Genomic DNA, 229,425 nt, shown 5'->3' on the forward strand with positions numbered 1-229,425 from the left:
CCTGACTAACGATGTGTAACACAATAATTGCGGAGTGTGCGATGTGCGATGGGAACGGATACGTTGGCAATGACTACACACACCTGCTCATGCCGTGAGTGGGTCGTGTTGGACCGCCGTGCCGGAAAGGAGCAGCCATGGTGCGGGGCGTGACCTGGACCTGACAGAGGCTCTAGCCATCTGCCGCGGACAACACACCATCGGCCGCCCTCGGGGGTCCCAGTCAACGGGCCACGGCCGGTGCCCCCCTCCTCTTCTTTCCCTTCCTCTACCTCAGCCTTCGTCAGCTCCCCTCTTCGCTCGCCTGCCTCTCCAGCGCCCTTCGTGGCTTCGTTGCTTCGTTCTCCGGGAGTCGCTCGTTTTGGGTTTCTCCGGTCGCGCCATCCCTTCGAGAAGTCCTCCCCTTCCGCCGCCGTCTTTCGAGGGCCGGCTGTCTTGATGCCTTTCGTTCGACGGTCTTCTCCTTTCCATGCATGCGTTTGATGCGGCGGCGCCGGCATCCGCAGGTTTATTGAGCAGCATCGTTGGGCGGTCGGCGCCCGGTCTTGGGCGTGAGGGGCACCGGTTGGGTGAGCGGTGCCCCTTTGCCTGCTCCTACGCGGCTGCTCGTTCCTGCAGCAAGGACTCTTCGACGTCGCCGTCTTCCTCGTCGGTGCCCGCCTTGCTCGTTGTCTCGTCCGCCTCGGGGCCCAGGAAGCGGACCGTGTGGTCTCCCGCGCTCGGGGTGCGCCTCGTGCTACTCGCCTCCCCTGCGGAGTGCATGATGTCGTCCTCACCTTCTGAGGAGTCGGCAGTGCTGATGGCTTCTTCTGAGCGCAAGGTGGCGGCCTCGGATGCCTGGGGATGTGCCGCGTCGTCCGGCCCCGAGATGCTGGAGAAGTCGCGGTCGGCGCTCAGGGTGTGGAAGGGATTGGCTTCGGGGGCGGGGCCGGAGCGGGGGAGGTTGCGGAAGCTGCGGGTGCCCATGGCCCAGTCGCGGGTCTCCTCGTCCAGGCGGTCGCGCATCTCCTTGCTCATCGAGGTGATTCCGGAACGCTCCGGCTTGGCGAAGACGCCGGTGCCCCAGCGCAGGTCGTGCCCGACCGCGTTCGCCTCTATCTCGGGCACGAAGCGGCGATCACCTTCCGGGCCGAACTCGCGGATGCGCAGCTTGCCGGAGACCACCACAGGGTGTCCTGCCCGGACGGAGGAGGCGACGTTGTCGCCCAAGGTACGCCAGCAGCGGACCGTGAAACACACCCTGTCGCCGTCCATCCATTGCCCCGCCTTCTTGTCGAAGTAGCGGTGTGAGGAGAACACCTTCAGCGAGGTGACCCTGCTGCCGTCATCGAAGCTGTACTGCCTCGGCTCTGCTGCGACGTTGCCGGTGAGCGTGATGTAAATGTCGTTCATCCCGTGCCTCCCATGCGGCGGGCCGGCTGCCCGCGATCTGGGATCAGGGTGCCGGGGAAGGGCTTGGTCACGAGCTCTGGAACGGGGTTCTGTGGACGGGCGGGGCTGTGTGGGTGGGGCTGTGGATGAGAGGCTGTGGGCGGTGAGGCTTCTGCGCATCGAGCCGTTGCATGCGGGGCACAAATGACCGTAGGACGCGGGCCATCTGGCCGAAGCTCAGAAATGCCGTGGCCGTGCTCGCGACCGCATCTGGCCACAGCGAGCGAGCGCAAAGGGCCGTAGAACGGACGCAGGCACGGCCAGCCGCAGAGCGCGAGTGTCAAAGGATCAGGGCTGTGGCTGGCGAGCGCATCCGGCCGCAGTGTGCAAGCGTCGAGAGCCGTGGCTTGCGCGCACATCTGGCCGCAGCACGCAAGCCCGAACGACCGCAACGCCCTCCTGAACGGGCGTAGCGCGGGCCCGAGCGGCCGTGGCACGCGGTGCCTGAACGGCAGAGTGACGCAAGCTCGAACGCCGTGGGATGCGGCCCCAAACGTCGTAACACTCGGCCCGGAACGCCCGTAAAGCGCGTCCGGATGGCCGTGGGACCCAGATCCGAACAGCCTCGGAGCGCGACCGGACGGCCATGGGACGTGGGGCCGGATGATCACGCGGCGGGAGCGGGCGGGCTCTGGCTGGTGGAGGTGTAGGAGTCGGGGCCGGGGGCCGGCCCGGGTGGGCGGTGGAGGGTCAGGGGGAGAGGTCGCGTAGGGCTGTGTAGAAGGCGTGGTGGCGGGTCAGCTCGCGTTCGACCGGCTCCACGACCATCGTGGTCGACACGGCGGCCACGCGGCGGCGCATTTCGCGCTCCAGGCGCTCCCGTTCGCGCGAAGCCCCCAGTTCCACGAAGTTGCGGGAGGCGATGCCTGACAGCGCTCCCAAGCCCAGCACCGACGCCATCATCAGCCCCACCCACGGCAGCGTGGCGCTGTCGCTCAGCAGTTCCAGGGCCGGAGGAAGCTGTCCCGGCATCAGCAGGCCCGCGGCCAGCCAGGCCAGGCCGGCGACGAAAGCGACCACCAGGACGTACTGCCACACCTTGAGCGCGCGCCACCACCCGGGTACGCGGTCGAGCTGCGGCGCGATCTCCGTGAGGTCCTCGGTGAGGGCCTGCGGGAGCTGGCTGGAGCGGGAGCGGGCCGCCTGGTGGACCGCGGTGCGCCACACCGGGTGCATCCCCACCGACAGGCCGTCGGCGAGCGCCTGTACGGCGTTGGCGACCTCGGCCGACTGGGCGCTCACCGAGCCGGTCGTGATGCCGCGGATCTCCTCCCCCAGGTCCTGCAGGCGCAGGCTCTTGAGCGGGTCCGAGCGGAACTTCGAGAACCACCGCGGGTACGGCCAGCCCACCCAGTGGCTCGACCGCTCGGCGTAGACGTTCTCCATGGCCTCGCCCACGGCCGGTACGCCCACCGCGTCGCACAGCGCGTCCGTGAGCCCCATCCGGCGGGCCTCGTCGACCGAGGACGGCGCCGACAGGGCCTCGCCCAGCGGCATGGCCTTGCTGAGGCGCTGCTCCAGCCGGTGCAGGTCGGCCTCCAGCTTCTGGATGGCGGCGCGCCGGCGGGCCACCGCGGTCGCGATGACGCTCCTGAGGCTCTCGATGCCGCGGCCCGTGACCGCGGAGGTGGGTACGACGCTGGGATGCTCGACGCCCTCGCGGCGCAGCAGGTCGTTGAGGTCGATGACCAGCTCGGCCAGCTCTTCCTTGGTGAGCCTGTCGGCCTGGTTGAGCGCGAACACGGTCACCGCGTCATGCCCCGCCAGCTCCGTCACGTAGCGGCGGTGCGTGGACGCGTCGGCGTACTTCTGCGGGTCGAGCACCCACACCACCAGGTCGGCCAGGCCGATGAGCCGGTCGGCCTCGGTGTCGGTGAGGGCCCTGATGGAGTCGTGGTCGGGCAGGTCGAGCAGGATCAGCCCGTGGAGCTGGCTGTCGCCCTTGTCGAGCGCGCTGGCGCGGGAGAAGCGGTGCCGCCACTGGATCTGCAGCCAGTCGAGCAGCGGGCCGGCGCCCTCCAGCCCCCACACGCAGGCGTGCGTACGGGCAGTGGTCGGCCGGCGCACGCCGGTGGGCGACAGTTCCAACCCCGAGATGGCGTTGAACAGCGACGACTTGCCGCTGCCCGTGCCGCCGGCCAGGGCCACGACGGTGTGCTCGGAGGACAGCTTGAGCCTGTCTCCGGCCTGCGTCAGCAGCGTGTTGGCCTCGGTGAGCAGCTTCTTGTCCAGCCGTCCCGGGCCGTGCTCCACCACCTTGGTGAGCGCGGACAACCGCGGAGCCAGCCCGGGCCTGGTCGCCATGGTGGTCATCGGGCGACCTCGAGGTTGTACGTCGCCTGGTAGAGGCGGGTCGCCACGGACTCGTCCGGAATGCCCGCGGTGTCGAGGGCTTGCACGTAACGCATCGATTCCTCGTCGAACAACATGCCGATCCTGGCCCGCAAATCGCTGAGCGCCTTGGCCCCGATGCCGCGCAGCGACTCCGCGCCGAGCAGGGCGTTGACCAGCCGGTGCGGCACCCCTTCGCCGTTGGTCCCGCTGAACATCGCGACCGTGAAGATCAGCGAGAGCGCGTCGGGATCGAACGACACCAGCTTCGACACCGACCGCTTGGCCACGCCGTCGGTGCGTACGAGCTCGCTCAGGTGCTCCTGCCACGACGCGATGGCGCGACCGGCGTGACGTACGAGATTGTCGGAGGGCCTGTCGAGGCCCTCACCGAGCTTGGCGCCCAGCTCGGAACGGTGCCGCCAGCGCTGGACCACCTCCTCGGTGGCGCGGTTGGCGGCGGCGACGATCACCGCCTCGAGCCCCGCCCGGATCGCCGCCTTGAACGCCAGCACCCGCTCCGGCGCGTGCTTGGCCGACCGGCCGCGTTTGCGCACCTGGAGCGAGCGCATGAGGTCGCCGGAGCCGGCGAAGTCCTGCCAGCGGGCCAGCACCTCGCCGTGCAGCAGCGAGCCGTTCTTCGACGCCTTGTCGATCTCGCCGAGCGCGCCCCGGAAGGCCGCCTCCACGTCGCTGCGCAGCTCCGTCCTGAACGCGACCTGCCCCTCCAGATGCCTGGCCAGCGCGGGTACGCGGGTGCGGAAGCTGTTGAGCACGCCGTTGAGCGTCTCGCGCACGGCCTGGGCCCTGCGCTCCTCGTCGACCGACAGCTCGGCCAGCCAGAGCCGCAGGTCGGTGACCTCCGCGTCGGGCAGCCTGCCGTCGGTGACCTTCGCCTCGTTGATGACGAACCTGTCGATCTCGCCCAGGCCGTATTCGGTGAGCATCCGTACGAAGTGCTTCAGAACCACCTCAGCGGACCTGGGCTGCACCCGCGACAGCACGATCGCGAGCCGGGCGCCGCGCTCCTTGGCCAGCTTCAGCAGGTTCCAGGCGGGGGCGTCGGCGTAGCGGGCCGCCGTGGTCACGAAGATCCACAGGTCGGCGGCGTCGAGCATGCGGTGGGCGACCTCGTGGTGCTCCTCGACGACCGAGTCGATGTCGGGGGTGTCGAGCAGCGCGACGCCCTGCGGGAGCTTCTCCGTCGCGACCACGACCATGCTGCGCACCCCGGCCTCAGGGGCGGGCTTGTCGAGCCGCTGGAGACCGCCGAGCAGCTCTCCCTCGGCGAACCACTTCCGGTCGTCCGGGTGGCAGACCAGCACGGGGGTGCCGGTGGTCGGGCGGCGGACGCCGGTGCGCGAGACGGTCTTCTCGGCCAGCGTGTTGACCAGGGTGGACTTGCCGGCCCCGGTGGAGCCCGCGACCACGATCAGGGCCGGGGCCGCGCTGGTCCTGACCCGGGGGAGCACGTAGCCCTCCAGCTGGGCCAGCAGCTCGCCCTGGGCCTGCCTGGCCTCCTCCGCGCCGGGCAGGTCGAGACCGAAGCGCAGGTCCGCGACGCTCTCCCGGAGCGTGCCGAGCGCCGCCATGAGCGCCTCGGCGGCCTCGGCGGGCAGCTCCTCCACCCGGCCCGGCTTCTCCCCGGTCGCCGCGCCGCCTCCGGACTTCTCGTCCCTCGCCTGCGGCTCCTGGCTTCCCAGCGGTGCCTGCCCCTCCTGCGGCTTCGCGCCGTCAAGGGGCTCATCGCCGTCGCGGGGCCGCCGCTCGGCCTCCGGTTCGTCGCCATCCGCCGGCTCGGGCGCCGGTCGCTCGTCGTCATCCGCCCCATCGGCCGGAAAAGGCTCGTCGAGCGTCGCCTCGGCCTGCGAGTCCTCGTCAGCGTCGGCCGGCTGCGCGGCTTGAGACTGCGCGTCGCCCGGCTCCGCGTCCTGAGGCCGCTCGGAGCCCTGAGGTCGCTCCTCGGCCGGCTCCGCGTCCTTGCGCTGCTCCTCGGCCGGCTCGGCGTCCTGCGGCTGCCCATCGGACGGCTCAGCGTCCTGGGGCGGCTCGGCGTCCTGAGGCTCGTCGTCCTCCCTCGCCACGCCGTCCTCGGTCAGCTCGTCGAGTGACGGCGGCTCCTCGGCGCGCACCTCAGGCGCAGGCTCGGGCTCCTCGTCGGACGAGTCCTCCGTCGCGAAGGACGGCTGCTCGCCGCGCGCCCCCTCCCCACCACCGAGGTGTACGGGGCGAGGCCGTGGACCGCCGAGCGCCGCGGGCTTCACGAAGAGGGAAGGCCGCTCGCCCTCGTCCACGGGATCGCCGGCCTCCTCAGGCACGTCGTCATCGGCCGTGACCGCCTCGGCGGCGGCCGGAGCCGCGGCCTCGTCGGCCTCCTCCGGCACCGGTGGCCCCGTTGAAGCCGCGGCGGCCTCCCGCTCCCCCGGAGGGGGAGCGGGAGGCTTCTTCCGCGACTTCTTCGTGCCGAAGGCATCGAAGCCGTCGTCGCCCTGGACCTCTGCCAGGTCCTCGTCACCCACCGGGCGAAAGCTCAACGTCTGCTCTCCCGGTGACTCCTGCCGCCCGTCATCCATGGCCGTGTTCACGGCAAGCGCTCCGCTCGAACCATCTCGACCTCCTGGCCGACCCTCACGACGTCGCCGACGATGACGATTGCCGGCGGCCGGATCCCAGCCGCGGACACGCGGTCGGCCACGGTGGAAAGCGAAGCGGTGACCGCCCGCTGGGTCGGAAGGGTACCGTCCTGTACCACCATTGCGGGAGTCTCCGGGGGACGTCCGTCTCGGATGAGCGCTTCTGCCACCTTCGCGAGCCGCTCGACGGCCATCATCAGCACCAGCGTGCCCTGGGAACGGGCCAGGGCGGGCCAGTCGACGGTGGACTTGGGGTCGTCGGGCGCGACGTGCACGGAGATCACGTGGAACTCCTGGCTGACGCCCCGATGCGTCACCGGCACCCCGGCCGCGCCGGGCACCGCCACAGCGCTCGTGATGCCGGGGACCACCAGCACGGGAATGCCGGAGCGGGCGCAGGCGATCAGCTCCTCGCCGCCGCGCCCGAACACGAACGGGTCTCCGCCCTTGAGCCGGACCACGAACTTGCCCTGTCTGGCTCGATCCACGAGCAGCTCGTTGATGGTCTCCTGGGAGAGCGAGCGGCCGTAGGGGACCTTGGCGGCGTCGATCAGCTCGACGTCGGGGGCCAGTTCGTCGAGCAGGGCCCGGGGCGCGAGCCGGTCGGCGACCACCACGTCGGCCTGCGCGAGGAGCTGGCGCCCACGCACGGTGATGAGGCCGGGATCGCCTGGGCCACCGCCGACGAGCGCCACGCCGACCGGTTTGGTGCGGTTGCGCCGGGCGTCGACCGTGCCGTCGCGCAGAGCTTCCACGACCGCGTCTCTGATGCCGGCGGCCCTGCGCGGGTCACCGCCCGCGGTGACGGCCACGTTGATCTCGTCGACGCGCCCGGTGGCGGGCGTCCAGGCGGCCGAGGCCTCCTTGTCGTCGGCCCGCACGCACCACACGCGTTTGGCCTCCGCCTCGGCGGCGATCGCCGTGTTGGCGGACCTGTCGTCGGTGCAGGCCTGTACGAGCCAGGCGCCGTCACAGTCGCCGACCTCGTAGGGCCGGGCGTGCCAGGTGACCCTGCCGGCGGCGATCAGGTCGTCGAGCGCCGGCGTCACGCTCGGCGACACGACCGTGACCTCCGCACCGGCCTCTAGCAGCGCGGGAACCCGCCGCTGAGCGACGCGACCGCCGCCCACGACGAGGACCCGGCGGCCGGAAAGCCGCAGGCCGAGGAGGTAGGGGCCCATGGGGGGAATCTCCCGTTCGCGAAGGTTCTGTGTTAGGACGTAAACCTACCGGCTCCGGAAGCGTCATTTGCTGCGCACGGGTCAACGGCCATCGAGAAGGGGCTGCCGCGGGTCCCAGCGAGGCCCGCCCTGAGCATCCTTCCGGCGTCTGGCCATCCCTGAAAGCGCTTCAAGGATAACCCGGTTTCCCAGGTAGGCGGTGATGTCCGCGTGGTCGTAGGGCGGCGCCACCTCGACCACCTCCATTCCGGCCACGGGCAGTTCGTAACAGATGCGGCGAACGGCATCGAGCAACTGCCGGGCGGTCAGTCCCCCCGGCTCGGGCGTGCCGGTGCCGGGAGCGTGGCCGGGGTCGCAGACGTCGATGTCGACGGACAGGAAGATCTGGTCGCACTCGTCGAGCGCGATCGCGAACGACTCCGTCAGGCACTCTTCCAGCCCACGGGCCACGATCTCCGTCATTTCGTACGAACGCATGTTCTGGGCGGCCATCCAGCTCAGCGTCTCCGGCTCGGGCCAGTAGCCGCGCAGCCCGATCTGCAGGAACCTGTCGCCCCGGATGGCCCCCGACTCGATGAGCCGCCGCATCGGCTGGCCGTGCCCGTAGAGGTGGCCGAACGCGATGTTCCCGGTGTCGGCGTGCGCGTCGAAGTGGATCATCGAGGTACGGCCCGGCGCGTACGCCCGCGCGGTGCCGCGGGCGTCGGGCAGCGCCACCGTGTGGTCGCCCCCGAGCACCAGCGGGATCGCCCCGGAGGCGGCCACGCGGTGCACCGCCTCCTCGATCGCGGCCAGCGAGCCCTCGACGTCGCCCGAGTAGCACTCGACGTCACCGGCGTCCAGCACCCGCAGGTCGCGCAGGGCGTCCACGCGCAGCGCCAGGCTGGGCCTGGAGCCGTCGTGCGGCAGGTAGCAGGCCTGGCGCAGCGCCATCGGGCCGAACCTGGCGCCGGGGCGGTTGCTGGTGCCCCCGTCGAAGGGGGCACCGACGATCACCACGTCGGCACCTTCGTAGGAGGCCGGATCGTCGAGGTCGCAACGGTCCACGCCCAGGAACGTGATGTCGGGACCGTACATGGGGCCGTAACGGGGCACTGCTTACCTCTATCACACGGTCTTTTCGCTCACTCCCGCCGAATCGAACGTCGCGACGTCGTGCATCACCCGTACGGCCGCGCAGACCACCGGATACGCCAGCAGGCCGCCCGTGCCCTCCCCCAGCCGCAGCTCCAGGTCCACCAGCGGGCGCAGCCCGAGGTGGGCGAGCGCGGCGGTGTGGCCGGGCTCGGCCGAGCGGTGGCCGGCCACGCAGTGGTCGATCGCGGCCGGGTCCAGCGCGGCGGCCACGAGGGCGGCGGCCCCGGCGATCACGCCGTCGAGGATCACCGGCACGCGGGCGGCGGCGCCGCCCAGGATGAAGCCCGCGATGGCCGCGTGTTCGAACCCGCCGACCGCGGCCAGGACGCGCAGCGCGTCGCTGGGCGCGGTCAGGGCCCCGGACAGGCCGTTGGTGCGCAGGGCCTCGCGGACGATGTCCACCTTGCGGCCGAACGTCTCGTCGTCGATCCCGGTGCCCCTGCCGGTCACCTCGGCCGGGTCATGGCCGGCGAAGACGGCGATCAGGGCGGCGGAGGCAGTGGTGTTCGCGATGCCCATGTCGCCGGTGACCAGGCACCTGGCCCCTGACGCCACCAGGTCGCGGGCAACGCCGATCCCGGCCTCCAGCGCCCTGACCGCCTGGTCGACGCTCATCGCGGGGCCCTCGGACAGGTCGGCGGTGCCGTACGCGATCTTGCGGTTGACCAGGTTGGGCGCGTCGGGCAGGTCGGCGGCGACGCCCACGTCCACGACCGTCACGGACACTCCGGCCTGGGCGGCGAAGGCGTTGGCGACCGCGCCGCCGGACAGGAAGTTGGCCACCATCTGCACCGTGACCTCCTGCGGCCACGGGGTGACGCCACGCGCGTGCACGCCGTGGTCGGCGGCGAAGATGGCCAGCGCCGCGGGCTCCGGCATGGGCGGCGGAGTGGCGCCCGCGGCTCCCGCGAGGCGTACCGCGATCTCCTCGAGCGCGCCCAGCGAGCCGCGGGGTTTGGTGAGGCGGTCCTGGTACGCGCGGGCCTCGGCGATGGCTCGAGGATCCGCGGGACGGATCGCGGCGAGCGTCTCAGCAAGCACGGCAAACCTCCACTTACGGGACGAGTTGGAGCGCTTCCTCATATCGGTCGATCACGACGTCGGCCAGGGTCTCACAGTCGCCGATCACCTCGGCGCACCGGATGTCGAGGTCGGGGTGTCCCGCGCCGTACGCCAGCGCCTGGGCCCACACGCGCTCCAGCAGGCCGCCCGCGAACAGCAGGTACGGCACCACGATCACGCGCTTGGCCCCGAGACGGCGGCAGCGCTCGAGCCCGCCGGGCACCCCGGGCGGGGTGACTGACACGAACGCGGTCTCGACGGTCATGAAGTCGTAGGCGTGCGTCTCCCAGAACAGCCGGGAGACCCGGTGGATCTCGGCGTTGGCGGTGGCGTCCGTCGAGCCCTCGCCGACCAGCACGACCGCCGTCTCGCCCGGCTCGATGTGGACGAGGTGCTCCTCGACGGGCAGGGAGTCGACCGCGCGGAGCCGGGGCCTGGCGCCGACGAGCTCCAGGGCGCGCGGCTTGGAGATCTCGGTGGCGGCCTCGTTCAGCCGCTCGGCCAGCAGCCCCAGCACGCGCGGGTCGGGGCCGAGGGGGCGGCCGTAGTCGTACATGAGCGTCGGATGCCGCTTCTGCTCCAGCTCCATCGCGGCCGGGAACTCCTCGCTCATCCTGCTGAGGCTCATCGGCAGCGCCACGAGCCGGTGGTGGCCCCTGGCGACGAGGGAGGCGACGGAGTCGCTCAGCCGCGGAGAGGCACGTTCCAGATAGCCGCCGGACACGTCGGCGCCCGTCTGGTCCAGCCGGCAACGCAGCCGGTGTACGAACCTGCCGAACTCCGCGGCGTAGGCGTCATCCTGTGAGCCCTGCCCGATCAGCAGGAGCGGCGGCTTCATTGTGAGGGAATCTCCGGTGCGTTAGACAAAGACAGGCGAGGATAACCGATGCGCCCCGGTAGGGAACAGGTCACGCTGTGTGCGCGGGGGTCGCATGCACGACGAACACGGGGTCGGAGGCGGTCAGACGGTGTGAGCCGTCGGGGTCGAGCGTCAGTCTAGAGGCCAGGATCTGGGTGCCCTCGCCGCGGTAGCCGTGCTCGCGCAGCCGTTCGAGGACGGCGGTGACCTGCTCGACCTTCCTGAGCGAGCACACCAGCGCCCGCGGGCCGCGGGCGGCGCAGGCCACCACGACGTCGGGGCCGCCGCCGCCCACGTAGACGGCGTCGGGGTCGGGCAGCGGCTCCAGCGCCGGCGGCGCCTGGCCCCTGGTCAGAGCCACTTTGACGCCGTGCCTGAGCACGTTGGCGCGCAGCCGGGCGCAGGCCTCCTCCGAGCGCTCCACGGCGACGACGGCGGCGCCCATCCGCCCGCACTCGACGGCGATCTCGCCCTCGCCCGCGCCCACGTCCCAGACCAGGTCGCCGAGCCGCGGACCCAGCTTGGCCAGGATGAACGCCCGCACCTCCGGCGGCAGCGCCCCCTCGAACGGCAGCGCCCACTCGGCCGGGCCGGGCTGCGCGCCCGCCAGCCAGCCCGGCTCCTTGGGCTGGTGCAGCGGGTCGAGGACGAGGACCACGTCGGGGTCCTTCCACGGCCTGGTGGTGGCCTCGCCCATCCGGCTGTGCGTGACCCGCTCGTCCGGACCGCCGAGGTCCTCGCAGACGATCAGCGCGCGGGGCGTGGTCGGCGCCAGCTCCCTGGCGATCTCGCCGGGGCCGACGCCGGGCGCGACCAGCAGCGCCACCTTGGGATGGGCCCGGCAGGCGTTCACGACCCGGTCGATCTGGCCCGGGCCGGACGGGGCCACGACCAGCGCGTCCTCCCAGTTGAGTCCGGCACGCGCGAAGGCGCGGGTGATCAGCGAGATCGCCGGCACCACCTCCGGTTTGAGGCCATGGGCCCGCAACGTGCGGACGACACCGAAGAAGCCGGGATCGCCCTCGGCGACCACGACCGCGGGACCTTCTCCGTGTTCGAGGTGATCGTCCAGAACTTCGAGCAGCGCGTCGTCGGCCGCGGTCGGCGCGGAGAGCCTGAGCTGCCCGAGCACGGCGTCGGGGCCCACGACGAGCGCCGCCTCGCGGAGCTTGTCCACCGCCCTGGCCGAGAACTCGTGCCCGTCCCACCCGACCACCGTGATCATCACGCCTCACCGTCCTCACCTCAAGGGTGACGGCTGCGATCGGGTTTCACAAAGGGTACGAAGGTCAGTCCGGTGTGCCCTCAGGCCAGGTCGGACGGGATGAGGCTGTAGACGATCACGTCCTGGCCGCCCAGCGAGGACCTGGCGACGCCCTCGCGGACGAAGCCGGCCTTCTCCGCCACCCGCTGGGAGGCCGTGTTCGTCGCGAGGGCGCGCAGCTGCAGCCTTCTGAAGCCCTGCCGCTCGAACAGCCAGCGCGCGATCGCCACCACGGCCTCGCCCGCGTACCCGTTGCCGCGGGCCCACGGCGCGGTCATGTAGCCGATCTCGGCCGACCTGTGGGCCCAGTCGACGTCCCTCAGGTCCACGTTCACGGCGAACCGCCCGGTGTCCCGCTCCACGACCGTCCAGGTGATGCCCGCGCCCCTCATCCGGATGCGTTCGGCCGTGCCGACGGACGCCCGCGCGTGCTCCTGCGAGTAGTCGCGCGGATAGCCCGTCATGGCCTGGGTGACCGGGTCGGCGACGGTGGCGACCAGGTCGGGCGCGTCCTCGGCGGACGGTTGCCGCAGCAGCAGTCGCTGGGTACGCAGCTCCGTCCTGGGCAGGGCGTCGGGCTGCCGGCGGCGGTCGTAGGCCAGCAGGCCGAAGATGACCAGGTCGTGCGGCCCCTCCTCGTCCAGCACGGCGTCGCGCAGCAGACCCTCCCAGGTGAAGCCGGCTTTCAGCGCCACGCGGAGCGAGGCGAGGTTGTCCAGCTTGGCGGTCAGGTCGACCCGGCGCAGCCCGACGGTCTCGAACGCCCAGTTCACCAGCCCGCGCACGGCCTCGGTGGCGAAGCCGCGGCCCCGGTAGAGGGGGTGGACGCCGTACCCGACCTCGGTCGTCCCCGCGGTCCACGAGGTCTTGAACAGGCTGATCGCGCCCACGATGACGCCCTCGGCGTCGGCCATGGCCAGATGCAGGCCCTGCCCCGAGCGGCGCAGCTCGTGGACCCCGATCGACAGCCACCGGGGGATGCCGGAGGTCTTCTCGGGGGCGCCGGGCGGGAGGAACCGGACGCCGGACCGCACGATGGAGCGGATCCTGGCGGAGTCCTTGAGGCTGAACGGCCGCAGTGTCAGCCGTTCCGTGGCGATGCTCACATCAGCGTCGAACACGTCGGCAGGGTACACACTCGCGATGTTTGCCCACGAAAGCGGGGGTAGGGGCGCAATTGAGAGGAGTGAGGTGACTATGGAGCAACGTGGGAGCGACAAGCACGGTCCGCGGCTGGACGACGAGCAGAAGCACGAGACGGAGGGCATGGTTCGCGGCGGCGGATCGACCCACGCCGAGGAGTGGAAGGAGCCCGAGGCCATGCCGGCGGCCGGCGAGGAGCCGGCGAAGCCGTACCCGCCGGGACACGAGCCCGGAACCCCGTCCGGCATCACGCAGCGGGGCGCCGACATCCGCAGCGACCTCGCGAAATGGTTGAGCGACGCGCATTGGCCCGCCGGTCACGAAGATCTGGTGCGGCACGCCGACAGCGCGGGTGCGCCGGACGCGGTGGTGGACATGGTGCGATCCCTCCCGGACCGCCAGTACCGGAACGTGGCCGACGTGGCCAAGGCGCTCGGGCTCGGCGTGGAGAAGCGGAGGTGGTGAACGGTGCGGCTCGACTTCATCCGCCCGCTGTACGAGCGGCAGGGCCCGTACGCGTCCGTCTACCTGGGCGCCTACACCGGGCAGGAACGTGAGGCCCACTGGCGCGGCGTGCGGGACCCGCTCGAGAAGGACGGGGCCGACAAGGCCACCCTGGAGGCCCTGGACGAGGAGGCGCAGCGGCCGGTGGCCGGGCGGGCGATGTTCGCCGCCCACGGCGACGTGGTGCTGGCCGACTCGCTCCCGAAGCCGCCGGGAGAAGTGGGCAGGTGGTCCCCGCTGCCGCACATCACGCCCATGCTCATGTACCGCGGCGAGAACGTCCCGCACATCCGGGTCATCGTGGACCACGCGGGGGCCGAGCTGACGGTGTTCGGCGGCGGGTCGCCGCGCAGCGCCGTCGTGCAGGCGGAGGACTGGCCGCTGCAGAAGACCGCGCAGGGCGGCTGGTCGCAGAAGCGGTACGAGCGGGCGGTGGACGAGACCTGGGAGAAGAACGCCGTCGCCGTCGCGCACGAGATCGACGAGCAGGTACGCCGCATCAGCCCGGAGCTCATCCTGGTCGCCGGCGAGCCGAAGTCCCGCTCGTACCTGCTGCACCACCTCAGCACCAGGTCCGCGGACCGGGTGATGATGGTCGAGCACGGCAGCCGCGCCGACCACGGGCAGTTCGAGGAGGACGTGGAGCGGGCGCTCGACCAGTGGCTCGACCGCAAGCGCGCCGAGCTGCTGGGGCGGCACCAGGAGACCTCCGGGCCCACCGGGGTGGCCCGCGTGGCGCACGCGCTGCGTGAGGGCCGCGTTCAGGCGATCCTCGTGCCCGGCGAGGTGCCGCGGGAGATCTGGATCGGCGGGGGCGGCACCCAGCTGGCCACCGATCCGCAGGAGCTGCGGCGCTGGGGCGTCGAGGAGCCCGTCAAGGAACGCGCGGACTCCGCCCTGGCAAGGGCCGCCGCGATGACGGACGCGGAGCTGTGGTTCTGCGACGGCGTCGCCGACGTGGCGGCCGTGCTCAGGTACTGATGATCACCTCGAGCGTCCTGGGGCCGTGCACGCCCTCGACCCGGTTCAGCTCGATGTCGCTGGTGGCCGAGGGGCCGCTGATCCAGGTGAGCGGGCGCGCCGGGTCGAGCCTGGCGATCGCCTCGGGCACCCCGGCCACGATCTGGTCGGCCCGCACCACGCACAGGTGGTAGTCGGGGACCAGCGTCTGGGCGCGCGTGCCCTGACCGGGGCCGTGGTCGAGCACGATCGTGCCGGTCTCGGCGATGGCCACGGCGCAGGACGTGATCACGCCGTCGGCCGTGTCGAGGTCGCCCCAGCCGCCGTCCCGGTCGAAGCCGTCGGGGACGATCATGCGACGTCCCGCGACGGCTTCGTCGATCCTGGCGGGCACCTCGGCGGCGGGGAGCACGTGCACGATGGCCCGGTAGTCGTCCACCCGCTCGGCGAACAGCCCCACCACGTCCTCGACCTGCGGCGCCGTGCGGTAGTCGCGGGGGATCTCGACGTCCGCCGCCCCGGCCACGGCCTTGCCGATCCTGGCGAGGATCTCCTCACGCGCGCTCATTCCGCTCCCACCAGTCTCTGAAGGATTCTTCCGGAATCTCGGGTATGTCCCTGGTGTCCGTCCAGGCCGACATCGGCCCTGGCAGGCGCTTCGGCACGAGCCCGCGCAGGCGGCTCGCCGCCCGCTGGGCCCTGGCCAGGCGTTGGTGGTCGTTGAGGATCCAGCCCGCGACCTTCATCCCGGCCCGCTCGGCCGCCGCGTGCGGGGCCTTGGCGCGCAGGTCCACCAGGACCTCGGGGATGTCGATGGCGACCGGGCAGACCTCGTAGCAGGCGCCGCACAGGCTGGAGGCGTACGGCAGGGAGGCGTCCAGGTCCGACGACATGCCGCGCAGCTGCGGGGTGAGGATCGCGCCGATCGGGCCCGGGTAGACCGAGCCGTACGCGTGGCCGCCCGCGCGCTCGTACACCGGGCACACGTTCAGGCAGGCCGAGCAGCGGATGCAGCGCAGCGCCTGGCGGCCCACCTCGTCGGCGAGCACGTCCGTGCGGCCGTTGTCCAGCAGCACCAGGTGGAAGTCCTGGCCCTCGACGGCGCCCGTCCACATGCTCGTGTAGGGATTCATCCGCTCGCCCGTGGAGCTTCTCGGCAGGAGCTGGAGGAACACTTCCAGATCCCGCCAGGACGGCAGGAGCTTCTCGATCCCGACGACGCTGATGAGCGTCTCCGGGAGCGTCAGGCACATCCGGCCGTTGCCCTCCGACTCCAGCACCACGAGCGTGCCGGTCTCGGCAATCATGAAGTTGGCGCCGGAGATCGCGACCTTGCTCTTGAGGAAGCGTTCGCGCAGGTGGAGCCGGGCCGCCTCGGCCAGGGCGGGCGGGTCGTCGGTCAGGTTCGGCGGGACCTTGGGCATCTTCTCCAGGAAGATCTCGCGGATCTCCGACCGGTTGCGGTGGATGGCCGGGACCAGGATGTGGCTGGGGAAGTCGTCGCCAAGCTGGACGATCAGCTCGGCGAGGTCCGTCTCGTACGCGGTGATGCCCTGCGCGGCCAGCGCCTGATTGAGCTCGATCTCCTGGGTGGCCATCGACTTGACCTTGACCACCTCGGTCTCGCCGGTGGCCTTGACCAGGCCGGCGACGATGGCGTTGGCCTCGGCGGCGTCCCTGGCCCAGTGGACGGTGCCGCCCGCCCGGGTCACGGCGGCTTCGAGCTGGACCAGGTAGCGGTCGAGGTTGCGGAGGGTGTGGTCCTTGATCGCCTTGCCGGCCGCGCGGAGCTCCTGCCAGTCGGGGAGCTCGCCGACGACGTTCGCGCGCTTGCCGCGGATGGTGTGCGTGGCTTTGCGGAGGTTGTAGCGAAGCTGCGAGTCCTGTACGGCTTTAGCCGCATTTTTCGGGAAATTGCCGGGCATGCCGAGGAAAGTCGCGCTCACTGGTTCTCCTCCGTCGATGCGAGGATCTCGGCCAGGTGCATCGTCCTGACGCCGGTCTTCTGGCGGCTCAGCGTGCCGCCGATGTGCATCAGGCATGAGTTGTCCGCCGCGCAGAGCACTTCGGCGCCCGTGTCCAGGATGTTGCGGGTCTTGTCGGCGCCCATGGCCGCGGAGACGGCCGGGTTCTTGACCGCGAACGTGCCGCCGAAGCCGCAGCACTCCTCCGCTCCGGGCAGCGGGACCAGCTCCAGGCCGCGGACGTTCCGCAGCAGCCTGGTGGGCCGGTCGCCCAGGTGGAGGCCGCGGAGCGAGTGACACGTCGGGTGATATGTCACCCGGTGCGGGAAATATGCGCCTACGTCGTCGACCTTCAGCACGTCCAGCAGGAACTCGGACAGCTCGTACACCTTCGGCACCACCTCCGCGATGGCCGCCGCTCCCTTGCTGCCCGGCCTGGCCAGCTTCGGGTACTGCTCGCGCACCATGGCCGCGCACGAGCCCGACGGCGCCACCACGGCGTCGTACCCGGCGAACACCTCGGTGAAGTGGCGGGCCAGCCGCACGCCCTCCTCGCGGTAGCCGGTGTTGACGTGCATCTGACCGCAGCACGTCTGGGCGGCGGGGAAGTCCACATCGCACCCGAGCCTGCGCAGGAGCGACACGACGGCCTTGCCGGTGCCGGGGAAGAGCGTGTCGTTCACGCACGTGATGAACAGGGCGACTCGCACGGCTCTCCTTCCACAACCAATGAGAAACCTGCTAAGTGGACTGCCGCAACGGTCTCAACCATGCACCGCGGTGGGGCGGCAGGCCAACGAGCAGGTTTCTTGTTGGGTTGGTCTAACCACAGTATGGTCAGACCATATCGAACCACATCCTTTCCGGCCAGCATGAGGGGGTCCGTTGGACGACAACGGCTGGCGTCCCGTCAAGCGAACGCGGACGTTCGAGGACGTTCTCGCACAGATCGAGCGGCGTATCGCCGAGGACGGCCTCACCGTGGGCGACCGGCTGCCCGCCGAGCGCCATCTGGCCGAGCAGCTCGGCGTCAGCCGCTCGTCGGTACGCGAGGCCATGCGCGTGCTGGAGACCCTCGGCGTGGTGTCCTCGCAGGTGGGCCGGGGTCCGGACGCGGGGGCCGTGCTGACCTCGCGCCCCGACACGGCGCTGACCGACCTGCTCAGGCTGCACCTCGGCCTGGCCAGCCTGGAGATGCGCGAGGTCATCGACACCCGGCACATGATCGAGCAGTGGGCCGCCGCCCACGCCGCCGCCGGGCGGGCCGACACCTCCGCGCTCGCCGCCGCCCTTTCCGGGATGGACCAGGCGAGGAGCGCCGAAGAGTTCGTGGAGCACGACACCGCCTTCCACTGCGCGATCGCGGACGCGTCGGGCAACCGGCTCATCGCCGCCATCATGCGCTCGCTACGCGACTCGATGCGGAGATACTCGGTCGAAGCGGTGCAGCGCCTGGGCGACACGTCGATCCTGCGCGCCGACCACGTACGCATCCTCGACGCCATCGAGCGGGGCGAGCCGGACGAGGCCACCCTGGCCGTCTCCGACCACCTGGCGCACGCCTATCCCTCCCTGTTCGATCCTGAAGGGTTCGATCACTGAAGCAGGTCCGATCACTGAAGGAGGTCGGCCTGCCGGCAGGCGGCGCCCGAGCAGACCGCCATCGCCTCCAGCCGCTGCCTCAACCGGTCGAGCAGCGCAGGATCGGCGGTCGCGGCCAAATTGCGCAGCTCGTACGGGTCCGCGTGCAGGTCGTAGAGCTGGGTCTCCCCCGTCGCGTACTGGACGTACTTGTACTGATCCGTACGCAACGCGCGATAGGGAGGCACCGGCGTCTGCGCGGCCGACGACTTGTCCGTCGGCCGGGCGAACTCGACCAGCACGTTCTGCCGCCACACCGCCGGCGGCTTGCCCTTCAGCAGGGGCACCAGCGACCGCCCCTCCGCGAACGGCGCCGCCGCGGCCCCGCCCAGCTCGGCGAACGTCGTCGCCAGGTCGACCGACGAGCTCAGCTGGCTGACCGTGGCCCCCGCCTTGATGCCGGGACCGCGCACGACGAGCGGGACCTTGATGGCCTCCTCGAACGGGGTGGTCTTGCCCTGCTTGAGCCGGTGCGTGCCCAGATGGAAGCCGTTGTCCGAGGTGAAGAAGATATAGGTGTTGTCCAGCTGGCCGGTCCGCCGGAGCTCGTCCACCACGGCCCCGACGAGGTCGTCCACGCCGAGCATGGACCGCATCCTGGCGCGGTAGCGCTCGTCGACCTGGTCGACGGCCGCCTCGTCGAGGCTGGGCCGCTCACGCAGCCACTCCGGCTCCGCGCTCACGTCCTCCTGGTTGAACGACGGCGTACGCGGCGCGATCGCGCCAGGGAAAGCGTTCGCGTGCCGGACGGCGGGGTTGGCCGGGTTGTGCGGGCCGATCGGTGCCAGGTACAGGAAGAACGGCTCGCCCTTCGAGCTCGCGATGAACTGGCGGGCCTTGCCGGCCAGCACGTCCGACAGGTAGGCCTGCTCGGAGAAGCCGTAGTCGTACAGGGAGCCGTTCTCGTTGAGCCGGTAGTCGTACTCCTCGTAGAGGCGCCGGGTCGGCACGTCCCACTCGTCCCAGCCGGGCGGCACGAACTTCTCATCGGCCGACCCGCCCGGATAGTGGTTGAGATATTTGCCCATCAGCGCCGTGCGGTATCCGGCCTGCTTCATCCAGGTTCCTACAGTGGAACGTTCCAGATCCCCGGTGTGGAAGCGGTCGAACCCGCCCTCCGGCGGCGTGTTCGTCCACACACCATGGCTGTGGACGTACTGGGAACGCAAGATCGACGATCTCGACGGGCAGCACCAGGAGTTCGTCACGAAGTACCGGTCGAACGAGGTGCCCTGCCGCACGAGCTCCCGGGTGATGTTGGGAAAGTTCGGCAACGTCCCGGATTCGAGGTCGTCGGCCATCACGAACACGATGTTCGGCCGGGACTCAACCTCGGCCATCGCTGGCCCTGCCGCCAGCAGTAGTAGCAGCATGCACATGAGTCGACACAGACCGTTGACCACAGGGTCTGAATACCCCGGAATATCCGCCATTGACACTCACCGCCGTCACAGCCGTAATAGAACTTAATTCCGGAGGTGTCTATGAAGCTCGGCCTGAACCTGGGCTACTGGCAGCGCAACGCCGACGACGCGACCGAGACCGTGCTGGCGGCCGAGCGGCTCGGCTACGACTCGGTGTGGACCGCCGAGGCGTACGGCAGCGACGTCTTCACGCCGCTGGCCTGGTACGGAGCGCGTACGAGCCGCATCAAACTGGGCACCTCGATCGCCCAGATCTCCGCCAGACCACCCGTCACCACGGCCATGACCGCCATGACCCTCGACCACCTCACCGGCGGCCGACTGCTGCTCGGCGTGGGCGCCTCGGGCCCGCAGGTCGTCGAGGGCTGGTACGGCCAGCCGTTCGCCAAGCCGCTGGCCAGGACGCGCGAGTACGTCGAGATCATGCGCAAGGTGTGGCGCCGCGAGGAGCCGGTCACCAGCGACGGCCCGCACTACCCGCTCCCCCTGGCGGACGGCCTGGGCAAACCCCTCAAGCTCATCACGCACCCGCTCCGCGCGGACATCCCCGTCTATCTCGGCGCGGAGGGCCCCAAGAACGTCGCCCTGGCCGCCGAGGTGGCCCAGGGCTGGCTGCCGCTGTTCGCGTTCCCCTCCAAGATCGAGGAGATGTACGGCGAGTCGCTCGCCGGCGCTCCCCCGGGCTTCGACGTGGCCGCGATGGTGATGGTGGTCATCTCGGACGACGTGCAGGCGGCGCTGGACGGCGTGAAGATGATGCTCACGCTGTACATCGGCGGCATGGGCGCCCGCCAGCGCAACTTCCACGCCGACATCATCGGCCGCATGGGGTACGCCGAGGCCGCCGAGCGCATCCAGGCGCTCTACCTGGCGGGCCGCAAGGACGAGGCCTTCCGGGCGATCCCGGACGAGCTGGCCGACGGCATCTCGCTCGTCGGGCCGCCCGGACGCATCAAGGAACGCCTGGAGCTCTGGCACAAGAGCCCGGTCACGAGCCTCCTGGTCATGGGCCCGCGCGACGAGCCCTCGCTGGAGCTCATCCGCGACCTGGTGCTCGGCTGAGCCCGCGCCCGCGCTAACCCGTACGGCCGATCGGGGTCGAGCCCGGCGCCGGCTGGGGCTGCTGGGACGAGAACGCGTGAACCGTGCCGGGCTCGGCGGCACGGGGCACGCGGGCGGCCTGCTGGAGGCGCGTCAGCTCGCGTACGGTCGCCGCGCACAGCAGGGCGGCCAGCGCCGAGCAGGCCAGCTCCGGCACGCCCACGCCCGTCAGGTCGCCGGCCGACGAGTCGAGCGGGAGCCGGATCGTGACCAGCGCGAGCATGGCCAGCCAGCTCAGCCACCACCCGGTCAGCAGCGCCAGCCATCTCACCCTGTGGCCCGCGGGCGGCCTGGTGCCGCGCCACACCTCGTCCACCAGCACGACGGGCGCCACCAGGTTGTAGCCGGGGATCAGCCAGGCGGCCGCCACGGGGCCGGAGACGGCCGAGCGGTCGTTGGCCTGCCTGGCACGTACCAACCACGTCACGTAAGCGGCGGCCGCCGCGATCGAGGTGCCCGCCACCAGCATCATCAGCACCGCGAACGCCGTCACCGCGCCCACCACGGCCTCGGCCTCGGCCCCCTGCGGGCGGCCGCCGAACTCGGCGAGCTGGGCGGCGAGGTGGCGCCCGCGGGAGTATTCGAAGATCACAAGGGCGCCGAGGGAGAGAACCTGGGCGGCAAGCGTCACGTATACGGCAGAGGCGGCTCTCGTCGGTGGTGTCTGGTCATAGCGCACGTTGTTCTCCCCCCGGGCCATGCGCTGAGGTTCTGATTCACTTGTATCCCGGGAGCCCCGCTGTTAATCAGCTCACCACGCCGGATTCCCACGCCCAAGCTGCGATTTCGACTCGATTTCTGACACCGAGCTTGGCGAAGATGCTCCCCAGGTGGGTCTTGACCGTCGAGAGCGACACGAACAGCTCCGCGGCCACCTCCTGGTTGGTCCGGCCCCTGGCTATCAGGCGCACGACGTCCAGCTCGCGATCGGTCAGCGGGTCGTTCATGGGGGGCACGGTCCGCCTGGGCTGGGCCAGGTGCTGCAGCAGCCGTACCGTGACCGACGGCGACACCAGCGCGTCGCCCGCCGCGGCCGCCCTGACCGCCTCGATCAGCAGGGTGGGTCCGCTGTCCTTGAGCAGGAAGCCGGTCGCGCCGGAGCGCAGGGCTCCGTACACGTACTCGTCCAGGTCGAACGTGGTGACGATGACCACCCGCAGCGGGTTCTCCACCCCCGGTCCGGCCAGCGCCCGGGTCACCTCGATCCCGTCGAGCTTCGGCATCCGGATGTCGAGCAGGCACACGTCCGGCCTGAGCCGCCTGGCCTCCGACACCGCCTCCGCGCCGTCGGCCACGGCGGCCACGACCTCCATGTCCGGTTGAGCGTCCAAAATCATCTGGAAGCCGGTTCGTACCAGTTGCTGGTCGTCGGCGATGAGAACCCGAATAGTCACGACCCCAACTCTAAGGATCGGCCGTTCGGCCGAGGCGGAAATGGTCGCACGGCCGATCCGCCGCACCCCTGCCCGCCGAGATTCTTTACGGCATGAACGACGTACTTGTTGGACGAACCCTGACCAAGAGGTTCGGGCAGACGGTCGCCCTGGGCGGCGTGGACATCACGGTACGGGCGGGCGAAGCCGTGGCGATCATGGGGCCGAGCGGTTCCGGCAAGTCGACGCTGCTGCACTGCCTGGCCGGGATCATGAAGCCGGACGCCGGGGAGGTGCACCTGCTCGGCCAGCGCATCGACGCGATGGGCGAGCGGCAGCGCAGCGCGCTGCGGCGCACCCGCTTCGGCTTCGTCTTCCAGTTCGGCCAGCTCCTGCCCGAGCTGCCCGCCGAGGAGAACGTGGCCCTCCCGCTCATGCTGGGCGGGGTGGCGAGGGCCCAGGCGGTACGCCAGGCGCGCGAGTGGTTCGCGCCCCTCGGCCTGCACTCCATGGAGGCCCGGCGGCCCGGCGAGCTGTCCGGCGGCCAGGCCCAGCGGGTGGCCATCGCCAGGGCGCTGGTCACCAAGCCGGCCGTGGTGTTCGCCGACGAGCCCACGGGGGCGCTCGACCAGCAGACCGGGCAGGACACGATGCGGCTGCTCGTGGAGGCGACCAGGCACAACGGCGCCTCCCTGATCGTCGTCACCCACGACCCGAACGTGGCCGCCTGGTGCGACCGCACGGTCGAGGTCCGCGACGGCCAGCTCCTCACCACGAGCGGGGCACGCGCGTGAACCTCGACCTGACCTGGCGGCTGCTCAAGGGCGGTGGCCGCAAGGGGATGCTGGGCACCTGGCTCACGCTGGGCGCCGTCGCCGTGTCCACGGCGCTGCTGCTGTTCGCCGTGGCCGCGAACTTCGCCTTCGAGGCCAGGAGCGAGCGCGGCGCCTGGCGCAACCCGGTCCCCGCCAAGGAGAACGCGGTCGCCGTCGAGGCGGCCCGCTTCGACTTCGTCGGCGACCAGGCGATCACCGTCATCGACCTGGCCGCGCTCAAGGCCGGGGCGCCCGCGCCGCCCGGGATGCCGCGCTTCCCCGCGCCGGGCGAGGTGTGGCTGTCCCCGGCGCTGGCCGAGCTGGCCAGGACGCTGCCAGCCGATCAGCTCGCCGGGCGTTACCCCGGCCCGAAGGGCGTACTGGGCGACGAGGCGCTGGTCCACCCCGGCGAGCTGGTCGCGGTCATCGGCCACCGGCCGGACGCGCCGGCGATGACGGCCGCGCGCAGCGACGACTGGATCATCGGCAAGGGCCCGGCCCGGGTGGCCGACCTCGCGGGCACGCCGTCGGAGGACTCCGAGGCCTACCGCGCGCTCACGCTCGTCGCGAGCGTGCTCATGGTGGTGCCGCTGCTGGTGTTCGGCGGCGCGGCGGCCAGGCTCACGGTCGCCCGGCGCGACCAGCGGCTGGCCGCGCTGAGGCTCGTGGGCGCGACGCCGGGCCAGGTGATCCGGATGACCGTGGCCGAGGCCGTGATCGTCGCGCTGGCGGGCGCGCTGCTCGGCGCCGTCGGCTACGCGGTCGCCGCGCCGCTGCTGGCCCGCATCCCGATCGGCGGCGGTGCGTGGTTCGTCTCCGACCTGTTCCCCTCCCCGCTGGTCCTGGCCGCGATGCTGGTCGCGGTGCCGCTGCTGGTGGGGCTGTCCGCGGTCGCGGGGCTGCGGCGGGTCGTGGTGAGCCCGCTCGGGGTGGCCAAGCGCGAGACGCCGCCCGGCATGAAGTTCGTCCGGGTCCTCGCCCTGCTGGCCGTGCTGGCCGCGTTCCCGATGCTGACCAGGGGGACCAGCGTCGCGGTCGTGGCGGTGGCGCTCGGGCTGGCGTTCCTGTGCATCAACCTGGCCGGCCCGTGGGTGGTCGGCATCATCGGCCGCGTCACCGCCAAGAGCGCCCGGGCGCCCGCCCGGCTGCTGGCGGGCCGCCGGCTGGTCGACGATCCGCGCTCCGCCTGGCGTACGGTGAGCGGCGTCGCCCTGACCGGCTTCGTGGCGGGCTTCCTCGGGCTGCTCAGCCCGGGCGCGTTCGCCGGCGACCAGGAGCCCCCGCAGCTGCGGGTCTCCGCGCCCGCCGCCCAGGCGACGGCCGTCGCCGGCCAGGCCCGCGACCGGCTGCGGGCGGCCGGGATCACCGCGACGGTGGAGGTCACGGGGCGCTCCTCCGATCGGGTCGTGGTCGCCGCCCTGGGCAGCTCCGCCGGCCCGGCCACGATCGACCGGGCCCGCACCGCGCTCGCCGGGCTCGTCCCCGGGCGCACCCCCACGACGGGGGACGACGACCGGCGCTTCGGCATGCAGCTCCTGGCCGACGTCCGGGTGGGCACGATCGTGGTGCTGTCGGTGTCGTTCCTGGTGGCCATCGCCAGCTCGGGCATCACGGCCGCGTCGTCGGTGCTGGACCGGCGGCAGACGTACGGGCTGATGCGGCTGGCGGGGACCCCGCTGGAGGTCCTCGACCGGGCGCGGCGCGCGGAGACGCTCATCCCGCTGACGGTGATGGGCGGCGGGGCGATCCTGGTGGGGGCGTTCTGCGCGGTGCCGTTCATGATCGGCGCGATGAACGTGGTGGGCGTGGTCACGCTGCTGGGCTGCGTCGCCGTCGGCTTCGGCGGCGTGATCGCCGCGGGCGCGCTGAGCCGCCCCCTGCTCCGCTCGGTCACCACCGACCCGGCCCCCCGCCCGGACTGACCCGCGGCCGGGAGGGGGTCAGGCCGCTGTGGGGCCGGAGCTGCCCGGGCTGGCGTGCCAGAGCTGCCGGGGCGGGTTGGCGACGGCCGGGCCGAGGTCGGAGTAGGGCGAGAGACGGAAGCCGTTGGCGTACTCGATCTTGCGGCCTCCCACCCCCGCGACCTGCTCCGGCGCCTGGGTGAGGAGGGCGCGGACCGCCTCGATGCCCTCCGCGCGCCAGAGCCGGTCGAGGTCTACGAGGTCCCAGCAGTCCACCGCGCGCATCGACACCGCCCGCGTCCCCGTGCGCCTGACCACCCCCCTGGCCAGCATGAGCCACGAGCCGAACACCGTGGCCGCGCACCGCCCCTGCACCGACTCGAAGAACGTCAGGTCGATCGGCCCCGTCGAGTCGTCGAGCGTGGTGAAGATGACCCGCTGCCCCGAGCGCACCGCCGGCGTCTGGGTCGCCACCTTGACCCCCGCGACCAGCACCTCCGCGCCGTTGCGCTGCTTGAGGAGATCTCTGGAACGTACCACTCCGAGCGCGTCGAGCAGCTCGTCGTGGAAGCTGATGACGTGGCGGCTGATGTCGATGCCCAGGATCTCCAGCTCGGCCTCGACCATCTCCGTCTCCGTCATCTCCGGCAGCTCCCCCGGCGGCAGGTGCTCGGTGAAGCCCAGCGGGAGCTGCACCGACGGCGGTTCCTCCACGCGGGCTGGCCGCGAGGTGTAGCGCCGCGAGGCGCGCGGGCCCGACCGCACGCCGATCGACGACGCCCGTTCGAGGGCCCCCACCTGGGCGATCAGGTCGCGCCGGGTCAGCACGCCAGGACGCCAGCGGGGCCCGCCCGGGTGCAGGTCGTGGAGCGCGTCCAGCCCGCCGACCTGGACGATCCGCTCGATGGTCGGCCGCGAGGGCCGGGCGCGGTCCCAGAAGTCGGCCAGCGACGTGTACGGCTGCCCGGCGACCATGCGTTCGACCTCGGCCTCGCTCACCCCCTTGACCGCCGAGAACGGCACCCTCAACGCATATCCCTTGCCGATCTCCCCGACCTTGAACTCCTTGCGCACCGGGGAGGAGGCGCCCTCCAGCGCGGCGGGACGCACCCGCAGCCCCAGCCGCTCCACCCGCCAGTCCTTGCCCGACTTGTTGATGTCGAGCGGCAGGATCTTGACCCCGCACTGCCGGGCCTCGTCGATGATGACGCGCGGCGGGTACATGCCCGGCTCGTGCGTGAGCACCCCGGCGAAGAACGCCGCCGCGTGGTGCCGCTTGAGCCAGGCCGACTGGTACGTGGGCAGCGCGAACGCCGCCGCGTGCGCCTTGCAGAACCCGAAGGCCCCGAAGGCGTCCAGCACCTGCCAGGCCCGCTCGACGGCCGCGTCGTCGAACCCGTTGGCCCTGGCCATGGGCACGAACGTCTTGCGCACCCGCTCCCGCCCCTCGGACGTGTCCAGCGTGCGCCGCAGCTTCTCGGCGAACGACAGGTCCCGCCCCGTCATCACCTCGATGATCCTGAGCACCTGCTCGTGGAACACCACGACGCCGTGCGTCTCCTTCAGCGCCTCCCGCAGCCTCTCGTGCGGGTAGTACGGCCGCCGCCACCCGTGCCTGGCCTCCAGGTAGGGGGTGACCATGTCGGAGTTGACCGGGCCCGGCCTGAACAGCGAGATGTCCACGATCAGGTCGTGGAGGGTGCGCGGCTCCAGCTTGGCGACCAGCTCGCGCTGCCCCGGCGACTCGATCTGGAAGCAGCCGAGGGTGCGGCTGGCGCAGATCATGTCGTAGGTGTCCTGGTCGTCGTGCGGCACGTACTGGATGCCGGTGTCCTCGCCGCGCTGGGTGTCCAGCGCGACCACGACGTCGTCCACCCGCTTGATCTCGCTCAGCGCGTACGCCATCGCGGACTGCATCCGCACGCCCAGCACGTCGAGCTTGAGCAGCCCGGCCTCCTCCACGTCGTCCTTGTCGAACTGCGACATCGGGAAGTCCAGCAGGCTGCGCTCCACCGGCGTCCTGTCGTGCAGGCCCGCGTTGCCGATCAGCACGCCGCACGGGTGCATCGCGATGTGCCTGGGCAGCCCGTCGAGCCGCTCCGCCAGCCGGAACACCCGGTCGAGCCCCGCCTCGCCGAGCCGGCTGTCGCGCAGCTCGGGCAGGTCGTGCAGGGACGCGGTGATCTGCTTGGCCCTGATGTGCGGGAACGCCTTGGCGATGGCGTCGATCTCGTGCGGCGGCAGGCCCATCGCCCCGGCGACGTCGCGGATGGCGCTGCGCGCCCGGTAGGTCTCCATCATGGACACGCAGGCCACGCGGGCCTCGCCGTAGCGCTCGAAGATGGCCTTGTAGCAGTCGAGGCGGCGGGCCGACTCCACGTCCACGTCGATGTCGGGCAGCCCGACACGGCCCTCCGACAGGAAGCGCTCCATGAGCAGGGCGTGGTCGAGGGGGTTCACCTCGCCGATGCCGATGAGGTAGTTGACCAGGCTGCCCGCGCCCGAGCCGCGGATGGCGCAGCGGATGCCCATGCCGCGGATCATGTCCGTGATGCCGGCCACGGCGATGAAATATCCGGACAGGCGCTTGCGCTCGATGATGGCCATCTCGTCCCGCAGGCGCCGCCTGGCGTCGCCCGAGCGGTCGAGGCCGCGCGAGATCAGCCCGTCCTCCACCCGGTGGCGCAGCAGCGGCACCGGGTCGCGGCCGATCTCGGGCAGGTGCAGGTTGGGCGGGTCGCCACGCAGCGCGAGCAGCTCCTCCGGGTCCATCGAGCACGCCTCGGCCAGCCGCCTGGTCGTGAACAGCAGCCGCGACACCCGTTCCTGGTCCGCCCCGCAGACCTTGCCGGCCACCTGCCGCATCTCCTTGGTGCCCTTGAGGTAGGCGTGGGAGGTGGTGCGATCGAGGTGGCGCGGGTGCAGCGGGACGAGCTGGCGGGCCGCGTCGAGCACGTCGCCGACCTGGTGGTCGACCGGGTCGAGGTAGCGCACCGCGTTGGTCAGCACGGCCGGCACGCCCATGGACTCGGCCAGCCCGAGCATGCGCACGGCCGTGGTGGCGTCGCGGTAGCCGTACTGGTCGACCAGCTCGATCACCACGCCCGGCACCGCGGCCCGCCAGAGGCCGAGCAGCATCCTGGCGTGCTCGTCGCGCCGCTCGGCCACCGCGCGGCCCACGTCGGACCTGGGGCCGAGCAGCACCACGAGCCCGTCCTCGGCGCCGAACCCGTGGTCGCCGCCCGCTCCGCCGGCCCACTCCCCGATCAGCTCGCGGGTCACCAGGGGAGTGCCGCGCTCGCCCGCGTAATGCGCGGCCGTGACCAGGCGGCACAGGCGGGACCAGCCCTTGGCCCGGGCCAGCACCGTGACGCGGTCCTCGGCGTCGGGCCCGGTCTTGGGAGCGGGCGCGCGGCGGCGCCCGGGCAGGTCCAGCCCGGGCACCCCGAACCCCGGCAGCGGGGGCAGGGCGTCGAGCGCCAGGTTGACGCCGAAGACCGCGGAGATCCCGGCCTCCGCGCACGCGTGGGCGTGCTTGATCGCGCCGTAGAGCCCGTCGCGGTCGGTCAGCGCGAGGATGTCCATCCCGTGCTCGACCGCCCGGCTCACCAGCGCGTGCGGGAAGGCCGTGCCGAAGCGCATGGAGTACGCGGAGCACACGCTGAGGTGCGGGAACGGCGCTGCCATCAGTCCCACGCCCTCAGCAGCAGCCAGGCGTTGCCGGCGGTGTCGTAACGCAACTCGTACGAGCCCACCTCGCGCCCCGGGCTGGCCTCCACCCGCCAGAACTTGCGTTCACCGGGATCACCCTCGCTGGTCTTCCACCACTCGCGCGCGACCACCCAGTGGTCGAGGACCCGGCGGACGAGATAGAGCCGATCCCGCCAGACGAACTGGGTCGGCTCCCCGTCCCTGGTCCACACCTCTATCGGATCGCCATAGAGTCTGCTCAAGACGCTTCTCCCCGCGGCTCTGGTCGTTATGCTGAGCCACCCGGGGGAAGGCGGGCGCTTATATGTCGAACATATGTTCTCAGCGCCCCGAACGCAAGTCGCCGGCCTGTCTCACGAGAGGGTTGGCGCCGATCGAGTTGCGGATGCTGAAGGTCACGCTGCCCGCCCGGTAGCGGTCGTCCGAGGACTCCACCGGACGGCCCTCGTGCGTGGTCGTGACCCGGCGCTGGCGCAGGAGCGGGCTCCCCCGGCGCACCCCGAGCAGGCGGGCGTCCTCGGCCCCGGCGGACACCGCGTCGATGAGGTGCTCGCCGTAGGCGAACACGAGGCCGATCGAGTCGTACAGGGCCTCGGTGACGGACTCGCAGTCGGCCGGGATCCGCTCGACGGCGGCGGCCACCCACTCGGCGTACACCGTGCGTTCGAGCAGGACGGGCTCGCCCTCCAGCGAGCGCAGCCGCAGCACCTCCAGGACCTCGCCGGGGCCCAGCCTGGCGGACTCGGCGGCGCTCGCGGCCCTGCGGCGCTGGGTGATCACCTGGCCGCCGAAGCGGTAGCCGTTCGCGCGCGCCCACTGTGCGAAGCTGTGCAGCTCGCCGAAGCTCTGGCTGCGCGCCCTGCCGAGCACGATGCGCCTGGCCCCCTGCCGGGAGCCGACCAGGCCCTCGGCGGCGAGCACGGCGACCGCCTGGCGCACGGTGCCGCGGGCCGCCCCGTGGCGTTCGGCCAGCTCAGCCTCGCTCGGGAGCTGTGAACCGACCGGGAGCGCACCGGAGACGATCTCGTTCCGAAGATCATCGGCGATCAGTTCATAGCGCGCAACCATCAGCGACCCTTCCCATTCATGAAAGAGCAACATTCGTGCGACTTACTGGTGCTCGCTTGTTTGTACAAGTTCCCTTAGGTTCCTTCCATACCCCCTGATAGTGGAGGCGTCGTGTTCACACCTCGCGCCCGTGCGGCCGGCGTTGCCGCAGCCCTTACCGTAGTCACCGCGGCGTGCGGCGCCGCGCCCGGCACCCAGCAGTCCACCGCGTCCTCCTCCTCCGGGCCGAACGCGGCCACCGCCACCTCGGCGGCGGACTTCGGCGGCCTCGACAAGCTCGTCGAGGCGGCCAAGAAGGAGGGAAATCTCCACGTCATCGCCCTTCCGCCCGACTGGGCGAACTACGGGGAGATCATCGAGAAGTTCCAGGCCAAGTACGGCATCAAGATCGAGAGCGAGACGCCCGACGCGGCCAGCGCCGACGAGATCAACGCGGTCAAGACCCGCAAGGGCCAGGACCGCGCCCCCGACGTGCTCGACCTCGGCCAGTCGTTCGCGATCAGCGGAGCCGGCGAGGGCCTGTTCGCGCCGTACAAGGTGCAGTCCTTCGAGAAGATCCCCGAGGGGCAGAAGGAGAGCACCGGGCTCTGGGTCAACGACTACGGCGGCTACGTGTCCATCGGCTGCGACGCCAAGAAGATCGCCACGTGCCCGACGAGCTTCGCCGACCTGCTCAAGCCCGAGTACAAGGGCAAGGTCGCGATGAACGGCAACCCGACCAAGGCGGGCTCGGCCTTCGCCGGCGTGTACGCCGCCGCCCTCGCCAACGGCGGCTCGTTCGACGACATCCAGCCCGGCATCGACTTCTTCAAGAAGCTCAAGGACGCGGGCAACTACAACCCGGTGGAGACCACGCCCGCGACCATCGAGAAGGGCGAGACCCAGATCAGCATCGACTGGGACTACAACAACGCCGCCTACGCGCCCCAGATGGCCGCCAAGGGCCTCGACTGGAAGGTGAACATCCCCTCCGACGGCAAGTACTTCCAGATGTACGCCCAGGCCATCAACAAGGACGCCCCGCACCCGGCGGCGGCCAGGCTGTGGCAGGAGTACCTCTACAGCGCCGAGGGCCAGAACCTCTTCCTCAAGGGCTTCGCCCGCCCCGTCCTGCTGCCCTCGATGACCTCCGACGGCACCGTGGACAAGGCCCTGGCCGAGAAACTGCCGTCGGTGGAGGGCACGCCCACCTTCCCGACGAGCCAGCAGGTGGACGCGGCCAAGGCCAAGCTCGCCGGCGGCTGGGACGCCGCGATCTCGGGATGAACCGCTCCGGTTCCAAAGGCTGGCTGGGGGCGCTGCCGCTGCTGGCCTTCTTCGCGCTCGTCTTCGGCGTCCCCGCCATCGCGCTGGTGGCGGGGGCGTTCACGGCGGATGGGCGGCCGAGCCTGGCGAACCTGTCGCAGAGCCTGCAGGGCGGCTACCTCGTCGCGATGCTCGGCAGCGTGAAGCTGTCGGCCGTGGTCGCCCTGCTGGGGGCCGTGCTGGGGACGTTCCTCGCGTACGCCGTCGTGACCTCCCGCCTGACGTTCCTGCGCGAGGCCGTGCTGACGGCCTCCGGCGTGCTGGCCAACTTCGGCGGGGTGCCGCTGGCGTTCTTCTGGATCGCCACGCTCGGCAACTCCGGCGTGGTCAGCGGCCTGGTCGGCCTGCCGTCCGGCTCGCTCTACACGTTCTGGGGCCTGGTGGTGACCTACCTGTACTTCTCGATCCCGCTGATGGTGCTGGTCATGGCGCCGGCGCTGGACGGGCTGCGGCCGCAGTGGCGCGAGGCGGCGGCCAACAACGGGGCCACCGCCTGGCACTACTGGCGCTTCGTCGCGCTGCCGGTGCTGACGCCGTCGATGCTGGGCGGGGTGGTGCTGCTCTTCGGGTCGGCCTTCTCCGCGTACGCCACCGCCAACGCCATGGTCGGGACCGTCGTCCCGCTCGTCACGTTGAAGATCGCCAGCGCGCTCACCGGCGACGTGCTGATCGGCTACGAGAACATCGCGCTCGCCCTCAGCCTCGACATGGTCGTGGTGGCCGGGCTCGTGATGGCGATCTACCTGCCGCTGCAGAAGAGGAGCTCCCGATGGCTGCACTGACCGGCCTGGAGCGAGTCTCGGGCGGCTCCTCGCGCCCTCGCGTGTGGCGCGGGGCGGTGTTCCTGCTGGCGGCGGCCTACTTCCTGATCCCGCTCGGGGCCTCGCTCTGGTACACGATCTACACCCCGGCCACGGGCGTGTCGTTCGCGGCCTACGGCTCGCTGTGGACGGCCGACGGGTTCGTGCCCTCGCTGCTGCTGTCGCTGTCCCTGGCCGTCGCCACGATCGTGCTGGTGCTGCTGCTGGCGTTGCCCGCGATGCTGGCCGTACGGCTCTTCGCGCCGCGGCTGCGCCCGCTGATGGAGGTGCTGTGCACGCTGCCCCTGGTGGTGCCGCCCATCACCTTCGTGGCCGGGATCGGCACGTCGCTGCGCACCGGCACCGACGTGCTGGCTCCGACGCCGTTCTGGGCCACGCTGATCGCGGTTCAGGACCCGGCGTTCCCCGTGGTGCTGGTGCTGGCGTACGTGGTGCTCGTGCTGCCGTTCGTGTACCGGTCGCTGGACGCGGGACTGCGCACGATGGACGTGCGGACGCTGGTGGAGGCGGCCCGCAACCTGGGCGCCTCGTGGCCGTACGTGCTGGTCAGGGTCGTCGTCCCGAACCTGCGCTCGGCCCTGGCCAGCGCGTCGTTCCTGACGCTGGCCCTCGTGCTGGGCGAGTACACCGTGGCCAGCCTGCTGGGGTACGAGCCGTTCGCGGTGTGGATCGTGACCGTCGCGGGTTCCAAGGGGCAGCTCTCGGTCGCGGTGTCGATCATCAGCCTCCTGCTCATCTGGCTGCTGCTGCTCGCCGTGTCATCGGCATTCGGTAAGGAGAAGGGGAAATGACCGCATCGGTGGAGTTCCGCGCGCTGCGGCGGGTGTTCGGCAAGACGGTCGCGCTGGACGGCTTCGACCTCATCGTCGCGCCCGGCGAGTTCGTCGCGCTGCTGGGGCCCTCGGGCTGCGGGAAGACGACCGCGCTGCGCTGCGTGGCCGGGTTCGAGCGGCCGGACTCGGGCGCGGTGCTCGTGGACGGCAGGGACGTCACGGATGTCCCGGCCAACAAGCGGGACGCGGGCATGGTCTTCCAGTCCTACTCCCTCTTCCCCAACCTGAACGCCCGCGACAACGTCGCCTTCGGCCTGCGCGTCCGCAAGGTGCCCGTGGCCACCAGGCGGAAGAAGGCGGACGAACTACTCGAACTGGTCGGCCTCCCCTCGCACGCCGACCGCTACCCGCACCAGCTCTCCGGCGGCCAGCAGCAGCGCGTCGCCCTGGCCCGCGCGCTCGCCCTGGAGCCGCGCGTCCTGCTCCTGGACGAGCCGCTGTCGGCGCTGGACGCGAAGGTACGCGTGTCGCTGCGCGAGGAGATCCGCCGCCTCCAGCTCGACCTGGGCATCACCACCATCTTCGTGACCCATGACCAGGAGGAGGCCCTGTCGATCGCGGACCAGGTGGCGGTGCTGCGCGACGGGCGGCTCGAACAGGTCGGCTCGCCCGCTGAGATCTACGACCGCCCGGCCACCCCCTTCGTGGCGGAGTTCGTCGGCACCATGAACCACCTCGCCGGCCAGGTCTCCGGTGACCAGGTCACGGTGCTCGGCCGGCTCCTGCCGGTGGACGGCCAGGTGCCCGCGAATCCGTCCGTGGACGTCCTGATCCGTCCCGAGGCCGTCCAGGTCGTCCCGGCCGAGGACGGTCCCGCCCAGGTGCTCGCCGCCTCCTTCCGCGGCGCCTCCGTCCGCCTCCGGGTGGCGGTGGAGGGCGGGGAGGTCCTGGCCGACGTCCCCGGCCACGAGGCGGCCCGCCTCACCCCCGGAACGCGCGTCACCGTCCGCCTGGTGGACCGCCCCGTCCTGGTGGCGCCCCGCACGGTCACGGTCCCGGCCCCGGTCGTGGCGGCCGATGCGATCTGAGCACGCCGGCCCGGATGCCGTCCTGTTTGACATGGACGGCACCCTGGTCGACACCGAAGGGCTGTGGTGGCAGGCCACCGCCTCCATCGCCGCCTCCCTCGGGCGGGCTTTAGGGCCGGAGGACATGCCGTACGTGCTCGGCCGCACGGTCGAGGACGTGGCCGCCCACCTCCTCACCCCCACTCCCCCGCCCCGCCCCAACCCCTCACCCGCCCCACCACCGATCGCCCCACCACCGGCCGCCCCACCACCGACCCCTTCACAACCGGCCGCCCCACCACCGGCCCCTCCGCCACCGCCCGCCCCACCACCGGCCCCTCCGCCACCGGCCGCCCTGCCATCGGTGGCCCCGCCACCGCCCGCCCCACCACCGGTCGCCCCGCCGGCCTCGGAGATGCCGCTCATGGCCGAGGTGGCCAGGCAGCTCACGGACGCCTTCGCCGGCCTCATCGAGCAGGGCGTGCAGGTCACGCCGGGGGCGCCGGAGCTCCTGGCCGAGCTGGCCGCCACCGCCATCCCGACGGCCCTGGTCACCGCCTCGCCCCGGACCATCGTGGAGCTGGTGTTGCCACGGCTCGGGCACACGTTCGACCTGGTGATCGCGAACGAGGACACAGCCCGTGGCAAGCCGCACCCGGACCCGTACCTGGAGGCGGCCCGCCGGCTCGGCACGATCCCCTCCCGCTGCGTCGCCGTCGAGGACAGCCCCACAGGCGTCGCCGCCGCCACGGCCGCGGGGTGCCGCGTCCTGGTGACGTCCCCGGAGAAGGGCCTGCCGTCCCTGCCCCACCTCCTGACCAACGCCCACCCCCCAGATCCCAACCACCGATAACCGCCCCTCGGCACCTTCGCGACCAGCAGGACGGCTTACCGGGGACGAGGACCGCAGCCGAGGGCTCCGGCCAAGGGCTGAGGACTGCGGCTGAGGACTGGAGGCGAGGGCGAGAGATGAGGGCGAGGGTGAGAGGTAGGCGCGAGAGGCGAGGGCGAGGAGCGAGGAGCGGGGGCAAGGAGCGGGGGCGATGGTGACCGGTGCGCGGTGCGGCACGAGCGGTACCCGAAGCGCGAGGCGCGACGCGACCGGTGCCCGGAGCACGAGGCGCGACGCGACCGGTGCATTGCTGCGCGCCCGAAGCGCGGCGCCCCACGCGCGAGGCGCAAGACGGGACGTAATGGCGCATTGCCGTGCCCAAGGCGCGGCGCCGGAGCGCGGTGCCCGAAGCGCGAGGCGCGGCGTAAGCGGTGCATTGCTGCGCGCCCAAGGCGCGGCGCCCGAAGCGCCGTACCCGGAGCCCGGAGCCCGGAGCCCGGAGCGCCGTGCCCGAACGCCTTACCCAGAGCCCGGAACCCCAGGGCGCGATGCGCGGAGCCCAAGATGCGAAGCGTCATGCCCGAAGCGCCATGCCCGAAGCGTCATGCGGGGTGAGGGTGTCGGCGGTGTGAGCGGGTAGTGCGAGCGGTTGGCGGATGAGGTCGTTGAGGCGGTCGTGGTTCGTCAGTCGATGCTGATGCGGGCCAGGGCGCCCGCCTCCAGGGCCACCCAGATCGCCCCGTCCGGCCCGACCGTCAGCCCGTGCGGCTCGGCCTTCCGCGTGTCACCGTCCCCCGGCTGCGGTCCGGCTGATAGCGGGTGCGATTCGAGGGTGCCGTCGGTGGTGATGCGGCCGAGGCGGTCGGCGGCCCACTCGGTGAACCAGAGGGCACCGTCGGGACCGGTGACGATCGCGTGCGGTCGTGCGGCCCGGTCGGGCAACGGGTACTCGGTGATCTTGCCGGTGGTGTCGATCCGCCCCACCTGACCAGCACCGATCTCCACGAACCAGAGCGCCCCGTCCGGCCCCAGCGTGATGCCCACCGGGGCGGCGCCCTCCGTGGGGAGCGGGTGAACGGTCACCTCACCGGCCACCGAGATCCGCCCGATGGCGTTGCCCTGGTTGATCGTGAACCAGAGCGCGTCATCCGGCCCCGCCGTGATGAAAGCGGGCATACCGCCCTCCACCGGCACCTCGAACTCCGTCCGCTCCCCGTCGGGCCCGATGCGCCCGATCCGGCCGGTCTGCATCTGGGTGAACCACATGGCCCCGTCGGGCCCGGCGACGACCCCGTACGGCGAGTCCGCCTCATAGGAGGTCACCTGCCCGTCGGCGGTGATCCGGGAGATCCGGCCGCCCTTGCCCTCCGCGAACCACATCGCCCCGTCCGGCCCCGGGGTGATCACAGTCGGCTGCCCGTCGGCCGGATCGAGCTGATGGATCACCGGCTTCTGGCCCGGCACCATCCTGCCGACGCGCCCTTCGTGGACGAGCGTGAACCAGAGTGCGCCGTCCGCTCCAGTGGCGATGCCGTACGGCGCGCCCTCTTCAATCCTGGTCAACATCTGCGGTCCTTCACTGGTCGATCCTGCGTTGCTCAACATATGCGTCCTCCTGCCAACGTGATCTCGGTCCCCCGGAAGCGCCGGATGAGGGCGCGGTCGTGCGACACCACGACGAGCCCGCCGCGGTAGTCGTCGAGTGCCTCCTCGATCTCCTCGGCCAGGACCGGCGACAGGTGGTTGGTCGGCTCGTCGAGCAGGAGGAGGTCGTACTCCTGCGCCAGCAGCCGGGCCAGCGCCAGCCTGCGCCGCTGCCCGACCGACAGCGTGCCCACCTTCTGGTCGAGAGTCCGGGGCTTGAAGAGGCCGGTGCTCAGCAGGGCTGCTCGCCGTTCGTCCGCATAGGTGTGGTTGTGGCTGTAGGCGTCCAGGACGGTCAGATCGGGGTCGAACGTCGCCTCCTGCGGCAGGTGGCCGACCCTTACCTGGGCGTGCTCGGCCAGGGTCTGGAGCAGCGTCGACTTGCCCGCGCCGTTGGCCCCGCGGACCAGCAGCCGGTCGCCGGCTTGGAGAGTCAGGGAGGGGACATGCAACCGATCGCCGACCCGGACATCGCGCAACTCCACGAGCACGCGAGCTTGAGCACGGTTGTGCTCGGCCCCAGGCTGGTGTTCGGCCCCAGGCTGGTGTCCGACCGCATGCCCCTGTCCGGCCCCATGCCCGTGCCCGGCACGCTGGTGTCCGGGGCCGAGCTCACGTCCCGCATCAAGGGCGCGTCGCACGCCAGGAGCGCGTCCCGGACCGGGATCATGGCTGCGGCCAGGCTCATGACGCGGGCCGAGTTCGTGTCCCACGACAGGAGCGCGTCGCGCGCCGGGCTCGTGTCCCAGAGCGGACTCGTGGCTCGGAGCGAGCCCGTGTCCCGGGGCGGTCCCGTACTCCGGAGCGGGCTCGTGGCTCGGGGCGGGCTCGTGGCTCGGGGCGGGCTCGTGTCCCAGGGCGGGGCCATGCCCCGGAGCGGGCGCATGGCTTACGGTCGGCTCGTGGCTCGGAGCGGGCTCGTGGCTCGGGGTGGGCTTGTGTGTCGTATCAGGGGCGCGTTGTGTGCCGGGCCGGGGTCTCGAAGTGGGCTCGGGTGTTGCGTCGTCGGCGCGTCCTGTGCCCGGTCGGCGTCCCGGGGTGGGATTCGGTGTTGCGTCGGGTGGGTGGCCTGGGGCGAGGGTGCTGGGGGTGGTTTCGTCGGTGGTTGGAGTGTCGGGGAGATCCGAGGTGGTGAAGGTGCCGTGGAAGCGGAGTGGGGCGGGTGGCCGGGGGACGGGGTCGGCCTCCAGTCGGCGCAGGCGTTCGTGGGCGTTGCGGACCCGGCTGGCCACCGAGCTCTGCACCCGCCCGGCGTTGCGGTCGTAGGCCATCTTGTTGTTGTCGCGCATCAGCCGTCCCGTGGCCACCCGGTGGGCGGTCGTGGCCGCGTAGTCGCGTACCTGGCGCACTTCCTCGCACCACGCCGCGTACGACTGCTCCCAGCGGGCCCTGGCGGCGGCCTTGGCGGCCAGGAAGCCGGTGTAGCCGCCGCCGAAGCGGGTGATCGTCCCGTGCTCGACCTCGAGCACGGCCGTGGCCACCCGGTCGAGGAAGACGCGGTCGTGGGAGACCACGACGACCGTGCCCCGGTGCTCGCGCAGCCGGGCTTCGAGCCAGGTCAGGGCCGACTCGTCGAGGTGGTTGGTCGGCTCGTCGAGCAGCAGCACCCTGGGCGCGGCGGCCAGGACGCAGGCCAGGCCGAGGCGGGCGCGCTCCCCGCCCGACAGGCTGGACAGCGGCCGGTCGCGGCCCACGTGGGACAGCCCCAGCCCGTGGAACGCCTTGTCGACCCGCGCGTCCGCCTCGTAGCCGCCCCGCAGCTCGTACGCCGTCAGCAGTTCCCCGTACTCCGCCATGACGTCATCGGTGAGCGACGACTCCAGCTCGCGGATCCGGCGCTCCATGGCGCGCAGGCCCGCCAGCGCGGCGTCGACGGCCTGCTGGACCGTGTGGCCGGGCGGCAGGTCGAGCGTCTGCCGGAGGTAGCCGGTGTCGTCGGCCAGCGTCACCTCGCCGTCGTCGGGACGCTCGACCCCGGCCAGCAGCCGTAGCAGCGTGGACTTGCCCGAGCCGTTCTCGCCGACGACGCCCACGCGCTCGCCTGGCTTCACGGACATGGACACGTCAGCGAGGACGGCCCGCTCGCCGTATGACTGGGAAACCCCTCGAAGGCTGATCAGGATGGAACTCCAATCGCAACTGTTGTAGCGTTAGTTTGCCATGCGGGAGACGTTAATGCAACTGGAGTAGTTTTTGGAGTCGAACAAGCGGCCGGGCGGGCGAAGTGCCCGGGTTCGGGACGCCGTACGGCAGGCCACCCTCGCCGAGCTGGCCGAGCGCGGATACCGGGGCCTGACGGTGGAGAACGTGGCCGAGCGGTCAGGGGTGCACAAGACGACCGTCTACCGGCGCTGGGGCAGCGTCGCGGGGCTGATCTCCGACGCCCTGGAGCTGGCCAGGGACGAGCCGTGGCCCATTCCCGACACGGGCTCGATCGAAGGCGACCTGAGGGGCATCGTCCAGCTGGTGCGCAGCGGCTTCGACGACCCGGAGCTGGGGCCGGTGTCGTCGGCGTTCGTGGCGGCGGCCGTACAGGATCCCGACGCGGCGCGGGCGCTGCACGAGTTCTTCACGGCCCGGCACGAGCAGTCGGCCGAGGTGGTGCGGCGGGCGGTCGCACGCGGTGAGCTGCCTGACGTCGTGGATGTCAGGGAGGTGATCAGGGTGGCCGTCGCGCCTGTCTACTACCGGTTGTTCGTGGCGCATGAGCCGGTCACCGAGCGGGACGCCGATCGCGCCGCCGACGCGGCGCTCGCCGCCGCCCGCGCCGGCGTTCTGTGAGCCACCACCCGTGCTGGGGTTCTGTGCGCCGGGCGTCCTCGTTCCAGGGGTTCTATGAGCCGGCCGCGCCGTCCCTGGGCTCCGGCAGCCGGCCGGCTCCTCCGGTCAGGGCTCCTTCTGGCCGCGTAGTTCGAAGTCGTCGAACGTCGTCTTCAGCAGCGACGTCTCGTCCTTGGGCGTACGCGCGAACAACCCCACGTACCCGTTCCCGAGCCCGTTCGGATCCTCCACCTGGTGCACCCGCTGGTCGTTCACCCACATCGTCAGCCGCACGGCCGATCCGGCCTGCTCGCACGCCGCCACCAGCCGGGCCTTGCCGGGCAGCCCGTCCACCTGCACCGGCTGGGCCAGCGTCCCGCCCGATCCGTCCACGATCCGCCGGATCCTGGCCTTCCCGGTCGTGTCGAGCGCGAACTCGTAGTACGTGTCGTCATCGTCCATGTTGTGGCAGTACACGCCGTACTCACCGCTCCCGACCGACTTCTTGACCTCGGCGGTGACGGCGACGACGACGGACGAGGGCAGCATCGGCGTGGGCGTGGCCGACGGGTCGGGCGTGGTGGTCGGCCTGGCGATGAGGAAGGGTATGGGCGCCTTCGCCCACCGCTCCTCGGACCCCTTCTCCACGTCCAGCCCGTACGTCCCGTCCGTCCGGTAGCCGTAGCTGGCCGTCTCGTCGGGGTCGTAGACGCCGTTCCAGCCACCGGAGGTCTGCGTGAAGTCCTCGCGGTAGAGAACGCTCATGTCGGGCGGCCCGCTGGGGCTGAACATCGCCCACGCGGCCACAGCGCCCGCCACCAGCACCGCCGCGGCCGCCGCCGCGACGCCCGCGATCAGCTTGGTGCGGTTGCCCTTGGACGGCTGCTGGACGGACGTGTACGGCGCCGTGGCCTGCTGCCAGGCCACCTGTACGGTCTGCGCCGCCTGTTCGGGCCCGGCCGAACGCCCGACGAGCTGGTCGAGCAGCTGCTGCGCGGTGGGCCGCGCGGCCGGGTCCTTGCGCAGCGCGGCCCCGACCAGCTCGCGCAGGCCGGGCTCGACCTCGCTGAGATCCGGCTCGGTGTTGAGCACCTGGTAGACGATCGAGGGCAGCGTGTCGCCGCCGAAGGGCGCCCTGCCGCTGGCGGCGAACGCGACCAGGCATCCCCACGAGAACACGTCGCAGGCCGGCGACACGGGTTCGCCCCGCAGCACCTCGGGAGCCATGTAGCGGGGCGTGCCCACCAGCTCGCCGGTGCCGGTGACGCCTCCGAGCGTGTCGAGCGCCCGCGCGATGCCGAAGTCGATCACGCGCGGGCCGACGGGCGACAGCAGCACGTTCGACGGCTTGAGGTCCCGGTGCACCACACCCGCGCCGTGGATGGCGGTCAGCGCGGTGGCCACGCTGACGGCCAGCGCGTCGAGGCTGGAGCCGCGCAGGGGGCCCGACTGGCGCACGGCGGCCTCGAGGTCGGGGCCGGGCACGTATTCGGTGACGACATAGAGCTGGTCGCCGTCGAGCGCGGCCTCGAGCACCGCGGCCGTGCAGAACCTGCGCACCCTCTGGGCGGCGTCCGCCTCCCTGCGGAACCGCATGCGGAACTGCTCGTGCTGGGTCAGCTCCGGGTTGATCACTTTGACGGCGACCCGCTGCCCAGCCGGATCCTCGGCGAGGTGGACCGTGCCCATGCCGCCCCGACCCAGCACGCTAAGCAACCTGTAGCGCCCGATGTGGGAGGTTTCACCGCTCACGCCGCGCTAGCTTACCGATCCGGCGCACACCGCGCAGGGCCGAGCACGCCACGTACACGGCACCCGGGGAAACCGGACCCGGCTGGCACTTCCCCGCACGGACGGAGTTGACTAGGCGTCATGCATGCCATCATCGTCTCCGCCCCTGGCGGTCCTGAGGTTCTCGAATACGTCGAGCGGCCCGATCCCGTCCCCGGCGAAGGGGAGATCGTGGTCGACGTCGCGGCCAGCGGGGTCAACTTCATCGACATCTACCACCGCTCCGGCGCGTACCCGCTCGACCTGCCCACGCCCATCGGCTCCGAGGGCGCGGGCACGGTCTCGGCCGTCGGGCCGGGGGTCCAGGGGATCGCCGTGGGCGACACCGTGGCCTGGGCCAACGTCCTGGGCAGCTACGCCGAGAAGGCGGTGGTCCCGGCGGACCGGGCGGTGCCCGTGCCCGACGGCGTCCCGGCCGACGTGGCCGCGGCGGCGATGCTGCAGGGGATGACCGCCCACTACCTCACCCACTCCACCCACGAGGTGCGGGAAGGCGACGAGGTGCTCGTCCACGCCGGTGCCGGCGGCATGGGGCAGCTGCTCGTCCAGCTGGCCAAGCTCAGGGGCGCCAAGGTCCACGCCACCGTCTCCACCAGCGAGAAGGAGAAGCTGGCCAGGCAGGCCGGCGCCGACGACGTGCTGCGGTACGACGACTTCGCCGAGGCGCTGCGGAACAAGATCGACGTGGTGTACGACGGCGTCGGCAAGACCACGTTCGAGGGCGGGCTGGAGGCGCTGCGGCCACGCGGCCTCATGGCCCTGTACGGCGCCGCCAGCGGCCCGGTCCCGCCGATCGACCCCCAGATCCTCAACCGCAACGGCTCGCTCTTCCTGACCAGGCCCACGCTCGTCCACTACATAGCCGAGCGCGAGGAGCTGCTGCGGCGCGCCTCCGACCTGTTCGGCTGGATCAAGTCGGGACAGCTCACCATCAACATCTCGCACCGCTACCCGCTGGCCGAGGCGCGCCAGGCGCACGAGGACCTGGCGGCCCGCCGGACGACAGGGAAACTGCTCCTCATACCCTGACGCCATGGACATCGCAGGATCGGTCTGGTCGTTCGCCCTCGTAGTGGCGCTGCTCACGCTCACCCCCGGCCTCGACACGGCCCTGGTCCTGCGTACGTCCCTGCTCGCGGGCAGGCGGGCGGCCTGGGGCGTGACGCTCGGCATCCAGCTCGGCACGCTCACGTGGGGCGTGCTCACCGCGGCGGGGCTGTCGGCGCTGCTGGCCGCCTCGCGGCTCGGCTACGAGATCCTGCGCTGGGCCGGCGTGGCGTACCTGGTGTGGATGGGCCTGCGCATGCTCCTGGCCAAGGCCGCGCCCCACGAGGAGCCGGAGCAGGCGGTGCGGTTCGGGGCCGGGTTCCGGCGCGGGCTGGTCACGAACCTGCTCAACCCCAAGGTCGGGGCGTTCTACGTGGCCATGCTGCCGCATTTCATCCCGGACGGGGCGCCGCACGCGGCCATGGGGTTGCTGCTGGCCGGCGTGCACGTGGCCGAGGGGCTGATGTGGAGCGCGGCGCTGATCGGGTTCGCGTCGCTGGTGAGCGGCTTCCTGCGGACGCCCGCCGTGCGCCGCTTCCTCGACCGCCTGACCGGCGTGGTCATCGTCGGCTTCGGCATCCGCCTCGCGCTCACCGACTGAAGCGGGGGCTCGCGGGCCAGCCCAGCAGCCGGGCCCCGAGCACGGCGGTCTCCAGGGTGAAGCGCTGCGTCGGGTCGTCCGGCGAGAAGCCGGTCAGCCTGCGGATGCGTTCCAGCCGGTACGTGACCGCCCGCGGGCTGAGCTCCAGCCGCCGGGCCGCGGCCGTCTGGTTGCCGTGCGAGGCGAAGACGGCCTCCAGCGTCTCCAGCAGCGGCTCGTGCCCGCCCCGCGCCCCCAGCAGCGGGCTCAGCACGCTGGTCACGAGGTCCTCGATCGCACCCCTGTCGCGCAGCAGCACGGGGAAGACCAGCAGGTCGGCCGCCTTGACCACGTCGGCCCTGAGCCCCAGCCCGTCGGCCAGCTCCAGGGCCTGCGCCGCCTCCCGGTAGGAGGCCACCACACCGCCGGGGCCGCGCTGCGGGCGTCCCACCGCGACCCGCCAACCGGCCGGGAAGCGGGCGCGTACGTGATGGGTGAACTCCCCCACCGCGGCCGGCAGCGTCGCCGGGGCCACGCACACCAGCAGCCCGTCGCGCACGGCCACGAGCACGTTGTGCGAGCCGAACCGGGCGACCAGGTCCCGCTCGACGCGGTCCTGGTCGCCGTCGCGCATGCCGCGGGCCACGGCCACCACGTACGACCCCGCCAGCCGCAGCCCGAAGTGCTCGGCCCGCTCCGCCAGCCGCTCGGCCCGCCCCTGGAGCAGGTCGTCCACGAACTCCCGCCACGCCTGTTCCTCCTCGCGGATGGCGGCGAGCTGCGCCCTCTCGTACCCCTCCATCAGCGCGGAGACCGCCTTGCGCAGCGCGGGCAGCGCGGCCGGCAGCCCCTCGCCGGCGGCGAGCGCGCAGTCCACCAGGGTCCGCAGCGGAACCCCCAGCGTGGCGGCGCGCCTGCCCGCGGCGCGGTAGGCGTCGAGCGCCTCACGGGCGGGTAAGCGGCCGGTCGCGGCGTGCTCGGCCAGCACCTGCCGGTGCCCGCCGAGCAGGTCGGCGAGCAGGTCGGCGGGCAGGTCGGCGGGCAGCCCGGAGATCGCCATCACACTCCTACGTCACGCCTGTCGAAGGAGAGCACCGCGGTGAGCGCGAGCACGGCCGTCGCCCCCGCCAGCACAAGGTAGTCCCCGACCGGCAGCCCCTCATAGAGCGGCCTGCCCTCGGCGTAGTAGTGGAACGGCGAGACCCACTTCAGCCAGGAGATCGCGTCGAGGTTCCGGCCGATCGTGACCACGACGAAGCCGGCCACCACCCACACGCCGACCACGGCGGAGGCGATCGCCCTGCGCCCGGTGGCCGCGCCGACCGCCAGTCCCATCGTCCCGAACAGCAGCCCGACCAGGAGCACCCCGAGGTGCGCGGCCAGGATCCGGTCGAACGGCACCCCCATCTCCACGGCCTGGCTCGTCGCCCACGTGGCCAGCAGCGTCACGGCGGCAAGCACGAGCATCGCGGCCGCCAGCGCCGCGAACCTGTCCAGCACGAGCCGCCGCCGGTCCACCGGCAGCGTGACGACCAGCTCCAGCGTGCCCGACTCCTCCGGCTGGGCGATCGCCCGGTTGGCCAGGAGCATCGCGAACACGATGAACAGCATGGGGACGAAGAGCTGGTAGACGACCGTCTGCAGGTAGCCGGTGCCGGAGGCGAAGTCCCCGAGCCCGCCCATGAGGTCCTTTAGCGGCCCGGGGAACTTGGCCATGGCCATGGCGTCGTAGCTCTTGGGGTCCAGCCTGACGGTGGCGTACGCCCCCAGATAGACGCCCATGAAGGCGCTGATGCCCAGGCACCACGAGATGAGCGACCGCCGGTTGTCGCGCAGGCTCTTAGCGATCATGGTGTCGCTCCTCGTCGCCGTAGTAGGTCAGGAAGATCTCCTCAAGATCCGGCTCCGCGCTCACCATGTGCACCACGGTGAAGGCGGCCGCCGCCTTGATCAGCGCGTCCGGCCGACCGTCGATCGTGCAGCGCACGCCGGCGCCCTCCACGCGCAGGTCGCGCACGCCGGGCAGGTTCTCGAACGCCGCTCGCGGCACGGGCGCGTCGAAGTGCAGCTCGACCCGGCGCACCGCCTTCTCGCGCAGCGCCGCCACGTCCTCCACGGCCACCAGGCGCCCGTCCCGTACGATTCCGACCCGGTCCGAGACGTTCTCGACCTCGGCGAGCACGTGCGAGGACATCAGCACGGTTCGCCCGGACTGGCGCACCTCCCTGACCATGGCCAGGAACTCCTGCTGCACCAGCGGATCCAGCCCGCCCGTCGGCTCGTCCAGGATGAGGAGCTCCGGCTCGTGCATGAACGCCTGGATCAGCCCGACCTTCTGCTTGTTTCCCTTGGAGAGCTTGCGCATCTGCACCGACAGGTCGGCCTCGAGGCGCTCGGCCAGGGCGTCGATGCGCGTGTCCGGCACGCCGCCGCGCATCCTGCCGAGGAAGCGCAGGTAGTCCCTGGCCCGTTCGCGGCCCTCCAGCGCGAGCTCGCCCGGCAGGTAGCCGATCCTGGAGCGGGTCGCGGCCTCGCGCGGGGCGGCGCCGAGGATCCGTACCGTGCCCCGCGTGGGCCGGATCACGTCGAGCAGCAACCGGAGCGTGGTCGTCTTGCCTGCGCCGTTCGGCCCGAGATAGCCGAAGATCTCCCCCGGCCGGATCTCCAGCGTGAGATCTTCCAGGCCGCGGCGCCTGCCGTAATACTTGGTCAGCCCTTCGGCCCGCACCACTGCTGTCATGGCCGAATCGTCCCGCCGCGCGGGGGCCGCGTCACCGGACGGGTCCGGCAGCGTGCGGATGGCTTTGCTTCCGGGACGCGGCAACGAGAGGGTGTGTTGCGTGGAAACGGCGTTCGTGCTCGGTGGCGGTGGCGTGCTCGGCGCGCACGAGGTGGGCATGCTGCAGGCGCTCGACGAGGCGGGCATCCGCCCCGACCTCGTCGTGGGCACGTCCGTGGGCGCCCTGAACGGGGTGGTCATCGCCGCCGCCCCGTCCGAGGCGGTGGAGCGGCTGACCACGCTGTGGCGCTCCGACGTCGTACGTACGGCCTTCGCCGGCTCCTGGGTGGCCCGGTTGTCCACGCTGGCCAGGACCGGCACCCATCTGCACCCGATCGGGCCGTTGCGCGAGGTTCTGAGCCGAACGGTGGGGGTTTCGCGGATCGAGGAGCTGGAGGTCCCCTTCCAGTGCGTGGCGGCCTCGGTCGAGCGGGCGGCGGCGCACTGGTTCACCGGCGGGCCGCTGGTCGAGGCGGTGCTGGCGTCGTGCGCGGTGCCCGGGCTGCTGCCGCCCGTCGTGATCGGCGGCGAGCACTTCTACGACGGGGGGCTGGTGCACAGCATCCCCGTGGGGCGGGCCGTGCAGCTCGGCGCCAAGCGCGTCTACGTCCTGCACGTCGGGCGGATCGAACGGCCGCTGGCGCCGCCCAGGAGGTTCTGGGAGGTGGGCATGGTGGCGTTCGAGATCGCGCGCAGGCACCGGTTCGCCGAGGACATGGCCAGCCTGCCGCCCGGCGTGGAGGTGCACGTGCTGCCCGCCGGGATGACCGAGGCGCTCTCCCCGCTGCGCTACCGCGACATCTCGCAGATCTCCGCCTGCATCGAGCGGGCGTACGACGCGTCTTCCCGCTATTTGCGTAACAGAGGAGGATGAGGGTTAGACCGTTGCAGGGAGGCCGCCGTTGCTTCCACCGCGTATTCTCCGCCGGCTGGTGCTGGCTCCGCTGGTCATCGTGGTGACCGTGTTCATGGTGGTGACGCTGCCGTTCTGGCTCCTGGTCACGGCCGCGGCCTCGCTGCGGCTGCCGCCGCCGCGGCGCAGGGGGGCGAGGTTCGTCTGGTTCGCCACGGTGTGGCTGACGCTGGAGTCGGGCGTGCTGATCACGTGCCTGTGGCTGTGGGTAGCGGGCGGGGCCCGGCGCCAGGAACGGCACTACGCCCTGATCACGTGGTTCCTGGCCAAGGCGCACGCGGCCGCCGTGCGGATCTTCCGGCTGACGCTGGAGATCCAGGAGCCCGACCTGACGGCCGAGGAGCGGTCCGCCAGGCTGACGCGACCGGTCATCGTCTTGTCCCGGCACGCGGGCCCCGGCGACTCCTTTTTGCTGATTTATTACCTTTTGGCGATCTATCGCCGGCGGCCGCGCATCGTCATGAAGGCCGCGCTCCAGTACGACCCCTCGCTGGACGTGGTGATCAACCGGCTGCCGAACGCGTTCGTGCCCCGTAAGTCCGGACAGAAGCGGATCATCGAGGAGATCCACCACCTCGCCGCCACGATGGGCGACCAGGACGCCCTCGTGATCTTCCCCGAGGGCGGCAACTTCACCCCGCGCCGCCGCCGGCTCGCCATCCGGAGGCTGGAGGAGAAGGGGCTGAACGAGGAGGCGGAGCGGGCGCGCGGCATGGACCACCTGCTCCCGCCCCGCCCGAACGGCGCCATCACCGCCATCGAGGCGTGCCCGTCGGCGGACGTCATCTTCGTCGCGCACACCGGCCTCGACGACCTCATCACCCTGGGGGACGTCTGGCGCAAGCTGCCCTTCAACGCTCAGATCACCGCCAAGTGGTGGCGGGTGCCCGCGGCCGAGATCCCGGCGGAGCGGGAGGACCGGATCCGGTGGCTGTACGACCACTGGGAGCAGATCGACGCCTGGATCGCCGCCCAGCGCACCACCCGGGCGCCGGCTAGCTGAGCGGCGGCGCCCCCGGCGGCAGGACCGGGACGTCCGGCGGGCCGTGCTCGATGAGGCGGAGCAGCGCGTCCGTGTCGAGGTGCCGCTCCACCAGGTCGCCGAGCGCGTCGAGCCGCTCCTCCCGGAGCGCGGCGAAGTCCGTGCCGGGAGCCGGCGCGAAGTCGCGTCCCGCCCGCGCGGCCACATCGGCCAGGAAGGCCCGGCGGAAGCCGTCGTTCTCCAGGGCGCCGTGCCAGGTGGTGCCCCAGACGTTGCCGGCCCGGCAGCCGTCGAGGAACGGCTCGCCCCCGTCGACCGAGGCCAGCCCGTGGTGGATCTCGTACGCGCGGACCGGCTGCCCGTACGCCGTGCCCTCGGGCCGTCCGAGCCGCTTGTCCTTCGCGAACTCGACGCGTACCGGCAGCCGCCCGAGCCCTTCGACCTTGCCCGCCCCCGACTCCACCTCGTCCACGATCTCCCGCCCGAGCATCTGGAACCCGCCGCAGATCCCCAGCACGGGCCCCGCGCGGTCGGTGATCGCCGCCGCCAGCCCGCGCTCCCGCAGCCACGCCAGGTCGCTCACCGTGGCCCTGGAGCCGGGCAGCACCACTAGGTCGGCGTCGTCCAGCTCGACCGGATCGGTCACGAAACGCACCACGACCCCCGGCTCGGCGGCCAGGGCGTCCACGTCGGTGAAGTTGGAGATCCTGGGCAGCCGCACGACGGCCACCCGGAGGGTCTGCCTGCCGTACGGGGCGCCTGCCGCGACCTTCCGGCTGTCCAGGGCCAGCGAGTCCTCGACGTCCAGCCAGAGCCCGTCGAGCCAGGGCAGGACGCCGTAGACCTCGCGCCCGGTCAGCCGCCTGAGCATGTCGAGGCCGGGCTCCAGGAGCTCCCGCGCGCCGCGAAACTTGTTCACGACAAATCCGGAAATATGCGATTGGTCGGCGGCGTCTAAGAGGCCCACCGTGCCGTAGAACGCGGCGAACACCCCTCCCCTGTCGATGTCGCCGACCACGATCACGGGCAGGTTCGCGGCCCTGGCCAGGCCCATGTTGGCGATGTCGCCGCGGCGCAGGTTGATCTCGGCGGGGCTGCCCGCGCCCTCGCACACCACCACGTCGTAGCGGCTCCTGAGCCTTTCGAGCGCCTCCAGCGCGGTGGCGCGCAGGAGGTCCTTGAGCGCGCCGTACTCCATCGCGTCCACGTCCGCCACCGGGGTGCCCATGAGGACGACCTGGCTGCGGCGGTCGGTGCCCGGTTTGAGGAGGATCGGGTTCATGTCCGCCGTCGGCTCCAGGTAGGCGGCCTGCGCCTGCGTCGCCTGGGCCCGGCCGATCTCGGCGCCCTGCGCGGTGACGTACGAGTTGAGCGACATGTTCTGCGCCTTGAAGGGCGCCACGCGCACGCCCCTGCGGGCCAGCCACCGGCAGATCCCCGCCGTCAGCACGCTCTTGCCCGCGTCGGACGTGGTCCCCGCGACCAGCAAACCCCCTCTGACCATGCGATCACCGTACAGGCCACGCGTTAGGCTGGCCGCATGCCACCGGCCGACCTGCCCATCTGCCGCACCTGCGGCGTCCAGTACGCCGAGCCGCGCCCCGACTGCCCGATCTGCGAGGACGAGCGCCAGTACGTCGGCTGGGACGGCCAGCGGTGGACCACGCTGGCGGGCCTGGCGGCCGAGGGCCATCGCGGCCGGGTGGAGGAGGAGGGCCCGCGCGTGGTGGGCATCGGTGCCGCCCCGCCCACGGCGATCGGGCAGCGCGCGCTCCTGCTCCGCACGCCGGAGGGCAACGTGCTCTGGGACATGATCTCCTACCTCGACGACGACCTGATCGCCGAGGTCGAGGAGCTGGGCGGGGTGTCGGCCATCGCCATCAGCCACCCCCACTTCTACGGCTCCATGATCGAATGGTCCCGGGCCTTCGACGCCCCGGTGTACATCCACGCCGCCGACAGGCAGTGGGTGGCCAGGCCGGACGACTCGATCGTCTTCTGGGAAGGCGACACCCACCGGCTGTCGGAGGACCTCACCCTGATCAACGCGGGCGTGCACTTCGAGGGCGGCCAGGTGCTGCACTGGTCGTCCGAGCGTGCCCTGTTCTCGGGTGACATCCTCCAGGTCGTCCAGGACCGGCGCTGGGTGAGCTTCATGTACAGCTATCCCAACTACATCCCGGAACGTCCGCACGTCGTGCGCCGCGCCCTGGACCTGCTGGAGCCGTACGCGTTCGAGAGGGTTTACGGGGGTTGGTGGAAGCGCGTCGTGTACGGGGACGGCACGGAGGCCGTCCGCCGCTCAGCCGACCGCTACCTCTCCTTCATCGCGGATGTCGAGGACAGGTAGCCGGCCGTTCAGCCCTCGCGTCTCTGGTCCCTGGTCTCCTCGTCCCGGACGGGCGGCCGCGTCTGACCACCGCCGCCGTAACGCTGCTGCACCGCGTCGGCGCCCTTCGAGATCTGGTCGTCGTACTTGTGGCCGGTCCGCTCCTTCGCGTAGCGCTCGGCGCGGTCCAGCAACTGGTCGGCCTGCTTGGAATGCCCTCTGGCCAGGTTCTCCGCCTTCTTCAGCCATTCCCTGATGCGGCTCATATACGTTCCCCATTTCTTCGGACTACGGGCGCCCCCTACCCCCGCATCCTGCGGATTCACCCCCGCCGCCAGGCGGCGAGCAGCGGAACCACCGCCCATCCGGCGAGCACCGTGAAGGCCGCCCAGGTCGGCATGATGGCCGGCACCTGCTCGATCAGCTGGAGCGCCGGGTATCCGGGCAGGAGCCGGTTGACCCAGACCCCGCCGGGCAGCACGAGGCCGGCGAAGGGCAGCAGGAGGACGATCGTCACCAGCACCGCGGTCGCCACGGCCCCGTTGCGCAGGATCACGCCGAGCGACAGCCCGAGCAGCGTGGCCACCACGATCATGAGCGTGCCGCCGGCGACCACCGTCCAGGCCCCGGCGGGCAGGAGCGACGGGTGGTACTCCGCGGCCAGGAACCGGCCGTAGAGATAGCCGGGAACCGCGATGAGCAGCGAGCCGGCGACCGCGGTCCCGCTCAGGACCACCGCCTTGGCCGCCAGCACCCGCCCTCTGGACGGCGTGGCGACGAGGGTCGCGTCGATCATGCCGGACGTGTACTCGCCGCTGATCGTCATCGCGCCCATCATCCCGAACGGCAGCTGGGCCAGGACCACCCCCACGTACACGGCCACCACGACGCCCATGGCGGCCTGGTCGCCCGTACGGCCCGGATCCCAGCGCGCGATGACCGTCGAGGCGCCGAGCACGGTCATCGCGAGCGCCACCAGCACCCCCACGCCCAGCGCCCACCAGGTCGAACGGAGCGTGCGCAGCTTGATCCACTCGGCGGCGATCGCGCTCACGGCTCGCACCTCCCGATGACCTCCATGAACACGTCCTCCAGCGACGTGCCGGGCCGGACGAACTCGCCGATCTTCGCGTCGGCCAGCAGCCTGCCCCGCCCGATGACGATCAGGTGGTCGGCCGTCACCGCCATCTCGTTCATGAGATGGCTCGACACGAGGACGGTCCGGCCCTCGGCGGCGAGCGACTTGAGCAGGTCGCGCATCCAGCGGATGCCTTCGGGGTCGAGCCCGTTGACCGGCTCGTCGAGCAGGAGCACCTCGGGGTCGCCGAGCAGCGCCGCGGCCAGCCCGAGCCGCTGCTTCATGCCCAGCGAGAAGCCGCCGACGTGCCTGCGTCCCGCGTCGCCGAGCCCGACGAACTCCAGCAGCGGGCCGATGCGCTGCCGCGAGATCCCGTTGGAGCGCGCCAGCCACCACAGGTGCTGGTCCGCGCGCCGGCCGCCCTGCACCGCAGTTGCGTCCAGCAGCGCGCCGACCTGCGTGAGCGGCCTTTCGAGCGCGTGGTAGGGCAGGCCGTTCACCGTGGCGCGGCCGGCGGTGGGCCGCTCGAGGCCGAGGATCAGCCGCATGGTGGTGGTCTTGCCGGCGCCGTTCGGGCCGAGGAAGCCGGTGATCCTGCCGGGCGGCACCGTGAAGGAGAGGTCGTCCACGGCGAGGGTCTGTCGGAAACGTCTGCTGAGCCCGCTGACTTCGATCATGCCTTTCACGATCGGCCGGGACCGGCTCGGCGCGCATCGGTCTTGGGACCGATGCGCGGGCCCGGATCTCCCGGTTAGGTTCGTGGCGTGCGCGAACAGCTCCGTCTCCCGCTGCTGAGCCGGGTGCCGGCCTGGATCTGGGTGACGATCGACGCCGGGGTCGCCCTCTTCTTCGCCGCCGTCTTCGTCGGCCTGGCCGTGTCGCGGAACCCGTCGGCGCCCGGCGCGCTCGACTACGCGGCGGCCCTGGCCACCGGCCTGCCCATCGCCGTCAGGCGGTTGTGGCCGCGGGCGGTGTTCGTGATCGTCCTGGTGGGCGGGCTCGGCATGCGCGAGTTCTTCATCCCGCACGCCGACCTGCTCTGCCTGCCTCTCGTGCTGTACACGCTGGCGACGCGGGGCAGGGCCGTCGCCGCGCTGCTCGTGGCGGCCGCGGTCGCGGCGCAGGGCGTGCTGGCGCCGCCGCTGACGACCGTCGTACGCGACCAGCTCGGGCTGGCGCTGGCGATCGTGGTCGCCGCCTGGGCCACCGGCACGGCCGTGTACCAGCGCAGGCGCTACACCGAGCAGCTCGCCGCGCAGGCGGAGGAGCGGGCACGGGCGCGGGCCATGGCGGAGCGGCTGCGGATCGCCAGGGAGTTGCACGACGTCATCGGCCACGGGCTCGGCACGATCGCCGTGCAGGCGGGCGTGGCGGGTCACCTGGGCGGAGCGGAGGAGATGCGCGGCGCGCTGACCTCGATCGAGGAGACCAGCAGGTCGGCGCTGCGCGAGACCAGGCGGCTGCTCGGCGTGCTGCGCGAGGACGGCGAGGCCGAGCTCGCCCCCGCTCCCGGTCTGGCCGACCTCGGCGCGCTCGCCGAACGGACCAGGGCGGCGGGCCTGGAGGTGGAGCTGAAGATCGACGGCGAGGTGGAGGGGGAGATGGAGCTGACGGTCTACCGGATCGTCCAGGAGGCGCTGACCAACGTGCTCAAACACGCCGGGGCCCGTCACGTCCGGGTCCGGGTCGAACGGCAGGGTGACGGGCTGGTCGTCGAGGTCGTCGACGACGGCACGCACGGCCCGGCAGGGCCGTACGGGCACGGTCTGACGGGGCTGCGCGAGCGGGTGCGCGTCCTCGGCGGCGAGTTCGAGGCGGGCGCGCGTCCCCTGCGCGGCTTCCGCGTCATGGCGAGGCTGCCGCTGTGATCAGGGTGCTGGTGGCCGACGACCAGCCGCTCATCAGGGCGGGCTTCCGCCGGTTGATCGACAGCGCGCCGGGGTTCCACACGGTCGGCGAGGCCGCCACGGGCGCGCAGGCCGTGACCGCGGCCGCCCGGGACCGTCCCGACCTCGTGCTCATGGACGTGCGCATGCCCGAGATGGACGGCATCGAGGCCACGCGCCGCATCTGCGCCGCCCGCCCGCGCACGCGCGTGCTCATCGTGACCACCTTCGACCTGGACGAGTACGTCTACGGAGCCCTCCAGGCGGGCGCCGCGGGATTCCTGCTCAAGGACACCCCGCCCGCCGACCTGCTCAGGAGCGTCGAGGTCGTCGCGTCGGGCGAGTCCCTGCTGGCCCCGACCGCCACCCGGCGGTTGATCCAGCGGTACGTGAGCCCGGCGCCGCCGGTCCGCGGCCTGGACATCACCGAACGCGAGCGCGAGGTCCTCGTCCTGGTGGCCCGCGGCCTGTCCAACGCGGAGATCGCGCAGAGCCTGTACGTCAGCCTCAGCACGGTCAAGACGCACGTCAGCAGCCTGCTGACCAAGCTCGGCGCGCGCAGCCGCGTCCACCTGGTCATCGCCGCCTACGAGGCCCGGCTGGTCTGACACCGGCGCGAATGGCCTAGAATCCGGCAGATGTTCAGGGCCCCTGCCCGGCTGGCCTGGCTGGACGCCCTGCGGGGGCCGGCCGCGCTGGCCGTCGCCATGCACCACGCCGGCTGGACCTTCGTCCCGGACCTCTGGGCGGAGGTGGACCGGCGGATCGACCTCGGTAGCTGGGGCGTGTTCGTGTTCTTCCTGGTCAGCGGGTACATCATCCCCGCCTCCCTGGAGCGGCGCGGCGACGTGCGCGCCTTCTGGACCGGGCGGGCCTTCCGCCTCCTCCCCCTGCTGGCCGGCGCCTGCTGCCTGGTGCTGCTCCTCGCCCTGGCGGGCGTGCTCCCCCTCGACCCCCGGCTCGCCGAGCGCCCCCTCCCCGTGGTCGCGCTCGGCAACCTCACCATGCTGCAGGAGCTGCTCAACCTGCCGGCCGTCATCAGCGTGACGTGGACGCTCTCGTACGAGCTGGCGTTCTACCTGATCTGCGTGGCGCTGTTCCAGGTGCGGCAGGCCGGCAGGTCGGCGGAGATCGCCGTCGTCCTGGCGCTGGCAGCGGTGGGCCTGGGCCTGATGGTGCCGCAGACGATGATCGGCGCCCGGGACGACGTGGCCGCCGTGCTGCTCCCCGTCGCGGTCGTGGCGGCCGTCGTGGTGACGGCCCTCGGGCACGGCAGGGTACGCACGGCCGCCGCTGTCGCGGGCGGTCTCCTCGGGCTCGGGCTGGTGGTCCTGGGCAGCCGGGCCGGCACCTGGCAGGGCCTGATCATCCTGGCGACGATGTTCGCGGGGACGGCGGTGTACCGGGCCGAGCAGGGTGCCGTCCCCTGGCGCGCGGCGGCCGTCGCGGTGGCGGTGGTGCTGGGCTGCGGGCTCTTCGCCAAGGACGAACCCAGCTGGGCGCCCGCGATCGCGCTCGCGTACGGGGCCTTCGGGCTGGCGTTCGCGCTGCGCCGGCGGGCGTTCCCGCGCTGGCTGGCGCAACTCGGCGTGATCAGCTTCTCCGTCTACCTGCTGCACCCGATCCTGCTGCACGTGATCCCGAACCCGGTGCTGTACTTCCTGGCCCTGATCCCGCTCAGCGCCATGACCTACCGGCTCATCGAGGCTCCGGCCCAGCGCCTCGGCAGACGCCTGGTCGCCAGGGGCGCGGAGCCTCGATGAGGCGGCTCACGGCTTGCGGCCGACTCCCCCGTACAGCCACCGCGTGGCGGCGGGAGCCGGGTCGGCCGGGTCGGGGTGCCAGGTGTCGATGGTGACCAGGCCGGGATCCACCAGGTCGAACCCATCGAAGAAACCCGCCACGTCGGCGTGCCCGCGGAAGTAGATCGGCGTCGGCGTCGCCGCGTACACCGTCTCGATCTGGGCGACCGCGTCCTCCGGGTGGCCGTCGACGGTGACGTGGGTGGCCGTCAGGTGGCTGCCGGAGACCAGGGCATGGCGCAGCTGGCCCATGACCGAGGCGCGCTCTTCCAGGGTGAGGAAGTGCACCATGGCGATCATCAGGACGCCGACCGGCTCGTTGAAGTCGATGAGCTTGACGGTCTCCGGGTGCCCGAGCACGTCGGCCGGGCGGCGCATGTCGGCGGCGGCCACGGTGGTGTTGTGGTCGGTCGCCAGGAGCGCGCGGCCGTGTTGCAGCACGACCGGGTCGTTGTCGACGTACACCACCCGGGCGTCCGGGATGATCTGCTGGGCGATCTCGTGCGTGTTGCCCACGGTGGGCAGGCCGGAGCCGATGTCGATGAACTGCCGGATCCCCTGCCGGGCCATGTACCGCACCGCGCGGCGCAGGAACGCCCGGTTCTCCTGGGCCAGCTGGCGGATCTCGGGCATCGCCTTCTCGACCCGCCGTACGGCGTCCCGGTCGACCTCGAAGTTGTCCTTGCCTCCGAGGTAGTAGTCGTACATACGGGCGACGCTTGGCCTGGTGACGTCGATCCCCATAGCTCCGCCACCGCCTTGCTCCGGCATGCCACGGCCTCCATTCGTGATCATTGCGTACACAAGTTATCGCAATCCGCGAGGGAGGCGAGTCAGGTTTTGGTGTCAAACGTGGCGTTCTGCTCCCATCGTCTGGCTCCCGTCACGGCCGGACGGAGTCATGGTGGAGATCCGCGCGGCGAGCTCGGCCAGGTGGGTCAGCCACGCCTCGGCGGCGGGGTCGGGCACGGCGACGATGACGTGGTCGATGCCCAGGGCGGCGAGTTCGGCGCAGCGCCGGACGCTCTGTTCGACGCTTTCGCCGTCGGGGATGCGCATGTGGAGGGTCTTCTCGATGTCCTCGTAGGGCCGGCCCAGGCGTTCGCAGTGGGCGCGCAGCACGCCGAGCTTGTGGCGGACGTCGGCGCCGTACAGGAAGTTGCAGGCGTCGGCGTACTGGGCGACGAGGCGGAGGGTCTTCTTCTCCCCGCTGCCGCCGATGAGGACGGCCGGGTCGGCCTGCGGCGCGTTGAGCGTACGTTCCAGGCTGTAGTGCCGGCCCCGGTACGGCCCGTCCTGGTCGCTCCACATCTGCCGGGCGATCTGGAGGGTCTCCTCCAGCCGCTCGAACCGTTCGGCCAGCGGCGGGAAGGGCAGCCCGAGACCGCGGGCCTCGGGCTCGTACCAGCCGGCCCCGATGCCGAGGACGGCCCGGCCGCCGGAGAGCGCGTCCAGGGTGCTGACCTGCTTGATCAGCAGGCCGGGCGCGCGGTAGACGGCGCCGGTCACGAGCGTGCCCAGGCTCACCCGGCTGGTGAGGGCGGCGGCGTACGACAGCGCGCCGTACGCCTCCAGCATCGGGTCCTCCACGGCGCCGAAGTTGGGGATCTGGAAGAAGTGGTCCATCACCCAGAGGCTGCGCAGCCCCGCCTGGTCGGCGCCGCGGGCGACGGCGGCGAACTTGCCGGCGATCGCGGCGTCGCCACCGGACCAGAGGAAACGCGGGCAGGTCAGACCGAGGTCCATGGGGGAGCTCCTTGATGGGGCTAGGGGGAAGGCGCCCGTCCTGAATGCGGGCATGAAAAAACCCTCTCGCCCGGGCTGTGCCCGAGGCCGAGAGGGCTCCGATAAGAGCATTATCTCACGTCTCTGCTGGCGAGCGTCTCCATGCTCGCCACCACGATGACGGGCGCCGTGGCCGCCGCGCCCCGCCCCACGTGACACCCCCGAGGCCCGCCCCGCACACTTGCCGATCTCGAAAGTGGGGAAACCGGGAAGTGTCGTACGCTCAACCCTGGGGAAAGACCCTCGGCCTCGTCGAGGCCCAGAGAGGCGGCGATACGACCATGCACGCTCCCGGCGTACCCCCAGCGCGCACCGACCGGCCGCGCGGAGTCGCCGTGCTGCGGCTGCGCGGGCACGATGTCGCCGAGTACGTCTGGGAGCCCGACCTGCCTCTGTCGGCGTCCCCGCGCCCCTACCTGCATCCCGTGCGCACGCTCGCCGGTGTCACCGTCACCGACGCGGCGCCCGACTCGCACCCCCACCAGTTCGGCATCAGCGTGGCCGCCCCCGACCTCGACGGGTGCAACTTCTGGGGCGGGCGCACCTTCGTCGCCGGCCACGGCCCGGCCTGGCTGGACAACCACGGCACCCAGCGCCACCAGCGCTGGCTGCGCCGCACCAGCACCGAGCTGCACCACACCCTCGAATGGGCCGACCCGCGCCAGGCGACGCTGCTGCGGGAGCAGCGCTCGATCACCTGCCGGCCGGTGGACGAGACCGCCTGGTCCCTGAGCGTGCGCACCCGGCTCACCAACGCCACCGACCGGCCGCTGCCGTGGCGCACCCCGGCGGCGCTGGGCCGGCTCGGCGCCGGCTACGGCGGCATCTTCTGGCGCGGCCCCGCCTTCGCCGGCGCCGCGCAGGTGCTCAGCCCGGACGGCGCCGACGTCCAGCGCGTCCACGGACAGGCCGCCGACTGGGTCGCCGTCGCCGGCCGCGACCCCGAGGGCCGCCCCTGGACGACGCTCTTCACCCACGCCGGCGAGACCGGGGCGCGCGACAGGTGGTTCGTCCGCGCCCGCGACTACCTCGGGGTCTGCTCGTCACCGGCCTGGGACGAACCGCTCGTGCTGGCGCCCGGCGAGAGCGTCGACCGGCACGTCGTCGCCGTGGTGATCGACGGGGTCGTCACCGCCGCCACGGCCGCCGAGCTCGCCGGCTCCGCCCGGTCGGCCGCATGACCGCGCGCGTCCGGCCGAGCAGGCCCCGCCAGTCCGAAGAACCCGTACGGCAGGAGAACCTGCGCGCCCTCAACCTGGAGCTGGTCTTCCGCCACATCCTCGCCGCCGACGGCCCCATCTCCCGCACCGAGCTCGCCTCGGTCACCGGGCTGACCCGCCCCACCATCACCCGCATCGCCGAGGAGCTCCTGGCCGGCAAGCTCATCACCGAGGCCGGCCTGTCGCACAACGGACGCGCGGGCCGGCCCCGCGTCGGCCTGACGCTGTCCGAGAAGGGGCCGGCCGGGCTCGGGCTCGACATCCGCGCGGACGGCCTGGCGGCCTGCGTGGTCGACCTCACCGGCACCGTCCGCCATCTGGCCTTCACCCCCGCGACCTACTCCGGCTGGAGCGCTCCCGACGTGCTCGCGCAGCTCGCGCACATGGCCAGGGCCGCCGTCGACGCCACCGCCGCCGAAGACCTCACCGTCCTGACCGCCACCCTCGCCGTCCCCGGCCCGGTGCAGGCGGGCATCGTGCAGTCCGCGCCCGAGCTCGGCTGGCGCGACGTCGACGCCCAGGCGTTGCTGCGCGACGCCCTCCATCCCCTCGACCTGCCGATCACCGTGGACAACGAGGCCAACCTGGCCGCCCTCGGCGAGCTCTACGCCAGCGACAACACCCTCGACAGCTTCGTGTACGTCTCCGGCGGGCTCGGCATCGGCGCCGGCATCGTCCTGGACGGGCAGCTCATGCGCGGCGCCCGGGGCTGGAGCGGCGAGCTCGGCCACGTGACGGTCTACCCCGACGGCAACGCCTGCCCGTGCGGCTCGCGCGGCTGCCTGCAGACGTACGCCAGCCTGTCCGCCGTCCTCGGCGACGAGCCCGCGCCGGCCGGCACCACCCCCGACGCCGCCGCCACCGGCCGGGCCGAGGCGGGTCACCCCGCCACCGTCGCCGCCCTCGACGCGGCCGGCACCGCGCTGGGCATCGCGGTGGCCGACATGCTCAACATCCTCGACATCGACACCGTGCTGCTGGGCGGCAGCTTCTCCCTGCTGGCGTCCTGGCTCACCGCGAACGCCAGGGCCGAGATCGACCGGCGCGTCCTGACCGCCGCCTGGGCGCCCATCACGCTCCGGCCCGCTCTACTGGGCCCGGACGCCGCCGTCATCGGCGCCGCGCTGACCTCCATCGACCAGGTCCGCCGGCATCCGGCCACCTGGCTCGCCCGCCGGCCTGACCACGTGACCTCGGCCTGAGGGTCTTCCCGGCGGGCCGCCGGGAAGACCCCGCCCGTCAGCGGGTGTGCAGGCGCCAGGGCAGGCGGACGGTGATGAACTCGTTGTTGTCCGGCCGGCCGGGCGTGCGTCCCGACGAGAACGGGAAGTTGTTGTCGTTGAGGATCCCGAGCGTACGGTCGTCCAGGATGACGACGTCCTCGATGGTCTGGAACGGGAAGCGGAAGGTCTCGCCGAACCCGCCGAGCCCCTTGGGGTTGGCCAGGTCCAGCAGGTCGGCGGCCAGGGTCTTGTCCATGGCGCCGTCGTGGTCGCGGTCGCGGGTGTCGGCCAGGTAGACGCGCTTGAGCGCGGCCGCGTCGCCCTGGTTGTTGTCCCGCTCGATGATCAGGAAGCGGTGCCGGTCCACCGCGATGGCGTCGCCGATCGCGTTGGCGGGGCTGTCCAGCTTGTACGTCCACCGCTTGCCGGTGTAGGCGCGCTTGCGCACGTCGAACTCGTTCATCCGCAGCGTGCCCGCCGGATCGCCGTTGACCGTGCCCTCCAGCAGCGGATACAGCCACCGCCCGTCCGCCGAGCGGGCCATGCCCTCGAAGCCCTTGCTGCCGGCCAGGTTGGGGGCCGCGCCGTTCAGCGTCGGGTTCTCGGGCGCCTTGACGCCCGGCAGCTCGATCGGGGCCTCCAGCAGCGTGCCCCGCGCGGAGAAGTGCAGCAGGAACGGGCCGAACTCGTCGCCGATCCAGTAGGTGCCGTCATCGGCCCGCACGATCGACTCCACGTCGAAGTCGGCGCCGGTGAGCTTGCGGTCGGCCCTGGTCAGCGGCCAGGACACCCGGCCCTGCGGGTCGGACAGGTTGAACCCGCCGAGCACGTCCACGGTGCCCGCGCGGAAGTCCGGCTTGACGCGGTGGACGCGCAGGAGGAAGTCGGCGCTGTTGGCCTTGTTGCCGTACCCGTTGTCGGACAGGACGTCGAACGTGCCGTCACCGCGCCGGACGATGCCGCTGAACCCCTGGACCGGCTGGCCGGAGAAGGGCGGGGTCACCCCGTTGATCGGAGCCGTGCCGATCTGGGAGCCGGACGGCTCGCTGCCGGGCACGAAGGTCTGCGCGGGGAGCGAGGCGAACCCGGTCAGCGTGGCCCGGGCCGCGCCGTCCGGCGTGGCGGCAGCGGTGGCGGAGGACGCGGGGCCGGTCGCGGCGATGCTCGCGGCCAGCGCGGCGGCGCCTACCGCCAGGGAGATGCGTTTCATGCCCGGCACGGTAGAGGGTGCAAATGACGCGTTTCCTAACAAAACGTGCATGCCGCGTTCATCTATAGCGGCAGGGGGATGCGGTCGAAGAACCAGTACAGGCTGACCGCCACGATGGGGACCGTGATCGCGGCCACCGCCCAGCGGGCCGCGGCCGTGCGGCGCAGCAGCGCCAGCAGCGGGAAGAGCACGGCGATGAGCACGAGCTGCGTCACCTCGATGCCGAGGTTGAAGCTCAGGAGCGACAGGAGCAGCCCCCAGGACCCGCTCTCCTTGATGTCCAGCGCGCCCGCGAAGCCGAGCCCGTGGATCAGTCCGAAGGCGAAGACGATCGGCAGCCGCCATCTGCCCAGCTTGTCCTCGTCGCGGCCCAGGAGGTTGGCGACCGCCACGACGATGATCGACACCGCGATGACCGGCTCGACGATCGCTCCGGGAACGTCCACGACCCCCATCGCCGCCAGCAGGAACGTGATGCTGTGCGCGACGGTGAAGGCGGAGGCGGTGACGACGACGTCGCGCAGGCGGCGGGCCCCGATGACCAGGGCCAGCAGGAAGAAGATGTGGTCGAGGCCGAGGAGCAGGTGCTCGGCGCCGAGCACGAAGAACTCCCCGATCTGGCTCGACGCCCGGTGTTCGCCGACCTTCACCGTCGGCGCCGTGGCCTCCAGGACGGCGGAGCCGGTCTCGCCGTCGAGCTCGTAGCGGACCATCGTCTTCGTGCTGTGGACGAAGCTCTCGGCGTCGGGGAACAGCGCGCTGGAGATCTCGTGCGTCCCCCCGCTCTCGCCCTGGCAGGCGTAGGAGTAGGTGAGCACGGCGAAGGCCGCCTTGCCGCGGACGCGTACATCCGCCTCGCCGACCTGGGCAGGCGTGCAGGGCTTGCCGGCGTACGCCACGGCGAAGCGGCGCGTGACATAGTCGGTCACGGCAGCGCGGTTGATCTTGAGCTGGCGGAGCTGCTCGGTCCGCTCCTTCGCGTCGTAGGCCTCGGCGTAGAGCCAGGCCGACTTCATGAGGAGGTCGTACTCGAGGTCGAGCACGGCCTTGACGTCCAGGCCCGAGCCGGTCACCTCGGCGTGGGCGGTCGTGGTCGCGTCGTGCGCCGCCGCCGGGGCGGGACGCGCCAGGTCGGCCAGCACGCCGCCGAGGACCAGGGCGAGGACGACGGCGGGCAGCCAGCGCATGCGGCGCATGTCTCGTCTCTCCATGTAGGGGATGAAGGGCCGCCCCCGGACCGGGGTCCGGGGGCGGCGGGGATCGAGTTAGCGGTTGAACCAGTGGTACATGGGCGAGTCCGGTCCCCACGTGCCGGGGCGGCCGTGCTCGTCCTTGGTGACGAAGACGCTCGGCTCGGAGGCGGTCACGCCGCCGCCGGCGGAGCGCGCGGTGACGAACCAGGCGTAGGCCGTGTCGTCCTTGAGGCGCTGCCAGGTCACCGAGGCGACCTGGCCCGACGTGACCGTGCTCTTACCGATGACCTTCGTCGGCTTGTAGATCGCCAGCGAGTCGGTCTGGAAGGTCGTCGTGCGGGAGGTGAGGTCGACCGGCAGCACCATGTTGTCCTCGAGCCCGTTGTAGCGGCGCAGCGGGTCGTACTCGTTGGCGCCGAACTCGTTGAGCAGCGGGGAGTAGGTGTCCACGCTCAGCTCCGCCCGCTTGACGTTGAACTGCAACATCCGGAAGAAGCTCGCGCCGAACTGGAGCTGGTCCTGCGGGTTGTAGCCGCCGATCGCGGTCAGCCCGAGCCGGTCGGCCGACACCGTGTAGAACTGGTAGTCCGCCAGGAGTTCGACGACGCCGTTGCCGACCTGGCCCACCTTCGGCTTCACGTTGGTGCCCACGCCGTGCTCGTGGCCGGCGAGGATGAGGAAGACGTTGGGGTTCTTCTCGACCACCGTCTTGTACAGCATCGAGCCGTCGGGAGCAGCGAAGCCGGCGCCGCGGCCGTCCGGGTTGGTGCTCGGCACGAGGTAGTCGTGCGAGAGCAGGATGCCGTTGCGGTTGGGGAACTTCTTGAAGACGGAGTCGGCCCACTCGGCCTCCTCCCTCGTCACGCCGTACGACAGGCCGACCACGACGAAGTCGAGCCCGCCCGCGGAGAACAGGTCGTAGTGGTTCTGGTTGTCGCCTTCCCTCCACGGGCCGCCGTACTCGGCGTGCTGCCAGCCCTGCGACGCGCCCTGGTACCGGCCGGGGCCGTAGTACTTGTTGTAGATCGCCTCCGGCCCGTTCTCGGTGCCGGACTGGTTGTCGTGGTTGCCGGCGATCACGCCGTTCGGGATGCCCGCGTCGTCCAGCACCTTCTGCTGCTTCGAGGACACCTCCATCTCGCCGACGACCTGCTGCTGCGTGGCCTCGTCGGCGGGCTTGCGGATGTTGTTCTCGATGATGTCGCCGGTGTGCGCGACGTACGAGATCTTGCGCTGGTCCTTGTTGTCCTTGATCCAGTTGACGATGCCGGCGTAGGCGGACTCCCACACCGCGCGCTCCTCGGGAGTCTCCTGCTCCACCGCGCCCTCGGAGATGTACTGGGTGTCGGTGAAGTGGACGATCGAGAAGTCGTAGGAGGAGGGGTCGGCGAAGCCGTTCGGGTCGCCGGGGTCGATGTCGTCGGCGAACGGGTCCTCACCCGTCACCATGACGTGGACCTGGCGCTTGTCGATGTAGTCGTCGTCGACGACGGCCGAGAGCACGGTCCTGCCCTCGGCGGCGCCGCGGGCGCTCGTCAGCAGGTCCCACGCCTTGGACTTGGTGTTCCACGCCCGCAGCCCCGCCAGGCGCTCGGGGTCGATGGCGCCCTCCCAGCGCAGCACCGGGGAGTCCACGTGACCCTGCACCTCGACGTCGTAGCGCTGGTAGACGAGGTCCTGCCCGGAGGGCGCGTCCAGCGTCTTGCCGTCGGCGGGCTCCAGCCCGTCGGTCCTGACCCGCTTCTCGCCCGGCACCCGCAGGGTCGTCGGGAGAGACTGGGCCGTCCCCTGGTACACCTGCTCCGGGGTGAGGATCTTCGCCTCGTTGAACGTGGCCGTCACCTGGCCGCCGTCGGGCTCGGCCACCTTCGCCGAGAGCGTGACGGGGTCCGACACGTCGGTGGCCCCCCGCGCCGGGCTCAGCTCGGCCGGCGCGTCCGGGATGCCCGCGGACTCGAACACGACCTCGCGGGTCGCGGCGTTGCCGAGCCCGTCGGCGCCGGTCACGGCCAGGGTGTGCTTGCCGGCGCGCAGCCCGGGGCCCACCTGGGCGCCCAGCTCGATCGGCCGGCCGTCGAGCTTGACGTCCGGCCCGGACACGACGCCCGAGGCGTCCTCCAGCTTGACGTCCAGCACGACCGAGGCGGTGATCTTCTCACCCTCGGCCGGCACGCTCTTGGCCACCTTCGGAGCCGAGTTGTCGGTGATCAGGGTGCGGGTGGCGACCTCGCCGGTGGCCGACTCCGCGGCGAGCTTGTGCTTGCCGTCCTTGATCGCGGTGGTGTCGAGGTCCGCGCGCAGGCCGCGGGCCGGGGCGTCCACCAGGAACTCGAGGTCGATCTCGGTGAGCGGGTTCACGTTGTCGCCGCAGTTGCCGTCGCCCAGGCTGTACGAGGTCTTCAGCAGCTGTCCGGTCGCCGTGCCCTGCGCCGGGGTGAGCGCGATGTTCGAGATCGCGAAGTCGTCGCGGTTGTTGCCGCACGAGGTCGGGAAGGTGCCGGCCACGAAGTCGATCGTGTTCCAGCCGGGCACCAGGAACTCGTTCGGGATCGTGAAGTCGACGCGCTTGCTCACGAAGTCGCCGTCTAGCACGACCTTCTGGCCGTTGACGAGCAGGAAGTTCTGATAGCGCGCCTCGATCGAGTTGCTGCCCACGTTGAAGCTGAAGGTCGCCTCGCCCGAGCCGAGCGTCTCGATGACCGGCACCGCCGGAGCGTCGATCTTGTAGCGCAGCTCGGCCTCGCGCAGGAGGGTCTGGCTGCTGCCGCAGGTGCCGTCGCCCATCTCGTACGACGGCTTGAGGTCCTGGCCGGTCACGGTGGCGCCGTCGAGGGTGAGCTCGAGGTTCGTGATCGTGAAGTCGTCGCGGTTGTTGCCGCAGGTCTCCTTGGCGTCGCCGGTGACGACCTTGATCGTGTTGTCGCCGGGCACCAGGAACTTGGCCGGGACCGCGATGGTCACCCGCCGGCTCGCCCAGGTGCCGCCCAGGTCGATGCGCTTGCCGTTGACGAGGAGGAAGTCGTCGTACTTGTCCTCGATCCCGTCCGCGCCCACGTCGAAGCTGAGCATCGCGGCGCCGTTGCCCAGCGTGGGCTTGGTGACGGGCTTCTCGCCGTCCACGGTGAGGGACTTGACGCCGCCCGCGCTGTTCGCCGGGACGTTCGCGAAGACCGGCTTGGTGCCCGCCACGAGCGTGCCGTCCGTCGGCAGCAGGCGCGGCGCGCCGGCCGGGGCGTTGTTCACGGTCACGGTGTTCTTGACGGTCACGCCGGCCGCGGTGGTGGCGGTGATGGTGTGCTCGCCGTTGGACAGCGTCGCGGTGTCCAGGTCCGCGGCCAGGCCCGTGGTGCCCTGCGGGTCGCCCTGGACGAAGAACTTGAGCGTGGCCCGCTTCAGCAGCGTGGTGTTCGTGCCGCAGCTGCCGTCGCCGAAGGAGAGCGTGTACGGGTTGTCCTCGCCGTCCGCGACCTCGCCGAGGAGTTCGAGGCCCACGTCGGACAGCACGAAGTCGTCGTAGTTCGTGCCGCACGAGGACGGGATCGCGCCGACGACGATCTCGACGGTGTTCTCTCCCTTGACGAGGCGCTCGTTCGGGATGTCGATGCTCGCGCGCTCGTTGACGAAGTTGCCGATCTCGCTGCGGTACTCGCCGTTGACGAGCACGTAGCTGTGGTACTGCGCCTCCGTCGAGTTCGAGCCCACGTCGAAGCGGAGCTTGGAGACGCCCACCGTACGGGTGGCGTTGAGCGCGGTGTCGTCGACGGCGAGCTTCGTGACGCTGTCACCGGCCGCGGTCGGGACCGCCGCGACCTTCGCCGTGCCCTCCAGGTACGAACCGGTGGCCGGGGTGAGCGTCGGGGGGCTCGGGACGGCGGTGGTCGTCGGCGTGGGGCTGGGGCGGCCACGGTCCTGTTCCGCGGGCGTCCCCGGGTCGGCGTACGCGGCCGTGACGAAGCTGCTCACCAGCAGCGTCGCGATCGAGGCGGCCAGGGCGAAACGCGCCCGGCCCCCTAAACCGCCCAGTGACTTTCGTGCTGCCATTGGCAGTCCCTCCTATGTGCATAAGCAGCCCATAAAGCGGCTTGCTCTCGGGCGGACACGTTGGAGCGCGCGAGTGAACGTTGTGCAGAGAGAGGCTGAAGGGACGACAAACTATTGCCTGATTCTGGTCATCCGTCACAAATAGGTCTCAATGGGCGCGTACCGGAAGATTGGGATGTCACACCACAGCCCTCTCAGGGGCTCTAGAACAGCAGTCACATGCAGAGGGGGATCCGTGATGTCCGATGTCACCCGGGTGTTCGCCGCCCATCGCGAACTGCTGTTCTCCATCGTCTACAACATGCTGGGCAGCGTCACCGACGCCGAGGACGTGCTGCAGGAGACCTGGCTGGCGTGGGCGTCCAGGGATCCGGACGAGATCGGCCATCCGCGCGCCTACCTCGTACGCGTCGCGGTGAACCAGGCGCTCGCCCACCAGAGCGCCCAGCGCCGGCGCCGCGAGACCTACGTCGGGCCCTGGCTGCCCGAACCCCTCGTCACCTCCCCCGACGCCGCCGACCACGCCGTACGGACCGACACGCTCTCGCTCGCGCTGCTGGTCGTGCTGGAGACGCTGACGCCGCTGGAGCGGGCGGTGTTCATCCTGCACGAGGTCTTCGCCTACGCCCACACCGAGATCGCCCCCATGATCGGCCGCAGCCCGGCCGCGGTGCGGCAGCTCGCCCACCGCGCCCGCGAGCACGTCCAGGCCCGCCGCCCCCGCTCCCAGGTGAACCCGCGCCTCCAGCGGCAGGTGACCGAGCGGTTCGTGGCCGCCGCCTTCGGCGGCGACCTGGAAGGGCTGATGGAGCTCCTGGCGCCGGACGTGACGCTGTGGGCCGACGGCGGCGGCAAGTCGAACGCCGGCGGCCCGCGCCCCATCCGCGGCCGCGACAACGTCTCCCGCGTGCTCATCTCCCGCGCCGCCCAGCCTCTCGACGGGCTGGACATCCAGTACCGCCAGGTCAACGGCGATCCCTGCGCGGTGCTGTTCGTGGAGAACGCCCCGTACGCGGTCATGGTCGTGGACATGACGCCCGACGGCTCCCGGATCCAGGACGTCTACACCGTGAGCAACCCCGACAAGCTCACCCACGTCCCCTCACGGGCTTCCCGGTTGACGGACGGCGCGGACGCGGCGGGGCAGCGGGCCGAGGTGATGGGGGAAGCGGTGGCGCAGCACGCCGGTCGTGGCGGCGGCCAGCGCGACGAGGGCGGCGCCGACGAGCAGCGCCGGGTGGTATCCCCGGCGCAGGAGCGGGGTCACGACCAGGGGGCCGAGGATCTGCCCGACGCTGTAGCCGGTGGTGAGGATGGCGACGGCGCGCGGGATCCGCAGGTGGGCGCCGATGGCCAGGGTGAGGGTGGCCACGCCCAGGAACGTGGCGCCGAACAGGACGGCCGAGACCAGGGCGGGGACGATCCCACCGGCCAGGACGGGCAGCGCGATGCCGGCGGCCTGCACGACGAGCGCGACGAGGACCAGCGCCGGGCGGGACCAGAGGTGGCCGAGCCATGCCCACAGGGCCGTTGAGGGCAGCGCGGCGAGCCCGACCAGGACCCACGCGCCGCTGCCTGCCAGGCCCGGCGCGGTCTGGTCGATCGCGGCGACCAGGAACGTGCCGGCGATGATGTAACCGGTCCCTTCGAGGGTGTAGCCGGCCAGCAGCGCCCCGAACCAGCGCAGCCCGGACCCGGCCCGGGGACCCGACGGCGGGCGCGGCGATGCCTCGGGTGCTGCCGGATCGGCGCGCAGGCCCCAGGCCGGGATCGCCAGCACCGCGGTCAGCGCCGCCGCCGTCCACCAGGCCTGCTGCCAGGTGCCGGTGGTGCGCAGGACCAGCACGGCGACGCCCGACAGGGCGATCCCCGCGCCGATGCCGCCGAAGGCCCAGCCGACGAGGTGCTGCGCGTGGCCGCGAAGACCGGTGAGCACGGCGTCGGCGGCGATGACGAAGATCAGCGCGCTCGCGATCCCGGCGACCAGCCGGAGCGACGACCAGAGCGCGCCGGCGTGCGTGAGCGGCATCAGGGCCAGGGTGACGACCAGGACCGCCAGCGACGGGCGCAGCGCCCGCCGGGAGGCGAAGATCCGAGGGGCGACGATCGCGGCGACCGCGCCGAGGAGGTACCCGACGTAGTTGGCGGTGGCCAGCTCCGCCCCCAGCCGCGGGGACAGCCCGGCCTGCGCGTGCATCATCGGCAGGATCGGGGTGTAGGCGAAGCGGCCGACGCCCATGCCCGCCGCGAGCGCCGCCGCGCCCTGCCCGACGATCCGCCAGGGCCGATCCGCCCGGGTCGCCTCGCCGCTGTCCGTGCCGTGCTCTCGTACGGAGGTCAACCTTCGCCTTTCGTTCGGCCGTCGTACGCGGGAGGTGGCGGAGGGCTCAGTGGCCGGCGCTCTGGCCGCCGTCGACGTGCAGGATCTCGCCGGTGACGAACGGGGCCGTCTCGAGATAGACGATCGCGTCGACGATGTCACTTATTTCGCCCATCCGGCCCATGGGGTGCAGGCCGGCGAGGAGGTCGTGGGTCTCGGCCGGGTGCATCGGCGTACGGATGACGCCGGGCGCGACCGCGTTGACCCGGATGCCGCGGGAGGCGTACTCGATGGCCAGCGACCTGGTGACCGAGTTGAGGCCGCCCTTGGTCAGCGCCGCCAGCGCGGACGGCACGCGGCTGTCGGCGTACTCGGCCAGGGTGGTCGTGATGTTGACCACGTGCCCGCCGCCCTGGGAGAGCATGACGTCGACGGCCCGCCGGGAGATCTCGAAGAACCCGCGCAGGTTGACCCCCGTCACCAGCTCGTAGTCCTCGTCGGTGTAGTCGGTGAACGGCTTGGACACGAAGACGCCGGCGTTGTTGATCAGCGTGTCGACCCGGCCGTACGCCTCCAGCGCCTGCTCGATGACGCGCCCGCCGACGGACGGGGCGGCGATGTCACCGGCGATGGTCCGGACCAGGGGGTCGTCGGAGGGTGCGATCGATCGGGAGTTCGCGACGACCGCGTAGCCGAGCTTGCGGTAGGCGGCCACCAGCCCCGCGCCGATCCCCTGGGACGCGCCGGTGATCACAGCGACTTTGTGCGTGCTCATGGGTTGCTCTTCTCATCGAGGCTTGAGGCCATCACGGGTTGAGGCCGTACGTCCTGGGCCTCGATCAGCGCGGCCGGCCAGCGAACGGGGCGGGCCGGCGCCGCGCGGTCATGGTTCAAGCTTGCGCCGGCCGGGCGCGATCCCGCCACGACCGGTTCACTCTCTGTTGTTAGGCTGTGCCTCCCAGCGCACTACCCTGGGCCAATGGAGCTACGCCAGCTGCGATATTTCGTCGCGGTGGCCGAGGAGCTGCACTTCGGCCGTGCCGCGGTCCGGCTGCGCATCGCCGGCCCGTCGCTCTCCCAGCAGATCAAGGCCCTGGAGCGGGACCTGGGCGTGCGCCTGCTCGACCGGGACCGCCGTTCGGTCGCGCTCACCCCCTCGGGGCAGGCACTGCTCCCCCAGGTCAGGGCTCTGCTCGACCAGGCCGACGAGCTGCGCCGCTCCGCGGCCGGCATGGCCGCCACCGAGCCGGTCCGGCTCGGCTACGTCAGCTGGCGCCCGCCCGACCTGACCGCCCGCGTGTCCGGCGTCGCCCAGCTGCACGTCGACGCGTGGGTCATGCCGTCACACACCCAGGCGGGACGGGTCGCCGACGGCAGCATCGACCTGGCCATCTGCTGGGTGCCGGCCGACGACCTGGCCGCCCACGCGCTGGAGGCCCGGCTGATCGGCGCCGACCGGCTCTTCGCGATCTCCACGGGCACCGGCACGTCCGCGGTCCCGGCCAAGGACACGGCGGTGCTGGTGGACGCCGACACCGCCACCTGGGACTCGTGGAACCGCTATGCCGAGGAGTTCGCCCGCGACACCGGTGCCCGCGTCGTGCGCATCGACGACGGCGGCATCACCGGGCCGGCCTTCTTCGACCACGTACGGCGGCTGCGCCGCCCCGTCGTCAACTCGCCGAAGGGGCAGACCGCGCCGGTGCCGCCGGACCTCGTCCAGCGCCCGGTGGTCGATCCGGCGCCGTGCTGGACCTGGGCCCTGGTGTCCCGGCGCGACGAGACCCGCAAGGCCGTACGGGCCGCCGTCGAGGCGCTGACCCGGGACGTCGGCGGGCTCGGCCTGGACGCCGACACGACCTGGCTACCGGCCGGCGACCCGTTCCGCACCACCACCACATGACGCACCACCGGATGCCGCGGTGACGGTCAGCGTGGTGATCGGTCAGCGGGCTTCGAGCGTCGCGAGGTCGCGCAGCGTGTAGCGGCGGTGCTCGCACTCCTCCTCCATCACCACCCGCAGGCAACCGCCGACCGTACGCGGCTCCGCCGGGTAGCCGGGCGCGGGCGCGCGGGTGCAGGCCCGTTCGAGCCCGGCGTCGGTGAGGCCGTCGAGGATGCCGCGCACCAGCGCCACCCGGCCGACCCGCGCCTGCGCCACCTCCGCGTACGCCGGCCGGGCATCGAGGTCGATGCCGAGCGCCGCCGCGTCCTCTGCCGGGTAGCCGGAGTGGGTCAGGCCGAGCCGGTGGAACGGGTCCGGCGCGTCGAGGATCGCCCGGCCCGCCCAGGCGTCGGTGGCGAAGACGAGGTGGCGCAGCGTCTCGACGAGGGACCATTCGTCGTCGACCCGCTCGTGGCGCGCCGCTTCGGGCAGCCGTTCGGCGCGGGCGAGCGTCTCGGACCAGAGCCGCTCGATGGTCTCCCACGTCGCGCGGAAGTCGTCGGCCGTGCGCATCTCCCGCAGCCGCGCCCGTTCGGGGTGGCGCCGGTCGAGCTCGGCCTCGACGTAGGCGGTGACGTCCACATCGTTGACGCGGAAATTACGTATTTCTCCGGACACGTTGACGTCCATGAGCCAGGAGTCGACGATCTTGATCCGGCGCAGATCGCAGCTGCGGAACGTCGTGGCGGAGAGGTCGGCCATCGTGAAGCTCGCGCCCTGGAACGCGTCGGTGTTGTCGTACTGCGCTGCCATCGCGCCATTGTGCCCGTGCCATCCGTGACCGTACAGCGCCTATTTCCGAGGTGGCCTCACCCCGCGCACGACAGGCAGCCCCGTGCCCGAGTCGAGCACGAGGCGGTCGCCGAGCGGACGCGCCAGCGTGACGGTGATCCTGGCTATCTTGAGCATCAGGTTGCACGGTCCGCTGGAGCCCTCCTCGTCCACGTCCACCACCACGAGCTTGCCGGTCTCGTACGCCCGTGCCCCGTGAACGTGGTCGCAGGAGCCGTGGCCGTACTCCAGGAGCAGTTCGTGCGGCTTGCCCGCGATGAGGTCGAACCCGCGCACCTCTTCGAACTCCCCCTTCTCGGCCTGCGGACGGGCGGTGATGGCCGAGGGGGCGACCGCCACGTACACGAACTTCGACTCGACCCCCTTGACGCTGAACAGCCAGGCGGGCACCCGGATCGTGCCGCGGCTGGTCTCCAGCGTCGTCCGGCCCGGCTCGACCCCGGTCACCCGGAGCGGGCGGCAGCCCTTGGCCGGGCACTCCTCCTCGATGAAGTCGGCCGGCTTGCTGAGCTCCGCGTACGCGTCGGCCGCCGTGACGAGCGGCACTACCGAGACCGCGCCGTCCGGCCACCGCAGGCGCGCTTCGGGCAGGGGGTCCGCGGGTAACTCGGCCGCGAGCTTCCACACTCCGTTGTGCGCGCTCAGGGCGGCCCAGGCGGGAGGGTCTGTCCAGCCACCCCGATCCTGGAGTCCTCCGAGCAGGACGAAACCCGAACGCCAGGCGCGGTCGCCGGCCGATCCGTCCCAGCGCGCCACCACCTCCCGGGCACGTGCCTCGAACCGGCCCGGCGAGACCCGATGGGACCAGCCGCAGGAGGCCAGGAGCAGCACCAGGCACAGGCTCGCGATCATCCTCCGCAGCACTTGTTGATCACCCCCGGCCGCCTACGGTAGCCACTCACCCACCGGCGAAGTGCCCCTCTTATCGGATTTGCGGGGGAATCTCCCTTAATTAGGGGCGAACGCACTCCATGTGGTCTTCTGACTACCGGGGTGTGGAGTGATCAGACGGCTGGGCCGGTCGCTGCGGATGCGGTTGGCGCTGCTCGCCAGCTTGGCCATGTTGCTGCTGAACGTCGTCGTCAGCGGGTTCGTGCTGTACGCGATCCGGAACGAGGCCGCCGACATCCGGGCGTACGACGTGGCCAGCCGGGCTTTGCGCGTGCTTCTCATGGTCAAGCGGAACGAGTTGCCCCCGACGGTGTCCCCCGACGGGCTCGACGGCATCCAGGTGATCGACTCGGCGGGCCGCGTGGTCTCCTCGACTCCCAACCTGGCCGGCCTGCCCCGGCTGACGACGGCGATCCCCCACCGGAACACGGCCAACGACGTCGCCGAGTTCTGCGACCTGCGCGCCTTCTCCGCAGGGTGCGAGCTGGTGGTCTCCATGCACGCCTACCAGCCGGACGGCGCGTGGGTCATCTACGCGTTCGCCCCGGCCGTGCCCTGGTACGTCAGCCTGAAAGTGATCCTCTTCCAGATCTGCGTGGCCGCCCTGCTGCTCATCCTGACCTGGTTCGGGGTGTCGCGCGTGGTGGCCCGGACGCTCGTGCCCGTCCACGACATCACGAAGAGGCTGGCCGAGATCACCGCCGGTGGGGGCGGGATGCGGCTCCCCGTGTCGGAGAACGTGGACGACGAGATCAGGACGCTCGCCGAGACCGGCAACCAGATGCTGGAGCGGCTGGAATCCGCGATGAGGAAGCAGGCGGAGGCGGTGGAGCAGCAGCGCAGGTTCGCCGGGGACGCCTCGCACGACCTGCGCAGCCCGATCACCGCGATGCGCACCCAGGTCGAGGAGGCGCTGCTCGCGCCCGAGGACGCCGACTGGCGGGCGACGGGCGAGGCGCTGCTGTCCAGCCTGGACCGGCTCCAGGCCATCGTCGTCGACCTGCTCACGCTGACCAAGCTGGACGCGGGCGCGCCGAGCTCCCGGGAACCGGTCGACCTGTGCGAGCTGGTCTCCGCCGAGACCGGCAGGCCGCGTTCCAAGAGCGTCATCACCACGCTGCAGCCGGGCGTGGCCGTCACGGGCGACCGCCTGCAGCTGGCCCGCCTCCTGACGAACCTGCTGGACAACGCCGAGCGGCACGCCGAGTCCCAGATCCTCGTCACCGTACGACGGCAGGACCACCAGGCCGTACTGGAGGTGCTCGACGACGGCGCCGGCATCGAGCCCGGGCAGCGCGAGACGGTCTTCCAGCGCTTCACCCGCCTGGATGCCGCGCGCAACCGCGACGCCGGCGGGACCGGACTCGGCCTGCCCATCGCCCGCGAGATCGCGCACGCCCACGGCGGCACGCTCACCATTGAGGACTCCGAGCGCGGCGCCCGCTTCGTCCTGCGCCTCCCGGCCCGAGCGGACTGACCATCCTGGCCCGAGCGGACTGACCATCCCGACCCGCAGAGGGCCGGGCATCACGGCGCGCGAGGACTGCGCCACCCCCCAAGTCGGCTCCAAGCCACGCACAAGAGCCGGACCTCACCATTTCCGAATGTGAGCGGAAATTTCAGGACAAGGTTGATGAAGATCGCCGCAGGTGCGGCGGTCGCCATGGCGGTCGCGCTGCCCGCGTTACCGGCGGCCGCCGACGACGCGCCCGATGAGCGGCCCGACGTGCCCGTCGGCACCTGGCTGGCGGCGCGTACCCAGCCCGCCGTCCAGCTGACGAGCTTCACCTACACCGGCACGGTCGCCGTGCCGACCAGCACGATCAACCAGCCCGCGTTCAACCGGCTCGTGGAGCAGGCCACCGCCACCGTGGCGTCCGGCAAGATCTCCTCGGACGAGCGCAGCATCGCCAAGTGGCTGTTCCAGCAGATCGCGGCCGACGTGGACACCTACCTCGCCTCGACCACCCCGGAGCGCACGGTCGAAGCCGAGGTCGGCGGCCTGTGCACCGGCTGGTGGGTCACCCCCGACGGCTACATGGTCACCGGCGCGCACTGCGTCCAGGTCGGCGAGACCGAGCTGAGCCGGCTGTTCGCGCAGCAGGCGCTGGCCAAGTTCAACCAGCAGGACGCCAAGGAGATCATCAGCGGGCTGCGGGGCCTGGAGGCCGACGAGGAGATCGTCAAGCTCGCGCAGCAGATCTACGTCACGTTCAACACCAACCACATGCAGCTCCGCAACCTGAAGCAGAGCCTGTCGGTGGTCCAGAGCCTGCCCGGCGGCGGCGTGGACAAGACGGCCAAGCCGGTCCCGGCCGAGCTGGTGTCGGTGGGCGAGAGCTACCCCGGCAAGGACTTCGCGCTGCTCAAGGTCAACGGCCAGCAGAACCTGCCGACCGTGCCGCTCGGCGACGACTCCGACGTGCGTACCGGTGACACGCTCTACATCAGCGGCTTCCCCGGCCTGGTCACCAATACGCCGTTCTTCAGCCTGGAGTCCAAGCTGGAGCCGGCGCTGACCGAGGGCCCGTACAACGCCAAGCGCACCACGCAGACCGGCGTGCCGTACATCCAGACCCAGGCGCCCTCCTACCACGGCAACTCCGGCGGCCCGGTGTTCAGCAAGGACGGCAAGGTCATCGGCATGCTGATCGCCGGCACGGTGAGCGAGAACGGCGAGGCGTCGGAGAGCGAGAGCTTCGTCCTGCCGGTCGGCATCATCAAGGAGAAGCTCGGCGAGAAGAACATCAAGCCCGCCCAGACCACCACGACGACCCGCTACAACGAGGCGCTCAACGACTTCTTCCGGCACTACTACTCGGACTCGTTGCCGAAGTTCCGCGAGGTCCAGGCGCTGTTCCCGAACCACCCGTACGTGGCCAAGTACATCAGCGACGCCCAGCAGGCGATCTCCGCGGGCAAGGACGAGTCGCCCAAGCCGCTCCTGCTGTGGGTGCTGATCGGGGCCGGCGTGCTGGTCGCCGCCGTGATCGTCGCGGTCCTGGCCAAGGTCCTCCGCCGCCGCGGGCGCCGGCGCCGCCACTCCGAGCCGTCCTTCGTCCAGCCGCCGCCCGGCGCGGTGCAGCCTCCGTCATGGCGGCAGCTCCCGGCGGGCCAGGCGCCGCCCCCGGCGCAGGAGGCATACGGGCAGGGCGCATACGGGCCGGACGCATACGGGCAGGCGGCCCACGGGCAAGCGGCGTACGGGCAGGCAGCTTACGGCCAAGCGCCGTACGGGCAGGGCGCCGACGGGCACGGCCCCGTGGCCTACAACGCCGACGGCTACGGCGCCGCACCGTACGGGTCAGCCCCGGAGCGCGCCAACCCCCAGTACGGGTCGGCCCGGGACCACGCCGGCTCCCCGTACGGGTCGGCTCCGGACCACAACAACCACCAGTACAGACCGGGCCCGTACCACGCCAACCCCCAGTACGGACCGGGCCCGTACGGGTACCCCGCGCCCCCGCACGGCCAGGCCCAGCCGCCCTCGGGCGAGCAGACCCGCGCCGTCCGCTACGGCCAGTTCACGCCGCCGCCGAACGACCGGCCCTCCTAGCCCTGGATTCGCCTTGCCCGCCCTTCCATACTGGAGCCGACGCCCGGAGACATGACTGCCGTCGATGCCGGGCGGGATCCCGCTCGTGCCCGTGAACGCGAAACCCCCGATTCCGTCGTCGGCCAAAAGGGAGACCGGAAATGCGCACGTCGTACAGACTCCTCCCGCCCGCTGTCCTGGCGATCGGCCTGCTCCTCTGCCCGGTCGCGCCCGCGTCGGCCGCCACCACGACGGCCGGCCCGGCGAGGGCCACGGCCACGGTCATGGCCCTGACCCTGGACGAGGGCAGCTGCGAACCGCTCGCGCGGCGCTTCCTCTGCTCGGTCTCCTACAGCGGGGCGATCGCGCCGGTCGCCATCCGCTGGTTCGTCGACGGCGGCTACGTCCCCGCGTACGACAACAGGAGTTTCGTGGGGATCGGCTGCCAGCCCACGGTGCGGTACGACATCCGGGCGGTGATCTCCGACGCCACCGGCGCGTCCGTCGAATACCGCACCACGCCCGTCTGCCGATCGGGCAATCCCTGACGTGTCCCGACTGCCCGTCCTCGGTTGATCTCTCCCATTAGGGTGGTTTCCTGAGGGAGGTATCGATGCCGGGCAATTCCGGGCGTTCCACGCTGGCCACCATCGCCGCCTCGGCCGGCGTGTCCGTGGCCACCGTGTCGAAGGTCCTCAACGGCCGCACCGACGTCGCGCCCGCCACCCGTTCGCTGGTGCAGTCCCTGCTGCAGGAGCACGGCTACGTCGCCCGCCGGTCACGCCGGGCGCGGACGGCGGCCCCGGCCACCGTCCAGGTGGAGGTGGCCTCGGATCTGTGTACCTACTCCGCTCGGTGATCACCATCGGCGGCGAGCCGGCCCCGGCCCAGCTCGCCGCGCTGTCCCGGGCTCGCCTGCCCGTGGTCGTCGTCGACCCGCTGAACCTGCCGGACACCCCTGTGACCAGCGTCGGCGCCACCAACTTCGCCGGCGGCCTGTCCGCCACCCGGCATCTGCTGGACCTCGGGCACCGTCGCATCGCCTACCTCGATGACATCGCCGACGCGGCCTGCGACCAGGCACGCATGCACGGCTACCGCGCCGCGATGGAGGCCGCGGGCGTGCCGGTGCCCGCCGGATACGTCCGTACTTCGGGCTTCCGCTATCCCGACGGGGGGACGGGCGGAGCCGCCCTGCTCGACCTGCGGCTCCCGCCGACGGCCATCTTCGCCGCCAGCGACGGGAGTGCCCTCGGCGCCGTGCAGGCCGCCAGGGCGCGGGGCTGCGCGTCCCGGAGGACCTCAGCGTGGTCGGCTTCGACGACACCGAGGTCGCGGTCATGACCTCGCCGCAGCTGACCACCGTACGCCAGCCGCTGCGCGAGATGGGTGGCATCGCCCTGCGCACGGCCCTGCGCCTGGCCGCCGGCGAGAAGATCGAGTCCCGCCACTTCGAGCTCGCCACCGAGCTGATCGTCCGCGGATCGAGCCGGGCGGCCGGCCCCTGAGGTTGCCGCGGCGGCTCTGGACAACGCGTCGCTTACGTGATCTGACGGAGTAAGAGCGCCGACGATCGCGAACAGGAGCACCTGGACATGAGCGACACGCCGCGACTGCACACCGCGGGCAACACCCTGCTGGAGCGAGCCCGCGCGCTGCGCCCGCTGATCGAGCGCGACGCGGACCAGGCCGAGGAGCAGGGCCGACTCACCACCTCCGTCGTGGACGCCCTACACGAGGCAGGACTTTTCGGCATATGGGTGCCAGTGCCGCTCGGCGGCGCCGAGCTGTCGCCCAGGGAGCTGATGGCCGTCCTCGGGGAGCTCTCCTACGCCGACCCCTCGACGGGCTGGGTGGTCATGGCCACCTGCCTGGAGAACGGCACGGCCGGCGCCTACCTGGGCGACGAGGCCGTCGAACGGATCTTCAAGGGCCCCCGGATGCCGCTCTTCGCGGGCCAGGGCACCCGGCCGGGCGTCGCCGTCCCCGAGGACGGGGGCTTCCGCCTCAGCGGGCAGTGGAGCTTCGCCTCCGCCATGCTGCACTCCCAGTACGTCCACAGCCTGGGCGCCATCGAGGGCACCGACGAGGTCCGGATCTTCATCACCCCGATCGAGGACGTCAAGCCGCTCGGCAACTGGGACGTCCTGGGCCTGCGCGCGACCGGCAGCATCGACTACTCGATGGACGACGTCTTCGTGCCGGAGTCGCAGTCGCACGTCTTCGGCACGAACGTGCCCCTGCGCGGCGGCGCCATCTACCGGCTCTGCCTGCTCGACCAGGCGCTGATCTGCCACTCCTCCTGGGCGCTCGGCGTCGGCCGCCGACTGCTGGACGAGCTGAGCCGCTACGCCGTGGCACGGGCCGGGCGGACCGGGCAGATCGCCGACAGCGACGCCTTCCACACCGACTTCGCCCGTGCCGAGGCGAAGTTCCGCGCCGCGGCGGCCCTGGTGCGCGAGACGTGGGACGACGTGGAACGCACCCTCGACTCGGGCCGGACGCTCGACGTACGGCAGGAGACGATGGTGCGGCTCGCGCTCAACCACATCACGTCGACGATCACCGAGGTCTCCCACTTCGTCTACGCGTCGGGCGGCACCTCGGCGCTGCGCGACGGGCTGATCCAGCGGCTGTTCAGGGACGTCCACGCCGGCGCCGCGCACATCACCTCGGGCCCGCAGTCGCTGCGGGAGTGCGGCCGTGAACTGGCCGGCCTGGCCGCGGGCGAGTCCTGGGCGCTGTTCGGCCTGGAGCCGTGAGAGCCGCGCTTGGTGAGGTCGGGAGCCTCGATCACGCCGTCCCTCGGTGAGATTCCGGTGAAATGTCGGTGGAACGCCGTGCTTCCAGGCTTGTCCGCATGCCCATGACTGACATGACCAGGAGCGTGGCCTGCGGAGCGGCGCTCGTGCTCACCCTTTCCGCCTGTGGCGCGCTGGGAGGGCCGGCCCAGCCCTCAGCCTCGGGCTCGGGCTCGGGCTCGGGCTCGGGCTCGGTGAAGGCTCCCGACGCCCCGGCGCGGGACCAGCCTGAGGACCCCTCCCCCACGCAGGAGGAGTCCTCTTCGCAGCCAGAGTCGCCCTCGGAAGGCGTGGTCGCCGGGCCCACCTCGTCCGCGCTGCCGGTCGAGGGCCGGAACCTGCGCCTGGTCAGGTCCGGCGAGAACGAGCTGGCGCTGCAGTTCGAGCTCTTCAACGGCACGGACGACGAGATCTCCCTCGGCACGCTCGGCCTCGACAGCCGCGAGCAGCTGATCACGCTGGTGGACCTGCCCCGCGGCACCGCGTACGGCCTGATCGGCAGCTCGGGCCCGGACGGACGGATCAGCGCGGACGTCGACATCGAACCGGGCCGGTCGGCCCCGGTGACGGCGGTGTTCGCCGCACCGCCCAAGGAGGCCACCGAGATGCTCGTCGTGCTGAACGGTCTGCTCCCGGTGACCGTGCCGATCACGGACGCCGAACCGGCCGACGACCCCGCCCTGCGCGGCCCGCACAACAAGCTCCAGGTCGGCCCGCTGGTCTGCAGGACGACGGGCGGCAGGCGTGAGGCGTTCCGGCTGCCCAGCGACGTGCTGTTCGAGTTCGGCAGCTCCAAGCTGTCACCGTCGGCCAAGTCCGCCATCGAGGCGCTGCGCGGCCGGGTCTCCGCCTCGTCCGGATCGGTGACCGTGGACGGACACACCGACGCGATCGGGGGCACCTCCGACAACCAGACGCTGTCGCAGGAACGCGCCGCGGCCGTCAGCCAGGTGCTGCGTCCTTCTCTCGGCGACGGCTTCGCCTACCGGACGAAGGGGCACGGCGAGGGCGAGCCCGTCGCGCCCAACACCAAGCCCGACGGCAGCGACGATCCGGACGGGCGGGCGCAGAACCGGCGGGTGGAGGTGCAGATCGACAGCGACACCACCGTGCCGGTCCCGGAGACGGGCACCGACCTGACCGACGCGGGGCTCCAGGTGCGGGTGGAGAGCGTACGGCGGCTGTCGGGCTACCTCCTGGCGAGCGTCAAGGTCACCAACCCCGGGCCGCAGGCCGCGTCCCTGGAGTACGAGAACCACTTCACGCCCAAGGAGCTCACCTCGGGCCAGCTGTCGATCGCGGCCCGGAACGGCCGGCAGGAGCTGTGCGGCTTCGCCGCGCCCACGTACTTCGACTTCGTCGGCACGATGAGCGCCTCCTTCGCGCCGGGCAAGCTCGACACGGTGCCCGCGGGCGCCGAGGTGACGCTGTGGGGGCTCTTCCCGGCGCCCAGCGCGAACGTCACGTCGGTGAAGGTCCAGATCGGCGGCTACGACCAGGCACTCCCGACCGAGGTGGTGGCGAGCTGACCCCTTAGCTTCCCGGCCGAGGTCGGCAGGCGGCCCCTCGCACTTCCCGACCGAGGGCGCGAGCGGACCTCCTCACGCTTCCGACTGAGGGCGCGAGCAGACCCCCTCACTCTTCCCGACTGAGGTCGCGAGCAGACCTCACGCTTCCCGACCGAGATGGCGATCCGAATCCTCACGTTTCCCGACCGAGGTCGCGGTGGCCTGAGCCTTCAAGCTCGCGGCCGAGGTGGTGGCGAGCTGAGGCCGGTGTTCCCGGTCCGGTCATGGTGTGGCGAGCGCGGCTCTGACCTCCGCCAGGCGGGCGGCGTATCGGGGCCAGCCGAAGCCCGAGGCGGCGTAGGCGGTGGCCGTCGCCTCCGCCAGTTCGCCGGCCCGCCGCCGGTCCCGGCCTGCGAGCGCCAGCGCCGCCGACACGGCCCGGGCCGCGAGCCAGGGCGTGCTGTGCTCGGCCGACTCGGCGTAGACCTCGTCCAGCAGCGCCGCGGCCTCGTCGAGCTCCCCGCGCCGGATGAGCACGTCGGCCAGGTCGATGTGCGCCATGCTAGCCCCGGAGCCGTCGGTGACCGTGTAGCCGACGGCCGTGCGCATGTGGCCTTCCGCGCGGCCCAGCTCCCCCTCGGCCATGGCGACGGCGCCCCTGATCAGCTCGTTGAGCGGGAGGATCTGGCGGTCGTCCAGCCGCGCGGCGTAGTGGTCGGACTCGGTGGCGCACGCCAGCGCCTCCTTGAGGTGGCCCATGCCCAGCAGCGCCTGCGCCTGGTTGCTGAGACCGCGTGCCAGCCCGTGCTCGTCGCCGGTCTCCAGGTCGAAGGCGTTGGCGGTGACGTAGCGCTGGAGTGCCTGCTCGGCGTCGCCCGAGTAGAGGTGGAGCGTGCCGAGCGCGTCGGCGAAGGCGGACACCCGCTGCGTGTGGGAGACGCTTTCGGCCAGCTCCAGGCCCTGGAGCAGCGGCGGGAGCGCCTCGCGCAGGCGGCCGCGCTCGATCTCCACGATACCGCGGTAGTAGAGGACGTTCATGGTCACCATGTCGTCCGACGCGATCTCGGCCAGCTCGGCGGCCCTGGTCAGCAGCTCGGCCGCCGCGTCGAACCTGCCGACCATGGTGGAGACGAAGGCGTGGTCGCTCAGCGCGGTCGCCTGCTCGGTCGGCGTGCTGCCCGGCGCGTCGGCCAGGGCGGAGAAATGCCGCTCGGCCTCGCCGTACCAGCCGCGGATCAGCCACGGCGTGTGCAGTTCGAGCGCGAGCCGCAGGCCGTCGGCCGCCCGCTCGGTGCCGGGAGCGCGCTCCAGCGCGTCGAGCAGGTTGGGCCACTCCGCGAACACGGCCGACACCTCCTCCGCCGCAAGGAAGTCGGTCGGCGCGCCGAGCCGGCGGACGAACGCCACGCACCAGCCCAGATGGGCGGCCAGCGCGCCCTCCGTCTCCCCGGCGGCGAGCAGCTTCGCCCGCGCGTAGTCGCGCACGGTCTCCAGCAGCCCGAACCGCCGCCCGCCCCCGGACGTCTCCACGGTGACCAGGCTCCGATCGGCCAGCTCGGCCAGCGCCGGCGCAACATCCCCGACGGCCAGGCCCTCCCCGACGACGTCACCCCTGCCGGGACCGCTCATGCCGGGACCCTCCGCCCCGGAGCCGCCCATTCCGGGACCGACCGTTGAGAGGTCACCCGTTCCGATGCCTACCGATCCAGGGCCGCCCCTTCCAGGGCCGCCCCTTCCGGTGCCGTCCCATCCAGGGCCGCCCGATCCAGGGCCGCCCAATCCGGTGCCGCCGGATCCGGTCCAGCCCGATCCATGGCCGCCCGATCCAGGGCCGACCGATCCAGGGCCGACCGTCACGCCGGGCACGACGTGTTCGGCGGCCTCCAGGTCGAAGCCGCCGCTGAACACCGACACCCGCCGCAGCACCAGCCGTTCCCGCTCGGCCAGCAGGTCATGGCTCCAGTCGAGGGCGGCGCGCAGGCTCGTGTGCCGGCCGCCCGCGCTGCGGCCGCCGCCCACCAGCAGGCGCAGCCGGTCCTCGACCCGGGCGGCCAGCTGCGCCACGGTGAGCGTACGGGTCAGACCGGCGGCCAGCTCGATCCCCAGCGGCAACCGGTCCACGGCGGCGCAGATCGCCGCGACGGCGGCGGGCTCGGCGTCGACCTGGTCGGGGGCGCACCGCTGGGTGAACAGCGTCGCCGCCGCGTGCGCGGGCAGCGGTCCGACCCGGTTGAGCTCCTCCCCCGCCACCAGCAGCGGGAGCTGCGAGGTGACCAGCACGGCCAGCCCGTCGGTACGGCCCAGCAGCCCGATGACCAGCTCGGCCACCTGGTCGACGAGGTGCTCGGCGTTGTCGAGCACCAGCAACCCGCCCTCCAGGCGCGCTGCCAGCTCCGGCAGAGGATCGTCGGACTCCGACTCTAGCCCCACGGCGGCCGCCACCGCCGCGCGCACCGCCCCTTCCCGGTGTAACGGCGCCAGCTCCACCAGGGCCACCGCCCTGGGCTCCGCGGCCGAGACCTGGGCCACCGCCCTGGCCGCCTCGATGGCCAGCCTCGACTTGCCGCTGCCCGGCCCGCCCGTGAGCGTGACGAGCCCCGGTCGCGTAAGCCGCCTCACCAGCGCCGCCAGCTCACCGTCCCGGCCGACGAAGCTCGTCGCGGGACCCGGCAGGCGCACCCGGGGGCGAGCCTGACGCGGGGGCGCCGACTCGACAGCGGACGGGCCCGGCGACCCGGCGGAGGCCGAGGACGACTCCGCAGCGAGCGCCCCGACGGAGGCCGAGGACGACTCTGCGGCGAGCGCCCCGACGGAGGCCGAGGACGACTCCGCGGCGGGCACCCCGGCGGAGGCCGGGGACGACTCTGCGGCAGGCGGCGACCCGAAGGCGAGCGGGGACGGCTCCGGCTGGGGCGACGCTGCAGAGAGCGGGGACGGCTCCAGCCCCGACGATGCCGCAGAGAGCGATGACGGCGCCGGTTCGGGCGACGCCGCAGGGAGCGAAGACGGCGCCGGTCTGGGCGCGATTTCGGCTTCCGCCAAGGTGGCGTTCGTGAGCTGCAGGGATGGGTCCTGGCGGAGGATCCGCAGCTCCAGCGCAGCCGTCTCCGGGACCGGGTCGACGCCCAGCGCGTCGGCCAGCCTGCGGCGGAGCCTGGCCAGCCGGTCGAGCGCGTCGGCCTGCCGGCCGTTGCGATAGAGGGCCAGCGCCAGCAGGCAGGACAGCCGCTCGTGCAGCGGATTCTCGTCCGCCAGCCGCTCCAGCTCCGTGCCCGCCTCCGCCGCCGCGCCGAGGGCGAGGTCGGCGGTGAGCCGCTGCACCGTCAGGTCCAGTCGCCACGACTCCAGCCGGTGCCCCTCCAGCTCGGCATAGGGAATCGCCCGCAGGTCCGCCAGCGCGCTGCCGCGCCAGAGCCCGAGCGCCTGCGCCGCCGCGTCCCGGACGCCCGCGTGGTCGCCGGATCGGGCCGCCGCGTGCGCCCGCTCGGCGGCGGCCCGGGCCTTGACCAGGTCGGCGGCGTGGGCGTCGAGCGCGTAGCCGCCGGGCGTCCTGACCAGGGGTGACGCCTGCCGCGACCGGCCCGCGCCGCCCCCGCCCGGCCCGGGGCGGACGGGGCCAGCGTGGCCAAGGGGGCCAGCGGCGTCGCCGGGGCGAACGGATCCAGGGCCGCCGGGGACGGCGGGGCCAACGGGTCCAGGGCCTCCGGGGTCCGCGGGGCCAGCGGGGCTGGCAAGACCGGCGGGAACGGAGGGGCCCGGGCCGGAGGGGCCTGAGGGGAGGGTGGCGCGGAGGCGGGAGACGAGGACGCGCAGGCGTTCGGTGGGGCGGGCCAGCTCCGCCTCCCCCCACAGGTCGGCGGCCAGCCGCGCGTCCGGAACCGGAGACCCGCCCGCCAGCGCGAGCCGGGTCAGCAGCGCGCGCTCAAGGAGACGATCCACCACGATCGTCGCGTCCCCGGCACGGACGGTGACCGGTCCGAGCACGAGGACGTCCAGGCCGGGGAGGGAGGGCACGGGGGGATTATCTCAGCGAATTCCGTGAGACGTCCGTGAAACGGGGCTGCAAGGTCATCCGCTCAGGCTGGCCTCATGACACAAGACATCACGGACCTGCGAGCCACCGTACGAGGAGAGGTCCTCACCCCGCAGGACGCCGGCTACGAGGACGCCCGAGCCCTGCACAACGGCATGATCGACCGCAGGCCGGCCGCGATCGTGCGGGTCAGCGGCACCGCCGACGTCGTCGGCGTGCTGGCCTACGCCCGCGAGCACGCGCTGGAGGTCAGCGTGCGCGGTGGCGGGCACGGGGTGGCCGGGCACGCGCTCGGCGGCGACCTCGTGATCGACCTGTCGGCGCTGCGCGGCGTCACCGTGGACGCGGCCGCGCGGACGGCCGTCGTTCAGGCGGGCACGATCTGGGGCGAGGTCGACCAGGCCACGCAGGCGCACGGCCTGGCCGTGCCCGGCGGCCGGATCAGCCACACCGGCGTCGCCGGGCTCACCCTCGGGGGCGGCGAGGGCTGGCTGTCCGCGAGGTACGGGCTGAGCTGCGACAACCTGATCGCCGTCGAGCTCGTCACGGCCGACGGCCGGGTGGTCGTCGCCGACGACGAGAGCGAGCCCGAGCTGATGTGGGCGCTGCGCGGCGGGGGCGGCAACTTCGGCGTGGTCATGTCGTTCACTTTTCGCCTGCACCCGCTGGGTCCGCTGGTGCTCGGCGGCATGCTCGGTTACCGGGTGTCCGACGCGCCCGCCGTACTGGACGCCCTGGAGCGGCTGCACTCGGCCGGGCACGACGACTTCGCCCCCGCGGCGGTCTTCCTGACGGCGCCGCCGGCGCCGTTCGTGCCCGGGCACGTGGTGGGGCGGCCGATCCTCGCGATCGTGCCCGCCTGGCTCGGCGACCCGGAGGCGGGCGCGGAGGTGATCCGGCCGCTGTTCGAGGCGGCGACGCCGCTGTTCGACGCGGTCCAGCCGATGCCGTACCCGGCGCTGCAGTCGATGCTGGACGACGGCTCGCAGCCGGGGCGGCGCAACAGGTGGTCGGCGGAGTTCGTGCCCGGCCTCGACCCGAGCCTGATCTCCGACCTGCAGGACGCCGCGATCGCCGCGCCGAGCCCGCTGTCGCAGCTGATCGTCTCGCCGCTGCCTGAGGCGGTCAGGACGGCGCCGGACTCCGCGTTCCCGAGCCGCCACGGCGGGCGCTGGCTGGTGCATCCCGTCGGCGTCTGGGTGGATCCGGGCGACGATCCCGCCAACCTGGCCTGGGTGCAGGAGGTGACCGCGGCGATCAGGAAGCACGGGGTCACCGGCTCCTACCTGAACCTGGAGCAGGCCGACGACGACCGGGTGCGCTGGGCGATGGGCGTGCGCAGGTATCGCCGGCTGCAGCAGGTGAAGGCGGCCTGGGACCCCGGCGACGTGTTCCGCCACTGCGCCCACGTCAGTCCATGAGGAGCCCGGCTAGGAGGGCTGCCTGGCCGCGCGCCACTCGGGCGCGAGCACCGACCAGATCTCCATGTCGTGCCGCTTGCCCCGGTGCGGGTAGCTCTCCCGCAGCACGCCGTCCCTGGTCATCCCCAGCCGCCGGGCCACGGCGATGCTGGCCGTGTTCTCCGACGCGACCACCCACTCGATGCGGTGGATGCCCCGCTCCTCGACGGCCCAGTCGATGATCACCCGTGCGGCCCTGGTCACCAGGCCCTTGCCCGCCGCCGACGGCTCCAGCCAGCAGCCCACCTCCGCGACGCCCGTCTTGACGTCCATCGTGCGGAACAGCAGCCCGCCGACCAGCGTGCCGTCCGTCCAGATGCCGTAGATCCGCCCGGTGTCGGTGGCGGCCTTCTCCATGTACAGGTGAAGCAGCGACCGGCTCGACTCCAGGTCCGTGACCTTGTCCGCGAACGAGATGAACTGCCCGACGAACTCCCGCCCCCGGTCCATGTGGGCCAGGAGCTCCTCCGCGTGCCACGGCTCCAGCGGCCGCAGCTCCGCGCCGTCCTCGCCCAGGGATATTGCGAACATCGTTCCCCCAACGATCGAAAACCAGGCCATATCGCCAGCAGATCCTCTCACGGGGTGGGGCCGGTCTTCCGAACAGCCCAAAACTGTGCATCGTCCCGCACGCCGACCGGCCGTGCCCGGCGGGCGCCCGACGACACTGCTGCCATGGACACGCATGACACCGGTGGGGAGCGGACCGAGTACGCGGGAGCCGTGTACGGCTCGCTGCTGGCGGCCTCGGTCGTGGCCGGCAGCGCGGTGGACGGCACGCCGGTGTCCGCGGGCGACCTCGTGGTCGTGCTGATCTGCACGGGCGTGGTGTTCTGGCTCGCCCACGTCTACGCCCGGGTGGTGTCCAGCGGAATCCAGCCCCTGACCTGGCAGCGGCTGCGCACGGCCGCCCGGCACGACTGGCCGGTGGCGCAGGCCTCGTTCCCCCCTGCCATCGGCGCCGCCTTCGCCTCGTCGCTGGGCCTGTCCGACAGGGCGTCGACCTGGGTGGCGCTGGTCGTCGCCGTGGCGAGCCAGGCGGCCTGGGCCGTCGCGGCGGCCGTCACGGCCCGGGCCTCCCCGCGGGTCGTGGCCCTGTCCGGGGCCGCCAATCTCGCGCTGGGGCTGGCCATCATCGCGCTCAAGGTCCTGGTCGGCTCCCACTGAGGTCTTGACAGCGCGCCGCCGATTTGAAAACTTCCTTAACAGATCGGGGTTGACAACGTTGTCATCACTCCTCCTGGGAGACCGCTGTGAGCACCCCCTGGCCTTCCCCGTCCCGTCGTAAACGATCTCTTATGATGGCGGTCTTATGCGCCGTGACCACCCTCGCCCTCGCCGCACCCGCCGCCGCGCTGACCGGCCCGGCCGGTCCTGAGCCCGTGCCCAATCCCGGCCCTTCGGGCACTCCGACCCCCAACCCCTCCTACAGCCCACCCCCCGGCCCGCAGGCCGCCGAGCCGGCTCCGCCCGCGGCGGAGACGCGGCGGGCGGCGCGGGACGGGCAGGCCCTGGCCCAGGCCGAGGGCGCCGCCTTCGCCTCCTCCTTCGAGCCCGGCGACCCGCAGCCGACGTGGGCCGACACGACAGAGACCGACGCCCGCGGCGTCAAGAAGGCCGCGAACGTCATCGGCACCCTGCCCGGGCGCATCGAGGGCAGCATCTCGGACAAGATCGCCCAGTTCGGCGCCAGCGGCGAGAACGCCTCCGGCGGCGAGGGTAAGGAGAACCTGGCCGACGACGACGCGAACACCAAGTGGCTGGTGTTCGCCGGCACCGGCTGGGCGCAGTACGGCCTGTCCGCCCCGGTCGCGGTCGTGCACTACGCGCTGACCTCGGCCAACGACTCCCCCGAACGCGACCCGCGCGACTGGCAGCTGCAGGGCTCGCAGGACGGGCAGAGCTGGACCACCCTGGACACCCGGGCCGGCGAGACGTTCACGGCGCGCTTCCAGCGCAAGGAGTACCGCTTCGCCAACCCGACCGCCTACGCCCACTACCGGCTGAACGTCACCCGGATCGGCGGCGGCTCGACCCTGCAGCTGGCCGGGTGGGAGCTGTCGGACGGCCGGACCGGCCCCACGCCGCCCACCGACATGCGCAGCCGGATCGGCGCGGGGCCGAACGGCGGCTTCGTGTCCAAGCCGCGCGCCGGCTTCTCCGGCCTGCGGGCGCTCCAGTACGCGGGCAGCACCACCGCCCAGACCGGCGGCCACTCCACCAACAAGGTGTTCGAGGTGGACATCCCGGTCACGGCCACGACGGAGCTGTCCTACCTGGTCTTCCCCGAGTTCACCGCGGCCGACCTGCGCTACCCCAGCACGTACGTCTCGGTGGACCTGGCCTTCCGCGACGGCACCTACCTCAGCGAGCTGAAGGCCGTCGACCAGCACGGCGTCCGGCTGGCGCCGCGCGAGCAGGGCGAGTCCAAGACCCTGTACGCCGACCAGTGGAACTACAAGCTCGCCCGGATCGGCGAGGTCGCCAGGGGCAAGCGGATCAGCCGCATCCTGGTGGCCTACGACAGCCCGGCGGGGCCCGCCGGGTTCCGCGGGTGGGTGGACGACATCAAGATCGTCTCGGAGCGGAAGCGGCAGCCGTACGAGGGCCGCCCGGCACGCGGCGATCGCAGCCCTGCCCAGTACGTGGTGACCACCCGGGGGACGCACTCCACCGGCGGCTTCTCGCGGGGCAACAACTTCCCGGCCACCGCGGTGCCGCACGGGTTCAACTTCTGGACGCCGATGACCAACGCCGGCTCGACGAGCTGGCTGTACGACTACCACCGGGCCAACAACGCCGCCAACCTGCCCGAGATCCAGGCGTTCGCCGCCGGCCACGAGCCCAGCCCGTGGATGGGTGACCGGCAGACGTTCCAGTTCATGCCCTCGGCGGCCGAGGGAGTGCCCAACCCGTCCCGTGCCGCCCGCGCGCTGGCCTTCCGCCACGAGCGGGAGGTCGCGCAGCCCCACCTGTACGCGGTCACCTTCGACAACGGGCTCAAGACAGAGATCGCCCCGGCCGACCACGCGGCGCTGGCCCGCTTCACCTTCCCCGGCGCCGAGGCCAAGCTGATCTTCGACAACGTGAACAACAGCGGCGGCCTGACCCTGGACCCGGCCGGCGGCGTGGTGACCGGCTACTCCGACGTGCGCAGCGACCTGTCCACCGGGGCCACGCGGATGTTCTACTACGCCGTCTTCGACCGCCCGGTCACCGGCGGCGGCAAGCTGACCGGCCAGGGCCGCGACAACGTGCTCGGCTACCTGTCCTTCGACGCGGGCGAGACGAGAACGGTCACCATGCGCATCGCGTCCTCGCTGATCAGCGTCGACCAGGCCAGGCACAACCTGGAGCTGGAGATCGCCGCCTCGGACACCCTGGAGACGGTCAGCGAGCGGGCGCGCCGGGCGTGGGACGCCAAGCTGGGCGTCATCGAGGTCGAAGGGGCGAGCCGGGACCAGCTCGTCACGCTGTACTCCAACCTGTACCGGCTGTTCCTGTATCCCAACTCCGGCTTCGAGAACACCGGCACCGCCGCCGCGCCGGTCTTCAAGCACGCCGTGCAGTCGGCGACCAGCACCCCGCCCAGCACGCCCACCCAGACGGGGGCGCCGGTGGCGGACGGGAAGGTGTACGTCAACAACGGCTTCTGGGACACCTACCGCACCACCTGGCCCGCGTACGCGCTGCTGACGCCGAAGGCGGCCGGGGAGATGATCGACGGGTTCGTGCGGCAGTACCTGGACGGCGGCTGGATCGCCCGGTGGTCCTCGCCCGGCTATGCCGATCTGATGGTCGGCACCAGCTCCGACGTCGCCTTCGCCGACGCGTACCTGAAGGGGGTGACCGGCTTCGACGCCGTGGCCGCCTACCAGGCCGCGGTCAAGAACGCCACCGTCGCCCCGCCCACCCGGCACGTGGGCCGCAAGGGCCTGACCACCTCCGCCTTCCTCGGGTACACGAGCGTCCAGTCGACCGGCGAGGCGATGTCGTGGGCGATGGACGGCTACATCAACGACTTCGGGATCGCGAACATGGCCAAGGCGCTGGCCGGGCGGTCCACGGGGGCGCAGCGTGCCCGCTACCTGGAGGAGTACGAATATTTTCGGAACAGGGCGCGTAACTACGTCCACCTGTTCGACCCGGCGGTCCGCTTCTTCCAGGGCAGGAACGCCGACGGCTCCTTCCGGCTCGAGCCGAGCGCCTACGACCCGCGCACGTGGGGCTTCGACTACACCGAGACCGACGGCTGGAACATGGCCTTCCACGTCCCGCAGGACGGCCGCGGCCTGGCCAACCTGTACGGCGGCGCGGACAAGCTGGCCGCCAAGCTGGACGCGTTCTTCACCACCCAGGAGACGGCGACGTTCCCCGGCTCGTACCGGGGGATCATCCACGAGATGCGCGAGGCCCGGGACATCCGGATGGGCCAGTACGGGCACAGCAACCAGCCCTCGCACCACATCGCCTACATGTACGACTACGCGGGACAACCGTGGAAGACCCAGGCCAAGGTACGCGAGGCGCTCTCGCGGCTCTACCTGGGCAGCGAGATCGGCCAGGGCTACCCCGGCGACGAGGACAACGGGGAGATGTCGGCCTGGCAGGTCTTCGGGGCGCTGGGCTTCTACCCGCTGCAGATGGGCAGCCCCTACTACGCGATCGGCTCGCCGCTGTTCAAGAAGGCGACGGTGCACCTGGAGGGCGGCGGGAAGCTGGTGATCAGGGCGCCGGGCAACAGCCCGCGCAACGTCTACGTGCAGGGGCTGAAGGTCAACGGCAGGGCGTACGACAAGGCGTACCTCCCGCACGACCTGATCGCCAAGGGCGGCGAGCTGGTGTTCGAGATGGGGCCGAAGCCGTCGCGCTGGGGCACGGGCAGGAACGCCGCCCCGCCCTCGATCACCGACGACGACCGGATCCCCGCCCCGCTGCGCGACCTCACGGGGCCGGGGCGCGGCACCGCGTCGGCGGCCGGCGGCGCCGACGTGAGCGCGCTGTTCGACGACGACTCGGGCACCCGGGCGACCCTGCCCGAATGGGTGCGGTACACCTTCGACGGCGAGCGGGAGGCGCGTTACTACACGCTCACCTCCGGCGCCGGGCAGGCTACCGAGGATCCGGCCGGATGGGTCCTGGAGGGCTCCGCCGACGGCACGTCGTGGAAGGTGCTCGACGAGCGGGCCGGCGAGAGCTTCCCGTGGCGGCTGCAGACCCGTCCGTTCAAGATCGCGCATCCCGGCGCGTACGCCCACTACCGGATCAGGTTCACCGGCGGCACGTCGCTCGCGGAGATCGAGCTGCTCGCCCCCGCGCCACCCGCCACGTCACCGCTGGTCATCGAGGCCGCCGGGGTCTTCGCGGCTCCCGGGGAGACCGTGACGCTCCCGGTGACCGTGTCCGACCACGCCGACCGGCCCGCCACCGGACGGCTGACCGCGACCGGCCCCGAGGGCTGGACGATCCAGCCCTCGGGAGGGGTCGCCTTCGGTCCCGTCGCGCCGGGCGCGTCCCAGACCGTGACGTTCCAGGTGACGGTGCCGGCGACGGCGGGTCCAGGCAGCCACCCGATCCGGCTCGCCGCGACCTCCGACCAGGGGCCGGCCGCCGAACAGGTGACGGTCACGGTGATCGGCGACACCGTGGAGTTCACGCCCGGCACGGCCGCCGAGGAGCCGTGGCTGCTGGAGGCCGACGGGTCGCAGCTCGACGGCGAGGTGTTCGACGGGCGCGCCCGTTTCACCGACGGCGACAGCCACGCCACGTGATATCCCGACCAACCGACCCCGGCCGACCTCCCGGCAAGTTCGAGCTGCCGGCCCAGGTGAGCGGGGGTTCGGTGACGCTGGACATCGGCAACCAGTTCCTGGTGCAGGTCTCGGCCGACAACCGGAGCTGGCGGACCGTGCTGCGGGAGAGCGCCGACGTGCGCGACCTGTCCAACCGCTCGGCGCGCACGCTCGACCTCAACGAGCTGCGGGGCCAGGCCCGTACGTTCTACCTGCGCGTCGGGGACAGCCGGCCGGAGAACGGCTGGGGGTCCTGGCTGGCCAGGGTGCGGCTGGACCTGCGGCGCCAGGAGCTGCGGAAGATCACGTCTCCCTGAGGAGGTTTCCAGGCGAAGCCCGCGGCCAGCGCCGAGCCCGTACGCGGCACGGCGACGAGGTCCGTCCATGCGAAACCGGTCGCCGGCGGAGTGACGCTCTGCCGGGTCAGCACGCCGCCGGCGTACCGGAGCGCCCGCACACCGGTCCGTACGCGGGCTGGGCCGCCGCGGGCACCGCGACGGCGGGCAGCGCCACCGGGTGCCACGCCCTGCCGTCCCAGCGCATGACGGCGGAGGGGCCCCAGCCCCAGATCTCTCCGGCCGTGCGGACGCTGATCTCCCTCAGGGACGCCGGCGCGGGCAGGCTCGTCCAGCGGCCGCCGTGATAGCGCTTGAAGAACACTCCCCTGGTACGGTCGTCGCGGCCCACGACCCAGGCGTGCCCGCCGTCCGGGACGTCCAGATCGGTGATCGTGGTCCGGCCCGACCCCATGAGCCGCCAGCGCCTGCCGTCCCAACGGTTGACGAACTTCACCCCATCCGGGCGGTCAGCGCGCGCAGGCCCGCCAGGACCTCCGCCCCCGTCGGGGCCTGCTCCGGGTCGTTGAGCCACTGCGCCATCACGCCCAGCAGCAGCGCGAGGTGGACCGAGCCGACGGTGCGCACCTCGCGCTCGGCGATGTCCGCCTCGTCGCCGTCCACCAGGTGCGCGGCCATGCCGCGGCGGCCCTCGCGCTGACCGGCCACGAGCTCGTCACGCAGCTCCGGCGAGTGCTCGGCCTGCACCATGGCCTCCAGATTGGCCAGCCACAGCGTGCGGTGCTCGCCGATCGACGCGATGAGCCGCTCCCAGAGCGCCTCGAAGCGCTGGCCGGGCGCGGCCGTCTCGTCCACGGCGGCCATCGCGACGCCGATCTGCTCGCCCCACTCCCGCATCGCCTCCACCAGCGCCGCGTTGAGCAGCGCCTCGCGCGAGCCGAAGTGGTAGCCGATCGCAGCCATGCTGACGCCGGCCGCCGCCGAGATGTCGCGGACGGTCGTGCGCGCCCACCCCTTCTCCTCCAGACAGCGCCGCGCCCCGGCCAGCAGGTCCTCACGGTTTCCCATGGCGAGCAGCCTAGCACGTACGCATGAGACGGCCGTCTTGCGCATTTGCCCAAATTCTGCGTACGGTTGCCCCACACCAACCGAGAAGGGAAATCCCATGCGGATCCTGATCTCCGGCGGCAGCGTCGCCGGCCCCGCCCTGGCCTACTGGCTGCACCGGCACGGCCACGCGCCCACGATCGTGGAGCGGGCCCCGGTCGTCCGCGGCGGCGGCGCCGCCATCGACTTCCGCGGCAGCGCGCTGGAGGTGCTGGAGCGGATGGGCCTGCTGGAGGAGATGCGCCGGCACGAGACGGGGATGACCGGGATGACGCTGGTCGACGACGCCGGCGCGCCCCTGGCCGAGCTGCCCGCCGAGGCCATCTCCGGCGACCTGGAGGTGCTCAAGTCCGACGTGACGGCCATCCTGTACGAGGCCACCCGCGACACCACCGACTACCTCTTCGACGACACGATCACGGGGCTCGACCAGGACGGCTCCGGCGTCCACGTGACCTTCGAGCGCGCCAGATCACGTACGTTCGACCTGGTGATCGGCGCGGACGGGATGCACTCGACCGTGCGCCGGCTCGCCTTCGGCCCCGAGTCCCAATATGTCCGCCACCTGGGCATCTACGGCGCGCTGTTCACCACGCCCAACCTGTTCGGCCTCGACCGCACGGGCCTGATGTACAACACCACCGGCCGCAACGCGCTGGCCTTCGCCGCCCGCGGCAACAGCGAGCTGCGCGTCGGCCTGTCGTTCGGGGCCGACCACCTGGACTACGACCGGCGCGACCGCCGGCAGCAGGAGAAGCTGGTGGCCGAGCACTTCGCCGGCGCGGGCTGGGAGGTGCCCCGGCTGCTGGAGGCGATGAGCGAGGCCGAGGAGTTCTTCTTCGACTCCTCCGGCCAGGTCGTGATGGACTCGTGGTCGGCCGGCCGGGTGGCGCTGGTCGGCGACGCCGCCTACTGCGCCGCGCCCACCTCCGGCCGCGGCACCTCGCAGGCGCTGATCGGCGCGTACGTGCTGGCCGGCGAGCTGGCGGAGGCCCCGGACCACGCCACCGCCTTCGCCGCGTACGAGAGCCGGCTGCGCGACTACGTCGAGCGCAACCAGTTGCACGGCCGGGCGGCGGCCCGCTGGTTCCTCCAGCCGCCCACCGAACCCCCGGTGGAGGTGGCCGAGGACGTGGTGCCGCTCAAGGACTACCCCGTGGGATGAGGTCCCCTTCAGTCCATGTCTATGTCGTCGAGATGCCCGAGCAGGCGCGAGAGGACCCGGAGGCAGGCGGTGACCTCGGCGTCGGTGAGGTCGCCGCCGATCCGGCGCAGCTCGGCGCGCTCGCGGTCGATCACGGCGGTGATGACGGCCCGCCCCCGCTCGGTCAGCCGGATGAGCGACGACCTCTTGTGCGCCGGGTTGGCCGCGAACTCGACCAGCCCCCGCCCGGCCGCATGGTTGATCATCCGCTGGACGAACTGGCGGCTCAGCGCCTGGTCCCGCCCCATCTGGGGGACGGTCATGGGCCCGTGCTCGCGCAGCAGGTTGAGCACGGCCCGCACGCCCACCGACAGTCCCTCGATGGGCGCGTCCTGCTCCACCTTGCGCCGGACGCCCCCTCGTCCTGCTGCACGGCGGCTTCCTCGACCACGGCATGTGGGACGACCAGATTCCCCGCTTCGCCTCGCGCTACCGCGTCATCGCGCCCGACGCCCGCGGCCACGGCCGCTCCGCCAACGCGACCGAGCCGTACCGGCTCGCCGACGACCTCGCCGCGCTGCTGCGCCACCTGGACACGGAGCCGGCGGTCCTGGCGGGCGTGTCCATGGGCGCGAGCATCGCGGTCGACACCGCGCTGGAGCACCCCGACCTGGTCGCCGCCGTGGTCGTCAGCGGCGCCGGCACCGGCGAGCCGTACTTCACCGACCCCTGGACCACCCGCGCCCTGGCCACCTGGCACGCGGCGATGGCCGCCGGCGATCTGGAGGGCTCCGTCGAGGGCTTCATGCTGTTCGCCGCGGGCCCGCACCGCACCCTCGACGACCTCGACCCCGGCGTCGCCGGCCGCCTGCGCCGGATGGCCAGGGCCACCATGTCCAAGCACACCGCCGGCGAGCCCGACCTGCTCGTCCCGGTCCGCGACACCTGGGAGCGCGCCGCCGGGATCGGCGTTCCCGTGCTGGCCGTCAACGGCGCCCTCGACTCGCCCGACCACATCGGCATGGCCGAACGCCTCGCCCGCAGCGTCGCCGGCGGGCGGGCGATCTCGATCGACGGCGCCGCCCACTACCCCAGCATGGAGCGCCCTGACCTCTTCAACGACCTCCTCGACGACTTCGCGTCCTCTGCGGCATCGTGAGACGCCTTTCAGCGCGTGCGTCCTGCCTGCCGTCAGAGCCAGCCGGCCTCCGAGGCGATGCGGATGGCGTCGATCCGGTTGCGGGCGCCCAGTTTGGCGACCGCTGAGGTCAGGTAGTTGCGGACCGTGCCGTACGTGAGGAAGAGCCGCTCGGCGATCTCCATCGGCTGGGCTCCGGTCGCCGACAGCCGCAGCACCTCCGTCTCGCGCTGGGTGAGCGGGCTCTCCGGCGCCCGCAACGCGGTCATGGCCAGGGCCGGGTCCACCACCTCGCCTCCGGCGGCGACCGTCCGGATGGCGGCGACGAGGTCGCCGGGCCTGATGTCCTTGGGGACGAACCCGGCGACCCTCGCATCGAGCGCGCGGCGCAGCTCGCCCGGCCTGCTCAGCGCGGTCAGGATCAGCACCCGGCAGCCGGGCAGCCGGTCGTTCAGCGCGGCGGCGGCCGTGATGCCGTCCATCCCCGGCAGGTCGATGTCGATCACCGCGACGTCCGGCCGATGACGCTCCGCCGCCGCCACGATCTCCGGCCCGCTGGACACCTGGGCCACCACGTCGATGCCGTCGTGGAGGTGGAGCAGCTCCACCAGCGCCTCACGCAGGAGGAGCATGTCCTCCGCGAGGAGAACCCGGACCACGCTCATGTGCGCAGTTCGGCGAGATCTTCCGGGCTCAGGTGGGCCGGTTCCGTCGTCACGATCACTCACCTTAGAGGCCCCGGCGCGGGCCCGGCCGGATCCGTGCGGAACTCGGCGAGCACCTCGAACCTGCCACCGGGGCGGTGCCCTGCCGCCAGCCGCCCGCCGGTCCGCGACGCGATGCTGTCGAGCCCGGTCCCCCGCTCCCCTGGCCGTTCGGTGGCGCCGTCGTTGACCAGCCGCAGCCGTACCGACCCCGCCGCCTCCGACACGGTGATCTCGCAGGTGCGGGCCCGGCTGTGGCGCAGGACGTTGGTGACGCCCTCACGGAGCACGGTGGCCAGCGCGGTGTCGGCCTCCGCCGCCAGCGGGCCCGTCTCGACGCGCGCCACCACCTCGACGCCGGCGCTCGCCAGCACCTCGCGGGCCGCGTCGATCTCGGTGCGGAGCCGCAGCTCGACCCGGTTCCCGGCGATGGAGCCGAGCTCCGCCACCGCTCGTTCGACCAGCGACCCGAGCGCGGCGATCTCGGACCTGGCCCGGGCGGGGTCGGTGTCCAGCAGGCGTTCGGCCACCTCGCCCTTCAGCACGACCGCCGACAGGCTGAAGCCCAGCACGTCGTGCAGGTCACCGGCGACGCGCGCCCGTTCGCGCCGGACCGCCGCCTCGGCGAGCTCGTGCCGCATCCGCTCGAGCACGGTGAGCAGCCCGCTCAGCCGGCCGAGGCAGTACACCAGCCACATGATCATGATGTGGCCGCCGAACAGGGAGAGCGCCGCGGCGACGTCGTCGACGAACATGGCGCCGCTGTCCACGGAGTGGAGGAGCCAGGCGAGGTGCCCGGCCAGGATGACCCCGGTCATCGCCCAGGAGAGCGGCGGGCGTACGTTGAGCAGCAGTTTGCCCGTGAAGACGCTCAGCAAGCGATCCCAGGACTCGGGGAAGACGGCGAGTGGCAGCAGGATCAGCAGGCTCTGCGCGATCAGCACCGCCCGCGACGGCGGCAGTACCTGGAGGATGACGACGGCGGCCAGCAGGGCCGCCGCGAGGGCGAAGGCCGGCCGGTCGTAGGGGTGCGCGGGCGCCATGACCCTCAGGACGAGCACGCACTGGATGAGCAGGACCGCGAGCAGCACGTGCCGGGCCAGGCGCGGCGACTCGATCGGCGGCGGGGCCTCCTGAGGTTCGGCGGCGCGGTAGGCGCCGGCCGTGGCCCGCACCTCCGCCAGCGTGCGCCGCGCGAGCTCGACCCCTTCCCGGAGGTCGTGCCGGGCCTGCGCGGGCTCCTCCTGGGCCGCCTTCCGCATCCGGAACGCGATCGCGCGCAGCTTTCCGCCGAGGACCCCGCGTAACTCTCCCTCCAGCCGCAGGCGCTCCTTGGCCAGGGCCACCCGGGCCAGTTCGTCCCGGGTGCCGTGCACCTGCTCGACGGCCCGGACGAGCGCGGACAGGCCGAACACGATGAGACCGTCGTCCGCCGTGATGATCATGTATCCGAGGAGGGCCTGTACCTCCTCCCCGGGATAGGAGTCGTACCCGAGCACGAGGACCGACGCGCCGGCCGCGACCACGACGAGGACGAACAGCGGCCAGGCGACCCGCCGGGGAAGAGCGCACAGCACGGCGGCGGCCACGGTCCACGGCATCCAGTCCCAGGACTCGCCGACGACCGGGAACGGCAGGAAGTAGAGCAGCACCACGGCCGCGAGGAGCGCGTACCGGACGGCCGGGGTCCAGTGCCGCACCGCCAGCGCGACCAGCGGCGGGTACGACGCCATCGGGAGCAGCACCCCGAGCGGGCCGGCGCCGCTGTCCAGCGCGCCGAACGCGCGGATGGAGAACAGGATGCCGAACGAGGCCCACAGCATGGCCCGGGCCAGCCGGAGCGGAAGATCGTCCGCCGTCCGCGCCACCCGGCCCCTCCTCGCGAACCGTGCAAAATGCATACCCGGCCGAGTACAGCGACACTATCAGCGGCTCTGTCCCCGATGTCACGATCCCTCTGCGCCGAGATCACTCCGGCGGCCGGGCTCGTCCGAGCCCCACGAGCACTGTGGAGACATCATGCTGAACCGACTGGCACCGGCCCTGGTCTCGGCCGTGGCCGTACTGGGCCTGGCCGGCGCGCCGAGTGCGTCCGCCGCGGCACCGATCACCGCGCGGGCCGCCGCCCAGGTGCGCAGCGCGCCCGCCGACGCCCTCGCGCCCGGCCCCTTCCACCGGCAGCTCGACCCGCTGGCCGGCACGTGGAAGGCCGTCAAAACCAACTACCTCCTCGGCGGCGGCAAGCCGATCGTCTCCCGCGACATCACGGTCACGACGCGGTGGATCGCCAAGACCGGCGGCCGCTTCCTGGAGGAGCGGACCGAGGGGACCCTGGGCGGCAACCCCTACTTCCGCCTGGGCGTCCTCGGCTTCTCCACCATCGACCGACGTTACGAGTGGACGACCTTCGACAGCGTCACCCCCACCGCGATGACCTACCGCGGGCCCGCGCTCACCAAGCGCACCAACAAGCTGTCGCTGCCCGGCACGTTCACCGACCCCGGCGTGCTCGGCCCGGAGTACGTCGGGAAGACCATCCCGATGCGGACCGTGATCACGATCAGGTCGAACGACAAGCACACCTTCGACCTGTACTTCACGCCTCCCGGCCAGTCCGAACGGCTGGTGGACCGCGTCGTCTACACCCGCAGGGCGCCGGCTTAGCCGTCGTGGAGGTACCGGCCCCGGAGCTCTGAGATCAGCTCCTCCTCCACGCCGAGCCGCTCGGTGACATAACCCCGGACGGAGCCGTGCGCCGCCGCCAGGTCGGCCAGGAAGAGCCGCATGATCTCGGCGGGGGCCCTGCCGTACCCGGGCCACCTCAGCTCGCGGCCCGGGTTGGCCGTCCGCCAGTCGGCGATCAGCCGGTCGGTGGCCAGCTCGGTCAGCGCGAAGTCCCGCACGATGTCGTCTTCCGGCACCTCCAGCAGGGCCAGCACCAGTGCGGCCACCAGCCCGGTCCTGTCCTTGCCGGAGGCGCAGTGGAACACCAGCGGCTCGTCCGCCGAGGCGATGACCTCCAGGGCCTGCCGCAGCTCGGCGACCCCGTCGAGGGCGACCTCGGCGTAGCGGTCGGCCAGGAAGCGCCACGGGTCGGCGTCCGGGTCGATCTCCGCCTGGTCGTAGGGCCGGTGCTCGATGCTGAGGTTGTGATAGGCCACCCCGTCGTGGTGCGGCACCCGCCCCTTGGCCTCGATCTCCCAGGGGTAGCGCAGGTCGATCACCGTACGGACGCCCAAGCCGAGGAAGCGCTCCCAGTCCTCGCCGCGCAGCTTGGCCAGCGAGTCGGACCTGAACAGCCGCCCCCACCGCACCACGCTCCCGCCGGCGGCCCGGTAGCCGCCGAGATCCCGGAAGTTGTGGAGCCGCTCGAACGCGATATGTCTTCTCACGCGGTCACTCTACGACCGCCCCGTGCCCGCGTAGTGCTCGGCGATCTCGTCGCTGGTCGTCAGCCATACGCCGTCGTGACCGGCGATGTACTCCAGCGCTTGGTCCAGGTACTTGGCCCGGAACGCCTGGCCGATGACGAACGGGTGCAGCGCCAGCGCCATGACCCGCCCGCTCTCGGCGGACTCCGCGTAGAGCTGGTCGAACTGGTCCTTGACCAGCTGCACGAAGTCGCCGCCGCTCCTGCCGTGCATCGTGAAGATGCCCAGGTCGTTGAGTTCGAGCGAGTACGGCACGCTCAGCATCCCCGGCACGTTCAGCCGGTACGGCTGGTCGTCGTTGGTCCAGTCGAGCACGTAGCCCAGGCCGAGCTCGGCGAGCAGGGACGGCGTCCGGAACGTCTCGGTGAGCGCGGGACCCAGCCAGCCACGCGGCCGCTGCCCGGTGGCCTTCTCGATGGTCTCGACCACCTCCGTCAGGTAGGCGCGCTCGTCGCCGACGTCGGCCTGGAGCGTGGAGTTGTTCTTGCCGTGGGCCAGCCACGCCCAGTCGCGGGCGTTGCCCTCCTCGATGATCTGCGGGTACCGCTCGCACACGTCGGCGTTGAGCAGCACGCTCGCCCGGATCCCGTGCCGGTCGAGGACCTCCATCACGCGCCAGATCGCCACCCGCGGCCCGTAGTCGCGCCAGCCGTAGTTCAGCGGGTCCGGCACGAGTGCCGCGGTCGCCTCGTTGATGCTGGTGGAGGGGCGGTCGACGGTGAAATGCTCCACGTTCAGGCCGACGTAGAAGGCGACGCGGGCACCGCCTGGCCAGCGGATCGGTTCGCGCCCGACGATCGGGCTGTAGTCGAACAGCGTGTTCTCCATCATGTTCCTCCCACAAGGCCCCTGAAGGGGCTGTCTGCCGATGAAGGTAGAAATTGCGAGAGTCCGTCAGGAGGGCCGAAGGCGTCATCGGGTGGACCGAAGGCGCCACTTCCGCTGGGAGTTCATGGTGAGCAGCGCGATGGGAGACGGCGCGATGAAGGGCACCGTCTCGCCCCATCTGACCCGCCTGCTGGTCAGGGCGGGCATCGCGGCAGGGCTGGACCGGTCCCGCCTCGCCGGCGTGCCCGGCCTCGCCGTCCTGGACGAGGACGGGATCCGCATCCCCACCGCCACCATCCTGCGGGTCTGGGAGCTGGTCTCCGGCCCGGCGTGGGAGACGGGCGGCAGCGACCGGGTCATGGAGCTGTGGCGGCCGGGCGGACTGGGCGTGTGGGACTACCTGTTCGCCGTCTCCGGCACCCTCGGCGAGGCGTTCCAGGTGGCCTCCCGCCGCCTCACGGCCATCGCCGACCCCGCCGACCGGCTCGTCGTCACCCGCGAGGACGACGGCGGGGCGACGGTCAGCTGGCAGGGGCCCTACCGCGACCACCCGGACTACCCGGTGATCGCGGAGTTCGCGACGTACATGATGCTCGTCATGGCGAGCTCGGGGGCCGGACGGCGGATCACGCCGGTACGCGTCCACCTGCCGCACCGCTCGCCCGCCGCGCCCAGGCACCTGATGGAGCTCTTCGGCACCAGGCGCGTCGAGTTCGAGACCGGCGAACCGTCGATCACGTTCGCCCGGGCCGACATCGAGGCCCCGCTACCGCGTGCCGACCCCGCGCTCGCCGCGATCCTGGACGACCACGCGCGGCTGTCCGTCGCGGCCGCCCGGCCGGTGCTGGGCTGGCTCGACCGGTTCCACTCCGTGCTCGAGTCCGCGGTCACCGGCGGCCCGCCGGGCCTCGATCAGGTGGCCGCGCGGCTGGCCATGAGCCCCCGGACCCTCCAGCGCCGCCTGCGCGACGAGGGCACCAGCTGGCGGGAGGAGCTGGAGAGCCTGCGCCGGCGTCGGGTGGACCGCCTGCTGCGGGAGACCACGCTCAGCGTGGATTCCATCGCCGCGCGGGTCGGCTTCACCGACTCCCGGGCGCTGCGGCGGGCCATCCACCGCTGGTACGGCCATGGCCCCGCCGCCATCCGGGCCAGCGGCCCGTCGTAACCGGCTCACGCGGGAGGAGAGCAACCGAATAATTCGGTGAGTCGCGGTAATCCGGGGACGTCCGGAGGGACTACTGGGTGTGGATGATCCCGAGGAACGATTCACAGACCTCTACGACCGGCACTATCGCAGCGTCCTGGGCTACGCCCTGCTCCGGGCCGAGCGCGACCTGGCCGAGGACGTCTCCAGCGAGACGTTCCTGGTGGCGTGGCGGCGGCTCGACGACCTGCCGGAGCCGCCGCTGCCGTGGCTACTCGGAGTGGCGCGCAACCTGCTGGCCAAACAGCGCGACTCGCGCCACCGGCGGCAGGCCCTGGTCGACCGGATCGTGGCCCTGACCACCCCGCGCGACCAGGTGGCCTGGGACGTGGCCGAGCACGTCATCGACAGGGAGAGCGCGCTGGCCGCGCTGTCGGCCCTGCCGGAGCACGACGTGGAGGCCATGATCTTCGCCACCTGGTACGGCCTGCCGCCCGAGCAGGCGGCCTCCGTCGTGGGCTGCTCGGTCCGTACGTACAACGTCCGGCTCCACCGTGCGCGCAAGCGCCTCACCCAGGCCCTCCGCCTGGGCGGCGCGAGCCCGGCCCGCAGCCTCGACTCCTGACCACACCCTTGGAGGACCCCTCATGACCGACCGAATCTTCGCCGAGCTCAAGCCCGACGGGCTGGACGAGCTGGCCGAGGACGGCTACCGGCGGCGCCGCTCGGCCGACCTGGCCCGCGCCTTCGCCACGCCGCGCGTCAGGCGGCGCTCGCGGCGGCCGTTCCTGCTGGTGGCGAGCGCGGCGGCGGCCGGGCTCGCGGCCGCCACCGTGGTCGTCGCCTCCGGCGGGACGCCGGCCCCCAAGACGCAGAGCCCGGCGGTCGCGGCCAAGCCGGCGACCGCCCGCTCCTTCCTGCTCGCGGCGGCCTCGACGGCGCTGCGCGAGCCGGCCGGGTCCGGCCGCTACTGGTACCTGCGGGAGCGCACGTTCGCGAAGGTGCACAACGTGCCGGGCGATTACGCGGCCAAGCTCGATGCCCTCCGCAAGGCCCAGGAGGACAAGGAGGCGGGGCTCAAGGGCGCCCCCGAGCGGCTGGCCGCCGCGAAGAAGGAGTTCGACAGGAAGGTCATGGAGCTGAAGACCGGCGGGATCGCCGAGCTGCCGTACGCGGCCTTCGCCGCCGACACCCGTGAGACCTGGCGCCCGATGAAGGCGGGCGAGACCGGCCGCAGCGTGAGCAACCAGGACGTCGAGGTCACCTTCGGCTCCCCGCAGGACGAGGCCGACTGGCGGGCGGCCGGCTCCCCCGAGCTGGCCGAGAAGAGGCCCAAGACCTACGACGACGACACCGAGCGAATCCTGTCGATCGACAACCCGAGCCTCAACCTGCGCAACCTCGGGGACCTGCCCACCGGCGAGGACGCGCTGCGCCGCCGCCTGGACGACCTCTGGAAGCGCAGCCCGAACAGCGCGGACACCGACAAGGCCGGCTACCTCTGGCAGACCGCCGTGGACCTGATGACCGCGCCGCTCAAGCCGGGCACCCGCGCGGCCCTGTTCCGCGTGCTGGCCGACCAGCCGGCCGTGACGCTGGAGGGCAGGACGTCGGACGCGCTGGGGCGCACAGGGGTCGCCCTCTCCACGCCGACGGCGCACGAGCTCACGGTGCGGCTGGTCGTGGACGAGCAGTCGGCGGAGCTGCTGCAGTACGAGCTGGCCGAGAAGGGCAAGCTCCTGCTGCGGGTGGCGCTGGAGGACATGGGCTGGTCCGACGAGCTCGGCAGGCGCCCGGCCGGCTGAGGCCCCGGCCGGACGCCTGTCACGGGGGGGCTCAGCGGCGCCAGATCACCGCGGAGGGGGTGCCGGCGTCCACGGTGACGTCGCCGTTCCAGGCGAGGAAGGACTCCTGGGGCAGGTAGTCCTGCCCCAGGAAGAAGCCGCGCTTGATGCCGGTGACGTGCACGACCGCGCCGTTGTCGGTGCCGACCACGACGCGGTTGGCGGTGATCTCCTGGATGTCGTCGGCCGTCGTGCCGGGCGGCAGCTCCACCGTGGTCGCGGCCGGGTCGTCCCGCTGGATGGACCAGGTCGGGTCCACGTGGTTCGACAGGTAGACGGTGGCTCCGCTCTTGAGGCGCACGCCGAGCGCGACGCCGACCCAGGACGAGCCGGTGTTGGGCCGGTCGGTCGTCTTCTTGACCACCGCGTACAGGTAGTTGCGCTGGTCGCTGACCTCCGGCGTGGCGGGCGTCGTGCCGGAGGCGGCCTCGATCTTGCCCTCCCGGATCATCTCCTTGGACATGATCTGGTAGGTCCAGGAGTTGGTGTCCATCATGTACTCGCGGGCCTCAGCGGCCGGCCGGGTCTGCAGCGCCGACAGGAAGAACCGCATCGGGTCGGTGACCTTGTCGCACATGTTGTTGTTGTTCGTGCAGGTCTCCAGCTGGGCGTGGTCGCCCTCGTACGTGCCGGCGAACTGCAGCGTCTGGTGGTTGGCGGCCTGGTAGGTGTCGCTGCCCGCGACCCGGTTGCCGCGCTCGTCGACCTCCACCGCGTAGACCCACTCGATGTCGGTGGTCCGGCCCCAGCGCGCCATCAGCGCCGGCGTGTTGGTCCCGCCGTCCTCGTTGCTCCACACGACGGAGTACGTCAGCTTCGTCCGGCCCGGCGCCGACCCGGGGCCGGCCTCGTGCCAGGCGATGAGCGGCGTGTCGGTCGTCGCGTTCTGGTACGGGGTGCCGAGCTCGGAGAGGTTGCGGCCGTAGACGATCGGGGCGTAGCGCAGGGCCAGGTACTCGGCGCCGCCCGGCGCGTACGTCGTCACCTTCACCCGGTCGAGCAGGACGGACGTACTCCCCGCCGCGGATCGCTCACCGGCGAAGCGCAGCCGCAGCACGTGCGGACCCTGCCGCAGCGAGCCGAGCGCGAGCTGCCGGGGCAGCCGCTGGTCTCCGGAGACGACGAGGTCGGTGGCGTAGCGGTTGTCGACGTAGATCGACACGACGGCCGACTCCCCGCCCTTCACGCCCCAGTCCGTGCCGGGCGCGGCGGCGTTCAGGTCGACGACCGCCTCGCCGGCCCGCTTCACGAGGAACGGGACCCGTACGTCGGAGTGGTCGCGGCGAACCTGGATCGGGCGGCCCTGATCGGCCTGCGCCACCGCGGGTGCGGCGAGCACGGCCGCCGTGGCGAGGGCCGCGGCCGCGGCGGTGAGCAGTTGGACGACTCGCATCAGAGTTTCCTCCGTGGGGGATTGCACCGCGAACCCGCGGTCAAAGCGATTGTCAGACCTGTCGGCCAACTCCGAGAGAGCAATCGCTGAAGATCAGGACAACGCCCCAGATCTCCGACATATCCGGCAGCAAGCCGGCCGATGGACAGGACCTGGGGCCATGACCTCCCGAGCGGTCTACCGCGTGCCCGCCACCACCTCGCGGGCCCGGGTGGCCGTCTGGCGCGAGCTCAAGCACATGGGGGCGCTCTAGCCGTGTGCGTGCTGCCCGACCGGGTGCGCGAGCGCCTCGACAAGATCCGCGCCCGCATCGGCGAACTGGAGGGCGAGGGCGGCTCCGGGCAGGGCAGACCGGACGAAAATCCAGCACGAAACTCGTCTTCCCACACAAGCCGCCCCACCACCCCGACCGGGTACGGTGCGCCAATGGACACCCATGACCTCGTGCTGGGCGGCGCCCGGGTCCTCGACCCGGAGACCGGTCTCGACACCGTCGCCCACGTAGGCGTGACCGGCGGCGTGATCTCGGCGGTCTCGGCGCGGCCGCTGTCCGGCCGCGAGCACCTCGACGTCTCCGGGCTGGCGATCGCGCCCGGCTGGATCGACCTGCACAGTCACTCCCACACCGTCGCCGGGCACCGGCTGCAGGCGCTCGACGGCGTCACCACCGTGCTCGACCTGGAGGCGGGGATCAGCCCCGTGTCGGAGGCGTACGCCGCGGCCGCGGCGGAAGGGCGCCCGCTCAACTACGGCTTCTCCGCCTCCTGGGGCATGGCCAGGATGGCCGCGGTCGGCGGGCTGCCGCACGGCGGAGGGCTGGCCGCCGCGCTCGGCGCCATCGGCAGCCCCGCCTGGCAGGCGGAGGCCGGCCGGGCGCAGCTCCAGGCGCTGCTCGGGCTGATCGAGGCCGACCTCGCCGACGGGGCCCTCGGGATCGGCCTGCTGATCGGGTACGCGCCCAGGGTGGACCCGCGGGAGTACGTCGCGGTCGCCGGGCTCGCCGCCAAGGCGGGCACGCCCACCTACACCCACGCCCGCGACCTGGTCGAGCAGACGCCTGACCTGCCGATCGACGGCGCCGAGGAGATCGTCATGGCGGCCGTCGAAACGGGCGCCCACATGCACTACTGCCACGTCAACAGCACGTCGCTGCGCCAGCTCGACCGGGTGCTGACGCTGGTGGAGCGGGTGCGGGCCGAGGGCGCGCGGGTGACCACCGAGGCGTACCCCTACGGCGCGGGGATGACCGGCATCGGCGCCGCCTTCCTCGCCCCCGAGGCCCTGCCCGCCTCCGGCATCGGGCCTCAGTCCATCGTCTACGTCCCCACGGGAGAGCGGGTCGCCGACGCGGAGACGCTGCGCCGGCTGCGTGCCGCCGACCCGGGCGGGCTCGCGGTCATCCACTTCTTCGACGAGGACGACCCCGCCGACCTGGCGTTCGTCGACCGGGCACTGCTCAGCCCCGGCACCGTCGTGGGCTCCGACGCCATGCCGCTGACCTGGGTGGGCGGACCGCCCGAGCCGCTGGCCTGGCCGCTGCCGCCGTCCGCCGTCACGCATCCCCGTACGGCGGGGACGTTCTCGCGCGTGCTGCGCCGCCACGTCAGGGAGACGGGCCGCCTCACGCTGCTGGAGGCGGTGGCCCGCTGCAGCCTGCTGCCCGCCCGGGTGCTGGAGGACGCCGTGCCCGCCATGCGGCGCAAGGGCAGGATCCAGCCGGGCTGCGACGCCGACCTGGTCGTCTTCGACCCGGGGACGGTCGGGGACCGGGCCACCTACGCCCGCAGCACCACGCCCTCGGCCGGTTACGCGCACGTGCTGGTCGGCGGCCGGTTCGTGGTGCGGTCGGGAGAGCTCCTCCTCGACGCGCTGCCCGGCCGCCCCATCAGGCGCTGAGCCCCCGGCCGGCAACCAGGCGGTCCCCCTGGCGGTGTCCTGCTCGACCAGCCCTCTCAGCCGGTGGAGGGTCAGCGTGGCTCGCACGTCCTCCACCCGTACGACGGCGGGGGCGTTCCGGCCGGCGACGTCCAGCACCAGATCGGCGTCGGCGCGCGAGACGGCCACGCCGGCCAGGGCAGGAACGGCAGGCCCGACGCCGGCGAGGGCGGGAGCGGTAGGCCCGATGCCGGCCCGCACCGGCAGGCCGAAGGCGCGGGTGGCCGCGCTCACGAACTCGCCCGCGAGGGCGCACGCCCGCGACCTGGTGTCCGCGACGAGGGCGTAGGCCCGCACGCCCAGGGCCACGGCGACGACCGTACGGCGGTAGGCGGAGCCGGACAGGGTGACGAGATCGGCGATCCGCCTGGCCACGGCCACGTCCGCGGGGGCGTCGGCGATCCGCCTGGCCACGGCCGCGTCTGCGGGGGCGTCGGTGCCCGTTCCCAGGGCGACCACCGTCACCGGCGCGGACAGCCCGAGGCCAGAGGCGTCCTGCGACGTGCCGTCCGGCAGGCGCATGACCGCCTCCACGCGCCGGCGCCGCTCGGGGTCGGGCTCGGCGCGGCGGCGCAGCGGGTGCAGCGCCACGTTCCCGGCGGCCGGCTCGAGGATCCGCCGCACCTCCTGGCCCAGCGGCTCGTCCCCATCGACGACCCAGATGCTGCCCAGCCTCTGGGTCGTCGGGTCGAAGGGGACCCCCTGCGCGACATCGAGGCGCTGCGCCGGGTGCGCGCGTATGAAATCCGATTAAACAAATAATGGTTCAACGGTGAACGGACGATTCCCGGCGACGTTTAATAACCGATTGACTCGAGTTATCCTCTCGACCGAAACCCCTATAAGGTTGGCCCCGCGCGCGCGGGCAGACGCGGCAGTCTGCGGCGATATATGAGGTCGAGGAGATACTGGTGGGCGTCGATACTCTCCGTGAAGAACAGGCGATAAGCCGGGCCACCGATCGCCTGGTTCAGCTTTACACCGGCACTCACTCGGCCGAGCACGTCAGAGCCGTCATGGAGGCGGCTCGCAAGCGTTTCGACGGCTTTCCCATCAGGGATTTCGTTCCCATTCTGGTGGAACGCATCGCGCACGGAGAGTTGGCGGCGCAGGCGCGGGCGGCCGACGAGCTAGTGGACCTCGAATCACCGGAGACAGCCGACGATATCCCCGATTCACCGGAAATTCACTCTCCGGAAAACGACCGGCCATCCCGAAAGCCGGCCACCCTCATTCGCAGTAAGGGATTTCTTTCCCTGGCCGCGGCGGCGGTCGTCGTGACCGCCGTCGTCGTCGTGGTGAACGTCAGCCAGGACGACCCCCCGCCCCCTCCCCCGCTCACGATCGTGCGCGGGGTGATCGGCTCCGAGAAGAAGGCGTTCTTCGAGGATCCGCGCGTGCAGCAGGCCCTCGCCGGCCAGGGCGTGAAGGTCGAGGTCGAATCGGCGGGCTCGCGCCAGATCGCCACCTCGATCAACCTCGACCGGTACGACTTCGCGTTCCCGTCGAGCGCGCCCGCGGGCGAGTCGATCCAGCGCGCGCGTCACGTCAACACGAAATACACGCCGTTCTCCTCGCCGATGGCGATCGCGACGTTCCAGCCGATCGTGGACGTGCTGGCCAAGGCGGGCGTGGTGAAGAAGGGGCCCGTCCCGACCTTCAGCGTCGACCGCTATCTCGGGCTCGTCACGTCGGGCACGAAATGGGCCCAGCTCTCGCGTAACTCCGCCTACCCCGTCGACAAGAACGTCCTGGTCTCCACGACGGACCCGCGCACGTCGAATTCCGCGGCCATGTACCTGGCGACGGCCAGCTATGTCGCCAACGGCAACGCGGTCGTGCACGGCACCACCGCCGAGAAGAGCGTGCTGCCCCTGATGACCCAGTTGTTCACCAGCCAGGGCTACACCGACAACACCTCCGAGGGCCCGTTCAACGAATACCTGACGGTGGGCATGGGGCCGACCCCGATGGTCTGGATCTACGAGGCGCAGTACGTGGACGCCGCCGCGCGGGGCCGGCTCAAGCCCGGGATGGCGCTGATGTACCCGTCGCCGACGGTGCTGTCCCAGCACACGCTGGTACCGCTCACCCCGACGGGCGACCGGATCGGACGCCTCCTGAGCACCGACCCGGAGCTGCAGGGCCTCGCCGCCGAACACGGGCTCCGCTCGGGCGACGCCACCCGGTTCGCCAAGGTCGCCGCGGATCACGACGTGCCCGTCCCGAAGGACCTCATCGACGTGGTCGACATCCCTTCGTACGACACGCTCGAGCACCTGCTCGACGGCGTCGCCAAGTCTTACGGCTAGAGCCTTTCATCCACAGCGGGACGCGGAAACCTTCCGGATCGTGGGCGGCCGGAACATAATCGTCCATGCCTAGATGGTGGCCATGGGCGGTCGCGGTCAGCTGTTCCGTCGCCCTGCTGATGGCGATCACCGTAGCCATCGTGCGGGAAGGGCTGGAGTACGCCGGATGGCTGGCCGCCGTGCTCGCCCTGTTGGTCGTGCCTCCCGCGCTGGTCGGATGGGCGAGAAGACGGAGCACTCAAAGGGAACGGCTCGGCGACAGGTTCGTGGCCGGCCCGCGTGACCGGCTGCCCCGAGTCCGCGATCTCGTACGGGTGGCGGCGCTCGACCATCGCTTCGGACGTGCGGACGCCCGGGCGGACGAGGTGCCATTCATCAGGCGGGATGCCAGTCGCGAGGTCGAGGAGGCACTGAAGGCGGGCGGCTTCGTCCTCGTCACCGGCGAGTCCACCTCGGGGAAGACGAGGGCGGCGTTCGAGGCGATGCGCGCGTGCCTGAGCGGCCATGTCGTGGTCGCGCCCTATCTGTCGGAGGACGTGCGTCAGGCGGTCGAGCTGGCCCGCCGGCACCGGCCGAGCGTGTTGTGGCTGGACGACGTCGAGCGCTACCTGGGCGGCGCGAAACTGACTGTGGGCATGGTGGACGACCTGCTCCAGGATGGGGAGATCGTCATCCTGGCGACGATCCGCACCGTGGAGCTGGAGGCGTTCGGTTCGCGTGCGGACGCCGCGGACCCGGACGAGCGGGAGACCGAATACCGTCGGGTGGGCCGTCAGCTTCTGGGCCGTGCCACGTGGGTTCCCCTCCCTCTCCAATGGAGCGAACACGAAGTGGCCAGGGCGAACGCGGCCGCGGGTGACGACAGGGTCGCAGACGCGCTGGCGCACGCCGACGAGTTCGGAGTGGCGGAATACCTCGCCGCTGGTCCCCAGTTGCTGGAGGACTGGCGTGCCGCGCACTCCCCCTCCAGCGCCCATTTACGCGGCTGGGCGTTGGTGGCCGCGGCCGTGGACGTTCGACGCGCCGGCTACACCTCGGGCGTGACGCTCGACTTCCTGCGCCCGCTCCACGACCATTACCTGCGCGGCACTCCCTACCACGCGATATCGCGGCCGGAGCCGTGGGAGGAGGCCGTGGCGTGGGCCGTGCATCGCCCGTACGCCACCACCAGCATGCTCATCCCGCAGGGCGACGGCCTCTACCGGACCTTCGACTACCTCATGGACGCCGTGCAGGAGGATCCGCGCAAGGAGGTGTGGGACGCCCTGATCGGCCTGCTCGACGGCTCGGACCTCGCCGCGTTGTTGGACGTGGGCAGCACCGCTTACGACTACGGCGTGCTGGACGCCGCCGAGCGCGCGGTGCGCCTGGTCGCGGACAAGGACGAAGGCCACCTAGGAGCCGAGGCGCGGGCCACACTCGGACTGGTCCTCGAGGCCAGAGCCGACGCGGGCGAAGGCTCCTACACGGCGGCACGCCACGAATACCGGCGCGCCGTGGACTCGGGTTGGCCAGAGGCCATCGCACAGGCCCAAATGCGGTTGGGCATCCTGCTGGCCAAGCTGGACGAACGAGAGGAGTCGGTCAAGTGGCTCAAGCTCGCCCGAGACTCCGGCCACAGCTGGTACGGCGGTAGAGCCAGTCGTCACCTGGGCTATTGGCTGGAATGGTGGGGTGAGGTGGCGCAGGCTCAGGAGGCGTTCGAGCACACCATCGACCACGGCCATCCACGGCAGGCGATCAAGGCGATGATCGCGATGGGTGACCTGCTCGCCGGTCACGATTCCCAGGCGGCCGCCGACGCCTACCGCCGCGCGATGGATGCCGGCGACCCCGAACTCGCCACGGCCGCGGCGCTCTATCTCGGCGTCCTGCTGAATGGGGAATCCCGCCGGCAGGCCCATGAGGCGATGGAGCGGGCCGCGGGCTTCAGCGACGAGCACGGCGATCCCTGGCTGGTGGCAGCCTTCGAGTTCATGCTGAACGACTACGCCGGCGCGAGCGAACACACGCGACTGGCGTATCGGGCAGCGAGGTCGTTACGGCGTCTGGAGCAGATCGCCGCGGTGGGCCATCCGAGGGTTGCCCCACTCGCCCTCGTCTACCTGGGAATCGTCCGCCGTGCGGATGGGGACGAGATCGGCGCGCGCGCCGCGTGGACGCAGGCGCTGGCGAGCGGTCACCAGCCGGCACATGAGCTGGCCGGGGAGCTGCTCGCCGAGTCCGGCTCCGCCGACGCCTGACCCTCAGCCGGTCCTGTGGGCCGACTCCGCGCGGAAGCCGAGGGACTCGACCATCTCGCCGGAGTTGACCCGGCGCTGCCTCCTGGAGAACATCGGCTGCTCGTAGAAGCACCGGGGCTCGTCGGCCCGGTGCTGCACGGTCGACACGGGCGGGTAGATGAAACCCGCGGCCTCCCACTCCTCGTAGACGACGGCCGGAGCGCCCCCATTGTGAGATCGCATCCAACCGCAGATCGAGGAGTCCGGGCAGGACGCGTCCCGCTGGCCGGCGTGAGCGACGCCAGGCACGGCCGGGCCGACTGACGTGAAGGTGGCGGCCAGGACCACGCGGCACATGAGGTGGGCCATGAGGTCTCCATGATCGGTGGCAGATGTCCTGCTCACATCCACCCGCAATAACGGATGGTAGCGATCAGCCACAGAGAGTATGCGGCGTGGCGTTATCGATACCCGTAGGCGGCGACGCCCCTCACGGCCGGAGGCCGCTGAGCGCGATCTCGGTGAACCGCCGCCAGTCACCCGCGGAATGCCGGATGACGGCCGCCAGCCCGCACACGACCATGTTGACGTCCGCGGCCGTCACGTCCGGCCCGACCGTGCCGCCGGCTCGCGCCGCATCGATCAGCTCCCCGACGACGGCGTGGAGCTTCGCGCGCGGCTCCCCTTGCGGCTCGGTCGAGCCCATGGCCTGCTCGATCACCTCCGACATGCCACGATGATCCGCCAGCACCTCACCGACGTGCCTCAGGAACCGGGCCAGCGCCTGAGAGGGATCACCCTCGGCCAGGCATCGCTCCCGCGCGAAGGCGACCAGCTCGGCGGAGCGGCGCTCTGCGACGGCCTCGATCAGGGCCTCACGGGTCGGGAACTTGCGGTACAGGGTGCCGACGCCGACCCCGGCCACGCGGGCGACCTCCGACATCTGCACGTCGTAGCCGTGCTCCGCGAACAGCGCGCGGGCCGCCTCCAGGACGCGGTCCCGGTTGCGCTCGGCGTCGGTACGCGGCTTGCGGCGGGTCGGCGGAGTTGACATGCCTTGCGATCCTCTGTCTAGACTCAATTACGGAATCCGGATTCCGCATTCCATTATGCCACATCCGAAGGGTCGTCATCATGTCGAAGGATCGTTTCATCCTGCTCAAGCCCGGCGAGGTACGGCCGAGCCGGGTCCCCATGCCGCCCGTGTTCGGCCTCAAGGCCAGGACGGAGGACACCGAGGGCAGGCTCTCCCTGCTGGAGGTGACCCTGGCCCTCGACATCCCCCGGCACGTCCACCACGTGGCCGACGAATGCGTGTACGTGCTGGACGGGGTGCTGGAGGTCGAGTTCGACGACCGGGTCGAGCACGTCGCGGCGGGCGGGTTCGTGCTGCTGCCGCACGGTGTCCCGCACGCCCTGCGCAGGGGATCCACCCCGCCTCCGCGGGTGATCCAGATCTCCACGCCGGGCGGATGGGAGTGCTACCTCGAGGACGCCGCCGAGGCCGGACCGGAGGCCACCACCACTGACGGACGGTTCGACCCCAAGAAGCTCAGCGCCATCGCCGCCAAGCACCAGATCACCTACGAGGAGCGGTGACCCGAGCCGGCCCCCTCCGACACTCCACCCAGCCCACCCCTCCCAGATCGACCCCCGCCGGCCCGCACGGCGGAGGGCGAGCCCCCGCCGACCCGCGAGGCGGCTGGCAAGCCACCGCCGACACACGCGCTGGAGAGCAAGCCGCCACCGACACGCGCGCTGGAGAGCAAACCACCGCCAGCCCACGCGGTGGAAAGCGAGCCGCCGCCAGCCCGCGAGGACCGGCGGAGCCCCATGGCTTCTCGCACGTGTCGGGCACCTCGCGCGAGGTCGGCGGCCCGGCCTACGCGCGGGCGGTCGAGGATCTCGCGTCGGCAGCGGTCCTCGCCGACCAGGACCCGGTCACGGCGGCAGCGGTCCTCGCCAACCAGGACCCGGTCACGGCGGCAGCGGTCCTCGCCAACCAAGACCCCGGTCGCGGCGGCAGCGGTCCTCGCCAACCAAGACCCCGGTCGCGGCGGCAGCGGTCCTCGCCAACCAAGACCCCGGTCGCGGCGGCAACGGTCCTCGCCAACCAAGACCCCGGTCGCGGCGGCAACGGTCCTCGCCAACCAAGACCCCGGTCGCGGCGGCAGCGGTCCTCGCCGGCCAAGACCCGGTCGCGGCGGACCTGCGCGCAGGCTTTGGCGCGCAGACCCCGCCGCACAGACCCCGCCGCACAGACCCCGGCGCGCAGACCCCGGCGAAGCTCTTGTCCCCCGGCCTCCCCGCGTCCATCGAGTCGTCGCACGGGTCGCGCTCCGGAGCGACCAGGTCCGCGTCCCGGAAGGCCGCCGGCGCCGATCCCGACGTCGAGCCCTCCATCGGAGAGCGCGTCGCGGCTGTCTTCGCGAGCATGGCCGGCAGCAGGATCCGCCTCATGCCCGCGCGGCCGGGGCGGTGGGCGGGGTCAGGCCTTGACGACCTCCACCCAGTAGCAGCCGTCGCCGTCGCGGTGGGCGCCGTGGATCTCGGTGGCCAGGTCGGGGAAGGCCCGGTCGAAGTCCTCCAGAGCCCGCAGATAGGTCATCAGCGGACCGTCGGCCGGACCGGTCGCCTCGCCGGGCATCAGCATGGGGATGCCGGGCGGGGTGACCACCACCGTGGCCGCAGCGACCCGGCCCGGCAGGTCGGCCAGCCGGACGCGTTCGGTGCGGGCCCGGATCATGGCCTGGTAGCAGTCGGCGGGGGTGGACACCGGCTCCGGCAAGGTGGTGAAGACCTGGTCGAGCAGCTTGCCGAGCTCGGAGTCGCGCAGCTTCTCGTGGACCAGGGTGCAGAACTTCTGCAACGAGACCGCAGGCGGCCCGAAGCCGGGCAGCACCTCCGCCAGGGGCAGGTCGTCGTCGTAAGCGTTCTTGAAGTCGGTGAGCGCGTCGATCAGGGTGCCCCATTTGCCCTTGGTGATCCCCATGGAGAACAGCACCAGCAGCGTGTGGTCGCCGGTCTTCTCCACGACGATGCCGCGCCGCTGCAGGTAGGCGGCCACGATGCGGGCCGGGATGCCCCAGTCGAGCGTGCCGGTGGCGGCGTCGGCCCCCGGGCAGGTGATCGTCACCTTGACCGGGTCGAGCAGGCCGTAATCCTCGGCCATCCCGTCGAACCCGTGCCATGCCGCCCCCGCCTCCAGCGTCCAGCACCGGGGCTCGGCGCAGAGCAGCGCCGGGTCGGCCTCGGCGAACGGGACGCTCCGCCCGGTGCGCGGATCGGTGATCGTACGGGGCTGCCAGACGCCGAAGAACCAGTCGGGACGCCGGCCGTCCTCGCGGATGCGCGCGGCCAGCCGCACCATCGCCTGCCGGAACCGGACCGCCTCGACGATCGCCTCCCCGGTGAGGAACGGCCCCGACGGGCCGTCCATCATCGCCGCCGCGACGTCCAGCGAGGCGATCATCGGGTAGAGCGGCGAGGTGGAGGCGTGCATGAGGTAGGTCTCGTTGAACGCGTCGTAGTCGACCGGCGCCCGCTCCGCGGGACGGACGTGCAGCATCGCCGCCTGCGACAGCGCGGCCAGCAGCTTGTGCGTCGACTGGGTGGTGAACACGGTGGGACGGCCGGGGCCGGGCAGCGTGCGCTCGTCGATCGCCATGCCGTAGCGGCCGGCGTAGAGCGGGTTGAACCGGGCGTAGGCGAACCACGCCTCGTCGAAGTGCAGCCGCGGCACGCTGGCGCCCAGCAGCTCGCCGACCCGCACCGCGTCGTAGCACACCCCGTCGTACGTGGAGTTGGTGATCACCGCGTACGCCGGCGCTCCGGCGGCCAGGGGGTGCGCGGCCACCAGCGCACGGATCGCGTCCGCCGCCAGCGCGGCGGGCGGGATCGGGCCCGCCAGCCCGAGCCCGTTGCGCTCGGGCACGAGGTAGACCGGGCGGGCCCCGCTGATGGCCAGCGCGTGCTGGACCGACTTGTGGCAGTTGCGGTCGACCAGGACGGTGTCGTCGCGGGCGATCGCGTGGTGGCCGACGATGCGGTTGGCGGTGGAGTTTCCGTTGACCACGAAGAACGTGCGGTCGGCGCCGAAGATCCGGGCGGCGTTGCGCTCTGCCTCGCCGATCGGGCCGGTGTGGTCGAGCGGCGAGCCCAGCTCGGTGACGGAGATGGACAGATCGGTGCGCAGCAGCCGCTCCCCGTAGAAGTCGAAGAACGCCCGCCCCACCGGCGACTTGAGGAACGCCACGCCTCCGGCGTGCGCCGGCGTGTGCCAGGAGTAGCGGTGGTGGTCCTCAAGGCGCCGCAGCGCGCCGAAGAACGGCGGCAGGATGTTCTCGGCGTACTGTTCGGCCGCGTAGGCGATGCGGCCGGCGATGAAGCGCGGGGTGTCCTCCAGCGGGAAGACGTAGCCCTGGATGACCTCGTAGACCCACAGCGGAAGCTCCTGCTCGTGCGTCATCAGGAAGACGGGCAGGCCGCGGAACCGCCTGGAGACCGCGCCCAGCAGCTCCTCGGCCCCCGGCGCCTCCCACGCCACCAGCACCGCCGACAGCGACGCGTCGGACCCGACCACCGCCAGGCCGTCCTCGGCCCGATGGGTCCAGCGCACCTGGAGCCCGAGCTCGTCCATCGCCGCGCACACGCGGCGGAGCTGCTCGGCTAGTGCCGAGTCGGCGTCGGGACGTTCGGTGACGGCGGCCAGAACCGTTCGCTCCATGCGGCACTCCGTGGTCAGGGGGAAGGGCCAGGAAGGGTCTGCCGGCCCCACGCAATAGTAACCCTTCGGAGTCACTAGGCAACTTCTCGTAATGGTCGCGGCAGATGATCGTCAAATGCGTGAGAGTAAAGTGCGGCGAGTGACTGGACGATGGCAGATGATTGTCGCCCTGAGCTTGTGCGTGGCGCTCTTCGCGGCGAACTGGACCGCCCTGGACGTGGCTCAGCAGGAGATCTCCAGGGACCTCGACCTGACCTCGGCCGCCGGCGTATGGCTGATCTACCTCTATCCCGCCGCCCTGTTAGGGGTGTTGATCCCCGTGAAGGGCCGGCTCGGCGTGCTCCTCCTGGGGCTCGGCGCGTTCGGCCTGGCCTCGGCGGCGGCCGCGTTCGCCGCGAACGGCGCCATGCTGATCGGCTGCCGGGCCGGGCAGGGACTTGCGGTCGCGATCGTGCTGCGGGCCGGCTTCGAGCTCACCCGGGAGCACTTCCGCGGCACCGAGTGGTGGCCGGCGCTGGTGATCCCGGTGGTGCTCGCCGTCCCGGCCCTGATCGCGGGGCCCCTGATCGGCGTCGTCATCACCAACTTCCTGTCCTTCCGGTGGATTTTCCTGATCAATGTGCCGCTGACCGTCGTGGCCTTGGTGCTGGTCGCGCTCTTCACGCCCCGCACGGCCCCGAACATGCAGGCGCGCGCCTGACCAGCGTCGATCCCTCCTGGTCACCTCCGCCCTCCTGCCGCCGGCAGGAGGCGCGGCCGAGGCGTCGTCCGCCACGGCCGGGCGCGCCCAGGACTACTACGACCGCGCGGCCGGGCTGGCCGGCGACGACCTGGTCCTGCGGCGACTCGTCAAGGCGCTCTCCCCGGCGCCGAGGAGCTGCGCGGCGGCTCGACCGGGGCCGGGAACCCGTTCGTCGTCGGCGCTCCCCGGGCGCAGCGCCTCATGAAGGTCATGGAGACCATGCTGCGCGGCCGGATTGCCGCCGACCGGGAGGCGAGCGCCGTCACCCACCCGGCGACCGGGTCCGCCGGACCCGTGGCGAGCGCCGTCACCCACCCGGCGGCCGGGTCCGCCGGACCCGTGGCGAGCGCCGTCACCCGCCCGGCGGCAGGGCCCGTGCGGTCAGTCCCTCGCTGCTGCTGACGGCCCGTGGTCGGCGACCGAGACGCTGAGCTGCGCCGAGGAGGTCAGCACCGTGCCCACCGGCGCCCCGGCCCGGGCCGCGTCAGTGACGACGCTGCGCTCGCCCAGGTAGAGGTACGTCTCGCGGTCGAAGATGTACTCCTGCCGCTGCCCGAGCACGGGATCGACCCTGGCCGCGGCGATGCCCGCGCGCCCGGCGGCGTCCACGGCGTGCTCGACGGTGACGACGCCGGGGATGGCCGCCGCCGCGCGGAACAGGGCGGCGCGCTGGGCCGCGGGCAGGTACGCCTCCGTGAGCAGGCCGCGGACCCGGTCCCAGGCGTCGGTGTCGTCCTGCCGGGTGTTGCCGAGCTGGGTGTAGAGGTGCTCGTACATCTTGCGCGGGTCGGTGGGCAGGCGGCTCACGTAGGCGTAGTCGTTGCGCAGGAACTCGGCGCGGTCGTCGAAGTCGGCGAGCTTGGAGGGGCCGTGGCGGCCGAGGTTCTCGCGGGCCTCGGGCGGGATCGGCCAGCCGGGCCACGGCTTGGGCTCCAGCACCTCCTCCTCGATGAACCCGCCCGTCGCGTCGCCGTCCACGGGCAGCCAGACCTTGCGCACGGCGCGGGACAGGTAGCGCATGGGGCGCCTGTCGCGGTCCTCGCCGGTGGCGGGGTCCATGGTCCGCGATTCGTAGACGAGGAACTGGCCGGGCTCGGGGTGCAGCTCGGGCGTCCTGGTCGCGTTCTGCGCTGCCCGGGTGAGGACTTCGGACGCGGCGGCGGGCATCGTGCGGATGACCGCGGGCGGGTCGGCCCGGCGGGTCGCGACGACCACGGCCCCGGCCGCCAGCGCGGCGGCCAGGCCGGTCACCAGGCCGAACCGGCGCAGGCGGGAGGCGGTACGGCGCGCGCGGCCTTGCGCCCCCTGGGCGGGCCGGGGCAGGCGGAAGGGGGCGCGGCGCGGACGGCCCTCCGCGTCCTGGCCGAACCGGCGCGGACGGCCCTCCGCGTCCTGGCCGAACCGGCGCGGACGGCCCTCCTCGTCCTGGCCGAACCGGCGCGGACGGCCCTCCTCGTCCTGGCCGAGCCGGCGCGCGTCCTGGGCGATGGCGGCCAGCAGCCGGTCCTCGTTCGCGCGCAGCCGGTCCGGGTCGGGCTGGGGGACCTCCGAGCGGAACCGCTCGAGCCTGGTCATCTCATTCACAGACGGACTCCTCGCTGACGGTGGCCGAAGGGTTGATCCCGCCGAGTTCGGCCCGGAGCCTGCCCCGGGCCCGGTTGATGCGCGACTGCACGGTCCCCAGGCGTACGCCCAGCGCCTCGGCGGCCTCCGCGTAGCTGAGCCCGCCCCACGCGACCAGCAGCAACGCGTCACGGTGCCCCTTGGGCAGCGCCGCCAGCGCGCCCGCCAGCCGCCGCCGGGACGCCTCGGCGCTCAGCCGCTCGTCGCTGCGCTCGGCGAACGACGCCGTGACGGGGTCGGCACCGGTGCGCTCCACGACGCGCAGCTGCCGGACCTCGGTCCGGACGTGGCGGCGCATCAGGTTGGTGGCGATGCCGTACAGCCAGGGCCGCGCGCTGGGGCGGGACAGGTCGTAGCCGTCGCGCTGCCGGAACGCCGCCAGGAACGTCTCGGCCACCACGTCGTCGGCGGCGTCCTCGCCCAGCCGGCGCGTGACGTAGCGGGTGATGTCCGCGGCGTGCCGGCGGAAGACCTCGGCGAACACCTCGGGGTCGCGCCGGGACCGTTCGATGCACGAGGCGTCATCCACCTCGGCCCGGCTCGTCCCGCTCATTCTGTGGCCTCACGGCTCTGAAGTAGCACACCCGTTGTTGCCGGGCGGGCGGCGGCCTGTTCCCGCGGCGGGCTTGTCACCGGAAATTTCGCCAATATTGGCCCATAGTCGCATTTCGGTCCTTACCATAATCGCCGCGGCGATCACCGGTGAGAGTCTCCGGTGCCGATGCCGCAGGGAGTTTCACGTGCGAAAGATCGCGGCCACCACGCTCGCCATCATCACCCCCCTAGCCGGAGCCGGCGCGAGCGCCGCTCCGGCCGCCGCCGAGGTCACGCCCGACCGGTCCCAGGTCGTCGTCATCGGCCACCGCGGCGCGGCGGGCCACCGCCCCGAGCACACGCAGGGCGGCTACGAGCTCGCCGTGGCCATGGGCGCCGACTGGATCGAGCCCGACCTGGTGCCGACCAAGGACCACGTGCTGGTCGTCCGGCACGAGAACGAGATCTCCGGCACCACCGACGTGTCGCTGCACCCCGAGTTCGCCGCGCGCAAGACCACCAAGGTCGTCGACGGGCGCAACGTGACCGGGTGGTTCACCGAGGACTTCACGCTGGCCGAGCTGAAGACGCTGCGCGCGGTCGAGCGGCTGCCCGCGATCCGCCAGCGCAACACCGTCTACAACGGCTACTACCAGGTGCTCACCTTCCAGGAGGTGCTCGACCTGGCCAAGCGGCTCTCCCGCCAGTACGGCAGGCAGGTCGGCGTCTTCCCCGAGACCAAGCACCCGACGTACTTCAGGTCGATCGGGCTGCCGCTGGAGGAGCCGCTGATCGAGACCGTCAAGCGCAACGGCCTCAACCGGCCGGGCGGCCCGGTCGTGGTGCAGTCGTTCGAGCCGTCCAGCCTCAAGCGGGTGGCCAAGGACCTGCGCGTGCCGCTGTGGCAGGCGCTGGGCACCACCGGCCAGCCGTACGACCTGACCGCGGCCGGGGACCCGACGACCTACGCGGACATGATGAAGCCGGAGGGCCTGGCGAAGATCGCGCAGTACGCGCAGTGGATCGGGCCGGACAAGTCCTCGGCGATCCCGCTCAACCCGGACGGCAGCTCGGGCACCCCGACGACGCTGGTCTCCGACGCGCACAAGGCGGGACTGAAGATCGGCGTCTACACCTTCCGCAGCGAGAACCAGTACCTGCCCCTGCAGCTGCGCCGCGGCCAGGTCGCGACCGACCACGGTGACGCGCTGGCGGAGTACCGCGCGCACCTGGACCTGGGCGTGGACGCGTTCGTCACCGACTACCCGGACGCCGCCGTCCTGGCGCGGGGCGAGCGGGGCAAGCCGCACAAGCAGGTGCAGCCCGAGCAGCAGTTCGACAACGGGCTGCCGGAAGAGGGCCGGCAGTAGGTGAGCGACGGGGCCGCCTCCGCGCGGAGGCGGCCCTCAGCCTCTCCGGACGAATCGCTTGATCAACGGCCAGGCCAGCAGGACGAGGATGACCGCGTAGATCGTGTAGGAGACGGGCCCGCCGAGCAGGCCCGACAGGTCCCCGCCGGACAGTTGCAGGGAGCGGCGGCCCTGGAGTTCGGCGCGGGGGCCGAGGATGACGCCGACGATCAGCGGCAGCACCGGCAGCCCGAAGCGGCGCATGCCGAAGCCGAGCAGCCCGAGGAGCAGCAGCAGGATCAGGTCGAACGGCTGGGCGTTGACCGCGTAGGCGCCCATGGAGGCGAAGAACAGGATGCCCGCGTACAGGTAGGGCCGGGGGATGCGCAGCAGCCTGGCCCAGGCGGGGGCCAGGGGCAGGTTGAGGACGAGCAGCAGCAGGTTGCCCACGAACAGGCTGGCGATCAGCGTCCAGACCAGCGTCGGCTGGCGCTCGAACAGCAGCGGGCCGGGCTGGATGCCGTACGACTCGAACGCCGCGAGCATCACCGCGGACACGGCCGTGGTGGGCAGGCCGATGGCCAGCATCGGCACCAGCGTGCCGGCGGCCGAGGCGTTGTTGGCGGCCTCCGGCCCGGCGACGCCTTCGATGGCGCCGTTGCCGAACTCCTCGGGCCGCCTGGCCAGCCGCTTCTCGGTGGCGTACGACAGGAAGGTGGGGATCTCGGCGCCGCCGGCGGGCAGGGCGCCGAAGGGGAAGCCGAGCGCGGTGCCGCGCAGCCAGGGCTTCCACGAGCGCTTCCAATCTTCGGCACCCATCCAGGGGCGTCCCACCGGGACGACGGGGGCGGCCTTGCGGCGCAGATGCGCGGCGGTCCACAGCGCCTCGCCGACGGCGAAGATGCCGACGGCGACGACGACCACGTCGACGCCGTCGGCGAGTTGCGGGATGCCGAGCGTGAGCCGTTGCTGGCCGGTGACGCCGTCGATGCCGATCGTCCCGATGACCAGCCCGATCAGCAGGGACGCGAAACCGCGCACCCGGGAGCCGCCCAGCGTGGCCGAGACGGCGACGAAGGCCAGCAGCATGATCGCGAAGTAGTCGGGCGCGCCGAGGCTGATGGCGAAGCTGACCACGAACGGGGTGACGAGCACGAGCGCGAGGGTGGCGATCGTGCCGGCCACGAACGAGCCGATGGCCGCGGTCGCCAGGGCCTGGGCCGCCCTGCCTGCCTTGGCCATCTTGTTGCCCTCGATGGAGGTGATGACCGAGGAGGACTCGCCGGGGGTGTTGAGCAGGATGGAGGTGGTCGAGCCGCCGTACATGCCGCCGTAGAAGATGCCGGCGAACAGGATGAACGCCTGAGTCGGGTCCATGCCGTAGGTGATCGGCAGGAGGAGCGCCACGGTCATGGCGGGGCCGATGCCGGGCAGCACGCCGACGGCGGTGCCGGCGATCACGCCGATGAGAGCGACCAGAAGGTTGCCCGGGGACATGACGTTGGCGAAGCCGTCGAGCAGAAGGTTCAGGTTGTCCATCACAGAATGCCTTGCAGCACGCCGGCCGGGAGGTTGACGCCCAGGCCGATCGCGAACGCGTAGAAGGTGATCAGCGCGAGCGTGACGGCGATCAGCAGGCCCCGCACGTGGTGCCGGTTGCCCAGGGCGAAGGCCGATCCCCAGAACAGGATCGTGCCGCTGATGACCCAGCCCAGCCAGTCGACGAGGGCGGCGTTCAGCAGGAAGGCGCCGATCAGCAGCAGCACCGTGCGCCAGTCGACGCGGGTGGTCAGGTCGACGTCCTCGCCCGCCTCCGGCTCGCCGCGGCCGCCGCGGGCGACGTCGATGCCGTACGCGACGGCGACCGCGAGCAGGCAGGCGCCGAGGAGCATGGGCACCGGGCGGGGGCCGATGGGGTCGTTGCTGCTGGTCAGGTGCGTGATCCGGAGCGCGTCGGCGATGACCAGCGCGCCGGTCAGGGCCAGGACCGCGCACACGCCGTACTGGGCGCGGTCCGGGGTCTGCTCGGCGCGGCTCATGCCAGCCCGAGCTCGGACAGGATGCCGGCCACGCTCTTGTCCTGTTCGGCGAGGTAGGCGGTGAACTGGTCGCCGGTGAGGAAGGCGTCGGTCCAGCCGCGCTTGGTCAGCTCGGCCTTCCACTCCTGCGAGTCGTGCATCCGGGTGATGGCGTCGATCCAGGTCTTCTTGTCGGCGTCGCTGATGCCGGGGGGCGCCACGATGCCGCGCCAGTTGCTGAAGACCAGGTCGATGCCGGAGGCCTTGAGCGTGGGCACGTCCTTGACCACGTCGATCGGCTCCGCGCTGGTCACCGCGAGGATGCGCACGGTGCCCGCCTCGACCTGGTCGAGGAACTCGCCGTAGCCGCTCGCCCCGAACCCGATCTTGTTGCCGAGGATCGCGGGCAGCAGCTCGCCGCCGCCGTCGTAGGAGACGAAGTTCACCTGCTTGGGATCGATGCCGACGGCCTTGGCCAGCCGCATCGGCAGCAGGTGGTCGGGGCCGCCCGGGGAGGAGCCGCCGCCGACGGTGACCTTCTTCGGGTCCTTCTTCCACGCCGCCACCAGGTCGCCGATCGTCTTGTACGGCGAGTCCTTCGACACCACGATCGCGCCCGCCTCCTCGATGAGCTTGGCGATCGGCGTGCTCTGGGTGAGCGTGGCCGTGGACTTGGAGGCGTAGGAGGCGCCGACGACGCCCAGGCCCATCAGCATGGCCAGCTTGCCGTTGCCCTTTTCGTTGATCGTGCGCTGCAGGCCGACCGTGCCTCCCGCGCCGGGCAGGTTGAACACCTGCACCCCCGAGGCGATCTTCGTGTCCTCCATGACCTTGGCGGCGGTACGGGCGGTGGTGTCGTAGCCGCCGCCGGGGGTGTTGGGCACCATGATGCGCAGCCCGCCGACGGGCTCGCCGGCCGCGCTCGCGCCCGTGCCCGCCTGCTTGGCCGCGGTCGCCCCGCAGGCGCTGACCGCGAGCATCGACAGCGCCGCCAGTGCGCCGAAGAGGGCGCCGATCCGATTTCTCACAATGGTCTCTTTCGCATGGACAAGTGCAGCGCCATGATTATGCGAACCCGGCCGACAGGCCGTCTGCCTTGTGTGACCAGCGGAGATTGTGTTCATTGTGTTCGTGAGACGCCGCCGTCCGACTCTGGCCGGAGAGATGCTGATCCTGCAACTGGCCATCGTCCTAATGGTCCTGTTCGCCGTCGGTGCCATCTCGCTGGCTCAGTCCGCGGCGACGTTCGACCGCGTCGAGGGACGGCGGGTGACCGCGCTGGCCGAGCAGCTCGCCTGGAACCCGCTCGTACGCGCCCAGATCGGCCGGCCGGCGCCCGGCGAGGTGCTCGCCCCGCTGGTGCACTCGACGCTGACCCAGTCCGGCGTCACGTCGGTCACCGTGGCCGACGCGAGCGGAAAGATCATCAGCTCGACCGACACCACCGTCGTCGGGGCCGCGCTGCCGCTGGGCGACCCCGGCGTCGCCCGGGCGCGGGGCTGGTCCGGTCACCTGGTGGTCGACGGGGCGCCCGAGGTCGCCGCCCAGGTTCCCGTGCTGAGCGACGCCCCCGCCGACCATGGCGCCCACCTCGGGACGGTGATGATCGGCGTGGCCGCCCCCACGGTGTGGGAACGGCTGGTCGGCGCCTCCTCGTACCTGCTGACCTACCTCGGCGTCGCGGTCGCGCTCGGCGGCGCCGGGTCGTGGCTGCTGGCCAGGCGGATCAAACGCCAGACCCTCGGCATGGAGCCGCGCGAGATCGCCGGCCTGACCGAGCACCGCGAGGCCATGCTGCACGGCATCGCCGAAGGCGTGGTCGCGCTGGACCCGCAGCACCGGCTCACCATGGTCAACGACATGGGCAGGACGCTGCTCGACCTCCCCGACCACTGCGTCGGCATGAGCCTGACCGCGCTCGGCGTCCAGGGCCGCCTGTACGACGTGCTGAGCGGCGCCGACGAGGCCCACGACGAGATCGCCCTGCACCGGGGCCGCGTGCTGGTCATGAACCGCATGATGATCGACAAGGACGGTCGCCGCCTCGGCTCGGTCACCACCCTGCGCGACCGCACCGAGCTCGCCCAGCTCGAACGCGAGCTCGGCTCCTTCCGCAGCTCGACCGAGTTGCTGCGGGCTCAGGCGCACGAGTTCGCCAACCAGCTCCACGTCATCTCCGGGCTGATCCAGGTCAGGGAGCACGACGAGGTCGTCCGCTACATCCGGGCGATCCGCGAGCACCGCGAGTCGCTCGACCTGAGCCTCAGCAGCCGCGTCCGCGACACCTCCGTCGCCGCGCTGCTCATGGCCAAATCCTCCCTCGCCGCCGAACGCCGCGTCGAGCTGCGCCTGTCAGGACGCACCGCCCTGGGCCGGCTCGACCCCCTGGACGCCGCGGACGTGGCCACCGTGACCGGCAACCTCGTCGACAACGCCATCGACGCCGCCTGCGGCAGCGGCGAGCCGGCCTGGGTGGAGGTGGAGCTGCGCCAGGACACCTCCAGCGTCGAGATCGTCGTCCGCGACTCCGGCCCCGGCGTCGCGCCCGAGCTCGCCCATGAGGTCTTCACCCGGGGCTTCACCACGAAAGCCGCCCGAGGCGGCGAACGCGGCATCGGCCTGGCGCTCACCCAGCTCGTCTGCCGCCGCCGCGGCGGCGAGGTCGCGGTGACCAACACCGACGACGGCGCCATGTTCACCGCCCGCATGTCCGTCGGCCGCCTGGCGATGGGGGTATCCCGATGATCGACGTACTGGTCGTGGACGACGACTTCATGGTCGCCAGGGTCAACAGCGGCTTCGTCAACCAGGTCGAGGGCTTCCGGGTGCTCGGCACCGCCGGCTCCGGCGAGCAGGCCCTGGAGCGCGTCGCCGAGCTCCAGCCCGACCTGGTGCTGCTCGATCTGTACCTGCCCGACGTCTTCGGCCTGGACGTCATCACCCGGATGCGCGCCGCGGGGCACGACTGCGACGTCATCGTGATCAGCGCCGCCCGCGAGCTCGACGCGGTACGCGGGGCCGCCCGCCGGGGCGTCAGCGACTACCTGCTCAAGCCGTTCGACGTCGACGACCTGCGCGTCCGGCTGGAGCGCTACGCCGCCCGGCGCGCCGGCCTGGGCAGCACCGTCATCACCAGCCAGGCCGACGTCGACCGGCTCCTGTCCGGGACGGGCTCGGCGATGCCCGTCACGCTGCCCAAGGGCATGAGCGTGGAGACGGCCGAACTGGTCAAGCGCGCGCTGCGGGAGAGCGGCGGCACGCTGTCGGCCACCGAGTGCGCCGCCCAGGTGGGCGTCTCCCGGGTCAGCGCCCGCCGCTACCTCGAACACCTGACCGCGATCGGCCAGGTCGAGGTCTCCCTGCGTTACGGCGGCGCCGGCCGCCCGGAACGCCGCTACCAGTGGCACCGCCCGGCGTGATCGCCGGGCCCGGCGGGCGCGCGGGGCGGCCGCATCGGCATTAGGGTCTGTTACCAGGTCACAGGCCGCGACGACTGGAGCGACACCCTTGCCGACGACACCGACAAGGCCGGATCCTCACTCCTGGATGCGCCCTGGCTCGGACGACCCCACACTAATCAGGACATCTCATTTGGGTACAGCTCTCCAATGACCTGGTCGGCCAGCCGCATCCGCACACCGCGAAGGGACAGCATGACCTCCAGCACCACTCGCGCCACCGGCGAACCAGACCGCCACCACACCGAGGCGGACCCGGCCCGGCTCGCGCCGAACGACCTCGCGTTGTTCCTGGGCCAGTGGCTGCGATCCCCGCTGCGGATCGGCGCCGTCGCGCCCAGCTCGCGGCACCTCGCGCGGGCGGTCTCCTGCCCGCTCCCGGAGCAGGGAGAGCCCGTCGTGGTCGAGCTGGGCCCGGGCACGGGGCCGTTCACCGCGGAGATCCAGCGCCGGCTCGGCGGTCGCGGGCGCCACCTGGCCATCGAGCTCAATCCGCGCCTGGCCGACCTGCTCCGGCGGCGCTATCCGGGCGCCGAGGTGATCCAGGAGGACGCCAAGCATCTGCGGCGGCTCCTGGACGAGCGCGGGATCGAGCGCGCCGACGTGGTGGTGAGCGGCCTGCCCTGGACTCTCTTCCCGGCCGCCGACCAGCGGCAGCTCATGGACGCGACGACCGCGATCCTGGGGCCGTACAGCGCCTTCACCGCCTTCACCTACCTCCACGCCGTCCCGCTGAGCTCCGCGCGCCGCTTCCGCGACCTCCTGGCGGACCGCTTCGAGGAGGTCATCCCCAGCCGCACGGTCTGGCGCAACTGGCCCCCGGCCTTCGTCCTCCACGCCCGCAGGCCCCGATCCTGACCTCCTGAAAGGCTGAGACGCCGCCCGTGGGCGGCGTCTCAGCAGTGGTTCAGCCGGCCGTCCTGAAGGACGGGCTCACGCGGGAGCCGCCCCAGTTGAGCCGGTCGGTCGGCCACAGCCGCCCGTTGGGCTGCCGCTTGGCCATGATCTCGGCCTTGCCGCCCACCTCGCAGCGGTAGCCCTTCGGGGGCACCGTCAGCGAGATCAGGAAGTTGTCGATCGGCACCGTGCTGCACTCGTCCTTGCCGTAGATGCGGTGGCCCCAGCCCTCGTAGGTGAGCAGCGTCGCCTTCGAGCCGAGCTGGCGGCCCACGTTCGCGGACCACATGTACGGAGTGGCGGGGTCGTGCAGCGAGTTCCCGAGCAGGATCGGGGCGTCGCCCGTGTACCGCAGCGTGTGCGGCGGGTTCGTCGGGGTCGAGTTGAGGCAGATCGGCAGGTCGTCGTACGGGTACGGGTGGTACCGCACGTCGGGCGCCAGGGTGTTGGAGACCTTCATGAGAGCCGCGTACTCCGCGTAGTTCCGCACCCGGAGGTCGTAGTCCTGGCACAGGATCCGGGTCGGCAGCTCGGCCACGTCACCCTCGACCGGGCCCCGGCCGGGCAGCGGCGGCACCCACGACGGCTCGGGGCCGCCGCTCAGCCAGTTGATGACCTCGCTCAGCGTGCGCCAGTCGGGCCCCTCGGTGCCGAGCGCGGCGTTGTAGATGACCTGCAGCTCCGTCATGGGCTTGTCCGGGGCGGCCGGGTAGTACAGCTCCCCGCGCCGCGCCTTGGCCAGCAGGTCCTTCCACATCGCGCGGACGTCACGCCCGTGCAGGACGCAGCTCTCGTCGGCCTCGCACCAGCCCACGAACTGGTCGAACGCGTCCTCGATCGCGACCGCCTCGGTGGCGAGGAAGCCGGCGACGCCGAGGCTGTGGTCCATGTTGCTGTCCAGCGCGAGCGCCCGGATCCGGTTCGGGAACATCTCGGCGTACATCTGGCCGATCAGCGTCCCGTACGAGATGCCGTAGTAGGTCAGCTTCTCCTCGCCGAGGGCGGCGCGCAGGGCGTCCATGTCGCGGGCCACGTTGCGCGAGTCGACGTGGTCGTACAGCGGGCCGGTGCGCTCCCGGCAGTCCTTGTGTAGCTTCTTGGTGAAGGCGTCCCAGGCGTCGAACTGGGCCTGGGAGGAGATGACGGTGTGCGGCATCTGGTTGTAGACCGACGCCGAGCAGATCACCGGGTGGCTGCGGCCCACGCCCCTGGGGTCGAAGCCGACGATGTCGAAGCGCCTCTGGAGCTCGTCGGTGAACCAGGTGGCGCCGTACACGGATTCCACGCCGGACCCGCCGGGACCGCCCGGGTTGATCACCAGGGAGCCGACCCGGGCCGCGGGGTCCGTGGCCTTGCGCCGGGCGATGGCCAGGTCGATCTTCTCGCCGTTGGGGTTGGACCAGTCGATCGGGACGGCCAGCTTGCCGCACTCGGCGGTGGGCTCCTCCTCGCAGGGCGCCCAGGCGATGCTGCCTGTCGTGGTCTCCCCCGAGGCTCCGTCCCGGGTGGCCGCCCCTGCGGCCGGCGAGACGGGCAAAAGCGCTGCTAACGCCACGAAGGCGGCAGCCAGCACGGAGTACTTTCGTCGCACATTGCTCCAATCGTCGTCGGCTGGCCCCCGCGCGGCACGCGGCCGACTCTGATCTTCCCCGTCGACGGCCCCGTGGCCCGGTGGCGCGCGACGCGCGCACCATGGGCAGGCCGAGCGCAACATCCAGCCGATCCCTACGTTCGCTCGTACGTCCTACCACGAAACATCTGGATGTGTTCGTAACTTATTCAGACATGTCCGAAATCAGTGAGAAGCAACGGCGGGCGTCCCCTGCGGGAACAGGCCGTCGAACACCGCGACCCGGTCGAAGGACATCGCGCGGGCGCGGGCGCGGAGCTCCAGGTCCTGCCGTTCGGCGGCGGGCAGGTCGAGGACCACCCGGTCCACGGCCGCGATGAGACCGGCGATATCTCCGGGTTCGATGACGACGGCGGTGTCACCGACCGCCTCGAGGGTCCCGCCCGTCGTGGTGGTGACGATCGGCCCGCCGCCGGAGAGCATCTTCTCGGCCAGCGCGATGCCGAACGTCTCCACGAACTCGGGCTCGGGCTTGGTGGGCAGCACGTAGGCCGCGCAGCCGCGCATGAGCAGCGGCTTCTCCTGGTCGTCGACGTCGGTGAAGAAGACCACCCGGTCGTCGCCCGCAGCCGCCGCCCGCGCCTGCTCCAGCGCCGGGCCGGTGCCGACGACGGCCAGTTTCACCCGCGACCGGCAGCGCATCCGGCCGAAGGCGGCCAGCAGGTCGTGGACCCCCTTGGCCCGGGTCACGCGGGACAGGAACAGGATGTATCCGTCGCGCTCCAGGCCGCGTCGGGCGAGCGCGGCGTCCACCTGGGCCGGGTCCAGGTCGAGGAAGGCGGCGGAGTCGATCGGCGGGTAGCTGACGGTGACACGGCGCCGGCACTGTTCGGCGAACGTGGTGCCGCAGTGGGCGTCCACCTGCTCGGCCGAGGCGACGATCTCCTCCCGGGTGTACTCGGAGACCGCCACGACCTCGTCGTTGGCCAGGAAGGTGGTGAACAGCACGGTCGCCGCGCCGAACCGGCCTTCCCGCAGGCACGAGCGGATCACGTTGGTGACGTCGGAGCCGACGGCCTTCGCGATGGTGTGGACGTCCGGCGCGAACCCGGCCGCCCGCGCGGCCGCGACCGCGTCCACGACCACCGCGGTGTGCGGGGCGAGGTACATGGACAGGCAGGTCGTGCGTAACGGCTCGGCGAGCAGCTCGACGAGGCGGCCGGTGAGCCCGGCCTGGTGGCGCCCGTCGGGCACCCGGTAGTCACCGACCGGCTCCGGCCGCTCCACGGTGATCCCGGCGCTGTACGGCAGCAGCCGGTCCAGCGGCTTGAGCGGCAGCCCGGCCGCCTGCAGCGTCGGGATCGGCCAGGTCAGCAGCCGTACGTCATCGAACCCGCGGGTCAGCGCCACCTCGGCGAGGTTGCGGGCTTCGCCGGAGTGGCCGCAGATGACCGGGTCGGCCCTGACCACGATGACGAGACGGCGACGGGGGTGGGTCATCACGCTTCCTCCGGTGTCGCGGGCGGATCGGACAGGGACGGCGGGCGGATCCCCCGGCCCCACGCCGACGGCTCCGGCCCCAGCCGCAGGTGCAACCGGCCGCCCCGGTGCACGGTGGCGGCGCTCAGGTGGGTCGCGTGCAGGGGTTCGCCGTTGAGGGTCGCCGACTGTACGTAATGTGCCGGCGGGTCGTGATCGAGGCCGTCGACGCCGATCGGGGTCTCGCGGAGCCCGCTGGTCTCGATGACGAACTCGTTGCCGCCGGCCCGGAGCACCGCCCGTTCGAAGGCGGGCGCGTTGACCAGGAACAGGTTCTGGCCGGCGACCGGGAACAGGCCCAGCGACGCCCAGACGTACCACGAGCTCAGGCCGCCGGAGTCGTCGTTACCGGGCAGCCCGCCGGGACCGGTGCCGAACTGCCAGGTCAGCGCCGAGTGCACCACCTGGGCCGTGCGGTCGGGCCGGCCCGCGTAGTGGTAGGCCCACGGCGCCTCCATGTCGGGCTCGTTGTTCAGCCCCTCGAACCGGTTGAGGGCGTAACCGGCCGCCATCTCCGCCGTGCGCGGGCGCCGGCCGGGCTGCGTCACCGGTGCGGCGCCGAAGCCGAAGAACCGGTCCAGCTTGTCGATGAAGGCCGCGTCGCCGCCGGCCAGGGCGATCCTCGCGGCCATGTCGTGCAGCAGCCTGAACGAGTAGTTCCACTTGCCGCCCTCGTAGAACTCCGAGTCGCGCAGCAGCCCCGTGCCCGGGTCGAAGGCGTTGGACCAGTGACGGCTGCGGTCCTCGAGGTCGGCGGCGAGGCGCCGGTCGTTCAGCGCCCGGGCGACCTGTGCCGTGCAGTGGTGGGCGTAGGCGAGGTCGAGGGTGTGGGTGATGGGGTGCACCACCCCGTGCTCGAAGAAGTCCTCGCCGTACATCCGGCGCAGGTCGTCGACCATGTGGACGAGCGCCCAGTTCCAGTCCAGGCCCGCCCAGCCGAGCGCGTGGGCGTCCGCCAGCGCGGTGTGCGCGAGCGCGCTGGCCTGGCGGAAGAACCGGTCGGCCCCGCGGGACATCCGGTAGCCGATCGGGAAGTTGCCCTCTTCCTCGCAGACCCGGATCAGCGACTCCAGCAGGTCCGCGGCCCGGTCGGGGGCGATGGCCGCGAGCAGCGGCAGCTGGGTCTTGTAGATGTCCCACATGGTGCACACGTCGAACGCGAACGGCCCGGGGGTCGGCCAGAACGGGCTCTCGTCGTCGGCGACGCACGGCTTGATCAGCGCGTGGTAGAGCGCCGTCGCGAACACTGTCCGGCGGGCCGGCGTGCCGCCCTCGACCTGGACCCGGTCGAGGTGATCGGCCCAGCGGGCGCGGGTCCTGGCGCGTACCGCGTCGAACGCCGGCCGCCCCTGCCCGCACTCGCGCTCCAGGTTGTCGCGCGCCTGGTCGCACCCGCGCAGCGAGAAGCCCAGCCGGACCTCGATGGTCTGCCCCGGCGCGGCCGGACCCATGTAGAGCATGCCGAAGGGGCGCAGCGTGGTGTGCCGGATGCTGTCGAAGTCGAGGCGGGTGCCGCCGTCGATGAGCCGCCGGTCGTACCAGAGCATCTGCCGCCAGCCCGGGCTGTCGACGTCCACGACCACCGACAGCGGGACGCCCTCCATCACCACCGTGCCCTGGGTCCGCCCGTGCCCCATGCTCTCCACCTGGGCCCGCAGCGGCACCGTACGGCCGAGCTCGATGTCCAGGCCGCCGCAGGACAGGTCGATCACCACCCGGGCGCTGCTGTGCTGCGGGAAGGTGTACCGGTGCACGGCGACCTTGGCGCCCACGGTGAGCTCGCAGCGGACCCCGGTGTCCAGGGTGGCCGCGTAGTAGCCCGCCTCTGCCACCTCGTCGTGCAGCTCCCAGGCCTCCCCCAGCACGTCCAGCGGCTGCACCATCGGCGTGACCCGGACGTAGTTGTAGTACTTGCGGATCGCGCCGGTGCCGGACTGCTGGAAGTGGGTGAAACCGGACGCCTGCAGCCGCCCCAGCATCTCCTCGGGCACGCCTTCGGTGTTCTTCGTGTATCTCCCGTACCCCGTCGGGTACGCGCCGGAGTAGGCACAGGCCGACACCATGCCGAGCGGCGAGGTGGCCCCCGGGTGGGTGTTGCCCACCTGCGGTTTCGGCCACCACCAAGTGGCGGCCAGACCACGTGCCCGGGGCAGGTCGGTCGCCGAGGTGCCGATGAATGGATCAACGTTGTCGAGGATGGCGGGACTCTATCCGGCGCGATCCCGCCTTGGGTTTCGGCGAGATGAACTTCTCGGCCTGTGGCGGGTCAAGGAAGATTTGATCCGGCCCGGCACCCCCGAAACGTCACTGGCCCGCCTTGTCCAGGAAGTCCCTCGTGGAGGTGGTGTAGGCCGAGCAGAGCAGGCTGCCCAGCCGCGTCGCCCCGCCGTCGCCGAGCCGCCGGGTCGGCACGCCCATGGCGTTCACGCTGCGCTCCACCGCCACGCTGGAGACCGCGACCACCGTGTCACCGCGCCGGTCGACCCAGCGGAACGCCTCCCGGAGCAGCGCGCGGGCGAGCGGCCCGAACCCCACCGTCGCCTTGTGGGACCAGGCGCCCGCGGTGGCCAGCCGGCTGAGCTCCCACACGGCCGGATCGCATGGGGCCCGGCCGCCGCGTAACGCCTCGGAGAAGACGTCGCGGAGCATGTACGGACCGACGGTCGGGAGCAGCCGGCAGCACCCCGTGACCTCCTGGCGGTCCTCCATGTAACCGATCACGTAGACCGGGTCGCAGTCGTCGTAGAAGTCGCGCTCCCTGCCGTGCAGGCTTTCGACGTCCCAGCGCAGGCGTTCGTAGAACACCGTGTGGCGCAGGCGGAACATGCCGTCGAGCAGCCACGCCGGCAACTCGCCCGCTCCGCCGACCACGATCCGTTGCGCGCGTCTCTCCCCCGGTGAATCGCCCACGAGTGCCCTCCGCGAATGATCGGGATCCCCTTTTCTGTGTTGTTCGCGGGAGCGGGGTCTCTGGATTCAGCGCACGGAGCAGACCGCGTCCTCGATCACCCGCGTCACGGCGTCCGGGTGCGAGATGAGCGCGAGGTGGGAGCCGCCCGGGAACTCGGTGACCTTCGAGCCCGCCCGCCTGGCCATCGCCCGCTGCGAGGCCGGCACGATGATCCGGTCGCCGGTGGCGATGAAGTACCAGGACGGGATCTTCTTCCACGCCGCGGCCTTCGACGGCGTCGTGAACGCGACCGTCGAGGCGGCCCGCTGGGAGGCCCACAGCCGGTTGGCCATCGCGGGGGGCAGGTCGGGGGCGAAGAAGCGCAGGAACACCGCCCGCTTCAGGTACAGGTCGGCCGCTTCGCCGCTCGATCCGGGGTAGGACGAGCGGTCGTAGAGGGTGGCCGGGTCGCCGCCGAGCGCCGAGCCGGAGCCGCTGAGCTGCCCGGTGGTCTCGCCGACGTCCGGCGCCGCGGCGCTCACATAGACCAGCGCCTTGACGTCCGGGTCGCCGGCGGCGGCATTCGTGATCACCGAGCCGCCGTAGGAGTGCCCCACGAGCACGACCGGCCCCGAGAGGGTGCGCAGGAAGTCCCGTACGGTCTGCGCGTCACCGGACAGGCCGCGCAGCGGGTTGGCCACGGCCCGCACGGCGTGACCCGCCCGCTGCAGAGCCTGCACCTCCCCGCTCCAGCTTGAGGTGTCGGCCCATGCCCCGTGCACCAGCACGACCGTCGCCCTGGCCGCGCCCGGCGAGGGGCACGGCCCGTGCCCCGCCGCCGCCGCGCCGGGCGCCGGTACGACGGCCGCGGCCGACAGGAGAAGGACGCACGAAGCTCGGCATCTCGTCATGTCGTCGCACCCCTCCTCGGAATGGGCCCCTTTCATTCACGCTGACATCCGCACCACCCGAACAAGGTCATGAAAGCGACAAACAGGGACTAAATCGTGCGGGGTATCTGGCGGTCACCGGTCCGGGGTGAGGTTGAGCGGGGTGGTGATGCGCAGGTTCCAGTCGAGGCCGGACGGCGCGAGTGAGTCGTCGATCCAGGCGATCACCGGGTCGCCCTCGGCGTTCATGGTCATGGCAAGTCGTTCGCCGAAGCCGTTCCCGTTCCTGGACACCGGGATGCTCTCGCAGCGGCTGCCGGTGCAGACGGCGAGCATGAGCCGCTGGTGTTCGAGGCTCTCGAACGCGACCACCGGGCGCCCCGCGCGGTCCACGGCCAGCACCGGGGCCGCCTGGTACCCGCTTCCCGCGCCCAGCGTGCGCACGTCGGCCTGGGCACAGTCGGGGGTGCGGCAGTCGAGCAGTCTGGTCGCCTGGTCGCGCAGGTCCCGGTAGGCGATGGCGGGGCGGCCGTCGGGGCGCACCGCCATGGCCAGGCCGGCGTTCCAGAGCCGGTGGGGAGCCGGCGGGGCGGGGGGCACGGGGCTGGTCACGCTCGGCCGCTGGCAGGCGGCGTCCGGGCAGGAGATCACGTGGATCTGGCCGGTGGCGGAGTCGTACCGGGCGGCGACGGGGCGGTCCCCGGGGCCGACGGCGGCGACCAGGTCGTGCTCCATGGACGAGTACCCGGTGGCCTCCAGGCGGGCGACCTGCCTGGGCTCCGGGCGCGCGCAGCTCGGGTCCGCGCAGAAGATGAAGGAGACGAGGTCGTGGGCCGGCTGGTCACCGCCCGCCGGATCCGGTTCGGCGTAGGCCACGACCGGACCGCCGTCCCGCCGCACGGCCAGCGCCACCCCCACCGACTCCGGCGGCCTGCGCGTCGTCGCGACGGCCCCGCTGCCGCGTACGCACGCGGTCGCCTCGCAGGTGAGCAGTTCGAGCCCCCCGGAGGTCCAGGTGGTCAGGAGGAGACGCCCGTCGGGCAGCCGCGCGCTGGCCGCGCCCGCCTGCCACCGGGTGCCGGAATCGTCCGGCTCGGCCCACGCGAAGCTCGCCTTCCGGCACGAGGGGTCGGCGCAGGCCAGCAGGCTGGAGTCGTCCTCGAAGCCGTCCATCACCACGACCGGCTCCCCGTCGCGGCCGAGGTGCAGGTCCTGCAGGTCGAGGGGGCGCAGCTCCGGTTCGCGGTCGCGGTCACGGGCGGGGACGGGCAGCTCCGTCACGGTCGTCTCGGCGACCTCCGGCCACCCGAACGGATTGACCAGCACGACCCCGCTGAACAGCAGTCCGGGCAGCAGCGCCGCCGGCAGGAGGCCGGGCCGCACCGGGCGCGGCGCAGGGCCGTCGGGCAGGCCGTGCGCCAGGTCCGAGTCGACCACCTCGGTGCGCCAGGCCATGTTGTGCAGGAACTGGCGCGCGACCACGGCGGCCTGGACGGGCGTGACGGCCAGCGCCAGCACGGTCCCGGCCAGGCCCCATCCGAGGGTGGCGAGAGGGCCGGGAAGCAGGCGCAGCCCCGACTCGAGAGCCCACGCCGCCGCACCGGGAACGAGGAAGACCCCGAAGGCCAGCGTCAACGCGGTCGGCAGGAAGCTCAGCTCGGTCATGCGGTAGGCGCGGCGGATCGAGCCCAGCCCCGAGAGGCCGTGCAGCAGAACGCCGGGCACGGCCAGCAGGGCCGGCATCGCCGCGTACGCGGCCACCACCAGCCCCACCCGGACCAGCCAATGCTGATCGGTCATCATCAGCACCCCGGCTCCCGCGGCCCCGGCCGCCCCGGACACCAGGAGCAGGACCAGGAGGGGCGGCAGCCGCCGCACCGTCGCCCGCAGCGCCTCGACCGGCGGGATCCGCCGGTCCACCAGGTGACCCGTGGCGATGATCACGGTCGCGGGGAACACCACGATCTCCGCGGCGAGCGCGACCGCCACCGGTACGAGCGTCCAGATGCGCAGCGGGACATCGGACGTCCCGATCAGCTGGAACCGCCCGTTGACCACCGCCGCCGAGTCGCCTGCCGTCACCGTCAGCGCCAGCAGGCACAGCGTGGCGAGCGGCACGTGGACCAGCACCCCGGGCAGCGCGAGCCGCACCAGGTGCCGCCCGGCGTCCAGATAGCTCCGGAACGGCACGCCGTCCATGCGCAGCCGTTCGACGTGCTCCATCGAGCTCACGGGCCAAACGGTGGCAGGGCGTTTCGCCGGTTCGCTCCCTACTTGCGGAAAATGGTCTGGGCCCGTTCAGAGAGCGAGCGCGCGGACCGCCTCCTCGTCCACGCCGATCCCCAGGCCGGGGCCGGTGGGCACGTGGGCGACGCCGCCGGTGACCGTGATGACCGGATCCGTGGCGTAGGGGCTGGTGATGAACTGCCGGCCGTTGAGGTCGACCGGCGTGTCCACGCCGAACGCGGCGAACAGGTGGAGCGAGGCGGCCAGCCCGATGTCGGACTCGGTGAGGCCGGAGCCCATGATCGCCAGGCCGCAGTCCTCGGCGAGCTGGCACTGGCGCAGCGCCAGGGTCAGCCCGCCGCAGCGCTGCACCTTGGCGACGGCGACGTCGATGGCGTCGAGCCGGACGAACGTCGCCAGGTCGCTCGGATGGCGCAGGCTCTCGTCCACGGCCACCGGGATGGGGCTGGCGTCACGCAGGCGGCGCAGCCCGGCGACGTCGTTGGACGGCAGCGGCTGCTCGAAGACGGCCACGTCCAGGCCGGTCAGGCGCCGGGCCACCCGGAGCGCGGCGGCGGCCGTGTAGCCCTGGTTGGCGTCCACCCAGAGCACCGCGTCGGGCGCGGCGGCGCGCACGGCCTCCACGATGGCCACGTCCTCGTCCTCGGTGTGCAGGCCGACCTTGACCTTGACGTGGCGGTAGCCGAGCGCGCGGCCCTCGGCCACCGAGTCCGCGGCCACGGCGGCCGACTCGGTGGCCACGATCCAGGCCAGCTCGATGGTGTCGCGCCTGCGCCGGCCCCACAGCTCGCCGAGGGACAGGCCGAGGCTGCGGGCGTAGGCGTCGTGGCAGGCCACGTCCACCGCCGCGCGCGCCAGCGGCATGCCGATCGAGAAGCCCTTGCTGATCGTACGGTCGAAGGCGCGGCAGAGCCCGTCCAGGTCCCACAGCGGACGGCCGACGGCCGCCGGGGCCAGGTAGTTGTCGATGGTGGAGACGATGGACTCGGTGGTCTCGTACGTCCAGGAGGGGATCGGGGTGGCCTCGCCCCACCCGATGGCCCCGTCGTCGGCGGTGACCTTCACCAGGACCCTGACGGCCGGCCGGCCGCCCTGGACGACGGACCCGCCCGCCACGGCGAAGTCGCGCAGCGAGGGCAGGCCCACGGTGAAGGTCTCGACGCGTGCTATCCGGTTCACGTGATCAGTACCATTCGGACTTGTCGACCAGATTGATCAGTTCGCGCCCGGCCACGAAGCGGCGGGCGTTCTCCAGCAGTACGGCGAAGCGCCGCTCCTCGCCATGCGGCCCCACGCCCCCCACGTGCGGGGTGATGAGCACGTCCGGCCGCCGCCAGAGCGGGTGATCGGGCGGAAGCGGCTCGGTCTCGAAGACGTCCAGGGCCGCGCCGGCCAGGCGTCCCGCGGCCAGGGCGGCCGTCAGGTCGTCGAGCCGCAGGATGGGCCCGCGGCCGATGTTGACGACGTACGCCCCGGGCTTGGCCAGCGCCAGCCGCCGCGCGTCCAGCAGGCCCTCGGTGGCCGGGGTGTGCGGAACGGTCAGGATGACCAGGTCCGCCTCGGGAAGCAGCCGGTCGAGCGCGTCGGCCGGCAGCACCTCGGCGAAGCCCGGCACGGGCCCGCCGCGCCGGGCGTCCACGCCCACGACCCTGGTGCCGAACGCCGCCAGCAGCCTGCCGACCTCGGCCCCGACCGCGCCCACCCCCACCACCAGGGCGGTGGCCTCGCCCAGGGAGAGCACGGCGCCGGGGTCCCAGTCGGGCGCCCAGCTCGCGCGGGCCTGTTCGCGGGCGTACCTGGGCAGGCCCCTGGCCAGCGCGAGCACGAGCGCCAGCGCGTGCGCGGCCACGTGGTCGGTGTAGGTGTCGCGCATGTTGGTGACCTGCACGGGGTGCGCGACCAGGGCCGGATGGTAGAAACCCGGAGGCGGCCCGGCCTGCGGGGCCTGCAGCCAGCGCAGCCGTCCGGCGTGCGCCAGCAGGTCCGCGGGCAGCGTGCCGTAGGCGGCGTCGGCCTCCGCCAGCGCCCGCGCCGCCTCCTCGCGCGTCTCCGGCTGGAGGACGACGAGCTCCGGCACCGCCTGCTCCAGCCGGGCCCGCCAGCCCGCGGTGGCCGGATCGTGCGGCGGCAGCAGCACCAGGGTCGCTGCGCTCACGCCCTCCTCGCCAGTCCGGACTCGGTGATCTCGTACAGCAGCGGCTCCCCCGCGACGTAGCGGTCGAGCTCCTCGGCCATCGCCTGCCCGTGGCGGCGCCGCTCGAAGCCCAGGCTGCCCGCCACGTGCGGGGTGACGACGATGTTGGGCATGGTGAACAGCGGCGACCCGGCGACGGGCGGCTCCGGGTCGGTGACGTCTAGGACGGCGAACAGGTCGGTCCGCCGGCTCAGCACGTCCACGAGCGCGGCCTCGTCGACGAGGCCGCCGCGCGCCGTGTTGACCAGGGTGGCGTCGGGCTTCATCGACTCCAGCAGCTCGGTGCCGACCAGGCGCTGCGTCTCAGGGGTGAGCGGCGAGTGCAGGCTGACCACGTCGGAGGTGGCGAACAGCTCCTTCAGGCCGACGAGGCGCACGCCGAGCGCCGCCGCCTGCTCCGGGTCGGCGTACGGGTCGTAGGCCTGCACGTCGAGGTGGTGATGGGCGAGCAGCCGCGCCGTGGCCCGGCCCGTGGCGCCGAGCGAGACCAGCCCGACCACCGCGTCATAGGCCCCGATCTCGGGTCCGCGCGGGGCGGTGGCCGCGGCGGCGCGCGCGGCCAGCACGTAGCGCCAGCCGTGCTTGAGCGCGTACAGGATCTGCGAGAGGGCGAACTCGGCGACCGGCTCGGCGTTGGCCGTGGCCGCCGAGGTGACCCGCACTCCCCTGGCCCACATCTCCGGCGTGACCATTCCCTTGATGGAGCCCGCGCCGTACAGCACCAGCGAGAGCTTGGGCGCGGCGGCGAGCAGGCCGGCGTCCAGCTTGGGCGCCCCCCAGCCGGTCACCAGCACGTCCAGGTCGGCGAGCACGTCCGGGGTGAGCCGGTCGGCGGTGAGCGGGGGCGAGGCGATGGTCAGGTGCCGCTCGATCGCCTCCCTGGCCTGGGGGCCGTAGACGTCGTCGAAGCGGTTCGGGTCCATCACGTACAGCCCGTTCAGCATTGCCTCTCCTTCACGCGAGCCGCCGCCCGCACGCTGGCCAGGCGGGCGGGTGAGCCCAGCCCGGCGTGGTAGTAACGTAGCTGCCGCGCTCCCCCTGCGACGAGGTCGGCGGCGAGTGCCGGGATCCGGGCGTGCCCGTCCTCCAGCACGGTCAGGTTGGCGACGATGGGGGTCTCGGTGCGGCTCGCCGCGGCCTTCACCTGGGCCAGTGCCGCCTCCTCCGGGCCCCAGCACTTGAGCACGTACGCGTCGACCGGCGCGTCGAAGGAGGCCAGGTCGATCCCCACGTCGGGGCCGGTGACCTGCGGGTCGTCGGTGGCCATGAGCAGCAGCTCGCGACCGCCGGCCGGCACCGCCGCGGCGCGGACCAGGCCGGCGATGACCCGGCCGCGATGGTCGTAGACGGCCTGGGCACGCTCGCGGCCGAGCGCGTCGCCCAGGCTCTCCCCGGCCGGGACGCCCTGCTGGAGCTCCCCGTCCACGGCGGCGCGCACGTCGCGCGCCAGCTCCTCGACGTCCAGGCCGCGCTCGGCCAGCCCCCTCCGGCAGGCGGGGCAGAGGCAGAGCGACAGCAGCGCCCTGCCGCAGGCGGACAGGTGGGCGCCGGAGGTCTTCTCGTGATGGCCGGCGTGCTCGGCGCCCAGCCAGCCGCACGCCTCCAGCATCAGCGCGGGCACGTCGTACTGCTCGCAGACCTCGCTCACGAGGGTGATCGCGTAGTCGTGGACGGCGGGCTGGGCGGGACAGAGCGCGTAGGGGTAGGACTCGCCGTAGGCGTTCCTGACCGTCAGGTCGGGCGCCTCGCGGCCCAGCACCGAGGAGTGCGTGAGCACGATCCAGGCCTCGGCCCGCAGCCCGGCCCCCGCCAGCGCGGCCAGCGCCGTCCCGAACCGGTCCTCGTCCGGCACCCCCCAGCTCGGCGCGTACGGCTTGAGCCGCCCGCGCCAGCGGTCCGGGCGCAGCCGGAAGTAGGCCGCCGCGTGATCGGCCTGCACGATGCGGTGGCGCGGATGCCACGCGGTGGTGGCCCGGACCGAGTGGTAGGCCGCCTGGAGGGTCACCGTGCTCACCCCGAGCCCGGCGATGCGCTCGGCCGCCGCGGGGTCGCCCACGAGGTCCCAGGTGTAGGCGAACGCGCCGTGCCTCGTCTTCAAGCGGACTTTCACCCCTTCGTGGCGCCGGCCAGGCCGCGCGTGAAGTAGTTCTGGAAGAACAGGAAGATCGCCAGCATCGGCAGGAACGAGATCGTCATCCCGGCGGCGAACCCGGTCCAGTCGGTGGCGTGCTCGCCCTGGAAGGAGAGCATCCCGACGGCGAGGTTCTGCAGGTCGGGCTGGCCGAGCGTGAACACCAGCGGGATGTTGAACTCGTTCCAGCTGCTGATGAACTGGAAGATGACCACCACCGCGATGACCGGTTTGGCCAGCGGGAGGATGAGGCCGAACGTCTTGAGGAAGCCGGCCCCGTCGAGCTTGGCCGCCTCGAACAGGTCGCTCGGGACGCTGGAGAAGAACCCGACGAACAGCAGGACGTAGAGCGCGCCCGCGCCGCCGGACATGGCCAGGATGACGCCGGCCCGCGTGTTCAGCAGGCCGAGGTTCTCGATCAGCACGAACTGCGGGACGATGATCGAGGCGACCGGGATGAACAGGGTCCCCACGATCATCCGGTAGAGCAGGGTACGGCCGGGGAACTCGTACCTGGCCAGCACATAGCCGCACAGGGCCGCCTTGACCAGCTCGATCAGGGTCGAGACGACCGAGTAGAGCACCGTGTTGAAGAAGTATCCGGAGAACCCGGCGTTGACCCAGGCGCGGACGAAGTTGTCGAAGTTCAGCTGGTCGGGCAGGAGGCTCGCGCCGCTGGTGAACATCCCGGCCTGGGTCTTGAACGCGGCCGAGATCGTCCACAGGAACGGATAGACCCACACGAGCCCGATGACCGCCAGGATCGGCAGGGCGATGAGGTTGGCCCGCGTCCTGTGGCTGCGCCGGGCGGCCTGGTCGATCCCGGTGGTCTTGGTGATCGCCGCCATCAGACGCCGTACTCCTTCCTGAGCCGCTGGGCCCGGCGGACCGCGACGCCCTGGGCGGAGACCAGGACGAAGGCGATGACGGAGAACAGCAGCGCCGCGGCCGAGGCGTAGCCGTAGGCGAACGGCACCGAGCCGAAGGCGTTCTGGTAGATGAAGTAGGACACCACGTACGTGCTGGTGCCCGGGCCGCCCGCGGTGAGGGTGACGACCAGCCCGAAGACGTGCATGGCGTTGACGATGCCGAGCAGGGCGATGATCACGGCGACCGGCCTGATCATCGGCAGCGTGATGCGGGTGAGCTTCTTCCACTCGCCCGCGCCGTCGATGGCGGCGGCCTCGTAGACCTCCTCCGGCACGTTCTGCAGCGCCGCGATCCAGTAGATCATGTACTGGCCGAAGATCTGCCAGACGGAGACGAGCACGAGCACGAGCAGCGCGCTCCACCGGTTGGCGAACACGTCGAACCCCTGGTCGACCAGGCCGAGGTCACGCAGGATGGCGTTCAGGGCGCCGTTGGACGGGTTGAGCAGGTAGGTGAAGACCAGGCCCGCCATGGCGACGGGGATGATGAGCGGCGCGAAGAACAGGGTCCGGAAGAACCGCTTGCCGCGCAGCCACTTGCGGGTGAGCACGATCGCCGCCAGCAGCGAGATCGGGAGCTTGATGACGGTGGTCAGCAGGGCGAAGATCAGCGTGTTGACCACCGAGAGCCAGAACAGCGGGTCGACCAGGATCGAGCCGTAGTTGTCCGCCCCGACGAAGTTGTCGATCGGGCCGATGCCCGACCAGTCGAAGAAGGAGTAGTAGATCGTCGCGGCCAGCGGCCAGAGGGTGAAGCCGAGGTAGAGCAGCAGGAAGGGGGCCAGGAAGACGACCAGCCAGACCCTGTCGAAGCCGCGGACGCGCTCGCGGGAGTGATCGGCGCGTTCGGGCGCCCGCTCGGCGGGCGACCGGTCCCTGTCCGTCACCCTCTCCCTGCGTGGGGCGGGGGCGGTGGTTGTCATGGATGTCCTCACGACGGAGAAGGGGTCAGTCCTTGTACATGTCCTTGGTGTAGTCCTTGGTGTAGTCCCAGTCGGGGAAGGTGTAGCAGTCCATCGACACCTTCAGGCCGGCGGCGGCCTCCTGCTTGAGCCCTTCCTCCAGGGCGGTCTGCCGCTGCTTGACGATGGCGGCGCCCGCCGACTCCAGCGACTGGCCGCTGACCAGCGCCTGGCCCATGGCCTCCCACTCCCCGTCGGGGTTCTTCGCCAGCGCGTTGACGTACGCCTTGGACTTGGCGATGTCGGGGCACTTGAGCAGTGGCACGGGGAGCTGGACCCGGTAGCCCGGCTGCCCGCCGATCTGCATGATCTGCTTGAGCGCCGGGTCGGTGACCATCTTCTGGTTGTCGACGTAGGCCAGCGTGCCGAAGGCGTTCTTGTAGTACTGCTTGACGAAGTAGCCGTCGGGGTCGGTCATCCACTGGATGAACGTCCACATGGCGTCGGCGTTCCTGGTCTGCGAGCTGACCCAGTACTTGTTGGTGTCGTACTTGCGGCCGGCCGCGCCGGTCTGCCCGTCGTCCGGGTTGAGGCGCGGCGCCACCACGTACTTGTCGCTGCCGAAGCCCTGGCCGGCCCACACGCTCGGCAGCCAGGTGCCGTCGAAGAAGACGCCGGCCTGGTCGGCGGCGAACTGCTGGCGGGAGAAGTTCTTGTCGTTGGTGCCCGGCGCCAGGTATCCGGCCTTCTTGAGCTCCTGGATGAAGGCGAAGGCCTTGAGCTGGCCGGGCTCGGTGAGGTCGAACTTGCCGGTCTTGTAGTCGAAGAACTCGTCCGTCGAGACGCTGCTGATCATCGCGTACCAGATCCGCTGCATGTCCGGGCCCTTGGTGGGGGCGGCGATGCACTCGGCCTTGGTCTTGGCCTTGATCTGGGCGCAGGCGTTCTTGAGGTCGGTCCAGGTCTTGGGCGGGCTGTTGACGTCCAGCCCGGCCTGCTGGAAGACCTGCTTGTTGAGGAACATGTAGCCGGAGCCCCAGTAGAGGTTCTCCGAGAACGGGAAACCGTACGTCTTCCCGTCCTGCACGTTGATGCCCTCCAGGAACGACCCGTCCGGCCAGCGCTTGGTGAAGTCGGCGGGGACGGTGCCGCTGGGGCTGAGCGGACTGATCCACTTCTGGTCCAGCAGCTGGGACAGCCCGGTCGCGTTCCAGTAGAACATGTCCGGCGCCTGGTTGCTCTGGAAGGCCAGGGGCAGGGTCTTCATGTAGTCGGCCTGGGTGATCGAGCGCCATTCGATCTTGATGTTGGGATGTTCCTTGGTGAACTGCGCGCCGATGTCCTTGTGGAAGTTCACCTGTTCGGCGGAGAAGTCCCAGATCCGCAGCGTGGTCTGCGAGCCGCTGCCGCCGGCGCGGCCGTCGCTCGACGTTCCGCACGCCGCCACGAGCAGTGACGCCAGGATCGCGGCGATCATCGCGGGCCGATGGAGTTTCATGAAGCCCTCCCGAGAGACGGAGGTCAGAGGGGTGCCGGGCATCGGGTAAGCGCTTGCCCGAGAGGTGGGTCCGAGAGTAACCCCGGTCACAGGCCGATTCAAGACTTGTGAGAAAGCGGTTTCAGATCGATGCTCGGTCATGACACCTGTCCGTCGGTGGCCTTTGCTGGTCTCTACAAGCGCTTTCAGAGAAATTCGGGAGTACGTGTGCGCCTGCTCGCCTTCACCAAGCCCTTCGGCCCGCTCGACCCCGCCCGGCTGGCCGAGACGGTGGCCTCGGTGGGCGCCGACGGCGTCGACCTCGTCGTGCGCGAGGGGCAGACGGTCAGCCCCGCCGACCCGGGCGGCATCGCCGTCGTCGCCGCCGAGCTCGAGCGCCGCGGGCTCTCCCTCGACGTCGTCACCACCGACCTGCTCGACGCCGGCGCGGACGCCGAACGGATCATCGCGGCCTGCGGCGAGAGCGGCGTCCCCCTCATGCGGGTGGGCTTCTTCCGCTACGACCCCGCCGCCGGATACCGCCGTCAGCTGGAGGAGTCCAGGGTCGCGCTGTCCCGCCTGGCCGCCGTCGCCGCCCGGCACGGTGTGCGGCCGGCGGTCCAGTTGCATCACGGTACGATCCATCCATCCGCCTCGCTCGCCCTCGCACTCGCCGGCGACCTGGAGGACGTGCGCTTCTACGCCGACCCCGGCAACCAGGCCAAGGAGGGCAGCGAGGCATGGGCGCTCAACGTCGACCTGCTGGGCGATCGGATGGCCTGCATGGGAGTGAAGAACGCCGCCTGGCGGTCCACCGCGGACGGCTGGGTGTGCGAGTGGCAGCCGTTCGCGGACGGAGGAGTGGTCCCCTGGCCGGAGATCATTCCCGGGCTGCGCGCACGCGGCTACACCGGGGTGCTGTCGCTGCACGTCCACTACCCGGCGGCCGACCCGGCGGCGGCCGTACGGCGGGATATTGATCATCTACGCGGGCTGCTCGGCTGACGGGCGCTCCACGGGGGGAGGAGGAGCGGGTGCGTAATCTGCGGCAGGGCCGCTCGGCCCGGGTGACGATCAGCGACGTCGGGGCGGCGGCGGGGGTGTCGGCCTCGACGGTCTCCCGCGTGCTCAACGGCACGGCCAAGGTCGACCCGTCACTGGCGGCGCGCGTCCACGACGCGGTCAGGCAGCTGGGCTACCGGCCCAACGCCGCGGCGCAGGGGCTGGCCCGCGGGGAGTGGGGCACCATCGGCGTGCTGGTCCCCAACCTGGCCAACCCCTACTTCCCCGACGTGCTCAAGGCCGTCTCGGCCGTCGCCCGCTCCCACGGCCGCCGCGTCATGGTCATGGAGTCGGACGACGACCCCTCGATCGAGCACGACCTGGTCGAGGACCTGATGCGCAGCTGCGACGGGGTGCTGCTCTGCTCCTCCCGCCTGGAACGCTCGGACCTGGTCGTGCTGACCGCCCGGGACCACCCGCTCGTCCTGCTCGACCGGATCGTCCCCGGCATCGCCGCGCCCGCGGTCTCCGCCGACTTCTTCGGCGGGATGATGCTGATCTGCGGCCACCTGGCGCAGCTGGGCCACCGCCGGGTCGCCTACCTGAGCGGGCCCGAGGTGTCCTGGGCCAACGCCGAGCGGATCAGGGCGCTGGAGGCGGCCAAGGCGTTCGGCATCTCCGTCACGATCCTGCCGTGCGGGTCCACCAGCCGCGCCGGTTACGACGCCGCCGCCGAGGTGGCCGGCACCGGCGCCACCGCGCTCACCACCTACAACGACCTGGTGGCCCTGGGGGCGGTGACGAGGATGCGCGAGCTCGGGGTACGCGTTCCCGAGGATCTGTCGGTGGTCGGGTTCGACGACATCGCGCTCGACCACGTGGCGCACACGAGCCTCACCACGGTGTCGGTGCCCCGTGGTCAGCTCGGCAGGCAGGCGGCCGAGATGCTGGAGGCCCTCATGACCGAGGGGCACGACGGGGAGCCGGTCTCCCTGCCGATGGAGTTGCACGTCCGCGACAGCACGGCGCCGCCCCACTGTTGACAAGTGCGGCCGGCGGCGGGAACCCTGTTCTTCTGAAAGCGCTTTCCCAGCGGAGGAGAGAGAACCCGTGCACACCGACGACCGCGCAGGGCGGCCTGGCAGCGACCGAGACGATCTCCAGCGGCAGGTCCTCGACCTGGTCGCACCGCTGACCACCAGATTCGGCGCGGGCGGGGGGCGGCTGCGGCTGGGGTTCAACACTGCGCACTACGACGTGGCCGCCTCCGAGCTGGAAGCGTTTGCTCGCCCGCTGTGGGGGCTGGCGCCGCTGGCGGCCGGCGGCGGGACGTTCGACCACTGGGAGCTCTGGCGGGCCGGGCTGGCCGCCGGGACCGACCCCGAGCACCCTGATTACTGGGGCGCGGCCTTCGACCGTAACCAGCGGCTGGTCGAGACCGCCGCCATCGGCCTGGCGCTCGCCCTGGCCCCCGAGCAGGTCTGGGACCCGCTGACCGGCCCGCAGCGCGACACCGTGGCCGCCTGGCTGCGGCACGCGGTCACCGTGGAGCCCAACGACAACAACTGGCTGTTCTTCCCGGTCATGGTCGGGCTCGGGCTCGACCGCGTCGGGGTCGCCCACGACCGCGACGCCAACACGGCCAGGCTCGACCGGTTGGAGGAGTTCGACCTCGGGCGCGGGTGGTACACCGACGGGCCCAAGTGGCAGCGCGACTACTACATCCCGTTCGCCATGCACTACTACGGCCTCATCTACGCGGCGCTCGGCGACGACCCGGCCAGGGCCGGGCGCTTCCGCGAGCGGGCTGCGGCCTTCGCCCACGACTTCCAGCACTGGTTCACCAGCGAGGGGGTCGCGGTCCCGTTCGGCAGGAGCCTGACCTACCGCTTCGCGCAGTCGGCGTTCTGGGGGGCGCTGGCCTTCGCCGGGGTCGAGGCGCTGCCGTGGGAGGTGACCAAGGGCCACCTGCTGCGCAACCTGCGCTGGTGGGCCGACCGGCCCATTCGCGACACCGCCGGGCTGCTCACCATCGGCTACGGCTACCCCCAGCCGCACCTGGCCGAGCAGTACAACGCGCCCGGCTCTCCCTACTGGGCCATGAAGGCGTTCCTGCCGCTCGCCCTGCCCGCCGAGCACCCGTTCTGGGCCGCCAAGGAGGCCGACGCGCCGCCGCTGCCCGACGTCAGCACCCAGCCGGAGGCGGGCGTGGCGCTGCTGCGCTGCGAGGAGGGGCGGCACGTGGTGCTGCTGAGCGCGGGGCAGCACGCCCCGTGGATGCGGCACGGGGCGGCCAAGTACGCCAAGTTCGCCTACTCCACGCGGTTCGGCTTCAGCGTGCCCGCCGGGACGCTGGGGCTCGAACAGGGCGCCTTCGACAGCACGCTGGCGCTCAGCGAGGACGGCGAGCACTGGCGGCCGTGCGAGCTGCCGGACCACGTCTCCGCCGCCGACGGCGTGCTGCACTCGCGCTGGACGCCCTGGGACGACGTGGAGATCGAGACCTGGCTGGTGGCGCTGCCGCCGTGGCACGTGCGGGTGCACCGGATCAGGACCGGGCGGGCGCTGCGCACGGCCGAGGGCGCCTTCGCGGTCGACCGGGACCGGCCGCCGGCCCGGGTCGACGCCGGCCCCGGGCGGGCCCGGCTCGACTCGCCGAACGGCCTGTGCGTGATCGAGGACCTGACGGGCTTGCGGGAAGGAGCCCTCGTCACGCCCCTGCCCGGCACCAACGTGTTCGTCCCGCGCACCACGATCCCCACGCTGACGGGCGAGCTGCCGCCCGGCGAGCACCTGCTGGCCTGCGCGGTCCTCGGACTGGAGGCGGCGGAGGGCAGCGCGTGGCCGGCGCCTCCCGCGTGGGACGTCGTCGAGCCGCTGCTCGGTCCCTGAGCGCCGGCCGCGGAGGTCGGGCTCACACGGCGATGGGCAGGTCCGCGCGCTGGTGCAGGGATTCGGCGGCGTTGATGAGCATGCTCGTCGCGTGACCGAGCAGGGGGTTGGGGTCGGTGGCGCGGCACACGGTGAAGACCCTGCGGACCTGGGAGGGGTCGCCGAGCCCGTTCCATGCGCATCTTTGACGCGACGCGCGGTCCGTGCCGTCGAGCCGGTGCCGGAGACCGCACCGGCTACTGGTCGCCCTGGGACAGGTGGGCCTTGGCGTCGTCGTAGGAGGCGTCACCGCTCCCCCCGGCGGGCCGGTAGACCAGGTAGAGCACACCCGTCGTGAACGTCTCGGACTTGATCAGCTCCAGCGGGATGGAGCTCTCCCCTTCGTCGAACAGGCGCTCGCCCTTGCGGACGGCGATCGGGTGCACCAGCAGGTGCAGCTCGTCCAGCAGCCCGGCGGCCAGCAGCTGGCGGACCACCGACACCGAGCCGCTCATGGCGATGCGGCCGCCCTGCTCGTTCTTCAACGCGGTCACGGCCTCGACCAGGTCGCCCTGGAGCAGCTCGGAGTTGCGCCAGGTGAACTCCAGGGGCTGGCGCGACACGACGATCTTCCGCGCGTCACCTAGCGTCTTCGCGAAGCCCGCGTCCTCGCCGCCCTCGGCCTCCCGCTCCGGCCACGCTCCGGCGAAGCTGTCATAGGTCTTGCGCCCCAGGAGCAACGTGTCGGCCATCTGCGCCGTCACGGCGGCGCCCATCTCGTCGTTGAAGTACGGGAAATGCCACTGCGCGGGCTCGTCGATGACCCCGTCGAGCGAGATGAACAGGCTTGCAGCGATCGTCCTCATGATGCTCCTCCAAGAAAGGGGCGGAGCCGTCCGGCTCAGCCGCTCTGATGTTCTGTAGCCTCGCGGAACGACCTTACGGATCTCTTAAGGTCTCCCTTCGGAACAGGACTTTTGCCTATGAACTGGCAGCACGACTCGGTGACCGCGGCGAATGCATTGACCGCCCGGTGGGTGAAGACCTGTTCGGGGGGATCGGTCGTGATGGCCGGCGCGGCGGCATGGCCCCTGCTGGCCCACCTGGCATCGGCAGCCGAGGGACGGGGTCGCGGGGAGCTGCAGGAGGCCGTCGGGTTGGACGCCGCCACCGCGTCCCAGGCGGCCCGATCCGTACTGTCGATCATGGACGGATCCACGGCGATCCGATCGGCACTGGGCCTGTGGACCCGGCCGGACCTGCCGCTGCATCCGGCCTGGCTCGCCACGCTTCCCGCAGGCGTACACGGCGAGCTGACCTCGGATCCCGCCGCGGACCAGCTCCGGCTCGACGCCTGGGCCAAGGAGCAGACCGGCGGGCTCATCGCCGACATGCCCCTCCAGCTGACCGACCACGTGCTCCTCGTCCTGGCCATGGCGCTGACCGTTCGCACCACCTGGCTACGCCCGTTCACTGACGGCATCGACCTGTTCGAGACCGGCCCGTGGGCCGGACGTGAGATCCACGTCCTACGCCGCAGCACCCACGTACTCGACCGCGCCGGAGTCGCCGACACCCCCACCGGCCCGCTCTCCTTGCTCCGCGTCATGGGCACGGATGGAATCGACGTCCACCTCGTTCTCGGTGACGACTCGATGAAACCCGGCCAGGTCCTCACGGCCGCCATGGACGTACTGGCCGGACTCCATCCCACCACCCCGGCCGGCCTCCTGCGCGCGGGCAGCCCGGGCCCCGGAATGACCGTCCGTCACGGCCGCGACCACGCCCCCGACGACGTACTGAACGTCACGGTCCCGCGCTTCACCCTCGCCTCCACGCACGACCTCCTGGACCTGCCCGAGGTCTTCGGCCTGGCAACGGTGACCGACCCGAGCCGCGGGCACTTCCCCGGCATCAGCACCCAGCCCCTCGCCGTCAGCCAGGCCCGGCAGAACGCCGTCGCCACCTTCCAGGCCACCGGCTTCGAGGCCGCCGCGACAACCGCACTCGGCGCCGTCGGCGTCGGAATCCCCCCGAACACGAACACCAGGCCGGCATAGAGCACACCGGTGATCAGGGCCGGCCAGGACAAGGGGGCGAGCCAGATGCCCGTCGCCGCGGCGACCGCCACCACGGGCAGGAACCCGCCAAGCAGTTCGACGTTACGCATGCGGCGGGCCTTACGCACGCCCCGTTGACAGCCGAGTCCTCATCGGCGAGCTCGCGTTCGATCTCCTCGGCCCGCGCCCTCACCCGCTCCCGCCCTCGCCCGTGCCCTTGCCCTTGCCCTTGCCCTTGCCCTTGCCGCCGACGGTCGCGTCTCCGCGCATTGCCGCCCTCCCCGTTTGGCGTCTATTCGCGATGACGAGCGGCAATGGGGAGATAGTTCCCTGCCCTTTCCCAGACGCCGGTCGTGGGGCCCGGACACCGCTATGCCGCACCACGGGGGTAGGCAGCCGCTACCCGGATGCCACAACCTCACCGGCCGTGACCTGGGGAGGGTTCGGGAACAGGGAAGAAAGGCGCTCCCGTACGAAGTCCGCAGCCTTCTTGGTCGATTCTTCGGCTCCAGCCTGATCTTCGAAGACGCTGGTGGAGAGCATCACCCCGTCCCCGGCGTCAACCCAGAAGTAGGCCACGAACCCAGGGATCGGGCGGATGAGCGGCACGAACTCTTCACTCACCAGACGTCCGGCCTCGGCGGGATCGGTCACCCCTTCGTACCGCCGTACCATTGCGTACATCGCCGACCTCCTCCTGGAGCCCAAGATCGCCCCTTAGAGGGAGGAACTACCCCCGCCATGGACCCTGTGAAGCCAAGGGCCGGCAATGAATAACACACTCAGGATCACTCGATGCAGACCCACCACGTCGACCACGAACTCGTCCAGGCCGCGGCGCACGTCGCGCGCACCCGATGCCGGGGCGACAACCACACCATGGCGGCCGCGGCCCGTGCCCGTGACGGCCGGATCATCACCGCGGTGAACGCCTACCACTTCACCGGAGGGCCCTGCGCCGAGCTGGTCCTCATCGGCGCGGCGGCCGCCCAGGGCGCCTACGAGCTGGAGACCGTCGTCGCCGTGGGCGACCGCGACCGGGGCGTCGTCCCCCCATGCGGCCGCTGCCGTCAGGTCCTTCTCGACTACTTCCCCGCTCTCAAGGTCATCGTCGGCAACGACGACCGCATCCGGACGGTCCCCATCACCGAGTTGCTGCCCGAAACCTACGTCTGGGCCGATCACCAGCTCGACGCCGAGTAAACCGCGCCTCATACGGGTGTCAGCGGCGGGCACGAAGTCGTCGTGGCCGAGCACGCGGAGCAGGCTCAGATGGTCGGAGTCGTCGGCGCCGGATCATCCGGCGCATGAGTGGTTCCGCGACAGGTACGAGCGGACGATCGGACTGCTCGCGGTCGCCGTCCGCCGGGACCAGGACGAGGGTCGTATCTCCAACGCCAGGGTTCCCAAGGGCATCGCCGAGTCCCTTGTGGCCCTGTGGGACGGGCTGCAGCTCCAGTGGCTCATCGACCCGCGACACCACCTCGTCGCGCTGACGAGAATCCGGATGCTCGCGGTGTCAGGAGATGGACCGGAGCCGGCCGTGGGACCGGTGCCGGAGTTCGTCGACGGCCTCGGCCGTCTGGTCGTCGGCCGGGAGGAAGACGACGAGTTGCTGGGCCTCCGCGGGCAGTTCGAGCGTTTCGCGAAGCAGTCGAAGCTGGTGCCCGGCCGGATGGTTGAGCCGGAGAACGCCACGTCGCGGCACCACATGACGCTTCAGGCGGTGGGTGAAGTCGGGCCCGGCGATGGGCGCGAGCTCCGCGGTGAGCCACTCGAGGTTCTCGAGGGACGGCGCCTGCCACAGGTCGAAGGCCTGCTCGTCCGCGATGTCGTCCCAGTCGGCGAAGAACGTCCGGGCGCGGGGGTCGGTGAACAGGTAGCGGTTGAGGTTCGGATGGGCGGCGTCGAGCAGTCCGGTGCCGCTGGTGACCAGCTCGTAGCCGCCGGTGTGGGCGAGGAGGTCGCCCAGCCGGTTGGTCACGATGGCGACGCCGGGTTCGAGGAGGTGGAGTGTCCGCAAGACGGACGGTCGCACCTGCCGGGAGGGTGGCACAGGACGGATGTGGACGGAGCATTCGTCTCCGGTGATCTTCGCGAGGTAGCGCAGGTGGTTGCGCTCCGGAGGGCTGAGGCGCAGCGCGTCGGCGAGGGCGTTGATGACCGACGGCGACGGATTGCGGTCACGGCCCTGCTCGATGCGGGTCAGGTATTCGACGCTGATGCCGGCCCATGCGGCGAGGTCCAGCCGGCGCAGACCCGGTGACCGGCGGCGACCGCGGTCCGGCAGTCCACGGGATTCCGGCTGGATGCTGTCGCGCTTGGCTCGGATGAAATCCCCCAGTGGCGTCCCCACGTCGACACGCTACCGGGCCGCCCGGTGATCGCACAGTGCGGAGCGTGGCCCTACGGGGGCTAGCCTGAGCCCGGCCTGGCTGTCGGCCACGGCACGGCTCGATCGTGGGTGCATGGAGAGTACGTCGACGCGGCGTTCCGGTCAGGCGTTGCTGGTGTGGGGGCTGCTCGTGGTGGCGGCGAACCTGCGGGCGAGCTTGACCGGCGTCGGACCGCTGCTGGATCAGGTGCAGGCCGATCTGGGCCTGGCCCCGGCCGTGGCAGGCCTGCTGAACACGCTGCCGTTGCTGACGTTCGTGGTGCTGTCCCCGCTGGTGCCCCGGCTGGCCGCGCGGTGGGGAGCCGAGCAGTTGCTCGGTGCCGCGCTCGTGGTGCTGACGTTGGGGATCGCGCTCCGATGGGTGCCGGCGGCGGGCGGTCTGTTCGGGGGGACCGTGCTGATCGGAGCGGGCATCGCCGTGGGCAATGTGCTGCTGCCAAGCCTCATAAAGCGCGATTTCCCCACCAAGGTGGGTCTGCTGACCAGCGCCTATGCCACCGTGATGGGCGGTGTCGCCGCGGTGGCGTCCGGGGTGGCGGTGCCGATCAGCGAGGTCGCCCCCGGCGGCTGGTACACCGCGTTGGGCTGCTGGGTGTTGTTCGCGCTGGCGGCCGTCCTGCTGTGGCTTCCCCAGCTGCGGGCTCCGCGGCGTGCCGCGCAGGCGATTCGCGGACACCGGTTGCCGTGGGGTTCCGGGCTGGCGTGGGCGGTCACGGCGTTCATGGGACTGCAGTCGCTGGGCTTCTACGTCATCGTGACGTGGTTGCCCCAGGTTTTCCAGGACAACGGCATGAGCGCGGCCACCGCGGGCTGGCTGCTGTTCCTGTTCCAGGCGGTCGCGGTGCTGACCAGCCTGGCGGTGCCCGGCGCGATGCGGTGGGCACGTGACCAGCGCGCGCTGGCGACGATCTGCTCGGCGGTCATGCTCCTCGGCTACCTCGGACTCTTCGCGGCGCCGGGACTGGCGTTGCTGTGGAGTGTCGTCCTCGGGTTGGGCGGCGGCGCCTGCCTCGTGCTCGCGCTGGCCTTCATCAGCCTGCGCGCCCAGGACGCGAGCGTGGCGGGCGCGTTGTCGGCAATGGCGCAGTCGATCGGTTACCTGCTGGCCGCCGCCGGGCCGGTGGTTTTCGGGCTGCTGCACACGGTGAGCTCCGGCTGGCGAGCACCGATCATGTTGATGTGCGTGGCCGCGGCCGGCCAGACGATCGTCGCGCTGGTGGCCGGCGGGGGCACGGTACGCTCAGCCGCCGTCGATCCGGCAAGCCCGTAAAGCTGTTTTGTCCACAACGACGTCACCTGCGTTTTTCTCCCTGTGACTTCACCTGCGCGATCACGGGCTATTTTTTCCGGGTTATTGACGAAATATCAACGACTCGGCACACTCTCCGCAAGCTGCGCACCGGAAGGGCGCTGACGTGGAGGACGTGAGTGATGACTGATGCCGACAACAGGTTGAACGTCGACCGGCGGTCCCTGCTGGCGGGCGCCGCCGGCCTTCTGGGGGCGGCGGCGCTGCCCGCGACCGCCGCGCGGGCGACGCCGATGACCGCCGCCTTGAAGCGATACCCCTCGAACTGGCCCGACCTCGAGCCCTACGGCCTCGCCGACACCCGGCTCGACCTGTGGCCGCGCGAGGACAACTCCTACATCCTCCCGCTGGAGCTCCGCCCCCGTGACAAGGAGCTCGGCCGGGTCTGGATGCGGGACACCTACGTCAACTGCTTCGTCGTGAACGGCCGTCCGGTCTACGTCGCCACCGGCACCACCCGCGTGCCCGGGCTGGAAGCGGCCGCGCCGTGGAACGACGGCATCTTCGTGTGGGTGTCCCCGTCCCTGCGCGGGCCGTGGACGCTGGTCGACACCACCGGCATCCGCCCCGGCGCCGAGAAGGGCAAGGTCTGGTCGCCCGAGTTCGCCGACGAGAACCGGCCCGGACGCATGGTGGTCGCGCCGTGGCAGGAGTACTGGCACGACGACCAGTTCGGCAAGCGGGGCAATGCCTGGGCCCCGGAGGTGCACTTCTTTCGCGGCAAGTGGTACATCGTCGCCTGCACGGGCGACCACTCGCGGAAGGTCGGCTCGTTCATGCTCGTGAGCGAGGGCGGGCTCGAAGGCCCGTACCGGCTGGTCCAGGGCAACCACGACAAGCCCTTCGGCGACCCCGTCGTCGGCGGGCCTGGCATCGTCCTGCCCGGCGCCTACCACCACATCGACGGCAGCCTCTACACCGAGGGGGATGACGCCTGGCTGGTGCTGCACAACCACCTGTACGCGAAGTTCCGGGACGACATGGAGGACATCGTCCCGACCACCGGCCTCCCTGCCTTCCAGCAGGTGCCCTACACGCCCGAGCCGTATCTCGAAGGCGCGTACGTCTTCAAGTACGGCGGCAAGTACTACCTGCTCCAGGCCGCCTGGAACCGATCCTCGGCCAACGCCGACGGCAGCACCCGGTACGCCTACGACCCGGCCGGCGCCGGTCGCGAGCAGTACCAGTACGACGCGGTCGTCGCCGTCTCGGACAGGTTCGAGGGACCGTACTCGAAGCGGTGGACCGCGGGTGTCGGCGCCGGCCACAACAACTTCTTCGTGGACCGCAGCGGGAAGCTGTGGGCGACGTTCTTCCGCAACCCCAGGTTCGGCTACTGGTCCGACCCGTCGCGCGTCGGCGACACGGCGGTGGCCGGGATCGTGCGGGTGGAATGGACGGGGCCGAACGGCAACCGCCTGTACGTCCAGCGCCGCAACCACGGGCACACGGTCGGCGACTGACCGCGTGTCTCAGCTCACCAGACCCCTGCGGTAGGCGTAGACCACCGCCTGCACGCGGTCACGCAGGTCGAGCTTGGTGAGGATGCGTGACACGTACGTCTTGACGGTCTCCTGGCTGATCACCAGCGTCCCGGCGATCTCGCTGTTGGACAGGCCGTCGGCGATGAGGCGCAGCACCTCCAGCTCGCGCGGGGTCAGCGCGACGTCGTTCGGGGTGTCCTCGGCGGGGCGGATGCGTGAGGCGTACCTGCCGACGAGCTGCCGCGTCACCTCGGGCGCCAGCAGCGCGGCGCCGGACGCGACCGTGCGGATGCCGTGCAGCAGCTGCGCCGGCGGGGCGTCCTTGAGCAGGAACCCGCTCGCCCCGGCGCGCAGCGCCTCGTACACGTACTCGTCGAGGTTGAACGTCGTCACCACGAGCACCTTGACGGGCTGCGCCACCCCGGCGCCGGCCAGCAGGCGGGTCGCCCCGATGCCGTCGAGCACCGGCATCCGCACGTCCATCACCACGACGTCCGGGTGCAGCCGGCGGGCGAGGTCGACCGCGGCGCGGCCGTCCCCGCACTCGCCCACCACCTCCAGGTCGGGCTGCGCGCCGATGATCGTCGCGAACCCGGTGCGGATCAGCGCCTGGTCATCGCAGACCAGGACCCGGACCGGCTCGGTCACGACGCGCTCCCGGCGGGGATGCGGGCCCGTACGACGAAGCCGCCCGCCTGCCGGCCGGCGCTGAACTCGCCGCCCAGGGCGTCGACCCGGTCGCGGAGCCCGGCCAGGCCCCGCCCGCTCCCGCCGGGAGAGCGGGTCCCGGAGCCGGGCCCGTCGGTGCCGACCTCCACGGTGATCTCCTTCTCGCCGTAGCACACGCGGACCTCGGTGTGACTGCCGTGGGCGTACTTGAGGGCATTTGTCAGAGCTTCCTGTACGACCCTATAGGCCACGAACTCGGCGCTGCCCGCCGATTCGGCGGGCTCGCCCTCCTCGGTGAACCTCACCGGCTGCCCGGCCTGACGCGTCTGCTCCACGAGCGTGTGCAGATCGCCGGCGGACGGCGGCCCGGCGTCGGTGTCGTGGTCGGCTTTGAGCAGGTCGAGCAGGTGCCGCAGATCGCCGATGGCCCGCCGACCGGTGTCGGTGACGGCGGTCAGGGTCGCGTCGAGGCGGTCGGGGTCGGCGGTCAGGTAGCGTGCCGCCTCGGCCTGTACGACCATCGCCGTCACGTGATGGGTCACGACGTCGTGGAGCTCGCGGGCGATGCGGGTGCGTTCGGCGGCGCGGGTGGCCTCGGCGACGTGGCGGCGGCGTTCGGCCTCGGCGGCCCGGGTGGAGCGCAGCCAGGCCCCAATGCCCCACGCGAGGACCAGCGCCAGGTAGAACATCACGATATCGGCCAGCCCCTCGTTCGAGCCGAGCCGGTCGAGCGCGATCATCAGCGGCGGGTACGCCGCGGAGAGCAGGATCACGGTGACGCGCCGGCCACGCTCCAGATGGGCGCCCGCGCTGATGAGCGCGATGGGCAGCGCGGTGCCGGCCACCGCGTGATAGGCGAAGAGCTGGTCGAGGGCGAAGCCGAGCGACACCAGGACGAGCCCGGCGGCTGGCCACCGCCGGCGCACGGCGAGCGGGAGGCACTCGAGAGCGATGACCACTACGGCCAGCGCGTCGTAGGGGCGGGACGGAAACCCCCCGATCTGCGTCCCGCGACCTTGGAACGCCGGTAAGAGTGACCCGACGGTCAGCAGCAGCGCGAACGGCAGGTCCCGTACCGTGACGTCACACCGCCGCCACAGGGCCTGGACCCGGCGGAGATCGATCATCGGACGAGCCTAGCGGCCCGGCTCCGCCGCCTGTCCCCCGTGCGAGCTACCGGCGAATGTCCACCCTGCGGTGACGATTCCGGAGCCGTCGGCTCCATAGCGTTACGGCCTGGCACGGCGCCTCAGCCGCCGGGTGAACAGGTCTCTCACTGGAGGACAGCATGCTCCGCAAGTTCAAGTCAGCCGTTGTGGCCGCGCTGTGCGGCACCGTGGTCGGTGTGGGGGTCACCGGCTGCGACAGCGACTCGCTGGAGAACTGGGACCCGCTCGCCCCCACCACGCAGAGCCCGATCTCCGGAACCAGGAAGATCGAGGTCGCGGGCCGGTCGGTGAACGTGTCGTGTTCGGGCGACCCGGCGAAAGGCAGGCCGGTCATCATGCTGATGCACGGAGGAGGCGACGGGCTGGACAAACTGGCCGCCCTCCAGAAGACGCTGAGCAAGAGCAACCGGGTCTGCTCCTACGACCGGCTCGGCGCGGGCGCGAGCGACCAACCGGACGGCCCTCAGGACTTCTCCAGCACCGGAAAGGTTCTCACCGCGGTGCTCGACCGGGTCGCCGGTGACGGCCCGGTCGTCCTGGCGGGGCACTCGCTGGGCGGGCTGATCGCCGCCAGGTACGTCCCCGACCATCAGGACCGGGTCAAGGGGCTGGTCCTGATGGACGCCACACCACCCACGATGGTGGCCGACATCTCGAAGGCGATCCCCGCGTCCGCCACCGGTCAGGCGGCCGAGTTGCGCGCGCAGAACCTCGCGATCTTCCAGGGACAGAACCCGGAGAAGCTCGTCATCACCGACGGGAAGGTCCGCTCCGCCGGGAACATCCCGGTGGAGGTGATCCAGCATGGGAAGCAGTACCTCGCGGCCCTCCCCACGTACGGGCCGCGCCTGGAGCGGGCGTGGTCCGCGGGCCAGCGCAAGTGGCTCGCGGTGTCCAGCGGCAGCAAGCTGAGCACGGCCACCGGCAGCGGGCACTACATCTACGTCGACCAGCCCGAGGTCGCCGTCCAGGCCATCGAGCGCGTCACCTCGCAGGCCGCGCGCGGGTGACCGGCCGGTGGAGGGCCGCGGCGGTCAACGCCTGGACGGCGCCAGATGGGCGCGCTCCCCTTGCGCGCCGAACAGGGTGAGCAGTTCCGCGGGCCGGTCGTCGGCGCTGCCGATCCAGTGCGGGATGCGGGTGTCGAACTCCACGGCCTCGCCGACGCCGACCAGGAACTCCTGCTCGCCGAGCAAGAACCTGACCTGCCCGTTGAGGACGTAGAACCACTCGTATCCCTCGTGGGTCCGCAGGTTCTTCCTGGCCGATCGGCCGGCGGGTGGATAGATCACCTTGTACGCCTGGATGCCGCCCGCCCGCCTGGTCAACGGCACCATCACCAGCCCGGATCGCCGCACCGGGCGCAGGTGGATGCGCGGGTCGCCGGTGGGCGGCGCCGCCACGAGGTCATCGAGCGGGACGCCGTGCGCCCGGGCCAGCGGCAGCAGCTGCTCCAGCGTGGGGCGGAGCTTGCCGTTCTCGAGACGGGACAGCGTGCTCGCGGTGAGGCCGGTCTCGTCCGCCAGCGCCGCCAGCGTGGCGCCCCGCGCCCGGCGCAGGGCACGCAGCCGCGGCCCGACTCCGGCCAGAACGTCTTCGGAGGTGTCCATGTCCCCGATGATGCGGATCCGCAACTTTTCTTGCAAGCCGGCGACGGCGCCGACCATGCTGCCGGTACACCGCCGGCGGGCAAGGTGCGTATCGGATCGCGCTCGGCACGCCGGCCGACGAAGGGGCGACTCACATGGATTCCCGGCCACCCACCGCCGACGCCGCGGGCGACCAGGCTGCGACACACGAGGACGCCGCAGACGACCAGGGCACGGCATATGAGGACATTGCGAGCGATCGGGGCCCGACTCATGAGGACGCCGCGCTGTTCTGGGAGCGGCACTATCGCGCCCGCCGTACCTGGGACGCACGCGTCAACCCCTTGCTCGCCGAGACCGCCGCGCCGCTGCCCCCCGGCGCCGCCCTGGACCTGGGCTGCGGCGCCGGCGGCGACACCATCTGGCTCGCCCGGCGGAGCTGGCACGTCACCGCCGTGGACATCTCCGTCACCGCCGTCGAACGGGTGCGGGAACGCGCCCACGAACTCGGCCTCACCGACCGGGTCACCACCGAACAGCACGACCTGGCCCGAAGCTTCCCGGCCGGCCGGTTCGACCTCGTCTCCGCCCAGTACTTCCACACCCCGTTCCCGTTGCTCCGCGGCCAGGTCCTGCGCACCGCCGCACGAGCCCTGCGCCCCGGCGGTCTGCTGCTGATCGTCGACCACGGCTCCACCGCGCCCTGGTCGTGGAACCAGGACCCCGGCCTCCACTACCCCACCCCCGCCGAGGTCGCCGCCGAACTCGCGCTCGACCCCGCGCACTGGACCGTCCTGCGCACCGGCATGCCCCACCGTCCGGCCACCGGACCCGCCGGCCAGACAGCCACCGTCATCGACCACGTCCTGCTCATCCAGCGAACCGCCGGATGACCGCCCGTACCTCGCCAGGGAGCGACTCGATGCCGCCGAACCGCGCGCAGCGACCCAAGGACACCACGCCTCCCCGGACCGGCGCCGACGAGAAGGCCACGCTGCGGGGCTTCCTCGACTATCTGCGCGACGCGGTCGCGGACAAGGTCGCGGGCGCACCGGAACCGCAGGTCCGAACGGGCGGAGTGCCCTCGGGCACCAACCTTCTCGGGCTGCTCAGGCATCTGGCGTTCGTCGAACGGTTCTACTTCCTCGGCGAGGACGTCGGCGACTGGGACGCCACCATGCGACCGTCCGCGCAGGACACCGTCGAGGGCGTGCTCGCCGACTACCGCGAGGCCGTCGAGCGAGCGAACCAGGTCATCGACGCCTGCCCAGATCTGGCCCTCCCCGCCCCGCGCCCCCCGCGCCCGGGGCCGGCACCGTCGATGCGATGGGTCCTCGTGCACATGATCGAAGAGACCGGCCGGCACGCCGGCCACGCCGACATCCTCCGCGAGCGGATCGACGGATCCACCGGCCGCTGACAAAACCGCGTGTCACTTGGTCCAGATGGCGGCGTAACGGCCCCGTTCGGCGTTGATGTTGATCGGGTAGAAGCCCTTCGCCTTGAGCTCCGTGAATCGGCTCTGGTAACCGGCGGCGGTCATACCGATGTAGGAGTACCAGGCGCCGGGATTGTCGTTGCGCCAGACGGTGGTGTAAAGGTTGTTGCCGCTCACCGCGATGGCGGTGGGGCGGTAGCCCTTCGCGACATGGCTCTTGAACTCGAAATCGTGATCTTCCTGGGTCAGGCCGGTTCTGACCAGCCAGCGGGCGCGGCTGGGGTTGGCCACCCAGACCGCGACGTAGCGCGGGACCTCGGCGGTGCCGTACACGTCGACCGAGGCCGGCATCAGGCCGTTCTCGCGGGCGGTCCCGGTCATCTGGAGAAGCTGGGCGGGGCTGAGGTCATGCTTGGCGACGAACCGGGAACCGGGGTTCTTGATGAAGATGGCGGCGAAGCGAGCGGTGGCGTTGTAGCCGGTGGCGCTGACCACGGCGGGCTGGTAGCCCTGGGCGGCGAGCTGGTCGAACCGCCTCTGGTAGCCGTCTGCGGACATGTCCTGATACATCACCCAGGGAAGGTCGCCGCCCATGGCGCGGCCTGAGGTCGACCATATCCCGGCGTACCGGATGCGGCCCGAGAAGTCGGTGGAGATGTTGACCGTGATGGGCCGGTAGCCCTGGGCGCGCAGGGTGTTGAACCGCTCGGTCTGCTGGGCGGAGGTGAGGTCGTGGTAGGCGACGAACGGCGGCGCCGTCTGCGCACGCGCGGTCTGGGCCTGGGCGGTCCCGGCGGACGCCGTCAGCGTGAGGGCACCCACGGCCACGGCTAAGATCTTGCGCTTCTTCTGCATGGAACGTTCCTTTCACTCGTTTCCGGCAGCAGGAGATCACAGGGTGGCGTGCGGTGGTGGACCGATGATCTCGTAGCCGTGGCGGGCGGCCACCTCGGCCAGCAGGCCAGGGTCGGGGTCGCAGGCGGCGATGTCGGCGGCGAAGTGTTCGAAGCCGGCCGGCCACGTCAGTTGGAGCAGGCGTAGCGGAGAGTCCTGGCGGTTGGCGAAGGCGTGGGGCAGGTGGCGCGGCAGCAGGACGAAGTCGCCGGCTCCGGCCTGCCAGGTCTCGTCGCCGCAGTAGAGCTGGACGGTACCTGACAGCACGTAGAACGCCTCGTCGTCGCGCTGGTGCACATGCCAGGGAGTGGCGAAATTCGGCGGGCACTCCTGCTCGATCAGGGTCAGGGCCTTGCCGGTCTCCGACTCCCCCACCTTCACGGTCATCGTGGTGCCGAGAAACTGCCGGGTGACACCGGCGCCGGCGGGCAGGTGGAGCGCGCTCATGGCCGCCTCTCCCGGGTGTAGAGCCGCAGCTCGATGCCGTCGGGGTCGATGATGCCGCCGACCAGCCATCCCACGCTGCCTTCGGCGATGCCGGAGTGCTCCACGCCGACCGCGTCCAGGTGCTCGGACCAGGCGTGGAGCGCCTGCAAGGTCGGCACGGCCAACGCGACCGGATCGAACCCGCTCAACCCGGCGGCCCGGTCGGGCTCCTCGCGCAGCGCGATCATGAGCGTCTGGTCCGTGTCGGTCAGGGCCACGCCGCGCAGCACGCCGTCCTCGACGAACTCGATCGCCACCTCGAGGCCGAGCACGCGCCGATACCACTCCAGGCTCTTGTGCACGCTGGAGACGGGGAGCTTGACGTGGTGGAACCCGCCTAAGAGCACCATGATTCACCTCTTGTAGTGCCACTCTAAGGTCATACTCTAAAGTGGTACTCTAAATTGATGGAAGACGTCAAGAGCCCGAAGCGGCGCTCCGCACAGACCAGAAGCCGCATCGTGAACGCCGCCCAAGGGCTGTTCGTGGTGCGCGGCTACGCCGGAACGACCTTCCAGCTCGTCGCCGACGCGGCCGAGGTGTCGGTGCAGACGGTGTACTTCCATTACGGGACCAAGAGCCAGCTGCTCAAGCACGTGGTCGACGTCGCCTCCGCCGGGGACGACGAGCCCGTGCCGCTCCTCCAACGGCCCTGGTTCGCCGCGTTGCAGGCGGCGCAGGACCCGGCGGAGGTCGTACGAGGATGGGTGCACCAGAGCGGGGTCATCCTCGACCGGGTCGCCCCCGTCCTGGCGGTGGTCCGCGACGCGGCGGCCGGCGACCCCGACATGGCCGCCCAATGGGCCGCCAACAGCGAGCAGCGGCACACCGCCCACGGCGAGATCATCGCCATTCTGGCCCGCCTGCGGGCCCTGCGGCCCGACCTGACCGAGCACCTGGCCACCGACGTCACCGTCGGGATCTTGTCGCCGGATCTGTTTCTGGTGATGAGGCGGGAATGCGGGTGGACCACGGCGCAGTGGGAGGGCTGGGCCGCCGATCAGCTCTCCCACGGCCTGTTGTCCGTCTGACGCTCAGGGCGCGCTCGCCGGTTGAGGCATTTGCCGGATCCGCCATCATTCGCGACCGGGAAGTGGCGTGTGACATGGGCTTTTGCAGCGGCTTCCTTGCCCAAGTAATAGGTGAACGACCGTCCGTTACGGAATCCTTGAGCAGGCGAGAACGCCCGCAGCCCACCACACCGGCTGCTCCCCCGAAGCGATCAACAAGTGCGATGGCGGACCCGTGGAACAGCTGGAATACCGAAGGCTCATCAAGGTGCTGGAGCAAGTGGCCGGGGCTCGGGATGGGGAGCTCTATCCGGTGCTGGCCGAGGCCGTGGCCGTGCATCTCGGGTGGATCGACGCGTTCGTGGCCGAGAACCCCGCGTACCTGGCGCTGGGAAGCGACGGCGAGGAGCAGTACCTCACCAGGTTCCGGCCGGACTTCGTGGAGGAGTACGCCGAGCGCTGGCGGTTGAACAATCCGTTCGCCTCGCACGACGGGGTCGTCTGCCTGACCCGCCGCGGTGTGGCGACCCTCGGACAGCTCCGCCTTCGGGCGACCGGGCCGGAGCGGGACTTCGCCGACACGTTCCTGCGCCGCCACGGCATCGACGACATGCTGAAGATCGTCGTCAGGTCCCCGGCCACGGGCGCGGTCAGCACGCTGGGGGTGCCGTTCGACGGTGATCGGCGCGCCATCGAGCCGGGCGACCTGCTGATGGCGGCCACGCTGGGCCCGTTGCTGAGCCCGTACTTCGACGCGAAGCCCGTGCCGGCCTTCGTACGGGACCTCACCTCAGCTGAGCGCGACGTGGCCGAACTGGCGGTGCTCGGGCTGGACCACCGGCACATCGCGCGGCGCCTGAACGTCGGCGAGGGCACGGTCGAGGAACGCCTCACCCGCGTCCTCGAGAAGACCGGATGCGGCAGCCTGACCGAGCTGACCACCCAGTGGAGACACCGTCCGACGGGCTGACCGGGCCTGACGGTCGGAGAAGACGGTCAAGAAGAGAGCCGCCCCCTCAGATGATCGTCCTGAGCCGCGAGCCCGACGTCGCGCATGTTACGGTGTGCCCTTCCCACCACGGGCTTCGCCGCATGCCGAGCGGCATCCGCAGGCCCGGCTCCGGGACACAGCCGTCGGCTCGCACCGGCCGACCCCTGCGACACCCGCATCTGGAGGAACAGCCAGTGGAGAAACTCGCGCCCGCCGGGCCCGGACCGCGAACGGCCCACTTATGCGACGATGACGCGCCCTGCCGCACGGCGGTGGCATGACGATGATGCTGGCAGGCCGCTATTCGCTGATGTCGGAGCTCGGCCAGGGCGGCATGGGCACGGTGTGGCTGGCCGTCGACGAACTGCTGCGGCAGCAGGTCGCCGTCAAGGAGGTACGGCTGCCCGCCGATCTGGACGAGGCGTCCCGGGCCGAGCTGACCGAGCGGACCCTGCGTGAGGCGCGGGCCGCGGCGCGGCTGCGTTCGCATCCGTCGATCGTCACGGTGCACGACGTCGTCATGGACAGCGGCCGGCCGTGGATCGTGATGGAGCTGGTCAACGGCCGTTCCCTCGACCGGATCGTACGCGAGGACGGGCCGCTGCCGCCCGCCCAGGCCGCCTGGGTCGGGCGGCACGTGCTCGACGCGCTGGCCGCCGCGCACGCGATGGGGGTCCTGCACCGCGACGTCAAGCCGGGCAACGTTCTGCTCACCCAGGACGGGCGGGTGCTGCTGACCGACTTCGGCATCGCCACCGTGGCGGGGGACGCCGCGCTGACCCAGACCGGCCTGCTGAACGGCTCGCCCGGCTACATCGCGCCGGAGCGGTTGCGTGGCGAGGTCGACGGCCCGGAGGCCGACCTGTGGTCGCTCGGAGCCACCCTGTACACGGCGGTGGAGGGCAGATCCGCCTACACCGGCCCCAATGCGGCGGCCGTGATGGCGGCCGTGCTGCTGCACGAGCCCGCACCCCCGCAGCGGGCCGGCGCGCTCACGCCCGTCCTCGCCGCGCTGCTGGAGAAGGAGCCCCAGCGGCGCTGCCCTCCGGCGCAGGCGGCGGCGTGGTTGCAGGCGGTGGCCCAGGGCGACGTTCCCGCGGACACCCGCCCAACGGCTCGGCGGCGGCCTGCCTCCACGGGGCGCCGGTTCGCCGTCGTGGGCGGCGCGCTGGTTCTCGCGCTCTCCCTTACGGCGGGCGCGGTGATCTGGGGGATGAGCCGTCCCGGGGAGAGCGCAGGCCCCGAGCCGACCCGCGGCACCACCTCGCCGGCCAAGCCCGTGTCGTCCTCACCGGCCGGGAAACCGCTCTTCGGCACCGGCCTGCACTCCTGCCGCGTGCTGACCCCCGCTCAGGTCAGCGCGCTGCTCGGCAGCGCGCTCAAGAACGACTATAAGGACCGGAAGATCTGCCAGTACTTCGGCACCAACGGCTCCTTCGCGGCCGTCTCGCTCTTCCGGGTCCCCACCCTCAAGGGGGCCAAAGCCAACTTCGTCGGCATCAAGCAGACCTTTCAGGATCTGCGGGACGAGCATCCGGACATCAAGTTCAGCCGGACTCCGGTGGTCGGGGAGGAGTCGTTCGCGTCCGTCTACCGGGCGAACGGCACGTACACGGCCAACATGGTGTTCCGCATGGCCAACGTCACCGCCACGTTCACCTACAGCGGCCCGCGGTCCGGGACGAAGGCCCTCGGGCAGGCGGCCGCGTCCGTGGCCGCGGCGATGGAGAGGGCCCGCCCGGCGGGCTGAACGGCGGCCGGCAGCACGCAGACAGCGCCACCCCGGTCAGCCTTCCTGAGCGAGGTCCAGGAAGAGGGCGGCCGACCAGCCGAAGGCGGCCCCGCGCGACGGCCGGTCAGCGGGTTCCAGTACTCGTGCAGGCCGCCGCCGTCGCGGACCATGGCCGGCGTGCGCCTCATCCAGCCCTATGCGGAAAGGGCCTGCCTCGACGCTGTCCTGAGCGCACGAAGGAATCGTGAGTCGTACTCAGCGGCACATCGCGTCGATGAGATCCGAGAACTGCGGGAACTCCGCTCGTGCGGCGGCCACGATCTGGTTGGGGGCACGGCGGCGGCCGGGTGCGTGTCGCTCGGCGATCGCGCGGAAGGCCTCATTCGGCTCCGCAGGGAAGTCGGGATCCCTGAATGCCTCTCCGGGGCCCAGACCGGCGGCGAACAGCCAGAGGAGGTCGCCGAGATCCCGAGCGATCACACCACGCTCGCCCTCGGAACCGATATAGACAACGGGCTGATCGATGATCGCCGCATCGGGCCGTACCAGCCAGAAGCCAACGTAGTCACCCGTCCCGGTCGCGCCGAAGAAGCGGAACTCGCTGCCGTCGACCTCTTGGTTGCCGGTCCACAGGCGGAACCACCACGCCGTCCGGTCGGGCTCCTCGAACTGGTCGTATGGCTCGAAGTCACAGCCGCGGGCCTCGTCGGTCTCCTCGTCCCACTCCCACTCGAAGCCGACCTGCGCCACCTCGTCCAGGGCAGTGGGCAATGCGAGATCTTGAGATATGTCCGCCACCCCGACAGATTAAACGATCACCGAAGCCTTCCACCGCCCGGTCGATGCCGCCTACGAACGCCGCCTCTCGCCGTCACCATCCATCCCTCCGGGATCGACACGACCATGCCCAAAACCATGGCACGCGGCAGATCCCGTCAACGATCAGCTCATCGACCTCACCGACGCCGTTCTCCGCGGCTTCCCGGCGCCAGGACCAACTCCGCCGAGTTGGCGCTGACGGTGTCGATGGAGCGTTCGAGGCCACGTTCTAACCCTGGAGAAGTAGGGGGATTTGCGCCACCATGATCGCATCGTCTCGACGAAGGAGGCTGCTTGGTCGTTTTCGCCTGTGCAGGATGCGGCGCCGTGATGACCGCGAGGCTGTCGAGAGTGGCGCTTCCCGACCACTCTGGCCAGAAGTACGGCCATGGCCTGCTCCCCGGTCTTCTGGAGCCAGGAACATACGCGGTGGACACCGGAGACGGCCGGCCTTGGCGACCATTGCAGCCCGAGCCGGAAGAGCATGGCGTCCGACTACAGACGTACTGCATCACGGGACCCCCGAACAGGATCGGGATCGCGCCGGGCGACGTCCGCGGAACCGTCTTCATCCCGGAGCGGTTGGGCGGCTGCTGTTGCGGCTGGGACGGCCAGTACGGTCCCAACCTGGCCTGCGCGGGGTGTGGCCGTCCGGTGGCGACCCGCGTCGACGACTGCGGGTTCTGGCAGGTGGTGTGGCTGGAACCGGACTCCGTACGCCCTGTCGCCGTCGATGGCCCCGTCCAGCGAGTGATGGACTGGGAGGAACTGCCGAGCACGCCGCCCGTTGATCAGCGTGGCTTCTGGAGCCCACCGTGGGAGGCTGCGGTCGCGGTGGCACTGGCGCACCTGCTGGTGGTCTCGGGTGGTAAGCGGGTGTCCGTCCCTGAAGGGCCTGTCGCAGAGGCGTTTCGCCGAGCGATCGACAGTCTGCTCCCTCCGGGGCCACCGGAACGACACCTCGTCCTGGCCGGGCCCGGCCTGTCCGCCGACATCACGGACATCGCCCTGGTGCCGCGGCATCCGCAGACCGGTGAGGTATGGCCGTGCGACGCAGGAGCGGTGGTGCCGCTGGCCGCGGACGTGTGGACGTACATGGCCTTCAACGACGATCGGCGGCTCGTGCCGGCGGCGTACGGGATGCCTGCCGACGTTCGCCGCGATGATCCACCCCCGCTGCTGCCGCACAGTCTTTTCAGTCCCGATGGGCGAGTGTTCCTCAGCGCGCTGGAGCGGCTGGCGGCGGTTCGGCAGCCGTGGTTGCGTCGCATCTATGACCGGGTGAAAGCTCATCCGGGCATGGACCCGTTCTGATAGACGTCGGGCCTCGAACCCGGGCGCATACGCCACTACCAGCTTGGTCAGCCGACCCGGCAGCCCGTTCTCGCCGACCAGCTCCGTGCCCTCGGCGCGGGCCTGGTCGGCGTCGCACTCTACGATTCGGCTGAGCCTGTTGCTTGGGAGGTTCTACGATGCCTGCGTCTCCGCGTCCTCGGCGTGACCGTTCGTCCTTGACGACCTGGATCCGCCGCCTGTTCTTCCAGAATCGGTCCCATCCGCGCGATGCAGCCACCGGCCGTGAGCTGGGATTCTCCGGCATGGCGGCCGATGTCGTCATCGACGATGAGTATCGTCTCGCGGAACTCCGACGTGACCTTGCCGATCAGCTCCGGCACGAACTCGCCGAGCACATGATCCTCGCCGCCGATGAATTGAAGAAGGCGCTGGAGTCGCGCGGTTACCGAAGGTCCGCAGAAAGCCTCGGCTGCCGCCCTTGCACTGATCGCCGATCTCGCCCAGGCAGTGATCACCGAGCAGGGTTGGAAGGCTTGGCCGACCTGCCCGGCACACTCCCTTGGGCTGTATCCAGAACAGGCGGGCGGGGCGGCGGTGTCCAACCGAGCGACGGCGAAGCGGCGCATCATGCTCATCGCGCCGGCGGTGTCCCAGCGGGCCCGGTTCAGCAACCGCTGGGTGGCGGCAGGCGACCATTCCCCGGCGCGCTCGGCGATCGTCCATCCGTTACGTTCGGGCAAGTCGGGACATGACGGCACGGGGATGTTTCGATGCTCGGCCGTCCGTTGGACAACACCACTTCCACTACGACGACCGATCGGCCGACATACCAGCCACCCGGCTCTCGAGACGTTCCGCCCCGGGTTGAGCGGTGGAGGACGGTCGCTGTTCCAATGGCGGTCGCCTGTGCAGCAGGAGTGCGGTCAGGCCGCCCGCGACCAGGCCCCAGAACGCCGCGCCGATGCTCAGGATCGTCATCCCCGACGCGGTGACCACGAAAGTGACCACCGCGGCCTCCCTCCCCTCCGGTTCGGTGACCGCACCGGCCAGCGACGAGCCGAGCGCCGACAGCAACGCGAGGCCGGCCACCGCGGTGACCAGCACGGGTGGGGACAGCAGCACCAGAGCCATGGCCAGGCCGGCGCCGAGGCCGAGCGTCAGCTGTCCGGTGCCGAGGGCAACCGTCGCGATCCACCGGCGGCCGGGGTCAGGGTGGGTGTCCGGGCCGGCGGTCATCGCCGCGGTGATCGCGGCCAGGTTGACGGCGTGACCGCCGAACGGCGCCGCCGCCGCGCTCGCCAGGCCGGTCGCGACGAGGACCGGGCGCAGGGGCGGCGCGTACCCGTATGTCGCCATGACCGCCATACCGGGGACGTTCTGCGCGGCCATGGTGACGAGAAACAGCGGGATGGCGATGCTCACCACTACGGACGGGTTCAGCGTCGGGGTGGTCAGCTCGACCGCGGGCCGCAGCGCCGCGCCGGACAGGCCGTTGCCGGGCCCGTGCACCGCGATGGCGATGACCGCCACGACGAGCGCGCCGGGAACGGCCCACTGCCGCAGGTACCGCTGCAACACCGCCCAGGTCAGGACGACGGGCACGGCCAGCAGCGGGATGTCGACGACGGCACGGACCGGTGCGGTGCACAGGCTGAGGATGACGCCCGCCAGCATCGCACCGGCGATCGGACGCGGGATGGCGGCGATCGCCCGGGCCGGCCAGGGCGACAGACCGGCGAGGACGATGAGCCCGGCGCAGACGATGAACGCGCCGACCGCGGCCGGGAAGCCGCCGGGTACGGGACCGGTCGCCACCAGCAGCGCCGCGCCGGGGGTGGACCAGGCGATGCTGATCGGCATGCGGTATCGCAGCCCGAGGAAGATCGCCGCGGCCCCGATGCCGCAGCAGAGGGCGAGCAGCCCGGACGCGGCCTGCCCCGGCGTCGCCCCGACGGCACGCAGCCCGGCGAGCACGACGGTGAACGAACTGGCGTAGCCGACCACCGCGCTGACCAGCCCCGCCATGACGGCCTGCACCCGCACGCCCACTCCTCAGTGTCGCCAGACTCCCAATCGTTCCGTTTACGGAACGAACCATAGCCAGGTGGCCACCGCGGGACAAGTGCGGCGGCGGAATGCAAGGATTGCCGGATGGACGGCCGTGAGACGGATATCGGGAGCCGGCTGCGGCGATTGCGCGAGGCCCGCGGCATCTCCCTGTCGGCGCTGGCCCGCAGCGCCGGCATCGGCAAGGCCACCCTGTCCGGCCTGGAACTGGGCACCCGCAACCCGACGTTGGAGACGCTCTACGCGGTGGCAGGAGCCTTGGGCGTACCGTTGACGGCCCTGGTTCTGGAGCCCGGCGCACCGCCCACGGAGGCCGTCCGCGTGCCCGGCGCCGCCGTCACGGCCACACTGCTGGAGGTCTTCGAGGAGCCGACCGCAACGTACGAGTTGCTGCGCATGCGCGTCCGCCCCGGCATCGTGCAACACTCGCCACCCCACGCCCCCGGCGTGACCGAGCACGTCACGGTCTACGCGGGCGTGCTGCGCGCCGGCCCGGCCGACGCCCCCCTGCTGGCCGCGCCAGGCGAGCACATCTCCTGGCAGGCCGACGTCCCACACATCTACAGCACCGTCGGCCCGGACGAAGCACTGGCCACCCTGCTGATCCGCTCCCCCCGACAAGCCTGAGCCGCCGAATCCACGCCGCCCGGCCCGACAATCATGAGTGCTGATCTGCTTGCGGCCGCCGCGCTCAACGCGCCATCGGCCGGCGCCGCACCCACCTGGGCGAGGCTCAGCAAGCTCTCCTCCATCGCCACCAGGCCCTGACCCTCTACGAGGAGATCGCCGACCGTCAGAGCAGGCAACGACCCGTGACAGTCTCGGCTACATCCACCGCCGCCTCGGCCACTTCGTCCAGGCGGTCACGCGCTTCGAGCGGGCGCTGGAGCTGTTCCGCGAGCTCGGGACCAGGTCCTTCGAAGGCGGGGCGCTCCACGCGCTCGGCGACGCCCACCATGACGCCGGAGATCTCGATGCCGCCCACCGCGTGTGGCAGGACGCGTTCGGCATCCTCGACCAGCAACGAGCGCACCCTGGACCGGCCGGCGCAGCGCGACGGGCACCGGCCACGCGCCCTCACCACCGACGACACGGTGCTCAGAGGACCGATCGGCGCCCAGGGGTCCGGGATGACATCACCTGGACCCCTCGACATCTATGAACTACAGGTTACGCCTTACTTTGCGGGTCATCCCCACCTCCTCCCAGGAGGGCGCGGTAAGTAGCGATGATGGCCGCGACGATGGCGGCGAGCGAGCCTAGAACGATGACCAGACCGGGGTTGAGAAACGCCAAAACCCCCAACACGGATCCCGCGACCAAGAGAAGCACGGCCAAGACTCGCCGACATTTCCCATGCATGGTGATGCTCCCCTTTCCTGGGAGAGAGATGGGCGCGGACAGGAGCTCACCCCGAGACTGGACAAGCGGCGCTCCTTCGGCGCGATCAGTTAAACCCGTAAATCGCAATCTTGCTAGCCGTCGGGCAGCGTCGGGACGGCTTAAGCCAACACGTCTGCGCTTAGGACAGCCGTGGACCGTCTGGGTGTGCAAAGATCGGGCGAGGACACTTTGGGACACTGTCTGCACACGTCGAACGCCGAGCTGGGACTAACTGGGACATCGGACTCGGCTTTGTAAACGCTCGTTCACGAGCCGGCGGTCGGTACCATCACGTCATCAAGGGGCCGATTCCCGTGCCGGCCCACACTGCATCTCAGGGGAAGGAGGAGTGCTCGTGCTATGTGCGAAGAAGAATCAGCCGATGATCTAAGTGCCATCAGGACATGGGAAGAAGCAGTTGACGTACTGAGAGCGATACGAGCAACGAAAGATAGGCAGAGCTTCCGCGACCTGCATGAAAAAATGGACCGCGCCAGCCGAGAGGGCGAGCTTCGCTCGGACCGCGTCGTCAGCAGATCCAGCCTGCAGCGGGTGTTCACGAAAGGCCAGCAACCTAAAACCAGCCATCTGATCGGCATTCTGTATGCCTTAGACGTTCCCCGTGAGCAATGGAATGCATGGCGCGACCTCGTAAAACGTCTTCAGCGCCCCCAGCAGAACGAACACGACGAGGCCCTGCGCACGCCATGCCCAAGGGAACATGCTCAAATGACACGCAGGCTCGCAGGCATGCAAGATGAGCTCGAGCTCCTCAAAGACATGCTAGCCGGAGAACACCAGGCAGCAGCGGCCAGCAACAAACTACTCCTCGACAAGGAGGACGAACTGGAGGACGCACTTCAGAGCCTCAAAGAGACGAAAGCAGAATACGAAAAAGGGGCAGCTCAACTTCGGGAAGCCGAAGGAGTCATCCAGAAACTAACAGCTGAGGCCAGGGCCGCCCGCAGGGAGATCCAGGCCGTCAGATTCGACCTTGGCAGGGCTCAGATCAAGCTGCGGAACGGCGACCACGACTCTCAGCAGCGCAGCACCTCCGTCCGATTGGTACGCCCCTACGTTTCGAACTTGTCCCAAAACGAGGTCCACAGTCAGATCGCTCCGCCGCCTGGCAGAGATGAACCAACCGCTCAGGGTGTTGATGGTGAGCGTGACGAGCGGCCCCCCGCACAACAGGTCCAAAAGGACCATTCCGCCACAGATCAGAAGCCCTTGGATTAGACACGCCCGCAAAGCCGGCTTCACAGCCGAACTGCACTCCCAAAGGAAGGCGTTGGTCTGCTCATGCCCTCCGCCGGCAGGCAGGGGCAGTGCATCGACGCAGCGGAGTCGGTCGTGACCGGGCATCCGGCAGGCGTCCGCGTCGGTCCGGCGCAGAGGCCCCCGCAGAGCGGGGAGAGCCAGGGCCCGCCGATAGTTCCGCACCCCAAGGAAGTCGCCCCATGTCATGATCGTCGACAAGACGGAGCGCTACCCTGCGGCGGCTGAGCCCTTCAAGGGCTCAAGCACTCGCGCGGGGCCGAAAGCGAACCTTTTGCAGTCGATGCCCTTCTCGGGCACGTTCTGGGCGGAGTCCCAACGCTCCTCCACCCGGCCCGGCGGGCGAACAGCGGCAGAGCCAGATCCACCAGCTTGGGCAGCGCGTGACGCTCCCGCGGCATCACCGCCACGCCTGGGAACACGTTGAACATCCGCTGAGCGACTTCGGCCTGCTTCTTGCGGGCGACCTCGCAGGCTTGGCTCATCGAGTTCACACCGGGCGATCCGGTTCGACGCAGACCCAGGAAGCGGTCCGGTCCCGCCGGTTCCCTTGACCAATTCTGTTGACCGACGTATGTAGATTCCTATGCACACACTTTAGTCAAGCAGGTCCCACTGTCCTCAATGAACACATCAGCCCACCTCTCCTCGATGAGTCCTCGACAGGCGAATGGTGGCGATGATCAGCCGGATGAACTCCAGGCAGATAACACATTTCGCGCGATGACTATCTGACCATGCCTAAACAGTGGAGTGAAAACCCCCGATGTCTCACTCACCGGTTCCCCCCAGCGTGTTCACCTCCGCCTCCGGATCGATGTCACGCCCGTCCCGCCGGGCCGTCCTGGCGGGCGGCGGTGCCGCCCTCGCCGCGATGCTCGCCCCGGTCTCACCGGCGCGGGCCGGCGTAGCGGGGAACGCCGGTAAGACATCGGTCGCCGCCGGCACCGACTTCGGCGTCGCGCCCTCGCCCGACGGCCGCCTGCTCGCCCTCGACCTGCTCGGTGTCCTGTGGGTCTGCTCCGCCTCCGGGGGCACCGCCCGCAGGCTCACCAGCGATCTGTACGACATCGCCCAGCCCGACTGGTCCCCCGACGGATCTGCCATCGTGTTCCAGTCGTACCGCGACGGTGTCTTCAACCTGTGGACGATCCGGCCCGACGGGTCCGCGATCACGCAGTTGACCACCGGCCCGTTCGATCACCGAGAGCCCCGCTACAGCCCGGACGGGCGCACCATCGCCTACTCCTCCGATGCGGGGGGCAGCTACGGGATCCACCTGCTCGACGTCGCCACCGGAGCGAGCCGCGTCCTGACCGACGGCTCCGCCGAGGAGTACGAGCCGGCCTGGTCACCCGACGGGAGCAAGATCGCGTTCGTCGTCGCCGACACCAGGATCGACGTCATCGAGGTCGCCACCGGCACGCGCAGCACCGCGGTCACCGTAGCCGCCGGTCAGGTCATTCACCAGCCGTCCTGGCTGCCGAACGGCACCGACCTCGCGTACCACCTCTTCCACTCGGGCGCCAACGATCTGGCCGGCACCGCGGGCACCCTCGTCAGCGGCGAGGAGGTCTTCCCGTTCCGTGCCCGGTTCGCGCCGGACGGACGCTATTACTACACCTCCGCGGGCACCATCAAGGTACGCCGCCTCAACTCCGCGTCCGTCGGCACCATCGGCTTCACCGCCGCGCTGACGACGACGACTCCGAAGTACAAGAAGAAGGTCCGCGTATTCGACGAGCCCGGGTCATTTCCCGTTGTCGGAATCGGCAGCCCGGCCGTGTCCCCGGACGGCTCCGCCGTCGCGTTCCGCGCGCTCAACGACATCTATCTGATGCGCAACGGCGGCACGCCGGAACCGCTTTTCCGTGACCGCTGGTGGAAAGCCGACCCGGATTTCTCCCCGGACGGGCGGCAACTGGCATTCGTCACCGACCGTACCGGCACCCTCAATATCTGGGTCCGTGACCTGAGCACCGGCGCCGACCGGCAGGTGACCCACCTGACCGACTCCGCCGCCCTGTCGGCCCGGTGGTCACCCGACGGCAGGGAGATCGCCTACCTGGACCAGGACGGCGCCCTGTGGGTTGCGGACGTCTCCACCGGCGACATCCAGAAGATCTTCAACGCCACCTTCGAACCAGGCCGCCCGACCTGGTCACCCGACGGCAGAACCCTTGCACTGGCCGCGGTGGTGCCGTACTCACGACGCTACCGCGAGGGACTGTCCAAAATCCTGCTCGTCGACCGGGCCACGGGCGCCGGCACGTACATCGACCCCGCTCCGCACCGATCCCTGCAGACCCGCGGCGACGACGGCCCTGTCTGGTCACCTGACGGCACCATGCTCGCCTTCGCCATGGAATCGGTCCTGTGGGTCCTGCCCGTCGACAAGACCGGACGGCCCACCGGCAGCGCCCGGCAGGTCACCCGGGAGGTCTCCGACGCCCCGGTTTGGGCGGGCGGCTCGGCCACCCTCCTCTACCTGAACGGGGGACGTCTCAAGAGCGTGCGCCTCGACGGCAAGCCCGCCCGGTCGATTCCGGTGCGGCTGACCTGGCGCAACGACACCGGCCCTGACCAGGTCGTCATTCACGCCGGCCGCATGTGGGACGGCGTCTCCAGCAGCGTCGTCCGCGACGTCGACATCATCGTACGAGGCCAGCGCATCGCCGCGGTCGAACCGCACCGGGACGGGCGGCCGGGCACCCGGATCGACGCCAGTGACAGGTTCGTCATGCCCGGCCTGATCGACATCCACCATCACCGGGAAATGCAGGGCTACGCCTACGGATCCCGACAGGGTCCGCTGTGGCTCGCCCTGGGCGTCACCACGACGCGCTCACCTGGCTCACCTGCGTACCACATGGTCGAGGAGCGCGAGTCGGTGCAGTCCGGCGCCCGGCTCGCACCGCGCTACCTGGGCACGGGCGAGGCCATCGACGGGGCGCGCATCTACTACAACTTCATGCGCCCGACGTTCTCCCACGACCAGCTGCGGCTCGAACTGCAGCGGGCCGCCGCCCTCGACTACGACATGTTGAAGTGCTACGTACGGCTACCGGTCGTATGGCACAGGGAGGTCATCGACTGGGCCCACCGCCAGGGCAAGCCGGTCAGCTCGCATTACCACTATCCGGCGATCGCCATGGGCGGCGACCAGACCGAGCACGTCGGCGCCACCAACCGGTTCGGCTACTCACGCACCGTCACGAACGTCGGCTCCGCCTACTCCGACGTCATCTCCATGTTCAACGCCTCGAAGATGGCCAGAACCCCCACCCTGTTCAACTCCTCGATCCTCTACAGGGAGGACACCTCGCTGGTCACCGACGAACGAGTTCGCCGGCTCTACCCGAACTGGCGGATGGCGCAGCTCCGGACGACGGTCACCACGGCGCAGACCGCCGACCCGGCGGCGGTCCAGGTGATCCGGACGAACCTCGCCAACCAGGTCGCGCAGCTCACGGCGATGATCCGCGGCGGCGGCGTGGTCACCGCCGGCACCGACGCACCGATCGACCACCTCGGGATCAGCCTGCACATGAACCTGCGCGCCATGGTCAAGTACGGCCTGACCCCGCGCGAAACGCTCACCGCCGCGACCAGCACCTCCGGGGCCTACCTGGGCCTCCCACTGGGCAGGATCGCCAAGGGCATGTACGCCGACCTGGCCATCGTCGACGGCGACCCGCTGTCCCGCATCGAGGACGCCGCCAACGTCACCGCCGTCGTCGTCGGCGGCAGACACCACACCGTCGAGCAGCTCCTCGCGCCCTACCCGTCCTCCACCACCACCGACCAGGCGACACCCGCCACCTCCGCGCCTCCCGGCAAGGTCAAGGAGCGCGTCCCCGTCCACCAGAGCACGGCGAGCCACTGGTGGAACGACCCCGCCCAGCTCGAGGGAGCCCGAACCGCCTGCTGCCACGACCACTGAGCTCGCATCCATGAGTCCTCCCAGGATCCCGCCGACTTCGAGGAGATGGCCTCCTGGGAGGTCGGCGACCTGCCGACGTACTTCACAATGAGAGTGATGTCAGCTCAGCTTCTGGCGCGGGCCGCAGCCTCCCTCCATGGCCTGGCTCTCGGCGACGCCTTCGGTTCCCAATTCTTCCTTCCGACCAATCGTCACGCCCTCTCCTCCCGCCTTCCTCCACCCAGTCCATGGCAGTGGACAGATGACACCGAGATGGCGTGCTCCGTCTATCGCGTCCTGGCCGACCACGGCACCATCGACCAAGACGAGCTCGCCGCCAGTTTCGCCACCCGTCACGACTTCGACCGCGGGTATGGCCCCGCGACGAACCGCATGCTCCGGCTGGTCAGGGAAGGAGGCGACTGGCGGGCGCTTTCGGCTGAACTCTTCGACGGCAAGGGCTCCTGGGGCAACGGCGCCGCGATGCGCGTAGCACCGCTCGGCGCCTGGTTCGCCGACGACCTGACACACGTCGTCCGACAAGCCGCCCTCTCGGCACAAGTCACCCACACTCATCCTGAAGCGGTGGCCGGCGCCATAGCCATCGCAGTGGCCACAGCCGTAACCGTCAGCGAGCCCGACCTGTCCGCCGGGCATTTCCTCGATCGCATCCGCGCGCACGTGCCCGCGAGCATGGTTCACGACGGCATTGCCGAGGCTCGGCAGCTCCTCACCATCAGCGACCCCACGCTGGCCGCCCGGATGCTCGGCAACGGGCGGCAGGTCACCGCTCACGACACGGTCCCGTTCACCCTCTGGGTGGCGGCTCGTGAACGCCATGACTTCGAGGCGGCCATGTGGACCACAGCGGCGGCCGGCGGGGACGTCGACACCACGTGCGCCATCGTCGGCGGCATCATCGCCGCTTCCGAGAAGAATCACCTTCCGCCGCACTGGAGAGGAAGATGCGAGCCACTACCGGACTGGGCAGGCGCCCCACCACTCGACCATGAGGCCGGCTGATCCCTCGGGATGGGTTACCCGCTCACGGTGAAGCGCACCGTCACCAACGCCAACGGCACCGTCACGACCACGCTGCCGGCCGGGCGGGACTGCCCCTGACCTCCTCGTGGCGCTCATCTCGGGGAGGTCAGGCGGCCGCAGAGCTAGATCAACTCGTGCCGGTGGGCGGCCGTGGCGGCTTGGACGCGGCTGCGTACGCCCAGCTTGGCGAGGATGTTGCTCACGTGCGCACCCGCCGTCTTGACCGAGATGAACAGCTCCTCGGCGATCTGCCGGTTGGTACGGCCGTCGGCGAGCAGGCGCAGCACGTCCCGCTCGCGCGGCGTGAGGCCGAACTCGCGCCCCTCGGCCGGGCCGCTCTCGTCCTGCGCGGCGAGGGGGATCCGGGCCAGGCGCGCCAGCCGTTCGATCCGGGCGCTCAAGGGCTCCGCCCGCAGGCGGCCCGCCTCCCGGGAGGCGCTGGTCAGATGGGAGGAGGCCGCGGAGCGGTCGCCCGTTCCCGCGGCGTGTTCCGCGGCCCGCAGGAGGGCCAGAGCCCGCGGGTACGGCTGGCGCAGCTCCCCCCACGCCGCCGCGACGCATGGCCAGAGGTCCGGCCGCCCGGTCTCGGCGGTGCAGGCGAGGCGGTGGGCCTCCTGGACGGGACCGATCACCGGCAACGTGGCCGCCATCTCGGGCAGGCGGGCAACAGGCAAGGACGCCCCCGCCTCGAGCACGGGCCACAGGTAGCGCGGGCTCGTCCCTGCGCCGCCCAGCGCCTCCTCCACGAGCCGGGCGGCGTCGGCCCCGCGCCCCTGCGCCTTGCGCAGATCCACTTCCAGCCGCACCAGCAAGAGGTGGTCCTGCGCGTAGGACGTGCCCCTGGTGAACACCTCGCGGGCATGGGTCACGACGTTCTCGGCGGCCGCGAAGTCGCCTCCGGCCAGCGCGATCGTGCCGGCCAGCACCATCAAGTAGGCGCGAAGGCTGGGCGTCGGGGTGACCCGCAGGGCGTGCTCGACGATCTCGGCGGCCTCGTCCCACCGGCCCAGCGCGATCAGCGCCTCCGCGAGGTTGCCCGCGTGGATCGGCCCTGCGGTCCGCGCGAGACCCGACCGCGTGGCGGCGGCGAGTCCCTGGCGGGCCGCCTCGGCCGCCTCGGCGTACCTGCCGGTTCCCTGCAGGACGTCCGCCTCGCAACGGCAGGCGTGCAGAAGCGCGCCCTGGTCACCGATGCGGCGGGCCGTCGCCTGAGCGTCCTTCAGGTGAGGGAGCTGGGCGTCGAGGTCGCCGGCACGCGCCCGCGCGTACGTCAGGTTGACGGTGGCGATCACCTCGGCCTTGGCATCGCCCGCGGCCCGCGCCGCCTCCAGCGCCTCGCGGGCGGCGACGCGGCCTTCCTCCTCCAGCGGGACCGTGAGGAGGCGGTTGGCGAGCAGGTTGAGCACGGTCGCGCGTACCGGATGGCCAGCCGGGGTGAGCCGAGCGGCTTCGCGCAGATCGTCCAGATCGCCCGGCACGCCGAGGAGGTGGCGCAGTTCGCCGCGGTGGGCGAGCAGCCAGCCGGCGCGCGCGGGATCGGCCTCGGCCGCGAGCGCCGTGTCGACCAGTCGCACGGCGGTCGCGTTCTCACCGGCGGCGATGGCGGCGCGTACCGCTTCGTCGAGCACGTCGGCCTTGGACACGGCCGGATCCGGCACCTGATCCCACAACTCCAGCACGCGAAGCAGCATGTGCAGCTGTTCGGCGTACGCCAGGGACGCCGCGGCCTCGGCGGCGGCGCGGCGGGCGGCCGCCAGCGTCTTGGCCGGACGGCGTCCGGCGGCGTGCCAGTGCAGGGCCGACTCGTACGCCGCCCGCCCCAGCGGGGCGAGCTCAGGGCTCGCCTCCAGCGCTTCGGCATACCGTACGTGAAGGTCCCCCCGTTCCCCGGGAAGCACGTCGTCGTAGAGCACCTCCTGGATCAGCGAGTGGCGGAACGCGTACACCTCATCCTCGATCAGCAGGAGGTTCGCGCTCACCGCGGGGCGCAGCGCGTCGGTGAGGCCGGCGTCGTCCAGCCCCGTGACGGTGCGCAGCAGCGCGTGGCCGACCCGGGTGCCGCCGGCGACGGCGGCCTGGACCACTCGCCGGGTCTCCCCCGGCAGCCGGTCGAGCGGCGTGATCAGCAGGTCGCGGATGGACGCCGGCACCGGCGCGCCCGCCCGGTCCGACAGCGCCTCCACGAACAGCGGGTTGCCCTCGCTGCGCCGGAAGACGTCCTCGATGACCTCGGGGGCGGGCTCGCCGCCGAGCAGGCCGCGGAGCTGCCGTACCACCTCGTCCCTGCCCAGCCGGCCGAGCTCCATCCGGGTCGTCCAGGCCCTGCGGTCCCATTCGGCCAGCACCGGGCGGAGCGGATGCGTACGGTGCAGGTGGTCGCTCCGGTAGGTCACGACCAGGAGGAAGGCCGCGGCCGCCTGCTGGTTCCTGATGAGGAAGTCCAGCAGCTCCCGGCTGGAGCGGTCGCTCCCGTGCACGTCCTCGGCGACGATCACCAGGGGCCGCTCCTCGGCGAGGCTCTCGAACAGGGTGAGGATCTCCTCGAAGAGCCGCGCCCGGGTCAGGGCGGGATCGCCGTCGCCGGCGGGCCGGCCCAGGAGCGGGAGCAGCCTGCCCAGCTCACCGGGCTCGCCACGGGGCAGGAGGCGGAGGAAACGCTCCGTGCCGAGCTCGCGCAGCAGGCGGCGCAGCATGGCGGTGAACGGCGCGAACGCCAGGCCGTCCGCGCCCACCTGGGGACAGTCGCCGGAGAGCAGCCACGCCTGTCCCGCCAGCGGCGCCGCGAACTCGGCGAGCAGCCGGGTCTTGCCCACCCCGGCCTCGCCGCCGAGCAGCACGGTGGAGGAGGAGCCTTCCCGGGCACGCGCGTAGGCCTCGCCCAGAGCGGCCAGCTCCGTGTCCCTGCCGACGAAGACCATGGACACAGGCTCTCAGACCGGGATGACGACTAGGGAGGCCGGATAGGGCATTCGCCCGATGTGCCCGGCGGCCACTTCGGCGAGGCTGTCCCGGTGATCAGAACCGGTGCGCAACCGCTGCTCAGCCGTCCGATGGTCATCCTGGGGATGACCTCGCTCGCCGCGATGACGAGCTTCTATCTGCTTGTCCCGGTCGTGCCGCTGTACACGGCATCAGGCGGTACGGGGGACATGGGCGCCGGGCTGTCCACCGGCGTCACCATGCTGGCGACGGTGCTCATGGAGCTGGCCATGCCGGCGTTGCTGGCCCGGTACGGCTACCGAGCCGGCATGGCGCTGGGCGTCCTCCTCCTCGGCGTTCCCCCGGCCCTGCTGGCCGTGTCCGCCGCGTTGCCGATGGTGCTGGCCGTGAGCCTGGCGCGCGGGGCCGGCCTGGCCATCGTGGTCGTGGTGGGCCCCGCCATGGTGGCCGAGCTGGCTCCGGCCGAACGCCGGGGCGAGGCGCTGGGCGCGTACGGCGTGGCGGTCGGGATCCCCGCGATCCTGGGGCTGCCGACCGGCCTGTGGCTGGTTCCGCTCATCGGCTACGGGCCGGTCTTCCTCGCGGGGGCAGGGCTGGCGCTGCTCGCGCTCATCGGGACTCCCCTGCTGCCCGCGAGGACGCCGCCGGTCGAGCAGCAAGGGGACGTCTCCCACGCTCCGCGCCACGCCGGTCTCGCCCGACCCGCCGTCGTCTTCGCGGCGATCACGGTGGCGGCCGGTGTGCTGCTGACGTTCCTGCCGCTGGCCGTACCCGCCGGCTCGGCGGGGACGGCCGCGACGGCGCTGCTCGCGCACTCCTGCGCGATGCCGCTCGCGCGGTGGGTGGCCGGCCGCCACGGCGACCGCCACGGCCACTCCGCCCTGCTGGTGCCGGCCGTGCTCGCCGCGGTCGTCGGGATGGCCGGGATCGTCTGGCTCGGCAACCCTTACGCGGTGATCGCGGGGGCGGCGCTCTTCGGCGCCGGTTTCGGCGCCGCCCAGAACGTCACCCTGATGCTGATGCTCGCGCGGTCCTCCTCCTCGGCGTTCGGCCGGGTGAGCGCGTTGTGGAACCTCGCCTACGACGGCGGGATGGGGATCGGCGCCGTCGGGTTCGGCCTGCTGGCGGGGCCCGCGGGATATCCGGCGGGGTTCGCGTCGATCGCCGCGGTGCTGGCGCTCGCCCTTCTCCCGTCCTGGCTCGACCTCCGATCGGAAAGGAAAACCGTCAATGACCGATGACCTGCGGCGCGCGGTGCGAAAGGTGCTGCCGGGCGTACGGGCCGACCTCGAGGCCCTCATCCGCATCCCGTCCGTGAGCGCCGACCCGGCCGCGGCCGGGGAGCTGCGCCGGTGCGCGGAGCTGACGGCACAGCTCTTCAGGACCGGCGCCGCGCGGGAGGTGCGGATCCTGGACGACGTCCCCGGCGGCCCGCCCGTGGTCCTCGCCTCTTGCCCCGCACCGCCCGGCCGTCCCACCGTGCTGCTGTACGCCCACTACGACGTGCAGCCCGCCGGCGATCCGGCCCTGTGGTCGAGCGCGCCGTTCGAGCCGCGCGAAAGCGGTGGGCGCCTGTACGCCCGCGGGTCCGCCGACGACAAGGCGGGAATCGCCACCCACCTGGCCGCGCTGCGCGCGCACGGCGGGCGTCCGCCGGTCGGGGTCGTCGTCATCGTCGAAGGAGAGGAGGAGATCGGCTCCCCGACGCTCGGCGCCTTCCTCGATCGGCATCGCGACGAGCTCGCCGCCGACGTGATCGTGCTCGCCGACTCCGAGAACATCGAAGCGGGCGTTCCTTCGTTCACCACCACGTTGCGCGGCATGGCCAACTGCGTCGTCGAGGTGCGGACGCTGGCGCAGAGCGTGCATTCCGGCACGTACGGCGGGGCCGCCCCGGACGCGCTCACCACGCTGTGCCGCCTGCTCGCCACCCTCCACGACGAGGACGGCCACGTCGCGGTGGGCGGCCTGGTCACCGGCCGCCCGCCGGAGACCGGCTACCCCGCCGAACGCTACAGGGCCGAGGCGGGCGTGCTCGACGGCGTCAAGCTGCTCGGCTCGGGCGGCATCCCCGAACGGGTGTGGGCCGGGCCCGCGGCGACCGTCCTGGCCATCGACGCGCCCCGCGTGTCCGGAGCCGCCAACGCCCTCACCGCCTCCGCGCGGGCCAAGGTGAGCCTGCGCGTCGCGCCGGGCGACGACGCGGTACGCGCCCGCGCCGCGCTGGCCGGGCATCTGCGCGAGCACGCGCCCTGGGGCGCACAGGTCGAGGTCACCGAGGCGGAGATCGCGCAGCCGTACGCGGCCGACACGCGGAGCACGGCCTTCGACGCGGCCCGCCGCGCCTACCAGCGGGCCTACGGCGTCGACGTGGTCGATCTCGGAGGCGGCGGCGCCATCCCGTTCGTCGCGGAATTCGCCGCCGCGTACCCGGGGGCCGCCGTCCTCGTCACGAGCCCCGGAGGCGATCCGGCCGCCCGCGCCCACAGCACCGACGAGAACCTGCACCTGGCCGACTTCGAACGCGCCTGCCTCGCCGAGGCCCTCCTGCTCGCCGAACTCGCGGACCTGCCGGGCACATGACCCTTCGCATCACCAACCGGACAACAGTGTCCGCATGCTCGACATCGGCATGCCCCGAAGTCGACAACGATCAGTCAGGCGGGCTACATTGTTACCGGACAATGCTGTCCGGTTGTGATGCTCACTCCAGACGGGGGAGGACGTTGAGCGCTCTCGGCAACGAGGTCTGCCTGATCACGGGCGCGGGCCCCGGCATCGGCCGGGCGCCGGCGGTCGCCTTCGCCAAGGCCGGCGCCGGGCAGGGCGGCGCGCTCGTGCCGGTGGACGGCGGCCGGTCAGCGGCCTGACTCGGCACCTGGCCGAGAGCGCCCCGATCTCCCCCTGATCCCCGAATCGGAAAGGCACCCATGGAAGACTCTCCGACGCCGCCTGCCCGCCTCACCGTCGAGGACCTGGGCTTCGACCCGGACGTGCTGCGCGCGAGGTACCGCCACGAGCGCGACCGCCGGTTGCGGCCCGACGGCAACGCCCAGTACCAGGGCGCCCGTGGCGAGTTCGGCTACTACGCCGCCGACCCGTACACCGAACGCGCCGAGCGGGAACCGGTCCGCGACAAGGTCGAGGCGCTGGTGGTGGGCGGCGGCTTCGGCGGGCTGCTCACCGGCGCCAGGCTCCGCGAGGCCGGCGTGGACGGCATCCGGATGCTCGACGAGGCCGGCGACTTCGGCGGCACCTGGTACTGGAACCGCTACCCGGGCATCCACTGCGACATCGAATCCTCGGTCTACCTGCCGCTGCTCGAAGAGGCCGGCTACGTGCCCACCATGCGGTACGCGCCCGGCGAGGAGATCCGCCGGCACGCCGTCGCGATCGCCGAGCTCTACGACCTGTACCGCGACACGATGTTCCACACCCGCGTCACGGAGTTGCGCTGGGACGACGCCGCGGCCGAGTGGCAGGTGCGCACCGACCGCGGCGACGACTTCCGCGCCCGCTACGTCGTCATGTCCTCCGGCACCCTGACCCAGCCGAAGCTGCCCGGCATCCCCGGCATCGAGACGTTCCGCGGGCACACCTTCCACACCAGCCGCTGGGACTACGGCTACACCGGCGGCGACCAGAACGGCGGCCTGCACCGGCTCGCCGACAAGCGGGTCGCGGTCGTGGGCACCGGCGCCACCGGGATCCAGGTCATCCCGCACCTGGGGCGCGACTCACAGCACCTGTACGTCTTCCAGCGCACCCCCTCGACGGTCGACGTGCGCGACAACCGCCCCACCGACCCCGCCTGGGCCGCCTCGCTCAAGCCCGGCTGGCAGCAGGAGCGGATGGCGAACTTCCTCACCGTCGTCACCGGCGGGGCCGCCGAACAGGACCTGATCGACGACGGCTGGACCAGCACCGCACGGCTGCAACGCCACCTGCTGGCCGGCACCGTCGACACCGCCCTGTCGCCCGAGCAGCGCGAATACCTCGACGAGATCGCCGACTTCCAGAAGATGAACCAGATCCGCGCCCGCGTGGACGAGATCGTCGACGACCCGGCCACCGCGGAGCTGCTCAAGCCCTGGTACCGCTACATGTGCAAGCGGCCCACCTTCAGCGACCACTACCTTCAGACGTACAACCGGCCCAACGTCACCCTGGTCGACACCGCCGACCACGGCGGCATCACCGCGATGACCGAATCGGCGGTCGTGGTCGGCGAGCACGAGTACGAGGTCGACTGCGTCATCTTCGCCACCGGCTTCGAGGTCGGCGTCTCCGGCATCCTCTCCGGCGCCCTGCCGGTGTACGGCCGGGGCGGCGCGCCCCTGCTCGGCACCTGGCGGCAGGGCCCCCGCACGCTGCACGGCTTCTACAGCCACGGCTTCCCGAACCTGTTCCACCTGGGCCCGCTGCAGAACGCCTCCGCGGTCAACTTCGTCCACATCCTGCAGGAGCAGGCCACCCACATCGGCGCCGTGGTCGCCGAGGCCCGCCGGCGTGGCCTCGGTGTGGTCGAGCCGACCGAGGAGGCCGAGGACGCGTGGGTCGCCACCATCCGGGAGCTGGCGCCGGACAACAGGCGGTTCCAGGCCGAGTGCACGCCCGGCTACTACAACAACGAGGGCAAGCCCCGCCCGGTCAGCCAGACGTACGGGCCCGGCCCGGTCGCCTTCCACGACCTGCTGCGCCGCTGGCGTACCGAGGGCGGCATGGACGAGGTCCTGGCGGGCGACCGATGAACCGCCGCAAGGCCGAGCTGCTGGTCCGGGCGCGTCCGCTGTGGGGGTCGAACGGCATGGCCTTCGGGCCCGACGGGCGCCTGTACGTGGCCCAGTTCCTCGCCGGTCAGATCAGCGCCGTCGACCTGGCCACCGGCGACGTCGAGGTGGTCGTGCCACCGGACGGGCCGCTGCACTCCCCCGACGACCTCGCCTTCGACAGCGACGGCGCGATGTACGTGACCGACCTCGTGCCGGGCCGGGTGTGGCGGCGTGACCCGGCCGGGGACTTCACGCTCGTCACCGGCGAGATCACCGCGCCCAACGGCATCGCCTGCGTCGGCACCCGGGTGTTCGCCAACGAGATGATCCCGGGTGGACGCCTGCTGGAGCTGTCCCCGGCCGGCGACGAACCCACGGTGCTCACGGCGGGCCTCGCCATGGGCAACGCGATGCAGCTCGGCCCGGACGGGCGGCTCTACTACCCGCACATGCTCACCGGCGAGGTGTTTCGCATCCCGCTCGACGGCGGCGAGCCGGAGCTGGTGGCCGCGGACGTCCCGGACCCGGTCGCCGTGCGCTTCGACCGCGCCGGCGCCCTGCTGGTCCTCGCCCGCGGGGCGAGCGGGATCGTCACGCGCGTCGACCTGACCGGCACCGGCGACCGGTCGGAGATCGTCAGCGAGCTCAAGGCCCTGGACAACGCCGCCTTCGACGCCGACAACCGGATGTTCGTCTCCAGCTACGCGCATGGCGGCGTCGCCGAGCTCGCGTCCGACGGACGTACTCGCCAGATCGTGCCCTGCGGCCTCGCCGGCCCCTTCGGGGTGACCATCGATCTCGGCGGCGGCGTCCACGTGGCCGACCACTACCGTCTCGCCCGGCCCGCCGACCGGCCGGACGAAGACGTCACCACCACCGAGCTGCTGACCTTCGTGCACGGCATCGCCGCCGACGGCGACCTGCTCCACACCACCTCCCAGTACGGGCACGTACGCACCTACGACCGCCGCTCCGGCACGGTACGCACCCGGGCCGACGGCCTGGACCGGCCGCTGGGCATCGCCGTGCGCGCCGACGGCACCCTGCTGGTCGCCGAGTCCGGCGCCGGCCGCATCGTCGCCGTCGACCACGACGACCAGGTCAGCGTGCTGGCCGAGGGCCTCGGCCGCCCGGTCGGCGTGGCCGTCGACGCCGGCCAGTGCTGCTACGTCAGCGACGAGCAGCTCGCCGCGGTGTACCGCGTCGAGCACGGCGTGCCCGTCCTGCTCGCCGGCGGGCTCGGCACCCCGCAGGGCATCACCGTCCACGACGGCACCCTGTACGTCGTCGAGACCACCCACCGCCGCCTGCTCGCCATCGACCTCGCCACCGGCGACGTGGAGGTCGAAGCCGACTCGCTTCCGGTCGCGCCCGCGGCCGGCCTGACCGGCCCGGAACCCGGCCTGTTCATCCCGCCCGGCCTGCCCGGAATGCCGCGGCCGTTCGCCGGGATCGCGGCCACGGCGGACGGCTCCCTGATCATCGCCGCGAACGGCGACGGCAGCGTCCTGCTCCTGCACCCCGAAGGCTGATGTCACGGCGGTGGGGCGTGCCGCCTGCCGGCGGCACGCCCCATGCGCGGGCTACCCGTCAGCGGACGATGCCCTGGGTATCGATGCGGTCGCCGTCCCAGTCGCCGGTGATGGGCAGGTCGGCGGCGTCGCCGGCCGGTCCGGTCTCAGCAGGACTGGCTGCGGACGTGGGCGTCCTGATGGGTGGAGATCTTCATCCAGTACCCGGCGGGCAGGCTGAAGTCCTTCCACACCCAAACGCCAGGAGGTGTCCACGTGGCGATCCTTCCCGAGGCTTTGCACGCCACGTAGAAGCCATCCCAGTCCTGGTCCCTCGGTGTTTCCTCCCCCGGTGCCAGACGGCGCCACTTGGAGCTCGACTCGGGGCCGTCGGCGGTGAAGTTCCTGATCGCCCACACATCGCGGCTGCTCTCGTTCATGACCGAGCCGCAGATGTTCCCGACGCAGCCACCTTGCACCTCGACGTCACCGTCCGGACTCGCGGAGCCGATGGAGGCGTCCTGCGGAGGCGCAGGGTCGGCGTGGGCCGGTAGCGTCCCCATTGGCCAGACAATTAACGCGGCAATTCCCGCCGCGACGACGGACGCTCGCGCCGATACGGAAGTCGCCGTTCTGCTTTTGCGCATCTTGAGCCACTCCTTTGAGGTCATGGACAGTCGGGTCACTTTTCAAGACTGCCGAGGAGGTCGCCCGTCCGGCGACCTTCTCCTCGCAAGTTGGGACGGCTGGGAAACGACGCATGCTGTGAGCTGCGGGAACCGGTGTATCGCGGGAAAGATCTTCAATTGCTATCGTGATGGGACATGCCATCGTGGGAGCTGGAGAAGCTCATGGCCGGAGTGTCGCACCAGGATGAGTTGGGGCAGCTCTTACGAGAGATCAAAGAGCGCAGTGGCCGCAGTTATGAGTGGATCGGCAAACGCATAAACGCCAGCAAATCAACGGTTCATCGATATTGCTCCGGCCAGAGCATTCCGCCGAATTTCGCCACCGTCGAGCTGATCGCGACGGCGTGCCGGGCCGATCGGGACGAACTGGTTCGTCTCCATCGCCTGTGGATAGAGGCCATCGCCACCGCGGCACCGGAGAAGGCCGGCGATTCACCGCCGGACACGGGATCCGCCCCGGACACGCCACGCGAGCCGGCTCATTCCGGCTCGACGCCAAGCCGAGGAAGCCGGCATGCGGTTGTGCTGATGAGTGTGGGGCTGCTCATCTCGTGTCTCCTGGTGCTGACGGCGAGCTCTTCTCCGCTCACCTCGACGGCCTCCCGTGGTCAGGTGCAGCGAATAACGGGCCCGAGTTGGGTGCTGCCACCGGCCCCTGTGCCCAGAACCCTGTTCGGGGTCACCGTCAACAGCGCCACCGGTGCCATGCCGTCATTCAAGGTGGGCGCCGTACGGCTGTGGGACAGCGCGACCCGGTGGTCGCAGATCGAGCGGCGGCGAGGGGAGCTCGACTGGTCGACGCTCGACCGCCAGGTGGCCGGTGCGCGGCGGGCGGGACTGCCGGTGCTGTTCGTGTTCGGAGGCACGCCCGCCTGGGCCAGCCCGAACGGCTCGCGCGCACCCTACCCCGAGGGCGCCCGCGCCGCCCCTCCGGATGACCTCGCCGACTGGGACGCCTTCGTCAGCGCGACGGGCGACCGCTACGCCGGGCGGATCGAAGCGTACGAACTGTGGGCGCTGGGCAACGACCACCGGTTCTACACCGGAGACGTTGAAACGCTGGTGGAGATGACGCGGCGGGCGAGTCGGATCATCAAGGCCGCCGACCCGCAGGCCACCGTGGTATGCCCAGGTATGGGCAGGTTATGGACGCACGCAGGCCGGGACGCGATGCGGCGCTTCGCCGAACTCGGCGGCTACGCCCATTGCGACGTGGCCGGCATCAAGCTGTACCAGCGCACCGCTTCCGATCCTCCGGAGACCATGCTGGAACTGGCGACCACCGTCAACCGGGTGCTCCACGGGGCAGGAGTTCACCCGCCCGTGTGGAGCACGGGCACCAGCTACACGATCACGCTGCAGGATCCGCTCGACGCCGTCACCGCCCGCGACTACGCCGTCCGCTACTTCCTCGCCGGCCTCTACTTGCGCGACCTGAACCTCGAACGGATGTACTTCTACAACTGGGGCGGCGCGAAGATCCCCCTCGTCCTCCAGGTCGAGGGCGGCGCGCCGACCGCGGCGGCGCTGGCCGTAGAGCGCCTGCAACACTGGCTCGCTCCCGCCCGCAGCCGGTCGTGCGGCCAGGGGGGCGCCATCGGCCTTCCGCACAACGTCTGGCGGTGCGAATTCACGATCTCGGGCGACCGTGAATCGCATCTGGCCGCCATCATCTGGACGAGCACGGGTACGGCGCGGATCACATCTCGCGGGGAGGGCGAGGCACACCGGCTCGACGGGACGTCACGGCGCGTGCGCCCCGGGGACGCCATCGCCGTGGGCGAGGATCCGCTTTTCGTCGAGTACGGGTAGAGGTGTGTATCGCCCTCCCCCGCTCGCTCAAGGCGTGGCGGCGCGACCTTGTACCGCGTCCATGACCATTGTTCGCCAAGGAAAACAGCGGCAATCTGATGAAGTGCTGACATCTCCGTCTTCTGAGGGTGACCCCGAGCTCGGCGATCAGAACCGGCCGCCGGCCAAGACGCTCTTCGCATGGGGATTGGACCTCGTCAAGGGGTTCGCCGCCGGTGCCGGCGTCGTCCTCGCCGTCCTGTTCGGGTGGGCGATCGTCGTGGGCTTCATCCTCGGGATCATCGGCGCGCTGCTCGGCATGGACGCCAACAGCCCCGAGCTGGACAAGCTCTTCGACGACTACTTCGAGCTGGTGTACTACGGCCTGCCGGGTCTCGCGGTCGTGGTCGGGGGCGGCGGCTGGGGCATACTGCGCCTGCTGGAGAGGCGCGAGGAGCGGGCGGAACGGCACACGATCGTGCTGGAGACCAGGGCCAAGGCCGTCCAGGACGTGGTGCGCGAATCGGCGAGCGTGTCGCAGGACCTCGACCAGGAGATCGCCGAGAAGCTCGCCCGGCTCAACGAGCTCAACGCCCGTCTCGAAGAGCTGCGTAAGGAAGTCCTGCTGACGGAGGAGCAGACCAGGATGGTGGACGTCGTCATCGGCAGGCACCTGGTCGGCCAGGCCAGGGCGCAGCTCGTGCAGCAGGTGGTCTTCCTGGTCCTGGCCTTCCTGCTCGGCTTCGTCGTCAACTGGCTGTCCACACCGGCGCTCGACACGCTGAAGGGCTGGTGGACCACCTGAGGCCGCCACGGCGATCGCCCTGACCACCGCCGCCACCTTCGCCGCCCAGCCGGCCACCGCCGCGAGCCAGGCCGCCGCCGTCTGCCCGGCCGGTTACCTGTGCCTGCAGCCGAGCGTGTCGTCGGCCAGAACCGTGCTCGTCAAGCAGGGCGACAGCCGGTCCTTCTCCGGCGGGCTGCAGGTCAGCCAGGTGTCCAACCAGACCGGCGCCGGTGAGCCCGCTGGCGGCACGTCGGACTGCAGTAGCGGGGTGGCCGCCCGGTAGCCCGCTCCGGCAGCGGCGTCCCGCATTCCCCGCAGTGCCGCGGAGCGGAGGTTTCGTGACGTGACGGCGAGGACGCGTCACGAAACGACTCGGGTTTCGTGACGGTGCGGGCACGCAACCCGTCCACCAGCAACCGCACCAGCCGGGCGCCGCGGGCCTGGTCCCGGTGCGCGGCACGCAGGGCGGCGCCGCCGACGACGAGCGCCGACAGATCGTCCACCCGTACGTCCGCGCGGATCACGCCTGCCTGTCTCGCGTCGTGCAGCAGGCGCTCCAGGGCCTCGTGGAAGCGCCGTGCCGCGGCGGCCAGCACGGCGCGCGGCCAGCTCCGGTCACCGGTGAGCGCGTCGCACACGTGCTGGCGGCCCGCCGACTTCTCGATCACTTCGAGCAGGAAGCCGAACAGCGCGTCACCGGGAGCGGCGCGGGCGCGCCAGCGATCGGTGGCGGCCACCAGAGCGTCGAGGTGTTCGGCGAGCACCGCCTCGAGCAGGATGTCCTTGCTCGGGAAGTGCCTGTAGACCGTGCCGGCGCCGACCCCGGCGCGCTGCGCGATCCGGCCGAGGGACGCCTCGGGCCCCTCCTCGGCGAACACCCGCATCGCCGTGCGCAGCACGAGCTCCCGGTTGCGGCGGGCATCAACGCGCCCGGCGGGCGCTGCGAGCGGGGCTGCTGTCATGTCACGAAATCCTTGTCTGCGGCGGCGAAACGGGTGGAGCATTCCGGGACCGAGCCAGTATCTCCCACATCTCCGGAGGGCACCATGACCACCGCCACACCAGCCGGCGCCGACGCTCCGATCCTCATCACCGGCGCCACCGGCAAACAGGGCGGCGCCACCGCCCGCCGGCTGCTCGCCGGAGGCCGCAAGGTCCGCGCGCTGGTGCGCGACCCGGCCGCGCCGGCCGCCGCCGAGCTGGCCGCCGCGGGCGCCCAGCTCGTGCGCGGCGACTTCGACGATCCGGCGAGCCTGCCACCCGCGCTCGACGGCGCCGCCGCCGTGTTCGGCGTGCCACCGGTGGCCTACGGGCCGGCCGGACCGCAGACGGAGCTCGAGGTGGCCCGTGGCCGGGCGTTGATCGACGCCGCGGCCAGGGCGGGGATCGAGCAGGTCGTGTTCAGCACCGTCGCCTCCCTTTCGGGCGCGTCGCGGTGGTCGGAAAGCAAAGTGCTGATCGAGGAGTACCTGCGCGACCACGTGGCGCTGCCCACCGTGCTGCGCCCGGTCCGGTTCATGACGAACTATCTCGGCATCAGCGTCGTCCGCATCGACGGCATCTCCCCTGATGGCGTGCACCGGCACCTCTTCCCGCCGCACGAGCCCATGCAGGTCATCGCGCTGGAGGACATCGCCGAGTTCGCCGCGCTCGCGTTCGCGGACCCCGCCCGGTTCGCCGGACGCACCTTGGAACTGGCCGGCGACGAACCGACCCCGGTCGAGGCCGCCGCCGCGATCGCTGCGGCCACCGGCCTCCCGATCCGGTACGAGCAGCTCACCGACGACGAGACCGCCCGGCTCGGCCCGGAGATCGCCGAGACCAAGAAGCGCTGGGAGGCCGGTCAGCGCTGGCACGCCGACATCGAGGCATTGCGAGTCATCCACCCTGGTCTGCGCACCCTCGCCGACTGGCTCGCCGAATCCGGCGCCGCCGCCGTCCGCGCCCACGTCACCACCGCATGACGGTCACCGACGCCGTGCTCCCCGCGATCGGCGACCTGGTGGCGCGGACCCGGTGACCCCGGCGTGCCGCCGCGGGGTCACCAGGCGCTCGTCTCCACGGTGACGGCCGGAATCAGCTCGTTGCGCAGTGCTTCCAGGAACGTGACGATCTCGGCGGCGACCGAGCGGTGCTGCAGGTCGTTGAGCACATCGTGGTGGGCGCCGCGCACGACGGTGAGCCGTGCCCTCGGCAGCGACTTGGCCGCCCGCGCGATCACGTCACGGTCCGCCAGCGGATCGGCGTCCCCGACCAGCAGCAGTTGCGGGATCTCGGCGGCGCTCTCGTATGCCGCGTCCAGCAGGCCCTGGGGCACGGCGCCGGCCAGCGCGCCGCGCTCCACGGCCGCGTCACCGGTCAGGACGCCGCGGTGCGTAGGGCAGTGGGTCCGGATGTCCAGCTCGTCCTCCCACTTGCCTGCGGCCCGCGAGCCCTGGCCGGGCAGGCCGGCGAGCACGGCCGCCTGCGGCCACCAGGCCGTGGCGGAGAAGGGGCCGGCGAGCAGGGCGGCCAGCCCGGCGGCGCCCAGGTCGGAGCCCACCAGCACCAGCGGACGCGGCAGCCCGTCCGGCGCCTCGGCCGCGATGCCGTCGACGGCCTCCGACAGCCGCCGGGCGAGGGCGTCCAGGAAGGGCGCGACGGCGGCCGGGTCAGCGGCCGGCAGGTCCACGACCCGCACCCGGTACGCGTCATAGGCGAGCCGCGAGCCGAAGCGCGCGTAGGTCGCGCGGGTCTCGCCGCGGCCCGGCACGACGATGACCGTTCCTCTGGTCCGCAGCCCGTCGGGGGCGTGGTAGTCGCCGCTGTGCGTCATTTCATGCTCCAGTGATCTGAGGGTGGTCAGCGAAGGCGGTGGAGGTGAGGCCGCGCACCTCGTCGCGCAGGGCCCGCCGCAGTTCGGGGTCCGGCGGCTCCTCGTCCCGGATCGACGGCACGGACGTCACGAGCAGGCGGGTGTAGGGGTGCCGCGGGGCCAGGAAGATCTCCTCCGTGGTGCCCGTCTCCACCACCTGCCCGTGGTAGAGCACGACGACGCGGTCCGCCACGCCGCCGAGCGAGCCGAGGTCGTGCGTGATCAGCAGTACGCCGATGTCACGCGTCTCGCGCAGGCGCAGCAGGAGTTCGAGGATCGTGATGCGCGTCGAGGCGTCGAGGGCGCTGACCGGCTCGTCGCAGATCAGCAGCCGCGGGTCGACCGCGATCGCGCGCGCGATCGCGACCCGCTGCCGCTGGCCGCCTGAGAGCTCGCCGGGGTGCTTGAGCAGCAGGTCGGGCGGCAGAGAGACGAGCCGCGCGACGTTCTGCGCGGCCTCCCGCAACTCGGCGCGACCGTGCCCGCCGCGCACGACGAGACCCTCGACCAGCGTGTCGAGCACGGTGCGTTCGGGGTCGAGGCTGCGCAGCGGGTCCTGGAAGACGTACTGCACGGCGCCGCCGCGGCGGAACGCCCGCAGCGCACGGCCGCGCAGCCCGCCGACCTCGCGCCCGTCGATCGCGACGGTGCCGCTCTGCGCCTGCACCAGGCCGAGCACGGCGCGGGCGAGCGTGGTCTTCCCCGAGCCGGTCTCGCCGATCAGCCCGACGATCTCACCTGGCGCCACGGTGAGGTCGACGCCGTGCAGGATCTCCGTGCGCCTGCGGCCGCGGCCGAGTGCGACGTGCAGCTCGGAGACGTCGAGCAGCGCGGTCATCGCCGGCTCCGCTGTTCGCGCGCCCGGTCGATCCCGAAGCGCTCGTGGTTCTCGATCAGTTCACGCGTGTACGGATGACGCGGCGCGCGCAGCACCCGCCGGGTAGGCCCCGCCTCGACGATGCCGCCGTCGCGGAACACGTGGACCGTGTCGCACATCTGCGAGATCACGGCCAGGTCATGGGAGACGACGATGAGGGTGAGCCCCCTGTCGCGGCGCAGTTCGGACAGCAGTTCCAGCACCTCGGCCTGCACGGTCACGTCGAGAGCCGTGGTCGCCTCGTCGGCGATCAGCAGCTCGGGGTCGGCGGTGATCGACATCGCGATCAGCACCCGCTGCAGCATCCCGCCCGACAGCTCGAAGGGATACTGCGAGTAGACGTGCTCGGGCCGGCGCAGCCCCATGGCGTGCAGCAGCTCGACGGCCCGCGATCGCGCCGCCCGGCGGGCCAGCCCGACCTTGACGCGGAGCACCTCGGCGAGCTGCGCCCCGACGGTGATCGACGGGTTCAGGTACGAGGCGGGGTCCTGGAACACCGCCGCGAGATCGGTGCCGCGCAGGCGCGCCCTCTCGGAGGCCGGCAACGCGGTCAGCTCCACGCCCCTCAGGTCGATCTCGCCCCCGGTGACCTGGACGCCGGCGGGCAGCAGCCCCAGGACGGCACGGCAGGTCAGTGTCTTGCCGCTGCCGGACTCGCCGACCAGCCCGACGGCCGAGCCGCGGGGGACGTCGAGATCCACGCCGTGCACGACCTCGGAGCCGTCGGCGACGCTCACGCGCAGCCCGCGTACGGACAGCAGCGTCTCCCGGCCGGGCTCGCCCGCGGCATCCGTGCGAACCGCCGTCGCGGAGTCAGGTGAGACGGACACGGCGCGCTCCTCTTCTCATCAGCGTTCGTGCCCGCCCGCGATCGCCGCCGGTGTCCCTGATCGCGTCGGCGAGCAGGTTGAGTGCGCCGACGGTCGCCATGATGAACAGGGAGGGGAACACCGGCCCGTACGGCCTCTGCGTCAGGTAGCCGAGGTCACTCGCGACGATGCCGCCCCAGGTGGGCTCGGGCGGCACGACGCCGATGCCGAGGAAGGTCAGCGACGAGACGATCAGGAGGCCGCCGGCGGTGGCGTTCGCGGTGGTCACGACGAGCGTCGGCAGGATCTTCGACCACACGTGCGTCCGCAGCACCCGCCACGTCGAGGCCCCGAACAGCTGCGCGGCGGTCACGTACTGCGCGTTCGCGTGGCTGAGGGCGGCGGCCCGGGTGATGCGGTAGAACGACGGCGCGAGCAGGATGCCGACGGCGATCATCGCCTGGTGGACGGCGTTGCCGAGCAGCGCGGCCACCGCGATGGCGAAGATCAGGAAGGGCAGCGCGATGAGCCCGTCCATGACCCGCAGGGTGATCCACTCGTAGACGCGCCCGAGGTACACGGAGGTGATGCCGGGCACGACGCCGATGACGAGACCGATGCCGACGGCCTCGAAGGCGGTGAGCACCGACCGCGGTGCGCCGGCCAGGACCCGGCTCAGCACGTCGCGGCCGAGATAGTCGGTGCCGAACCAGTGCGCCGCGCCCGGCGGCCGGAGGATGTCGGCGCTGTTCTTCAGCGGGTCGTACGGCGCGAGGAAGGGGCCGACCACCGCGAGGAGGAGCACGGCCGCCAGCACGATCGCCGCGACGGCGCCCGCCCGGGTGCGCAGGGCGCCGGTGATGGTCCTCATATCTCCCTCCGGGCGGCGGGGCGCAGCTTGACCAGCAGGACGTTGACGAGCGCGGACGAGATCAGCACGACGCCGATCGTCACGAGCAGGGCTCCTTGCACGACGGGCACGTCTCCCCCGAGCGCCGCGGTCTTGGTGAGCTCGCCGATGCCCGGCAGCGCGAACACGGTCTCGACGATGACGGCTCCGCCGATGAGCCGTGGCACATGCATGCCGAGCACGGCGACCGCGGGGCCGGCGCCGTTGCGGAGCGCGTGGACGAGAACGATGCGCCACCCCGGCAGGCCCCGTACCTGCGCCCCCACGATGTAGTTCTCGTGCAGCGTGTCGGCCAGCCCGGTCCGCAACTGGCGGGCGACGTCCGCCGCGGCGTCCAGGCTCAGCGACACGCTCGGCAGCAGGAGGAAGCTCGCCCAGGTCAACAGCCCGGCGGACGGGGGCACCCAGCCGCCCGAGGGCAGCACCGGCACGAGCAGCGAGAACACCGTGATGAGGGCGATCGCGGCGACGAATCCGGGGACGGTCGCCAGCACGGAGGTGACGACCGTGACGGTGCGGTCCAGCCAGCCGCCCTGCCTGACGGCGGCGAGGATGCCGAAGACGCCACCGAGCACGACGGCGATGAGCAGTGCCCCGGCGGCCACGGACAAGCTCACCGGCAACCGCTCGGCGATGCTCTGCGCCACGGGGATCTTCGTGAACCATGAGGAGCCGAGGTCGCCGTGCAGGGCGTCCCACAGCCACAGCACGTAGCGCAGCAGCAGCGGCCGGTCGAGCCCGAAGACCTCGCGCATCCTCGCCACGTCGGCGGGAGTGGCGGAGTCGCCGAGCACGACCGAAGCGGGGTCCTGGTCCGTCAGCCCTCCGAGCATGAAGGTGATGAAGGTCGAGACGAGCAGCACGGGGACCGCGATCAGCAGGGCCCGGCCGAGGGCGGCGGCGGTCCGTACGAGGGCTGTCAGCACGGGCCCGGACGAGGCGGAGCCCGCTGCCGTGGTGGTGCCTGCCACCCGGCCGGCCGCGTCACGCAGGTTCAACGTGGTCACTTGTCTACCCAGACGCCCTCGAAGCGCTGGATGTCCACCCAGTTCTGCAGGCCGTGCACCTTGGGGCTGTGCGCCGCGAAGCGCGTCACCGTGAACAGGAACACGTTCGGCATGTTCGTCACCGCGATCTTGGTGGCGTCCTGGATCGCCGCCGGGTAGGCGGGATCGGTCAGGGGGTACCCGCTCGTCTTCGCGACCGCCGCGGGCAGCGCCGCGGGGCTGGTCTTGCCGAGGTTCATCAGCCCCTGCGGTCCGAACAGCACCTGAAGCGCCTGCACCGGCGACTGGCGGGCGTTGAACTGGTCGAGCACGAACGGGTACCTGCGCGTGATGTAGTTGTTGACGCCCGGCGTCTGAACGGTGAGCGTCGTGCGGATGCCGGCGGCGTTCAGCTGCTGCTGGATCAGTTCACCGACCGGGTCATCCGCTTTGCCCAGCGCGAGCTGGACATCGACGCCGTCCGGGTATCCCGCCTCGGCCAGCAGCCGCTTCGCCTTGGCCACGTCGTGCGGGTAGAGGTTGTCGAGCTCCGGGTTGTGGGCGACGTAGCCCTTGGGGAACGGCTGCCAGACCGGCTGGCCGTACCCGAAGTTGGCCGTTTCGACCAGCGCCTGCCGGTCGATCGCCGTACTGATCGCCTGGACGACCTTGGGGTTGTCGAACGGCTTCACGGTGTTGTTCACGTCGAGGACGCGGACCGGCAGCACATCGGTCGTCTCGACCGGAAATCCGGCGGCCTTGACCCCGCTGACCTGTGATGCGGTGAGGTCGGCGATGTCGTACTGACCGGACTGGAGGCCCGCGACGGCGACGGACGGGTCAGGCGTCGGCTTGAGGACGAAGTTCGTGACGAGGATCTTGTCCGCGTTCCAGAAGCTCGGGTTCTTCACCAGCGTCGCCTGCGAGCCGGGCACATAACTCTTCAGGATGAAAGGTCCGGCGCCGACCGGCTGGGTGGCCAGCTTCGTGGCGTCCTTCGCCGCCGCCGGGCTGACGATCTGGCCGGTCTTGCCTGACAGCAGCAACGGGATCTGATAGTCCACCTGGGCGAGATGCAGCGTCACGTCGGTGGCGCTGTCGGCGGTGACGCTCTCGACGGTGGCCAGCTGCGGCGCGATCGTCGACTCCTTCGCGGTCTTGCCGCGCTCCAGGCTCGCCTTGACGGCGGCCGCGTCGAGCTTCGTGCCGTCGGAGAAGGTCAGACCCGGCCGCAGGTGGAAGGTGACCGAGCGGCCGTCCTTGGCGTACGTCCACGACCGCGCGAGGCCGGGCTGGGCCTCGCCCTTGGCGTTCACCTCGGTGACCCCCTCATAGACGAGAGTCAGCGCGTGGACGTCGTTGCCGACCGCGGAGGTCACCGGGTCCCAGGTCGACGGCAGCGACCATCCCCAGGTCAGGGTGTCGCCGCGCTGGCCGGCGGAGGACACGGCGACGCCGTCGCTGACGGATGCCCGGGAGGCGCAGCCTGCGAGCACGAGCGCCACCACGCCGGCGATGCCGGCGGCCTTGAAGGCCTTTCCCACGCTCATCACCTCGGCCCCGCGGCGATGAGGGCTTCCTGGCGGGCGGCCGCGCCGGCGCGCAGCAGCGGGACGAGCTCCTTGCCCCAGTCGCGCACGTCCTGCAGCGGGTCGAAGCCGCGGATCAGGAAGTTGCGGATGCCGAGGTCGTAGTACTTCAGCAGGGCGCCGACGACCTGCTGGGGCGTGCCGACCAGAGCGGTGGAGTTGCCGCCGCCGTCGGTCAGCTGAGTGACGCCGAACCAGAGCCGCTCATCGTGCACGAGCTTCTCGTCCGCCTCGTCCTTCAGCCGCTTCGCACCGACGGCGCTGTTCTCGCCGCGCCCGATCCGCCACGTCCCACCACCGTTCTGGGCGAGGTTGTCCTCGAAGGCGCGGCGGATAGCGTCGGCCTTCTCCCAGGCCGCGTCCTCCGTTTCGGCCACGATCGGGCGTACGGACAGGGAGAAGCCGATCTGGCGGCCGTGCTGCGCGGCCTCGGCGCGGATCAGTTCGATGCGGTCGCGCGTCTGCGCCAAGGGCTCACCCCACAGGGCGTAGACATCGGCCCAGCGGCCGCCCACCCGGATCGCGTCGTCGGACTGCCCGCCGAAGAAGATCGGCACCTGCCCATGAGGCTTGACCGAGCTGAACGCGCCCTCGAAGCGGTAGAACTCTCCCTCGTGGTCGAAGGGCTCGTCGGAGGTGAGGGTGCGCCTCAGTACGTCGATGAACTCCGCGGTGCGCCGGTAGCGCGCCTCCTTGCTCTCGAAATCTCCGTCGCGCCGCTGGTCGGCGTCGCTGCCGCCGGTGATGTGGTGGATCGCGACACGGCCCGCGCCGGTGAGGTTGTCCAGCGTCGCCAGCTTCCGCGCGGTCAGGGTGGGCTGGATGAATCCGGGCCGCTGGGCGATGAGCACTCCCAGGCGCTCGGTGTTGTAGAGCACGTGGGCGGCTGCGGCGAAGCCTTCGGGCGAACTGGCGCTGTGGGCGACGAGCGCGCGGTCGAAACCGGCCTCCTCGTGAGCGCGGGCGAAGTCGGCAAGGTAGCCGGGATCGACGACCGGCCCCCGCCAACCGGCGCTTTCCGAGCCGTAGGCGGTCGAAACCATCCCCAGGATCTGGATCGACAAGGTGCGAACCTTTCAAACGTGTGGACTGAGCCGTCCGGAACGGCGAGCTTGATGGGTCAGTGGGCTGATGCCGCTTTCAGGAGGGCGCGGAGGGCACACCGCCGACGACGGTGACGGCCAGATCAGCAAGGGAGTACGGCGCGACGGTGTGGGCGTCACTTCGCTATCGGCATCGGGTCCGGATCGCGCCGGCTGACTGGTTCACACTGGTTAGCCTGCGGCGTTGCCCGCCGGACTGTCCAACGACGCTTTCTAATCACGACCCATCACGTCACGCGATAAATACCCTTACAGCAGGTAGGAATAATAGGTATACTTCCGGGCATGAACCGTACGCTGGACATCGCTCCGTTGCGCAGCTTCGTCGCTGTCGCCGACGCCGGCGGCTTCCAGCGCGCCGCCGATGCCCTGCATCTCAGCCAGGGGGCGGTGAGCCAGCACGTCCGCCGGCTGGAGTCCGCGATCGGCCGCCCGCTGGTGGAGCGGCGCGGTCGCGGTTCCCGGTTCACCGCCGACGGCGAGAAGCTGCTGAGCCTGGCGCGAGGCATCCTGGCGCTTCATGACGAGGGACTGCGGAGCTTCGGCGACGAGGCCCGCGGGCCGATCGTCATCGGCTCGACCGAGCATGCGGCGGCCCAGTTGCTGCCGCATCTGGCGACCACCCTCGACGGGTCGGCACCCCGCTACGGCGTCAAGTTCAGGATCGACCGCGGGACCAAACTTCGCGAGAGCTTCGCGACCGGACGCATCGATCTGGCCCTGCTCATCGGCCCCGCCGACGACCCGCGCGCCACGCCGGTCGGCGACCTGGCCCTCACCTGGTACTCCGCTCCCGGATGGACGCGACCGAGGCGGGGCGATCCGCTCCCTGTCGTCGCCTTCGACAATCCCTGCGCACTTCGCGATCGTGCCCTCGCGACCCTGTCGCACCACTCGATCCCGGTCGCCATCGCCGCGGAGGCCAACCAACTGGCCGGCGTGCAGGCCGCCGTCAGCGCCGGTGCGGGCGTGGCGCTGCTGGCGACCCTCGGACAGACCCCGGAGGGCCTCGTGCCCCGCGACGATCTGCCGAGGCCGAAGCCTCTGCCGCTGGCGCTGTGGACTCGTCAGGGTGTCGCGCCGGCGGTCGCCGAGCGCGCGTCGGATGCGCTGCGCCGCCTTCTGACGACCCCGGTCCTGACCGAGGTGCCACCGCACGACTTCGTCCTCGCCAAAGGAGCCTGATGCCTGTCCAGCCGTCCGACGCAACCGGCGGGGGCCTTGCACGCACGCCCAGCGGCGTCCTCGTGCCCGCCGGCATCGACCCGTTCCATCGGACCCTGCACCATGTCGCCCCGAGCGGCCTGATCGGCCAGACCTCGCAGACCTCGGGGATGAAGCGGCTCGAGGCCATCAGCGGCAAGACGGTCGGTGCCGAGAACCTCTGGATGGGCCAGACCCACGTCGCCGCGTCAACGGCGTCGGGCAACCACCACCACGGGGCATCCGAGACCGCGATCTACGTCGTGTCCGGGCATCCCGCCTTCGTGTTCCTGGACGTGGAGGGCGACGAACCGGTGGAACACCGGATCCAGACCAGCCCCGGCGACTACATCTTCGTGCCGCCGTTCGTCCCGCACCGCGAGGAGAACCCCGACCCGGAGACCGAAGCCGTCGTCGTCATCGCCCGCACGACCCAGGAAGCGATAGTCGTGAACCTCGACGGGCTCGACTGGTCCGAAGTCAGGATCCGCTGAGCCGGCCGATGCGGACTCAGCCGACGGAAGCCACCGGCATCCCGGCCGCGCAGGTGCGCGCGCTGCTGCTGCGCCGCGACGAGGTCGTCATCGCCGACGTACGCGAGGAGGCCGTGTACGCGCAGGGACACCCGCTGTGGGCCGCCAGCTTCCCCCTCTCCCGGCTGGAGCCGGACGCCTGGCGGCGCATCCCCCGCCGGGACACCCCCATCGTCGTCTACGGCGACGCGGACGCGCCCGCGCAGCAGGCGATCGACGTCCTGCGGCAGCTCGGCTACTCCCGGGCGCACGCGCTGCTGGGCGGGCTCGACGGCTGGATCGCCGCCGGCGGCGAGCTCTTCCAGGACGTCAACGTGCCCAGCAAGGCGTTCGGCGAGCTGGTCGAGTCGATCAACCAGACACCTTCCCTGACCGCACAGCACGTGCGCGCACTCATCGACTCCGGCAAGCCTCCCGTCATCGTCGACGCGCGCCGCTTCGACGAGTTCCACACCATGAGCATCCCCACCGCCACCAGCATGCCCGGCGCGGAGCTGGTACTGCGCGTACGCGAGCTCGCCCCCGACCCCGCCACCCCCGTCGTCGTGAACTGCGCCGGGCGCACCCGCAGCATCATCGGCGCCCAGTCCCTGATCAACGCCGGCCTGCCCAACCCCGTGGCGGCGCTACGCAACGGCACCATCGGCTGGACCCTCGCCGGGCAGCGACTCGACCACGGAGCGACCAGAACGGCGCCACGCACCGTGACGGAGTCACATCATGCCCTCGCCCTCGCCGGCGCCCGCGCCATCGGCAGGCGCGCCGGCGTCAGGTTCATCCGCCCGGCCGACCTGCCCGGCCTGCACCGCCCCGACCGCACCACCTACGTCTTCGACGTCCGCTCAGCGGCCGAGTTCGCCGGCGGACACCTCGACGGCTCCCGCCATGCCCCCGGCGGGCAGCTCGTCCAGGAGACCGACCACTACGCGCCGGTGCGCGGCGCCCGGATCGTCCTCGTCGACGACGACGGGGTCCGCGCCGCGATGACCGGATCGTGGCTCGCCCAGATGGGCTGGGAGACCTGGGCGATCAGCCCCGCCGCCCCCGAGGACCTCACCCGGCAAGGCGAGGAGCCCGATCCCCTCCCGGAGCCGCCCCAGGTCGACACCGTCGACGCCGCGACCCTGCGCACCTGGCTGGGCGCCCGCCAGACCTCCACGGTCGTCATCGACGTCGCGCCCAGCCGCGACTACGCCGCCGGGCACATCCCCGGCGCCTGGTACGCCGCCCGGGCGCGACTACCCGCCGCGCTCGGCGCGATCGGCCCCGCGACCCGGTTCGTCGTCACCTCACCGACCGGCGTGCAGGCGCGCTTCGCCGCGGCGGACCTACGCCGGCTCACCCCCACGCCGGTGTTCGGCCTGGACGGCGGCACGGCGGCCTGGCGCACCGCCGCACCGCTGGAATCGGACCCGGCGCGCTACGCGGTCGCTCCGGCCGACCGGTACCGGCGCCCGTACGAGGGCACCGACAACGCCCGGACGGCCATGGAGGCGTACCTCGCGTGGGAGTTCGGCCTGGTCGAGCAGCTCGAGCGGGACGGCACCCACCACTTCCGGGTGCTCCGGTGAGCCAGGCGCCAGGAACGACCGCTTCCTCGACGAGGACCGGCTCCGCACGCCCGGTCGCGCCTATGGACACCCGTACTAGGTGGCGACGAGCTGGCGGGTGATGCTGGGATCGCTGATCTTGGTGTCGTCCGCCAGCAGGAACGCCTTCGACAGGATGACCGACAACATTCCGCCGTCCTCCTCGAACGGCAGGAACACCGAGGCGGCGGAACGGTCGCGGCCGGGGACGATGCACAGGTAGGCGTCGTTCGGCTCCATCAGGATGTTGCCCGACCCCAGATGGATCCGATAGGTACGCAGTTGCCCGCGCACGCGCAGGAACCGGTCGGTCAGCTCCACCCGGTCGGCGATCTTCAGCCGGGGCAGCAGCCGGGCCAGCGCGTCACGCCGCGTGCGAGCGGTCTCGCTCAGCTCGCCGAACCCGTACGACTGCCAGTAGCCGTCGTGCCCGGCCGCCGCCTGCTGGTCGAGCCCCAGGGACCCGACCCCCACGGCGAGGTCGGCGTCGCGCAGCAGCTCCGACAGCACCAGCGGCGGCACTTCGGTGAGCGGCGCGTCGCCGGGAAGATCCGCGTGGCGGAACCGGATCGCGTCGGTGGCGGCGCAGGAGGCCGTGCCCCAGTCGTCCTGGTGGGGGTCGGAGGCGACCTGCATGCCCCAGCTCGCCTGCCAGCCGGCGAGCGTCTTGACGGCCGCTCCTATGTCGCCATCGCACTCGTAGTCCCAGTGACCGATCGACAGCCCGCTCCAGCCGCGCTGCTCCAGCAGCGCCTTGGCCTGCCCGTAGCGCACGACGTGTCCCTTGAAACGGTCGGAGTGGGTGCGGGTGCGCTCCTCGGCCGGGGTGAGCAGGTAGACCTCGCGGAACGCCTGCTTGAACGGCTGCCTGATCCCCCGATCCAGCAGGTGGTCGCGCCAGCCGCGCACCCCCTCGGCGCTCTCCTGGATGGGGTGCCACAACCGGACGGGCGTGTCGGCGCCCGGACGCACGGATCCGCCGCTCGCGCCGGCCAGTGCCCAGCCGCCGCCGTTCCTGACCGGCAGCCCGGCGAACCCGTCGGGCAGCCGCCAGATGAGGGCACGGGTGTAGGGGCCGGTGACCGGATGGTCGAAGAAGTACTGCTCGACCTCCTGCCAGGACAGCTCGCGTTCGACGATGAGCATCTGCTCCAGGCGCAGCCGCTCGGCGGCCTGCGTGCGTTTGAGGTCTTTCAGCGTGGCCTTGAGATCGGCGAGCACGGGATCCTTGCGGATGGACTGGGGCGCCGACTTGACGGCGCGCCCGGACGCGTTGACGAACCGCAGCACCGGCCCGTCCACGTCGAGCCGGACGACACAGTCGCCGACCTGCTCCTCCCGGATCCCGTCGGGGCCGAGCCCGAAGGCCGGGACCGTCCGGTCGACGAGCTGCTCGTGGCTCAGCCCCTCTTGTACGGCCACCGCGTCGAGGGCATCGGACGCCTTCGCCAGCAGGGCCGGCCTGCGCAGCCTGGCTCGCACGCGCGCGAGCACGCCCACCGTGTCGAGGCCGCCCCGCCTGGCCAGCACGTTCAGTGCGGCGTTGGCCAGTCTCTCGTTGCGGCAGACGGCAGCGCCGCCGGTGCCGTTGCGCCCGATGCCGCAGTTGATGGCGACGTCGCCGAGCAGCGTGGACACCCAGGGCGCGTCGATCACCTCACAGGTCCACAACATGCCGCGCAGCGGGAGGACGGTGTGGCGGGCGAGGAAGACCCTGCCGCCGGGCTCGCGGCTCTCGCGATGGGTGGCCAGGCGGGAGAGGATCTCGCGCAGCACCGCCACGCCGTCGTCGGTGAGCAGCGCGCGGACCTTGGCGAGCCAGGCTTCGCTGGGCCTGTTGGCCTTGGCCTTGCGCCAGTGTTTCAGCAGGGGCAGCACGGCGGGGTGAGCCAGCCGGGCGGCGTACTTCCCTGCCATGGCACGGGCGATGGGGTCGCCGTCCCAGACCAGGCTGCGCACGACCCCGGCCGGCCCGTGCTCCGGGGGCTCGGTCAGGACGCGCTCCAGGTCCTTGCGTAACGCGGCCCGGCCGGGGCTGCGGTGGGCCGGGTGCCACGGCGGCGCTTCATCAAGGATCTGACGGCGCTCGGGGTATCCGAGCGTCGCGATGGCGGCCAGCGGAATCCGGTACAGCTCCGCGTGTCCGGTGTGACCGCAACTCGACAGCGCGTCGGCGATCTCCCACAGGACGCGCGTGTCCTCGAACGTCCAGGGGATGTCGCCATCGGCCACCTCACGCACCAGCCGGAGCACCTCCTCGGGGTGCTCGTGGCCGCCCTTGTCGCCCAGGCTGAGCCGCAGTTGCGCCCACATGCCGAACGCCCTGAGCCCGGCCTCGTCGGCGCCGGGCCGCCCGCCCGCGTCGTACCGGGCGAACAGCTCACGCGGCAGCCCCTCCATGCGGTGGTTGAGCAGGTAGCCCTGGGACCGGGGAAAGGTGTCGAGGACGCCCATGTCAGCCTCCGGCCCGCGGCATGAGGCGGACGAGCGCGCGCGCCGGGCTCGCGTCGGGCCGGGCGGGAAGGGCGATCTCAACTGAGCACCTGGCTGTGGCGCTCGCGTCTCTGAAGGTGGCCGTGGCCATGGGGGGAGCTCCAGCGTCGTCGGTCGGTCAACGTGACGAGCCATAGTTATCAACGGGCACCGACAATCCCGGGGGCGGGCGCGAGCCGAGGCGGTGCGGTGCGCCGCCAGGATGAGCGCCTTCGACGGCGCCCTCGCCAGAACGGGCGCATCAGAGGCACCCGTTGCCGGCGCCGTCACCGCGACGCCCACTGGGTCGGAACCTTCAGTCGATCGACCCGACGACGGGCTCCGCCGCATAGTGAGCCGGTGTCAGGGTGACCCCGGTGGCCTCTGCAGCCAGCGCAAAGGCGAGAGCGATGGAAGTCCGCCCGTCGGCCTCTCCGTCCAGCGGCATGCCCAGCTCTCGCATATGGGCCAGCAGGCGGTCAGGATCGCTGCCGTTCCGATCGCCGGGGAAGAACGGCTCGAATTCCGTGACCACCACCCCGTCGACGGAGTAGACGAAGTGCTCGTCCATGGTGACGCCCGTGATGACCCTTGCCATCTCCGTACCCTGGGAGAGGGTCTCCGGGAGCGGCTGGCAATGGTAGTCGATCAGGACCGTTCCTCCGTCTCCCGCGTAGGCGGCAATGCCCACTTCTCGGGAGGTGTCACCGGGAGTGGCGCCGATCCGGTGACATGCCTCCTCAGGAGACAGGCCCCGCACGAACGTCACGCCGATCAGGTCGCTCTCTTTCTGATACTCCTCGAAGAACCAGGCGTAACCCATCGGCGATGCGCTGCCCACTGCCGATCCCCCTCCGCACCTGCCTGGATGATGATCCCTTTCGGGGGACAGGCTATGGGCAGCAGCCGGATGCGCCGCCCACTACTGAGGAGCGGGCACCGATGAATTCCGGGCGGCAGAGTCGTCTTAAGCATCAGCGACAGGCCACAGACGCCGCGGCCACGCACGTTCCCCAGACGACCACCCGAGACCACGGAGTTCTGATCATGCGGAAGCTGATAGCGACAGTGTTCAACTACTCCCTCGACGGCCTCCTCGCCGACGAGGGCACCGAGTTCTGGAAGTTCTGCTTCGGCCTGCCCGAGAACAGTGAGCCCGACGACCCGGCGCACCTCGACTTTCTCCAGAGCGCGTACGCGCACCTCATGGGCCGCACCGCCTACGAGGGCATCGCCAGGGCCATGACAACGTCCACCGACCACCCGTTCGCCGACATCCTGAACGCCGGGCGCAAGGTCGTCTTCTCCCGGACCCTGAAGACGGCCGACTGGGCCAACACCACCATCGCCGCTGGTGACACGACAGAAGAGATCGACAAGCTCAGGCTGGGCGGCGACGGCCACATCATCGTCTGGGGCGGCGTCAGCCTCTGGCGGTCGCTCATGCGGCTCGACCTGATCGACGAGCTCCGGCTGAGCATGTTTCCCTACGTCGCGGGCGAGGGCACCCGGCTGTTCGACGGCGTCCCCAAGTCCTGCCGGCTCGACCTGGTCTCCAGCACCGCCTCCAGCAACGGGATCGTCTATCTGCAGTACCGGCGACACCGCTGACCCGGCGACCGGACACGCACAACGACCGGCGAGTCGCCGCGTCGTGAGGGTCCGGGTGCCGAGAACGGTCATCGGCTCATGCCGCGGCGCGCTCGTCAGCCGATCGCCGGCGCTGCGACGTCCGGGTGACGGCGGGCGGGTTGTAGGCCACGTCGAGAGGACCGGGATCGGTCCCGGGCGGCACGATCCCGTCGATCCGGTCGAGGATCTCGTCGTCGAGGGTGACCGTGGCGCCGGCGAGGAGGTCGTCGAGGTGCTCGATGGTACGGGGGCCGATGATGGCCGAAGTGACGCCGGGGTGGGTGACGGCGAAGGCCATCGCCAGGTGGGTCAGCGACAGGCCGGCCTGGCGCGGCCTCCAGCCACCAGAAGAGGGACGCGCGCGCGGCCGGTACCCGTCACGGCGCGTCCTCGGCGGCATCGCCCGCGCGCTGCGCCTCACCGGCCAGGAGCGCAACCTCGTACGGTGCTATCTCCTGCACGCGGACCCGGACCTGCCGCCCCACGGCTTGGACGCCTCCGATCGGTTCGCCGTCACCGCGGCCAGCCACCTGCGGCAGACCGTGCGGCATCCCGAGGCCGGAGCGATCGAGCTGGACTTCGACGTCCTCACCGTGCCCGACCAGGAGCAGCAGGTGATCATCTTCACCGCCGACCTGCTGGTGGCCGGGGCCTGCGCCGCGGTGAACTGGGCAGGCCGGTAAATGGATGGCGGACCATCACGGCCCGCTCTTACACTCGGCCTCATGTCTATGCCCCGAATTTCCTAGCCAGGACACCACCTTCCACGCCACCCGTGTGTCCTCTAGCAAATTCGGAGTGCAGTTCCATGCTCACCCTACGTGGCGTCGACGTGCGTGCGGGCGCCCACCTCCTGCTGTCCGGCGTCACCGCCCACGTCGCCCCCGGCGACCGCGTCGGCCTGGTCGGCCGTAACGGTGCCGGCAAAACGACCCTCATGAAAACCCTCGCCGGAGTGCTCCCGCCTGCGGCCGGCGAGATCGTCCGCACCGGCCCCGTCGGCTACCTGCCGCAGGACCCGGCCGCCGCCGACCCGGCCGTCACCGTCCTCGACCGCGTCCTGTCCGTCCGCGGCCTCGACCGGGTGGTCCGCGACCTGCGGGCCGCCGAGTCCGCTCTGGCCGAGCGCGGCGACGAACGGGCCATGGCCCGCTACGTCCGGATCGAGGCCGAGTTCCAGGCCCGCGGCGGGTATGCGGCTGAGGGTGAGGCCGCCCGCGTCGCCGCCGGGCTCGGCCTGCCCGACCGGGTGCTGAACCGGCCGGTGGGCGACCTGTCAGGCGGGCAGCGCCGCCGCGTGGAGCTGGCCCGGGTGCTGTTCGCCGAGCCCGGCGTCCTGCTGCTCGACGAGCCGACGAACCATCTCGACGGCGACTCCGTAGCCTGGCTGCGCTCTTTCCTGGCCGGCCATTCCGGAGGTCTGGTCCTCATCACCCATGACACCACGCTGCTGGCCGACGTGGTCAACCGCGTCTGGCACGTTGAGCACGGCGCACTGGAGGCGCGCAACACCGGCTGGCACGCTTACCTGGCCGACCGCGAGTCCGACGACCGTCGCAGGACGCGCCTGCGGGCCGCCGCCGAGCGCAAGGCCGCCGCGCTTCATGCCCAGGCCGGCCGCATGCGCTCCAACGTGGCCACCGCGACCCGGGCCAGGGACATGGCCCGGCGCGCGGAACGCATGCTCGCCGAGACTCCCCCGCCCCGCGTCGCCGAGAAGGTCGCCCGCATCCGGCTGCCCGAGCCCGCGCCCAGCGGCCGCACGCCGCTCGGCGCGATCAGCCTGGCCAAGTCGTACGGCGGGCGCCCGGTGCTGACGGGGGTGGACCTGGCCGTCGACCGGGGCAGCCGGCTCGTGATCCTGGGGCTCAACGGCGCGGGCAAGACCACGCTGCTCAGGCTGCTGGCCGGGTACGAGCGGCCCGACTCGGGACGGGTCGTGCACGGGCACGGGCTGCGGCTGGGCTACTTCGCCCAGGAGCACGACACGCTCGACCCGGCGCACACGGTGGGGCAGCACCTGGCCGGCGCCGCCCCGCACCTGAGCGACGGCGAGGCCCGGACGGTGCTGGGGTCGTTCTCGTTCAGCGGCGACGACGTGGACAAGCCCGTCAGGGTGCTGTCGGGCGGGGAGAAGACCCGGCTGGCGCTGGCCGGGCTGGTCAGCTCCCAGGCCAACGTGCTGCTGCTGGACGAGCCGACCAACAACCTCGACCCGGCCTCCAAGGCCGAAGTGCTGGGGGCAGTGGCCGCGTACCGGGGCGCCTTGGTGATGGTCACGCACGACCAGGAGGCCGTCGCAGCGCTTCGGCCGGACCGGGTGCTGCTGCTGCCCGACGGCGTCGAAGACCTGTGGAACGACGGCTACGCCGATTTGATCACCCTGGCCTGATCACGCCGGCTCATCGGTCACGGCTTCGATCGCCGTCCTGGCACCTCGGCTGTGAAAGCGCCGTCCCGCCGCCACACGACCGGGCGGGGCGGCGTTGCCACCTGGGGGCAGCACACGTGCTGGAGGGGCTGGTTGACCACGGCCGAATCTCAGGGCCGGCTCACTGGCGCCAGGTGCTCAGGGTGCGGGAGATCTCCTCGGCGCCGGAGACGACCTCTTGCAGAATCTGCTCGGCGCGGGACTCGTCGATGCGGAACTCCGGACCGGCGACCGTCACCGCGGCGACGACCCGTCCGGCGATCGTGATGGGGGCCGCCACCGCCCAGACGCCCTCGTCCACCTCGGCGGCGCTCTTGGCCCAGCCCTGCGAGTCGATGGCAGGCAGATCGGCCAGGACGGTGTTGCGTTCGGAGAGGGGCGGGCTGGGCTCGAGGCGGTCGAAATAGCGGGCCGCCCAGTTTTCACCCATGGCGGCCAGCAGCACTTTGGGACCGGCGCCGCGATGCAGGCTCATGATCTGGCCGGGGACGAAGGAGAGCCGGATGGCGTGTTCGGTCTGGCTCATCTCCACGCACGTGGCGTAGTCGCCAACGCGGCGGATGACCAGGGCGGCCTCGCCGGTGGCCTTGGAGAGGCGGTCCACCAAGGGGCGCAAGGCCTTCGACGCCTGAAAGGCCTGTTCGGCGGCGCGGGTCAGCAGGAAAACGCGGGGGGAAAGGGCGTAGGTGCCGGTGCCGCTCTCCTCCACCAGGTCCATTTCACGCAGCAAGGCGAGAAAGCGGTAGGTGGAGGGGGCGGATATGTCCACCTCGCGGGCGATCTCCTCGACGCTGAGCACCGGGCGTTCCTCGGAGAACAACAAGAGGATTTTCAGAACTCGCCGGGCGCTGTCCACGCCCGGGGTTCGTTCCCGTCCTGCCAACACCATGCCCCCTCTGATTTCCGACAATTGACAGGTCAGGCGGAGAACGTCACCACGAACCGGTTCTGTTCGATGACGTTTCCGCCGTACGCGACGAGGAATTCCTCCCTCGTCGGGTCGCCGGTGACCGGCCTGTCCAGAGCGTACAGCCAGAAATAATAGTGGTGTACGCCGTGGCCGGGCGGGGGCTGAGGGCCGGTGTACGCTTTCTCGCCGAGGCCGTTGGGCCCTTCCCGGTACGCGGCACCGCCGCCAGGTGCGGAAATGACGGTGGTCGCGGGATCGATGCCGTACACGATCCAGTGCGTGAAGCCGTGCGGAAGGGGGGCATCGGGGTCGTGGACGATCAGCGCGAGTTCGACGGCGCCCTCGGGGACACCGGAAATCTCCAGGTCCGGGGCCGTATTGTCGTGATAGCCGGTGTGCCGGTCGGGAATGCGGTCGCCCACGGAGAAATGGCGGGGCGCGATGGTCAGGTCTTTGATGTTCAACGGCATCGGGGTCATTCCTTTTTCAGTATTCGGGCAATCTCGTCCGCCACCGCGCCGGGCGACTCCTCGGGCACATAGTGATCGAGGCCGGGCAATTCCACGGCCCGGAAATCAGGCCGCAGGGCCTTGGTGGCGGCGTACGCCGACGCGGATACGATCTTGCTGTGTTCGCCGCGGAGGAGGGTGACCGGCACCGTGATCCGGCGGGTCTCCTCGGCGAAGTCGGTGCGCAGGCCCCGCACGGTGTGAACCATCGCCGCGGGGTCGGCGAGCGCGCGAAATCCGGCGCCGTCTTCGACGTATCCGTAGGTCACGCGGCGGCGCACGGCGTCGACGGGCATCAGCGGGTAGCGGGCGCGCAGATAGTCCTCGATGTCGGCTTCGGAGGCGAACAGCCGGTCGCCGCCGCGCACCCGCGTCTCCAGGTCGCCGAGCACCTCGGGTTCGACGAACGGCGTGTAGTCCACGGCCACGACCCCGGCCACCACCTCGGGGTGCAGGGCGCCGAGCACGATCGCGTTGCGCGCGCCGAGCGAGTGCCCGGCGACCACCACCGGCCCGCAGTCCAGCGCCCGGACCAGCGCGAGCACGTCGGAGCAGTAGTCCGCCGCGCCGTAGCCGGCGGCGGGCTTGTCACTGCGGCCGTGCCCGCGCTGGTCGACGGCGATCGTCCGGAGGCCGTCGCCCAGCCGCTCGACCACCGCGTCCCAGACGCCGAGGTTGGCCGTGGTGCCGTGGAGCAGGACGACCGCCGCCCCCGAACCCCGGTCCCGGACGCACAGCCTGACGCCCCCGGCGCGGATGTAGGCCAGGTTCTTGATGGTCCGCATTGCCGTGGTCAGACGGGGGTGATGGAGGAAAGCGCCTTGCGCACGGTGACGAGGCCGCGCACGATGTCGCCGCGCTTGGCGGCCACGTCGCCCTCGCCGTAGGCGTACATGCCGTCGCCGGTCTTCATGCCGAGCTTGTTCTGCTTGGTGAGGTCGGTGATGAGCGAGGAGACTCCCGATTCGTTGGAGAGGTCCTTGTTCAGGTAAGAGGCGACCGATTCGTAGATGTCGAGGCCGGCCATGTCGAGCAGGCGCATCGGTCCGATCACGGCGAGCTTGTAACCGATGCCCCACTTGACGCAGGTGTCCAGGTCCTTCTGGGAGGCCACGCCCTGTTCGACCAGCGAGAGGCATTCACGCAGGATGGCGTACAGGATCCGGTTCTCGATGAAGCCGGGGACCTCCTTCTCGACGACCGCCTCGTAGCCGAAAGCCTGGACGATCTCGATGAGCCTGGCCTCCACGTCCTCTGCGGTGCGCTCCCCCTTCACCACCTCGATCATGGGGATGAGGTGCGGCGGGTTGGACCAGTGCATGCCGATGAAGCGCTCGGGGTGGTCCATCACGACGGCCATGTCGGAGATCGGGATGCCCGAGGTGTTCGTCGCGATGATCGCGTCGGGAGCGACGGCGGCCTCGATCTGGCGCAGCACCGTCTTCTTCAGCTCGATCTTCTCCGGGATGGCCTCGATGACCAGGCCGGCGCCGGCGAGTGCCTTGGCCTGGTCCAACTCGTAGGCGATGGAGCCGCCCGGCGTTACCGGGACGCCCAGCTCGTCCAGCACCTTCTCGGCGCCGGCGCAGATGCCCTCGGCCCGAGCCAGGACGTCCTCGCTGATGTCGTTGAGGCGTACCTCGGAGCCGTAGCGGGCGAGCAGCGCGGCGATGCCGGGGCCCATGCTCCCGGAGCCGATCACGGCGCTGATTCTCGGCATGGTCATATCGACGTCTCCTTGTTCTCGAAAAGGATCAGGCTTCGAACCGGTCGAGCTTGCGGTTGAAGTACATCCAGAAATTGCTCTTGGCCCGCTCCGGATAGATGCGGCGGAACTTCTCCCGGGACTCCTCCGGATCCGGCACCTCGTACGACATCCCGGACGCGAGCAGCGCGAGCTGGAAGTCCGCCGCCTTCTCCAGGAAGATCCCGGCGAGCGTGGCCTCCTTGATGTTCCGGCCCACGAACGAGGCTCCGTGATTGGCCTGCAGCACGGCGTCCGCGCTGCCCAGCGTGGCGGCGAGCTGCTTGCCGAGTTCCTGGGTGGTGATGATGTGGCTGGTGGCGGCGAATCGCGGCACTCCGTGCTCGGCGAAGTACACGCCATGGTTGTTGACCACGGAGAACTCGATGTCGCCCGCGCCGAACACAGTCGCCTTGAACGGGTGCGAATGGCCGACGACGTTCACCTCCGGACGGGCCAGCATGATTTCGGTGTGCAGCGGCCATTCCAGGTGCCGCAGCCCTTGGCCCTCGAGTACGTTCCCGTCGAAGTCGATGAGGATGAAGTCGGCGGCGGTGACCTCCTCCAGCCCGAGGTTGCCCTTCTTCAGCCACAGGCCGCGGCCGAATGGATCGCGGTAGGAAAGGTGCCCCATCGACATGTCGCCGTGGCCTTCCATTTCGAGGATCCGGTGCGCCCGGGCGACCTCGTTCAGCACGGTTCCTATCGACTCGTCCTGGGAATACAGGGCGTCGCTGTTGGACATGGTCTCCTCCATGGGTAGCTGAAGATCAGGCGCGGGTCTCGGCCACGGTCAGCCCGCCGACCCGCTCGTGCACTCGCCCGCCGGTCGCGACGGCGACGCAGATGAGCAGTTCGCCGGGCCGGGGGGCGTCGGGGGCGGTCAGGGTGGCGGCGTCGTAATGGGAGCGGACGTAGAGCTCGTCCTTGTACGCCAGCGGAATGTCGATGCTCGTCCCGGCGGCGGCGGTCTTGGTGGCCGACGAGATCCAGGCGGAACCGCCGCCCACCGCGTCCCGCAGCGCGTTGCCGAAGATCGTGGTGACGCAGGCGACGACGTGTTCCTGCTCGCCGTTCAGGCCGGCTATGCCGCCTTTGCCGTAGCTCTGCACCTCATGGCCGCCCAGCAGGGCCACCGCCCTCTCGCCCAGCGCGGTGCCGAGGGCGGCGCTGGGCGCGGTCAGCGGGGTCAGATCGGCCTCGTACCGGCCGGCGAAGGGGTTCTCGATCACTACCCCGACGACGGCCTTGACCAGGGGCTGTGCCGTGACCGGGCCGTTCTCGTGCAGGATCTCCTCCACGGAGCTCACCCAGCGGCGCACCCGGTATGCCTCGTACACGGCTTTATCAGCATTCATTGCGATATTTCCTTCCAAGCCTCTAAATCAGGCGCTCACGGAATGGCGGTCGGGGTCCGTGGGGTCGTACCTGGCGGTCTCCAGGTTCTCCACGGTGAACTGGTTGCCCTGGGCCATCCCGCGCGTCGCCGCGTAGTCCGCCGACCGCTGCTGGCACCGGTCGGTGATCGGCCGCTCCAGCTCGCCCCACCGCACCAGCGACTCCTCGATCTCGCCGTCAGGCGCCTCGCTCGCGGCGACGGCCAGGGTGTACGCGTTGGCCATCGCGCAGCCGGCGCCCTGGGCCAGCGCCGGGCACATGGCGTGCGCCGCGTCGCCGACCAGCGCCACCACGCCCGCGCTCCATTCGTCCACCACGGTGGTCTGGTAGCCGTAGTACCGCGGGTCGGCGGCCTTGGCCGCCGATCGCAGCACTGGCGTGAGCTCGGGGAACACCGACGTCCAGAGGTCCAGGTCGATCGGGGTGCGGCTGCCCTGCTCGTCCGCCGCGGGCGCGCCGAGCGCGATGTACAGCTCGCGGTCGTTGCACGGGACGTACAGGACCCGCAGGTACCTGGGCTCCAGGTTCCAGAAGTCGATGACGTTGTCCCATTCGCCTGGCCCGAGCTCGTCCTTGTGCCGGGGCACCAGGAACCTGGTGATCCCGTCGCGTGTCTTCCAGCGGTCCTGAGTGAACCCGATCGCGTCGCGTACCTGGGACTTCACCCCGTCCGCGCCCACCACCAGATCCGCCGTCAGGGTCTCGCCGGAGGCCAGGGTGACGGTGCCACGCGGGTCGGCGGACACCACCCGGGACCCGGTGTGGATCTCGGCGCCCGCCCGCAGCGCCGCGTCCAGCAGGGTCTTGTGCAGGTGCGGGCGGGTCATCGTGCGCCAGGGCAGACCGTCGAAGTGCTCGTGCGAGACGCTCGCTCCTTGGACCCGCGTCTCGTAGTACGGCGGGGTCATCGAGTCCGCCAGCGCCTGGTCGTAGGCGCCGATCGCCTGCAGCACCTTGAGGCTGTTGTGCCACAGGACGATCCCGGCGCCCTGTTCGCGCAGCTCGGGCCCCTGTTCGTGGACCCGCACCGTCCAGCCTCGCCGGGCCAGAGCGGCGGCTGCGGTCAGCCCGGCGAATCCCGCTCCGGCGATCTCCGCGTGCCGGCCGTTTCCGTTGCCGCTAACCGTGTTCTTCATGTCCTCGCTCTCGTCCTCGGTCCCCGTGTCCTCGCGTCAGTTCTTCGCGCCGTACGCCTTGACGAAGGTGTCGTCGTACACGTCCTTGGTGGTGGGCTTGGCCCCCTTCAGCACCCCTTGGCCCGCGAGCACGTCGATGGTGGACTGCCACTCGGCCTCGTCCATCGCGCCAAGGCCGTTCGCCGTGGTGACGTCGCTGGTGAAGGTGTGGTCGATATCGGCCTGCAACTGCTTCTGGAACAGGCCGGCCTTGCTCGCGTTCTCCGGAGCGGTCTCGCTCAGCAGCTTGGCGGTCTCGGCCGGGTGGTCCAGGACATACGTGAACGCCTTCAGGTAGGCGTTGGTGAAACGCTGCACCAGATCCGGATTTTTCTTGATCATTTCGTCGCCGGCGAAGAGTCCCGAGCCGTAGACGTCGTAACCGGCGTCGGACCCGAGCAGGACGCTGAGCGTCCCGGCCCCGCCCGCCGCCTCCTCCAGCTGCGGCACCTCGGCGTCGATGTAGCACGGCACCGCGTCGACTCGCCCCTGGATCAGGTAGTTCTCGAACGGCGGGGTGACGGTGAACTCCTTCATCTCGCCGCGCTGCATCTTGTTCGCGGCGAGAAGCGCCTGGTAGAAGATGAACGTCGAGCCCGCGGAGTGGACCCCGACGGTACGTCCCTTGAGCGAGGCGACCGAGCTGAGCTCCAGATTGCGCTTCAGCGAGCACATGCCGAGCGGCGAGGCCTGGTTGACCGCCGCCAGCGCCTTCACCGGCACCCCCTGGGACCGCGCGGTGACCAGCGACGGCAGGTCGCCGAAGCCGAAGTCGGCCCGCCCGGTGCCCACCGTGCGCAACGCGTCCGGGGAGCCGGTGCCGCGCTTGATGCTCTCGACCTCGATGCGCTCCTGCTGGAAGTAGCCGAGCTTCTGCGCCACGTAGAACATGCCATGACCGCCGCGGAGCTGGTAGTCGAGTTGCACCGTGACGGTGTCGAGCCCGCTCGCCCCGGCCTTGTCTTCGCCGCCCCCGCCACCGCAGGCGGTGAGCAGGAACAGGGCGGCGGCGGAACCTGCGAAGCCAAGAAGCTTCACGCGAGAAGGGGAGATGGACATGGTGACTCCTTGCGCGCAAGCGGAGGGGGGCGGAGGGGCTACTCGGTTTCGGATCGGATGTGCGGGAACCGCCCGCGCAGGACGAGCTCCACCAGCGACATGCCGTAGTAGAGGACCAGACCGAGCACCGACACCAGCGTCAGCGCCGCGAACATCAGCGGCGTGTCGAGCTGCGTGGACGCGAACTGGATGAGATATCCGAGCCCCTTCTCGGCGCCGGCGAACTCGGCGACCACCGCGCCGATGACGGCCAGCGTGATCGCGATGCGCATGCCCGCGAAGAGGTACGGCAGCGATGCGGGGATCTGGATGCGGGTGAGGATCTGGTTGCGGCTGGAACCCACCGAGCGCATCAGCAGCAGCAGATCCTGATCGACGGCCTTCAACCCGACGATCTGGTTGAGCGTGATGGGGAAGAACGCCATCACCACGATCAGCGTGAGCTTCGGCGCCAGCCCGTAACCGAACCACAGGATGAAGATGGGGGCCAGGGCGACCTTCGGCACCACCTGGAAGAGCACGATGAGCGGATATACCGCGCGTTCCAACCAGCTGAACCGGACAACTGCGACAGCGATCGTCACGCCCGCCGCCACGCTCAGCAGAAACCCGTAGAGAATCTCCTGAGTCGTCACCCAGGCGGCCTCCAGAAGGCTCTCACGCGATTCCACGATTTCCGCGAGAAACTCACTCGGTTTGGCGAGGACAAAATTCGAGATCCCGAACACCCGGACGACGAGTTCCCACACGACGAACGCGCCGAGGAAAACCAGAATGCTCGGCCAGGCCCGGGACCACCATGCCCGAATGGCCTCCCCCGGCTCGGCGCCGCCACCGGCCCGGGCCTTGTTCGCTATTTTCGCGTCCGTTGAGATTGCCATGATCGTCAGACCGTCGCTTTCGGTTCAAGACGCTCGCGCAGACGGGCGGCGTACTCGCTGAAGAGGGGCTCGTCGAACACCGCCCGGGTGCGCGGCCGGGGCAGGCCGATCGGCAGCGTCTCCAGGATCCGGCCCGGGTTGACGCCCATCACGTGCACCACGTCGGACAGGAACACCGCCTCGGAGATGGAGTGCGTGACGAACAGGATCGTCTTGCCGGTGGCCGCCCAGATCTCGGCCAGTTTCTCGTTGAGCTCGTCGCGAGTGATCGCGTCCAGCGCGCCGAAAGGCTCGTCCATCAGCAGGATCGCCGGGTCCATGGCGAGCGCCCGGGCGATGGACACGCGCTGCGCCATGCCCCCGGACAGCTCATGCGGCAGCTTCCCCGCGGCCCCTTCCAGCCCCACCAGCTCCAGCGCCGACTCCGCCGCCGACGCCGCCTGGGACGCCCGCTCCCCGGTCGCGATCTGCCGCAGCATGCTCGCGTTCTGCACCGCGGACTTCCACGGCAGCAGCGCCGGCCGCTGCGGCACCAGGCCGATCCGGCGCGCCTTGACGGCTTCCGCCGCCGGGCGCCCGCCGATGCTCACCGCACCCGCGGTGGGCGCGAGAATTCCGCCCAGGATTTTCAGCAGCGTGCTTTTCCCACACCCGGAAGGGCCGAGCAGGGTGACGAAACTGCCGGCCGCGATATCGATATCCAGATCGTGCAGCACGGTTTGTGCGGCGCGTCTCGACCCGCGTCGGGAGAAACACATTTCGATTCCCCGGGCAGAAATCCCCACGGATTCCATGCGACAACTCCTCCCGCGCACCGAGAGCGGTCACCCCGGAGCGTCGGGATGTTCTATCACTCTCTGATAATCACTTATCAGCGAGGCTAGGCTGCTCGGTTGCGGCACGTCAAGGGTCGCCTGCGTTTTTGCGCCTGTTACTGCCGGCGTTGGTGCGGGTTCGGCCGACGGCGCCGATCAGCGCGCCGGACCCGGCCGGTCCGGTGACGGCGCCGTACCACCACCAAGCTCTCCGCCACCCCCAGGTCCGGCCCATTGCGTGAACCAGACAGACCAAGCTAGGGTGCCTGGTATAACTGGTCCACAAGAGGAGTCAAGCCTGTGCGCGTGCCGCCGACCGTCTTCCCCGATCCCGAGGCCCTGGGACGTGTCCTTGCCGCAGAGATCGCGACGGGGATCGAGGAGGCCGCCCGCGACGGCCGGCCGTACGTTCTCGGCTGTCCCGGCGGACGCAGCGCGCGCAGCACCTACTCGGCGCTCGCGGGCGAGGTCGCGGCCAGGAAGATGGACCTGGGCCACGTGGTCATCGTGATGATGGACGAGTACGTCGTCCGCGACGGGGCCACCGGCCTGTTCCGCCGCATCGCCCCCGACCTGCCGCACAGCTGCGTGCGCTTCGGGCGGGCCGAGATCGTCGAGCCGTTGAACGCGGCGGCCGCCCCCGATCGCGGCATCGCCGCCGACAGGTTCTGGGTGCCAGATCCAGCGGATCCCGGAGAGTACGACCGCCGGATCGCGGGCATCGGCGGCGTCGACCTGTTCATCCTGGCCTCCGGCTCGAGCGACGGGCACGTCGCCTTCAACCCCGCCGGCACCGGCGCGGACGCTCGCACTCGCGTCGTGACGCTGGCCGAACGGACCCGCCGCGACAACCTCGTCACCTTCCCGACGTTCCGGGGGCTGGACGAGGTCCCCGCGTACGGGGTGACCGTGGGTGTGGCGACCATCCGCGATCTCTCCAAGCGCGTCGTGATGGTGGTGCACGGCGCGGACAAGTCCGAGGCGGCGCGCCGGCTCGCCGCGGCCGAGGGCTACGACCCCGACTGGCCCGCCACCGTCCTGAGCGACTGCGCCCGCCCCCGCCTGCTCGCCGACGAGGCGACCGGCCTGGCGGCGGGACAGCCCGCGCTGGACCGTCCCTGACCTGCGCATACCCTCTATCGAGACCCTGAAGGAGACAGATGGCCCGCATCAAGATCGCGTACCTCGGCGGAGGTTCGTCGCGCGCTCCCGGAACGATGGCGTCGTTCATGCACCACGGCGCGGAGTTCGACGGCTCGGAGTTCGTGCTGATCGATCTCGACCCCGCCCATCTGGAGATCGTCAAGTCGATCACCGAGAAGATGGCACGCAACGCCGGCCTGGACATCACCGTGACCGCCACCACCGACCAGCGCGAGGGACTCCGCGACGTCGACGCGGTGCTGTCCAGCTTCCGCCCCGGCGGATTCGCGGCGCGGGCGATCGACGAGCGCATCCCGCTGAAGCACGGCGTCATCGGCCAGGAGACGCAAGGCCCCGGCGGAATGATGATGGCGCTGCGTTCGGTTCAGGTGATCAAGGAACTGTGCGCGAACCTCGCCGACGTCGCGCCCAAGGCGCGGATCTTCAACTACACCAACCCCGTCAACATCGTCTCCCAGGCCGTGGCCGACAACACCGACATCCCGATCGTCTCGTTCTGCGAGGGCCCGATCGTCTTCCCGCCGGTCGTGGCCAAGGCGGCGGGCCTCGACCCGGACAAGCTGGTCGCCAACATGACGGGGATCAACCACAACTGCTGGTCGAACGAGGCGACCTACGACGGCCAGGACGCCTTCCCGATCCTGCGCGAGCGCTGGGAGGCGCTGCGGGACCGGCCGACCGACGACGTCAACGGCCTGCGCGCGCTGCACCTGGCCGTGGCCATGGAGTCGATCCCGTCCGACTACTTCAACTACTACTACTTCAAGGACGAGATCCTCCGCGAACGGCAGCTCGCACCGATGACCCGGTCGGAGGTCATCATGAGCTCGCTGGACGACTACTGGGCGCATTACCGCGAGCAGGCCGAGTCCGGCGCGCCAGAGCTCGACCCGGCGCGTTCACGCGGCGGCATTCACGAGCTGGAGCTGGCGATCGAGGCGATCAGCGCGTTCTACAACGACACCGGCGCGCGACTGCCGTTCAACATCCCCAACACCGGCGGCGTGCTCCCCGGGTTCGACGAGCGCACGGTGGTCGAGCTGTGGGGCACCGTCGACGCGAAAGGCTTCCACCCCGAGCCGCAGAAGCCGCTGCCCCGCTCCGTCCTCGGCATCACCCGCCAGCTCGCCGACTACCAGATCCTCACGGCCAAGGCGGCCTGGGACGGCACGGTCGCCGACGCGGTACGCGCCATGGCCGCCAACCCGCTGGTCCCCTCACTCACGGTCGCCGAGGCACTGTACGGCGAACTCGCCACGGCCCAGGCCGCCTGGCTGCCCGAGCGGCTGATCCCCTGACCATGAGCGCGCTCTACCTCGGAGTCGACGCCGGCAACAGCAAGACCGCCGCGCTCGTCTGCGACGTGGCCGGGACGATCGCCGGGGCGGGCCGGTCCGGCTGCGGCGACATCTACGGCGCGGCCGGTCCTGAGGCGGCGGTGGCGGAGGTGCTGGCCGCGATCGACGCCGCCCTCGCCCAGGCGGGGGCGAGCCGCGCCGACATAGTCGGCGCGGCCTTCCGGCTGGCCGGGGTCGACTGGCCGGAGGACCGGGCCTACTGGGAGAACGCCCTGGCCGGACGCTACCCGTCCCGCTCGATCCTCAACGACGGATACGCCGCGATCCGATGCGGCGAGCCGTCCGGCGTCGGCATCGCGGTCGCGGCCGGCACCGCCGCGGCGATCGCGGCGCGCGGCCCGGACGGAGCCCTGTGGGACATGGGCTGGTGGGGCCAGCACGCGATGGGCGCACTCGGCCTGGCGAGCGAGGCGTTTCGTGCCGTGAACCTGGCCGAGCTCGGCCTCGGCCGGGAAACGGCGCTGACCGCGGCGTTGCCGGCGCACTACGGCCTGTCCTCGGTGGCCGAGCTGAACCACTGGTTCACCCGCCGGGAAGGTGCCGCCACCCACCCGCAGAAGGCGGGGTGCGCGCGGGTCGTCACCGCCACGGCGGCCGCCGGCGATCCGGTCGCGGTGGAGATCGTGCGGGCCCAGGGCCGCCATCTCGCCACGTACGCCGGCGTGGCCGCTCGCCGTACCGGCCTGACCTCTGCGGGAGGAGCGGTCGGCGTGGTGCTGACCGGGTCGGTGCTCATGGCCGACGCCTCCCCCGTGGCCGAGGCGATGCTGGCGGAGCTGCCCGCGCACGTGCCCGGCGCGGTGCCGCACCGGAGCGCGCTCCCCCCTGTCGCCGGGGCGGCCCTGGACGCCCTGGGCGAGGGCGGCGTGCCGTTGACGGGCGCGGTCCTGGACCGCCTCATGGGCACGCTCCCACCGAAGGCGTTCTTCGAGACCTGATCTTGAGAGGAGCGCCATGAAGCGTCCACGGTGGCGGCCGGGCCTGCCCTCGACGGCTTGGGCCGTGACGGGGCGCGGCTCAGATGGGGCGGAACAGGTCGGCCTGGAAGCGGTAGGCGTCGCTGCGATAGATCATGCGCCCGGAAAGGATGGGAGTGCCGTCATCGGCATAGGTGACCTCCTCGCCGACCAGCACCGGGGCGCCCGGCTCGATCTGGAGGAACCGCGCGATCTCCTCGTCGGCGGCGTCCGCGCGCACGGTGTAGGAACTGCGCGCGATGCGGATGCCGCACTCGCGCTCAAGAGTCTCGTACAGGGAGCGATCAGTGAGGTCCATGTCGGCCAGCGCCGCCGCCTGGGACAGCACGACCACGCTCGTGTCGAGACAGACCGGCACCCCGTCGAGGCTGCGCAGCCGGCGCAGCTCCAGGACACGCGCCGCCGGGGCGATGCCGAGCTGCTCGGCCTCCTCGAAGCCGGCCGGCCGCTCATGCCGCCGCAGGATCTCCGAGGTCGGGGTGAGGCCGCGGGCCCTGGCCATCTCCGAGAAGCTCTGGAGGGTGCTCGGCGGCTCACCGACGACGCTGCGGGCGACGAACCAGCCTCGCTGGGCGGAGCGCTCGAGCTTGCCCTCGTCGGCGAGCCGAGCGAGGGCGTGGCGCAGCGTCGAACGGCTGACGCCGAGGCTTCCGGCCAGGTCACGCTCCCCCGGAAGCCGCCCGCCCGCCGGGAACACGCCCCGCCGCAGAGCGTCATTGAGCCTGCGGTAGGTCTCCATGACGGCGCTGCCCGCTTCTGTGTCCACACCGGTGCTCATGGCGGTCACGGTAGCACGCACGAGTGGACCAGACATACCGAAATCACGCACTGGGCCATGGCGGACCACCAGTGAACATCTCGTTTCCGGCAGGAAGACCGAACAAACCATTCGATGACATCTGGACTAACTGGTCTGGTCACCCTATGCTCGTCGAAACCCCGGGAGCCCGTCGGCGCTCGCTCCCCCCAGGACAGGAGACACCGTGGTCACGCTCAGAAGAACAAAGCGGCTCGCCGCCGTGGCGACGTCACTCGCGGCGGCGGGACTTCTCACGGCATGCGTGCCAGGGACCTCCGGCGAAGCACCGGCGACGACCTCGGCGGCCGGACCGATCGCCACCGATCCGGCGAAGATGGGCAAGGTCCAGCTCCGGCTGCTCGACTACTTCACCGGCGGCACCGACCTCGCCTGGATCGACGGTGTCGTCTCGGCGTTCCAGAAGAAGTACCCCGACATCACGATCGAGCGCACCCCCATGCCGTGGGACGATGTGATGAAGGCGCTGCCGCTGAAGCTCAGGTCCGCCAACCCTCCTGACATCGTGCCCGCCAACAACGGATGGCAGTCGCTCGGCACCCTGGTGCAGGGCGGGCTCGTACGCAACCTCGACGACTACGCGGACGCGTACGGCTGGCGCACGAGGTTCCCGGCGTCGATCCTGCGCCAGCACCAGTTCTCCGCCGACGGCAAGCAGATGGGCACCGGGTCGGTGTTCGGTTCTCCGGTGGCACGGGCGTCGGCCATCGAGGTGTACTACAACCGCTCGCTGCTCGACCGGATCGGCGCGGCCGTGCCGAAGACCTTCGCCGACTTCGAGACCGCGCTGGCCAAGGCGAAGTCGGCCGGCATCACCCCGATCTCCATAGGCAACCTGGAGCAGGTGGGCATCACCGGCCCGCTGTTCGCCACGATGGACGCCCTCGGGCAGCAGAGCAGGATCTCCGACTTCATCTACTCCCAGAACGCCGTGAAGGTGGCCGACACGGGCTTTCCCCAGGCCACCGCCGCGCTGAAGCAGTGGGCGGACAAGGGCTACTTCACCAAGGACTTCTCCGCCGTCCCGGGGCAGGACGCCGCACAGGCGTTCGTCGACGGCAAGGCGCTGTTCCGGTTCGACTACTCCGGCTCGCTGCCGCTGAAGAAGGGGCAGAGCAAGAACTTCGGGTCCTTCCTGATGCCCCGCGCGGACGGCGGCCACCCGGTCGCGACCGCGTCGTCGGCCACCAACTTCTCCATCTCCGCCAAGAGCGCGCATCCGGACGCCGCCGCGGCGTTCATGAACTTCGCGGCGAGCCCGGAGGCCGCGCAGCTCGCCGCGGACAACACCACGATGCCGCTGCTCGCCCCCGTCAAACCGGCCGGTGACGACCCGTTGTTCGCTGACGACGTCGCCGTCGCGGCGCAGCTCTCGGCCGACGACGCCTCCGTCCCGTACCTCGACTGGGCCACGCCGACGCTGCTCACCACGATCCAGACCCAGATGCAGGACATGCTCGCCGGCAAGGTCCAGCCGGACGCGGTCGTCCAGGCGGCTCAGGCCGACTACGACAAGTTCCAGAAGACGCTGGGGAAGTAGCCCCGCCATGGCGACCGTGAAGCAGCTCCCGGCAAGCGGCGCGTCCGCGCAGGCCGCACCGCGTACGAACGCGCCGTCCAACCACCGCCGCAGGCGACGGTGGCTCGGACTGGCGTACCTGGCGCCCGCTCTCGCCGTGTACGGGTTCGTCGTGCTCGTCCCCGCGATCCAGGGCGTGTGGCTGTCCTTCTACCACTGGAACGGCATCACCGCGGCGTCGTGGGCGGGCCTGGCCAACTACCTCGGCTTCCTGCAGGACCCGGCGCTGCGGCAGGCGATCGAGCACACCGTCTTCTTCATCGTGTTCTTCTCGGTCCTGCCCATCACGCTCGGCCTGGCCAGCGCCGCGCTCACCGCCCGCAAGGACGTCAAGGGCGCGGCCGTCTACCGCTGGGTCATCTTCCTGCCCCAGGTGCTCACTCCCGCGGTCACCGCGGTCATGTGGAAGCGCGTCTACGCACCCGACGGGCCGATCAACTCGGTGCTGCGCGCGCTCGGACTCGACTCCCTGGCCCACGGCTGGCTCGGGGACTACGACTGGGCACTGCCCGCACTCGGCATCGCCGGCACCTGGGCGGCGTTCGGCCTGTGCATGGTGCTGTTCGTCGCCGGCACCCAGGCCATCCCCGCCGAGCTGTACGACGCGGCGCGCGTGGACGGCGCGGGCCCGATCCGCGAGTTCCGCACCGTGACCCTCCCCGGGCTGCGCGGGCAACTCGCGATCGCCGTGACCCTCACGGTGCTCGGTGCGATCCGGGTGTTCGACATCGTGTGGCTCACCACCCGGGGCGGCCCCGGCACCTCGACCATCACCCCCACCGTCGTGATGTACCAGCGCGCCTTCGCCAATCCCGACGTGGGCGCGGCCTCCGCCATCGGCGTCGTCCTGGCACTCGTCTCCCTGCTCATCGCGCTCGTCGTGGTACGGCTCTCCGAGGACGGAAACCGATGATCTCCACCCGGGAAAAGATCTTCAACTACGCGTTCCTGACGCTCCTCGCCGTCAGCGTGCTGTTCCCGATCGTGTACATCCTCGGCGTGGCGATCAGCCCCAGCACGAGCGGCACGCTCGACCTCGCGCATCCACAGTGGTCCAACTTCGCCACCGCGTGGCAGCAGGCCGGTTTCGCCCGCTACCTGCGCTCCAGCGTGATCATCACCGGCACCGTCGTCGGGGTCTCCACCGTGCTGGCGGTGATGAGCGGGTACGCCTTCGGCGTGCTCGGCGTCGTCGGGGAGAAGGCGCTCTTCCCGCTCATGCTGCTCGGGATCATGATCCCGATGGAGTCGATCATCGTGCCGCTGTACTACGACTTCCTGGCCTTCGACCTCACCGATGGTTACCAGGGCATCATCCTCGCCCACATCGGCACGGGCGTGAGCTTCGGCGCGTTCTGGATGCGCGCGGCCTTCCGCACGATGCCGGCCGGCATCGCGGAGTCCGCGGAGCTCGACGGCGCCGGCTCCTGGACGCGGCTGTGGCGGATCTACCTGCCGATCTCCCGCCCTGCCATCCTGACGTTCGTCGTGCTCAGCTTCATGTGGACCTGGAACGACTACTTCCTGTCCCTGATCCTCGTGGCCGATCCCGCGCACCAGCCGCTGACGCTGGGACTCGGCACGTTCTCGGGCCGCCACCTCGTGCAGGTCAACCTGCTGGCCGCCGCGGCGGTGCTCATGTCGCTGCCCATCGTCGGGCTCTACCTGTTCTTCCAGCGGCAGTTCATCCGCGGCATGCTGTCGGGCGCCCTCAAGGGCTGAGCCCGGGGCGCCGTACGGTCCGATCGTCACCCGCCTGCGGGGTGAGCAGGGTGACGGGGCCGAGCAGACCCGAGACCAGCTGGTGCCGCGTACCCGGCCGAGATCGAGCACCGGGACCCCGGCCGAGCCGGATCCGGACGGAACCGACACCGTACGGGAATAGCGCATTCCGCCGCTCCATCCGGCAAGGCCCATCGCATGCCAGCTGTCCATCGCCTGGACATAACTGTGATGTTATTGGAGAGTGAACCGGGCAAAACGGCACAATGTTGAGGAAAAGTAGGACGAAATTGACTTACCGCCGATCGAAGCCTCGCTACGAGAGAGCCGCCGTCTTCAACCCGGACGGCCTGCCGGTCTGGGCGGACCGCCACCGGCTCGACACCGACCTTGCGGCACATGACCACGACTTCTTCGAAATAGCCCTCGTCACCCGCGGACACGGGCTGCACATTGCAGCCGACGGCGACCACCCCCTCCAGCCAGGATCCGCCGTCGTGATTCCGCCGAACCAATGGCACGCCTACGGCCAGTGCGAGGACCTCGTGGTCTTCGACTGCTTCGTCGCTCCAGAGCTGATCGACAGCACCTTGTCGTTTCTCGACGCGGAACTGCCGCTGATGAGAACGGTGCACACATCGGCCCTGCCGCTGCCGCAGCGCGTCCAGCTGAGCCCCTATGACCTGAGCATGGCGATCGCCGAACTGCACAGCATGAGCGATGTGGCCGCCCCGCGGCGCTCGCGCATCCAGGTCGTGGGGCATCTACTGATCTACCTCGACATCCTGAACCGTTCCTGGTCCGCCGACCACTCGACGCACCGTCGCACGATCACCTCGCTCCACCCCGCCGTATCCCGGGCCGCGCAGCTGATGGAGAACGAACCAGGTCGCGCCTGGACGCTCGCAGAACTCGCCGCCGCCACGAGCACGGAGAGAACGCATCTCGTCCGGCTGTTCCAGCGCGATCTGGGCACGCCACCGATCGCCTACCTCAACCGGCTGCGCGCACAGGCCGCGGCCAGACTTCTGGTGCAGACGGATCAACCGATCGCCCACATCGGCACCCAACTTGGCTGGGACGACGCCGGCTACTTCGCTCGACGATTCAAGACCGCCTACGGCCTCAGCCCATCCGCCTACAGAAGGCGTGCTCTCGCCGGCCAGGCCCACTACCACTCCCCTCCGGAGCTCCCCTTGCCAGTGAGCGGCGCACGATTCGAGCCCCGGAGTGACGGTTAGAGCGGCGCGGCAAGCAGCGGCGACAGCCGGCCTTCGGCTTTACAGCTGCCCTTCGTAGTCCCTGCGCATGGCGTCACCGGCGCTGCTTCGCCACGTCTTGACAAGGTCGTCCAGCGTGCCGATCGGCTTTCGTCCCTGGACGATCTCCTTCACGCCATCGTTGAAGGCCTTTTCGACCGCCGTGTTCTTCGAGGCGTGGGTGTCGGAGAACAGGCCGACCGTCGGGTTGGCCGTCCCCTTCGCGAGTACCTTCTTCTGGTACGAGTACTGCATGTCGGCGTCCTGCGGCCGGCCTGGCTGATAGATGACGGCTGGGGCATCGGACAGGTAGCGGATCGGAAGGACCGTGTTCGTCAGGCCGGTCTGCGTAAGCTTGGGGTCGCCGTCGGGACTGACCGTATGATCGACGCCTTCCTGACCGTATATCCGATAGACGTACTCCTCCGTGCCGAAGGGAGCGGCCAGCCAGTTCAGCATCCGCAGGATGAGTTCGATCTTCTTCGGGTCGCTCTGCTTCTTCAGCCCGGTGATCGAAAGGTTTGTTATATAGCCGCGGAACCACGGAGCCAGCTCGCTCCCGTCGCGGGTGTAGACGGGCATCAGAGCGAGCTTGAATTTCTCGTCGGCGGCACCGTTCTGGATGTACTGGCGCCAGCCGAGGTAACCGTCGAAGCAGTTGATCGCAATGGTTCCCGCGGTGAACAGATTCTGTGCTGGAAATTGGTCCGAGAACGCATCGGGGTGCATCACACCGGCCGCCCACAGCTGGGCCAGGTCGGCGATTCCCTGCTTGTACTCTTCGGTCTCGAACTGATGGACAAGCCGTCCGCCTTCTTCTCGCCAGCCGTTCGGCGCCTTGTTCATCATGAGCAGATACTCCCGCACCCCTCCCCAGCTGCCGAAGGCCCAGCGCCTCGCCTTCGGGTCGGTCAGGGCCTTCGCGGTCTCGGTCAGCTCGGCGAGGCCCTTCGGCTCGGGTGACACCCCGGCCGCTTCGAACAGGTCCTGGCGAATGTAGTGGTAGACGCTGACGGCTCCACGGGGGATCGGTATGCCGTAGATCCCACCGTTGAACACTGTGCCCTTCCAGTGCTGGGTGGGGATGTTGGCAAGGTTCGGATACTTCTTGATCGCATCGCCGGCGAGGTGATCGTCCAGCCGGGCGAACCGCTTCTCCAGCAGCAACGGCAGGTTGGCCGCCACCCCCAGCTGCATGACGTCGGGCAGATCGTTACCGGCGATCGTGGTGGCGAACTTCTGCGCGTAGTCGGCGGCGGCGACCATCTGGAGCTTCAGGTCGACACCGAGCCGATCATTCAAGCCGGCCCAATAACTGTTGCTGCCGACGCCCGGCGGGACGGCATAGTAGGTCTGGCTCATCCCGGTGATCGTCTCGCCGTTCCCTGGCTTGTCCGCCACCGCTCTGGGCCGCTCCTTGGGGAAACGGCGAAAGGCCGCCTCGACCCCGTCGGCAGTTGCCGGAAGGTCGGGGGTGAGCCCCGTGTAGGGGATATAGGCCGGCAGGACGACTTTGCTGTTCGACGCCGCCGAGTTTCCCTGGCGCCCGGCGCCGCCGTTGCCGCATCCGGCGAGCGATCCCATGCCCAGGAACACCGCGGCTCCTCCTGCGCCCGCCAGAAACGACCGGCGCCCAAATGCCTTTTCTGACATTTCTTCCTCCTGATCGGATACACGCGGCTGTCGGCCGCCCGTGCATGTCAACCTTTGACCGCGCCGGTCATGACTCCCTTGGCGAAGTGCCGCTGCAAGAAGGGATAGACGACCAGGATCGGAACCAGCGCGACGACGAGGATCGCCATTTGCAGCGGAAGCTGCGGAGGCATGACCTCGGCCCCGGCGCCGACCTGCTCACCGCCGATGGTCGTCTGGTTCACCACGTACGTGCGCAGGACCAGAGATATCGGCCACTTTTCCGTGCTCTGGATGTACAGCATCGCGTTGAAGAACGCGTTCCAATAGCCGACCGCGTAGAACAGGCCCACGACGGCGAGGACGGCCTTGGACAGCGGTAGCACGATCTTGATCAAGGTGGCGGAGCTGGAGGCGCCCTCGATGGCCGCCGACTCGAACAGCTCTCGCGGCAGCCCTTGGAAGAACGCCCGCATCACGACCACGTTGAAGGCGTTCACCATCACCGGCAAGATCAGGGACCACCAGGAGTCCAGCAGGCTGAGTTGCTTCACCACGAGATAGCTGGGTATCAGCCCGGGACTGAACAGGACGGCACCGAGCACCAGCGTCGTCATCGGCCGGACACCGACCGCTCCACGCCTGGACAGCCAGTACGCCAACCCGGTGGTGGCGGCCAGCGAGAACACGGTCCCCACGACGGTGATCGCGATCGAGATGCCCAGGGCCCGCGTGACCACTCCGCCGGACAAGATCGCCTTATACGCCTCGAACGACATCCTGCCCGGCCACAGCACCATGCCACCGCCGGAGGCGGCGATCGCCTCCTTGTCCGCGAGCGAGGTCGCGATCACCGACCAGAACGGGATGATGACCAGCAGGACGGCGACGCCGAGTGCGACCGCCTTCACCAGTTGCAGGAGGGGGTTCGGCCGCTCCATCCAGACCGGACGTTTGCCGCCGGGTGCCGATCGCGCCCGAGCGGCGGCAGACGATTCGATCGTGCTCATTTCCGGTAGACCCCCTGTTCGCCGAACGCGTGGGCCAGCTTGTTCGCACCGATCACCATGAGGACCCCGACGACGCTCTTGACCAGGCCGGCGGCGGTCGACATGCCCCAGTCGCCGCCGACGATGCCGTAGTTGTAGACCCAGGTGTCCAGTACCTCGCTGGACTCGATCCCCGCCGGGCCCTGCTGCAGGATGATCTGCTCGAAGCCCACCGACAGGCTGTCGCCGAGACGCAGGATCAGCAACAGGATGACGATCCCCTTCAGGGAGGGCAGCGTGATATGCCAGAGCCGCTGCCAGCCGTTCGCGCCGTCGACCGCCGAGGCCTCGTACTGCTCCTGGTCGATCTGAGCGATGGCGGCGAGGAAGATGATCGTTCCCCAGCCGGCGTCCTTCCAGATCACCTGCGCGGTGAGCAGCGCCTTGAACAGCTCGGGTACACCGATGACGTGAACCATCGGCAGGTCGTTCTGCACCAAGAACGTGTTCAGCATGCCCGCGTTGCCGAGCATCTGCTGGAAAATCGCGACCACGATCACCCATGACAGGAAGTGCGGCAGATAGAGAATCGACTGCAGCAGCCGCTTCAGTCGCTCACCGGCCAGGCTGTTCAAGAGCAACGCCAGCAGCAAGGGAATCGGGAATACGAAGACGGCCTGCACGACGGTCAGGATCAATGTGTTGGCGACGGCGGACAGGAATGCCGGGTTCCCGTCCCAGAGAAACGAGAAGTTCTCCAGTCCGACGAACGGCGCCTCCGTGATTTCCAGGTACGGTTCGTAATCCTGGAACGCGATGATGTTGCCGAGCAGCGGAAAGTACTGGAACAAGATCAAGGCAATCGCACCCGGCAGGCCGAGCGCGACCAGCACCTTGTCCCGGCGTAGCCGCTGGAACCGCCGTGACCTCCCGGTCTCGACTGCGGCAGTGCCCGCGGTCGAGGGCCTGCCCTCGACGATCATGGCCATGGCGTCCCGGCTTCCGCCGGCGTGTTGCCGCAGCTCAGGTCGGGGCGCGGAGAGTCGCGACCCGGGTCGTGTTCGTCATGGCAATGTGGAGAGCGATATACGGTAATCATTGTTTCTCGCGCATCGGCAGCAAGCCCATCGGCTCAGAATTTGACGGCACCGCCCCACCGGCGATGCCCGCGTCGTTTCCGGGTATTGCTGGGATGTTATTGATCGGTAACGACCGGCACCACCGACAGAGTTGACCAAAACTAGGACAGGGTTGGCACGAGTCGCCGGCACCCCTGGCCCAGGTCGGCACATGCCCGTACGGTTGCTCTCGCCGCACCGACCCGAATCGCCGCCGCGGAATCAGGTCCGCGCGAATTCCGGCAGATCCTTGCGGCCCCGATCCGGCAACCCATGCTGCCTCGAGCCAGGAACAGGTAAATGAAAAACAACAGCAAGCCGAAGACCGTCGCGGTGATGGCGGATCACATCTGGGCCGTTCAATTCGGACCGGCACAGCGCGAACGATTGGCGGCGCTGGCCGACCGCACCTCTCCGGTCTGGGTGCCCTCGCTGGAAACTCCGGAGATCCAGGATCAACTCGGCACGGTGGAGGTCGTGATCACCAGTTGGGGTGCGCCGCCGTTCGACGCCGGCCTGTTGAATCGGATGCCGAGACTCAGGGCGATCCTGCATGCGGCCGGCAGCGTCCGCGGGCTTGTCAGTGACGCTCTGTGGGACCGCGGCATCGTTGTTTCCAACAGCGCCGATCTCAACGCTGAGCCGGTGGCCGAGTACACCTTGGCTGCGATCTTGATGGCCGGCAAGAAGGCGCCGTTCCTGGCTGCCGACGCCCGCGAGTATCGAGCGGATTGGTCGTCCTGTCAGTCCGCCCGCGGCGCGCTCGGCAATTCGGGCCTGACCATCGGACTGGTCGGATTCTCTCGGATCGGACGCAAGGTGGCGGAGCTGATCGACACCGTCATGCACCAAGCCACCTGTCTGGTGGCCGATCCGTACGCCGACGCCGACGAGGTCGCGCGGTTCGGGGCAAAGTTGGTGCCGCTGGAAGAGCTGCTCTCGAGGGTGGACATTCTGTCCCTGCACGCACCCGCGCTACCGGCGACCAGGCACATGATCGCCGCCGCTCAGCTGGCAGCCCTTCCTGACCAGGCCGTGGTGATCAACACCGCGCGCGGCGCATTGATCGACACCGCATCGCTCGAGGCCGAGTGCGTCAGCGGCCGGCTCCACGCGATCCTCGATGTCACGGATCCCGAGCCGCTCCCAGCGGACTCGCCCCTTTACGATCTGCCCAACGTGATGATCACGCCCCACATCGCCGGCGCGCAGGGCGCTGAGACCCGCCGAATGGCCGACGGTGCGCTCGACGAGCTCGACCGGCTGATTCGCGGGCTCCCCCTGCGGCGACGAGTCGATCGTGACGGGCTCGCCATCAGCGCCTGACGTCAACTCCGCAGAGCTGGAGGTGGATCTGCCGGGTGAAGCCGGTCCACCTCCAGACGCGGTCCGACGGTGATGACGTCGGCGATCAGACGCGCTCGATCTCGCCGCTCGGCCACGTCACGACCGGCTGCCCGGAAGCGTCCGGGCGGACGGTCGGCCAGCTGGGCGCGCGGTCGCCCAAGCTGACCGCGGCCACATACCATCGATCGGGTTCCGGAGCGTCGAACCGGCACCACGGGACTTCGAGATCGGCGCCGAACGCATTCTCGACAGCATGGACGGCGATGCCGATCGACCCACCGTCCGTCAGCGGCACCACCGCGCTCACGAGGTCCGTTCTGGCCCCCGGCGCAGGCTTTCGCGGGACCGCGAATCCGGAGATCACCAAAGCCTCGGCCCGGACAGCGGACCCGATCCGCACCGCTCGTACCTCGACCGATCCGCGCACCAGCGAGACACACGTCAGCTCGGGCCCCTCGTCGAACCCTTCACCCGGCTCAGCTCGGGCGAATCTCGCCACGTGTCGGCTCTCGGCTCGATGATCGTCGATACTGATCAAGTCGAATACCGGGCGCTGAGACCAGCGTCCGCGCCGGTCGATCAACGCGACCTGGTTGTCCACCGCCTTCCCTGCCGACCCGTCGGACAGCGGCACGGGAGCAGTGGCGGTCGAGTAGCCGAATCGGTTGTAGAGCGGTCTCTCGGCCACGGGCACCACGCCGCTGTAATCGACGCCGTGGTTGATCGCCCGGACGATACCGTCCGAGGCGGTGCCGGAGACCAGCCACCCAATCGGCCGGATGGCACCGACCCGGTCCTCGAGGTCGATCGGAGCCGGCTGCTCAACATCCGCCCATACCGGATGGGATTCCGGCAGCACCAGCCCGGTCAGCCCAAGACTGGCCCAGTACGGCGAACCCGGCGAGATGTACGACTCACGCATCGCCTCGAATCGGCCGAGCCAGCCCGGGCTGAGCAGACCGTCCTCGTCGAACGCACCTCGCTCGACGAAGTACTTGACGGCGCCCATACAGGTACGACGAAGCCGGCCAGGCGAGTACGGATTGGCGTCGAAGACCGCTCCCGTCCACAGCGCACCTACCGCCGCATGGCGGTATGACAGGGACCGGCCCTGGTGAAGCGGCGCACCGTCCGCGCCGAACAACGCTCCCGCGCCGGTCAGATACGCCTTGAGTCGCTCAGCGTACACGGCCTGACGCTCGGCTGTGCCAGGCTCACCGGCGGAGACGCGGCAGTACCACAGCGAGAACTGCTGCATCACCCAGCCGGCGTACCAGTCGATATTGCCCCCGCGCCCGTCCGGCCGGTTGTCGCTGTACCAGCCGTCGGCC

General features: G+C 71.2%; 198 protein-coding genes and 4 pseudogenes (1 of these 202 only partly in view). 94 read left to right on the forward strand and 108 right to left on the reverse strand.

The window, feature by feature from the left end; all coding sequences use genetic code 11:
- Positions 1-594 precede the first annotated feature (594 nt).
- The 9 genes from H4W80_RS22885 to H4W80_RS22925 form a co-directional block, all read right to left on the reverse strand.
- Complete coding sequence (locus H4W80_RS22885) at positions 595-1,392, reverse strand: single-stranded DNA-binding protein (RefSeq protein ID WP_192786966.1); 798 nt, start codon at positions 1,390-1,392, stop codon at positions 595-597.
- Positions 1,393-2,121: 729 nt separating this feature from the next.
- Positions 2,122-3,744 (reverse strand): YfjP family GTPase, encoded by a 1,623-nt coding sequence (locus H4W80_RS22890; RefSeq protein ID WP_192786967.1) that lies wholly within the window; start codon positions 3,742-3,744, stop codon positions 2,122-2,124.
- Positions 3,741-6,281 (reverse strand): dynamin family protein, encoded by a 2,541-nt coding sequence (locus H4W80_RS60930; protein ID WP_318787009.1) that lies wholly within the window; start codon positions 6,279-6,281, stop codon positions 3,741-3,743. Before H4W80_RS60930 ends, H4W80_RS22890 begins: the two co-directional genes overlap by 4 nt.
- A gap of 62 nt (positions 6,282-6,343) precedes the next feature.
- Positions 6,344-7,576: a uroporphyrinogen-III C-methyltransferase gene (gene cobA, locus H4W80_RS22900; protein WP_192786968.1), complete on the reverse strand. Its 1,233-nt coding sequence runs from the start codon at positions 7,574-7,576 to the stop codon at positions 6,344-6,346.
- 81 nt (positions 7,577-7,657) lie between these two features.
- Positions 7,658-8,671: an agmatinase gene (gene speB / locus H4W80_RS22905; RefSeq protein ID WP_192786969.1), complete on the reverse strand. Its 1,014-nt coding sequence runs from the start codon at positions 8,669-8,671 to the stop codon at positions 7,658-7,660.
- Between the two features lie 12 nt (positions 8,672-8,683).
- Positions 8,684-9,796 carry a nicotinate-nucleotide--dimethylbenzimidazole phosphoribosyltransferase gene (gene cobT / locus H4W80_RS22910; protein ID WP_192786970.1) on the reverse strand — a complete coding sequence of 371 codons (1,113 nt, stop codon included), beginning with the start codon at positions 9,794-9,796 and terminating at the stop codon, positions 8,684-8,686.
- The gene (locus tag H4W80_RS22915; protein WP_192786971.1) at positions 9,768-10,613 is read right to left on the reverse strand and encodes a sirohydrochlorin chelatase; all 846 of its coding nucleotides are present in this window, start codon (positions 10,611-10,613) and stop codon (positions 9,768-9,770) included. The genes cobT and H4W80_RS22915 overlap by 29 nt, the downstream gene beginning before the upstream one ends.
- Positions 10,614-10,683: 70 nt before the next feature.
- Positions 10,684-11,859: a precorrin-6y C5,15-methyltransferase (decarboxylating) subunit CbiE gene (gene cbiE / locus H4W80_RS22920; protein WP_192786972.1), complete on the reverse strand. Its 1,176-nt coding sequence runs from the start codon at positions 11,857-11,859 to the stop codon at positions 10,684-10,686.
- A gap of 80 nt (positions 11,860-11,939) precedes the next feature.
- Positions 11,940-13,019, reverse strand: coding sequence for a GNAT family N-acetyltransferase (locus H4W80_RS22925; protein ID WP_192786973.1), 1,080 nt, complete (start codon positions 13,017-13,019; stop codon positions 11,940-11,942).
- Positions 13,020-13,095: 76 nt separating this feature from the next.
- Between H4W80_RS22925 and H4W80_RS22930 the strand changes: the two genes are divergently transcribed.
- Together H4W80_RS22930 and H4W80_RS22935 are read left to right on the forward strand one after the other, a co-directional pair.
- Positions 13,096-13,506, forward strand: a complete 411-nt coding sequence (locus tag H4W80_RS22930; protein WP_192786974.1) for a DUF2795 domain-containing protein — start codon at positions 13,096-13,098, stop codon at positions 13,504-13,506.
- A gap of 3 nt (positions 13,507-13,509) precedes the next feature.
- On the forward strand, positions 13,510-14,526 hold the full coding sequence (locus tag H4W80_RS22935) for a baeRF2 domain-containing protein (RefSeq protein WP_192786975.1): 1,017 nt from the start codon (positions 13,510-13,512) through the stop codon (positions 14,524-14,526).
- On the opposite strand, the gene H4W80_RS22940 is transcribed toward H4W80_RS22935, so the two are convergent.
- Genes H4W80_RS22940 through H4W80_RS22950 form a run of 3 tightly spaced genes read right to left on the reverse strand, consistent with a single transcriptional unit; the run spans position 14,516 to position 17,179 of the window.
- Positions 14,516-15,073, reverse strand: coding sequence for a LutC/YkgG family protein (locus H4W80_RS22940; protein ID WP_192786976.1), 558 nt, complete (start codon positions 15,071-15,073; stop codon positions 14,516-14,518). The genes H4W80_RS22935 and H4W80_RS22940 overlap by 11 nt on opposite strands.
- The gene (locus tag H4W80_RS22945; RefSeq protein ID WP_192786977.1) at positions 15,060-16,451 is read right to left on the reverse strand and encodes a lactate utilization protein B; all 1,392 of its coding nucleotides are present in this window, start codon (positions 16,449-16,451) and stop codon (positions 15,060-15,062) included. Before H4W80_RS22945 ends, H4W80_RS22940 begins: the two co-directional genes overlap by 14 nt.
- Positions 16,448-17,179 (reverse strand): (Fe-S)-binding protein, encoded by a 732-nt coding sequence (locus H4W80_RS22950; RefSeq protein WP_192786978.1) that lies wholly within the window; start codon positions 17,177-17,179, stop codon positions 16,448-16,450. The genes H4W80_RS22945 and H4W80_RS22950 overlap by 4 nt, the downstream gene beginning before the upstream one ends.
- A gap of 175 nt (positions 17,180-17,354) precedes the next feature.
- Between H4W80_RS22950 and H4W80_RS22955 the strand changes: the two genes are divergently transcribed.
- Positions 17,355-18,071: a FadR/GntR family transcriptional regulator gene (locus tag H4W80_RS22955; protein ID WP_192786979.1), complete on the forward strand. Its 717-nt coding sequence runs from the start codon at positions 17,355-17,357 to the stop codon at positions 18,069-18,071.
- Positions 18,072-18,082: 11 nt separating this feature from the next.
- Here H4W80_RS22955 and H4W80_RS22960 read toward each other — a convergent pair whose 3' ends face one another.
- Entirely contained in the window at positions 18,083-19,450 is a 1,368-nt protein-coding gene (locus H4W80_RS22960; RefSeq protein WP_225963609.1) for a sulfatase family protein, read from the reverse strand.
- Positions 19,451-19,594: 144 nt separating this feature from the next.
- On the opposite strand from H4W80_RS22960, the gene H4W80_RS22965 reads away from it, so the two are divergent.
- The gene (locus H4W80_RS22965) at positions 19,595-20,596 is read left to right on the forward strand and encodes an LLM class F420-dependent oxidoreductase (RefSeq protein WP_192786981.1); all 1,002 of its coding nucleotides are present in this window, start codon (positions 19,595-19,597) and stop codon (positions 20,594-20,596) included.
- Between the two features lie 13 nt (positions 20,597-20,609).
- On the opposite strand, the gene H4W80_RS22970 is transcribed toward H4W80_RS22965, so the two are convergent.
- Positions 20,610-21,335, reverse strand: coding sequence for a DUF4328 domain-containing protein (locus tag H4W80_RS22970; protein WP_192786982.1), 726 nt, complete (start codon positions 21,333-21,335; stop codon positions 20,610-20,612).
- Between the two features lie 46 nt (positions 21,336-21,381).
- On the reverse strand, positions 21,382-22,029 hold the full coding sequence (locus H4W80_RS22975; protein WP_192786983.1) for a response regulator: 648 nt from the start codon (positions 22,027-22,029) through the stop codon (positions 21,382-21,384).
- 92 nt (positions 22,030-22,121) lie between these two features.
- On the opposite strand from H4W80_RS22975, the gene H4W80_RS22980 reads away from it, so the two are divergent.
- Positions 22,122-22,802 (forward strand): ABC transporter ATP-binding protein, encoded by a 681-nt coding sequence (locus H4W80_RS22980; RefSeq protein WP_192786984.1) that lies wholly within the window; start codon positions 22,122-22,124, stop codon positions 22,800-22,802.
- The gene (locus H4W80_RS22985; RefSeq protein WP_192786985.1) at positions 22,799-24,745 is read left to right on the forward strand and encodes an FtsX-like permease family protein; all 1,947 of its coding nucleotides are present in this window, start codon (positions 22,799-22,801) and stop codon (positions 24,743-24,745) included. Before H4W80_RS22980 ends, H4W80_RS22985 begins: the two co-directional genes overlap by 4 nt.
- A gap of 18 nt (positions 24,746-24,763) precedes the next feature.
- Here H4W80_RS22985 and H4W80_RS22990 read toward each other — a convergent pair whose 3' ends face one another.
- From H4W80_RS22990 to H4W80_RS23000, 3 genes are all read right to left on the reverse strand, one after another.
- Positions 24,764-28,411 carry a DNA polymerase III subunit alpha gene (locus tag H4W80_RS22990; RefSeq protein WP_192786986.1) on the reverse strand — a complete coding sequence of 1,216 codons (3,648 nt, stop codon included), beginning with the start codon at positions 28,409-28,411 and terminating at the stop codon, positions 24,764-24,766.
- Positions 28,411-28,677: a DUF6504 family protein gene (locus H4W80_RS22995; protein ID WP_185067348.1), complete on the reverse strand. Its 267-nt coding sequence runs from the start codon at positions 28,675-28,677 to the stop codon at positions 28,411-28,413. Before H4W80_RS22995 ends, H4W80_RS22990 begins: the two co-directional genes overlap by 1 nt.
- A 79-nt stretch (positions 28,678-28,756) precedes the next feature.
- Positions 28,757-29,503: a GntR family transcriptional regulator gene (locus tag H4W80_RS23000; RefSeq protein WP_192786987.1), complete on the reverse strand. Its 747-nt coding sequence runs from the start codon at positions 29,501-29,503 to the stop codon at positions 28,757-28,759.
- A gap of 111 nt (positions 29,504-29,614) precedes the next feature.
- On the opposite strand from H4W80_RS23000, the gene H4W80_RS23005 reads away from it, so the two are divergent.
- From H4W80_RS23005 to H4W80_RS60935, 5 genes are read left to right on the forward strand one after another with little or no spacing between them, the layout of a single operon-like run.
- Positions 29,615-30,769, forward strand: a complete 1,155-nt coding sequence (locus H4W80_RS23005; RefSeq protein ID WP_192786988.1) for an ABC transporter substrate-binding protein — start codon at positions 29,615-29,617, stop codon at positions 30,767-30,769.
- Positions 30,766-31,590, forward strand: coding sequence for an ABC transporter permease (locus H4W80_RS23010; RefSeq protein ID WP_192786989.1), 825 nt, complete (start codon positions 30,766-30,768; stop codon positions 31,588-31,590). The genes H4W80_RS23005 and H4W80_RS23010 overlap by 4 nt, the downstream gene beginning before the upstream one ends.
- Positions 31,578-32,420: an ABC transporter permease gene (locus H4W80_RS23015; RefSeq protein WP_192786990.1), complete on the forward strand. Its 843-nt coding sequence runs from the start codon at positions 31,578-31,580 to the stop codon at positions 32,418-32,420. The genes H4W80_RS23010 and H4W80_RS23015 overlap by 13 nt, the downstream gene beginning before the upstream one ends.
- Entirely contained in the window at positions 32,417-33,490 is a 1,074-nt protein-coding gene (locus tag H4W80_RS23020) for an ABC transporter ATP-binding protein (RefSeq protein WP_192786991.1), read from the forward strand. The genes H4W80_RS23015 and H4W80_RS23020 overlap by 4 nt, the downstream gene beginning before the upstream one ends.
- Positions 33,491-33,521: 31 nt before the next feature.
- Positions 33,522-34,322: an HAD family hydrolase gene (locus H4W80_RS60935; RefSeq protein ID WP_225963610.1), complete on the forward strand. Its 801-nt coding sequence runs from the start codon at positions 33,522-33,524 to the stop codon at positions 34,320-34,322.
- Between the two features lie 663 nt (positions 34,323-34,985).
- Here H4W80_RS60935 and H4W80_RS23030 read toward each other — a convergent pair.
- Positions 34,986-35,867, reverse strand: coding sequence for a Vgb family protein (locus tag H4W80_RS23030; protein WP_192786992.1), 882 nt, complete (start codon positions 35,865-35,867; stop codon positions 34,986-34,988).
- Between the two features lie 32 nt (positions 35,868-35,899).
- Positions 35,900-38,008, reverse strand: coding sequence for an ATP-binding cassette domain-containing protein (locus H4W80_RS60940; RefSeq protein WP_318787011.1), 2,109 nt, complete (start codon positions 38,006-38,008; stop codon positions 35,900-35,902).
- 130 nt (positions 38,009-38,138) lie between these two features.
- On the opposite strand from H4W80_RS60940, the gene H4W80_RS23045 reads away from it, so the two are divergent.
- Complete coding sequence (locus H4W80_RS23045) at positions 38,139-38,726, forward strand: TetR/AcrR family transcriptional regulator (RefSeq protein WP_192786993.1); 588 nt, start codon at positions 38,139-38,141, stop codon at positions 38,724-38,726.
- A 105-nt stretch (positions 38,727-38,831) separates the two neighbouring features.
- Here the strand turns inward: H4W80_RS23045 and H4W80_RS23050 are convergent, their stop codons facing one another.
- A complete protein-coding gene (locus H4W80_RS23050) occupies positions 38,832-40,457 on the reverse strand; it encodes a serine/threonine-protein kinase (protein WP_318787012.1) in 1,626 nt (541 codons plus the stop codon).
- 120 nt (positions 40,458-40,577) lie between these two features.
- Here H4W80_RS23050 and H4W80_RS23055 point away from each other — a divergent pair, with 120 nt between their 5' ends.
- Entirely contained in the window at positions 40,578-41,525 is a 948-nt protein-coding gene (locus H4W80_RS23055) for a quinone oxidoreductase family protein (protein ID WP_192786994.1), read from the forward strand.
- Positions 41,526-41,529: 4 nt separating this feature from the next.
- Positions 41,530-42,144, forward strand: a complete 615-nt coding sequence (locus tag H4W80_RS23060; protein ID WP_192786995.1) for a LysE family translocator — start codon at positions 41,530-41,532, stop codon at positions 42,142-42,144.
- Here H4W80_RS23060 and H4W80_RS23065 read toward each other — a convergent pair.
- From H4W80_RS23065 to H4W80_RS23075, 3 genes are read right to left on the reverse strand one after another with little or no spacing between them, the layout of a single operon-like run.
- Positions 42,134-43,183, reverse strand: a complete 1,050-nt coding sequence (locus tag H4W80_RS23065; protein ID WP_192786996.1) for a PucR family transcriptional regulator — start codon at positions 43,181-43,183, stop codon at positions 42,134-42,136. The genes H4W80_RS23060 and H4W80_RS23065 overlap by 11 nt on opposite strands.
- Positions 43,183-43,974 carry an ABC transporter permease subunit gene (locus tag H4W80_RS23070; protein WP_192786997.1) on the reverse strand — a complete coding sequence of 264 codons (792 nt, stop codon included), beginning with the start codon at positions 43,972-43,974 and terminating at the stop codon, positions 43,183-43,185. Before H4W80_RS23070 ends, H4W80_RS23065 begins: the two co-directional genes overlap by 1 nt.
- A complete protein-coding gene (locus tag H4W80_RS23075) occupies positions 43,964-44,863 on the reverse strand; it encodes an ABC transporter ATP-binding protein (protein WP_192786998.1) in 900 nt (299 codons plus the stop codon). The genes H4W80_RS23070 and H4W80_RS23075 overlap by 11 nt, the downstream gene beginning before the upstream one ends.
- Before the next feature lie 100 nt (positions 44,864-44,963).
- Here H4W80_RS23075 and H4W80_RS23080 point away from each other — a divergent pair, with 100 nt between their 5' ends.
- Both H4W80_RS23080 and H4W80_RS23085 read left to right on the forward strand, forming a co-directional pair.
- Positions 44,964-45,776: a patatin-like phospholipase family protein gene (locus tag H4W80_RS23080; RefSeq protein WP_318787013.1), complete on the forward strand. Its 813-nt coding sequence runs from the start codon at positions 44,964-44,966 to the stop codon at positions 45,774-45,776.
- A gap of 28 nt (positions 45,777-45,804) precedes the next feature.
- Complete coding sequence (locus tag H4W80_RS23085; protein ID WP_192786999.1) at positions 45,805-46,818, forward strand: 1-acyl-sn-glycerol-3-phosphate acyltransferase; 1,014 nt, start codon at positions 45,805-45,807, stop codon at positions 46,816-46,818.
- Here the strand turns inward: H4W80_RS23085 and H4W80_RS23090 are convergent.
- Entirely contained in the window at positions 46,811-48,301 is a 1,491-nt protein-coding gene (locus H4W80_RS23090) for a cobyric acid synthase (RefSeq protein WP_192787000.1), read from the reverse strand. The two genes, H4W80_RS23085 and H4W80_RS23090, sit on opposite strands and share 8 nt — an antisense overlap.
- A gap of 36 nt (positions 48,302-48,337) precedes the next feature.
- On the opposite strand from H4W80_RS23090, the gene H4W80_RS23095 reads away from it, so the two are divergent.
- A complete protein-coding gene (locus tag H4W80_RS23095; RefSeq protein WP_192787001.1) occupies positions 48,338-49,147 on the forward strand; it encodes an MBL fold metallo-hydrolase in 810 nt (269 codons plus the stop codon).
- Between the two features lie 8 nt (positions 49,148-49,155).
- On the opposite strand, the gene H4W80_RS23100 is transcribed toward H4W80_RS23095, so the two are convergent.
- From H4W80_RS23100 to H4W80_RS23110, 3 genes and pseudogenes are all read right to left on the reverse strand, one after another.
- A complete protein-coding gene (locus H4W80_RS23100) occupies positions 49,156-49,392 on the reverse strand; it encodes an antitoxin (protein WP_192787002.1) in 237 nt (78 codons plus the stop codon).
- A 56-nt stretch (positions 49,393-49,448) separates the two neighbouring features.
- Complete coding sequence (locus tag H4W80_RS23105) at positions 49,449-50,180, reverse strand: ABC transporter permease (RefSeq protein WP_192787003.1); 732 nt, start codon at positions 50,178-50,180, stop codon at positions 49,449-49,451.
- A gap of 56 nt (positions 50,181-50,236) precedes the next feature.
- Positions 50,237-50,881 (reverse strand): annotated as a pseudogene (locus tag H4W80_RS23110) (ABC transporter ATP-binding protein); the annotation flags it as partial.
- An 87-nt stretch (positions 50,882-50,968) separates the two neighbouring features.
- Here H4W80_RS23110 and H4W80_RS63720 point away from each other — a divergent pair.
- From H4W80_RS63720 to H4W80_RS23125, 3 genes are read left to right on the forward strand one after another with little or no spacing between them, the layout of a single operon-like run.
- Entirely contained in the window at positions 50,969-52,072 is a 1,104-nt protein-coding gene (locus H4W80_RS63720) for a sensor histidine kinase (protein WP_192787005.1), read from the forward strand.
- On the forward strand, positions 52,069-52,698 hold the full coding sequence (locus H4W80_RS23120; protein ID WP_192787006.1) for a response regulator: 630 nt from the start codon (positions 52,069-52,071) through the stop codon (positions 52,696-52,698). The genes H4W80_RS63720 and H4W80_RS23120 overlap by 4 nt, the downstream gene beginning before the upstream one ends.
- A 30-nt stretch (positions 52,699-52,728) precedes the next feature.
- A complete protein-coding gene (locus tag H4W80_RS23125) occupies positions 52,729-53,853 on the forward strand; it encodes an acyltransferase family protein (protein WP_192787007.1) in 1,125 nt (374 codons plus the stop codon).
- 6 nt (positions 53,854-53,859) lie between these two features.
- Here the strand turns inward: H4W80_RS23125 and H4W80_RS23130 are convergent, their stop codons facing one another.
- Positions 53,860-54,663, reverse strand: a complete 804-nt coding sequence (locus tag H4W80_RS23130) for an SAM-dependent methyltransferase (protein WP_225963611.1) — start codon at positions 54,661-54,663, stop codon at positions 53,860-53,862.
- A 75-nt stretch (positions 54,664-54,738) separates the two neighbouring features.
- Complete coding sequence (locus H4W80_RS23135; protein ID WP_192787008.1) at positions 54,739-55,638, reverse strand: LLM class F420-dependent oxidoreductase; 900 nt, start codon at positions 55,636-55,638, stop codon at positions 54,739-54,741.
- A 320-nt stretch (positions 55,639-55,958) separates the two neighbouring features.
- Here H4W80_RS23135 and H4W80_RS23140 point away from each other — a divergent pair, with 320 nt between their 5' ends.
- Both H4W80_RS23140 and H4W80_RS23145 read left to right on the forward strand, forming a co-directional pair.
- Positions 55,959-56,858: a DUF6807 domain-containing protein gene (locus H4W80_RS23140; RefSeq protein ID WP_192787009.1), complete on the forward strand. Its 900-nt coding sequence runs from the start codon at positions 55,959-55,961 to the stop codon at positions 56,856-56,858.
- On the forward strand, positions 56,855-58,099 hold the full coding sequence (locus H4W80_RS23145) for an ROK family transcriptional regulator (protein WP_192787010.1): 1,245 nt from the start codon (positions 56,855-56,857) through the stop codon (positions 58,097-58,099). Before H4W80_RS23140 ends, H4W80_RS23145 begins: the two co-directional genes overlap by 4 nt.
- A 37-nt stretch (positions 58,100-58,136) precedes the next feature.
- On the opposite strand, the gene H4W80_RS23150 is transcribed toward H4W80_RS23145, so the two are convergent.
- The 3 genes from H4W80_RS23150 to H4W80_RS23160 form a co-directional block, all read right to left on the reverse strand.
- Positions 58,137-59,330: an esterase-like activity of phytase family protein gene (locus tag H4W80_RS23150; protein WP_192787011.1), complete on the reverse strand. Its 1,194-nt coding sequence runs from the start codon at positions 59,328-59,330 to the stop codon at positions 58,137-58,139.
- Positions 59,331-59,392: 62 nt separating this feature from the next.
- On the reverse strand, positions 59,393-60,541 hold the full coding sequence (locus tag H4W80_RS23155; protein ID WP_192787012.1) for a HupE/UreJ family protein: 1,149 nt from the start codon (positions 60,539-60,541) through the stop codon (positions 59,393-59,395).
- Positions 60,542-60,595: 54 nt separating this feature from the next.
- The gene (locus tag H4W80_RS23160; protein WP_192787013.1) at positions 60,596-64,564 is read right to left on the reverse strand and encodes a metallophosphoesterase; all 3,969 of its coding nucleotides are present in this window, start codon (positions 64,562-64,564) and stop codon (positions 60,596-60,598) included.
- Between the two features lie 238 nt (positions 64,565-64,802).
- On the opposite strand from H4W80_RS23160, the pseudogene H4W80_RS23165 reads away from it, so the two are divergent.
- Positions 64,803-65,654 (forward strand): annotated as a pseudogene (locus tag H4W80_RS23165) (RNA polymerase sigma-70 factor); the annotation flags it as partial.
- Positions 65,655-65,666: 12 nt separating this feature from the next.
- On the opposite strand, the gene H4W80_RS23170 reads toward H4W80_RS23165, so the two are convergent.
- Entirely contained in the window at positions 65,667-66,905 is a 1,239-nt protein-coding gene (locus H4W80_RS23170; RefSeq protein WP_225963612.1) for a YbfB/YjiJ family MFS transporter, read from the reverse strand.
- Between the two features lie 46 nt (positions 66,906-66,951).
- Positions 66,952-67,659 (reverse strand): SDR family NAD(P)-dependent oxidoreductase, encoded by a 708-nt coding sequence (locus tag H4W80_RS23175; RefSeq protein WP_192787014.1) that lies wholly within the window; start codon positions 67,657-67,659, stop codon positions 66,952-66,954.
- 204 nt (positions 67,660-67,863) lie between these two features.
- Here H4W80_RS23175 and H4W80_RS63725 point away from each other — a divergent pair, with 204 nt between their 5' ends.
- Positions 67,864-68,787, forward strand: a complete 924-nt coding sequence (locus tag H4W80_RS63725) for a LysR family transcriptional regulator (protein WP_192787015.1) — start codon at positions 67,864-67,866, stop codon at positions 68,785-68,787.
- Between the two features lie 42 nt (positions 68,788-68,829).
- Here the strand turns inward: H4W80_RS63725 and H4W80_RS23185 are convergent, their stop codons facing one another.
- The gene (locus tag H4W80_RS23185; protein WP_225963613.1) at positions 68,830-69,582 is read right to left on the reverse strand and encodes a DinB family protein; all 753 of its coding nucleotides are present in this window, start codon (positions 69,580-69,582) and stop codon (positions 68,830-68,832) included.
- Positions 69,583-69,621: 39 nt separating this feature from the next.
- Entirely contained in the window at positions 69,622-70,473 is an 852-nt protein-coding gene (locus tag H4W80_RS23190) for a hypothetical protein (protein WP_192787016.1), read from the reverse strand.
- Positions 70,474-70,621: 148 nt separating this feature from the next.
- Between H4W80_RS23190 and H4W80_RS23195 the strand changes: the two genes are divergently transcribed.
- From H4W80_RS23195 to H4W80_RS23220, 7 genes and pseudogenes are all read left to right on the forward strand, one after another.
- Positions 70,622-71,989 carry a sensor histidine kinase gene (locus tag H4W80_RS23195; protein ID WP_318787014.1) on the forward strand — a complete coding sequence of 456 codons (1,368 nt, stop codon included), beginning with the start codon at positions 70,622-70,624 and terminating at the stop codon, positions 71,987-71,989.
- 156 nt (positions 71,990-72,145) lie between these two features.
- On the forward strand, positions 72,146-74,068 hold the full coding sequence (locus H4W80_RS23200; protein ID WP_192787017.1) for a S1 family peptidase: 1,923 nt from the start codon (positions 72,146-72,148) through the stop codon (positions 74,066-74,068).
- A 140-nt stretch (positions 74,069-74,208) separates the two neighbouring features.
- A complete protein-coding gene (locus H4W80_RS23205) occupies positions 74,209-74,595 on the forward strand; it encodes a hypothetical protein (RefSeq protein ID WP_192787018.1) in 387 nt (128 codons plus the stop codon).
- Positions 74,596-74,660: 65 nt separating this feature from the next.
- On the forward strand, positions 74,661-74,906 hold the full coding sequence (locus tag H4W80_RS60955) for a LacI family DNA-binding transcriptional regulator (protein ID WP_225963614.1): 246 nt from the start codon (positions 74,661-74,663) through the stop codon (positions 74,904-74,906).
- A gap of 62 nt (positions 74,907-74,968) precedes the next feature.
- Positions 74,969-75,555 (forward strand): annotated as a pseudogene (locus H4W80_RS23210) (substrate-binding domain-containing protein).
- A gap of 87 nt (positions 75,556-75,642) precedes the next feature.
- Positions 75,643-76,809 (forward strand): acyl-CoA dehydrogenase family protein, encoded by a 1,167-nt coding sequence (locus H4W80_RS23215; RefSeq protein WP_192787019.1) that lies wholly within the window; start codon positions 75,643-75,645, stop codon positions 76,807-76,809.
- A gap of 98 nt (positions 76,810-76,907) precedes the next feature.
- Positions 76,908-78,377: an OmpA family protein gene (locus H4W80_RS23220; RefSeq protein ID WP_192787020.1), complete on the forward strand. Its 1,470-nt coding sequence runs from the start codon at positions 76,908-76,910 to the stop codon at positions 78,375-78,377.
- A 261-nt stretch (positions 78,378-78,638) separates the two neighbouring features.
- On the opposite strand, the gene H4W80_RS23225 is transcribed toward H4W80_RS23220, so the two are convergent.
- Entirely contained in the window at positions 78,639-82,370 is a 3,732-nt protein-coding gene (locus tag H4W80_RS23225; RefSeq protein WP_192787021.1) for an AfsR/SARP family transcriptional regulator, read from the reverse strand.
- A 75-nt stretch (positions 82,371-82,445) separates the two neighbouring features.
- Between H4W80_RS23225 and H4W80_RS23230 the strand changes: the two genes are divergently transcribed.
- Positions 82,446-83,810, forward strand: a complete 1,365-nt coding sequence (locus H4W80_RS23230; RefSeq protein WP_192793687.1) for an FAD-binding oxidoreductase — start codon at positions 82,446-82,448, stop codon at positions 83,808-83,810.
- 9 nt (positions 83,811-83,819) lie between these two features.
- Here the strand turns inward: H4W80_RS23230 and H4W80_RS23235 are convergent, their stop codons facing one another.
- Positions 83,820-84,380, reverse strand: coding sequence for a GNAT family N-acetyltransferase (locus H4W80_RS23235; protein ID WP_192787022.1), 561 nt, complete (start codon positions 84,378-84,380; stop codon positions 83,820-83,822).
- 144 nt (positions 84,381-84,524) lie between these two features.
- On the opposite strand from H4W80_RS23235, the gene H4W80_RS23240 reads away from it, so the two are divergent.
- From H4W80_RS23240 to H4W80_RS23250, 3 genes are all read left to right on the forward strand, one after another.
- A complete protein-coding gene (locus H4W80_RS23240) occupies positions 84,525-85,016 on the forward strand; it encodes a hypothetical protein (protein ID WP_192787023.1) in 492 nt (163 codons plus the stop codon).
- A gap of 152 nt (positions 85,017-85,168) precedes the next feature.
- Positions 85,169-89,620, forward strand: coding sequence for a GH92 family glycosyl hydrolase (locus H4W80_RS23245; RefSeq protein WP_318787015.1), 4,452 nt, complete (start codon positions 85,169-85,171; stop codon positions 89,618-89,620).
- Positions 89,617-89,958 carry a hypothetical protein gene (locus H4W80_RS23250; RefSeq protein ID WP_192787024.1) on the forward strand — a complete coding sequence of 114 codons (342 nt, stop codon included), beginning with the start codon at positions 89,617-89,619 and terminating at the stop codon, positions 89,956-89,958. The genes H4W80_RS23245 and H4W80_RS23250 overlap by 4 nt, the downstream gene beginning before the upstream one ends.
- Before the next feature lie 106 nt (positions 89,959-90,064).
- On the opposite strand, the gene H4W80_RS23255 is transcribed toward H4W80_RS23250, so the two are convergent.
- Complete coding sequence (locus H4W80_RS23255; RefSeq protein WP_192787025.1) at positions 90,065-90,433, reverse strand: hypothetical protein; 369 nt, start codon at positions 90,431-90,433, stop codon at positions 90,065-90,067.
- The gene (locus H4W80_RS23260; protein ID WP_192787026.1) at positions 90,430-91,005 is read right to left on the reverse strand and encodes a TetR/AcrR family transcriptional regulator; all 576 of its coding nucleotides are present in this window, start codon (positions 91,003-91,005) and stop codon (positions 90,430-90,432) included. The genes H4W80_RS23255 and H4W80_RS23260 overlap by 4 nt, the downstream gene beginning before the upstream one ends.
- Before the next feature lie 97 nt (positions 91,006-91,102).
- Here H4W80_RS23260 and H4W80_RS23265 point away from each other — a divergent pair, with 97 nt between their 5' ends.
- A complete protein-coding gene (locus H4W80_RS23265; RefSeq protein WP_192787027.1) occupies positions 91,103-92,209 on the forward strand; it encodes an FAD-dependent monooxygenase in 1,107 nt (368 codons plus the stop codon).
- Positions 92,210-92,217: 8 nt separating this feature from the next.
- Here H4W80_RS23265 and H4W80_RS23270 read toward each other — a convergent pair whose 3' ends face one another.
- Positions 92,218-92,589 carry a MarR family winged helix-turn-helix transcriptional regulator gene (locus tag H4W80_RS23270; protein WP_192787028.1) on the reverse strand — a complete coding sequence of 124 codons (372 nt, stop codon included), beginning with the start codon at positions 92,587-92,589 and terminating at the stop codon, positions 92,218-92,220.
- Positions 92,590-92,615: 26 nt separating this feature from the next.
- Between H4W80_RS23270 and H4W80_RS23275 the strand changes: the two genes are divergently transcribed.
- Positions 92,616-93,347 (forward strand): alpha/beta fold hydrolase, encoded by a 732-nt coding sequence (locus H4W80_RS23275; RefSeq protein ID WP_225965180.1) that lies wholly within the window; start codon positions 92,616-92,618, stop codon positions 93,345-93,347.
- Between the two features lie 32 nt (positions 93,348-93,379).
- Here H4W80_RS23275 and H4W80_RS23280 read toward each other — a convergent pair whose 3' ends face one another.
- The gene (locus H4W80_RS23280) at positions 93,380-93,985 is read right to left on the reverse strand and encodes a response regulator transcription factor (RefSeq protein ID WP_192793689.1); all 606 of its coding nucleotides are present in this window, start codon (positions 93,983-93,985) and stop codon (positions 93,380-93,382) included.
- A gap of 65 nt (positions 93,986-94,050) precedes the next feature.
- Positions 94,051-95,898: a sensor histidine kinase gene (locus H4W80_RS63730; protein ID WP_192787030.1), complete on the reverse strand. Its 1,848-nt coding sequence runs from the start codon at positions 95,896-95,898 to the stop codon at positions 94,051-94,053.
- A gap of 151 nt (positions 95,899-96,049) precedes the next feature.
- On the opposite strand from H4W80_RS63730, the gene H4W80_RS23290 reads away from it, so the two are divergent.
- On the forward strand, positions 96,050-96,694 hold the full coding sequence (locus H4W80_RS23290; protein WP_192787031.1) for a DUF1579 family protein: 645 nt from the start codon (positions 96,050-96,052) through the stop codon (positions 96,692-96,694).
- Here the strand turns inward: H4W80_RS23290 and H4W80_RS23295 are convergent.
- Together H4W80_RS23295 and H4W80_RS23300 are read right to left on the reverse strand one after the other, a co-directional pair.
- A complete protein-coding gene (locus H4W80_RS23295; RefSeq protein WP_192787032.1) occupies positions 96,691-97,422 on the reverse strand; it encodes a tyrosine-protein phosphatase in 732 nt (243 codons plus the stop codon). The two genes, H4W80_RS23290 and H4W80_RS23295, sit on opposite strands and share 4 nt — an antisense overlap.
- 9 nt (positions 97,423-97,431) lie before the next feature.
- Positions 97,432-98,292 (reverse strand): polysaccharide deacetylase family protein, encoded by an 861-nt coding sequence (locus tag H4W80_RS23300; protein ID WP_225963616.1) that lies wholly within the window; start codon positions 98,290-98,292, stop codon positions 97,432-97,434.
- 88 nt (positions 98,293-98,380) lie between these two features.
- On the opposite strand from H4W80_RS23300, the gene H4W80_RS23305 reads away from it, so the two are divergent.
- From H4W80_RS23305 to H4W80_RS23315, 3 genes are all read left to right on the forward strand, one after another.
- A complete protein-coding gene (locus H4W80_RS23305) occupies positions 98,381-99,454 on the forward strand; it encodes an AraC family transcriptional regulator ligand-binding domain-containing protein (protein WP_192787033.1) in 1,074 nt (357 codons plus the stop codon).
- Positions 99,455-99,533: 79 nt separating this feature from the next.
- A complete protein-coding gene (locus H4W80_RS23310) occupies positions 99,534-100,058 on the forward strand; it encodes an RNA polymerase sigma factor (RefSeq protein WP_192787034.1) in 525 nt (174 codons plus the stop codon).
- 22 nt (positions 100,059-100,080) lie between these two features.
- Positions 100,081-101,238, forward strand: coding sequence for a CU044_5270 family protein (locus tag H4W80_RS23315; RefSeq protein WP_192787035.1), 1,158 nt, complete (start codon positions 100,081-100,083; stop codon positions 101,236-101,238).
- 31 nt (positions 101,239-101,269) lie between these two features.
- On the opposite strand, the gene H4W80_RS23320 is transcribed toward H4W80_RS23315, so the two are convergent.
- Complete coding sequence (locus H4W80_RS23320; RefSeq protein WP_192787036.1) at positions 101,270-102,670, reverse strand: hypothetical protein; 1,401 nt, start codon at positions 102,668-102,670, stop codon at positions 101,270-101,272.
- A 426-nt stretch (positions 102,671-103,096) separates the two neighbouring features.
- Between H4W80_RS23320 and H4W80_RS23325 the strand changes: the two genes are divergently transcribed.
- The 5 genes and pseudogenes from H4W80_RS23325 to H4W80_RS23340 all read left to right on the forward strand — a co-directional run bounded on the left by H4W80_RS23325 (position 103,097) and on the right by H4W80_RS23340 (position 109,160).
- The gene (locus H4W80_RS23325) at positions 103,097-104,566 is read left to right on the forward strand and encodes an amidohydrolase family protein (protein ID WP_192787037.1); all 1,470 of its coding nucleotides are present in this window, start codon (positions 103,097-103,099) and stop codon (positions 104,564-104,566) included.
- A gap of 63 nt (positions 104,567-104,629) precedes the next feature.
- A complete protein-coding gene (locus tag H4W80_RS23330; RefSeq protein ID WP_192787038.1) occupies positions 104,630-105,367 on the forward strand; it encodes a hypothetical protein in 738 nt (245 codons plus the stop codon).
- A 149-nt stretch (positions 105,368-105,516) separates the two neighbouring features.
- Positions 105,517-105,696 (forward strand): annotated as a pseudogene (locus H4W80_RS64590) (three-helix bundle dimerization domain-containing protein); the annotation flags it as partial.
- 186 nt (positions 105,697-105,882) lie between these two features.
- The gene (locus tag H4W80_RS23335) at positions 105,883-106,917 is read left to right on the forward strand and encodes a substrate-binding domain-containing protein (RefSeq protein WP_318787016.1); all 1,035 of its coding nucleotides are present in this window, start codon (positions 105,883-105,885) and stop codon (positions 106,915-106,917) included.
- 65 nt (positions 106,918-106,982) lie between these two features.
- Positions 106,983-109,160 (forward strand): P-loop NTPase family protein, encoded by a 2,178-nt coding sequence (locus tag H4W80_RS23340; RefSeq protein ID WP_192787039.1) that lies wholly within the window; start codon positions 106,983-106,985, stop codon positions 109,158-109,160.
- 3 nt (positions 109,161-109,163) lie between these two features.
- Here the strand turns inward: H4W80_RS23340 and H4W80_RS23345 are convergent, their stop codons facing one another.
- A complete protein-coding gene (locus H4W80_RS23345; RefSeq protein ID WP_192787040.1) occupies positions 109,164-109,508 on the reverse strand; it encodes a hypothetical protein in 345 nt (114 codons plus the stop codon).
- A 121-nt stretch (positions 109,509-109,629) separates the two neighbouring features.
- Positions 109,630-110,193, reverse strand: coding sequence for a TetR/AcrR family transcriptional regulator (locus H4W80_RS23350; RefSeq protein ID WP_192787041.1), 564 nt, complete (start codon positions 110,191-110,193; stop codon positions 109,630-109,632).
- 80 nt (positions 110,194-110,273) lie between these two features.
- Here H4W80_RS23350 and H4W80_RS23355 point away from each other — a divergent pair, with 80 nt between their 5' ends.
- Positions 110,274-110,738 carry a cupin domain-containing protein gene (locus H4W80_RS23355; RefSeq protein ID WP_192787042.1) on the forward strand — a complete coding sequence of 155 codons (465 nt, stop codon included), beginning with the start codon at positions 110,274-110,276 and terminating at the stop codon, positions 110,736-110,738.
- An 889-nt stretch (positions 110,739-111,627) separates the two neighbouring features.
- Here the strand turns inward: H4W80_RS23355 and H4W80_RS23360 are convergent.
- Positions 111,628-113,865, reverse strand: a complete 2,238-nt coding sequence (locus H4W80_RS23360; protein WP_192787043.1) for an Orn/Lys/Arg family decarboxylase — start codon at positions 113,863-113,865, stop codon at positions 111,628-111,630.
- A 139-nt stretch (positions 113,866-114,004) separates the two neighbouring features.
- On the opposite strand from H4W80_RS23360, the gene H4W80_RS23365 reads away from it, so the two are divergent.
- Entirely contained in the window at positions 114,005-114,565 is a 561-nt protein-coding gene (locus tag H4W80_RS23365) for an MFS transporter (protein WP_192787044.1), read from the forward strand.
- 243 nt (positions 114,566-114,808) lie between these two features.
- Positions 114,809-115,009: a hypothetical protein gene (locus H4W80_RS23370; protein ID WP_192787045.1), complete on the forward strand. Its 201-nt coding sequence runs from the start codon at positions 114,809-114,811 to the stop codon at positions 115,007-115,009.
- On the opposite strand, the gene H4W80_RS23375 is transcribed toward H4W80_RS23370, so the two are convergent.
- Together H4W80_RS23375 and H4W80_RS23380 are read right to left on the reverse strand one after the other, a co-directional pair.
- Positions 114,989-116,182: a CU044_5270 family protein gene (locus H4W80_RS23375; RefSeq protein ID WP_225965186.1), complete on the reverse strand. Its 1,194-nt coding sequence runs from the start codon at positions 116,180-116,182 to the stop codon at positions 114,989-114,991. The genes H4W80_RS23370 and H4W80_RS23375 overlap by 21 nt on opposite strands.
- Before the next feature lies 1 nt (position 116,183).
- Positions 116,184-116,783, reverse strand: coding sequence for an RNA polymerase sigma factor (locus H4W80_RS23380; RefSeq protein ID WP_192787046.1), 600 nt, complete (start codon positions 116,781-116,783; stop codon positions 116,184-116,186).
- Between the two features lie 187 nt (positions 116,784-116,970).
- Between H4W80_RS23380 and H4W80_RS23385 the strand changes: the two genes are divergently transcribed.
- On the forward strand, positions 116,971-118,134 hold the full coding sequence (locus H4W80_RS23385; RefSeq protein WP_318787017.1) for a glycerophosphodiester phosphodiesterase: 1,164 nt from the start codon (positions 116,971-116,973) through the stop codon (positions 118,132-118,134).
- Between the two features lie 36 nt (positions 118,135-118,170).
- Here the strand turns inward: H4W80_RS23385 and H4W80_RS23390 are convergent, their stop codons facing one another.
- The 3 genes from H4W80_RS23390 to H4W80_RS23400 are packed head-to-tail and all read right to left on the reverse strand — an operon-like array spanning position 118,171 to position 121,159.
- A complete protein-coding gene (locus tag H4W80_RS23390; RefSeq protein ID WP_192787048.1) occupies positions 118,171-119,652 on the reverse strand; it encodes a tripartite tricarboxylate transporter permease in 1,482 nt (493 codons plus the stop codon).
- Positions 119,652-120,152 carry a tripartite tricarboxylate transporter TctB family protein gene (locus H4W80_RS23395; RefSeq protein WP_192787049.1) on the reverse strand — a complete coding sequence of 167 codons (501 nt, stop codon included), beginning with the start codon at positions 120,150-120,152 and terminating at the stop codon, positions 119,652-119,654. Before H4W80_RS23395 ends, H4W80_RS23390 begins: the two co-directional genes overlap by 1 nt.
- The gene (locus tag H4W80_RS23400; protein WP_318787018.1) at positions 120,149-121,159 is read right to left on the reverse strand and encodes a Bug family tripartite tricarboxylate transporter substrate binding protein; all 1,011 of its coding nucleotides are present in this window, start codon (positions 121,157-121,159) and stop codon (positions 120,149-120,151) included. The genes H4W80_RS23395 and H4W80_RS23400 overlap by 4 nt, the downstream gene beginning before the upstream one ends.
- A 103-nt stretch (positions 121,160-121,262) precedes the next feature.
- On the opposite strand from H4W80_RS23400, the gene H4W80_RS23405 reads away from it, so the two are divergent.
- The 3 genes from H4W80_RS23405 to H4W80_RS23415 all read left to right on the forward strand — a co-directional run bounded on the left by H4W80_RS23405 (position 121,263) and on the right by H4W80_RS23415 (position 124,447).
- Positions 121,263-122,876: a sensor histidine kinase gene (locus H4W80_RS23405; RefSeq protein WP_318787019.1), complete on the forward strand. Its 1,614-nt coding sequence runs from the start codon at positions 121,263-121,265 to the stop codon at positions 122,874-122,876.
- A complete protein-coding gene (locus H4W80_RS23410) occupies positions 122,873-123,550 on the forward strand; it encodes a response regulator (RefSeq protein WP_192787050.1) in 678 nt (225 codons plus the stop codon). Before H4W80_RS23405 ends, H4W80_RS23410 begins: the two co-directional genes overlap by 4 nt.
- A gap of 234 nt (positions 123,551-123,784) precedes the next feature.
- Positions 123,785-124,447 (forward strand): class I SAM-dependent methyltransferase, encoded by a 663-nt coding sequence (locus H4W80_RS23415; protein ID WP_192787051.1) that lies wholly within the window; start codon positions 123,785-123,787, stop codon positions 124,445-124,447.
- 49 nt (positions 124,448-124,496) lie between these two features.
- Here H4W80_RS23415 and H4W80_RS23420 read toward each other — a convergent pair whose 3' ends face one another.
- From H4W80_RS23420 to H4W80_RS23480, 13 genes are all read right to left on the reverse strand, one after another.
- Positions 124,497-126,077 (reverse strand): alpha/beta fold hydrolase, encoded by a 1,581-nt coding sequence (locus H4W80_RS23420; protein ID WP_318787020.1) that lies wholly within the window; start codon positions 126,075-126,077, stop codon positions 124,497-124,499.
- Positions 126,078-126,281: 204 nt separating this feature from the next.
- Complete coding sequence (locus H4W80_RS23425) at positions 126,282-127,556, reverse strand: glycosyltransferase (protein WP_192787053.1); 1,275 nt, start codon at positions 127,554-127,556, stop codon at positions 126,282-126,284.
- Complete coding sequence (locus H4W80_RS23430) at positions 127,556-129,793, reverse strand: glycoside hydrolase domain-containing protein (protein WP_192793695.1); 2,238 nt, start codon at positions 129,791-129,793, stop codon at positions 127,556-127,558. The genes H4W80_RS23425 and H4W80_RS23430 overlap by 1 nt, the downstream gene beginning before the upstream one ends.
- Positions 129,794-129,899: 106 nt before the next feature.
- Complete coding sequence (locus H4W80_RS23435; protein ID WP_192787054.1) at positions 129,900-130,505, reverse strand: acyl-homoserine-lactone synthase; 606 nt, start codon at positions 130,503-130,505, stop codon at positions 129,900-129,902.
- A 66-nt stretch (positions 130,506-130,571) separates the two neighbouring features.
- Positions 130,572-131,396, reverse strand: a complete 825-nt coding sequence (locus H4W80_RS23440; RefSeq protein WP_192787055.1) for an alpha/beta fold hydrolase — start codon at positions 131,394-131,396, stop codon at positions 130,572-130,574.
- 114 nt (positions 131,397-131,510) lie between these two features.
- Positions 131,511-133,607, reverse strand: coding sequence for a hypothetical protein (locus tag H4W80_RS23445; protein WP_192787056.1), 2,097 nt, complete (start codon positions 133,605-133,607; stop codon positions 131,511-131,513).
- A 66-nt stretch (positions 133,608-133,673) separates the two neighbouring features.
- Entirely contained in the window at positions 133,674-134,801 is a 1,128-nt protein-coding gene (locus H4W80_RS23450; RefSeq protein WP_192787057.1) for a mandelate racemase/muconate lactonizing enzyme family protein, read from the reverse strand.
- 4 nt (positions 134,802-134,805) lie between these two features.
- On the reverse strand, positions 134,806-135,777 hold the full coding sequence (locus H4W80_RS23455; protein ID WP_192787058.1) for an NAD(P)-dependent oxidoreductase: 972 nt from the start codon (positions 135,775-135,777) through the stop codon (positions 134,806-134,808).
- Entirely contained in the window at positions 135,774-136,760 is a 987-nt protein-coding gene (locus H4W80_RS23460; protein ID WP_192787059.1) for a hydroxyacid dehydrogenase, read from the reverse strand. The genes H4W80_RS23455 and H4W80_RS23460 overlap by 4 nt, the downstream gene beginning before the upstream one ends.
- Complete coding sequence (locus H4W80_RS23465) at positions 136,754-137,914, reverse strand: hypothetical protein (protein ID WP_192787060.1); 1,161 nt, start codon at positions 137,912-137,914, stop codon at positions 136,754-136,756. The genes H4W80_RS23460 and H4W80_RS23465 overlap by 7 nt, the downstream gene beginning before the upstream one ends.
- A gap of 8 nt (positions 137,915-137,922) precedes the next feature.
- Positions 137,923-138,795, reverse strand: a complete 873-nt coding sequence (locus tag H4W80_RS23470; protein ID WP_192787061.1) for a carbohydrate ABC transporter permease — start codon at positions 138,793-138,795, stop codon at positions 137,923-137,925.
- On the reverse strand, positions 138,795-139,799 hold the full coding sequence (locus tag H4W80_RS23475; RefSeq protein ID WP_192787062.1) for a carbohydrate ABC transporter permease: 1,005 nt from the start codon (positions 139,797-139,799) through the stop codon (positions 138,795-138,797). The genes H4W80_RS23470 and H4W80_RS23475 overlap by 1 nt, the downstream gene beginning before the upstream one ends.
- A 25-nt stretch (positions 139,800-139,824) precedes the next feature.
- The gene (locus tag H4W80_RS23480) at positions 139,825-141,276 is read right to left on the reverse strand and encodes an ABC transporter substrate-binding protein (RefSeq protein ID WP_192787063.1); all 1,452 of its coding nucleotides are present in this window, start codon (positions 141,274-141,276) and stop codon (positions 139,825-139,827) included.
- Between the two features lie 207 nt (positions 141,277-141,483).
- On the opposite strand from H4W80_RS23480, the gene H4W80_RS23485 reads away from it, so the two are divergent.
- The 3 genes from H4W80_RS23485 (at position 141,484) to H4W80_RS23495 (ending at position 145,149) form a co-directional block, all read left to right on the forward strand.
- On the forward strand, positions 141,484-142,260 hold the full coding sequence (locus tag H4W80_RS23485; RefSeq protein ID WP_192787064.1) for a sugar phosphate isomerase/epimerase family protein: 777 nt from the start codon (positions 141,484-141,486) through the stop codon (positions 142,258-142,260).
- 29 nt (positions 142,261-142,289) lie between these two features.
- Positions 142,290-143,300, forward strand: a complete 1,011-nt coding sequence (locus H4W80_RS23490; protein ID WP_192787065.1) for a LacI family DNA-binding transcriptional regulator — start codon at positions 142,290-142,292, stop codon at positions 143,298-143,300.
- A 67-nt stretch (positions 143,301-143,367) separates the two neighbouring features.
- On the forward strand, positions 143,368-145,149 hold the full coding sequence (locus H4W80_RS23495) for a DUF2264 domain-containing protein (protein WP_192787066.1): 1,782 nt from the start codon (positions 143,368-143,370) through the stop codon (positions 145,147-145,149).
- Between the two features lie 236 nt (positions 145,150-145,385).
- Here H4W80_RS23495 and H4W80_RS23500 read toward each other — a convergent pair whose 3' ends face one another.
- Positions 145,386-145,994 (reverse strand): dihydrofolate reductase family protein, encoded by a 609-nt coding sequence (locus H4W80_RS23500; RefSeq protein WP_192787067.1) that lies wholly within the window; start codon positions 145,992-145,994, stop codon positions 145,386-145,388.
- 117 nt (positions 145,995-146,111) lie between these two features.
- On the opposite strand from H4W80_RS23500, the gene H4W80_RS23505 reads away from it, so the two are divergent.
- On the forward strand, positions 146,112-147,188 hold the full coding sequence (locus tag H4W80_RS23505; RefSeq protein WP_192787068.1) for a serpin family protein: 1,077 nt from the start codon (positions 146,112-146,114) through the stop codon (positions 147,186-147,188).
- A 399-nt stretch (positions 147,189-147,587) separates the two neighbouring features.
- Here the strand turns inward: H4W80_RS23505 and H4W80_RS23510 are convergent, their stop codons facing one another.
- Entirely contained in the window at positions 147,588-147,872 is a 285-nt protein-coding gene (locus H4W80_RS23510; RefSeq protein ID WP_192787069.1) for a hypothetical protein, read from the reverse strand.
- A 111-nt stretch (positions 147,873-147,983) separates the two neighbouring features.
- On the opposite strand from H4W80_RS23510, the gene H4W80_RS23515 reads away from it, so the two are divergent.
- Positions 147,984-148,391: a cytidine/deoxycytidylate deaminase family protein gene (locus tag H4W80_RS23515; RefSeq protein ID WP_192787070.1), complete on the forward strand. Its 408-nt coding sequence runs from the start codon at positions 147,984-147,986 to the stop codon at positions 148,389-148,391.
- Positions 148,392-148,707: 316 nt separating this feature from the next.
- On the opposite strand, the gene H4W80_RS23520 is transcribed toward H4W80_RS23515, so the two are convergent.
- The gene (locus H4W80_RS23520) at positions 148,708-149,544 is read right to left on the reverse strand and encodes a helix-turn-helix transcriptional regulator (protein ID WP_192787071.1); all 837 of its coding nucleotides are present in this window, start codon (positions 149,542-149,544) and stop codon (positions 148,708-148,710) included.
- A 112-nt stretch (positions 149,545-149,656) separates the two neighbouring features.
- Between H4W80_RS23520 and H4W80_RS23525 the strand changes: the two genes are divergently transcribed.
- Together H4W80_RS23525 and H4W80_RS23530 are read left to right on the forward strand one after the other, a co-directional pair.
- On the forward strand, positions 149,657-150,853 hold the full coding sequence (locus H4W80_RS23525) for a CynX/NimT family MFS transporter (RefSeq protein ID WP_192787072.1): 1,197 nt from the start codon (positions 149,657-149,659) through the stop codon (positions 150,851-150,853).
- Between the two features lie 161 nt (positions 150,854-151,014).
- On the forward strand, positions 151,015-152,355 hold the full coding sequence (locus tag H4W80_RS23530) for a family 43 glycosylhydrolase (RefSeq protein WP_192787073.1): 1,341 nt from the start codon (positions 151,015-151,017) through the stop codon (positions 152,353-152,355).
- Between the two features lie 9 nt (positions 152,356-152,364).
- Here H4W80_RS23530 and H4W80_RS23535 read toward each other — a convergent pair whose 3' ends face one another.
- Both H4W80_RS23535 and H4W80_RS23540 read right to left on the reverse strand, forming a co-directional pair.
- Positions 152,365-153,024 (reverse strand): response regulator, encoded by a 660-nt coding sequence (locus H4W80_RS23535; protein ID WP_192787074.1) that lies wholly within the window; start codon positions 153,022-153,024, stop codon positions 152,365-152,367.
- Positions 153,021-154,172, reverse strand: a complete 1,152-nt coding sequence (locus H4W80_RS23540) for a sensor histidine kinase (RefSeq protein WP_192787075.1) — start codon at positions 154,170-154,172, stop codon at positions 153,021-153,023. The genes H4W80_RS23535 and H4W80_RS23540 overlap by 4 nt, the downstream gene beginning before the upstream one ends.
- Before the next feature lie 161 nt (positions 154,173-154,333).
- Between H4W80_RS23540 and H4W80_RS23545 the strand changes: the two genes are divergently transcribed.
- The gene (locus tag H4W80_RS23545; RefSeq protein ID WP_192787076.1) at positions 154,334-155,224 is read left to right on the forward strand and encodes an alpha/beta fold hydrolase; all 891 of its coding nucleotides are present in this window, start codon (positions 154,334-154,336) and stop codon (positions 155,222-155,224) included.
- A gap of 24 nt (positions 155,225-155,248) precedes the next feature.
- On the opposite strand, the gene H4W80_RS23550 is transcribed toward H4W80_RS23545, so the two are convergent.
- The gene (locus H4W80_RS23550) at positions 155,249-155,824 is read right to left on the reverse strand and encodes a helix-turn-helix domain-containing protein (protein ID WP_192787077.1); all 576 of its coding nucleotides are present in this window, start codon (positions 155,822-155,824) and stop codon (positions 155,249-155,251) included.
- A 134-nt stretch (positions 155,825-155,958) separates the two neighbouring features.
- Here H4W80_RS23550 and H4W80_RS23555 point away from each other — a divergent pair, with 134 nt between their 5' ends.
- Entirely contained in the window at positions 155,959-156,696 is a 738-nt protein-coding gene (locus tag H4W80_RS23555; protein WP_192787078.1) for a class I SAM-dependent methyltransferase, read from the forward strand.
- A gap of 29 nt (positions 156,697-156,725) precedes the next feature.
- Positions 156,726-157,223 carry a DinB family protein gene (locus H4W80_RS23560; RefSeq protein ID WP_192787079.1) on the forward strand — a complete coding sequence of 166 codons (498 nt, stop codon included), beginning with the start codon at positions 156,726-156,728 and terminating at the stop codon, positions 157,221-157,223.
- Between the two features lie 12 nt (positions 157,224-157,235).
- On the opposite strand, the gene H4W80_RS23565 is transcribed toward H4W80_RS23560, so the two are convergent.
- The 3 genes from H4W80_RS23565 to H4W80_RS23575 are packed head-to-tail and all read right to left on the reverse strand — an operon-like array spanning position 157,236 to position 158,971.
- Positions 157,236-158,096, reverse strand: a complete 861-nt coding sequence (locus H4W80_RS23565; RefSeq protein ID WP_192787080.1) for a hypothetical protein — start codon at positions 158,094-158,096, stop codon at positions 157,236-157,238.
- A 36-nt stretch (positions 158,097-158,132) separates the two neighbouring features.
- Positions 158,133-158,582, reverse strand: a complete 450-nt coding sequence (locus tag H4W80_RS23570; RefSeq protein ID WP_192787081.1) for a cupin domain-containing protein — start codon at positions 158,580-158,582, stop codon at positions 158,133-158,135.
- Entirely contained in the window at positions 158,579-158,971 is a 393-nt protein-coding gene (locus H4W80_RS23575; RefSeq protein ID WP_192787082.1) for a VOC family protein, read from the reverse strand. Before H4W80_RS23575 ends, H4W80_RS23570 begins: the two co-directional genes overlap by 4 nt.
- Positions 158,972-159,028: 57 nt before the next feature.
- Here H4W80_RS23575 and H4W80_RS23580 point away from each other — a divergent pair, with 57 nt between their 5' ends.
- The 3 genes from H4W80_RS23580 (at position 159,029) to H4W80_RS23590 (ending at position 162,372) form a co-directional block, all read left to right on the forward strand.
- On the forward strand, positions 159,029-159,652 hold the full coding sequence (locus tag H4W80_RS23580; protein ID WP_225963617.1) for a TetR/AcrR family transcriptional regulator: 624 nt from the start codon (positions 159,029-159,031) through the stop codon (positions 159,650-159,652).
- Positions 159,653-159,866: 214 nt separating this feature from the next.
- A complete protein-coding gene (locus H4W80_RS23585) occupies positions 159,867-160,601 on the forward strand; it encodes a helix-turn-helix transcriptional regulator (protein WP_192787083.1) in 735 nt (244 codons plus the stop codon).
- Between the two features lie 298 nt (positions 160,602-160,899).
- A complete protein-coding gene (locus H4W80_RS23590) occupies positions 160,900-162,372 on the forward strand; it encodes a serine/threonine-protein kinase (RefSeq protein ID WP_192787084.1) in 1,473 nt (490 codons plus the stop codon).
- A gap of 237 nt (positions 162,373-162,609) precedes the next feature.
- Here H4W80_RS23590 and H4W80_RS23595 read toward each other — a convergent pair whose 3' ends face one another.
- Positions 162,610-163,125 carry an SMI1/KNR4 family protein gene (locus tag H4W80_RS23595; RefSeq protein ID WP_225963618.1) on the reverse strand — a complete coding sequence of 172 codons (516 nt, stop codon included), beginning with the start codon at positions 163,123-163,125 and terminating at the stop codon, positions 162,610-162,612.
- Between the two features lie 342 nt (positions 163,126-163,467).
- On the opposite strand from H4W80_RS23595, the gene H4W80_RS23600 reads away from it, so the two are divergent.
- Positions 163,468-164,487, forward strand: a complete 1,020-nt coding sequence (locus H4W80_RS23600) for a hypothetical protein (RefSeq protein ID WP_192787085.1) — start codon at positions 163,468-163,470, stop codon at positions 164,485-164,487.
- A 119-nt stretch (positions 164,488-164,606) separates the two neighbouring features.
- Here H4W80_RS23600 and H4W80_RS23605 read toward each other — a convergent pair whose 3' ends face one another.
- Both H4W80_RS23605 and H4W80_RS23610 read right to left on the reverse strand, forming a co-directional pair.
- On the reverse strand, positions 164,607-165,209 hold the full coding sequence (locus tag H4W80_RS23605; protein ID WP_192794447.1) for a hypothetical protein: 603 nt from the start codon (positions 165,207-165,209) through the stop codon (positions 164,607-164,609).
- Between the two features lie 64 nt (positions 165,210-165,273).
- Entirely contained in the window at positions 165,274-166,512 is a 1,239-nt protein-coding gene (locus tag H4W80_RS23610; protein ID WP_318787021.1) for a benzoate/H(+) symporter BenE family transporter, read from the reverse strand.
- A gap of 108 nt (positions 166,513-166,620) precedes the next feature.
- Between H4W80_RS23610 and H4W80_RS23615 the strand changes: the two genes are divergently transcribed.
- From H4W80_RS23615 to H4W80_RS23635, 5 genes are all read left to right on the forward strand, one after another.
- Positions 166,621-167,163, forward strand: coding sequence for an XRE family transcriptional regulator (locus H4W80_RS23615; RefSeq protein WP_192787087.1), 543 nt, complete (start codon positions 166,621-166,623; stop codon positions 167,161-167,163).
- Between the two features lie 37 nt (positions 167,164-167,200).
- On the forward strand, positions 167,201-167,698 hold the full coding sequence (locus H4W80_RS64595; RefSeq protein ID WP_192787088.1) for a tetratricopeptide repeat protein: 498 nt from the start codon (positions 167,201-167,203) through the stop codon (positions 167,696-167,698).
- A 581-nt stretch (positions 167,699-168,279) separates the two neighbouring features.
- Complete coding sequence (locus tag H4W80_RS23625) at positions 168,280-169,158, forward strand: hypothetical protein (protein WP_192787089.1); 879 nt, start codon at positions 168,280-168,282, stop codon at positions 169,156-169,158.
- An 856-nt stretch (positions 169,159-170,014) separates the two neighbouring features.
- Positions 170,015-173,140 carry an amidohydrolase family protein gene (locus H4W80_RS23630; protein WP_192787090.1) on the forward strand — a complete coding sequence of 1,042 codons (3,126 nt, stop codon included), beginning with the start codon at positions 170,015-170,017 and terminating at the stop codon, positions 173,138-173,140.
- Positions 173,141-173,236: 96 nt separating this feature from the next.
- Positions 173,237-174,142, forward strand: coding sequence for an ADP-ribosylglycohydrolase family protein (locus tag H4W80_RS23635; protein ID WP_192787091.1), 906 nt, complete (start codon positions 173,237-173,239; stop codon positions 174,140-174,142).
- A gap of 143 nt (positions 174,143-174,285) precedes the next feature.
- On the opposite strand, the gene H4W80_RS23640 is transcribed toward H4W80_RS23635, so the two are convergent.
- A complete protein-coding gene (locus H4W80_RS23640; protein WP_192787092.1) occupies positions 174,286-177,081 on the reverse strand; it encodes a helix-turn-helix transcriptional regulator in 2,796 nt (931 codons plus the stop codon).
- Between the two features lie 93 nt (positions 177,082-177,174).
- On the opposite strand from H4W80_RS23640, the gene H4W80_RS23645 reads away from it, so the two are divergent.
- The 5 genes from H4W80_RS23645 to H4W80_RS23665 all read left to right on the forward strand — a co-directional run bounded on the left by H4W80_RS23645 (position 177,175) and on the right by H4W80_RS23665 (position 183,407).
- Entirely contained in the window at positions 177,175-178,344 is a 1,170-nt protein-coding gene (locus H4W80_RS23645; protein WP_318787022.1) for an MFS transporter, read from the forward strand.
- Entirely contained in the window at positions 178,334-179,686 is a 1,353-nt protein-coding gene (locus H4W80_RS23650; RefSeq protein WP_192787093.1) for a M20/M25/M40 family metallo-hydrolase, read from the forward strand. Before H4W80_RS23645 ends, H4W80_RS23650 begins: the two co-directional genes overlap by 11 nt.
- Before the next feature lie 143 nt (positions 179,687-179,829).
- Positions 179,830-179,973, forward strand: a complete 144-nt coding sequence (locus tag H4W80_RS23655; protein ID WP_192787094.1) for a hypothetical protein — start codon at positions 179,830-179,832, stop codon at positions 179,971-179,973.
- Positions 179,974-180,033: 60 nt separating this feature from the next.
- Positions 180,034-181,854, forward strand: a complete 1,821-nt coding sequence (locus H4W80_RS23660; protein ID WP_192787095.1) for a flavin-containing monooxygenase — start codon at positions 180,034-180,036, stop codon at positions 181,852-181,854.
- The gene (locus H4W80_RS23665; RefSeq protein WP_192787096.1) at positions 181,851-183,407 is read left to right on the forward strand and encodes an SMP-30/gluconolactonase/LRE family protein; all 1,557 of its coding nucleotides are present in this window, start codon (positions 181,851-181,853) and stop codon (positions 183,405-183,407) included. The genes H4W80_RS23660 and H4W80_RS23665 overlap by 4 nt, the downstream gene beginning before the upstream one ends.
- Positions 183,408-183,553: 146 nt before the next feature.
- Here H4W80_RS23665 and H4W80_RS23670 read toward each other — a convergent pair whose 3' ends face one another.
- Positions 183,554-184,033, reverse strand: coding sequence for a hypothetical protein (locus H4W80_RS23670; RefSeq protein WP_192787097.1), 480 nt, complete (start codon positions 184,031-184,033; stop codon positions 183,554-183,556).
- A gap of 177 nt (positions 184,034-184,210) precedes the next feature.
- On the opposite strand from H4W80_RS23670, the gene H4W80_RS23675 reads away from it, so the two are divergent.
- Both H4W80_RS23675 and H4W80_RS23680 read left to right on the forward strand, forming a co-directional pair.
- Entirely contained in the window at positions 184,211-185,887 is a 1,677-nt protein-coding gene (locus tag H4W80_RS23675) for a helix-turn-helix domain-containing protein (protein ID WP_225963619.1), read from the forward strand.
- Positions 185,888-185,990: 103 nt separating this feature from the next.
- The gene (locus H4W80_RS23680; RefSeq protein ID WP_192787098.1) at positions 185,991-186,671 is read left to right on the forward strand and encodes a hypothetical protein; all 681 of its coding nucleotides are present in this window, start codon (positions 185,991-185,993) and stop codon (positions 186,669-186,671) included.
- A 182-nt stretch (positions 186,672-186,853) separates the two neighbouring features.
- Here the strand turns inward: H4W80_RS23680 and H4W80_RS23685 are convergent, their stop codons facing one another.
- Positions 186,854-187,615 (reverse strand): TetR/AcrR family transcriptional regulator, encoded by a 762-nt coding sequence (locus H4W80_RS23685; RefSeq protein WP_192787099.1) that lies wholly within the window; start codon positions 187,613-187,615, stop codon positions 186,854-186,856.
- Positions 187,616-187,699: 84 nt separating this feature from the next.
- Between H4W80_RS23685 and H4W80_RS23690 the strand changes: the two genes are divergently transcribed.
- Positions 187,700-188,617 (forward strand): NmrA family NAD(P)-binding protein, encoded by a 918-nt coding sequence (locus H4W80_RS23690; protein ID WP_192787100.1) that lies wholly within the window; start codon positions 187,700-187,702, stop codon positions 188,615-188,617.
- A 77-nt stretch (positions 188,618-188,694) separates the two neighbouring features.
- Here H4W80_RS23690 and H4W80_RS23695 read toward each other — a convergent pair whose 3' ends face one another.
- From H4W80_RS23695 to H4W80_RS23725, 7 genes are read right to left on the reverse strand one after another with little or no spacing between them, the layout of a single operon-like run.
- The gene (locus H4W80_RS23695; protein WP_192787101.1) at positions 188,695-189,468 is read right to left on the reverse strand and encodes an alpha/beta hydrolase; all 774 of its coding nucleotides are present in this window, start codon (positions 189,466-189,468) and stop codon (positions 188,695-188,697) included.
- Between the two features lies 1 nt (position 189,469).
- Positions 189,470-190,345: an ABC transporter ATP-binding protein gene (locus H4W80_RS23700; RefSeq protein WP_192787102.1), complete on the reverse strand. Its 876-nt coding sequence runs from the start codon at positions 190,343-190,345 to the stop codon at positions 189,470-189,472.
- Entirely contained in the window at positions 190,342-191,214 is an 873-nt protein-coding gene (locus tag H4W80_RS23705; protein ID WP_192787103.1) for an ABC transporter ATP-binding protein, read from the reverse strand. Before H4W80_RS23705 ends, H4W80_RS23700 begins: the two co-directional genes overlap by 4 nt.
- On the reverse strand, positions 191,198-192,064 hold the full coding sequence (locus H4W80_RS23710; protein WP_192787104.1) for an ABC transporter permease: 867 nt from the start codon (positions 192,062-192,064) through the stop codon (positions 191,198-191,200). Before H4W80_RS23710 ends, H4W80_RS23705 begins: the two co-directional genes overlap by 17 nt.
- Positions 192,061-193,110, reverse strand: a complete 1,050-nt coding sequence (locus H4W80_RS23715; RefSeq protein WP_318787023.1) for an ABC transporter permease — start codon at positions 193,108-193,110, stop codon at positions 192,061-192,063. The genes H4W80_RS23710 and H4W80_RS23715 overlap by 4 nt, the downstream gene beginning before the upstream one ends.
- Positions 193,107-194,639 carry an ABC transporter substrate-binding protein gene (locus H4W80_RS23720; protein ID WP_192787105.1) on the reverse strand — a complete coding sequence of 511 codons (1,533 nt, stop codon included), beginning with the start codon at positions 194,637-194,639 and terminating at the stop codon, positions 193,107-193,109. The genes H4W80_RS23715 and H4W80_RS23720 overlap by 4 nt, the downstream gene beginning before the upstream one ends.
- Positions 194,639-195,742, reverse strand: coding sequence for an LLM class flavin-dependent oxidoreductase (locus tag H4W80_RS23725; protein ID WP_192787106.1), 1,104 nt, complete (start codon positions 195,740-195,742; stop codon positions 194,639-194,641). The genes H4W80_RS23720 and H4W80_RS23725 overlap by 1 nt, the downstream gene beginning before the upstream one ends.
- A gap of 324 nt (positions 195,743-196,066) precedes the next feature.
- On the opposite strand from H4W80_RS23725, the gene H4W80_RS23730 reads away from it, so the two are divergent.
- From H4W80_RS23730 to H4W80_RS23740, 3 genes are read left to right on the forward strand one after another with little or no spacing between them, the layout of a single operon-like run.
- Positions 196,067-196,966, forward strand: coding sequence for a LysR family transcriptional regulator (locus H4W80_RS23730; RefSeq protein ID WP_192787107.1), 900 nt, complete (start codon positions 196,067-196,069; stop codon positions 196,964-196,966).
- Complete coding sequence (locus tag H4W80_RS23735) at positions 196,966-197,478, forward strand: cupin domain-containing protein (protein ID WP_192787108.1); 513 nt, start codon at positions 196,966-196,968, stop codon at positions 197,476-197,478. The genes H4W80_RS23730 and H4W80_RS23735 overlap by 1 nt, the downstream gene beginning before the upstream one ends.
- A gap of 8 nt (positions 197,479-197,486) precedes the next feature.
- Positions 197,487-199,088, forward strand: coding sequence for a rhodanese-like domain-containing protein (locus H4W80_RS23740; RefSeq protein WP_192787109.1), 1,602 nt, complete (start codon positions 197,487-197,489; stop codon positions 199,086-199,088).
- Positions 199,089-199,163: 75 nt separating this feature from the next.
- On the opposite strand, the gene H4W80_RS23745 is transcribed toward H4W80_RS23740, so the two are convergent.
- Together H4W80_RS23745 and H4W80_RS23750 are read right to left on the reverse strand one after the other, a co-directional pair.
- Positions 199,164-201,560, reverse strand: a complete 2,397-nt coding sequence (locus tag H4W80_RS23745; protein WP_192787110.1) for a DUF4132 domain-containing protein — start codon at positions 201,558-201,560, stop codon at positions 199,164-199,166.
- Positions 201,561-201,894: 334 nt separating this feature from the next.
- The gene (locus tag H4W80_RS23750) at positions 201,895-202,419 is read right to left on the reverse strand and encodes a DUF6461 domain-containing protein (RefSeq protein WP_192787111.1); all 525 of its coding nucleotides are present in this window, start codon (positions 202,417-202,419) and stop codon (positions 201,895-201,897) included.
- A gap of 206 nt (positions 202,420-202,625) precedes the next feature.
- Between H4W80_RS23750 and H4W80_RS23755 the strand changes: the two genes are divergently transcribed.
- A complete protein-coding gene (locus tag H4W80_RS23755; RefSeq protein WP_192787112.1) occupies positions 202,626-203,189 on the forward strand; it encodes a dihydrofolate reductase family protein in 564 nt (187 codons plus the stop codon).
- A 76-nt stretch (positions 203,190-203,265) separates the two neighbouring features.
- Here H4W80_RS23755 and H4W80_RS23760 read toward each other — a convergent pair whose 3' ends face one another.
- Positions 203,266-203,508, reverse strand: coding sequence for a hypothetical protein (locus H4W80_RS23760; protein ID WP_192787113.1), 243 nt, complete (start codon positions 203,506-203,508; stop codon positions 203,266-203,268).
- Here H4W80_RS23760 and H4W80_RS23765 point away from each other — a divergent pair.
- On the forward strand, positions 203,492-203,893 hold the full coding sequence (locus H4W80_RS23765) for an MmyB family transcriptional regulator (RefSeq protein ID WP_192787114.1): 402 nt from the start codon (positions 203,492-203,494) through the stop codon (positions 203,891-203,893). The genes H4W80_RS23760 and H4W80_RS23765 overlap by 17 nt on opposite strands.
- 125 nt (positions 203,894-204,018) lie before the next feature.
- Positions 204,019-205,602, forward strand: a complete 1,584-nt coding sequence (locus H4W80_RS23770) for an ABC-F family ATP-binding cassette domain-containing protein (RefSeq protein ID WP_192787115.1) — start codon at positions 204,019-204,021, stop codon at positions 205,600-205,602.
- Between the two features lie 160 nt (positions 205,603-205,762).
- Here H4W80_RS23770 and H4W80_RS23775 read toward each other — a convergent pair whose 3' ends face one another.
- The 10 genes from H4W80_RS23775 to H4W80_RS23820 form a co-directional block, all read right to left on the reverse strand.
- Positions 205,763-206,497 (reverse strand): IclR family transcriptional regulator, encoded by a 735-nt coding sequence (locus H4W80_RS23775; protein WP_318787024.1) that lies wholly within the window; start codon positions 206,495-206,497, stop codon positions 205,763-205,765.
- A gap of 62 nt (positions 206,498-206,559) precedes the next feature.
- Positions 206,560-207,021, reverse strand: a complete 462-nt coding sequence (locus tag H4W80_RS23780) for a YbhB/YbcL family Raf kinase inhibitor-like protein (protein WP_192787116.1) — start codon at positions 207,019-207,021, stop codon at positions 206,560-206,562.
- 5 nt (positions 207,022-207,026) lie between these two features.
- The gene (locus H4W80_RS23785; protein WP_192787117.1) at positions 207,027-207,845 is read right to left on the reverse strand and encodes an alpha/beta fold hydrolase; all 819 of its coding nucleotides are present in this window, start codon (positions 207,843-207,845) and stop codon (positions 207,027-207,029) included.
- An 8-nt stretch (positions 207,846-207,853) separates the two neighbouring features.
- Positions 207,854-208,786, reverse strand: a complete 933-nt coding sequence (locus H4W80_RS23790; RefSeq protein WP_192787118.1) for a 3-hydroxyacyl-CoA dehydrogenase NAD-binding domain-containing protein — start codon at positions 208,784-208,786, stop codon at positions 207,854-207,856.
- A gap of 28 nt (positions 208,787-208,814) precedes the next feature.
- Positions 208,815-209,549, reverse strand: a complete 735-nt coding sequence (locus tag H4W80_RS23795) for a class II aldolase/adducin family protein (RefSeq protein WP_192787119.1) — start codon at positions 209,547-209,549, stop codon at positions 208,815-208,817.
- Positions 209,550-209,574: 25 nt separating this feature from the next.
- Positions 209,575-210,162: an amino acid synthesis family protein gene (locus H4W80_RS23800; protein WP_192787120.1), complete on the reverse strand. Its 588-nt coding sequence runs from the start codon at positions 210,160-210,162 to the stop codon at positions 209,575-209,577.
- Positions 210,163-210,189: 27 nt separating this feature from the next.
- A complete protein-coding gene (locus tag H4W80_RS23805) occupies positions 210,190-211,338 on the reverse strand; it encodes an FAD-dependent oxidoreductase (protein WP_225963622.1) in 1,149 nt (382 codons plus the stop codon).
- 36 nt (positions 211,339-211,374) lie between these two features.
- On the reverse strand, positions 211,375-212,415 hold the full coding sequence (locus tag H4W80_RS23810; RefSeq protein ID WP_318787025.1) for an ABC transporter substrate-binding protein: 1,041 nt from the start codon (positions 212,413-212,415) through the stop codon (positions 211,375-211,377).
- 59 nt (positions 212,416-212,474) lie between these two features.
- Positions 212,475-213,317 carry an ABC transporter permease gene (locus H4W80_RS23815; RefSeq protein WP_192787122.1) on the reverse strand — a complete coding sequence of 281 codons (843 nt, stop codon included), beginning with the start codon at positions 213,315-213,317 and terminating at the stop codon, positions 212,475-212,477.
- Between the two features lie 5 nt (positions 213,318-213,322).
- Positions 213,323-214,111 (reverse strand): ABC transporter ATP-binding protein, encoded by a 789-nt coding sequence (locus H4W80_RS23820; RefSeq protein WP_225963623.1) that lies wholly within the window; start codon positions 214,109-214,111, stop codon positions 213,323-213,325.
- A gap of 321 nt (positions 214,112-214,432) precedes the next feature.
- On the opposite strand from H4W80_RS23820, the gene H4W80_RS23825 reads away from it, so the two are divergent.
- From H4W80_RS23825 to H4W80_RS23835, 3 genes are read left to right on the forward strand one after another with little or no spacing between them, the layout of a single operon-like run.
- Positions 214,433-215,254: a 6-phosphogluconolactonase gene (locus H4W80_RS23825; protein ID WP_192787123.1), complete on the forward strand. Its 822-nt coding sequence runs from the start codon at positions 214,433-214,435 to the stop codon at positions 215,252-215,254.
- Between the two features lie 38 nt (positions 215,255-215,292).
- On the forward strand, positions 215,293-216,594 hold the full coding sequence (locus tag H4W80_RS23830; protein WP_192787124.1) for a family 4 glycosyl hydrolase: 1,302 nt from the start codon (positions 215,293-215,295) through the stop codon (positions 216,592-216,594).
- A 2-nt stretch (positions 216,595-216,596) separates the two neighbouring features.
- Positions 216,597-217,592 carry a BadF/BadG/BcrA/BcrD ATPase family protein gene (locus H4W80_RS23835; RefSeq protein WP_192787125.1) on the forward strand — a complete coding sequence of 332 codons (996 nt, stop codon included), beginning with the start codon at positions 216,597-216,599 and terminating at the stop codon, positions 217,590-217,592.
- Positions 217,593-217,671: 79 nt separating this feature from the next.
- Here H4W80_RS23835 and H4W80_RS23840 read toward each other — a convergent pair whose 3' ends face one another.
- Positions 217,672-218,409: a GntR family transcriptional regulator gene (locus H4W80_RS23840; protein WP_192787126.1), complete on the reverse strand. Its 738-nt coding sequence runs from the start codon at positions 218,407-218,409 to the stop codon at positions 217,672-217,674.
- A gap of 205 nt (positions 218,410-218,614) precedes the next feature.
- On the opposite strand from H4W80_RS23840, the gene H4W80_RS23845 reads away from it, so the two are divergent.
- The 4 genes from H4W80_RS23845 to H4W80_RS23860 all read left to right on the forward strand — a co-directional run bounded on the left by H4W80_RS23845 (position 218,615) and on the right by H4W80_RS23860 (position 222,990).
- Positions 218,615-219,988: an extracellular solute-binding protein gene (locus H4W80_RS23845; RefSeq protein WP_192787127.1), complete on the forward strand. Its 1,374-nt coding sequence runs from the start codon at positions 218,615-218,617 to the stop codon at positions 219,986-219,988.
- A 7-nt stretch (positions 219,989-219,995) separates the two neighbouring features.
- Positions 219,996-220,940: a carbohydrate ABC transporter permease gene (locus H4W80_RS23850; protein ID WP_192787128.1), complete on the forward strand. Its 945-nt coding sequence runs from the start codon at positions 219,996-219,998 to the stop codon at positions 220,938-220,940.
- Positions 220,937-221,749, forward strand: coding sequence for a carbohydrate ABC transporter permease (locus tag H4W80_RS23855; protein WP_192787129.1), 813 nt, complete (start codon positions 220,937-220,939; stop codon positions 221,747-221,749). Before H4W80_RS23850 ends, H4W80_RS23855 begins: the two co-directional genes overlap by 4 nt.
- Before the next feature lie 290 nt (positions 221,750-222,039).
- Complete coding sequence (locus H4W80_RS23860; protein ID WP_192787130.1) at positions 222,040-222,990, forward strand: helix-turn-helix transcriptional regulator; 951 nt, start codon at positions 222,040-222,042, stop codon at positions 222,988-222,990.
- 39 nt (positions 222,991-223,029) lie between these two features.
- Here H4W80_RS23860 and H4W80_RS23865 read toward each other — a convergent pair whose 3' ends face one another.
- From H4W80_RS23865 to H4W80_RS23875, 3 genes are all read right to left on the reverse strand, one after another.
- The gene (locus H4W80_RS23865; protein WP_192787131.1) at positions 223,030-224,661 is read right to left on the reverse strand and encodes an extracellular solute-binding protein; all 1,632 of its coding nucleotides are present in this window, start codon (positions 224,659-224,661) and stop codon (positions 223,030-223,032) included.
- Positions 224,662-224,708: 47 nt separating this feature from the next.
- The gene (locus tag H4W80_RS23870) at positions 224,709-225,551 is read right to left on the reverse strand and encodes a carbohydrate ABC transporter permease (RefSeq protein WP_318787026.1); all 843 of its coding nucleotides are present in this window, start codon (positions 225,549-225,551) and stop codon (positions 224,709-224,711) included.
- Positions 225,552-225,646: 95 nt separating this feature from the next.
- The gene (locus H4W80_RS23875; RefSeq protein WP_192787133.1) at positions 225,647-226,618 is read right to left on the reverse strand and encodes an ABC transporter permease; all 972 of its coding nucleotides are present in this window, start codon (positions 226,616-226,618) and stop codon (positions 225,647-225,649) included.
- A gap of 429 nt (positions 226,619-227,047) precedes the next feature.
- Here H4W80_RS23875 and H4W80_RS23880 point away from each other — a divergent pair, with 429 nt between their 5' ends.
- On the forward strand, positions 227,048-228,073 hold the full coding sequence (locus tag H4W80_RS23880) for a hydroxyacid dehydrogenase (RefSeq protein ID WP_192787134.1): 1,026 nt from the start codon (positions 227,048-227,050) through the stop codon (positions 228,071-228,073).
- Positions 228,074-228,158: 85 nt separating this feature from the next.
- Here H4W80_RS23880 and H4W80_RS23885 read toward each other — a convergent pair whose 3' ends face one another.
- Positions 228,159-229,425 carry the 3' portion of a DUF2264 domain-containing protein gene (locus H4W80_RS23885; RefSeq protein ID WP_192787135.1) on the reverse strand. It continues 599 nt past the right edge of the window, so 1,267 of the gene's 1,866 nt are visible here — the last part of the coding sequence; its start codon lies off the right edge, out of view — the gene reads right to left on this strand; its stop codon occupies positions 228,159-228,161.

This window comes from Nonomuraea angiospora, assembly GCF_014873145.1.
GTDB lineage: Bacteria > Actinomycetota > Actinomycetes > Streptosporangiales > Streptosporangiaceae > Nonomuraea > Nonomuraea angiospora.

What these genes read in the sequence shown, in the direction of transcription:
- H4W80_RS23785 (WP_192787117.1), bottom strand. Translation starts at nt 207,845, where the DNA reads ATGCGGACCATCAAGAACCTGGCCTACATCCGCGCCGGGGGCGTCAGG.
- H4W80_RS23010 (WP_192786989.1), top strand. Translation starts at nt 30,766, where the DNA reads ATGAACCGCTCCGGTTCCAAAGGCTGGCTGGGGGCGCTGCCGCTGCTG.
- H4W80_RS23320 (WP_192787036.1), bottom strand. Translation starts at nt 102,670, where the DNA reads ATGCGAGTCGTCCAACTGCTCACCGCCGCGGCCGCGGCCCTCGCCACG.
- H4W80_RS23795 (WP_192787119.1), bottom strand. Translation starts at nt 209,549, where the DNA reads ATGTCCAACAGCGACGCCCTGTATTCCCAGGACGAGTCGATAGGAACC.
- H4W80_RS23185 (WP_225963613.1), bottom strand. Translation starts at nt 69,582, where the DNA reads ATGGCAGCGCAGTACGACAACACCGACGCGTTCCAGGGCGCGAGCTTC.
- H4W80_RS23375 (WP_225965186.1), bottom strand. Translation starts at nt 116,182, where the DNA reads ATGACCAGGCTCGAGCGGTTCCGCTCGGAGGTCCCCCAGCCCGACCCG.
- H4W80_RS23630 (WP_192787090.1), top strand. Translation starts at nt 170,015, where the DNA reads ATGTCACGCCCGTCCCGCCGGGCCGTCCTGGCGGGCGGCGGTGCCGCC.
- H4W80_RS23145 (WP_192787010.1), top strand. Translation starts at nt 56,855, where the DNA reads ATGACCGCGCGCGTCCGGCCGAGCAGGCCCCGCCAGTCCGAAGAACCC.
- H4W80_RS23590 (WP_192787084.1), top strand. Translation starts at nt 160,900, where the DNA reads ATGACGATGATGCTGGCAGGCCGCTATTCGCTGATGTCGGAGCTCGGC.
- H4W80_RS23515 (WP_192787070.1), top strand. Translation starts at nt 147,984, where the DNA reads ATGCAGACCCACCACGTCGACCACGAACTCGTCCAGGCCGCGGCGCAC.
- H4W80_RS23020 (WP_192786991.1), top strand. Translation starts at nt 32,417, where the DNA reads ATGACCGCATCGGTGGAGTTCCGCGCGCTGCGGCGGGTGTTCGGCAAG.
- H4W80_RS23155 (WP_192787012.1), bottom strand. Translation starts at nt 60,541, where the DNA reads ATGGAGAGACGAGACATGCGCCGCATGCGCTGGCTGCCCGCCGTCGTC.
- H4W80_RS23740 (WP_192787109.1), top strand. Translation starts at nt 197,487, where the DNA reads ATGCGGACTCAGCCGACGGAAGCCACCGGCATCCCGGCCGCGCAGGTG.
- H4W80_RS23350 (WP_192787041.1), bottom strand. Translation starts at nt 110,193, where the DNA reads ATGTCAACTCCGCCGACCCGCCGCAAGCCGCGTACCGACGCCGAGCGC.
- H4W80_RS23130 (WP_225963611.1), bottom strand. Translation starts at nt 54,663, where the DNA reads ATGCCGGAGCAAGGCGGTGGCGGAGCTATGGGGATCGACGTCACCAGG.
- H4W80_RS23570 (WP_192787081.1), bottom strand. Translation starts at nt 158,582, where the DNA reads ATGAGCGCGCTCCACCTGCCCGCCGGCGCCGGTGTCACCCGGCAGTTT.
- H4W80_RS23140 (WP_192787009.1), top strand. Translation starts at nt 55,959, where the DNA reads ATGCACGCTCCCGGCGTACCCCCAGCGCGCACCGACCGGCCGCGCGGA.
- H4W80_RS23565 (WP_192787080.1), bottom strand. Translation starts at nt 158,096, where the DNA reads ATGCAGAAGAAGCGCAAGATCTTAGCCGTGGCCGTGGGTGCCCTCACG.
- H4W80_RS60955 (WP_225963614.1), top strand. Translation starts at nt 74,661, where the DNA reads ATGCCGGGCAATTCCGGGCGTTCCACGCTGGCCACCATCGCCGCCTCG.
- H4W80_RS23205 (WP_192787018.1), top strand. Translation starts at nt 74,209, where the DNA reads ATGCGCACGTCGTACAGACTCCTCCCGCCCGCTGTCCTGGCGATCGGC.
- H4W80_RS23150 (WP_192787011.1), bottom strand. Translation starts at nt 59,330, where the DNA reads ATGAAACGCATCTCCCTGGCGGTAGGCGCCGCCGCGCTGGCCGCGAGC.
- H4W80_RS60935 (WP_225963610.1), top strand. Translation starts at nt 33,522, where the DNA reads ATGGACGGCACCCTGGTCGACACCGAAGGGCTGTGGTGGCAGGCCACC.
- H4W80_RS23525 (WP_192787072.1), top strand. Translation starts at nt 149,657, where the DNA reads ATGGAGAGTACGTCGACGCGGCGTTCCGGTCAGGCGTTGCTGGTGTGG.
- H4W80_RS23530 (WP_192787073.1), top strand. Translation starts at nt 151,015, where the DNA reads ATGACTGATGCCGACAACAGGTTGAACGTCGACCGGCGGTCCCTGCTG.
- H4W80_RS23095 (WP_192787001.1), top strand. Translation starts at nt 48,338, where the DNA reads ATGCCACCGGCCGACCTGCCCATCTGCCGCACCTGCGGCGTCCAGTAC.
- H4W80_RS23880 (WP_192787134.1), top strand. Translation starts at nt 227,048, where the DNA reads ATGAAAAACAACAGCAAGCCGAAGACCGTCGCGGTGATGGCGGATCAC.
- H4W80_RS23755 (WP_192787112.1), top strand. Translation starts at nt 202,626, where the DNA reads ATGCGGAAGCTGATAGCGACAGTGTTCAACTACTCCCTCGACGGCCTC.
- H4W80_RS23840 (WP_192787126.1), bottom strand. Translation starts at nt 218,409, where the DNA reads ATGAGCACCGGTGTGGACACAGAAGCGGGCAGCGCCGTCATGGAGACC.
- H4W80_RS23500 (WP_192787067.1), bottom strand. Translation starts at nt 145,994, where the DNA reads ATGAGGACGATCGCTGCAAGCCTGTTCATCTCGCTCGACGGGGTCATC.
- H4W80_RS23125 (WP_192787007.1), top strand. Translation starts at nt 52,729, where the DNA reads ATGTTCAGGGCCCCTGCCCGGCTGGCCTGGCTGGACGCCCTGCGGGGG.
- H4W80_RS22970 (WP_192786982.1), bottom strand. Translation starts at nt 21,335, where the DNA reads ATGGCCCGGGGGGAGAACAACGTGCGCTATGACCAGACACCACCGACG.
- H4W80_RS23640 (WP_192787092.1), bottom strand. Translation starts at nt 177,081, where the DNA reads ATGGTCTTCGTCGGCAGGGACACGGAGCTGGCCGCTCTGGGCGAGGCC.
- H4W80_RS23300 (WP_225963616.1), bottom strand. Translation starts at nt 98,292, where the DNA reads ATGATGGAGAACACGCTGTTCGACTACAGCCCGATCGTCGGGCGCGAA.
- H4W80_RS22940 (WP_192786976.1), bottom strand. Translation starts at nt 15,073, where the DNA reads ATGAGCGCGCGTGAGGAGATCCTCGCCAGGATCGGCAAGGCCGTGGCC.
- H4W80_RS23090 (WP_192787000.1), bottom strand. Translation starts at nt 48,301, where the DNA reads ATGGTCAGAGGGGGTTTGCTGGTCGCGGGGACCACGTCCGACGCGGGC.
- H4W80_RS23265 (WP_192787027.1), top strand. Translation starts at nt 91,103, where the DNA reads ATGCGGATCCTGATCTCCGGCGGCAGCGTCGCCGGCCCCGCCCTGGCC.
- H4W80_RS23540 (WP_192787075.1), bottom strand. Translation starts at nt 154,172, where the DNA reads ATGATCGATCTCCGCCGGGTCCAGGCCCTGTGGCGGCGGTGTGACGTC.
- H4W80_RS23030 (WP_192786992.1), bottom strand. Translation starts at nt 35,867, where the DNA reads ATGTTGACCAGGATTGAAGAGGGCGCGCCGTACGGCATCGCCACTGGA.
- H4W80_RS23070 (WP_192786997.1), bottom strand. Translation starts at nt 43,974, where the DNA reads ATGATCGCTAAGAGCCTGCGCGACAACCGGCGGTCGCTCATCTCGTGG.
- H4W80_RS23460 (WP_192787059.1), bottom strand. Translation starts at nt 136,760, where the DNA reads ATGCTGAACGGGCTGTACGTGATGGACCCGAACCGCTTCGACGACGTC.
- cbiE (WP_192786972.1), bottom strand. Translation starts at nt 11,859, where the DNA reads ATGATCACGGTGGTCGGGTGGGACGGGCACGAGTTCTCGGCCAGGGCG.
- H4W80_RS23625 (WP_192787089.1), top strand. Translation starts at nt 168,280, where the DNA reads ATGTGCGAAGAAGAATCAGCCGATGATCTAAGTGCCATCAGGACATGG.
- H4W80_RS23440 (WP_192787055.1), bottom strand. Translation starts at nt 131,396, where the DNA reads ATGACGAGATGCCGAGCTTCGTGCGTCCTTCTCCTGTCGGCCGCGGCC.
- H4W80_RS23260 (WP_192787026.1), bottom strand. Translation starts at nt 91,005, where the DNA reads ATGGGAAACCGTGAGGACCTGCTGGCCGGGGCGCGGCGCTGTCTGGAG.
- H4W80_RS23855 (WP_192787129.1), top strand. Translation starts at nt 220,937, where the DNA reads ATGATCTCCACCCGGGAAAAGATCTTCAACTACGCGTTCCTGACGCTC.
- H4W80_RS23325 (WP_192787037.1), top strand. Translation starts at nt 103,097, where the DNA reads ATGGACACCCATGACCTCGTGCTGGGCGGCGCCCGGGTCCTCGACCCG.
- H4W80_RS22960 (WP_225963609.1), bottom strand. Translation starts at nt 19,450, where the DNA reads ATGGCCGAGGTTGAGTCCCGGCCGAACATCGTGTTCGTGATGGCCGAC.
- H4W80_RS23340 (WP_192787039.1), top strand. Translation starts at nt 106,983, where the DNA reads ATGCCTAGATGGTGGCCATGGGCGGTCGCGGTCAGCTGTTCCGTCGCC.
- H4W80_RS23850 (WP_192787128.1), top strand. Translation starts at nt 219,996, where the DNA reads ATGGCGACCGTGAAGCAGCTCCCGGCAAGCGGCGCGTCCGCGCAGGCC.
- H4W80_RS23100 (WP_192787002.1), bottom strand. Translation starts at nt 49,392, where the DNA reads ATGAGCCGCATCAGGGAATGGCTGAAGAAGGCGGAGAACCTGGCCAGA.
- H4W80_RS23060 (WP_192786995.1), top strand. Translation starts at nt 41,530, where the DNA reads ATGGACATCGCAGGATCGGTCTGGTCGTTCGCCCTCGTAGTGGCGCTG.
- H4W80_RS23505 (WP_192787068.1), top strand. Translation starts at nt 146,112, where the DNA reads ATGAACTGGCAGCACGACTCGGTGACCGCGGCGAATGCATTGACCGCC.
- H4W80_RS22965 (WP_192786981.1), top strand. Translation starts at nt 19,595, where the DNA reads ATGAAGCTCGGCCTGAACCTGGGCTACTGGCAGCGCAACGCCGACGAC.
- H4W80_RS23475 (WP_192787062.1), bottom strand. Translation starts at nt 139,799, where the DNA reads ATGACAACCACCGCCCCCGCCCCACGCAGGGAGAGGGTGACGGACAGG.
- H4W80_RS23055 (WP_192786994.1), top strand. Translation starts at nt 40,578, where the DNA reads ATGCATGCCATCATCGTCTCCGCCCCTGGCGGTCCTGAGGTTCTCGAA.
- H4W80_RS23290 (WP_192787031.1), top strand. Translation starts at nt 96,050, where the DNA reads ATGCTGAACCGACTGGCACCGGCCCTGGTCTCGGCCGTGGCCGTACTG.
- H4W80_RS23370 (WP_192787045.1), top strand. Translation starts at nt 114,809, where the DNA reads ATGAAGGTCATGGAGACCATGCTGCGCGGCCGGATTGCCGCCGACCGG.
- H4W80_RS23000 (WP_192786987.1), bottom strand. Translation starts at nt 29,503, where the DNA reads ATGGTTGCGCGCTATGAACTGATCGCCGATGATCTTCGGAACGAGATC.
- H4W80_RS23380 (WP_192787046.1), bottom strand. Translation starts at nt 116,783, where the DNA reads ATGAGCGGGACGAGCCGGGCCGAGGTGGATGACGCCTCGTGCATCGAA.
- H4W80_RS23390 (WP_192787048.1), bottom strand. Translation starts at nt 119,652, where the DNA reads ATGGACAACCTGAACCTTCTGCTCGACGGCTTCGCCAACGTCATGTCC.
- H4W80_RS22885 (WP_192786966.1), bottom strand. Translation starts at nt 1,392, where the DNA reads ATGAACGACATTTACATCACGCTCACCGGCAACGTCGCAGCAGAGCCG.
- cobA (WP_192786968.1), bottom strand. Translation starts at nt 7,576, where the DNA reads ATGGGCCCCTACCTCCTCGGCCTGCGGCTTTCCGGCCGCCGGGTCCTC.
- H4W80_RS23800 (WP_192787120.1), bottom strand. Translation starts at nt 210,162, where the DNA reads ATGAATGCTGATAAAGCCGTGTACGAGGCATACCGGGTGCGCCGCTGG.
- H4W80_RS23230 (WP_192793687.1), top strand. Translation starts at nt 82,446, where the DNA reads ATGACACAAGACATCACGGACCTGCGAGCCACCGTACGAGGAGAGGTC.
- H4W80_RS23345 (WP_192787040.1), bottom strand. Translation starts at nt 109,508, where the DNA reads ATGGCCCACCTCATGTGCCGCGTGGTCCTGGCCGCCACCTTCACGTCA.
- H4W80_RS23635 (WP_192787091.1), top strand. Translation starts at nt 173,237, where the DNA reads ATGTCAGCTCAGCTTCTGGCGCGGGCCGCAGCCTCCCTCCATGGCCTG.
- H4W80_RS23425 (WP_192787053.1), bottom strand. Translation starts at nt 127,556, where the DNA reads ATGACCCACCCCCGTCGCCGTCTCGTCATCGTGGTCAGGGCCGACCCG.
- H4W80_RS23720 (WP_192787105.1), bottom strand. Translation starts at nt 194,639, where the DNA reads ATGAGCGTGGGAAAGGCCTTCAAGGCCGCCGGCATCGCCGGCGTGGTG.
- H4W80_RS23865 (WP_192787131.1), bottom strand. Translation starts at nt 224,661, where the DNA reads ATGTCAGAAAAGGCATTTGGGCGCCGGTCGTTTCTGGCGGGCGCAGGA.
- H4W80_RS23360 (WP_192787043.1), bottom strand. Translation starts at nt 113,865, where the DNA reads ATGGAGCGAACGGTTCTGGCCGCCGTCACCGAACGTCCCGACGCCGAC.
- H4W80_RS23710 (WP_192787104.1), bottom strand. Translation starts at nt 192,064, where the DNA reads ATGAGGACCATCACCGGCGCCCTGCGCACCCGGGCGGGCGCCGTCGCG.
- H4W80_RS23395 (WP_192787049.1), bottom strand. Translation starts at nt 120,152, where the DNA reads ATGAGCCGCGCCGAGCAGACCCCGGACCGCGCCCAGTACGGCGTGTGC.
- H4W80_RS23510 (WP_192787069.1), bottom strand. Translation starts at nt 147,872, where the DNA reads ATGTACGCAATGGTACGGCGGTACGAAGGGGTGACCGATCCCGCCGAG.
- H4W80_RS23685 (WP_192787099.1), bottom strand. Translation starts at nt 187,615, where the DNA reads ATGACAGCAGCCCCGCTCGCAGCGCCCGCCGGGCGCGTTGATGCCCGC.
- H4W80_RS23830 (WP_192787124.1), top strand. Translation starts at nt 215,293, where the DNA reads ATGGCCCGCATCAAGATCGCGTACCTCGGCGGAGGTTCGTCGCGCGCT.
- H4W80_RS22930 (WP_192786974.1), top strand. Translation starts at nt 13,096, where the DNA reads ATGGAGCAACGTGGGAGCGACAAGCACGGTCCGCGGCTGGACGACGAG.
- H4W80_RS23355 (WP_192787042.1), top strand. Translation starts at nt 110,274, where the DNA reads ATGTCGAAGGATCGTTTCATCCTGCTCAAGCCCGGCGAGGTACGGCCG.
- H4W80_RS23240 (WP_192787023.1), top strand. Translation starts at nt 84,525, where the DNA reads ATGGACACGCATGACACCGGTGGGGAGCGGACCGAGTACGCGGGAGCC.
- H4W80_RS23580 (WP_225963617.1), top strand. Translation starts at nt 159,029, where the DNA reads ATGGAAGACGTCAAGAGCCCGAAGCGGCGCTCCGCACAGACCAGAAGC.
- H4W80_RS22990 (WP_192786986.1), bottom strand. Translation starts at nt 28,411, where the DNA reads ATGGCAGCGCCGTTCCCGCACCTCAGCGTGTGCTCCGCGTACTCCATG.
- H4W80_RS23700 (WP_192787102.1), bottom strand. Translation starts at nt 190,345, where the DNA reads ATGACCGCGCTGCTCGACGTCTCCGAGCTGCACGTCGCACTCGGCCGC.
- H4W80_RS23135 (WP_192787008.1), bottom strand. Translation starts at nt 55,638, where the DNA reads ATGGACCTCGGTCTGACCTGCCCGCGTTTCCTCTGGTCCGGTGGCGAC.
- H4W80_RS23790 (WP_192787118.1), bottom strand. Translation starts at nt 208,786, where the DNA reads ATGACCATGCCGAGAATCAGCGCCGTGATCGGCTCCGGGAGCATGGGC.
- H4W80_RS23730 (WP_192787107.1), top strand. Translation starts at nt 196,067, where the DNA reads ATGAACCGTACGCTGGACATCGCTCCGTTGCGCAGCTTCGTCGCTGTC.
- H4W80_RS23760 (WP_192787113.1), bottom strand. Translation starts at nt 203,508, where the DNA reads ATGGCCTTCGCCGTCACCCACCCCGGCGTCACTTCGGCCATCATCGGC.
- H4W80_RS23690 (WP_192787100.1), top strand. Translation starts at nt 187,700, where the DNA reads ATGACCACCGCCACACCAGCCGGCGCCGACGCTCCGATCCTCATCACC.
- H4W80_RS23820 (WP_225963623.1), bottom strand. Translation starts at nt 214,111, where the DNA reads ATGGAATCCGTGGGGATTTCTGCCCGGGGAATCGAAATGTGTTTCTCC.
- H4W80_RS23835 (WP_192787125.1), top strand. Translation starts at nt 216,597, where the DNA reads ATGAGCGCGCTCTACCTCGGAGTCGACGCCGGCAACAGCAAGACCGCC.
- H4W80_RS23615 (WP_192787087.1), top strand. Translation starts at nt 166,621, where the DNA reads ATGGACGGCCGTGAGACGGATATCGGGAGCCGGCTGCGGCGATTGCGC.
- H4W80_RS23770 (WP_192787115.1), top strand. Translation starts at nt 204,019, where the DNA reads ATGCTCACCCTACGTGGCGTCGACGTGCGTGCGGGCGCCCACCTCCTG.
- H4W80_RS23780 (WP_192787116.1), bottom strand. Translation starts at nt 207,021, where the DNA reads ATGCCGTTGAACATCAAAGACCTGACCATCGCGCCCCGCCATTTCTCC.
- H4W80_RS23065 (WP_192786996.1), bottom strand. Translation starts at nt 43,183, where the DNA reads ATGGCGATCTCCGGGCTGCCCGCCGACCTGCCCGCCGACCTGCTCGCC.
- H4W80_RS23550 (WP_192787077.1), bottom strand. Translation starts at nt 155,824, where the DNA reads ATGGACACCTCCGAAGACGTTCTGGCCGGAGTCGGGCCGCGGCTGCGT.
- H4W80_RS23735 (WP_192787108.1), top strand. Translation starts at nt 196,966, where the DNA reads ATGCCTGTCCAGCCGTCCGACGCAACCGGCGGGGGCCTTGCACGCACG.
- H4W80_RS23175 (WP_192787014.1), bottom strand. Translation starts at nt 67,659, where the DNA reads ATGAGCACGCACAAAGTCGCTGTGATCACCGGCGCGTCCCAGGGGATC.
- H4W80_RS23815 (WP_192787122.1), bottom strand. Translation starts at nt 213,317, where the DNA reads ATGGCAATCTCAACGGACGCGAAAATAGCGAACAAGGCCCGGGCCGGT.
- H4W80_RS23220 (WP_192787020.1), top strand. Translation starts at nt 76,908, where the DNA reads ATGCCCATGACTGACATGACCAGGAGCGTGGCCTGCGGAGCGGCGCTC.
- H4W80_RS23215 (WP_192787019.1), top strand. Translation starts at nt 75,643, where the DNA reads ATGAGCGACACGCCGCGACTGCACACCGCGGGCAACACCCTGCTGGAG.
- H4W80_RS23555 (WP_192787078.1), top strand. Translation starts at nt 155,959, where the DNA reads ATGGATTCCCGGCCACCCACCGCCGACGCCGCGGGCGACCAGGCTGCG.
- H4W80_RS23015 (WP_192786990.1), top strand. Translation starts at nt 31,578, where the DNA reads ATGGCTGCACTGACCGGCCTGGAGCGAGTCTCGGGCGGCTCCTCGCGC.
- H4W80_RS23190 (WP_192787016.1), bottom strand. Translation starts at nt 70,473, where the DNA reads ATGATCGCGAGCCTGTGCCTGGTGCTGCTCCTGGCCTCCTGCGGCTGG.
- H4W80_RS23695 (WP_192787101.1), bottom strand. Translation starts at nt 189,468, where the DNA reads ATGACGCACAGCGGCGACTACCACGCCCCCGACGGGCTGCGGACCAGA.
- cobT (WP_192786970.1), bottom strand. Translation starts at nt 9,796, where the DNA reads ATGAGGAAGCGCTCCAACTCGTCCCGTAAGTGGAGGTTTGCCGTGCTT.
- H4W80_RS23675 (WP_225963619.1), top strand. Translation starts at nt 184,211, where the DNA reads ATGCCATCGTGGGAGCTGGAGAAGCTCATGGCCGGAGTGTCGCACCAG.
- H4W80_RS23665 (WP_192787096.1), top strand. Translation starts at nt 181,851, where the DNA reads ATGAACCGCCGCAAGGCCGAGCTGCTGGTCCGGGCGCGTCCGCTGTGG.
- H4W80_RS23075 (WP_192786998.1), bottom strand. Translation starts at nt 44,863, where the DNA reads ATGACAGCAGTGGTGCGGGCCGAAGGGCTGACCAAGTATTACGGCAGG.
- H4W80_RS23805 (WP_225963622.1), bottom strand. Translation starts at nt 211,338, where the DNA reads ATGAAGAACACGGTTAGCGGCAACGGAAACGGCCGGCACGCGGAGATC.
- H4W80_RS23480 (WP_192787063.1), bottom strand. Translation starts at nt 141,276, where the DNA reads ATGAAACTCCATCGGCCCGCGATGATCGCCGCGATCCTGGCGTCACTG.
- H4W80_RS23200 (WP_192787017.1), top strand. Translation starts at nt 72,146, where the DNA reads ATGAAGATCGCCGCAGGTGCGGCGGTCGCCATGGCGGTCGCGCTGCCC.
- H4W80_RS23415 (WP_192787051.1), top strand. Translation starts at nt 123,785, where the DNA reads ATGACCTCCAGCACCACTCGCGCCACCGGCGAACCAGACCGCCACCAC.
- H4W80_RS23660 (WP_192787095.1), top strand. Translation starts at nt 180,034, where the DNA reads ATGGAAGACTCTCCGACGCCGCCTGCCCGCCTCACCGTCGAGGACCTG.
- H4W80_RS22915 (WP_192786971.1), bottom strand. Translation starts at nt 10,613, where the DNA reads ATGAAGCCGCCGCTCCTGCTGATCGGGCAGGGCTCACAGGATGACGCC.
- H4W80_RS23235 (WP_192787022.1), bottom strand. Translation starts at nt 84,380, where the DNA reads ATGTTCGCAATATCCCTGGGCGAGGACGGCGCGGAGCTGCGGCCGCTG.
- H4W80_RS23315 (WP_192787035.1), top strand. Translation starts at nt 100,081, where the DNA reads ATGACCGACCGAATCTTCGCCGAGCTCAAGCCCGACGGGCTGGACGAG.
- H4W80_RS23470 (WP_192787061.1), bottom strand. Translation starts at nt 138,795, where the DNA reads ATGGCGGCGATCACCAAGACCACCGGGATCGACCAGGCCGCCCGGCGC.
- H4W80_RS23745 (WP_192787110.1), bottom strand. Translation starts at nt 201,560, where the DNA reads ATGGGCGTCCTCGACACCTTTCCCCGGTCCCAGGGCTACCTGCTCAAC.
- H4W80_RS23650 (WP_192787093.1), top strand. Translation starts at nt 178,334, where the DNA reads ATGACCGATGACCTGCGGCGCGCGGTGCGAAAGGTGCTGCCGGGCGTA.
- H4W80_RS23560 (WP_192787079.1), top strand. Translation starts at nt 156,726, where the DNA reads ATGCCGCCGAACCGCGCGCAGCGACCCAAGGACACCACGCCTCCCCGG.
- H4W80_RS63725 (WP_192787015.1), top strand. Translation starts at nt 67,864, where the DNA reads ATGGAGCTACGCCAGCTGCGATATTTCGTCGCGGTGGCCGAGGAGCTG.
- H4W80_RS23160 (WP_192787013.1), bottom strand. Translation starts at nt 64,564, where the DNA reads ATGGCAGCACGAAAGTCACTGGGCGGTTTAGGGGGCCGGGCGCGTTTC.
- H4W80_RS23670 (WP_192787097.1), bottom strand. Translation starts at nt 184,033, where the DNA reads ATGCGCAAAAGCAGAACGGCGACTTCCGTATCGGCGCGAGCGTCCGTC.
- H4W80_RS23410 (WP_192787050.1), top strand. Translation starts at nt 122,873, where the DNA reads ATGATCGACGTACTGGTCGTGGACGACGACTTCATGGTCGCCAGGGTC.
- H4W80_RS22890 (WP_192786967.1), bottom strand. Translation starts at nt 3,744, where the DNA reads ATGACCACCATGGCGACCAGGCCCGGGCTGGCTCCGCGGTTGTCCGCG.
- H4W80_RS23575 (WP_192787082.1), bottom strand. Translation starts at nt 158,971, where the DNA reads ATGGTGCTCTTAGGCGGGTTCCACCACGTCAAGCTCCCCGTCTCCAGC.
- H4W80_RS23875 (WP_192787133.1), bottom strand. Translation starts at nt 226,618, where the DNA reads ATGGCCATGATCGTCGAGGGCAGGCCCTCGACCGCGGGCACTGCCGCA.
- H4W80_RS22980 (WP_192786984.1), top strand. Translation starts at nt 22,122, where the DNA reads ATGAACGACGTACTTGTTGGACGAACCCTGACCAAGAGGTTCGGGCAG.
- H4W80_RS23545 (WP_192787076.1), top strand. Translation starts at nt 154,334, where the DNA reads ATGCTCCGCAAGTTCAAGTCAGCCGTTGTGGCCGCGCTGTGCGGCACC.